Source organism: Sphingobacterium mizutaii, from assembly GCF_900187125.1.
Lineage (GTDB): Bacteria > Bacteroidota > Bacteroidia > Sphingobacteriales > Sphingobacteriaceae > Sphingobacterium > Sphingobacterium mizutaii.
The window spans coordinates 3,861,911-4,092,596 of record NZ_LT906468.1 but is presented as its reverse complement, the minus strand read 5'-3'; the positions used below and the strand labels follow the sequence as shown (position 1 = coordinate 4,092,596).

Sequence of the window (230,686 nt, the reverse complement as noted above, 5' to 3'; positions counted from 1 at the left end):
CAAGGCCAGAAGTTGATTTCCAAGGGATTTTTCGAACCCGTTACCCTTCAAGATTTTCCTATCCGTGGCATGCAGGTCTATCTTCATGTCAAGCGCCGCAGATGGCTCAGCCAAGATACGGACAAAGTAGTTTACAGAAATTGGGAGTTAGTAGCCAAAGGGACGCGCATCACACAGGATTTCGCAGCTTTTTTAAAAGGTATCAGCGGACAACCAGGCTCATAGCATCCAGACTATCAGTTCATTCTATGGGATATCAGCCAGTAAACTAAGGAGATACTACCGCAATAAACTGAGCGGTTTCCAGGATTGGGAGCATCGCGAAAATGCGCGAAATGGATTGTTCTTCCCACAGAATGTCAGCGGCCATCTTTCTATTGACGAGACCTGCCTATCCCATGGCGAGCTCTATACCGTTGTCACCAATAAAGAAGCACGGGGCAAAAAAGGGACCATTGTAGCCATACTGAACGGGACAAAATCAGAGAACATTATCCCGATCCTTCAAAAGATTCCACATAGATTACGCAATAAAGTTCAAGAGATAACGCTTGATCTAGCCGGTAATATGGGATTGATAGCCAAAAGATGCTTTCCCAATGCGGTTCAAGTAATAGACCGTTTCCATGTTCAGCAACTTTATATCGGTCACCTTGCTGGCTGGTGGATATCCTGCGTTCAAAATTGCTGACATGAACGCGAAAGAAACTTTAAGGGGTGACGTTACCATTGGATCATCCAGGCTAAGGTGCGGGTTGACTGTCCTTCAATTTTCAATATCAGTACTATTTATTATCTCTGCAATTGTCGTCAGTTCACAGGTAGAATATATGGCAAGCCGTTCCCTTGGCTATAATACATCAGAGGTCATCAGCATTCCGATAGGTAAGGGAATCGACAAAGAGCAGGCATTGGAAAGGATGCGTGCGGAGCTCTCGAAGGAGACCTGGGTAAAAGCTGTAAGTGCGTCGGACGTTAATCTGGGACTGGGCAGCGATGGGACCTTGAGAAGTAGCATTTTGAAGTTTTCTCAGGAAAACAAAGATTACAGTACCAATTATATGCGTATTGAATATGATTTTCTCAAGGCTCTAGAAATCAAGTTACTTGCGGGTCGTGATTTCGACCGGACTATGTCTACAGATACCGCTGCTGTAATCGTTAATGGTAAGATGGCAGAGCAGATGGGCGGTATTCATCGTATTTTAGGAAAAAATATTGCGCTCAACGCAGGAAGTACAGTAATAGGAGTAGTCGATGACTTTCACTTTCAGCATCTCCGGAAGAAAGTGGAGCCATTGAGTCTTTCCATAAATCGAAACGTTTCTGATATTGAGTACCTTTTTGTCAAAGTAGAGACAGATTTACTTCCTAAAACGATGGAGAATATTTGGAAGGTATGGAAAAACGTAAATCCGGATGCGACCATTCCAGCCTCTTATCTGGATGAGAATGCAAATAACTTATACAGAAAGGACCGTACGTTTTCCAATATCGTAATGATGGGCTCCGGTATCGCTATTGTCATTTCCTGTATGGGACTTTTTGCGTTGGCTCTGTCTGCCACCGCAAGGAGGGTTAAGGAGATCGGTATGCGTAAAGTCTTGGGAGCATCGGCCTGGAGTGTCATAAGACTAATTTCGTTGAATTTCATTAAGCTGGTCTCTTTGGCATTTGCGATTTCTGCCCCCATTGCCTGGATGCTCATGAACTCTTGGTTGCAAACTTATGCATATAGGATAAAAATGGAGTGGTGGATGATGGGAATTGCTGCAATTATCATATTTTTAATAACCTTCGTCACCATATTTTGGCAAACTTACCGGGCAGCTACAGCAAACCCTGTCGAAAGTTTGAGAATTTGATAATACTACTCTTGTCTAATTTTGGGCCAAGGACACAATAATCAAAGAAATGGGGATTCCAGTTTCCTGTGTGGATGCGAAATTATAAGAATAACCTCTTTTACAAAGAGAATGCTATCGTTTTTTATATCCATTAACATTGAAACGGTACATAAAAACAAACCAAGTTCAAAATACGCTTTATGCAAGAATTATACATCCAAACATTGATCAGAATGGGAACGTCGCTCAAGGATAAAATACAAAATGTCTATTAAACTTATTTACAGTTTCCACCGAATATGGAAAAATGGTTCAATTTAGTGTTTTTGTGCACTTTTATAAAAAGCTAGCTTATTGCGTATCCAAAGTACGTCATAACGCCTTTTCGTTATTCTGGATCCTCCGATTGACTGTAAGCCATTAAAATATTATTCAGTTAAATGAACTTGTAATCTTCCCTATAAACAGCTACGATTATTAATGTAGTTTTATAATTTTTGACCTCTCCCCGTATTTAGGAGTCTTCTAAAATAGAAAATTCCGCTGTTTTGACCTGGTTTTCCATGTAAATTTTTCTGGTATCTGATCCCCCAGAAAGCTGTGGGATGGAAAGGTGTTTTATTCCTCCTTCCAGATTTCAATTTTCTGTTTCGCATCTTCCAATGACAGGAACCAATGTGCATTCAGGCACTCTTCAAGGAAACTACCATTAACGGACTCAATATACAGATTATCTGTGGGTTTACCCGTCGGGAGAAGATTAATTCTACCTGATTCTCATAAGCCCATCGATCGACCTTTTTAGAAGCAAATTCCTACCCGTTATCTACGTGTATCTTTTTGGGTTTTGCTCCTGAAGCAACCGGAGTTCTTCTAGAACAGCGACCACGTCACTCCCTTTAAGACCCTATCCGACCTGAATGGTCATGCATTTCCTACTCTAATTATCCACTACAGTTAAGCAGCGGATTTTCCGGCCGTCAAACAACGCATTAGCAACGAAATCCATGTAGCAATCGTACATACTAGAGAAAGTAGGCCTTTCGGAGCGATGTGAAGCAGCCCGACAACGTCTGGAACGCTTTACGTAAATTCAGCCCTTCTTTCTCCATAAATGCGATAAACACGTTTATAGTAGTCTTTCCAGCCGTCTCTTTTTAACAAAACATAATATGCTCAATACCATAGCACACTCTGGACTCAGCAATATTCCGTATGCGTTGACGAGATGATCATCATTCCTGCGAAAGTGCTTATAATACCAAACAGACGTACTTAACAGGGATACTTGACGCAAGCCGCAGCGAAACATGCTAGTCCGCCATAAGAGCTTTAACCATCTTTCTTCGCTGAGCGGGCTTCAATACTTTTTTTTACTATATCCTGCAAGATCTGTTTGTCTAGGCTAAGGTCGGCTACCAGCTTCTTCAACTGGACATTTTTCTCTTCAAGCTGCCGCAGACGACGCAGGTCCGAACTCCCTAAACCACCGTATTTCTTCTTCCAATTGTAAAATGTCTCCTCGCTGATCCCCATTTTTCTACAGACTTCCTCCACTCGGGGGCCTGTCTCGGCCTGCTTGATCGTAAAAGCGATCTGCGCTTCAAGATTAGTAATTCGACCCCGAATTCTTTACTTTTTAAATACTCCAGCTTTTGGGGATGAGGTTAGTTTTTCGTAAAGTACGCTGAGACTTAAACGGTTAATTCATAGGAAATTCAAAATTATAATATGCAACGGTTGTGGATCGTCCTCCGAAATAGTATCTTTGTAAGATTTATCATAATAATGGCAAACAGCATCACTATCATCGAGTTGGCAGCAGCGTTGGGGTTATCAAAATCTACTGTGTCACGTGCGTTCAGGGGCAATAGTGATATTAATGCCGCTACCAAAGAGCGGATATTAAAAAAAGCCGAAGAATTGGGATTCTCCCCAAATCTGTATGCCAGTAATTTAAGAGGAAGTAAGAGCTCTACTATTGCGATTATCATTCCGGAATTTGGCAATAAGTTTTTTTCCCAGGCTATTAAGGGAATTGAACTTATAGCCAGGAATAATGATTTTCATGTATTGGTGTATGTCACGGATCATAGTGCTGACAAAGAGGCTGCAATAATCCGCACATTGGTCAATGGCCGGGTGGACGGCGTGATCATGTCGGGGTCGGGAGAGGGCAAGAGCCATCAATACCTCAAACTGTTAAAGAAACACAATCTTCCTTTGGTTTTTTTTGACAGGTATTATGAAGATATCAATACCATTTGTGTAACTGGTAATGACTTTGAGTCCAGTTACCTGGCCACGTCGCACCTGATTGAGAATGGATGTAAAAAAATAGCTTACCTGGCTATCAATAAGAATGTCTCTATCGGTAAAATCCGTATGGATGGTTACGCTAAAGCGCTGTCTGATGGAGGCATTAAGTTTGATGAACAGCTGACTCTTGACACTTCGAATGATGCCGAAATCAACTATCGAGATATTGAGCAATTAATAAAAGAGCAATCGCCAGATGCCATATTTGCTTCCGTGGAACGGTTGGCAATTAGTACCCTGCGTGTGACAAAAACCTTAGGCATACATATCCCTGATCAAATAAAATTGATCTGCTTCTCCTGTCTTGAAATCGCAGATATGCTGAGTCCCGCTTTGAGTGTGGTAAAACAACCCGCTTATGAAATGGGGAAAAAAGCCACTGAATATCTTTTTGAGATCATGCGCGGTAACCGAGAGGCTGATATACAGGAAGTGTTATTTTTGGAATCTGACCTTATCTTCCAGGAATCAAGTCAAAAAAAATTAACTAAATAGCATTTTTTATTTTCAAAATATTTTTTTTTCCCTACTTTAGCAGAAGTTTCGGGAACGTTCCCAAATCTAGCAGTACATCTTTTTGGAAAAAGATAATGCACCAATTATAAGTTTTAAAAATAAGATTTAGCATTAGTTAGTGGTCTATAGAAGTTTTTGCAATGCCAAATTTGGTTATGATATCATCTGCTACTTTCTGACGCCCTTATTACAATAGTTATGATAAACAGGTTTCCGCTCATATTATTTGTGTTGTTTTCGACAACCGTAATGCTATCGTGTAAAAAAGATATACGAAATGGAAATGAAATAGAAATTCCTGCTGAAACAGCGAAAGAGGGATTCATAATTTCTACGACTGATTTTGTATTTCTGGATGAAGAAGTTACCCTAGTCTTCGACTTATCTAAGGGGAACAAAGAATTGATGCAGGAAAAGGATGGCCTTTATTTACATGCAGGCTTGATTACCAGTGCGAGTGCTTCAGAAAAAGACTGGAAACATGTGACTACAGAATGGGGAAAAGCTGATGCGGCTTATAAGCTCAAGCACCTTGAAGCCAATAAATTTAGCATTAGCTTTGTACCAAAGGACTTCTTTAATATTTCGGAGCAGTTATCTGCCACACATATCGCGCTATTGATTCGGAATATGGATGGATCTAAGGTCGCCCGTAATAAGGATGGCTCGGACATGTATATCCCGATCCGGGCAAAGAACCAGTTGCAAATAGGTGTTTCAGCACCCGTTCTGCAGCCAACCTATCAGGAAATAACAGAACAGGATGAGTTTGAGAAGGGTTATGATTTGCCTTTGGTTTTTGCGGTATCAGCAGCTTCTGCTGTAGAAATATCACTGAATAACGAGGTTGTAAATACTTTCTCGCAAACGACTAAAGTTGATACTAAGATCAGGTTAGACCGTGGTGGACTGAACAGGCTATCGATAAAAGCTACCTCAGCTAATCAATCGGTCCAGCGGGATATTTATGTGATGGTATCTCAGGATGTGACGACTGCCGAACTGCCTTCCGGAGCCAAAGTTAATGGTGTTACGATCAATAATTCGACTAAGAAAGTTGTTTTTGCCTTATCCGCACCCTCAAAAAGCAGTGTCTACCTGTTGGGTAGCTTTAATGATTATGTGGCTACGGAACAGTCTTTTATGAAAAGAACGGCTGATGGCAATACCTGGTGGATAGAAGTTTCGGATCTTGATTTTTCTAAACAGCATACGTATCAGTTTTTGGTGGGTGGGCAGATTAGGATAGCAGATCCTTATGCCGTTACCGTTTTGGATCCGGAACATGACACATCTATCCAAATACCTGCTGAATTGCCGTCATATCCTACCGGAAAGACATCGGGAATTGTTTCTGTCCTGAATCTCTCTCCGGAATCCTATACCTGGCAATCAACTTCATATGTACGTCCGCATCCCTATGATTTGGTTATTTATGAACTGCATGTCCGTGATTTCTTGGAAAAGAAAAATTATACGACGCTACGGGATTCTATTCCTTACCTCAAAGCTTTAGGAGTGAATGCTATAGAATTGATGCCAGTGCAGGAATTTGAAGGCAACTCAAGCTGGGGTTACAATCCTTCCTACCATTTTGCACTAGATAAGTATTATGGTAGTGCAAAAGCATTTAAACAATTTGTCGATGCGTGTCACGCGAATGGTATTGCTGTAATATTGGATGTCGTGTTGAACCACGCGTTTGGACAATCGCCTTTGGCCCAACTGTATATGCAAGGAGGAGTGTTGCAAGCTAATAACCCCTGGTTTAATGTAGTGCCGACACATCCATTTAATGTAGGATACGATTTTAACCATGAAAGTCCACTGACCAAGCAGTTTGCAAAAGATGTGATGCGTTATTGGATAGAAGAATATAAGATTGATGGCTATCGGTTTGATTTATCCAAAGGTTTTACGCAGAAAAATTCGGGAACGGCTGAGAGTAGTGTTGGGACATGGTCTGCGTATGATGCAAGCCGCGTAGCATTATGGAAAGAGTATAACAATTTTATCAAGGCCATTGATACGGATTTCTATGTGATATTGGAACATTTTGCGGACGATCAGGAAGAAAGGGAATTAGCGAATGAGGGTATGTTTTTGTGGAACAATTTAAATCATAATTTCAATGAGGCATCCATGGGATATATTGCTAATTCGAATTTAAGCAGGTTGTTTCCACAAAGCCATGGTTTTACGCAGCCGCGTCTGATTTCTTATATGGAATCTCATGATGAAGAGAGGCTGATGTTTAAGAATCAAATGTATGGGAATACAGGTTCAGGCTATTCTACCAAGACATTGACAACCGCCCTGAATCGCATGGAGCAGGCAGCCACCTTTCTGCTATTTGCTCCGGGTCCAAAGATGATATGGCAGTTTGGAGAAATTGGTTATGATATTTCCATCAATGAGAATGGACGTACAGGCGATAAGCCGTCGAAATGGAATTATCGTTCGGATGCCAACCGTGCTAATCTTCTTAAGCATTATGCCCGATTGATTCATTTTAAGAAAGAGAATACTGTATTTCGGAACCCGGCTAGTGAATACGTTCTGACAGGTGCTGTAAAGTATTATATCCTGCAACAGGGTAATCAAAAGGTGATGGTTATCGGAAATTTCGATGTCGTGAACCAATCTTTTCAGGTCAGTGCGGCAATGGAAGGCCCCTGGTATGATAACCTGAATAGCGGAACAACAGTCAATTGGTCCGTAGGGCAAACAATCCAGTTGTCTCCGGGACAATATTATTTATTGAGTAAGGATATTTTAAAATGAAATTATAAACCCAAAAAAGCAATATTATGATGAGCAAATTTACAATTCAGCGGATCATGCTGTTCTATCTCATGATTACCTTGTCGCTCACCGCATTTTCACAGCAGCTTACCATATCTGGTAAGATTACGACTACGGCTGGGGAATCATTGGCTGGTGCGACAGTACGGATTAAGGCATTGAACCGATCTACTTCGACCAGTGTGCTGGGCGAGTATCGTTTTGATGGTTTGGCTGCAGGAAACTATATTGTAGAGGTGAATAGTGTGGGGTACGTATCGCAGTCTAAATCTGTAGCTACTCAAAACAACAGTATACAGTTAGACTTTACGCTGGAATCAGATCAGGCTAATATCGATGAAGTCGTCGTTATCGGATACGGTACGCAGCGTAGGGGAGAAGTAACGGGTGCTGTGTCCACAGTAAATGAAAAAGATTTTCAAAAGGGAGTTATTTCAAGCCCTGAACAATTGATTACAGGAAAAGTGTCGGGCGTTCAGATTACTTCGGGTGGCGGACAACCTGGTGCAGCCAGCACGATCAGGATACGTGCCGGAGCATCGCTCAATGCCAGCAATGACCCGTTGATCGTGGTAGATGGTGTGCCGTTTGGCGGACAAGGTATATCCGGTGTGGCTAACCCGTTAAGCCTGATAAACCCGAATGACATTGAGACATTTACAGTCTTGAAAGATGCGAATGCTACCGCTATCTATGGATCAAGGGCATCTAATGGTGTTATTTTGATTACCACTAAAAAGGGAAGCAGGAGTCCAAAGATTAATTTTTCGACACAAAATTCCTATGCTACTATTGATCGTACAGTCGATCTGTTAGATGCTAACCAGATCAGAGACTATGTCAACGCGAACGGAAGTGATGTCATGAAAGCCTTGTTGGGGTCGGAGAATACCGATTGGCAGGATGCCATTTATAGGAATGCCTTTGCTTCAGACAATAACCTAAGTGTGGCTTCCAGTGTTAAAAACATACCTTACCGTGTTTCTTTAGGTTATCTAAATCAGGATGGGGTATTGAAAAATGACAATATGCAACGGACGTCTGCAGCACTTTCATTGAATCCGAAATTATTGGACAATCACTTAACCATAGACCTGAATGTTCGTGGTGCCTGGTCTAAATCGAAGTTCGCAACCCAGGATGCGATCGGGGCAGCTATACAGTTTGATCCTACACAACCTATATATAGCGATCAGTTTGGAGGATATTACGAGTGGGCCAATGGCACTTCTCCAAACCCTAATGCCCCTCGTAACCCGTTGGCATTGCTTGACCTAAGAAAAGACAATGGACAGGTGTTTCGTACTTTTGGAAATATTCAATTGGATTATTCTTTCCATTTTCTGCCAAAGCTACATGCAAACCTGAATTTAGGTTATGACAAGAGTCGCGGAGAGGGCAACACATTCACACCGGCTATCGCTGCCCGTAATTTTAATGAAGGTGGAGAACGTATACAGTATAAAAATGATATCGATAATACGATGGCAGAGTTTTATCTGAAATATGCCAACAATTTTGAAAATATCAAGAGTAATATTGACGCTACGTTGGGATATGGTTATTATGACAATAAAACCACGGTTAATAATTTTGATCGGGTAAATGAAGCAGGAGATGTATTAAATACACCGGTATTTCCATTTGATGTGCCTCAGAATAGATTGATTTCTTACTATGGGCGATTGATCTATACATATGATAGCAAATATATCGTATCAGCTACACTGCGTGCCGACGGATCATCACGCTTTAGTCCGGCTAATCGTTGGGGATATTTTCCTTCGGTTGCTTTCACCTGGAAATTAAAAGAAGAAGGATTCTTACAATATAGTGAAGCACTATCTGATCTGAAATTAAGACTAAGCTATGGACAGACCGGTCAACAGGATGGGATAGCGAATTATTCGTATATGCCTAATTATATCAATAGTTCTAATGAATCTATGTACCGTATGGGCGACGAATACTATTACCTGTATTCGCCGGTAGCTTACGACGAGAATATCAGGTGGGAAAGTACGACCATATCAAATATTGGTGTCGATTATGGTTTTGCTAATGGAAGAATATTTGGTAGCCTGGATGTATATACCAAGAAGACGAAAGATCTGTTGAGTTCTATACCTGTTGCCGTGGGTTCTAATTTCAATAATTTCCTGTTGACAAATGTGGGTAATATGGAAAATTTCGGGGTAGAATGGAATATCAATGGGGCACTTATCAAACGTGAAAAATTAAACTGGGATCTGGGTCTCAACTTTACGTACAATACAAATAAAGTGACGAACCTGACTTTGGTAGATGACCCGGATTTTATGATTGAGACAGGAGGAATACAAGGTGCAACGGGTAACAATATCCAGGCACATACGGTTAATATGGCACCCAATAGCTTCCGTGTATTTAAACAAGTGTATGATGAGGCCGGAAAACCAGTAGAGGCTTTGTATGCAGATACAAACGGAGATGGAACCATAAGCGACAATGACCGTTATTTTTATAAATCACCATTGCCTAAATTTTTACTAGGGTTCTCTACTTCGGTAGACTATGATAAGTGGTCTATAGGTACAGTGTTGCGTGCCAATATCGGAAACTATATTTATGACAACGTTTCTTCAAACTTTGGCAGTAGCTATAATGTGATTGATGCCGCTTCGCTGGTCATTAATAATGCACCGGTGGACTTCTTAAATACAAATTTCAGGGAGAAACAGTTGCTAAGTGACTACTATGTTAAGAACGCTTCGTTCCTGAAAATGGACAATATCAATGTTTCTTATCGGATCGGTAACGTATTGAAAGGTAACCGTACCGCGAGCCTGACTTTGTCCGGTACTGTTCAGAATGTATTTACGGTGTCTAAATATAAGGGAGTGGATCCGGAAATAGCAAATGGTATAGACAACCGTTTCTATCCTAGGCCAAGGACATTTATAGTAGGTGTTAATTTGGCATATTAACAGATGAAGATTGGTAAACGTGAAAAAAACAGCGCAATGAAAAGATTTAATAATTTCAACTATATCATTCTGGTATTTATGGCGGCAATAGTGATGTCTTGTCATAAAGACTTAGATTTAAAGCCAACAAATGATGTTACGGCAGATATTGTTTTTAAGGATGCAAAAGGTTATAAAATGGCGTTTGCACGTCTTTATGGCTCACTAACATTAACCAGTAGTACAGGTCCTAATAATTCGGATCTGGGAGGCCTGGATCCGGGTACTTCCGATTTCCTGCGGTTATTTTGGAATGCTCAGGAACTGACCACAGATGAGGCTGCTAGCGCCTGGCTCAATGACCCGGGTATCAGTGGTTTGGACTACCTGACCTTTGAAGATAGTAATCCTATGTTAAGAGGATTGTACACACGGTGTGTCTATACGGTAACACTCGTTAACGAATTCCTCAGAGAGAGTACTGATGAAAAACTAAGTAGTAGGGGAATAACGGCAGCAGAAGCAGAGGAAATAAGGGTTTACAGAGGTGAAGCCAGGTTTTTACGGGCATTTAGCTATTGGGTTTTGCTGGATTTATTTGGCAACCCGCCTTTCATTACCGAAGAGAATGGAGTCGGTAAAGAGGCGCCACAGCAAATTATGCGACCAGATTTATTCGACTATGTAGAGTCCGAGCTATTGGCTGCAGCTGATATTATGAAAGCTCCCCGTCAAAATGAGTATGGACGCGTAGACAAATCAGCAGCTTGGGCATTGCTGGCACGGTTGTACCTTAATGCCGAGATTTATTTAGGCACTGGTAATGCGCATTATACAGAAGCGATCACCTATGCGAAGCAGGTCATAGAATCTGGCTTTTCGTTAAAGAGTAATTATGCGCATTTGTTTTATGCGGATAATGACAAACAAAATAATGAGTTTATCTTTTATCTACCCTATGATGGTACCTCTACGCAGAATAAAGGTGGTACTACCTACCTGCTCAACGCAGCGATAGATGCGTCCATGGATCCTACATTGTTTGGTATACCGGGAGGTGGCTGGGCAGGAAACAGGGTTCGTGATAATATAGCTGACATATTTGGCGATTGGAGTGGAGCCACGGATAAGAGAGCGATGTTTCATCTGAATACTTCGGTAGAGATAGAAGATATCAGTGTCTACAAGCAGGGATTGGCGGTCACTAAATTCCGAAATGTTAATCAGGATAATTCAGTTCCAAACGCGGCAGAAGGTTTTATTACGTCTATTGATTTCCCATTGATACGTTTGCCGGAGCTTTATCTGATTTATGCGGAGGCAGTGCTGAGAGGTGGCAGTGGGGGAAGTACAGCTACGGCTTTGACCTATTTCAATGATTTGAGAGAACGGGCTTATGGCAATACATCCGGTAATGTGGCGACGATTACATTGAATGATATTTTAGATGAGCGTGTTCGGGAATTGTACTGGGAGGGATTCCGCAGAACAGATTTAATTCGTTATGGATTGTTTACGGGTGGTAACTATTTGTGGCCTTTTAAAGGAGGTGTTCTTCAAGGTCAGGCAGTTCCGGCCTATCGCAATTTGTTTCCACTGCCAGCGGCAGATTTGATTGCCAATCCAAATTTAGATCAAAATCAAGGGTATAACTAAGTAATGATATGAAGACATTGACATATTTATGGTTGTTGATAGGTATAGTTTTTACCTTGCAATCTTGTGATAAAGATGAAACAAAAACGGTATTGCTTGATGAACAAAGCCGTACGTCAGCAGTACTGGCAGTCAGCTCGTCTACTATAGTCCTGAGCAAAGAGGTGGCGGATCAGACTATGCTGCAGATTCGGCTTTCACCTGCAAGTTTTGGTTACCAGGCCGCGATTAGCAATACCTTACAGTTTGCTGTCAAGGGGAGCAATTTTGCCGAAGTCAAAGAAGTTATTATTCCTAATGGACAAGATAGCCTAGACTTTACGGGGGATAACCTGAATACGCAGGTGTTGGCATTGAATGTTCCTACAGGAGAACCTACTGCTATTGAGGTGCGTATCAAGTCTTCGATATCCGGTAGTATTGCTCCGGTTTATTCCACACCGGTATCTTTGGAAATTACACCTTATGCTGCGGTTAGCTATTTGTATGTGCCGGGTGCTTACCAGAATTGGGTTATTGAGGTAGCCGAATCATTAATTTCGCCAACGAGTAATTCGATCTACACGGGTATAATTTATTTTCCGGAAGCAGACTCTGAGTTTAAAATTACACCTTTACGTGATTGGGCTCAATCGTTTGGTGATGCCGGTGACAATAAGATTATACTGAATGGAGGAGGCAATATAAAAGCTCCACGTGCAGGTAATCTGGAGCTTACCGTGAATACCAATAATAATACCATAGCATACGCCGATCATTCCTGGGGTGTTATCGGGGATGCTACTCCGGGAGGATGGGGAGCAGATACGGATATGCGCTATGACAATGCCAATCAAGTCTGGAAGGTGACTGTCGATTTTGTGGTCGGTAATTTTAAATTCCGCAAGAACCATGATTGGGGTACAAACCTGGGCGGTGCAAACGGAACCCTTAGTGCAGGTGGTGCCGATATCGCTGTATCACAAGCCGGAACGTATGATATCATACTGGATGTAACGAATAATACCTATACCCTTGTTAAAAAATAAGCATTGAAACAAAAAACATGAAAAGAAGAACTTTCGGAACCTTAGTCCTCTCTAGTCTACTGCTGTTGGCTAATCAGGTCATAGCACAATCTATTCAGCGTATCGAACCATTGCACTGGTGGGTAGGTATGAAAACTAATAAAATACAGCTAGTGGTATATGGGGATGCGATTGGAGAATGTACACAAGTGAAAATTTCCAAACCGGGAATAGACTTGCTAAGCGTACACCATGCCGATAATAAGAATTACCTGTTCTTAGATATTCATATTGGTGCTGATGCGCAAGCAGGACAGTACCCGATTGAATTTTATAAAGGCAATAAGAGGGCCGGAAGTTTTTCTTATCAATTAAAGGAAAGAGATTCAAACGCAGTAAAAGCGCAGGGAATCAATTCTTCTGATTTGATTTATCTTATTATGCCCGATCGGTTTGCGAATGGAAATCCAGGTAATGATATCGTAAAAGACATGCGTGAGACTGCTTTAAATCGGGATTCTATGTACTATCGTCACGGAGGAGATTTGGAAGGTGTAGTTGGTAAATTAGATTATTTGCAAGATTTAGGTATTACATCTGTATGGCTGACTCCGGTATTGACTAATGATATGCCCCAGGCATCTTATCATGGTTATGCCAATACCGAAAATTATCATATCGACCCTCGCTTTGGCACGAATGCGGATTACAAGCGATTGGGGGATGAGCTTCATCGCAGAGGGATGAAACTGGTACATGATGTGGTACCTAATCATGTCGGTCTGTACCACTGGACCGTCGTGGATAAACCGATGACAGATTGGCTTCATGAATGGCCTGAGTTTACGCAGACTACCTATAAGGACCAAACGGTCTTTGACCCCTATGCATCGCAAGATGATCGTCGTAAGATGGAAAAGGGATGGTTTGACACCACAATGCCGGATATGAACCAAACAAATCCCTATGTCAGAAATTACATTACACAAAGTCATATATGGTGGATCGAGGAAGCGGGTATCGACGGATTCAGGATAGATACCTATCCCTATAATGATCTGCAGTTTATGGCGGATTGGACACAGTCTATTGTTGATGAATATCCTGATTTTACATTTTTTGGAGAGACCTGGGTACATTCGGTTCCTAATCAGGTTTATTTTCTGGGAGGACAGCAGGTAGGACAGTCTATCGATACGAAGTTGATGGGGGTTACAGATTTTCAATTGAATTATGCTATCGGTGAAGCTTTAAACAAAGAGATGGATTGGACAGGAGGAGTCAATAAGTTGTATTCAGTGCTGGCTGCAGATTATCAATATCCTCATCCGGAGTGTAACGTACTGTTTCTTGATAATCATGATAAAGACCGCTTTTTCTCCGTGGTAGAAGAAGATATTACCAAATATAAGTCTGCTGTTGCCTGGTTGATGACTACCAGGGGTATACCCCAACTTTACTATGGGACCGAAATCCTAATGAAAAATTTTAGTAATCCGGATGGTCTGCTACGGGAGGATTTTAAAGGGGGCTTTTCAGGAGATGCGGTTAATAAATTTGAAGCGTTCGGTCGTACCGGGGATGAGCAGGATATGTGGAGGTATGTGAAAACATTAGCTAACTACAGAAAAAATAACCCGGTGCTACATACCGGTAAGACGATGCAGTTTGTCCCCGAAGATGGGATCTATGTCTATTTCAGATATGATGATGACAAGACAATCATGGTCATTATGAATACGAATAAAGAATCGAAAATGATAAAAACAGGTCGTTTTGCTGAGTGTATACAAAACTATAAGCAGGCAAAGAATATCATGACGGATAAGGTTTTCAATATTCATGAAGACCTGTCGTTGCAGGCAAAAGAAACTATGGTATTAGAGTTATTTTAAGGATATATAGGGTTTATTATGGATTTGAAAAGAATAGCGTTTTTGGAAAAGCCGGCTTACATATTTGATCTGGACGGGGTATTGGTCGATACAGCGGTATTTCATTATCAGGCTTGGAAAAGATTGGCTAATTCGTTGGGTTTCGACTTTTCGGAAGAGCAAAATGAGCAGTTGAAAGGAGTAAGCAGGATAGAATCATTAAACAAAATTTTGAGTTGGGGAAGTGTGGAAAAATCAATAGTGGAAAAAGAACAGTTGGCTCAGCTAAAAAATGAATGGTACCTGGAATTGGTGGCAAAAATGACACCTGAGGATGTATTACCGGGCGCATTATCTTTTTTGAAAGCGGCTAAGAAAGCAGGTAAGCTTATTTCCTTAGGATCAGCCAGTAAAAATGCACCGCTAATTTTAGAAAAAACAGGCATAGCAGCCTATTTTGATACCATCGTGGATGGTAATGAGGTGTCTTTATCCAAACCAAATCCTGAAGTTTTTTTATGTGCCGCACGAAAGCTAAATGTTGCAGCAGAGGCTTGTGTGGTATTTGAAGATGCCCCGGCCGGTGTGGAAGCAGCACGGGCAGGAGGAATGGCTGTAGTAGGCATTTCGTTGGATGGTGGATTGCAACATGTTGATTTGAATGTCAAAAATTTGGGGGAGTTGTTAAGTAATTAAAGATTGAGTATGAAAGATTATATAGTAAAAGATCCTTGGCAGATTATCGAGGATCAATACCGGGCCGAATACAATGAAATTTCAGAAAGTATTTTTTCGATCGGTAATGGGAGAATGGGGCAACGTGCCAATTTTGAAGAAGATTATACAGGCAAATCGCTGCAGGGGAGTTATATCGCGGGGATTTACTACCCGGACAAAACCCGTGTAGGCTGGTGGAAGAACGGCTATCCTGAATACTTTGCTAAAGTCATTAATTCAACCAACTGGATAGGCTTACATCTCGTCATTAATGGTCATACACTTGATCTGGCAAAGATTGAAGTCTTAAATTTTGAGCGTCGTCTGGACATGAAGACTGGTGTTTTATATCGAAATTTTAAAGCCAAATTACCAGATGATACCGTTGTTGAAGTTTCGGCAAAGCGTTTATTTAGTATTGTAGAAACAGCGGCTGCAGGATTGTCGTACTGCCTGACAGTCATGCAAGGTCGTGCAGCGATCGAGTTGGAAAGTTATTTGGATGGTGATATAGAAAATCGGGATTCGAATTATGATGAAAAGTTTTGGGAAGAGGTAAGCCGTTCTGCAAACGATACGCTAGGTTTGCAATTAAAAACGAAGAAAACTGCATTTCATGTCCATACCGAAGCATTGAATAACCTGTTTGTTGGCGATGCTGGCATTCCTTCTACTGCTCTAGAAAACCGGGAAAAGTATGTTGCACAGAAATTTCAATTTTCTCTTGAAGAAGGGCAGCATTTTGAATTGAATAAGTATGTTGCCATTACCACGAGTGAGAATCATAAGACCGAAGATCTGCAGCATGTGGCAAAACAGGTCCTTGAACGCGTGAGCCACCAGGGAATAAGAGGCATGCTTCAAAACCAGGCTGACGCCTGGGCTAAGGTATGGAATGATGCTGATGTTCAGATTGATGGGGATGTGTCTGCCCAACAGGCTATACGTTTCAATATTTTTCAACTTTTCCAAACTTACACAGGTGAAGACGAAAGGCTAAATATTGGTCCAAAGGGATTCACAGGAGAGAAATACGGAGGGGTAACTTATTGGGATACCGAGGCTTATTGCCTACCTTTCTATATGGCAACAACAGATTCAAAAGTAGCGCGTAATCTATTACTATATCGTTATCATCATCTTCCAAAGGCTATTGAAAATGCAGAGAAGCTAGGGTTCCGAAATGGTGCAGCCCTGTATCCTATGGTAACCATCAATGGAGAGGAATGTCATAATGAATGGGAAATTACATTTGAAGAAATTCATCGAAACGGGGCTATCGCATTTGCCATTTACAACTATGTTCGTTATACCGGAGATACGGACTACTTAGCAGCATATGGGTTAGAAGTTCTTATTGCGATATCCCGATTCTGGGCACAGCGTGTGAATTGGAGTGCTGATAAAAATAAGTATGTGATGTTAGGTGTTACGGGACCTAATGAATATGAAAATAATGTCAATAATAATTGGTATACGAATCGTATCGCATCCTGGTGTATGGAATATACAGGGAAGGTTATCAAGGATCTGGAACAGAATGCACCCGAACGGCTAAGGGAAATACTGGAAAAAGTCTCGTTAGAAAATAAGGAGCAAGTCACATGGAATCATATCGTTGAACAGTTTTATTATCCTGAGGATGCTAGTAAAGGAGTATTTTTGCAGCAAGACGGATTTTTAGATAAAGAATTAATAACTGTTTCTGAACTTTCGGACGCGGAACGCCCATTGAATCAAAAGTGGAGTTGGGATAGGATTCTGCGTTCTTGCTATATTAAGCAGGCCGACGTATTACAAGGGCTTTACTTTCTGGAAGACCAATACGATCTGGAGACTATTGAGCGTAACTATAATTTTTATGAACCATTGACCGTACATGAAAGTTCTTTGTCACCCTGTGTACATGCGATTATTGCAGCCAAGCTCGGTAAGGAAGATAAAGCTTATGAATTTTATCTGCGCACTTCACGGTTAGATCTGGATGATTATAATAACGATACTGAGGATGGCCTGCATATTACCTCAATGGCTGGAACGTGGATGACGATTGTAGAAGGGTTTGCCGGCATGCGGGTTCTGGATGGAAAATTACATTTTCAGCCTATATTGCCGAAAGAATGGAGCGGCTACAATTTTAAAATCAACTTTAGAGGAGCCCACTTACATGTCAGCATCCAACAGGATAAAACTATTATAGCCAATGAGACTGGCCCTGCGGCTGTCGTAGTGATCGATAATGAGGAGCAAGAAATAAATGAGGGGCAGGAATTTCGGTTTTCCAATCCGCGATTAGCGCTGAATTAATAGAAGTTAGAATATGAAGTCAATTAAACATATCGTTATCATTTCAACCCTGTTTGCTTCTATGTTAACACATGTGGCAGCACAGGAACTGCTTTCTCCTGACGGAAGACAAAAACTGGAGGTGGGGCTTAGCCAGGAAGGAAGACCCTATTATAAATTGGTATTCCGGAATAAAGAAGTTATAAAACCTAGTTTTTTGGGTTTGGAGCTTCAAGACCAGGAGTCTCTGCTGGACAACTTTTCCCTTGATAGTATTTCAACGGGTACATTTGATGAAACCTGGAATCCGGTTTGGGGAGAACAAAGGGAGATTCGTAACCATTATAATGAGCTTGTATTATATCTTAAGCAACAAAGTACACCGAATAGGTTGCTAAATATACATTTTCGTCTTTATAACGACGGACTTGGTTTTCGGTACGAATTTCCGAAGCAGGAAAACCTAAGTTATTTCATTATCAAGGAAGAGAAAACTGCGTTTGCCTTAACAGGAGATCACAAGGCTTTTTGGTTACCGGGAGATTATGATACCCAAGAATACAATACGACGACATCAAATCTATCGGAAGTCAGGGCTTTGATGTCAGAGGCCGTGACACCCAATGCTTCTCAGACTTCATTTTCGCCTACAGGATTGCAGACACCACTTCTTCTCAAGAGCAAGGACAATCTGTATATTAATATTCATGAAGCAGGTCTGATCGATTACGCTTGTATGTCGCTTAACCTGGATGATAAGAACTTGATCTTAAAATCGTGGCTGACACCTGATGCTGTTGGTAATAAAGGATATTTGCAGACACCTGCGGTATCTCCCTGGCGTACGATTATGGTGAGTGACAAAGCGGCAGATATATTGACATCCAGGTTAATCTTAAACTTAAATGAGCCTACCGCATTTGAAGATGTATCCTGGATTAAACCGATCAAATATGTTGGGGTCTGGTGGGAAATGATTAGCGGTAAGAGCAGTTGGTCTTATACCAGTATGGAAAACCTGAAACTGGATGAGGTAGACTATAGCCAGGTCAAGCCTAATAGGACCCATGCGGCAAATACCAGGCGGGTAAAAGAGTATATTGATTTTGCAGCCAAGCACGGCTTTGATGCTGTGCTGGTAGAAGGCTGGAATATAGGATGGGAAGATTGGTTTGGAAAATCAAAGGACTACGTGTTTGAATTTGTAACTCCTTATCCTGATTTTGATGTCAGGGAATTGCAGCAATATGCCGCGGAGCGAGGGGTTAAGATGATGATGCACCATGAAACATCCAGTTCTGTCCGAAACTATGAAAGACACCTGGATACCGCATATAGATTCATGGTGGAGCATGGTTACAATAGTGTGAAGAGTGGCTATGTGGGGGACATTATCCCACGGGGAGAGTTTCACTACGGTCAATGGATGGTAAATCATTATCTCCACGCTATCAGGAAAGCCGCGGATTACAAAATCATGGTCAATGCACATGAAGCCGTTCGTCCTACAGGGTTGAGCAGGACTTTTCCCAACCTGATCGGTAATGAATCTGCCCGTGGTCAAGAGTATGAGTCTTTTGGAGGGAATACCCCGGACCACCTGACGATATTGCCTTTCACGAGATTGGTTGGGGGACCAATGGACTATACACCTGGAATTTTTCAAACGGATATTAAGGCCTATAATCCGAACAACAATTCTCGTGTCAATACAACCCTAGTCAAGCAGCTTGCACTGTATGTCACATTGTATAGCCCCTTGCAGATGGCAGCAGATGTACCCGAGGTTTATAACCGGTTCTTGGATGCATTTCAGTTTATAAAAGATGTGGCTATTGATTGGGATGAGACGCACGTACTCGATGCGGAGCCTGGCGACTATATTGCGATGGCCCGTAAGGCGAAAGGAAAAGATGAGTGGTTTATAGGTGCAATCACAGATGAAAATGCACGTACCTTAACGTTGTCTTTTGACTTTCTGCCTAAAGGTAAAAAATATGTAGCCATAATTTATGAGGATAGTAAGGATGCTGATTTTGAAACAAACCCACAGCATTACCATATCTATAAACAAACTGTTACTTCAAAAACAAAACTGAAACAATGGCTGGCAAGAAGTGGCGGGGTCGCTATTCATATTAAAGAACAATAAAGCATTTATAAAGTTACAGCAGATGAAAAACAGTCTTTGGGGAATATTGATAATACTGCTTATGGTTGTATCCTGTTCGTCAGGCGCTAATCAGCTTGATTTGCTTAATAAAGAAAACACGTTGAATGAACCTTTGGTAAATAATAAATTTGTTATTTATCAGGCCCTGGTAAGGCATTTTGGAAATACCCATACAACCAACAAATATTATGGTTCAATAGAAGAAAATGGTGTAGGTAAGTTTAATGATTTTACCGCTACGGCACTTCAGGAGCTTTATGATTTGGGAATTACGCATATGTGGTATACCGGTGTGATCGAACATGCGACAATGACAGATTACAGCGCCTACGGGATTAAGCCGGATGACCCGGATGTGGTCAAGGGTAGGGCGGGTTCACCATATGCCATTAAAGACTATTATGATGTGTGTCCGGATTTCGCTGTTGATGTAAGCAGACGAATGCAGGAGTTTGAGCAGTTGATCGAGCGGACACATCAGCATAAGATGAAGGTCATTATAGATTTTATTCCAAACCATGTCGCACGAACCTATTATTCTGATAGTAAGCCTGACAACGTAAAGGATTTTGGTGTGGACGATGATAAGACAAAACAGTTTTTGCCTGCAAATGATTTTTATTACATCCCCGATAGTGATTTTCAGGTGCCCGGCGGATATATTCCCGGCGGAGGCGAATTTTATAATGTCTTGAAGAATGGAAGTTTTCCTGAAAGTCCTGCAAAAGCTACCGGAAATAATGTGTTCTCGTCTTCTCCAGCCAAGGATGACTGGTTTGAGACCGTTAAACTTAATTATGGTGTAGATTTTCAACGCAATGAGACGAAGCATTTCGACCCTGTTCCTCCATTATGGTTCAAGATGCGCGATATACTTTTGTTCTGGGCCGGAAAGGGAGTTGATGGATTTCGGTGTGATATGGTGGAGATGGTTCCCGTGGAGTTTTGGGCCTGGGTGAATGATGAAGTTAAGAAAAGCCATCCGGATATATTGTTTATTGGGGAAGCGTATAACAAGCAGGAATATGCTAACTTTTATACTACCGGGAAGTTTGATTTTTTGTATGACAAGGTAGGGCTTTATGATACCTTAAAAATGCTTATGCGAAATGACGACTATGCTGGTGTAAGAGGTATTCAAGATGTGTGGAGGAATGAAGTTAAGGGATATTCTGCACGAATGTTACGTTTTCTGGAAAATCATGATGAACAGCGTATTGCTTCAAAAGACTTTGCAGGTGATCCATTCGTGGCAATACCGGCTATGGTACTGAGTGCTACCATGGCTACAGGACCTGTTATGATCTATTCCGGACAAGAAGTCGGGGAACCTGGTATCGGACATGAAGGATTCGGGGGAGAAGACGGCCGTACCTCTATTTTTGATTACTGGGGAGTACCACAGCACCAAAAATGGATGAACAAAGGGAAGTTTGATGGTGGTTTGCTTGCTGAAAATGAAGTGCGGTTAAGAGCTTTTTACAAAGCTTTATTTAATATTGTCAAGACAGAGCAGAGTATACAGGCCGGCGGCTTCTATGATCTGATGGCTACCCAACAAGTACAACCTAATTTTCCAAATCGCATTTATGCGTATCTTCGTTATACGCATAATGAACGTTTACTGGTAATTGCCAATTTTGAAAAGGCAGTTCAAAATTTCACGTTGATCTTGCCGGATGATGTTATTCAGGCATTTCATATGGAAGGAAAGCAGCTTGTATTTAAAGATCTGCTTGGGCAAGAAGCGATAACAGTAAATAAATTCAGTAACCAGATTGATTTGAAATTAGAAGCGAATCAAGCACAGATACTTAAGTTTTAAAAGATGAATCGTATATATAAACCTAAACTTAGTCTTGCTCAGATTTTTAATATGAGTATAGGGTTCCTAGGTATTCAGATGGGTTTTGCCCTACAAAACGGAAATGCTTCCCGAATATTACAAACGTTTGGTGCAGATGTTGAGCACTTGTCATTGTTTTGGTTGGCGGCTCCGTTGACAGGCATGATTGTTCAGCCCATTATAGGACATTATAGTGATCGAACGTGGAATAAATTAGGACGACGAAGACCCTATTTTCTCGGAGGAGCTATATTTACCGCTATAGCACTGGTTTTGATGCCTAATGCGGCTGTGTTAACAGCGATTCTACCTCCTTTGATGATTGGAGCAGGTATGCTGATGATTATGGATGCGTCTATAAATGTGACAATGGAACCGTTCAGGGCACTAATTGCTGATAACTTGTCAAGTGAACAGCGCAGTCTGGGCTTTTCTATTCAAACATTTTTAATCGGATTAGGAGCTGTTATAGGTTCGTGGCTACCCTATATCTTAGCAGAGTATGTAGGTATCTCTAAAGTTGCGGAGGTTGGTTTTGTTCCGGATAATGTGATCTATTCTTTTTATGTAGGGGCTTTTGTTTTGGTTGTGAGTATACTTTGGACAGTATGCACGACAAAAGAATACACGCCTGAGGAGTTGGCGAATTTTGATGAACCATCCACTGAATTGGCTGTAGAGGAAGCTTCAAAAAAGAGTTTTTTTACTGGGCTGCTGTATGATATCAAGCATATGCCTGTCGTTATGAAGCAACTGGGACTGGTTCAGTTTTTCTCTTGGTTTGCATTGTTTCTCATGTGGGTTTTTACGACTCCTGCTATTGCTGAACATATCTATGATGTAAAATCAGGAGACACGACATCCCTTGGATATGCGAATGCCGCCAACTGGGTAGGCGTACTTTTTGGTATTTACAATGCCGTATCGGCTATTTATGCACTTTTTTTACCCCGTATTGCTCGTCGAATCGGACAAAAATCTACACACGCATGTTCATTGCTGGTAGGAGGAGTTGCTTTAAGCTCAATTTACCTTATTAACGATCCGACGGTTTTGGTTATTTCAATGATCGGAGTCGGTATTGCTTGGGGAAGTATTCTGGCAATGCCGTATGCTATTCTGAGTGATAGTTTACCAACAAAGAAAATGGGAGTATATATGGGGCTTTTTAATTTCTTTATTACTTTTCCCCAGATCGTCAGTGGGGTAATAGGTGGCTACCTGGTTAAATATGCTTTTAGCGGACAGACTGTATTTGCTTTGGTATCTGCTGGGGGATTAATGATTCTTGCTGCGATAAGTGTACTGCGTATAAAAGCCACAAGAACAGCTTAGCGATAGTTATCAAGCTTTTTTTGATTTTGAAATACTTTATATGGCTATTCGCATATTTTGACCCCGGAAAAGTTGAAATATTTGTAGACACCTATAAAACAAAAAAAACCTGCAAACATTTGATTTGCAGGCTTTTGATATGTTTTGACTTTTAAGTCTGTGGCCCCGTAGGGGAATCGAACCCCAACAGCATCAATCTCTTTATCAGGGTTTTACAAACAGCAAATTTCCCTACTCACCGAATAACTCACTGGTTTGGCATACGTTTTAGCTGCAATTGCTATTTAGCTAAAATAAAAAATATCAACAAGAAAATGCGAAAGTAGACTTTTTTCTTGGATGCAATTTCATTATTTCTTCTAGGATTTCTCTCTTGCTTGTGTATTGACCGATTTGTCCTATAGCTAAACTTATCTAGGCGTGCCTGTATATGGTGTTAATAAATGGTTGAAAAGTTTAATAGTAACCAAGCTTTGTAGGGACCTCCGAATACGCGGCATACATACAGAAAAGGATTAAATACCGACGGAATCTGTCCAATTTGGAAAACTTCATTAGGCTGAATATCTGCATTGATCGATCTGTGGAAATAGATCGATGACCAGTTTATTTCAGGAAAACCACCTGATCAAAATGGACAGTTTCAACTGGTCTGAAACGGACAGGGAGGGCCAATTCTGAGAGTAACAACAAATTCTGTATGGAAACACCTTTAGATAGGAATTTTTATGCATCTATATTTTTTAAATGAATAAAATTATGGCTTGTAGTCTTTTTGATTTGTCATTTTAGGTGTTTGCAAGTCAATACTCACTTCATTAAACAGGTCCAGTTGAATTGTGTGTGACAAATATACCTTACCTCTATTTCTCTCAAATGATGAATTTCATGTACTGATGCTCGTGATAAACCAAAGTTCTGAAATACGCACTTATTGAACATACTGCATGAAGCCCATACATAAAAATGTAAATTTTGAGAGGCACAAAAACCTCTATTTGTAATTTGCCACTAGGTTTATGTGGTTATATTTATCTGAAAAATCAATACAATATGGTTTTTTTGATGATGCGAGTAACTTTTTCTATAATACACTTCGGGTTATTCTAGTATTTTTGCACGAGAATTACAAGGAACATTAGTTATCAAATAGAGTGTCGGATACCATTATCAATTTTTTTTGACACTGTTTTCAGGTTGTGTCATTTTTTTAAAAGAAGATATTGTAAGCAAGGAACAACAATAACCAAAAAGCAAATGAGCAAAAAACTAAAGGCGTGCGATCACTCTTGTTTTATGTGCCGCCATTCTGGGCAAGATTGGTGGGAAAATATCGAAAACCGGCGACAGGTTATCAAAGCAAAAAAGGGACAGCAAATCATTCATGAAGGAGAGGAAGCTAAAGGTGTGTATTTTGTTCAAGAAGGATTGGTCAAAGTACATAAAAGACATGGAGATAAAGAAAGTATTGTACGTTTTGCTAACAAAGGAGAGATTATAGGACATCGTGGTATGCCGGGAGATAAACCTACTTTTCCGATATCGGCTACTTGTTTAGAAAATTGTATACTGTGTTTTGTTCCCTTCGATTTTTTTAAAAAATTATTGAGAACGAATCCCGCATTAACATACGCCATGCTGATGTTTTATGCGGATGAACTACAGGTTTCTGAACGAAAAGCGAATAATCAGGTTCATTTATCGGTTAAAGGAAGACTTGCATGGTGTTTTTTTCAGTTGGAGGAGAAAATGGGTACGGATAACGAGGGATATATTAAATTGATGCTGTCTAAGACAGATTTGGCGGCTTATGTGGGGTCAACTTACGAGAGTGTGTATCGCATGATTGCTGAACTGATCGCAGAAGATATTGTTGAACTAGTCAATAGACGTATCAAAATAAAAAATAGAGAAAAGCTGTTATATTATAGCAGGTTGTAATAAATTAATTTTTAGCCTGAATTGTAAGGTATGCTTATGTGTCTGCCTTCTCGTATCCACTGTGAATGTAACCTGTCGTTTGGAGCGATGATCTGCTAGGGACCTACCTGCTTATTCAGCGGCTTCCCAACATGCCCAATACCGAGCAAAACTGAGCCTCCTTCCATTTTCGGATCAAGTTCTTGCAAGGAGAATACCACCTTGTAACCATCGCCGGCCGTCACGACAACAACCTTCTGAAGTCCCTTTCCTATTAACTGATCCCTGGTAGATACACCGGCCAATGCAAAAAAATCCTCCAAACGAACGACGTCATATACCACCGTATCACCTTGTTGGTGCGTGGCCGGATAACGCTGCATAGGTAAACGATTTAACTCCGCCATCGACAATGTACATTTTTGGGTTACATCGCTACCGATTTCCAAAAGTATTTGGGCATGGATTCTCCCCATTTAAAAGGGTCGTTAAAGCGTATTATAATATAGTTTTCATATCAGATTATGATTATTTAGGGGAAAGGATTTAAAAATGAGGGATTCGTGATAAAAGTGTTGTCTGTCAGCGTTGTTAGAAACGCGATGATGACCGTTTTTTCTTGTGACGTTAGATGTAAATAAACTGATATTTCCGTTGCTGTCCATGAGGAACGGGCTTAGTGTTTCAAAATGTTGGATATGATCACTATAATGATCTAGGACCTCTCGAAATGTCGCGAACCCGCCATCATGTATATAGGGGGAAGTTAACGCAATATTACTTGTCGCCACTACACGAGACTGGCCTTTATCTTCTCAGTGCCCCGAAAAATACCGACCTTCCTGGATCATATTTCTTTCAATTTGTTGGGTAAAAAAAATGTTGGGTTAAAAATTCGTTTTTTTGCCATTTACGGATATTATCAGGCGTATTGTAGTTCCGGAAATCTTTCGCATTCCCCGAAGCAGGGAGTTTTACCGCGCAAAGATTTTTTATAGCACGTTTTACGGAAAACCCAGTCAGGTACCCATGTTGGTAATCGAGGAATAATTTCTGTAGTCCGGAAGCGGTATAAATGGCACACAAGGGTTCGATCTGTTCATTTTTCGTATACAGATATACGTCAGCCCCCACAATCTGCCGACGAATGTCCAACAGTCGCTGTAATAGTGGCGTTTCAATATCGATCATATCACAGGGTAGCACGAAGAGGTCTGCTTTGGGGAACAGTTGGTGAGCGCTCAACAAACCAGCTAAAGGGCCTTTTACATCGACTTGATCGATGATCAATGTTTCGGAAGAAAAAATCTGACGATAAGTGCTCTGCTGGAGCGGATTAATAGAGAAATAGGTTTCCAGGCCCAGACTTTCTAACCTGTCGCTCATATGTTTGGCCCAAGTACAGCCATCCTTGCGTAACTGTCCTTTGTCGGTTCCCATACGGCTGCTTTTACCTCCGCATAGCACTAATCCTAACAATGTGTGTGCTGTGTTTTCCATTGATAAATAGTAGATTTCCATGTCGTCCATTTACTTCTGTTGACAGGAGCAATGTCCTCCCCAGGCTCGCTCACCGTCCACGAAATGCTCACATTTCCATAGCGGTACATGATGTTTGATACGGTCGATGATATCCTGATTGGCTTCGTAGGCTTCCTCACGATGGGCAGCAGCAGTAATGACCACCACTGCTGTTTCCATGACTGAAACTTTGCCCAAACGATGGACGGCGATAGCAACTTGTAGTCCCCAACGTTGTTTTGCCTCATCCAGTAATGCCGCAATCATCTTGTTGGCCATCTGCTCGGCAGCCTCGTAAGAAAGGTGCGAGACTTCCTTTCCTTGGTGGTTATTCCGTACTACGCCACTAAACAGCACGACTCCCCCTGCTTCTGGATGATGAGCCTGCTTCCAAAGTGCCATTACATCAATTTTTTCGGTGCTAAGATGTTGTGTCATCATTAGCCTCCGCTACTGGGTGGAATGACTAAGATAAGGTCGCCCTGACGAAGCTGGTAGTCCTCCTGAACAAACGTATCATCTACCGCAAACCGACATTGCTCCAATAATGTTGTAGCAAATGATTGCTGGTCAATCAGGTAACGTCGTAAACGATTGATGTCTTCTGGGGTCTCTTGGACCTCCATAACGGAAGGGAAATAATCCTTCAATCCCGCAAAAAATTCTAAAGTAATCATATTTATCCTCCAATTGTTAACATACTTATTTCGCTTCCGGAAAACTGCATTTGTTTTTGCCCTAGTGCTGCATATAAACTCGTTTCGAATCCTTTCTGACTGCTGACCTCCCGAAGAGGTATGGGCGTATTACTACTTAAACAGCCATAAATATTTCCCTGAGCGTCTAATCGCAGACGATTGCAGTCGGCACAAAAAGGATGGCTTTCATTGGCAATGATCCCGAAGCTATGGCCGCAAGCGGTGTTCCAGTACGTTGCGGTGTCTCCGTATTTCTTTGCCTGTTCGTCGATTGCATAGAAACTACTTATTCTTTCCAGCATGGCTTGCCTCGAGAAAAACTTGCTGTCTGTATCGCCAAATAGATGGCCCATGCCCATCAATTCCAAAAAGCGTATTTTAATACCATGTCTAAAGGCAAAATCTAGTAAAGGCAGAATCTCCTTATCGTTTTCACCGGCCATAATCACCGTGTTAATTTTTACCTCCAACCCTATTTTTTTGGCGGCTATTATTCCCTCGATCACCTGCTTTACACCCGCCCGTTTTGTGACCCTAAAGAAGGAAGTTTCGGATAATGCATCTAGCGAGACATTGATGGATCGAAGGCCGGCTTCTTGGAGAGAAGTAACTTTTTTCGTCAATAAAAAGCCGTTTGTCGTCATTTTAATATCATGGATACCCAATTGTCGAATACCCGTTATTAATTTGGGGAGATCGGGGTATAGCAGTGGCTCACCTCCTGTTAAACGGATTGTTTGTAGATGCAATACATCGTGCAAGCGACCTATGAGGTCAATGAGCTCACCGCTGGACAACACAACCGGCCTTGCTATGGCTGAGGTGATTCCATCTTCACATACACAATAGGTGCACGCAAAGTTGCATCTATCGAGCAGGCTTACGCGCAGGACTTTGAATGATCTTCCGATAGGGTCTGTCAATGTTCGCATTACATGAAAAATAATAGTTTACAACAAGCGATCAGGAGCACTACGCTCAGCAAGGTGCGTACAGTTGCCATAGGAAAACGCGCACTACCAAAATATGCGCCCGTAAATCCTCCGGCAGCTGCCGCCCAAAACCAGATGGCGAAGGATGTATCGATGTATATCGGGGTGGTATTACCTAATAAACCGCTGAAAGAATTTAACGTTATAAAAATAGCGGAGGTAGCTGCAGCTTCCTTGGCATTGGCCCAGCCCAATAAGATAAGCAACGGGCTTAAAAAGATACCGCCACCGATATTGAGCATACCCGATAGGAGGCCGATAATGGCGCCTATGAGTAATGCCAGCGGTATATTTACCGTTTTGCGTTCTGGGCGCTCTTTGGGTGTTATCCCCAGCAGCCGGATGATAGGCAATATTAAGGCAAATCCAAGTAGTACAAAATAGACTTTCCCCTCAAGCGCATACCGTGCACCTAGGAATGCCGTTGGAATAGAGGTGATCAAAAATGGCCAACAGGTAGACCATCTGAAGTATCCGGCACGCCGAAACTGAAAGAATCCTGTGCCGGCAACGAGCATATTGAGCATTAATATAAGTGGTTTGTATTGTGCTACGGGAATGGAAAAGATGGAAAAGACAGCAATGTAGCCGCTGGCACCTCCGTGTCCAACCGAGGCATACAAAAAGCCAACAACAAATAGGACGAATGCGATATAATAGAGTTCCATGTCAATGTTTTAAAGATGTGGTGTTGATTTGATCAAATGCTATAAATTCTCTTTTGGGAGAACCGCATAGACCACAGGTATAATCTGCAGGTAGATCGTCGAAGGCGATACCTGGTTCTATTGACGCTAATACATCCCCATAAGCGGGATCATAAATACTGAGGCAATGTGGGCAGCGGAATAATGATTGCTGCGGGGCACATTGCGAAAACTCCGGTAAATCGGAGGGATGATGTTCAGGCTCCGGATTGCTGTTTTGTAATGTGGCATCGTAACAGCAATCACAAAGTGTTTTTAGCGTCGCGGGTAACGATTTCTCTGTTACGCGTTGTTTATAGAGAACGAGGTTATAAGAGTTGGCCTTGAAATCTTGCGTGTGGAAAACATCGAAGTAAGGTTCACTGTTCCCATCGTTGATCTGTTTGATGATAATCGAACCCCAGATGCCACTGTTTGATCCAATCTTAATGCCAAAACAAAGTCGGTAAGTTCGAATATTCCAGCGATCAAAATACCTGACGATGGAACGCTTCAACTTTAGCGCTGGTTCGCACCAGTCTTCGATTTGCCAATTTAGCTCGTTGGAGGCGTGGCGCAGGTTAATACGGTGTTTGTCGAGAATGATATCCCATTCTTTACGATCTTGCTGTCGGATGTCTTTAATAATGAGTGAACGCCAGGGCGTCGTATACATCTGACCTACCCGGGATGTTTGGCAAACGTTGCAAACGTCCAGCAAAAAGGAAACGGTGTAACACTCGTCTGGCCGATAAATGCCTAGCCAATATTTATCGTCATATTGGTTAAAACCTTCATAATAGGGAAGACGGAAATCCGATTCCGTTAGCGGTTCTTGGACTTGTTGAAAATGAAACGCACCCGACGCTCTAATTTTTAATTCCAGATCCGCACATACAGCAGCAATGTCGTCTTCTGCTATATCTTTGTTATCCATTATGGCGCTTTCCAGTTCCTTGCTGATGGCGGCAATATCCATGGAATAAATGAGTGATGACCAGCTTCTTACTTGATTTGTTTTGGGCCAACGGATATAGACATGCCAATAATTGCCTACTCCGGAGGATACAAAATTCAAATTACCGGTATAATAAGATACAAAAGACTGATTCGCATCTACAATGTTGATCTTTAGTTTGGGCGTAAATTCAAAGGACGCTAAAATATCTTTATAAATTCCCTCTCTCAACCAATGCGGCTGATTGTAAAGACCATCGGCCACATAAGAACTTACGATATTTGGATAGTGATTTTCATTTACTTCATACAGCAGTTCTTGACTAAAGAGCTGATATTCGATATCTTCCATTTGTGTTGGAGTGGCTGAAAAAAGCAGTTGTTGGCGTGTGCCGATCTTCACGGTTTTAACCCCTGTTGCATGCGCTGCTTCCAGTATGGCCTTGAAATCACCCACCGATACATAACCTCCAGGTAGATTGATTTTCACGCGTTTCCATTCCTGTTGTATCTGCTTAGCCATTCGTAACCTCCATTTCTTCTTTTTCTGCCAAAAAACTATCCAAAATTGCCATCACTTGCGGACGGCATGAGCCGCATCCTGTTCCGGCACCACTGGTTTCGCATAATGTTTTTAGCTCCGTGCATCCGGATTGGATGAGCTTTTGCAGGTTCCCTTCTCCGACCTGGCTACAGCTGCAAATCAACTTACCGATAACGGGTTCTTTTGCACTGCCGCTACGCAACAATTGTAACCGTTTTTCACTAAGTTCTGTCTTGTTGGTGATTAGGTCTTTGAATTCTAGAAATTCATTCTTATCACCAATGAGTACAGCGCCTACTAAGCGATCTTGATGGATGATACATTTTTTATAATAGCGTTTTGCCTTGTCTATAAACACAATTTCTTCGTATTCATCATTTGGACAATCCACGATGCCGATGCTACACAAATCAAAGCCTTGAATTTTGATAATATTCATAAAAACAGAGCCTGGATAGACACTGCCGATATCACCGTTATGATAACGTGCCACGACGGAGCTTTGCTGTTCGGCGGCTGCCGTAAAACCGTACATTATGCCTTCAAATTCTGCAATTTCGCCGATAGCATATATCGAAGGATCGCTTGTTTGCAGCCTGTTGTTTACCACCACACCCCGCTGACAGTGCAATCCAGCAGCTTTTGCCAGCTCAATATTGGGTGTCGTACCGATGGCAACGATGACAGCATCGCATTTAATCTGAATACCGCTTTTCAGTTCTACTTTGTTGACTTTGCTTCTGCCGTAGTAGAGTTGTACCTCGTCGTTATAAAAGACATCACAGCCTTGGTCAATCATCTCTTCATGGAGCAATTGACTACCGAGGACATCCAATTGCCGGTTCAAAAAACGCGAAACACGCTGGACAACCGTAACCCGTACGTCCATCTCCCGCAGACTTGCGGCCATTTCTAAGCCCAACAATCCACCACCGATAATGACGACAGAAGAATCTTTCCGAAGATATTTACGGAGGTTGTCCGCATCCGAACGTCGCCGAATACTAAAGATACCCGGTAATGTCGGAATGTCTTTGGGCATTGTCGGTCGGCTTCCTGTACCCAGAATGAGTGTGTCATAAGGTGTTTTTATCCCACGTGAATCTTCGACATATTTATGCTCGCGATCGATACGGGTCACGATAACGCCTCTGATATGGTTAATGTTGTAGACATTCTTTTCTTCCTCATCCCGCATTTTGACGAGTTCCTCCCATTGTTGGTCGCCGCTTACATAATGTGGTAGCATGACCCGGTTATAAAAGGGCAGGTTTTCATTGCTGATCACGGTTATCTCATCCCTTGTATTGATTTCTCGAAAAGCTTTGACGAAACCGAAAGCCCCGGCACCGGCGCCGACAATCACAATGCGCTCAAAGGGCTTCTCGTAAGGAACTACCTGAACGGCGCAGAATTTGAAATCCGGTTCTTTTGAAATGGGATCGAGCAGCGGGTTGGTGAGGTTATTTGCCCGATGTAAGTCCGTGTCACCGAGCTTTCCCCAGTGCATGGGTAAAAAGACACATCCCGGTTTTATGCTGGTGCTGAGGCTGGCCTTGACGCGTACATTACCGCGACGTGAAGAGATTTCGACCAATTGTCCTTCGGTGATGCCGAGTTGTTTGGCATCATTGTGATGGATTTCGAGGGTGGACTCGCTGATATGCTGTTTCAGCTTGCTAACTTTACCCGTTTTGGACATCGTATGCCATTGGTCTCGGATGCGTCCGGTGGTCAGAATAAAAGAAAAGGCCGCATCTGGTAATTCGCTACGCAGATCGGTATCCGGACTGTGGATAATGGCTTTCCGGGACGGTGTATAGAAGTCATGATCGGCAAATAAACGCGTTGTTCCTATTTTTCGCCGCTTATTGTAAGGCCATTGAATGGTTTTATGTTTGTCGATCTGTGTATAATCCAGACCTTCGATATGCAGATTGGTCTTTGCGGTAAGCCGGGTATGTTCTTTGTATATGGCTTCGGTGTTTGGATAATCAAAACCTGCAAAGCCCATTTTTTTGGCAAAACGACAAATAATTTCAGCGTCAGGAAGTGCTTCGCCCGGTGGGTCGATGATTTTGTGCAAATGACTGATCCGACGTTCGGAATTGGTCATCGTTCCTTCTTTTTCTGCCCAGGCAGCTGCGGGCAAAATGACATCGGCATAAGCTAAGGTTTGGGGCTTGTTACTGATCTCCTGCACCACGACAAATTTAGCCTTTTCCAAGGCCTGTTCTACTGTTCGCGTATCGGGTAGGCTTGTCAATGGATTGGTACATAATATCCAGACGGCTTTTAGCTTGCCGTCGGCCAATGCCTCAAACATTTCGGTAGCTGTAAGCCCCGGTTTGTCGGATAGGGCAGTTCCGCCCCAAAAATCAGCCACTTCCTGCCGATGGGAAGCGTTTTTCAGATCGCGATGCGCAGGCAGCAAGTTGGCAAGACCACCAACCTCCCGACCGCCCATGGCATTGGGCTGCCCGGTCAGCGAGAATGGACCGGAGCCGGGTTTCCCGATTCTGCCGGTAATCAAATTGAGGTCGATGAGCGACAGGTTTTTATCGACACCTTTCACACTTTGATTAAGACCCATTGTCCACATGGTCAATAGGGTTTTCGATTCGCCAATATAGCTCGCCGCTTGACAGATTTCATATTCCGATATGCGACAGATGTCTGCGGATTCCTTTAGCGTGCGCTCAAACACACGTGCCTTGTAATCTTCAAATCCCTCGGTGTGATTTTCGATAAAATCGCAATCAATATCGCCGTTTTCAATCAGCAACCGACCAATAGCATAATTCAGAACCATGTCTGTACCCGGTTGGATCTGTAGGTGTAGATCGGCAATAGCTGCGGTGTCTGTTTTCCGGGGATCGACCACAATGATTTTTGTGTGTGGATGATTTGCTTTGTGTGCTTCTACCCGACGCCAGAGAATGGGATGACACCAAGCGGGGTTAGCTCCTTCTACTAAAAAGCAATCGGAGAGCTCGATATCATCGTAGCAAATAGGCACGGAGTCCTCCCCAAGAGCCATTTTATAGGCAGCAACGGCACTACTCATGCATAGGCGTGAATTGGTGTCTATATTGTTGCTGCCTATAAAGCCTTTTATCAGTTTATTGATGACGTAATATTCTTCCGTGAGGCATTGACCGGATGCGTAAAAGGCGACCGCATCCGGACCGTATTTATCCATCATCGTACGGAATACAGCGGCTGTACGGGTGAGCGCATCTTCCCAGCTGACCCGTTGCATCGGCATATTTCGGTGATACCGCATTTGCGGATAAAGTAGACGGTCGGACTTATCGTTGACCGTGTACTGCAGATTCATGCCCTTGCTGCATAATTTCCCCCGATTAACCGGATGTTCTCCGTCGCCTACTACCGTTACTGCATCGTGTTTATCTAGCTGAATTTTCACACCGCATCCGACACCGCAATAACAGCAGGTACTTGTTACTTCTGTTTCTTTCATGTCTGACAAAAGGCAAATCAATTCCTATTTTTACTGTTGAAAGTCGAGCTTTCCTGTCTCTATACTATTCTTGATTGCTGGCTTTGGCTGGAATCTGGTCAATGTAACTAACAAACCTATGAGTACGACCCCTGCGCCGATATATTGAAAGGCATCGGCATAGGTCAGGTTTTCTGACTTGAACAGAAAACCAACCAGCATGGCGCCAATGTTTCCACCGGCACCTACTATACCGCTGACGACACCAATATTATTTTTGTTGATAAAGGGGACGATTCCGTATGTACAGCCATTGGCCATTTTCAGAAACAAGGCGAAGATCAGCATGGAAGCAACGGCAAAAGCCAACGTCCCCGAAGCAGCAAACAACGCGATGCCCAGACCTTCTAAAACCAAAAGCAACCCTAACAATGCCCCTTTTCCCTTTAGCCCGAATCGCTTGCCGACGTTGTCACTTACAATGCCTCCCATCGCACGGGCAAAAATATTCATGCCTCCAAATATACCGGCCATAGCACCCGCTACAATGATACTCGTGCCAAAACGGTCTATAAAAAATATGGCTGCCACATTATCTACGGTAATCTCAATGCCGAAGCAGGCGGCGTAAGCGAGTGTCAATACCCATACACGATAGTCTTGCAATGCTTCCACAAGTGATCCCTTGCTTTTTTTCTGATAGGCAGACACATCCTTTTTCTGTAAATCGCTAAAATTCCCTGCAGGTGCATCTGTCGTGTATCGGTAGTAAATAAAAGCCATGATCAGAAGGATGACGCCAGGAACAACCATGGCGAGTCTCCAGGAATCCGCTTCGCTAACAAAACCCATCGCGGCAAAACCCGCAGCAATTAATGGCATAACCAAATTGGTAACGCCACCGCCGAGATTTCCCCATCCACCGGTTACGGCATTGGCGGTACCGACAATATTGGGCGCAAACATCATGGATGTATGAAATTGGGTGATGACAAAAGAAGCTCCAACAATTCCTATACAGAATCTGAACAGCAAAAAAGAGGCATAACTGTTGCTTAGGCCGATAAGCATGATCGGGATAGCACCCACAACTAATAAAATGGTATAAGTGAGGCGTGGACCCAGTGTGTCGCACAACTTCCCGATCAATAAGCGGGCAATAATGGTGGCGGAGACGGACGCTATAATGATATTACCGACCTCACTCTTGGTCAAATTCAGCTGATCGCGAATCGTGGGCATCAGAGGCGCGACACCAAACCATCCGAAGAAACAGAAAAAGAACGTTATCCAGGTGATATGGAATGTACGCATCTGAATGCCTTTGAAGGAAAAGATGTTGAGCTTTGAAAGGGGGGATTGATTCTGTTGCATCGTTAGTATGGTTTAATGATATTAAAAAAAGGGTGTAAAGAGAGTACCGGTATGCTGTCGTTTTCTGCAATTACGTGTTTGTTATGGACATGCCAGCCGATACCATCGCATCCGACAGTAGCTGTTATAACTCCGGAGCCATGGTGAGGCTTCCAGGTGTATCCATATTCCCCGGCATGCCGAAAAACAGGAAAAAACTCATCGAGCGAAGATTTCTTAAATCTGGGAATCGTTAATGTCGACGTTTGGAAGCGTTCGTTCGTAAACCCCAGACATCCGTGGAGATAATCCTCTACAAATAGTTTGAAGGTCATGAAACATGATAAGGGGTTTCCGGGCAACGCAAATATGATCTTGCCTTCTGGTAAGAATCCGACCAAAAGGGGTTTGCCGGGTTTAATGGAGACTTTATGAAATAGTATCTCTACGCCCAGTTCTCGTAAAATCTGGGGCACATGATCGGCATCGCCAGCAGAAACACCTCCGTTGATCAGGATGAGTTGCTGCTGTGTGGCTTGTTTCAGGGCCGCTGATAACGCTTTGGGTTCATCAGACACATGCTGACAAGACCGAATGGGCAACTGCCATTGTTCGCAGAGGGCGCGCAATAGATGTTGATTACTGTTGCGGATTTGAAAGTGCTCCGGTTGCTGCTGGATATCGACCACTTCATTGCCGGTGGTGACAATCCCTACTGTGGGCATTTTATAAACGGGTGCTTGGTGGATGCCCAAAGCTGCTAATGTTCCGATTAGCGAGATATCACAAACGCGGGGCGCGGTAACGGCCAGTTCGTTTTTCTTTAGATCTTCGCCTCGTTGTGCAAGGTGTTGCCCACGCGAGATAGATTCACGGCGAATAAGAGCCGTACCATTTGGTGTAAAGGTTAGATCCTCTTTCCTGATAATGGTGTCCGCGGGAATAGGGCAGGCTGCACCGGTCATAATCTTATAGCATTCGCCGGTTGCAATAGTTGTAGGAGTTTCCATCCCCGCAAAAATTGTTGTCCGAATACGGAATTCCCGGATGCCGTTATTCCAATCTTCCATGCGTATGGCTACTCCGTCCATTGCTGCACGATTGAATGGAGGATAATCTCTATCCGCGAAAATGGGATAGGCCAGTATGCGATTTAATGCTTGGGCGAGAGGAATGCGCTCTGTGGGAAGCTGCTTTACCATGCTTCGAATCTTATCCCGGGCTTCCAGATAGGTTAACATATTAATGTCCTCCTCCCATTATCATTTTTCGGGCATGAAACAAGGCAGGCAAAATAGCTTCTAAACATTCCTTCACACCGTTGGTGCTTCCGGGTAACGTAACGATAAGTGAATTGCCGATTGTACCTGCAACAGACCGACTCATCATAGCCAATGGTGTGCGTTGCTGTCCGTGTCCGCGCATAGCTTCGACAATTCCGTCTGCCCTTTTGTCTACCAATTCGGAAACAGCTTCCACCGTTACATCTCGTGGGCCCAATCCGGTTCCACCGGTCGTAAAAACAAACTGTATGTCTCGGTCAACCCAAGTTTTGATGGCTTGTTGGATACGTGGTTTCTCATCCGCAACGATTTGGTAATCCAATACTTGTGTGCCGGTGGTCAGCAATATTTCTTCGATTTTCCGACCACTGTTATCCTGCCGCTGTCCGTTGGCGGTGGCATCTGAACAGACCAAAATAGCGCAGGTGGCAAGGGGTGCTAAAAAGCGATTATGGTCAGATTTACCGCCTGTTTTATTTGCTAGGCGAATATGGCCAATCTCCAATTGATTGTCGACAGGCTTCAACATGTCGTAAAGCTCGAGTGCTGCTATGGATGCAGCAGTAAGCGTCTCCATCTCTATACCGGTACGACCTATCGACTTGGCAGATACCGTGATCAATATCCCGGCACTCAGCTGCAGTTCGGTAAAAAAATCTGGATGGGAGCTGGAATAGATATATTCGAAATCGACCTGCATCGCGTCAATATTAACCGGGTGACAGTGAGGCAATAGTTGTGGGGTGGCCTTTGCCCCCAAGAATGCTGCTGCGCGAGCAACATCAAACAGGTTTCCTTTGGGAAGTTCATCCCGTTGGATTTTGACAGCTGTTAACTCGGTAATATAGATCACTGCATGAGCTAGAGCTGTGCGTAATGTGCTTATTTTATGGGTTATATCTCTCATGCTTTCATTTCTGAGGTGGTCTCTGTTGGATCGGATTGCAAACTGGAAAAATTAATGACGCGTTTCTGAAGAGAAAGCACATCGAATAAAAGCAATTTACCCGTCAGTTTGTCTGGCAAATCCAATACTACTTTGATGGCCTCGTTTGCCATCAACATACCCGCTATCATACTGCCGATGACGTACGTGCCGGATACTTCACAACGCATGCCTTCCGCAGCTGGCTGCAGGGTGAATAAATCGTCTATGGCCAGGCGTTGCGCTTCATAGTTAAAAACGGTGATCTGCACTTCAGAACGAAAAATAGATCCGTAGATGACTGGTGTACCGAGCTGAATACCCGTATGGCCGATTAATAAGCGGGAAGGAAAGTTGTCCGTTGCATCGATGACGATGTCATATTCAGAAAATATCGAATGGATATTGGTTTCGTTTGCAAAAAACGGATATGCGATGAAGAGGGTATCTTGATAACGTATCTTTAATTGGGTGATAGCAGCCGCAGTTTTCAATGTTCCGACTTGTGCTGGAGTATAGAGATATTGGCGAGCCAGATTTTTGAGCTCAACTTTATCGCCGTCTAGTATTCCGATATATCCAATGCCACTAGAAGCTAATGCTGAAACCGCAGGGCATCCCAATCCTCCGGCACCAACCACCAGAACGCGGGTAGATTTTAATTTGTCCATACCTTTTTTGCCGATAAATGACAGCTGAAGATGATCACTGAAAAATCTGTTATCCATTTCTCTTTTCTTGTTATAGTTTACAGCCCAAGCCAGCTCCTAAAGTCCATTTGCCATTGTCGGCATTTGTCTTGGGTATATAGAATGCTGGTAGCTGTAGCGCCAGATGCTTAAAAATCGTTAATGTAGCACCAAAGCCTAAAGTGGGGGTAAACGTAGCATTCTTTACGACGGAGGCATCTTCTTTAATTTTGATAGACGGTAAGAATCCTAACGTGAGATTCCATTTCTGTGTAGTATATTTCACGGCAGGTCCGGTACAATTAATGTATGCGCCGTTGTCCGCATAACCCGCTACAATAATACCGTCAAAAGCTTGTGCGCTAATTTTTTTATGCTGCGCATGTACAGCTGCTGTCAGCATGATAGATGCCATCGTACAAAAGGTGCGGTTTGTCTTCATGTTTGCAAAGGATTATTTGTTGATCGCCATCTTATATTAGTTCTGTAATGCAATATATACGAACCCGTCTTCCACTTTTACCGGATAGGTCTTGATGGCGCATTCATCGCCAGAGAGACATTCGCCGGTGTCCAGTGCGAATGTTTTCTTGTGAAAAGGGCAGGCAATCTTGGGTTTATCTCCTAATGATCCAATCATACCGCGACTAAGGATCATTTGTTTTTTATGAGGGCATTCGTTCTGTGTGGCGTACCATTCATTACGGCGCTTGAAATAGAACAGAGCAACCTGCTGATCCTCTAGTTTTAAACAGATACCTCCATTCTCAATGGTGTCTTCTACGCGACAAGCTAATTTCCATGAAGTGGTTGTTAACATTTCCATAATGATATTGTGTTAAAGTTTCGTATTTATTTGATTAATATGTTATTGGGGCATTCCAGTCGGCCGCTTTCTTTTGCCCGCGCATTTCTTCGAATTTCACTGTTTCATCTTTCTCGGAAGGAGCATTCACAAAATGAACAAACCGCTTGCGTATATCAGGGTTGTTAACCGCAACCTTCCATTCACATTGATAGGCGTCTACTAATGCCTGCATCTCTTTTTCCCAAGTTTCCGCCATTCCAAGACTGTCTTCCACCACAACATTCCGGAGGTAATCGACGCCGCCTTCCATTTTATTCAGCCAAGTGGCCGTACGTGTTAATGGATCGGCAGTGTGTATATAAAACATAAGGAACCGGTCTAGATAGCGTATACAAGTTTCACTATCGATGTCACTCACCAAGAGATGCGCATGTTGAGGTTTGCTGCCGCCGTTTCCGCATACATACAAATTCCAGCCCTTTTCCGTGGCAATGATTCCAAAATCCTTACTCTGCGCTTCGGCACATTCCCGGATACAACCGCTGACGGCGGATTTCAATTTGTGGGGAGATCGGATCCCACGATACCGTTCTTCGATCTGAATAGCAAAGGATACACTATCGTGAAGACCAAAACGACACCACGTACTTCCTACACAGCTTTTTACCGTGCGTAAAGCTTTTCCGTAGGCATGTCCACTTTCAAAACCAGCTGCAATTAACTCTTCCCATATAAAAGGAAGGTCATTGAGGTGCGCGCCAAACATGTCGATGCGTTGTCCGCCCGTGATTTTGGTATAAAGCCCATATTTCTTAGCGACTTCGCCGATAACGATCAGTTTTTCGGGTTGGATTTCTCCTCCCGGTACGCGTGGTACAACAGAATAGGTTCCACCTCGTTGTATATTGGCCAAAAAGCGGTCATTGCTATCTTGGGCCACATCATTTCCCTTTCCCAGTATCATTTCGTTCCAAAGGCTGGCTAATAGCGAAGAAACTAGGGGTTTACAGACTTCACAACCGTGCCCTGTTCCAAGATTGTCCAGTACACTGTCGTAGGTTCTTAGATCATGAATCTTGATGAGATCAAATAGCTCTTGTCGACTAAAATTGAAATGTTCACATAAGGTATTGCGAATATATTTACCCTGTTTCTTCATGGTATATGCTACCAGGTCTTTGACCATAGGGACACAGCCACCACAACCAGAACCGGCTTTCGTGCATTTCTTGATATCATCGGCATTCTCACATCCTTGCTGACTTACCGCATTACATATTTGAGCCTTTGTAATGCCTTCGCAGCTACAAATCAACGCCGTGTCGGGCAAGGCTTCCAGTCCTGTGCCGGCGGGTTTACTTTCATTTTGTTCTCCTAAAAGGAGCGTTTCGGGGTGTTCCGGTAGCGGCATATTGTTGTTTACAGTCTGTAATAACATATTGTAACTCGCTGCTTCACCCACCAAAATACCACCTAATAGCCTTTTACCATCCGGACTGATATTGAGCCGTTTGTAAATACCTTTATTCTTGTCTTCCAGAAGAATGGTCCGAGCATGAGGCTCCGTGATAAATGGATCTCCAAAACTAGCCACATCGACGCCCATTAATTTTAGCTTTGTGCTCATGTCGAAACCAGAAAAAAACTTTTGTTCGCCAGAAATGGTAGTTGCGGCGACCTCTGCCATTTCGTATCCAGGAGCTACCAAGCCATATATCATATCGTTATAAAGGGCGCATTCACCGATAGCGAAGGTGTGAGGGTCGGACGTGCGCATGCTCTCATCGACGACGATTCCTCCGCGAGGTCCAATAGCCAGTCCCGCAGCTTTTGCTAACTCATCACGAGGTTTGATGCCTGCCGATATGATCAAGATATCGCTGTCCAATTGCGTGCCATCAGCGAATGCAAGCCCTGTTATTTTATTTTTGCCTAGTATTTGGGTTGTGGATTTTTGCAGAAAGCAGGTCAATCCTAGTGCCTGTAGCTTGTTTTGTAATAGACTGCTAGCCATGTCGTCAATTTGTCTGGGCATTAGTCGTGGAGCAAATTCCACAACAGCTGTTTCTTTTATCCCGAGATCTACGAGTGCTTTTGCTGCTTCCAGACCTAACAATCCACCGCCAATGACCGTACCTTTATTTGCGGCCGAGGCATATGCTTTAATTTGGTCAAGGTCTTCGATCGTGCGATATAAAAATACCCCTTCTTTGTCGACACCGGGAATTGGGGGGACGAAAGCAGCCGATCCGGTAGCTAGGATGAGGTAATCGTAATCTATCTGGATATTCTTTTTGGAATGGATGCGTTTTTTTTCAATATCAATGTCTACAATAGGGTCATGGAGATATAAATCAATATTATTTTCTTCGTACCACTCGTTTTTTGACAAAAATAAATCATTTAATGTCTTATTTCCGAAATAATCAGTGAGATGTACACGATCATAAGCCCTAATTGGTTCCTCGCCGAACACTATTAGCTTAAAATTGCTGCCTTTTGTTGTTAATTTTTCGCAAAACTTATGACTAACCATTCCGTTTCCGATTACTACGACTGTTTTTACGTTCATTTTTCAAATATTTAGAGGTAAAAAATGATTTTTCGTTATTTATTTTGCTAATTTATGTTTTTGATATCAGTAAATGAAATATTTTCATGATATATATCATATTATTTTATATTTTTGATTGATTTGTGGTAAATTTTAATGATTTTTATATGGTAAATCGGTTAAAATCTCTAAAAATAGTCGGCTCTGGTCCGGGTGATCCGGAATTATTGACGATAAAAGCGTATAAAAGCATAAAAAACGCCGAGGTAATACTGTATGATAACCTAATTAATGAAGAAATACTCCATATTGCTTCGGAAAAATGTCTAAAAATATACGTGGGAAAGCATCCGTACGGAAAATACATGCCACAGGAAGATATAAATACATTAATAGCTTATTATTGTGGACGTTTTTCCAATGTGGTAAGGTTGAAAGGAGGCGATCCGTACATATTTGGTAGAGGATTCGAAGAATGGTTTGTTGCAAAGGAGTTGGAGATCGAGGTAGAATATATTCCAGGGATCAGCAGCATGCAAGGTGTAGGATTGAGTGATATACCGCTGACACATCGTGGTGTTAGTGAAGGCGTATGGGTCTTGACAGGTATGAAAAGAAATGGTGATATCGCGACTGATCTTTCGTTAGCGGTTCGCTGTAATTCTACAGTTGTTATATATATGGGTATGCGTAAATTGGCAGAAATCGCACGGATCTATCTGATGAATGGTGAGGGAGATCGCCCGGCAGCGATCATTCAGCGGGCTTCCAGGGCAGATGAAAAGAAAGTGCTATGTAAGGTTAAAGACCTGGTGAAGGCGAGTCAGCAAGCAGGGATGTCTCAACCTGCTATTATTGTTATCGGAGAAGTTGTTGAGCTACAATACACCCTATCATCCTTGTTGCGGCAGAAGCAAAACATTATATAATCATTCTAATGGTTATCACATCTGTCCTAAATAAATTTTTGAGCGTATAAAATTTACCTTCTTCTATTAATTAGGAAAGCTTTTGTTAAAAAATCAAATTATATCCTACCTATGGTTTTTAGAAAAGTTTATATTGTCCTATTTTATCAGGAGGTTTACCTGAAAAGAATGGATCATTAGCCCATTTCCAAAGATCAATTTTAACAAATATATTTAAACGAATAAAGTTCACCAGATTGGATAAGTTCCATTGATATTTAGCTTTCTTCTGGATGTATTTAAAAAGTAGTATTCCTATTAATGCAGTCCAAATTTGTATGTAGACGGCGTTTTCTGATGTTCCTACAAAACTGGTGACTTTCAGACGCTGTTTTAGATGTTTGAAGAAAGTTTCAATCTCCCATCTTTCCTTATATAAGGCCGCTACTGTTGATGCTTTCCAAGTAAAATTGTTTGTTAAGAACTCATATTCAGCATTATTTATGCTGTCCCAAAAACGAACTAGACGCATCTTCTTTCCTTGATAGTGTTTCTTAGCATCCCCATCAAGCTCAATGAGCTGATCCATAATGATGTTATTTTCCTTGAGGGCTTCACTTTGAAATGATCGAACCACTGTATATTTCATGTTGCTTTTACTGCGTGTGACAAAAAAGCACGGGTTGCTGTCCAAAACATTCATCCAAGCATAATCAACGTAGCCTCTATCCACAACAACCACACATCCCTTAGGAAATGAGATGGTCTTGGCTATCTTGGATTCATGTTGTTTGCCATCGGTGATATGTACAAAGCTCGGCATACAGCCATCATAATCAAGTATAGTATGGAGTTTAACAGCTCCCTTAGCACTGCGGAATTTAGCCCAGTCGAATACACTTAAGCATAAAGGAATAATAGTTGCATCCATGAGAAATACTTTCCGCTTAAGTCTATTAAGCTCAGCTCGTCTAGGAGAATTTCTATTCCACAAATGTTCCAAAAGTTTGTAATAAAGGTCTCGGAATAGGCGGTGATCGCGATGTTTGTTGATGTAGGATAAATTGGACTTGCTGGGTGTCCTAGAGATGCCCATGTGGATCATGTTACCTGTAGTACTACGCAGACCATTAGAAATATCACGAACGGAATCCGCAGATGAAAGATGGCAGAAAAGCATACTAACAAAGTGTGACCAACTGTTGATTCCTTTATGATGCTTGTCGCATTGGTATTTCTGAACCAATTTATTAAAAATGTCACGGTCTACTAGACCTAAAATCTGAGAAAATACGTTTATATTTACCATGGCGGTAGTATTATTTTAGCGAATTAAATATAGCAATCCCTGCTATATTAAACCACCGCCATTTTTTCCTTATTTAGGACGCGTCTGAATGAAAATAAAACATGAATAAAATGCGTATAGAGAACCTTTTAATTACTTTATTTGCCGTCTTTTCCTTGCTAGCGGCAAATGCACAATCTTCCCGCCCACCCCAAAGCAAGGTAATCACGGATAGTATCTATAGTGAGGTACTAAAAGCCAACCGAGCATATACGATTTATCTGCCAAAGAGTTATGAGATCGATAAAGCAAAGAAATATCCTATCCTTTACCTGTTGCATGGGATGACGGGAGTTAATACCAGCTGGTTCGAAGACCAGCGTTGCAAGGATGTAATGGATCAGCTGGTCTCCTCAGGTGAAGCTTGTGAGATGATTATTGTTTCACCCAATGCCGGAGGTAACATCTATGCTGGTGTCTGGAACGGATACTTCAATATGCCCGGATGGGCATATGAAGATTTTTTCTACAAAGAATTTCTTCCTTATATAGAGCAGACTTATCGAATAAAAAATGACAAACAGCATCGGGCAATTTCCGGATTGTCAATGGGCGGTGGTGGAGCAGTTTCCTATGCTCAAAGACACAGCGATATGTTTTGTGCCGTATATGCTATGAGTGCCTTAGTGTCTATTCCTGAGCAAGGAGCCGTAGCACCACAGCAAACTGATGACAAGGTGGCCCTATTAACTCAATCGGTCATAGAAAACAGTTGCGTAAAATATGTAGAAAAAGCTGATGACCTTCACAAGAAACAACTTCGGGAAATTGCATGGTTTGTCGATTGCGGTGACGATGACTTCCTGCTCGACCGTAACATCGAATTCACACAAGCTATGCGTCGGGCAAACATCCCGTTTGAATTTCGGGTCCGTGATGGTGGCCACACTTCCGAATACTGGCATTCTGCTCTGTACAGCTGTTTACCATTCGTAACACGTTGTTTTGGCAAATAATATCACTTAATATTTTTTTAATCAACAAATAAGAACAACAATGAAAAGATTATCAATTCTATTCGCCTTGCTTGCACTATTTATTACATCTTTCGCACAGCAGGCTCTGTGGGGAGGCCCGCAAGTAGTATCTCCCGAAATTCATGGGAACAACACCGTAACTTTCCGCATTAGAGCTCCAAAAGCAACTAAAGTGGAAATCACAGGTGACTTTCTGCCTACCCAAAAGAAGGACACACCATATGGCAAATTTGATGTTCCCGGAGTAGCGGAACTGAAAAAAAATAACGAGGGTATATGGGAATATACCACGTCCGATCCGCTGAACTCCGAACTTTATAGCTATAATTTCATCGTTGACAGCATACGTATGAATGACCCCAGTAACATCATGATGAAACGCGATGTGGCTTCAATAACCAACTATTTCATCATCAAAGGTGAAAAAGGCAATTTATATAGTACAAATACTATTCCTCATGGGACGGTAGCGCGAAGATGGTACAGTAGTCCAACATTGAAGGAGGAACGCCGCATAACAATTTACACTCCGCCGGGCTACGAAAACGGTAATCAATCTTACCCTGTATTATATTTGCTTCACGGCTCCGGCGGTGATGAAGAAGCGTGGATAGCACTTGGACGCGCGGCGCAGATACTCGATAATCTCATTGCACAGGGAAAAGCTAAACCAATGATTGTTGTTATGCCAAATGGCCATACGCAAAACACAGCATCACCTGAAGAAACAAACAGAGCATACACCCCTGCTATGGGTGGTGGTCCGAGAGAGGCTGTAGCAAGTATGGAAAATAGTTTTGGAGACATCCTGAAATTTGTAGAAGCCAATTACAGGGTTAAAGCAGGTAAAGCAAATCGTGCGGTAGCAGGTTTGTCAATGGGTGGAATGCACTCTTCAGCGATCTCCGCCCAATATGCCAATACGTTTGACTTCATCGGTATATTTTCGGCTCCTCCTCTGGCATCAATGATGACAATCGGTAATCCGAACGCAGCAGATGTACAGAAAGCTACGGATGAATTTGTAAAGAAATTAGAAGTACAGAAAAAGAACGGCTATAAATTATATTGGATCGCATGCGGAAATACAGACTTCCTGTACAAAGGTGTTATGGACAGTATGAAGAAAATGGACGAAATAGGTTTTAAATATACATACAGAGAAAGCGGAGGCGGCCACACATGGGACAACTGGAGGATCTATCTGTCCGAGTTTGCACCAATGCTCTTCTAAATTATGTCCGAAAGGAACTATCGTTAGTGTACGGCATTTTCGAGAAAACTCGAAAATGCCCCTTTCGGGTATTTACGACTTAATAAGTACACTCACAGCTGTCCTAAATAAATTTAGGTTGTAAAAAAATCTGCCTTCTTCTATGAATCAGGAAAGCTTTTCGTGAAAAATCAAATTATATCCTCAATATTTCTTTAGAAGAGTTTATACTGTCCAATTTTATCAGGTGGTTTGCCTGAAAAGAATGGATCATTTGCCCATTTCCAAAGATCAATTTTCACAAATATATTTAAGCGAATAAAGTTCACCAGATTGGATAAGTTCCATTCATATTTAGCTTTCTTCTGGATGTATTTAAAGAGTAGTATTCCTATTAATGCCGTCCAAATTTGGATGTAGACAGCGTTTTCTGATGTTCCTACAAAACTGGTTACTTTCAAACGCTGTTTTAGATGTTTGAAGAACGTTTCAATCTCCCATCTTTCTTTATATAATGACGCCACTGTCGATGCCTTCCAGTCGAAATTGTTTGTTAAGAACTCATATTCAGTATTATTGATGCTGTCCCAAAAACGAACTAGACGCATCTTCTTTCCTTGATAGTGTTTCTTAGCATCCCCATCAAGCTCAATGAGCTGATCCATAATGATGTTATTTTCCTTGAGGGCTTCACTTTGAAATGATCGAACCACTGTATATTTCATGTTGCTTTTACTGCGTGTGACAAAAAAGCACGGGTTGCTGTCCAAAACATTCATCCAAGCATAATCAACGTAGCCTCTATCCACAACAACCACACATCCCTTAGGAAATGAGATGGTCTTGGCTATCTTAGATTCATGTTGTTTGCCATCGGTGATATGTACAAAGCTCGGCACACAGCCATCATAATCAAGTATAGTATGGAGTTTAACAGCTCCCTTAGCACTGCGGAATTTAGCCCAGTCGAATACACTTAAGCATAAAGGAATAATAGTTGCATCCATGAGAAATACTTTCCGCTTAAGTCTATTAAGCTCAGCTCGTCTAGGAGAATTTCTATTCCACAAATGTTCCAAAAGTTTGTAATAAAGGTCTCGGAATAGGCGATGATCGCGATGTTTGTTGATGTAGGATAAATTGGACTTGCTGGGTGTCCGAGAGATGCCCATGTGGCTCATGTTACCTGTAGTACTACGCAGACCATTAGAAATATCACGAACGGAATCCGCAGATGAAAGATGGCAGAAAAGCATACTAACAAAGTGTGTCCAACTGTTGATTCCTTTATGATGTTTGTCGCATTGGTACTTTTGAACTAATTTATTAAAAATGTCACGGTCTACTAGACCTAATATCTGAGAAAATACGTTTATATTTACCATGGCGGTTGTATGATTTTAGCGAATTAAATATAGCAATCCCTGCTATATTAAACCACCGCCATTTTTTTCTTATTTAGGACGCTTCTGAATGGTTATATGTAAATTTTTCACTGATAGAAATCTTTGGATAAATTTTAACAGAAATGTGTAAACTTATTTTAGGACTAGTCAATAATTACTTCGACTTCCGACAAGACCGGGGGCTACAGCTATGTGAATGGAAAGAGTAATGAGCTGGGCTACAGAAGGATCAATTTTAACGCTGCATTATTGGCCGTACCGAGTATTATCACTGGACCTGCTACAATTTCATGTACCACTGCCCAGACCTATTCGATCCCTGCGATTGCCGGAGCATCCTATCAATGGATCGTTCCTACCGGTATTCAGATCGTGAGTGGCCAAGGTGCCAGAAGTGCTGCTTTAAAGGAGTACCAAGGAGGAACTTCAACAAAAAGACCCATAACCTTAAGGGTAACCCAAGGAAACTGTGTAAAGAACTTTGTGTTGAACGTAAATTCGTCATTCCCTGAAGTTGCAACGGGTATCGATGTGGTAGATGCAATCCCTAGTCAATTATGTACAAGAAAAAGGTACATGCTAGAAGCAAATTTTACGAACACGACTGGTATTACTTCCTATGATTGGGTTTTGCCAGCCGGATGGAGAGGTCCCAACAACACAAATGCATTCACTACCACTTCATTTATTACCAATATTACCACCTCCAGTTCCCCAGTTTCAGGCACAATTCAGGTCAGGGCAAGGAATTCATGTGGTTTAGGTGAACCTTTCCAATTAAACGTGACCTCGATCCGATGCACTGACTGATGCAATTTGAAATATAATGATTGATTTATATCAAAAAAAATACTTAACCTAAATTAATAAACAGCATTCTCCGATTTGAACCTTGCTTCCGCATAGGTCAATTGTAGCATGTGCTATTCGTTAATGATTTTATCATTTTATTTCGATCCATATAATTTAACCTCTAAATTTTCCATGTCCTTACTTACCCTATTATCCAAGAGTTTTGCATAGTGTTGGGTAGTCCGGATATCGAGGTATCCCAGCATTTTTGAAACGGTTTCAATCGGAACTCCGTTTGACAGGGTGACAGTAGTGGCAAATGTATGCCTAGCAATATGAAAGGTCAGTTCTTTCGTTATTCCACATAGATCTGCAATCTCTTTCAGATAGCTATTCATCTTCTGGTTGCTCAGTACAGGCAACATTGGACCATTTGATTCACAAGGAGGATAATCTCGATATGATTCTAAGATTTCAAGTGCCTTTGGAAGTATCGGAATGGAAGAAATCGTATTGGTCTTTTGCCTTCTGATCTTTATCCAAAATCTATTATCGATACCCACCTCAATATTATCCTTGCACAATTTTGTCACATCTGCATAAGAAAGCCCGGTGTAACAGCAGAACACAAAAATATCCCTGACATGTTGTAGTCTTGAAATTTCGAGCTTTTTATCCTCAATTCTTAACAGTTCCCCCCTGGTTAGATAGGATTTCTCCTTAGGTTTAGCATTTGACTTATAAAACCTAAAAGGATTGGTGGCAATCCACCCATGAGCTAAAGAAAGATTAACGATCTTTCTGAGATGCTTAATATATTTGGCAGCGGAAATATCAGAGCATAGTTTTTCAGATCTAAGATAGTATTCATAACCTACTATGAAGGAATGGTCAATTCTATGGAGTTCAATATCTGCAGCTGAAAATTCCTTTGCAATATAATTTTCTAAATGCGAATAGGTCGTTTTATAACCTTTTAAGGTATTTTCCCGGAAGCCATTGCCCAGCAATGATTCCATTTTATGGTTATGATCTTTCAGAACCAACAATAATGTCTTTTGATTATCTGCCCTCCCAGTAATTTTAGATTTCAACAGTTCAATAGTTGGGGCGTCTCCCATTTTCAGGGTTTCAAGGTGGATGGCTGCAACCTTAAGATTCAAAGTTTCCAGATAGCTGTTTAAAGTCTTGACCTCCTCGGTATTTCCTTTTGATCGATTTGCTTTGGAGTTCCATCGACTGGGGTCACAATTCTTCCCTGTGGATATTTCACAGACCGATCCATTGATCGTAATTCATGTAAATGGGCTTAGTTCCACTGACATAATTCTTTGGTTTCTTCAAGTAGAAGAGCAAGGAATAATTTGTACTCATGATTTAACGTTTAAAATTTGTAACAAAATTAGCCTTGCAGCAAAAACACATCAAGATGTTCGACTGTAGAAAATGTTGTAAATCAGTTACTTGAATTCGTTTCAGTGAGTACTTTAATCGAATTTAATGACTCACCGAATGACTCACTAAAAGTTTGCGAATTTCTGAATATTTTGACCTGCCGTAAAAACAAAAAAGCCTGCAAACGTTAAATTTGCAAGCTTTTGTATGTTTTGATCTTCGATCTGGTAGCCCGTAGGGGAATCGAACCCCTGTTTCAAGAATGAAAATCTTGCGTCCTAACCCCTAGACGAACGGGCCGTTTTGTTTTCCGGTGTGCAAATATAGAATTTACTTTTATTAACACAAAATATTTTTCATAAAAATTGCTGATTCCCTTTTAAGGTGCTATTTTTAAGCTGTAAACTACATCATATGAAACTAATTAAAGCCCTAAGTCTCTGCGGAGTTCTTCTGTTGGCAGGTCAAGCACATGCCCAAAAGAATAATCTGGAAGTAAAATGGGATTTCAATGAAAATTATAACCCCAATGATAATTTAGCCCTGAAGATCATTGTAAAAAACAACGACATGCAGAATTTGAACCTTAAAGGATACAACCTTTGGTTCAATTCCATGTATCCCATTGAAGAGAAAAGTGTGGATGGTTATTCAATACACAACCGCAACGGAAACTTATATTCCATCGATTTCACAGATCAATCCCTCATCAAGGGGAATGATTCCTTGGTGATCGATTATAAATCGCCCTATCCGATCACCCATACCTCCCTGACTCCAAATGGATTCTACCTTCAAAACCGAAATAATCCAAAAGAAATCATCAATATCGGACATCCCCAGGTGATTCCATTGCATCTCAGTTCCGAAGAACAGAACAAATTTCTAAACGAACTCTTTGAAAAGAATGCATCTCGGATCTCTTCGGGTCAGCAATTAATACTTCCTACCCCTGCCCATATCAAAGTAGGGAAGGGGAATTATAAGTTCAATTCAGATGTCAGCTATTATGTGCATGAGCATTTCAACTTTGCCCTAAAGCCTTTCCAAGAGCTAGCTCAGCAATTGAGCCAATTCAATTTTGTCAATGGCGATGAAGCCAATGCCAATATCAGGATACTCTATAAAAAAGGGATGGCTAATGAGGAGTACAACCTAAAGATCGACAACAAAGGCATTACCATTGAAGCAAGCGAAGCTGCTGGTGCATTCTATGCCTTGCAGTCCATCAAGTCCCTGCTTACAGCGGAGCAATTGAAAGGAAAGGCAGATGTAAGCCTTCCATACTTAGAAGTCAATGATAAGCCAAGGTTTGAATATCGCGGTTTCATGATGGATATAGCCCGTAATTTTAAAGGTGTCGAAACTATCGAAAAATACATCGATGTATTGGCGCAATTGAAGGTAAACAAACTCCACTTGCACTTCATTGACGATGAGGGCTGGCGTTTAGAAATCCCTTCCTTACCAGAATTGACAGAAATTGGTTCCCAAAGATCTCCTTTCTATCAGGATGGAGCGAGCATTCAACCTGCCTATGGTTCAGGAACGAATGTGACTGAAGGGCATTTCTTGACCAAAGCTCAATTTCAAGACCTCTTGAAATATGCTTCGGCAAACTATATCAGCATTATTCCTGAAATCGAAACCCCTGGCCATGCCCGTGCTGCCATAAAATCGATGGAAGCGAGGTACAACAGGTTGATGAAAGCCGGAAAAACCCAAGAAGCGGAGGAATTTTTACTTTATGAAGCCGAGGACAAATCAGAATACAGCTCAGCTCAATACTGGGATGATAATGTCATGAACCCGGCATTGCCTTCCGTTTACCGCTTTTTAGGCGTTGTGTTGGATGATATCAAGAAGATGTATGACGAGGTAGGCTTAAAGTTAGATGTGGTTTCCTTGGGCGGAGACGAGGTCCCCGCAGGTTCTTGGGAGAAATCTCCGGCGATCCAAGCATTGATGCAAAAAGAAGGTTTCAAATCGGTTTATGAAGTTTGGCCTTATTATGTAAAGAAGATCTATGAAATCTGTGCCTCCAAGGGTTTGACCATGGCCGGATGGGAAGAATTCGGAATGGTTAATAAAGGGTCTGGAATGGTAGTCAATGAAGATTTGGCGCATCTCAACATGCATCTCGATGTATGGAATAATGTAATCGGCGGAGGTCATGAAGACCTGGTCTATAAATTGGCCAATGCAGGATACAAGACCATCTTCATCAGTGCTGCAAACCTCTACTTGGATATGGTTTGGGATCGCGACTTCAGTGAACCCGGATTAAAATGGGCTGCTATTTCCGATCTTTATCATTCCTTCTCGCTATTACCCGAAAACTTTTTCTCCAATATGGAAATTACAGAGCCGGGCAAGAAATTGGAACCGAAATACCTGGCATCCAAAGTTCGTTTGACCGAAAAAGGAAAATCTAATCTATTAGGCATTAAAGCCGCTCTTTGGGCAGAAACCGTATTGACCCCAGAACGTATGGACTATATGTTGTTCCCAAGGTTGTATGCCTTGTCTGAGCGTGCTTGGGCGCCTAAAAGAGCTTGGGAAGAAGATTCAAAGTTTGATAAAAATGCCTTTGCTCAAAGCTACTCCGAATTTGTCAATAAAGTAGGTAAAAAGGAACTTCCAAAACTTGAACTGATTGCCGATGGTTTCAATTATAGATTGCCGTCTGTAGGCGTTATCCAAAAAGGAAACAAACTACAAGCAAATATAGAATATCCTGGCTTTACTATCTTTTATACCACCGATGGGACAGAACCCAAAGTGGGATCGCAAAGATTCCCTAAAGAAGGTATAAACATCAAAAAAGGAGATAAAGTCAATTTAGCCGTGGTAGACGATAAAGGTAGAGTAGGAAGGGTATCAACCTACATAGCCCAATAAAACACCTCCCAATAAGCAGAACATCCAAGGCTATGATTCCCATAACCTTGGAAGTTCCCTTTTCTTATCTAAAAAAGCCTTTCCACTGTCTCACATCTCAAATCACACATCTCATATCTATCCCCTTTAAACCCCAAAAAAGAAGCAAAGCATAAATGCTTATGCAATATATCCACTTTTTTGAAGCCTACTTTCTCCAATAAGTGCAGTTGATAAAGCAAAGGTCTAGGCGAATCCTCTTTTTCTATATAACTAAATACATGTTCTTGATAGTCTTTGTCCTTCAATCCCACTAAAAACTCGCCATAGCGATCAGTAAACATGAACTTTTGGATCTCAGGACTATTTTGCTCCACCATATCAAAGATCCAGATGCTTCCACCTTCATTTAGCAATCCATATAATTTCTTGAAGGCGTTTTCCCAATCTTGATCGTCCCGTAAATGATGCACAACCATAGTGGCGATGACTACATCATATTTCCCTTCAGGTAAATCTACAGACCTAAAATCTCCCTTAAATACTTGAACATCGCCTTCCGTTAATTCTTGAACCCTTTGTTTTGCCCTATCCAACATCGGTTGACTTAAGTCTACTAAATCCACATTCACCTTGTTGTTGCTTTTCATTAAGGTCTTGATGGCGTAGTTGCCTGCACCACAGCCGATGTCCAATATATTTTTCAGATTTGGATAGATATCCCGGATACCGTCAGTAATCAATTCCATGTTCAATACCGCATCGATGGTATTTGCCTGACTGGTTTCCAAATTGGCAAAGCGCTCCACATCGGCGTCAAAGCGCTGTTCTATTTCTTCTAATGTTGATTTTTCCATAATCTATTTTTTCTATATCCAAATTTATTGGATTCAGTTATACCTAAAAAATACTATTTTTATCATGGTATAATACTTATTAGGTATCATGGAACTACGACATCTGCTCTATTTCAAGACCCTTGCAGAGGAACTTCATTTTGGCAATGCAGCCAAAAAGCTCTTTATTTCACAGCCACCGCTGAGCAGACAGATCAAAGAACTCGAGAATGAACTGCAGGTCGATCTCTTTCACAGGAACAATAAAAAGGTTGAACTTACCGAAGCAGGGCAATATTTCTATTCCCAAATCAATGAACTGATCGATCACTTGGAACAAGTTAAAAATACGACCCGATTGATACATGAACAGGTCTCAGGCGAACTGCGTTTAGGCTATATCAGTTCGACACCAAAAGGACTTATCGCAAGAATCTTAGAAGACCTGAAACATAGTTTTCCAAATCTGCAGGTCAATCTTATAGAAGCATCTAGCCAATCTCAAATAAAAGCTTTGGAAAATGGAAGGTTAGATCTTGCCATTATTCGAAGCAGCATCCCCAATCCAATTATTGTCAAGAAGCTGCTTTTCAAAGATGAATTATGTTTAGTAGGGCATAAGGATAGTTTCGGTCAACAATCCATGGATCAAATCAGTAAAATGGATTATATCTCTTTCAATCAAGACTATGCGCCAGAATATTCAAGGCTTAGCGAAGAGTTTTGCAATACAATAGGCTTTGAACCCAAAATAAAACATCAATGCAATAATATGAATGCTATCCTTGAACTGGTGAGATTGAAGGTAGGCTATGCCATTGCGCCATTAAGTATGGTGAAGGATATCCCAGATTTCTCAATAATTAGTTCATCCGGTTTGAAGAAGAAGTTGGATAGTAACGTGTATTTAGCCTTTCATCAAGATAATTCCAGAACTGGTTTGATCCAGATCATGGAAAGGATCATGAAGATTCAAAAATAAAGGCCATTCAAAATATTGAATGGCCTTTTTATTTCTTAAGGATTTTAGACTTAGAATGCTTTAAACTTCTCTGGTTCCATTTCGGTAAAGGAAGCTACCTTTTGATAGGTAATGCTATCCGAAGATCCCTTAAAGGTTGTCGGCAGGATCAGACCATTACCGATATCCTTATAGCCATTTACCAAATAGCTCTTGTTATCAATATCCAAGCGTTTCACCAAACCAGACTCCTCGCTTACATAGAAACTACCCGAATTACCTAAGAAATTCGAAAAGTCCAACTTCTGTAGCTTCTCCGCATTGATGATCTTGCTACTGGTCTGCGAACTGATATTGGAAGCCATAATGGTGATCGGTAAGGAAAGTACCTTCAAGTCAATATTGTATTGCGCGATCAAATCAGGCAGTAATTCTTTAAAGGTTTGCAGGGCCATTTCAGCTCCATTTTCATCATAAACATGATTTAATTTTTGGTTCTGAACATTTAACAGAGCAACTACGTTCTCATTGTTCAAAGTACCTTCAAAACGAACATTTCCTGTTTGTTTATCCAATAAGAATTTTCTGTTTCCGCTGATTGAAGGGTATTTGCTATTCCCAGATACGGTAAACATGATATATTTTGTGGTTTCCCATTTGTTTTTACCACCTACTGCATTCCAGATTTTATCTACAATGCCATTGGACTGCGCCAAGAGGATTGCTGGAGAAATAGTGATGGCAGCAAATATTAAATAGATATAGAAAACTATATTCTTCTTTTGTTTCATAATACTGAATTTTGTGATAATATGAGAGGAATTCACTACGTGCATAAAGCTGCAACCCCAGAATCAAATTGGGAATGATTGGGTTGCTTTGTCCGTATGTGTATTTTGTTTCATAACCTCCTAGATATCAAAAACAATACCATTAATGGTTTTTATGGATTAGGCCCATTTGGATTGCCGTTATGGCAGCTTCTTCACCTTTATTTCCGTGCTTGCCACCAGCTCTATCCAAAGCCTGTTCTTGGTTGTCTGTAGTTAATACGCCAAAAATTACCGGTTTATTATATTTGATCCCCACTTGTGCAATACCATTTGCTACGGCATCACAAATAAAGTCAAAATGTCTCGTTTCACCTTGGATAACACAACCTAGGGTAATTACCGCATCCAATTCTTTATTTCGCAAAGCAATGTCACTTCCTGAAATCAATTCATAGCTTCCAGGTACCTCAATTAGCTCAATATTCTCTTCCTTCGCGCCATTCTCTAATAACCCTTTGTATGCGCCATTCAATAAAGCTCCAGTGATTTGAGCATTCCATTGAGATACAACAATTGCAAATTTTAGATGCTCAGCATTGCCCACCTGTAAATGGGAAAAATCAGATAGATTTTTTAAAGTACTCGACATAGATATAAATTAAAATAAAAAGGCTACCATAGGTAGCCCTCAAAGTTAATTAAAATATTTTTGGTATTCGGCCAATGCTTATTGACCTCCTGGTATTAATTCCTTTAATTAATAGTACTCCAGTCTAAATACTAAATACTTAGTACTTAATACTATTACTGTTGTTTTGCTTGAACGCGAGCGATAAAGCTATCTACTGTTGTAGATTCTGCGCTTTCAGGATACTCATCTCTGATTTTTTGGTAAGAAGCCTCAGCGTTTTTGTAATCCTGTAGTTCCTCGTATACCAAACCTAATTTCTTTAAGAAAATTGGAGTTGTATATGCATTAGCACTTTTTTCAGCTGCTTTTTTGTAATAGTTGGCAGCCTTGTCATAGATTTTCTCTTCTGAATAAGCATCACCTAAAAGACCGATCACCAATGGATCCAATACTTGACTACCAGTCTCCGTATATTGCTCTAGGTATTTGATCGCTTCTTTAAAGTTCTTCTGACGTAAGTATAGACCACCTAAGTATGCATTCGCTACGTTTGCAGATTTAGTGTTAGAATATTCGTCAGCAATTTCTTTGAAACCTGGGAATGAACCGTCGCCATCGATTGCCTTTTTCTGAAGCGAATCAATAGTAGCGTAATATTCCGCTTGGTACATTTGGTTAGCAGCTTTCTCTGCTCTTGGTGCTAAATATAATTTTTGGTATCCAAAATATAGAAGGATCAATACGACGATACCTGCTACAATAAAGATGATACTCTTTTCATTTTCTTGGAAAAATGATTTCTTCGGCCCTGATTTTACCGCTGAAGAACCGTTTTGTTTATTTTGTGACATTCTTAGTTTTAATAGATTACGGAACGCAAAAATACACTTTTAAAGAATACTTGCAATAATTTAGGAAAAATATTTAAAGGCATTAGGGGTTCACGTTGACCATTGTTTCCTTATCCAATTGTTCGTAAATGGAATTCTGGCTTTTGAATTCGGGAACCATGACTTTCATTTGCCTTACAATATTTAGGTTGTTGTTGCTGTCCAATTGTTTGGAAAGCATGTGTATTTCATTTTTTACTAACTCAAAGTCGTTCTCACGGACCTTTGCAATCATGATTTTTTCATGATGGGTAGGCATCGTGTTTTCAAGATCGTTCAATAGCTCCTCATAGAGCTTTTCACCCGGCCTTAACCCCGTGAATTTAATGTCTATATCCTTGAAAGGGGTTAAGCCTGATAAACGGATCATCTTTTTGGCCAAATCGACAATCTTTACCGATTTTCCCATGTCAAAAACAAAGATCTCACCGCCATTACCCATATTTCCTGCTTCAATTACCAATTGACAAGCCTCAGGAATGGTCATGAAATACCTGGTGATATCAGGATGGGTCACCGTTACTGGTCCACCTTTCTCTATTTGGTCCTTGAATCTTGGAATCACTGAACCGTTCGATCCCAGAACATTTCCAAAACGTGTCGTGATAAACCTAGTCCCTTTAATGCCATTCACCGAGGTCAGGAAGTTGTTCAGGGATTGGACATATTTTTCAGCAATCCTTTTGGTGGCACCCATCACATTCGTTGGGTTAACCGCCTTGTCTGTTGAAACAAAAACAAATTTCTGGACATCAAACTCTACTGCCAGATTGGACAATAAGTAGGTTCCAAAAACATTTGTTTTCACACCTTCACTGGGATGGTTTTCCATCATAGGGACATGTTTATAGGCCGCAGCATGATAAACGTAATGCGGTTTAAAAGTCTCGAAGAGCAAACGCATACGTTCCTCGCTTCGGATATCAGCAATATAGGTATGGTAAATTTGGTTCTTGAACTGATCTTGAAGGTCCAATTGCAGATTGTGCAAAGGAGATTCCGCCTGATCACAAAGAATGATCATCTGCGGTTCATACTTGCCCAACTGCTTTGAGATTTCACTTCCTATAGATCCAGCTGCACCAGTAACCAAAACACGCTTACCACGTAATTGATCCATCAGCTTCTCGTTGGAAATCTGGATCGGAGCGCGCTCTAGCAGGTCCTCGATTTTGATCTGTTTGATCTGCGCCGGAGATAGATCACCATTGATAATCCTATTTACCGGAGGTAGGGTCAATACCGTAATATTATGCTCCAATGCTTGATCGATGATATTGTTCTTGATGTCAATATCAATATTGGAAGAAGCAATGATCAATTCATCCACACCGAATTTATCAACCGCCCTGGTAAAATCCTTCGATCCATAGATCTTCAGTCCATCAATGGACTTGCCAATTTTTTCATCATTATCGTCTATATAGGCTACAATGGTCTTTTCAGAACGAAAGTCATGTTCAAAGGTTCTCTTCACAGCTATCCCTAAATCACCGGCACCATATACGATGGCATTCTTTCGGCCATTCCTAGTGGATTTGGTGTATTGAAAGAAGATCTTGATACAGGTACGATAGGTTGTAAGGCCTGTAAATGCAAACAAAGCATAGATGATAATCAGGTTTGTGGGGATTTTGATATGTATTTGTAACGCAATGAAGATCAACTTCGCCAAAAACATGATGATCGACGTGAAGACAATCGTCGATAGAATTCGGATAGAATCTACCGCCGATGTATACCTTACGATACCACTATATAACTTAAATACCAAGAAGGAAATGGCAGTTAAAGTCATGCAAAATAAGAACTCAATTGAGAAATCAGTTTTTGAGAAAGAATCGACGTTGAAGTTGTTGTATAGGGTAAATGCAAGTAGAAAGGCACAAGCTGAAACGGCTATGTCAAACATAAAAATAATCCATCTCGGAACTATCTTGATGTGATTCAACGGCTTAATTATTTTCATCGTAACGGGTTAGTTTGTAAACTTAAGATTATTAAAGTTTATTATTTTAATTTTAACCAAATATAATCGTTTAAGCTTTATTTGTTGAAATATTATTGCGTATTTTTAACTTGCATTATATTTACGTAAATGATAAATGTATCTAAATTAGCTCAAGAAGGAGTACTACAACCTAAGGAAGCTTTGCTTTCGAAAGACAGAAAAAAAGGCAGTTTAACTATCGGTATCCCTAAAGAAAATACCTTCCAAGAAAATAGAATTGCACTGACGCCACTCTCTGTTGGGTTGTTGGTAGAAAATGGTCATGAAATCATTATTGAAACTGGAGCGGGTGATGCCTCCAATTTCCAAGACCATCATTATAGCGAGCAAGGAGCCCGTATCGTATACGATAAAAAAGAAGTCTATAAAGCAGACTTAATCATTAAGATTTCCAGTCCTACCTTGAAAGAGGTGGAACTGATGAAGAACAGGCAGGTTTTGTTCAGTTCCCAACAACCTTCCTTGATGAAGATTGAAGTCCTGAAAGCCTTAATGAAAAAACAGATCACCGCGCTTTCCTTCGAATATTTACAAGATGAGGGTGGACATCTATCTGTTGTCCGTGCCATGAGTGAAATCGTCGGAGCGACTTCCGTATTGATCGCCGCTGAATACCTTTCCAATGTTTTTGATGGCAAGGGCTTGATGTTAGGAGGGGTTACTGGTGTTCCGCCAACAGAAATGGTCATTATTGGAGCTGGTACCGTTGGGGAGTTTGCTGCAAGGACTGCCATTGCACTTGGTGCACAGGTCAAGGTCTTTGACAGCTCGGTATATAGGTTGAGACGTTTACAGAGCAATGTAGGCAGCCGCGTCTTCACTTCCGTAGTCCAACCGATTGTCCTCAATAAAGCTGTTCGAACCTGTGATGTGGTGATTGGAGCAGTAAGAGCAAGGAACGGTCGCACACCATGTTTGATTTCTGAGGACACCGTTTCCAAGATGAAACCTAATTCTGTTCTGATAGACGTAAGTATTGATCAAGGTGGGGTAATTGAAACCTCTGAAGTGACCAATCATGATAAACCTACCTTCAGGAAATATGATGTCATCCACTATTGTGTTCCCAATATTGCATCTAGAGTTGCTAGGACCGCCACTTATGCCCTGACCAATATCTTCACTCCGATCTTGATCGAGATTGGCGAGGCAGGAGGAATGAACAATATGATCTGGGCTAATCAAGGCATACGAAGTGCCATCTATTTATATCACGGAAATCTAACTAACAAAGACATGAGCGAGAAGTTCCAGTTGCCTTGCAAGGACCTGAACCTGATCGTCATGGCGAACTTATAAACGATGAGAAAATACCTAATCCTTTTTATTTTAAGCATGATTGCATGGCATACCAAAGCCCAAGATACTGGGCAAATGAGATATTTGTATGGAAACGAGGAAATTCCAAAGTCTAAATTAATAGTTGATTCCCTCGACGAATTGGATAAACCTAAATTATACGTCCATAAAGCCAATCAAAAAAAAGAGGATCTGGTATTCTTGGTAATTCCAGGTGGTGGATATGCCGGTGTGGCCATCAACCACGAAGGTCATGATGTAGCAAAAAGGCTAAACGACTTGGGCTACTCTGCCTATGTGCTTTTTTATAGGCTTCCAAAAGTGGAAACTATGGAAGACAAACGTTTTGGACCACTTCAAGACGCCCAATATGCCATGGCACAGATCAGAGCGGAAAACCCGAATAAAAAGGTTGTAGTCATTGGCTTCTCCGCAGGAGGACATTTAGCAGCTACACTTTCCAACCTTTATGACCGACCCCAAACGGAATTTCTTGAACAAGCAAATTTGAAACCTGATTTCTCGGTGCTGTGTTACCCCGTTATCTCCATGGATTCTACCATCACCCATCAAGGTTCCAAAAACAACCTGCTAGGTCCTGATTTTACGGCTGAAGATGTTGAACTGTTCTCCATGGAAAAGCAAGTGGATAAAAACAACCAACCTACTTTCCTGATGAGTGCCAAGGATGATAAGGTCGTGCCTATTGAAAATAGTTACAGGTACCAAGATTCTTTAGGACTTTATAATATTCCAAATCCGATCTTTACCTACGAAGAAGGAGGGCATGGATTCGGATTGGTCAATAAAACCGATAATAGAGATTGGTTTGCAGCCATGATGGAATGGTTGCAGAACGTAAATCGATAAAAGATATTTCTATTGAAATTGATGATAGGAAGATACGAGGATATTGATTCTCGTATTTTTTTTGATTTCAACTTTTGGAAATTGAACCATGTGCAAGGTTAATTCGTCATTTCCGAGAATAACCTCATTATAGAAGCCTCTGAATTTAATATCCTTGATCCAGAACTTTCCGTCCGCATTGATTTCATAGCTGACGTTTTCCTGCAGGATAGAAATTAATGAGCGGGTTTCTATATCCAAGATTTTGGCAGCGACGGGGGTCAATACATTGCTCTTCGCCAATAATCTAGCTGTATAGGGTGTGTTTGGCGTAGCATATAAAACCGATGGATTCCCGTAATCGGCTATTTCTCCTGCTTTCATCACCAATAGAAAGTCTGCCATGGCCAATACTTCCGCTGGATCATGTGAAACCAAAATAACGGTCAAGCCTGTGTTTTTGACAATATTTTGGATATCCTGTTGCAATTCATCCCTAAAGGCAGCATCTACTTGGTTGAAGGGCTCATCCATTAATAATACCTCTGGATCATTGATCAATGCTCTGGAAATAGCGACACGTTGCTTTTCGCCTCCACTTAAATCGGCAACTCTTTTTTGTGCCAGATGATCGATGCGCAATTGTTCCAGGACTTCCTGTGTTCTCCTAGCTTTCAGCTCCAGGTTGGTGTTGGAGAGTTGGGAGGCCACATTATCCCATACCTTGGCGTAAAGGTTTAAATCATCAAATCCTTGGGAGACTAATTTCATGGCATCATGTCCCGGGATCAATTTGTCTTTTCGGGTGGGAACCAGCCAACCTCTATATCTAATCTCTCCCGTATGGGGTTCCAATAGGCCGTAAATCAACTTCAGCAAGGTGCTTTTGCCACTTCCTGATTCGCCGATGATCGCCGTAATCTTGCCTTCCTCAATACCAAAATTTACCTGATTTACCGCAGTCACGATAAGGTTGCCTTCAAAAACTGCAGACACATTTTCCCCATGGATTAAGGGAAGGTTAGGTTTTTGAACATCAGAAAAAATATATTGACAAGAGTTAGATTGTTGCGCCATAAAAAATGTCGGATCTTTTGAACCCGACACAAAAATACAGTTTACGAATCGTTTTTACTATTAAAAACCTAGAGTCAATCCAAAAGCAATGTTTTTAACACCCTCTTGGGCTGGGCTCTTTTCAAAAAGATTATTCATATAATACTTGGCAAATAAGCCAAAATCGTCATAGCCAATGCGGATAAATGGACCATATTGAAATGTCTGCAAGTTATAGGTATCCTTGAACTTCTGCTTTCCATTGTCATCGCTCTTCAAGCGTTGTGTTCCTTTCAGTAATATGCCTGTCATTGCTCCAAAAGCAAGTTTTACCCTTTTTCCATTGTTCAGTTGTCTACTTCTCAATTCAAATGAAAGCGGAAGTCGCAAGTAAGTGGAAGTAAAAACATTTTTCGAATAGTTTGCATCATCATCCAAAGGCTCGTAGGTCAATGGCGTCACATTTTCCAGCAGCAGGACATTTTGTTTCAGGCGCCAATAATTCCATTCAAAACCAGCAGAAAGGTAAACCTTAAAGTTATCATTGAACCTTAAACCAAACTGTGCGATATCAAAGCCAAAATTAGAAGCCTTTTTATAGCTCAAGAATTGATTTTGCTCAGACAGTGTAAAACTACCGTCGTCTGAAAGCCTTGAAAATCCCCAATCTATCCTTGTAAAGGTTAAACCACCATACGCTCTAGGGTATTGGATCTCTTTGCTGTCCTTTTCCCCATTGTCCTTGTCTTCCTTGCCAAGGGTAAAAGAGAAATCATGGCTACTGCTATTGGTGCTGTCTTTCTTCTCTTTTTCGTTGTTTTCTTGAGCAGATGCAGAAAAGCTAATCAAGCCTAATGCAAGGATGAGTGTTGGAAAAAGTCTAATTTTCATGTTATCTTCTGGTTTTTGCAATGCTGTTAAATAAATCTACCGTAATGGTCCCTTCCTCGTCCGAACTGAATTTTACAGCCTTATTCGAAGGGTTCAAGTTCTCGGATAGCGTGTTCAGGATATTCGTGAATATGGTTTGTTTTTTCTTAGGTTCTTTTTTTGCCTCGGCATACATGACCTCTTCATGTTCGATTATATTGACCAAGGGTTGGATAGGTGCTACTTCTACTGCAACTAGGTCTGCCGGTTTCTCGTCAATATCATCCATATCTATTGTGGTCACTACATTCAAAGCAGGAGTAGGTAATATGATATTTTCTCGCTCTGGGTTTTCAACCTTTGCTATGACCAGGTTTTTCGCTGGCCTTCTTGGAGTTTGATCAAGAAGAACCTCATTATTCTGGTTTTCTGCTTTTGATGCTACTGGTGTAGGTGCTTCAGCTATCTCTTTTTCGACTGGAATTGGGGCCTGTGCAATTGCTTTGGCCATGACTTCTTCCATCGGATCCTCATGTTGCGCTAGGGTTGGAGTGCTTTCAACCGATGTGTTCTCCTGGAACAGGTACATTTTTATGGAAAATCCTAAAGCTAAGACCAGGCAGGCTGCAATCATCCAAATGTAAACATTGTTTTTCTTTCTCAATGGAACGATTTTTTCCTCATCAAGTTTGGCTTCAATGCCTTGCCAGATGGATGCTTCCGGTATTATTTCTTGATCCCGGAGACCATCTGAAAACAATTTGTCTATTTCTTGATCTTTCATATTCCTAATTCCTCCATTTTTTGAATGCGCTCTTTCAGCCAAACTCTTGCTCTTGAAAGTTGAGATTTCGAACTGCCTTCGCTGATGTCCAGCATATCCGCTATCTCCTTATGGTTGTAGCCTTCGATGGCATACAGGTTGAAAACCGTACGGTAGCCCATGGGTAGCTTTTTGATCAATGCCAATAAATCCTTGTAGTCCAAATGATTTAATGAAAAAGTCCCAGCTTGTTCCAATTCCTTCCCGCTAAGTTCATCCGTTGAAAGAAAATGCACCTTGTTCTTGCGGTGACTTTCAATCGCTGTATTGACCATGACCCGGCGAATCCATCCTTCCAAAGAACCTTTGCCCTCATAGAGCTCACATTTATTAAAAACCTTAATGAAACCGTTCTGTAAAATATCAGCTGCTTCATCTTGATTCTTGGCGTACCTTAAACATAAAGCATACATTTTCGGTGAAAAGTATTGGTACAGTTCCGATTGAGCTTGTCTCTCTCTGGACTTGCACCTCTCCCATATATGTATAACTTTATTAGGCTCCAATTTGTGATCTGGTTTGTTGTAAAGACGCCCTTCAGCCTAGAAGGGTTGCAACGGAAATAAAAATTATTTCAAAAAGATAGTTCTGCTCTGATCTTCAGTAACTTCTATTTTAACGATCGCGGCATCTTCCGGAATCAGATTCGGGATTTTCTCCGGCCATTCGATAAAACAATAGTCCCCGGAATAGAAATATTCCTCATAACCTAGATCATAAGCCTCTTGTTCGCTTTTCAATCGATAGAAATCAAAATGATAGATTGGACCATTCTCCGTGTGATACTCGTTGACAATAGAGAAGGTGGGACTTGATGTGCTGTCTTCTACATTTAAGTAGGCACAGATCGCTTTAATAAAAGTCGTTTTTCCGGCTCCCATAGGTGCTTGAAAAACAAATACTCTTTTTTCACCTGCGTTTTCAATGAGCCATGCTGCTGCAGCCGCTAAGCCTTCTGTGTTCGCAACTCTATATTCCATTTTTACTGCTTTATTATTTTGGACTGTAGGTGATGAATGGAATGATCATTTCTTCCAAGGATATCCCCCCATGCTGGAAGGTGCCATTGAAATAATGTACAAACTGATTATAATTGTTTGGATAGACAAAATAGGTGTCTTCCTTGGCAAAAACATAGGTGGAGCTCATGTGAACACGTGGTAACTGAGCTTCCAGTGGGTTTTTGATCACAAAAACATCTTTGTCAATATAGTTTAGGTTCTTGCCCTGCTTATACCTTAAGTTCGTGTTAGTATTCCTGTCTCCAATGATCTTGCTAGGTTTCTTGACACGGATAGTGCCATGGTCTGTTGTGATGATGACCCGAACATTCTTTTGGGCAAGCCATTTCAGAACATCCAATAATGGGGAGTGCTCAAACCAAGATAAGGTCAAGGAACGGTATGCCGCTTCATCATTAGCCAACTCCCTGATCATGGCCATATCCGTTCGGGCATGAGATAACATGTCCACAAAGTTATAGACCAGTACGTTCAGGTCATTATGCATATACTTGTTGATGTTTTCCAAGACATCCTTGCCTTGTCCCATCGTTATGACCTTGGTATAGCTGTGTCGGATATCTTTTCGATAGACCCTTTTAATTTGGTCCGCCAAGAATAAATCCTCGTAGAGGTTCTTGCCGCCTTCATCATCATCGTTCTGCCATTCTTTTGGAAAGCGCTTTTCCATCTCTAGAGGGGTCAGACCACTAAAAATGGCATTCCTGGCATATTGAGTTGCGGTAGGTAAGATGCTGTAATAGCTATCCTCTTCCTCCACGCGGTAATAATCAGTCATCACTTCATTGATGACTTTCCATTGATCGTACCTTAAGTTGTCGATCAAAAAGAAAAAGGTAGGCTTTTCGGCTTCCATTTTTGGGAATACCTTCTTCTTAAAAAGTTGATGGGATAGGGTTGGTCCATTTTCTGGATTCTTTATCCAGCTGAGATATTCTTTTTCAATGAATTTGGAGAAGAGTAGATTGGCTTCAGATTTCTGCATGGTCAAGATCTCATGCATCCCTGCATCTTCCAACTTTTCTAAAGAGAGTTCCCAGTAAAGTAGTTTTTTATAAGCATCCACCCACTGCTGGAAATTGAGGTTGTCGTTCATGCGCATCCCCAATTCGCGGAAATCTTGTTGGTACGCCATTGAAGTCCGTTCAGAAACCAACCGTTTGTTTTCGGTGAACTTCTTGATGGTCAATAAGATTTGTTTTGGGTTGACCGGTTTGATCAGGTAATCATCGATTTTGGCACCTATGGCATCTTCCATTAAATGCTCTTCCTCGTTCTTGGTTACCAATACGGTTGGTATCGAAGGGTTGATGGCTTTCAGCTTGTCCAAGGTTTCCAGACCGGTTAATCCAGGCATGTTTTCATCGAGAAAGACCAGGTCAAAGGGTTCGTTTTGAAAAGCCTCAACAGCATCAGAGCCGTTATTAACGGTTTTTACCTTATAATCTTTCTGTTCTAACAACAAGATATGTGGTTTCAAGAACTCAATCTCATCATCAGCCCAAAGTATATGTATTTTCTGCATGTATCAATCCTTAGAAAAGCTAATTTACAGCTTTTAAAGGGATTTGCTGTTGTTTTTTCGTTATTAATATTAGCGAATCGGTCTGTGAGGAAGGATGCATGCCGGGTTTTATCTGTATTTGAGAGGCTATCCTAAAGGCGTGATTTTTTGGATTATATTTTGACCTCATTCGAGACACATTCGGAATTTTCCGAATGTGTCTCGAATGAGGTCAAAGCCAGGTCCGAAGGATGTGGTCAGAAAAATCTCGAAATCCAACCAAGATTCAGGGAAATGAAGAGGATAAAGCAGGTAATAAAGGGTGAAAAAAATAGGTCTTGTGACAAAGCAAGCATTTGTAATGATAATTAATGAAAGTAGGGATTTAATATCCTGAAATTAGGATGGTAAATTCCTTGTTAAGCTTTGATTATCTTAGAGTTGGAGAAGGAAATAGCAGGATATTTAGGGATTATTTAATGGAATTTAACTAGGAATGTCCTTGTGAAATAAGGATCCTTGTAATGGAATCTAGGTATTTACTGAAAAATTGACCCTTTTTGGATTTTTTTTAACATTTATTAAGTACCATGTATGTATCTTTGCCCGTATCTTAGCCATAATATACTGGATAGTACAAGTGGGTGAGGCTAGATTTTAATCACTATTTAGGCATTTGAACAAGAAGAAAATAATAAATGATCCTGTTTACGGTTTTGTTACGATCCCGTCGGGGTTTATTTATGACCTGATTCAACATCCATACTTGCAGCGGTTGCGTTATATCAAACAAGTGAGCATGACTCATTTGGTTTATCCGGGAGCTTTGCATACTCGTTTTCAGCATGTTGTAGGCGCTATGCACTTGATGAGCTTGGCCATCGAGACCTTAAGAGGAAAGGATGTGTCGATTTCGGAAAAGGAAGAGGAAGCTGCTCTGGCTGCCATTCTTCTGCACGATGTTGGGCATGGACCTTTTTCACATTCGCTTGAGCATACCTTAGTTGAAGGTGTGTCACATGAGTTGATTTCAGCTCTATTGATGGACAAGTTGAATGAAGAGTTTTCAGGACGATTAGATTTAGCTATAACCATTTTCAACGATCAATACCACCGAAAATTCTTGCATCAATTAGTATCTAGCCAACTGGATACCGATAGAATGGACTACTTGAACCGAGATAGTTTCTTTACAGGAGTTTCTGAAGGCGTGATTTCTTTTGATAGGATTATCAAAATGCTGAACGTAAAGGATGATGAGTTGGTGGTGGAGGCGAAAGGGATCTATTCGGTAGAAAAGTTTTTGATAGCGAGGAGATTGATGTATTGGCAGGTATACTTGCACAAAACAGTCATCACTGCCGAACAGATGTTGATCAAAGCGCTGGCAAGAGCCAAAGAACTGAGCAATAAAGGAGTAAAATTGTTTGCTACTCCAGCATTGGATCATTTCCTGAACAACAAGATTGATAAAGAGACTTTTCTTTCAAACGAGTCGCATTTAGAATGGTTTACTCGTTTAGATGACACGGATATTTTATCAGCGATCAAGGTTTGGGCAGACCATGACGATCAGATACTGAGTATGTTATGTTCTAAACTTCTCCGCAGAGAATTGTTCCGCACGGAATTAAGCAATACGCCGTTCTCTGAAGAATATGTGTCGGAATTGAAGGGAAGGTTGAAGGAAAGATTTGATGTGAATCAAGACGATTTAGATTATTTGTTGTATCAACAGGTTATTGGAAATAATGCTTATGATTCATCGGAGACCAAAATCTGTGTGATGATGAAAGATGGGCAATTATTGGATATAGCTGAAGCTTCAGATTTATCAAATATTGAGTCATTATCTAGAAGAGTGGAGAAATACGCAATAACCTATCCTAAGGAGATAGGCAGGGTTTCTTCCGATCAACAAATGATTATTAACAAATAAACAAATACAAGTATTACTTAATGCAATTTACCGCGGAACAAATAGCGACATTATTAAAAGGACAGGTAGAGGGTAATCCTGAGACCTTAGTAGATCAGTTGTCCAAAATTGAGGAGGCTGGTCCTAAGAGCTTGACTTTTTTGGCGAATCCGAAGTACGAACACTTTATATACGATACAGAGGCGGGGATTATAGTGATCAATGAGGATCTGACCTTGCAGAAAGCTGTGAAATCTACTCTTATCCGAGTGAAAAACGCATATACTGCTTTTACAGAATTGTTGAAGCTATATGATGAAATGAGAAATGATAGAAGTGGAATCGATGAACAAGTTTACATACATGAGTCTTCCAGCATTGGGCAGAATCCTTATATCGGGGCATTCAGCTATATTGGAAAGAATGTAGTGATCGGGAACCAAGTGAAGATCTATCCTCAGGTGTACATTGCCGATGATGTCAAGATTGGAGACAATAGCGTATTGTTACCAGGGGTAAAGGTTTATAAAGACTGCATCATTGGAAATCGGGTTATCATCCATGCTGGATCAGTGATCGGGAGCGATGGTTTTGGCTTTGCTCCAAAAGAAGACGGTTCTTATGAGAAGATCCCGCAGATAGGGAATGTCATTATTGAAGATGATGTAGAGATCGGTGCAAATACGGTTATTGACCGAGCAACTTTAGGTTCTACAAGGATATTGAAAGGCGTTAAATTGGATAACTTGATCCAGATCGCGCATAATGTGGAGGTGGGATCGAATACGGTTATTGCAGCGCAGACCGGAATTTCCGGGAGTACCAAGATTGGTGAGAACGTGGTTTTGGGGGGACAGGTAGGCGTAGTTGGCCATATCAGCATTGCCAAAGGCAGTCAGGTACAGGCTCAATCTGGCATCAACCGATCGATATTGGAAGAAAACAAGAAATGGGGCGGAAGTCCGGCATTTCCATACAGCAATGAGCTGCGTTCGCAGGTGCTTTATTCCAAGCTTCCGGAGCTTGAAAAACGCATTGCGGAGTTAGAAAGGCAATTAAATCAAAAAAATAATAGCTAACTTTACAAGATAATTTTTTTGCAAAATACTAATGTTAGATATGAATGTAAAACAGAGAACCATTAAATCTGACGTCCATTTTTCGGGCGTGGGTCTTCATACCGGTAAGCAAGTGAATGTGACTTTGAAACCGGCTGCAGAAAACCACTGGTACAAATTCAAACGAGTAGATTTAGATGGTCAACCAATTGTAAGTGTGGATGTTGATAATGTGAGCAACACTGCACGGGGAACTACAATTTCTCAGAACGGAGCTTCTGTAAGTACCATCGAGCATTTGATGGCAGCATTGGTAGGCTTGCAATTAGATAACGTATTGATTGAGATCGACGCTCCAGAGGTTCCGATCTTAGATGGAAGTTCGGCCATTTTCATCGAGAAAATCCAAGAAGTAGGATTTCAGGATCAAGATGCAGACCGTGATTTCTTTGAAGTAACAGATAATATTCACTATACCGATCCAGAAAACAAGGTAGAAATTGTTGCCATGCCAGTTGATGGCTATCGCATCACCTGTATGATCGATTTCAACTCTCCGGTTTTGGGAAGTCAACATGCATCGATCAGTGATCTGGATGAATTCAGCAAAGAGATTGCTGGATCTCGTACTTTTTGTTTCCTACATGAACTGGAAGCTTTGGTAAGCCAAAATTTAATTAAGGGTGGCGATTTGTCCAATGCCATCGTTATAGTAGATAAAGAAGTATCGGAAGGTGAATTGGATAAATTACAGGATCTATTCCATAAACGCGTTGAAGTGGCACAGGAGGGTATCTTGAACAATATTTCATTGCGATACCAAAATGAGCCGGCAAGACATAAGTTATTGGACATGATCGGTGATTTGGCTTTAGTGGGGAAACCTATTAAAGGCCATATTATGGCAGCACGTCCTGGACATGCAGCCAACGTAGCATTTGCCAAACGCATTAAAGGGCAAATCAAACGTGAAAAGAATAAAAAGAATGTAAAGGTTTATGACCCGAATACGCCTCCAGTTTACGATACGGTTCAAATCATGAATATTTTACCACACCGTCAGCCATTCTTGATGATCGATAAGATCTTGGAACTGTCGCAGACCCACGTGGTAGGATTGAAGAACGTAACGATGAATGAGGACCTTTTCATGGGTCATTTTCCTGGCGCACCTTTATTCCCTGGGGTATTGCAGATCGAAGCGATGGCACAAACAGGTGGTATATTGGTGTTGAATACTGTCCCAGACCCAGAAAACTGGTTGACCTTATTCTTGAAGATCGAAAATGCGAGATTCAAGAACCAAGTGGTACCAGGGGATACCGTAATTTTCACTTGTGAGTTATTGGAGCCGATCCGTAGAGGAATTGCGAGAATGAAAGGAGTTGGTATGGTAGGTGACAAGGTGGTAAGTGAAGCAGAATTAATGGCCCAAATAGTAAAGGTCAAAGGATAATTTAATAAGAATGATTCAACCATTATCATATATACATCCTGAGGCAAAGATTGCACAGAATGTGGTAATTGAACCATTCTCGACCATCCACAAGGATGTTGAGATTGGTGAGGGAACTTGGATAGGCTCGAATGTAACCATTATGAATGGTGCACGAATTGGAAAAAATTGTAGGATTTTCCCTGGAGCTGTTATTTCCGGAGAACCCCAAGATTTAAAGTTTGAAGGTGAGATCACCACGGCGGAGATTGGCGACAATACGACCATCCGTGAATGTGTGACCATCAATAGAGGAACAAAGGACAGATACCGTACGGTCATCGGTAAGAACTGTTTGATCCAAGCTTATAGTCATATCGCACATGACTGTTTTATTGGTGATAACTGCATCTTTTCGAACTCCAGTACCTTAGCTGGCCATATTACCGTAGGTGACTACGTTGTATTGGCGGGTATGGTTGCGGTACATCAGTTCTGTAAAATCGGTTCACATGCCTTTGTGACCGGTGGTACTTTGGTCAGAAAGGATGTTCCTCCGTATATCAAAGCAGCGAGGGAGCCTATTTCCTATGCGGGTATCAATTCCGTAGGATTGAGAAGAAGAGGCTACACAAACGAGCAGATCAATGAGATCCAAGGCATCTATAGGGTTCTATTTGTACAGCACAGTAACCTAGGTAAGGCATTGGATATTGTGGAAGCTGAGTTTAAGGCTACCGAACTTCGGGATGAGATCCTTGGGTTTGTGCGAGCATCAAACCGTGGAGTGGTAAAGGGATTTGGTCAAGGCAGATCTGGAATATAAACTTAAATAATACGATTATTTGAATATAATTTTACAAGATATTGGTAGGAGGTATAATAGGGAATGGATTTTTAGACATCTCGATTATACCTTTTCTTTTGGAAAGAGCTATGCTATCCTCGGGCCGAATGGTTCTGGGAAATCCACCCTCATCAAAGTGATCACAGGCGCCTTAACAGCGAGCGAGGGAGAACTGAAGTTTGAAGATGGCGGTCAGGAGCAGCAAATTGAGCAGATTTTCCAAAAGATAAGCCTCGCTGCGCCCTATGTAGAGCTGATCGAGGAGTTTTCCTTGAATGAAATGTTAGATTTTCATTTCAAGTTTAAAACCTTCCTAACGGGTTATGATATTGAACGCATCAAAGAAACCTTGGGTTTTGCGAAAAACACGTTTGAAAAAGATATCCGACACTTTTCATCGGGGATGAAACAAAGGGTAAAATTGATTTTAGCTTGTTGTTCTCAAAGTAAATTGTTATTCTTGGATGAACCTACAAGCAATTTGGATAAAGAGGGCGAACATTGGTACCTGAACTTGATCGAGCAGACCAAATCAGACCGTATTCTGGTGATCGGGTCCAATCAGGAGCATGAATATAACTTCTGTGATGAGCAGTTGCAGATCATGAGCTATAAGTAGGGCAGGACTTGTCTTTCATTGGAAAGATGGAAGAGATTTTATATTTTTGCGAAAGAAATTATTAAAAATATGGCAAAAGCTTCAGACGTTAAGAGTGGAAATATACTTCGTTTCAATGGGGAATTAGTATCGGTAGAGGAATATATTCACCGTACCCCAGGAAACTTGCGTGCATTCTATCAAGCAAGAATGCGTAATGTTAAGACTGGAAAATTAGTAGAATACAGATTTAGAACAGATGAAGAGGTGGAAATTGCTCGTGTAGAGACGAATGACTACCAATATTTATATGAAGACGGGGATTTTTTCGTGGTGATGGACAATGAATCCTACGAACAATTCAATATCCCAAAAGTTTTATTTGGGGATTCAGCTCGGTTCTTAAAAGAAGGAATGAACGTAATCGTGGCATTTGAAAGTGAAGAGGCTATTATGGCCCAGACTCCTGCAAGTGTGGAATTGGAGATTACCTATACAGAACCTGCAGTGAAGGGTGATACCTCGACGAATGCATTGAAAAGTGCAACTGTAGAGACTGGCGTAGAAATCCGTGTTCCTTTGTTCATTAATCAAGGTGATAAAGTAAAAGTGGATACACGTACAGGTGATTACATGGAACGTGTAAAATAAGATCTTAGGTTTAGGTTGATTATTCGGTCTTGTTAGCTCCCATGCTTCAAGGCCGTTTTTTTTATCCAAGTATGAAAAAAGTAGAGTTAAGGGCGGCATATAAACAGAAACGGAATGAACTGACCAATGCCGAAGTGGCTGAGTTGGATCAGCAAATCTTCCGAGAGTTGTGCGCTTATGATTGGTCCAAGATTACCTACTTGCATTGTTATCTAGCAATTGCCAAATTCAAGGAATATGACACCATGAAGTTTATCCATTGGATTTGGGAGCATTATCCCCATACCCAGATCGTGATTTCAAAATCTGACTTCGAGACCCATCAGCTCAAGCATTATATCTTTGATCAGGATACTCAATTGGTTCCGAATGCTTGGGGTATTCCCGAACCGGTCGATGCGATAGAAATTGATACATTGAAGATTGAGGCTGTATTGGCGCCACTATTGGTGGTTGATGAGTTCGGGAACCGGATAGGCTATGGCAAAGGCTTCTATGATCGCTTTTTTGCAAGCTGTAATTTTTCCGTTTTAAGAACGGGGATTTCCTATTTTTCTCCCGTTGCCCTTATTGAGGATATTGGCGAGTGGGATGTTCCGATTGAATTGGTTTTTACTCCCGGAAAAACATATTGTTTTTAAGTGTTGTTAAATTTCGCTAATAGAAAAATTAGCATAATAAATACAATTTTATAATACTCGTCAGCGTTAAAAGTATATTAGATAGCTAAAATTAATTTGAGCTTAGGCTTGAATACAAAATATGGAGAGGGATAGTTCAGGCATTTTCGGTCTGTTGTTTCCTGAAAATAAAAGAAAGTTTGTCTAAAAAGCTAAATAAACAATTTTCGTTATTTACTCCCTGTAATGCTATTGTCGGCATTCGGTTTTGGCAAAACCCAAAACATTAGTTTATCCATGCTTTTTAGACAAAAACTTTCTTTACTTGTATAAAATCCTAAATTTTATGGTGTTATCGACTTGCTTCAATTGCTTGAGCATTTGTTTATCATAAGCAGCATCGATATCAGTTACCGCATAACCTATTTCCCCTCTAGTCATCAAGAATTGAGAAAAGATATTGATGTTATTTTCAGCGTATATCTTGTTGATCTGCGCCATAATACCCGGTACATTGTTATGGATATGCAATAGACGGTGAGCTCTTGTCAGCCCTGGAAGAGTTAGGTTAGGAAAATTCCTGCTTTGGTCTGTATCGCCATTATTGATGAAATCAGCCATACGACGAGGAATAAATTCCGCATTTCTCTTTTTGTTCTTTTTATCATCAAAAACCACGATCCCTTTTTCATTACAGATGGCTTTTGAGATATGTCCTTTGACATCGCCAAGGTAACCGATGGTTTTCAATTTGTCTGCTCTGGAAAGTACCTCATCGGAAATGGTTTCTCCATGTCCCAGCAATAACATACCTACATCCTTCACATATTTCTCTTCTAGAGTCTCCTTGACACGGATAGAGAATCCATCTCTTTTTAAGATATGTGCCGCGATTTCAGGTACATCGCCTACAATAAGACATAAAATCCTGTTCTTCGGATAGGATATAGCCCTTGGTAGATCATTCACATAGAGGAATTCATCAAAACTTGGAGCAATATGGTCCGCTTTGTCGGTTACAGATTGTCTAGAGATATTTTCAGTAAATGCGTAGAACTTTTCGATCAAGCCCGATTCTTTCAGTTGGAAATCGGAATAGCCATCACCAATACCGAAGATCCTGCCGTCGATATTAAGTTGTTTTAAGAGCTTTACCTTGCCGCCTTCATCAGAAAGGGGGTTAGCTTCATCATAACCGATAATGTTTCCGTCAGCGTCGAATTTGAAGGTATTTGCGTAGATGTTTTCCTTTTTGATATGGTAAGGGCTCACGACAGGCGTGATAAATTCTTTGAATCCACCAGAAACGATCCAAGCGGTTTCAGAATTTTCCCTAAAGAATTCCTTGTTTCTGCTGAAGGATTTGGAAACTTTCTTTTTCAGGTGTGCGATCAGCTTGTCCAAATGCTGACGATTGGCTTGCAATAAACTTACCCGGCCTGCCAAGCTTTCACGGAACGAGATCTTGCCTTCCATCGCCAAATTGGTGAAGCGCTCGATTTCATTGTAAATTTTTTCTTGGTCAGGATGGTTTTCTAAGGATATCCTTGCTAATTCGTCTAGGGCTTCGACTTGGGTAAAAGTGCTATCGAAGTCTATGATGTAATAATTTTTCACTGTATGTTGAGTTTAGATTGTTTTTATAAATAATAGGCTTCACAAACTTCCCTCAGGGTTTGGTCCAGAGGTTTAAATGTGTAGCCCAACCTTTCCTTAATTTTGGAATTGTCGTATTGTAATTTGCTATTGGCTGCCCGAGCAGACTCTTTGGTCAAAGCTGGTTTTTTACCGCTGAGCATAGCGCTAAGTTTTGATAGTCGCCAAGCCACCGAAAGCATCAACGAGGTTGCCTTGATATGGGGAGCTGGCTTTTTCATCAATTCAGAGATCTTGGTCAATAAGTCTTGGTTGCTGATATTTTCGGCGTTCAGGATGAACCTTTCGCCAGAAATTTCTGAATTCATCAGGAGGATCATGATCTTGGCCACATCGGTAACATCGACGATTCCGACTGAACCCAAAGGATAGATCTTGTTCCCCTTGTTGACCATGTTGAAAATGGCACGGGAACCCTTTTCTCCCCAGCCAATTCCCATGATAACGGACGGATTGACGATCACTGCGTCCAAACCTTCGGCCATGCCTCTCCAGACTTCCATTTCGCTATCGTATTTCGCTAAAGAATATTTGGAGATTTTAGGGTTGAACTCCCATTTGTCATCCTCGGTTACCGGAAGTCCTTTTTTGCTGAATCCCAATGCGGCAATCGAGCTGACATGGAGTAGCCTTTTTTGGTGTTCCAAGCAGAGGTTGACAATGTGTTTGGTACCCTCAACGTTTGTATTTATGATCTCTGCGGCATCTTCCTTTTGGTAAGAAACCTTAGCAGCACAATGATAAACTTGATCGACTTTGGGAATGATATCCTCGAGGCTGAAGTAATCGGTTATCTCAGCGTCTACCCATTGAATGAGGGATGAGGACTTTAAGTGGTCAGGGATAATGGAGGTCGGTCTTTTCAAAGCAATCACACTATGCCCCTCATCAATGAGGTACTGCAATAATGTAGACCCTAAAAAACCTGTTCCGCCAGTTACTAATATCACTTCCTAACTTATTGTTGAAAAATTATGTAGTTCAAAAGTAAGTTAATAAATGCATATTTGCTAAATACAATAGGATAAACTCAATAAAATTTGAGGAATTAGACAATCAATATGACTTTAGCTGATTTTTTATCACCCATCTCCCTAAAAGAATTAGGTCTTCCAACAGAATATTATAACTCGCAATTCGGTCATTCCATCGAAAAATATACAGATGTTTTTCCGCAATGGGATGAGGAAACGGGCTATCCGCAGATTGCTATTTTTGGGGTAGAAGAGGGGCGGTCAGCGGTCAATAATAACGGTACGCAAAAGGGGCCAGACATGGTCAGGAAGCATCTTTATGATCTTTATCAAGGAGATTATACGGTGAAGGTTGCTGACCTTGGGAATATCAAGGCAGGGGCAACGGTTAAGGATACCTACGTGGCTGTGAAATTGGTGATGGAAGAATTGATGAAAAAGGATATCCTTCCGATCCTAATTGGCGGCGGACAGGACCTGACCTATGCACAATATACCTCCTATGAGAACCTGGAACAACGTGTAGATGTTGCGGTGATCGATTCAAGGTTTGATTTGGATCAGGAGAATGCCGAGGATATGCCTTTGAATTCGCAGACCTATCTGAATCATTTGATCTTGCATCAGCCAGACTATCTGTTCAATCTAAGCAATATTGGCTTTCAAACTTACTTGGTGAGCAAGGAGTCTATCAATATGTACGATAAGTTGTTTTTCAATGCCATGCGCTTGGGAAGCTTTTCAGGTAAACTAGACCAAGCAGAACCTATTATCCGTTCGGCTGACATGGTGAGTTTTGATATTGGTGCTATCCGTGCTTCAGAGGCCTGTGGAAATGCGAATGCGGGGCCAAATGGTTTATATGGTGATGAGGCTTGTCAATTGGCTAGGTATGCAGGGATGTCGGATAAATGTAGCTCCTTTGGGATCTATGAATACAACCCGACTTTTGATCCTATGGGCCAGACCGGAATGCTGATTGCGCAGATGATCTGGTGTTTTGTCGATGGTTTCTACAGTCGGAAAAAGGATGCACCTATGTATCCAAAATCAAATTATATCATCTACAGAACGACCTTGGAGGCTGAAGACTATGAGTTGGTTTTTGTGAAGAGCAAGAAATCAGACCGCTGGTGGATGCAGGTTCCATACTTTGGCTCGAAATCTGTCAATGAGCGTTTCTATCTAGTGCCATGCCGTTATGAGGATTATCAATTGGCAGTAGGCGGTGAGATGCCGGATCTATGGTGGAAAACCCATCAAAAACTTCAATAATCGTATTTTTAAAAATCTGAATAGCGTGGAAGTCATCTACCTTGTTTCCCTAATTGTCTTGGTTGCTATCTGTGCCATTCTTGTATGGCGCAATGCTAGAGCCGTGTCTAGGGAGGAGCATAATAGGGCATTGGATGCTTCTAAGGATCTTCAGGTTGAATTTGCTAAAATTCAGGAAAGGGAAAGGATCTTGATGGCCGATCGAGATCGATTGTCTTTGGAAATGAAGGAGGAAAGCCTGGCGAGACAAAGTGTTGAACGGAGTTTGGAAGGGACCAATGCTTATCTGCAAGCCCAACAGGAAAAATTTGCGGAGCAGCGGCAGGAAATGGAAAACATGAAAGTGCAGTTCAACAATGAGTTCCAGGTCATGGCGAATAAGATTTTGGAAGAGAAGTCTTTCAAGTTTACCCAGTTGAACCAGCAGAATATCTCCTTGGTATTGGATCCATTGAAGGAGAAGATCAAAACCTTCGAGGAGAAGGTGGAGAAATCCTACCAACAGGAATCAGCAGAGCGCAATGTTTTGAAAGGTGTGGTGGAGCAGTTGATGCAACAGAGCATGCAGATCAAGGATGAAGCGAATAACTTGGCCAAGGCGTTAAAAGGAGATAATAAGAAGCAAGGGAATTGGGGTGAGGTTATTCTAGAGCGTGTACTGGAACGTTCTGGTCTGATCAAAGACCAGGAATATAAACTTCAGGCTTCAGTTCAGGAAGCGGACGGCAGAAGGTTTCAACCCGATGCCCTAATCTATTTACCCGACGAAAAGCATTTGGTCGTGGATGCCAAATTATCGCTGGTTGCCTATGAACGGGCTGTCAATGCAGATACCGAAGAGGACCGGGTAATATTTGTAAAACAGCATGTGCAATCCATTGAGAACCATGTGAGGGAGCTTTCTGCCAAGGATTACCATTCCTTGTATGGGATTCAATCGCCAGATTTTGTATTGCTGTTTATCCCAATTGAATCTTCCTTAAGTTTAGCGGTTAACTTTAAGCCCGAACTGTTCAGTGAGGCTTGGGATAGGCGCGTGGTGATCGTCAGTCCTTCTACCTTATTGGCAACTTTGAGGACCATAGCAAGCGTTTGGAAACAGGAACGGCAGAACAGGAATGTTTTGGAGATTGCTAAAGAAGCCGGATTGTTGTACGATAAGTTCGTCGGTTTTCTCAACGATATGGATCAATTGCAGGGGATGATCCAGAAAGCGGCGGATAAACATGATGAGGCGATGAAAAAACTCAGCTCAGGCTCAGGAAATGTGATCCGGAAGATCGAACAGTTAAAAACACTTGGCGCAAAAGCCAATAAACAAATCGGGGATAAGTACCTAGAAGACTAACGTCAATGGAATCCTGTTGACGCATTCAGCTAAGAAATTTTCATCAAAAAGACTTAATTCAGGCAAATATGGTATTTTATTAAAATATGTTTGATTTGCAGTTGTAATGCCTTAATTTTAAGGAAAGTTCGACCACAAAACAGAATGTCTTATGGAAGATATGATCCTCTACAACCGTCTGCAATTCGCATTTACCATTACCTTTCACTATCTCTTTCCACAATTGACCATGGGGCTTTCGCTCATGATCGTTTATTTCAAGTGGAAATTCCTTCGTACCAATAATATCATCTATAATGATGCTTCCAAGTTTTGGATGAAGATCTTTGCGCTCAATTTTGCGATGGGTGTGGTGACCGGGATACCCATGGAGTTTCAGTTCGGGACCAATTGGGCTAAGTTTTCGGAGTTGACCGGCGGGATCATTGGACAGACATTAGCCATGGAAGGGATGTTTTCCTTTTTCTTGGAGTCGTCGTTTTTAGGAATGTTTATTTTTGGGGAGAAGCTCTTGGGGCATAAGCTCCATTTTGTGGCGGGATTGATGGTCTTTATTGGCTCTTGGGCCTCGGGATACTTGATTCTGGCGACCCATTCCTGGATGCAGCATCCAGTAGGCTATGAGATCCTGGAAAACGGAAAATTTGTGCTCAATAATTTTTCTGCTCTATTTACTAATCCTTGGTTACTTCCTTCTTATTTGCATAATCAGGCCGGTTCATTGGTCACTTCAGCATTCTTTGTATCGGCAGTAGGGGCGTTCTATCTGTTGAGCAACCTGCATGCGGAATATGGAAAGATCTTCTTAAAGACGGGCGTTGTTTTTGGTTTGATCGCCTCGATTGCTGTCGCCTTTCCAACTGGGGATATGTTGGCAAAGAACGTGGTGAAGCACCAGCCCGCTACTTTCGCCGCGATGGAAGGGATCTTTGAGACTGAAACCGGTGGTTCAGAGATAATTTTGATTGGACAACCAGATATGGAGAACAAAAAGCTGGACAATAAGATTGCTGTCCCTAAGGTTTTGAGTTTCTTGACCTATCAACGTTGGGATGCCACCATAAAGGGCCTCAATGAATTTGATGAGGATATTCATCCAACAAACGTTCCTGGCTTATACTATAGTTACCATATTATGGCAGGCTTGGGGACCATTTTTATAGGAATCATGATAATTGCCGCATTCCTCTTGTGGCGAAAAAAGCTTTTTCAAACTAAATGGGTCCTATGGGTATTGATGTTCACGATCCCATTTCCTTATATCGCCAATACGGCAGGTTGGTATACCGCAGAACTGGGCAGGCAGCCTTGGTTGGTCTTCAATCTCATGCGAATGGTCGATGGCGTTTCGCCGACGGTATCTTCGGGAAATACCTTGTTTACTTTATTGGGGTTTGTTGGCTTGTATATTTTATTGGGACTGTTGTTCTTGATGCTGGTATTGAAAATCATCAGGAAGGGTCCGGAAACTCATTTAGCATTAAAATCATAGCTTATGGAAATGTTTTGGTATATCATCTTGGTATTTATGTTGGGTATGTACGTGGTTCTTGATGGGTATGATTTTGGAGCCGGCATTGTCCATTTGTTATTTGCGAAATCGGATGAGGAGAGAGCTGCCATCCGAAATGCAATCGGTCCTTTTTGGGATGCCAATGAGGTTTGGTTGATTGCTTCGGGTGGGGTATTGTTTTTTGCTTTTCCAACTTTATATGCTTCGGCATTCAGTGGTTTTTATCTGCCCCTGATGTTGGTGCTTTGGTTTTTGATCTTTAGGGCGATAGGTTTGGAGCTGCGTGGACAGATACACAATAAATTATGGGAAAGGTTTTGGGAGAAAGCTTTTGGTCTAGCGAGCCTGTTTCTGGCCTTGTTCTTTGGGGCAGCATTGGGCAATGTTGTCCGTGGAGTGAATCTAGGAATGGTGGAGAATGGCGTTTCGACACAAGAACCCCACTATTTCTTCCTGCAATTGTGGAACCCTACATTAGATCCAATGTCCGATGTTCATGGAATCATTGACTGGTTTACTATTTTACTGGGGATAGTTTCCATATTTACACTCACCATACATGGTGCCAACTGGATCATCCTGAAGACCTCAACAGGCTTGAATCAACGATTGAAAGGCATCATTTTTAAATTGAATATTGCCCTTACTTTTTTAGTTGTGCTTACAGCTAGCTTATGGCAATACGTGAAGCCATTTCCGCTCAATAACCTGATAGGGCATGCTTGGTTATGGATTTTTCCTGTGATTGCCGGAACAGGGTTGATAGGGCAGTTCTGGATCAAGAAATTCAAGAAAGATGGAATGGGTTTCCTTTTTTCCACCTTATTTATTCTAGGAAGCTTCGCCACTACGGTCGCCTCGCTATTTCCAAATGTATTACCATCCACCAATGCCGTCAATCCATCCTTAACGGTCTACAACGTCGCCGCACATGAATACGGTCTTTCGGTAGGTCTAAACTGGTTTGTAATAGCATTCTTGTTGGTAGTCATCTACTTTATCATTCAATTCCGGGTCTTTAAAGGGAAGTTGGATGATGTGGGGTATCATTAGGAAGCTAGATGTGAGATTGGAGATATGAGATTTGAGAACCTTCAAACGTGTAATTTTTGCAGATTTAAAGGGGTGTAAATATAAATGAGATGTGAAATTGTTGATAGGTTTTTCTATCTCAAATCTCACATCTCATTTCTAATATCTACGGGTTAGTATCCCCTCGCTTGGTCATCGCCTCGGTGGTCGGCTCCGGTTTGGAGTTTTCCGTTTTTGAGGATAACGATGTTTTCTACGCGGCCGATAGCACCTCTTTTATTGATTTTGTAACCGTCTTCTTCTAGGCTTTGACGGGTTTTGTCGTTGATTGCTTTTTCTTCAACGTCGATTACGTCAGGTTGCCATTGGTGGTGGAAACGAGCTGCTGACACGGATTCTTGTGCCGACATGTCGAATTCCAAAACGTTCAGGATGGTTTGGAATACGGAAGTGATGATGGTAGATCCCCCTGGGGTACCAACAACCATTTTCAACTTGCCATCTTCTTCAATGATGGTTGGTGTCATGGCACTGAGCATTCTTTTCCCGGGTTCGATGGAATTAGCTTTTCCCCCTAGAAGGCCATACATATTTGGTGAGCCTGGTTTTACAGAGAAATCATCCATTTCGTTGTTTAAAAGGAATCCTGCTCCATCAACCCATACACAGGATCCGTAAGATCCGTTGATGGTTGTAGTCAATGAAACGGCATTGCCATTCTTGTCAACGATACTGTAATGCGTGGTTTCTTCCGATTCGTAACCTGGGAATTTTGCTGCTTTTACTTGATCGCTTGGCGTAGCTTTGTCCAAGTTTACTTTAGCCATGCGATCTTGGTTGAATTTTGCATCTGTTAGATTTGCGATAGGTACGCGATAAAAGTCAGGGTCTCCTAAGTGTGTTGCTCGGTCGGCATACACGCGGCGTTCTGCTTCTACCATGGCACGTACAGTGCTATCATGTTGGAATCCCCATTTAGCAAGCGGGTATTTCTCTACAGATTGCAATAAAGCCATTAGAGCCACACCACCGCTGGAAGGAGGGGGCATGGAAATCACTTTGTAGTTTTTGTACATACCTACAATTGGGTCTCTCCAGCTGGCTTGATAATTTTCAAGGTCTTTTAAGCTGATGATACCATTGCCTCGTTTCATTTCATCAACAATGTATTCGGCTGTTTTTCCTTTATAGAAGCCATCACGACCTTGCTCTGCAATGCGTTTTAGGGTTTCTGCCAATTCGGATTGTACAAAAAGGTCGCCTTCTTTCCATTCCGCATCGCGGATGATAGCTGCGCCATTAGGGTTGAATTTTTGGAAACGGGCTTTATAGCGGTTGAATTCGCCAGCTTGTTGTTTGGTAATTGGGAAGCCTTTTGTTGCCAGGTCGATTGCTGGCTGTACCAGGTCCTTCCATGCGATGGTGCCATATTTTTTATAGGCAGCATCCATACCAGCAACAGATCCAGGTACCCCTGATGCCAATTGTCCGTAAAGACTTAGGTCAGTGATAGGGTTTCCGTCCTTGTCCAAGTACATGTCTCTGGAAGCTTTTTCGGGTGCTTTTTCGCGGAAGTCAAGCGATGATACTGAACCATCTCTGCCACGAAAGACCATAAATCCACCTCCCCCCAGGTTTCCAGCATTAGGGTAGACTACTGATAGAGCAAATTTGACAGCTATTGCTGCATCAACTGCATTTCCGCCCTTTTTTAAAATTTCTACTCCCACCTCTGATGCAATCGGGTGAGCCGTCACGACTGCTCCGTTTTCAAATTCGGTTTGGTTGGAGGCAGTCTGTTGATTAACTGAGCAGGAACCCAGAAAAAAGACGATTAAGAATAAATAAATCAAATTAGGTTTTTTCATGTCGCTAAGATAATAAATTGGTATTATTAGATGAATTATATTAACTTCAATCAAATTATTAATTATGCGTCTACTTAGCCTGATCCTATTGCTTTTTGTGTCGATTCAACTCAAAGCGCAAACCGTAAAAATCCTTACCTATAATATTCACCACGCAAATCCTCCTTCTACCCCTGGGAAAATTGATATTGAAGCCATAGCAAAGGTAATTAATGATTCTAAGGCTGATATTATTGGGATTCAAGAGGTTGATATCAATGTGTCGCGCTCTGAAATGGTCAATCAAGCTGAGAAGCTTGCGGAACTTACCGGAACTGAATATTTCTTTTCTAAAGGGATTGATCTGGAGAAAGGCTATTATGGGGTATTGATCCTAAGCAAACATAAGATTGTAGGCAAGAGGAGATATGACCTTCCTATGCCCGTGAAAAGTGAAAATCGTTCATTAGCGATCGTGGATGTGGAATTGCCTGGTGGTAAAACGGTCTCTTTGGCCAATACACATCTTGATCTGAAGGAAGAGAACAGGATTGCTCAATCTGAATTTATTAATGAACTGGGCGAGCTCTATAAGAAGCCTTTGATTTTAGTTGGTGATCTGAATGCAAAACCGGATTCTAAACCGATCAAGATATTGGAAGAATACTTTGTGAGAAATACGACTTCTAATCAGCCGACCTCCCCAAATGTGAATACCAAGAATGAGATCGATTATATCATGGTCCTAAAAAACCGAGAATTCAATTGGAAAACCTACCAAGTGATCAAAGAAGAATATGCTTCAGATCATTTGCCTTTGTTGGCGGAAATTGAGTTTAAGTAAGGAGGAGATATGAGATATGAGAATTGAGATTTGAGATATTCAGCGTCAAGATTCCTATACAACAATTAAATAACCTCTTGGAGATTATTAATGGGAAGCTTTTGTTGTCTCACATCTCCTATCTCCCATCTCAATACTATTCCTTCAGCTTCTCATTATTCTTATGGCGATTAGCATCGCGCATATTTTTCTTGTCGAGGTTCTTTTCTAGGGCTGTCGTTAGATCGATGCCGGTCTGGTTGGCTAGGCAGATCAGGACGAAGAGCACATCGGCCATTTCATCAGCTAAGTTGACTTCCTCATCTGATTTTTTGAAGGATTGTTCGCCGTACTTTCTCGCCATAATTCTGGCAACTTCTCCGACTTCTTCCATCAGCATGGCGGTATTCGTCAGCTCATTGAAGTAACGTACTCCAGTTGTGCTAATCCATTTGTCTACTATTTCTTGTGCTTCTTTGATCGTCATGTGCTTTGTGTTAGAAGTTGTCCTTGTCTTTGGTATTCATGAAAATGGTAACTGGTCCGTCGTTTCGTAGGTCTATTTTCATGTCCGCTCCGAATATGCCCATCTGTACTTCTTTCTCCAAAAGTTCGGAGAGGTACTTTCCCATTTCCTCGTACATAGGTTTTGCTTTGTCGGGTTTTCCGGCACGGATGAAAGAAGGGCGGTTACCTTTTTTGGTCTGTGCAAATAAAGTGAATTGGGAGATCAATAGGATGTTTCCTTGGATGTCCTGTATAGACTTATTCATCAACCCTTGCTCATCTGAGAATATTCTCAGATTGACCAACTTCTGTCCTAACCATTGAAGATCCTCTTTGGAATCTTCCTCCTCGACACCCAAAAGAACAAGTAAACCATGTTCAATTTGTCCTGTAATCTGATCGCCGACAGTGCATGATGCATGGGTTACTCTTTGAATTACTGCTCGCATGGTTTAAAAGTATTATTTAATTCGGTATTGGCAAAATCAATTAGCCTATATGTTTTGTTTGCCCTAAAAAGCGGAAATGCCCTTTCGAATGAACGAAAGGACATCTTCTGAGGGGTTTGGTACTATTAAAATCTAATATTTAAACCAAGCATGGCATTGGTTTCTGCCTGTGGATAATAGAAATTGAAATAATCTCTTTTTCCTACAGATTCCATGATCATGCTGTATGTGTATCCCGATGTAGCATATTTCTCGTTGAAAATATTGTTGATCATTAGGTTTAAGTCTACGTTTTTAAGACCAAATACTGAAAATGAATAGATCGCCTGGAAATTATTTACGAAAGAAGGAGCGATACTTCTGTTCACTTCGGATGTGTTGTCTAGGTAAATCCTAGAGATATACTTGCTCAAAAAGCTGAAGCTTAAAGATTCAATCGGCTTATAAGTGAAGTTATTAGATAATACCACGGCGGGTGATTTTGCAATATCACTTGTTTTATGGGTGATTAGATCATACTTCACAAAATCGAAATCGTCATTATAAACTGGAATGTTTTCTACAAAGTTTTTGATCTTGTTTTGCGACAAGGCAGCAGTTGCAGACCAAATGAATTTCGGATGGATTCTCCAGCTTCCATCAAGCTCAAATCCGATTCTATAGCTTTTGTCTACATTAATCCTTACTGCAGAACCTACATCGTTCAATGCGCCAGTTGGAATCAATTGATCTTTATAGAGCATTGCGTATAGGTTTGCCCCAACATTGATGTTTTCTGTTCTAAATCGGTATCCGGCTTCAATATCCTGCATTTTTTCTGTTTTTGGGAAGGCTCCGATAGGATTTTCTACATAATCATTTCGAGTAGGTTCCTTACTTGCAAAGGCATAAGAAGCATATAGATTAGAATTACCACTCAATAAATAGGTAATCCCCGCTTTAGGATTGATAAAGTTATGATTGTCATCAAAGGTGAAGTCCTTTATTTTGTCGTCGTCTCCTTTTCCATTATAGACGATGTTTCTGTACTGCACATCTAGATTGAAAAGGAAGTTTTCAAGTCTATAATCAGCCTTTGCATAAAAGTTGAAGTCATTTTTATTGGCATGACTAAAATAGTACTTGTCGTTCAGCTTATCTTGAGGAACCTGATCTGCCCAGATTACTTCGCCATAATGGTCGCCTTTGTATTGGTTATAGGCGCCGCCAAATGTGAAGTTTAAGTTGTTGGATGGCTTATAAAGTAAAGAGTAAGTCAAACCATAGAAGTGGTTGTCCAACCATCTTCTTCTAATTAAATCGGTGTCTTCCAGGTCTTTGCCATTGACTTTTATTGGTTCAATTCCATAATGATCTAATCCGTCCAACGGCCTGAATTCTTCATAATAACCAGCACCGCGGGTATAGTGAAGGGCAGTATTAAAGGTCATTTTTTCTGAAGGACGGTAGGAATAGTTCAAGTGAGCATGTGTTTGCTTATAGTTGTCCGTCTGGTTATCGTAAGTGTAGTAATTGTATTTACGGTCACCGTTTAAGAACCTTTCTCGCTCTGCATCGAACAACCAAAGATTATCGGCGTATTCTTCGATTCTTTCTTTGTTTCCTGTGAACAATGGTTCTGCAAGGCCATACCAGGATTGGTAAGTTTTTTCCTTACCTGAGAACACAGTCGCTTTGAGGGTATGCTTATCGGTGTACATGCCTGCATCTACATAAAAGGACTTTAAATTCGATGAACCTCTATCAACATAACCATCAGAAGAAATCCTGGATAACCTGGTGTTGAAAGCGAATTTATTGTTGATCAATCCAGACCCTGCTTTCAAGGTGTTTTTCCAAGAGTTATAAGAGCCGAACGAGTTATTGAACTCTAGGTAAGGCTTAGTCTCTAGGGCATCTGTCTGGAAGTTTAATGAGGCACCAAAAGCAGCTGGTCCATTGGTAGAAGTACCGATACCCCGTTGGATCTGTATACTTTCTGTGCTAGAAGCAAAGTCAGGAAGGTTTACAAAGAAAGAACCCATGCTTTCTGGGTTATTCAGGGGGATACCATTCAAGGTGACATTGATACGTTCGTTATCGGATCCTCGGATGGTCATGTTCGTATAACCAATGCCTGCTCCTGCATCGGATCCAATCACCACTCCTGGCGTCTGGTCAAGGAGGTAAGGAATGTCCTGGCCAAGGTTGTTTTTCTTGATTTCTTCCTTGCTGATGGTTTTGAAAGTGGTCGCAGAGTTTTCTTTTGCACGAGTTGCAGTTACATATACTTCTTCGAATTCATAGACCCTGTCTTTTAATTGAATGGAAAAATTAGCTTGATTTTCTGGATTTATTCTTAAAATCTCGGATTTATAACCAATAAAAGAAATTTTTAAGTCATGGAGACCTTTGCTTAGATTGCCAAAAACGACAATTCCGTCTTTATTGGTTGATTTAGATTGTCCGTCGATGGACACGGTTGCGGCGTCTGCAGGTGCTCCAGATTTGTCTAAAACCCTAACAGTTAAGTTTTGCTGCGCATAGCTCGCAAGTACTAGCAAACATAAGGCTAAAGTTGCCCAAAGCTTGTTAAACATAATAAAAAAATGTTTTAAAGAGTTAAACTTTCTTGCTGTAAGGGGTCACAACAAGTTCTATTTAACCGCCCTTTCCCTACGCTGGCATTATCCAGATCAGGTATGTATTTCTTGTAAAACTTGAAATACAGGGTATAATCTCAGCCTTTATTTGTGTTTTACAACAAGGCACCCCTATTCGATGCGGCAAATCTAACCTTTTGGATAAATAAAACAAAATTTAAATATTATTGTAACAAGTTCGTAATTATTATTTTATTAGTTAAACTCATTATATTTTTTTGTAAATTGCCAACATTGCCATCAATGGGCAAATTACGCTAACTTTAAAAAAACGGAACTATTAATTTCTTATGAAGTATTACGCTGCTGATGTTGTGTTTCCTGTTGCCGGTCCTGCTATTAAAAGGGGGGTTGTCGCGATGGATGATCAAGGGATTGTGAAAGGTGTTTTCAATCCAGGTGAAATAGATGAAAATTTAGTGGAACAATTCAAAGGAGCTTTAATTCCTGGATTTGTAAATGCTCATTGCCATTTGGAACTTTCCCATTTATTAGGTGTTGTGCCGAGGAGTACAGGATTACCTTCATTTCTTTCTGCTGTAATCAATGAACGCGGTAACCATGAAAGTAAATTAGAAGCTGCCATGGAAGAAGCTGACAAGATGATGTATGATAACGGCATCCAAGCTGTTGGTGACCACGTCAACTCCGCAGTGACCGCTAAGATCAAGGAGAACAGCCCTATCAAATACCATACATTCGTAGAAGTAATGGCAGCAAATAAAGAGGATGTCGTTACTAGAATCGATAATGCTAAGGAAATTGAATTCCATTTTGATTATAAACATTCCTCAATTACCCCTCACGCCCCTTATTCCGGATCCAAGTTCTTGTTTAAGACCTTGAAGAAGGCTATCAGCGAAGATAATATCATCAGTATCCATAATCAGGAAAGTGATGAAGAGAACAAGCTTTTCCGCTATAAAAAAGGTGAATTCTTGGAGTTTTTCAAAAAGATGGACATGGTTTTGGAAGATTTTAAGGCTCAAGCTAGAAACTCCCTGCAATCATTTCTTCCTTATATTCCGAGTAAGAACAAATTGATTTTGGTGCACAATACCTATACCTCCATTAAGGATTTGGACTTTGTGGATAGAATGGGGAGATCTGTTTATTTCTGTTTCTGTCCAAAAGCCAACCTATATATCGAGGATAGAATTCCAAAAATCGACAATTTCTTATTGGGTGGCCATGACATCGTTATTGGTACCGATAGTTTGGCATCGAATGATACCTTGGATATTCTGGAGGAATTAAAGGTAATCCACAAAGAGTTCCCAGATTTGGATTTCAATGAGACCATCAAATGGGCTACTTTGAACGGTGCAAAAGCATTGAACTTAGAAAGCGAATTAGGGTCTTTGGAAGTTGGGAAGAAGCCAGGTTTGGTACTATTGGAAGGGATGGATACCTTCAAACTTAATCCAAAAGTTAAGGTAAGAAGAATTAGATAGTTTCTAATTCTATTTCTTCTTATACCTTTGTATTCATGAAACATTGGAATATTAAGGTTCAAGGTAAAGTTCAAGGAGTCTTATTCAGGGCTTCTACAAAAGCTGTTGCTGATCAATTGAAGGTAAAGGGTTTTGTGAAGAACGAACCGGATGGATCTGTATATATAGAAGCTGAGGGCGATAGATTCGCCCTAGAGTCTTTATTGGACTTTTGCCAAGAGGGTCCTGAGCATGCCGAAGTATCCCATGTGGATTATCAAGAATCTGATGTGATCAAAGGGTTCCGCAATTTTGAAGTCCTTAAGAAAACCATATAAGCGTGTCGGTAGTTAAGAAATTTGTCAGCGATACGATGATTTATGGTCTCTCGACCATCTTATCACGAATGCTTGGGTTCTTGATGACCCCATTCTTTACCAGTAAGTTTCCGACCTCCATTTACGGGATATTCACCAATCTTTTCTCTTATGCATCCATGCTGAATGCTGTCATAGCCTTTGGAATGGAGACGACATTTTTCCGTTATCTGCAAAAGGAGGATGTGGAAAAAGATCGTGTATTCGACAATAGTTTCTTGATTACCCTATTTACAACAGCCATATTCCTGTTGTCTGTATTTACCTTTACAGAGCCGATTGCGCACTTTTTGAGTGAGGGCAAAAATGTGCCTGACTACATCATGTACGTCAAGTTCTTTGCACTCATTATTGCTGCAGATGCGATCGCAGTGGTGCCTTTTGCCAAATTGAGGGCAGGAGGGCGCCCGATCCGTTATGGCTTGGTGAAATTGATCAATATCCTGGTTTTTATTGTTGTCAATTTTATTTTATTGGCTTGGTTACCAGAATGGAACAAAAACTCCGAATTCTTTAGGGATATAAGTGCTAGTTGGTTTCGTGAAGGCTGGTTAGGCAATGTATTTATTGCCAATCTAGTGGCCAGTGTAGTTACCCTTTTGCTTCTGATCCCCCAGATTATGGGCTTTAGGTTCCGATTGGACAATAAGTTGATCAAAAGTATGTTGAGTTATTCTTTTCCGATTTTGATTGCCAATATTTCCTTTATTATCAATGAGAACCTAGACAAAATCATGTTCCCACGGTTAATTCCTGGAGAGCAGGGAGATTCAGATCTGGGGATATATGGTGCTGTCGCTAAAATCGCGATATTCCTGAACCTCTTCGTTACGGCATTTAGGTTAGGCGCAGAGCCCTTTTTCTTCTCTTATTCCAAGAATGAGAATGCCAGGAAAACCTATGCCACCATCATGGATTATTTTGTCATCGCGATGATAGTCGTGATGATCGGCATTTCGGCAAATTTAGACTGGCTAAAGTATTTTATTCCGGGATCAAAGGACAATCTAGGTGCCTATTGGTCAGGATTGTTCATCGTGCCTATTCTGCTTTTCAATTACGTTTTGCTGGGTATTTATATGAATTTATCCATTTGGTATAAGCTCTCCGACCAAACTCGTTATGGACTGTATATATCGGGGATTGGAGCAGCCATAACCATTGTTTTGAACCTCATATTGATTCCTAGGTATTCTTATTTGGGAGCGGCCCTATCCACTACCTTCACCTATCTGGTCATGGTCAGCCTTTCCTATATATGGGGACAGCAAAATTATTCCATACCCTATAATACGAAGAAAATCATTGGCTATTTAGGAATGGGGTTAGTCGTTTCTTGGTCAGCCTATTTTGGACATTTTTGGATAGGAAACCTGCTGTTTATTGCCTTTTTAGGGGCGGTAATCTATTTAGAGAAAAATACCCTTTTAAAGATCCTGAAAAGGGGATAGTCAATATTTGGAATAAAAAAAGTCGCTTTCCTAAGCGACTTCTTCTGCAAAATTAAATCTTATTTCTTCCAGTACTTCCAGGATTTCATTAACATCCTGTAGGCTTACCAGTTTCATTCTATAGTCCTTGAAATTTGGAATCCCTTTAAAATAATTGGCATAATGTCGTCTCATTTCGAAGATTCCCGTTTTCGCACCTTTCCATTCGATGGATTTGGTCAAGTGGGTATGGCATACATCCACGCGTTCAGAAACGGTTGGCCCTTCTAGACGTTCTCCAGTATTGAAAAAGTGCTTGACTTCCCTGAAGATCCAAGGGTAACCGATAGATGCCCTTCCGATCATGATGCCATCCACCTCGTATTCTTGTCTCCAAGCAGCCGCTTTCTCTACAGAGTCAACATCACCATTTCCAAAAATGGGGATCTTTATCCTTGGGTTCCTTTTCACGTCCTTGATCATCGACCAGTCTGCCTGCCCTTTGTACATCTGTGCCCTGGTCCGACCATGAATAGCCAATGCCTTGATACCGATGTCTTGCAAGCGTTCAGCGACTTCATACACGTTTTTGCTGTTGTCGTCCCAGCCCAATCTGGTTTTCACCGTCACAGGTAGGTGGGTGGCATCTACAACGGCCTTGGTCATCGCGACCATTTTGTCGATGTCTTGCAAGAGACTCGCTCCAGCACCACGGCAAGCTACATTCTTAACCGGACAGCCATAATTGATGTCGATTAGGTTTGGATTCGCTGCGGTACAGATTTCAGCCGATTGACGCATGTGCTCAATATCAGATCCAAAGATCTGGATTCCGATAGGTCTTTCATATTCAAATATGTCAAGTTTCTGGCGAGACTTAGCTGCATCACGGATCAATCCCTCAGAGGAGATAAATTCAGTGTACATCATGTCCACGCCGTTCTGTTTGCACACGTAACGGAATGGAGGATCACTGACATCTTCCATAGGAGCCAACAACAATGGAAACTCACCTAAATCAATATGTTCGCCTATCTTTACCGACATTATTTGTTGAAATTTTTACAAAGGTAAACAAAAATAGACAATAGATAAGAGGCACAAGATTTTAGACATTTTGATGACGCCCCGTTCTATTGATTCCATTGCAGGTTTTTAGCTTAGATTTGTTTTACAAACTCCTGTATGGCCGCCATCGGATCCTTCGTTTTCATAAAGTTTTCTCCGATCAAGAAAGCGTTGAATCCTGCCTTTTTTAATGCTTTGATGGTCTCAGGGTCTGAGATCCCACTTTCGGAGACCTTGATAAATTGGTTTGGGATCTTATTGACTAAATCATAGGAATGCTCCAAGGAAACACTGAAATCCTTCAGGTTTCTGTTGTTCACCCCAATGGCATCAATGCTCTCGAAAATACTCTTTTGAAGCTCTTCTTCATTATGGACTTCCAATAACACATTTAAGCCAAGTGATTTCGCATATTCCGAAAGCGTTTTGATCTCCTGCTGTTCCAAGCATGCCGCAATCAACAGGATTATGTCTGCTCCGTAGGCCTTAGCTTCAGCGATTTGGTATTCATCTACGATAAATTCCTTGCGTAATAGTGGTATTTGCAGAACCTCACGCGCTGCAGTCAGATCCTCCAATGAGCCTTGAAAGAAATCCTTGTCCGTAAGTACCGAGATGGCGGAGGCTCCAGCAGCTTGATATCCCGAAACCACCTCTTGTACCGAAGAAGTGCCGTTGATCAATCCTTTAGAAGGAGATGCTCTTTTGTATTCCGCTATGATCCCTGTTCTGTTGGGGTCCAAGATGCTTTCTTTCAGGTTATAGCAGCTGCATGAAAACAAAGGCATGGCCTGTAAATTCGAAAGGCTTACTTTTTCCTTGGCATCTGCCACTTCCTCTTTCTTTCTAGCTACGATTTTATCTAATATGGTCATGTTTATTCTTCAAATTAAGAGGGAATTAATTCTTGCCTTTGATCCAGTTGGCAATCAAGGTCTTTCCATTGTCTGTCAATATGGATTCCGGGTGAAATTGCATGCCTTTCACATCATACTTACTATGGCTCAAAGCCATGATCACGCCGTTAGGGTCTACTGCAGTGACTTTTAAATCTTCATTTAAACTGTCTGGATCTACCGCCCAAGAATGGTATCGGCCGATTTTAGAATCCTCGGGGAAATTCTCGAAGATAGGTTCTGTAGGATCGGTCACCTGGATGCTGGTTGCCACACCATGCAATGGTTTAGGCATATTGTACAGCTTAGCTCCAAAAACCTCAGCGATAGCTTGTTGTCCTAGGCAAATTCCTAAAATGCTTTTGCTGGGTGCATATTTGCGGATGACATCCAATAATAGGCCGGCTTCCTCAGGAATACCCGGTCCCGGCGATAACAAGATCTTGTCGTATTTCTCGACATCCTCGAGTTCAAACTTGTCATTCCTAACGACTTCATAACGCTCGTTCAATTCTTGAAGGAGGTGCACCAGATTATAGGTGAAGGAGTCGTAATTGTCGATTACTAATATTGGCTTGCTCATTATAATGTTTCCGCTAATTCTAAAGCCCTGCGAAGAGCTGATATTTTATTGTTTACTTCTTGTAATTCTTTTTCCGGATCCGAATCCAGTACAATGCCGGCTCCAGCTTGGTAATGCAATACATTCTGTTTGCTCAGGAAGGAACGGATCATGATGGCATGGTTAAAATCCCCATTAAAACCCATAAATCCTATAGCGCCTGAATAAAATGACCTTTGCAGACCTTCGTATCGGTCGATCAAGGTGATTGCCATGTGCTTTGGAGCACCAGATAGGGTGCCTGCCGGGAAAGTATCTCCAACCACATCAAATGGATTGGTATTTGGGTTCAGGGTTCCACTTACCTTGGACACTAAATGGATAACATGCGAATAATATTGCGCCTCTTTGTAGGATTTCACCTTGACGTGGTGGCAATGCCTGCTCAGGTCATTTCTGGCTAAGTCCACCAGCATTACGTGCTCTGCACTTTCCTTCGGGTCATTCTTCAATTCCTCGGCGATTTTCTCATCTAGGTCCATGTTGCCCGTGCGCTTGAAAGTACCAGCGATTGGATAGATGGTCGCCTGATCATTCTTGATCGTCAATTGGGCCTCAGGGGATGAACCGAAGAGCTTAAAATCTCCATAATCAAAATAGAATAGATAAGGAGAAGGGTTGATCGAACGCAATGCTCTATAGACATTGAATTCATCTCCCGAAAAAGGAGTTTCAAATGCTCTTGAAGGAACGATCTGAAAAACATCACCTCTCTGTATATGTTCCTTCATTTTATTGACCAAGGCCTTGAAGTCTTCGTCCTTCATGTTTGAAGATTCCTCACCTTTTACTTGGAAGGTATATTCAGGGAAGTTCTTGTTCTGGATCAGGAATTGAAGCCTGTCTAAATCAGAAGGTTCGTTTTCCAATAGGTTTTCAAACACATGCAACTGGTTCCTGAAATGGTCAATTGCGATGACGTATTTGTAGATATGGTATTGCAGCGTCGGAATTTTCCGTCTGTTGTTTTCTTTGGCAGTCAATTCAATGTCCTCATAGAATTCCACGGCCTCAAAGCTGAAATATCCGAAAAGACCATTGGAAATCACGTTCACATCCGGAATAGCATCAGCTTCAAACGATTTTCTGAAATTTGAAACCTCTTCTCTCAAATTAAGGTCTTTTGCGTTCTTTACGGTTTTCTTTTGGTTAGGTAGGCTAATGCTGAGTTCCTCGTTTTCCAGGATTATGCTGGCTATCGGCTGGCAACAGATATAGCTGATGTTATTATCTCGGCTATGGTACTCCGAACTCTCCAACAACAGGCTATTGGGGAAGGTGTCACGGAGTCTAAGATAGATACTCACAGGCGTGGTTGTGTCTGCTAAGATCTTCTTATGGTTAGTTTTGAATTTGAAGTTCATATAAGTGTTTAATAGTTTCCAAAAATAAAAAAAGCCCGACGAATTTCGTCGGGCTACCATTCAGTGGTTTTGGTTGATTATGAAAATTTTTATCTAAAATATACCACCTTCCCGACTTATATAGTCAGAAGCCACCAACGGTTAGTATATTGAATTACAGTCATCATTGCATCACAAAATTAATAGAAAAATTGAATATTCAAACTTTATTTGTGAAAAAAGCAAAGATTAGGCAGGATTTTTAGTCATTTAGCAAATCGGGCCTTCTTTGTTTTGTTCGGATAAGTTGTTGTTCATGACGCCATTCTGTTATTTTGGCTTCATGTCCACTCAAAAGGATGTCAGGCACCTTATGTCCATTCCAGTCTACTGGTCTGGTATAGATTGGCGCATCCAACAGCCCATCCTGGAAGGAGTCGGAAAGGGCAGAGGTCTCATCCGAGAGCACGCCCGGGATGATCCTGACGATAGAGTCGACCAATATGGCCGCCGGTAATTCACCTCCTGAAAGCACATAGTCACCAACTGAAATCTCACGGGTGGTATATATGTCCCTGATCCTTTGGTCAATCCCTTTATAGTGCCCACATAATATCATGATATTCTTAGCCGAGCTTAGTCCATTGGCTATCCCTTGGTTTAAGGTCTCCCCATCTGGAGTCATATAGATGATCTCGTCATATTCGCGCTCAGATTTTAGTTTCTCTATACACGCTGCAAAGGGCGCAATTTGCATGACCATTCCGGATCCACCACCATAAGGATAATCGTCCACGGATTTCTGTTTGTTCACGGAATAATCTCTCAAATTATGAACATGGATGGAACACAGCCCTTTTTTTTGCGCACGCTGAAGAATAGAGTGGGCAAAAGGGCTGTCCAATAATTGTGGTAATACGGTGATGATGTCAAAACGCATACGCAAATGTACATGATTATTGGGTAAAATGGGTTTAAAAATGCATTTAGGAAAAAAGAATAAGCTTTGGTTAACAATTTCTTATTGTAAAATTAATTTAATTTAATATTTTATATGAAATTAATTTTTATTACGCAGGTGTATTTTATTTAATGATTAATAGTGAAATATTTTTCAATAAACATAAAAAATGATTAAAATCACTCCTTTTCAATTAACCAAGAATGGCATAAAATATAATTTTAATAGTGTTTTAAGTTTAATTTCGAAAATTTCAAAAAATAAATGCCCTTTTTTTGCATCCCCAACAGCATATAAATAGATTTGGCGCTAGTTTAACAATACTAACTTTTTGCCAAGAAAAATTAGAACCCAATTTTTATTAACTAAAAACAAGAAACATGAAACAAAGATTACTCAGTGTTCTGTTGCTGTGTACTATGCTAATTGGCGTCGTGCATGCACAAGATCGGCAAGTGAGTGGTAAAGTGACAGCGGCATCTGACGGCAGCCCTATTGCAGGCGCTTCAGTTAGAGTTGTAGATCTTAATTCCGCTACACAAACTGATGAATTTGGAAATTATTCAATTTCCGTACCAGCGAATGGCAAACTAACCTTTACCTACATTGGTTATGAATCCCAAACCATTACCGTTGGTTCTCAGACAACTATTAATGTGCGTTTAGTTGGCGGAGAAAATGACCTAGAAGAAGTCGTGGTAACAGCTCTAGGTATTGAAAGAACTAGAAAATCAATTGGTTATTCGGTTCAACAAGTAAAAGGCGAAGACCTTACCCAAGCTAGACAAGCAGATTTAAACACTGCTCTAGCGGGTAAAGTTTCTGGTATCCAAATCAGAACCGGTTCTGGTGCTAAATTCGGTACTGCAGCTATCCGTATCCGTGGTATTAATAACTTGACAGGAGGTAACCCTATCTACGTAGTGGATGGTGTGATCACGGGACCTGAATATGTTAACAACGACGATATCGAAAGCCTATCCGTTTTGAAAGGTCCTGCAGCAACTGCTTTATACGGGCAACGTGGTGCAGAAGGTGCGGTCGTGATCAAAACCAAATCGGGTAAAGCAACTCCTGGAATCGGTATTGAAGTAAACCAAGCCACTTCATTTGAAAATGTTTATGGCTTACCAGCATATCAAAACGAATATGGTGGTGGTTACAACCAAGAGTTTTCTACCTTTAAATACGATCCTTCAATTCATGCTGATTATTTAAAAGCCTTAGATGGTGCTAAATATTACAACTTCTCAGCAGATGAAAGCTGGGGTCATAAGTTGGACGGTAGCATGATCGCGCCTTGGTACGCTTGGGATCCAACCCATCCTAAATTCGGCCAATTAGCTGCTTTCTCTCCTCAACCAGACAACGTAAAAAGCTTCTTCGAAACAGGTATTACCGCAAGTACTAACGTAGCGGTTTCAAAAAGAACGGACGATCTAAATTCAAGACTTTCCTATACCAATTTGAGCAGAACTGGGGTTATGCCTAATTCTAAACAAGGCAAACATTGGTTAGGTGCTAATGCAGCTTTGAATTTAAGTGATAAATTAACAGTTAGCACAAACCTTAACTTTATTTTTGAAGATCGTTTCAATACACCTATCGACGGTTATAGTTCAGGTCCTCAAAGTTCTTTCAACCAATGGTTTGCAAGAAACTTGAACATGGATGATCTTAAAGATTACCAAAGACCTGATGGTACGTACAGAAGCTGGAACATGATCTCTCCAACCAATACAGCCCCTAAGTACTGGGACAACCCGTATACACATGTGTACAAAAACACAGCGAAAGATATCAGAAAAAGATTGTACGGAAACGTAAGTGCAGTGTATAAATTCAATGAACACTGGAAAGCTTCTGCAATCGCTCGTGGTAACTTCTTTAACGGTGAGCAAAACTCTAGAATTGCTTCCAACACACTTAGCCAAGACGAGTACTACCAATACTTGAACAATCAACAAGAATTGAACTTTGTAGGAAGTCTTGATTATACAACCAAAATTCAGGATTTTGATATTGCAGCTTCTGTTTTCATTGAAAACAGAAGAAACAAACGTACATATACAGATGCACGTACTGCTGGTGGTCTTGCTGTTCCTGATTTGTATACCCTATCTGCTTCAAAAAACAGACCTACTCTTAACTCTTTCTTAAGCGATTATAAAGTAAACTCCTTATACGGATACATTACTTTAGGTTTCAGAGATTTCTTGTTCTTAGAAGCTAATGCAAGAAATGACTGGTCTTCAAGTTTACCAAAGAAAAATAACTCGTACTTATACGGAGGTTTGTCTGGATCATTCTTGTTCTCTGAATTTATTGAGTCAGATTGGTTCAGCTATGGTAAATTAAGAGCTTCCATCGCTCGCGTTGGTACGGATACTGATCCATTCAGGGTTGCACAGACTTATTCCATCGGAAATCCTTATGGCTCTAGTCCTTTATTGACAGTTCCTAACCAATTGGTGAATACAGAACTTAAACCTACGCTATCTTCATCTATTGAAGTAGGTACGGAATTAAGATTCTTCCATGACCGTTTGACTTTTGATTACAACTACTACACACGTTCATCAAAAGACCAAATTATTCCTTTGACGGTAACTTCAGCATCTGGATATGCGACTACAGCGATCAACGCTGGTCAAATTGACAACTGGGGTCATGAGTTCTCATTAGGTGGTACACCGATTAAAAATGATAATTTCTCCTGGAACTTGAATGCAAACCTTGGTATCAACAAAAACAAAGTTGTTGAATTATACGAAGATCCAGTAAATAATATCGTTGTAAACAACTTAAGAGTTACAGTAGATGGAACTAGAAACTCATTTGGTTTCGTAGGAGCACCGCTTATCGCTGTTAATGCTCGTAAAGGTGAAGCATTTGGTATGTTGACGGGTTCAGGTTTCAAAAGAAATGACAAAGGCGAAAAAATCGTTGGAGCTGACGGATTCTATGTACCTACTTCTGGTGACATCGATCTAGGTTCTATCCTTCCTGATTTCACAGGTGGTTTAACTTCACAGTTCAACTACAAAGGAATTACTGCTGGTTTCTCGCTAGACTTTCAAAAAGGTGGTAAATACATGTCTATTTCTTCCATGTTCGGTAATGGTTCTGGATTGTACGAAGAAACAGCAGGTGTGAACGATAAAGGAAACCCTAAACGTGATCCAGTTGATCAAGGTGGTGGTGTTCTCCTTGATGGTGTGAAAGAAGATGGTTCTCAAAATGATGTGTATGTAGATGTTCAGCAACTATACCAAGACAAATTGAACTCAGGTAACATTTGGGAAAACTGGGTATATGATGCATCATATGTCAAAATGCGTGAAATCAACGTAGGTTATACTTTCCCTGACAGAATGTTTGGTAAAACTCCATTCAAGAAAGTTTCCTTAACCCTGATTGCACAAAATCCATTCTTGATTTATGCTAAAAACAGAAACTTTGACCCTTCCATCTTAGAAGGTTCATGGTTCGAAGGTGGTCAGTTGCCTAACACAAGGACATTTGGTTTTAATCTAAGGTTTAGCCTGTAAATCTATTAAGTTTATGAAAAAGAAATTTTTAAATACAATACTTGGATTTGTTTTGATTGGTCTTTCAGTTTCTTGTACCAAAGATTTTGAAGAGATTAATAAAGATCCAAATAATCCAGCCGATCCGAATACTGAGCTGTTGATAAGTAATGTGATCCGTCAAATTGGTAACCAAGGAAACGGTATCGCTGGTTGGGCAAAGGATATTTATCCTCAATATATGGCCGAGATTCAATATACCAATGAGTCTAGGTTCCAAAATAAGTTCTATGATTTTTCAGCTTATTACAATGGGCCATTATTGGATGCACAGACCATCCTGAATTTAAACTCTGATCCAGCAACTGCAAATTTGCCTTATGTTCAAAAAGGTGGAAGCACAGATAACCAAATTGGGGTGTCCAGAATTTTGAAAGCCTTCTTTTATCTGCACATGACAGACAGATGGGGAATGTTGCCTTACTCAGAAGCCTTAAAAGGAAAAGAAGTATTGACGCCAAAATTTGATACGCAAAAGGATATTTATGCTTCTTTATTGAAAGAATTGAAGGAAGCTGCTGCTCAGTTAAAACCTGGTGAAGCCTTGAACGGTGATATCCTTTTTCAAGGAAATGTTTCTAAATGGATAAAATGGGCCAACTCTTTACGTATGGTTGCTGCTATTCACCTAGCGGATGTTGATCCTAATTTAGCTAAAGCGGAATTTGCTAGTGCTTATGCTGCAGGTGCAATCGCTAGTAATGCTGACAATGCAGTTTTTGCCTATTTGAACGATGCCAATAACCAAAACCCACTTTACAACAACTATTTCGTTGGTAAGAGAACGGATTATGCGGTGAGTGAGAAAATGATCGGAACTTTAGAAGACCTAGAAGATCCTCGTCTTCCAGTTTACGCAGAAAAAGTGGTTCAAGGTGGTGGTTATAAAGGTATGCCGTATGGTCTGGCTAATGCGGATGATGATTTGAACCAAGAAACAGTTTCGTTGATCGGTAAAAAATTCACTGCTCAAAACTATGGTTTGCCAATCACAACCTATGCGCAAATTCAGTTTATGTTAGCTGAGGCTGCTTTCCGCGGTTGGGGAACTGGAGACGCTGCTACTTTTTACAGAAAAGGTATCGAAGCATCCATGCAGCAACAAGGGGTAACTGCTCCGGCATCATATTATACACAAAGTGGTGTAGCTTATAGTGCAGCAAATGGTTTGAAGTTGATCATTACCCAAAAATGGTTGGCTAACTACCAGGCGAATGGTTATGAAAGTTGGGTTGACTGGAGAAGAACTGGATTCCCAGAATTACATCCTGGTCCAGCTCCTTTGTCCATCGACAAAAAGATCCCGGTTCGTCAGGCATACCCGAATACGGAAGCTGGTCTGAATGGTAAAAACTATGAAGCAGCAGTAGCCGCACAAGGACCAGATGAATTGAACACCAGACTTTGGTGGGATACTAAATAATATTAATACCTATGAAGGGGCCGTCCACAGATTTGGCGGTTCCTTTTTTAAATGGTTCTTAAGATATATCGAGTAGAAGCTAATGATCTTCCATCCGAAATTGAATAAGTAACTAAATAATATTGTGTTTGTAATAGGCGGTTAATGCTTAGCCCTAAGATAAACTGCCTTTATATTAATCGGGGTTGAACAGTGTTCAATCCCTTTTTTTTTTTTCTCAGCCATACTCCCTAAAAGCTGTTTTTCAAGGTCTTGTGAAATGAATTATACTTTTGTTCTTTAATCGTGTGTAATATTTCTCCTAAAGAAATATTGTGGATTTAAAGGTTTTAAACCCGTTTTTGTGTTCAAACACCCATTTTTACAGCGAAATTCAAGAGATAATCTTAAAGTAACATGCATTTTACATATTATATGTAATAAATTTTTTTTGGCGAATTATTGAGTTTCAATAAATACCGTGTTGTGAGAAGTGTTTGATGGATAAATCGAAATTATATTCTGATTAACTAACATGATTATGACTGTTGTTTTGAAATTATGTCCATGCCGTGATGAATGTTTCGTTTTTGATCTCTAGGTATTTTGATGTCGTAACGTGTATATAATTTTACTTCCCCTAAAAGCTTGTTTAAACATCTAAATGTGTCAATACTTTACCAAATTTTCAATCTTGATTTCTAAATAACAGTAATTCAGTGGGATAAGAGAATAATAATCTCGTTAATATTAAAAAAGTTTTATTCATTTCAGTCAAATAACTATTAAATGGATGCTAATTATTATAAAATTTAACGTAGAAACTTATAATAGTTAACAATTCAACTTTTCTGTTATCTATTTGATAAAAATAATAGGTTATAGGAATTTATTTGTGAAATATTTAAGGTAAGTCTATATTTGTCGACTGTTTAACAAATTTTAACAGACTCTGTTTTAAAACTTTTAATTAATAGCAAAATTTATGAAACACAAATTACTCAGCTTAATTTTTGTGTTAACCTGCATGATTAGTGTAGCGTTCGCACAAGATCGTCAAGTGAGTGGTAAGGTAACTTCGGTTACTGACGGAGCACCCTTAAGTGGTGTATCAGTAGCGCTAGTGGGAACTAGTATTGCTACTCAGACAGACGCAGATGGAGGTTACACGATTACTGTAGCGGACGGTAAGACGGTATTGAACTTCTCATTTGTAGGATATACTTCCAAAAGAGTTGATGTTGCTAACCAAACAACTGCCAATGTACAATTAGTAGAAGATGAAATGTCTTTGGATGAAGTTGTCGTTGTGGGTTACGGTAGCACAACCAAAGAAGCTTTTACAGGTTCTGCAAAAAAGGTTGATGGTACGAAATTGCAACAAAAAAACACTTCAAATGTATCGCAGGCAATCGCTGGTGAGGTCGCTGGTCTTCAAGTAACCAATACTACAGGTCAGCCAGGTACTGCTTCAACAGTACGTATCCGTGGTTTTGGTTCAGTTAACGGTAACCGTGACCCATTGTACGTGGTTGACGGTGTGCCTTTCTCAGGTAACATTACTTCCATCAATAATGCAGATATCGATAATGTAACAGTATTGAAGGATGCTGCTGCAACTGCTATCTATGGTTCTAGAGGTGCTAACGGGGTAATCGTAATCACTACTAAAACTGGTAGAGGACAGAGCTCATTTATTGAAGCTGATGTTAACTTCGGTACAAACATGTCTTTATTGCCTCGTTATGATGTGATCAAATCCCCTGAAGAATATATTGGCTTAAGCTGGGAAGCTATGTACAACGAAGGTGTATTAGCTGGAGAAGATGGTGCTGCATATGCTAACGAATATTTGTTCTCGGATAGAGGTATCAATCCATTGAACAACCTTTGGAACGTAAGTTCAGTGTCTGATCTAATCGATCCGGTAACTAGAAAGGTTAAAAACAATGTAACTAGAAAGTTTGATCCTGAAAACTGGGAAGATCATGCTTTCCAAAACGCAGCAAGAACTGACCTTAACGTTAGATTCGGTGGTGCTACAGATAAAACAAACTACTTTACCTCTTTCGGTTACTTAGGCGATAAAGGTTACTCAATCAACTCTGATTTCGAGAGATTTACAGGTCGTGTGAGCTTAGACCATAAAGTGACCAACTGGTTGACAGTGGGTATGAACACCAACTACTCGAAAGTGGAAAGAAATACAGGTGGTCAATCGGAAGACTCAGGAAGCATTTTCTGGTTCGTTGACAACATCCCTTCTATCTATCCTTTGTTTGAGCGTGATGAAAACGGAAACAAAATCGATGATAACATCTTCGGTGGTTATGTATACGATTATGGAACGAACTCAGGCCGTAAATTCGGTTCATTAACCAACGCGATCGCTGATGCAACTTATGACATCAAACGTCATAAACGTAATGAATTGAACGGTAGAGCTTATGTTAACTTCAATATCATTGATGGTTTGACATTCGAAAACTCTTTAGGTATCCAGTACTATAACAATATCTACAATGACCGTGCAAACAAATTCTACGGAAGTTCTGCATCTCAAAACGGTTCATTGTACCAAAGTCGTACAGAGCTGAACTACTTCAACTTATTGAACTTATTGCGCTATAGAAAAGATTTCGGTGATCACTCATTGGAAGCATTGGTTGCACATGAGGCTGTTAAGTGGGAAAGCAATATCTTGAATGCTTCTGGTTACAACTTAGTGGACAACAACATCCTTGATTTCAATAACGTAATCGTTTCTAACCCAGTTAAATCGTACACGGAAGCTTATGCTTTGGAAAGTTACTTCGGACAGGTTAACTACGATTACAAAAATAAATACTACTTATCCGGAACAGTAAGAAGAGATGGTTCTTCTAGGTTCAAGAAAGATAAATGGGGAACTTTTGGTTCATTAGGTGCTGGTTGGATTGTATCTAATGAAAACTTCATGCAAGACCAAGATATTTTCAATTTCTTGAAATATAAAGTTTCTTACGGTGTTCTTGGTGAGCAAGCTGGTGTTGGTTACTACCCAGGTTACGACTTGTACAGTGTAGATAACTTGAACAACAACCCTGCATTCTCATTCGTAACTAAGGGTAATGAGGACTTGACTTGGGAAACTTCCAAAATGTTCCAAACAGGTATCGAGTTCGAATTAGGTAACTATATCTCTGGTACAGTTGAGTACTATGTGAAAAATACCGACAACTTAATCTTCGATAGAGGTGTTGGTCCATCAATCGGTTACCCTACAATCAAAGTAAACGACGGTCAATTAAGAAACCAAGGTATCGAATTTGATTTGGTAGGTCACATCCTTAAAGGTCAAGATTACTATTTAGATCTAGGTATCAACGGTGAGAGTTTCAAAAACAAAATCACTAAAATGCCTATCGAACCTTCCACAAACTTACCTAAGGAAATTGATATCCAAGGTGTTTATGGATGGTCTAAAGATCACTCTCTATACGATTTCTACATGAGAGATTTCGTAGGTGTGGATGCTGAAACTGGTGAGAGCCAATTCAAAGTATTCTATACAGACAACAATGCAAACGGTCAATTTGACACTGGTGAGCAGATCACTTCAATGGCTTTGTTCGACAATCCTGAAAACAAAGAGATCAAAGAAGGAACTACAACCGTTTACTCAGAAGCAACTCAACACTATGTTGGTAAATCTGCTATCCCTAAATTAAGAGGTGCAGTGAACTTGAGAGCGGGTTACAAAGGTTTCGATTTAAGCGTACAGATGTTGTATAGCTTAGGTGGATATGCTTATGACGGTGCTTACGCAATCTTAATGAACAATGATGTGATCGGTGGTAACAACTGGCACACAGATATGTTCAACAGATGGCAACAGCCTGGTGATATCACCAATGTTCCAAGATTGAATAATGACAATGATGTTGGTGTAAACTCTTCATCAACTAGATTCTTGACATCTGCAAATTACTTGATGTTGAACAACGTAAGATTAGGTTACAACTTCAAAACTAATGTGTTAGATGCTATCGGTGCAAAAGCATTAGGAATCTGGGTTTCTGCAGATAACTTGGCCATCGCTTCAGCGAGAAAAGGATTCAATCCTTCAACTCACCAAGCTGGTTCATCAAGTATGTACAGATACTCTCCTTTATCAACTGTAAGTGCAGGTTTAAGAGTTAAATTTTAATAGTTAGATAAACAATGAAAAAGTCATTAAATATAGTGTTGATTTCATCCCTGTTGTTTACTGCTTCTTGTAGTAAAGACTTCTTGGATGAAAAACCAACAGAAGAACTTTCAACCGAACAGTTGGAAGAAGCTGCAAAACAAGACCCTGCTTTGTTAAAAGGTAATATTGCAGGTCTTTATTCAACCATGTACAATACATTCTCTGCGCAAGGTGCTGATGAAGAGAGTCATGACGACTTTGGTCAAAAAGGTTATGACATCTATACAGACATGTTGTGTTCTGATATGGTATTGGCGGGAAGAAACTATGGTTGGTATGATCAAATCGCTCGTTACATCACGACAACTGATTATACTAAATTAGAAGCTAGCCATGCTTGGAAATATTACTACAAGATCATTTTCGCAGCTAATACGGTAATTGATGCTTTGGGTGGTACAGATGTAGAAATTCCTGCTGAAGATATCGAACAAAGACATATTATGGGTCAGGCTAAGGCGATGAGAGCTTATTCATATTTCTACCTAGCAAACTTATACGCTAAAGAGTATGGTACTGGTTCTGAAATGATCTTACCGATCTATACATCTACTGATCAGCCTAACCAACCTTTGTCAAGCACCAAGGATGTGTATGACCTGATAGTTTCTGACTTGAATACGTCTATTGCTTACTTAGACAATTTCAACAGAACAAGTAAAGATCAAATCAATAAATATGTAGCAAAAGGTTTGTTAGCTTATGCATTAGGTGCTAGAGGTACACAAGCTGATTGGCAACAAGTAGTTACGTTGACCAATGATATCTTGGCCAATGGAGGATTCCCTTTAACTACAAAACGTGAATCTGCTGCTATTCTAAATGAAAATGGTATTGTAACAAACCCTGAGTCTGGTTTCAACAACGTAAATACACCAAGTTGGATGTGGGGTGTTGACTTGACCTTAGCGAGTAACCTTGACTTGGTTTCTTGGTGGGGACAGGTAGATTACTTTACCTATAGCTATGCAGCTGCGGGTGACCCTAAAACTATCGACAAAGGTCTTTATGACAAAATTCCTGCTGATGACGTGAGAAAATCTCAATTCAACGCTAAAAACTTAATGCCACTCAATAAATTCTTTGCACCAGAGCGTAAAGCAATGGGTCAAAGAAATGTGGTTACGGATTATATCTATATGCGTGTGGATGAGATGCAGATCTTGAACGCTGAAGCTTATGCGAACTTGAACAATGCCGCTTCTGCTGCAGAGTCTTTGAAAAAAGTAGTGAGCCTAAGAAAAGCAGATGTAAACTATATTTCTAACCTTTCTGGCCAAGCTTTGAAGGATGAAATCTATTTACAGACCCGTATCGAGTTCTGGGGTGAAGGAAAAAGTTACCTAGCGATGAAACGTAATAAAGCGACCATCACTAGAGGTTCAAACCACCTTTCTTTCCCTGGTCAATCTTATAGATACAATGATGAGAAGTTGACTTTCCCAATCCCTCAAGTGGAAATTCAAAACAACCCTCAAATTTAATAGACTAATTTTTAAATGCTATATAGAAGGTGTCTAAAAAGGCACCTTCTTCTGTTTTATAGCTTTCGGGAGCTCAATTATAATTTCATGAGCAATATTAAGCTGCAAGTCGATGTTTTGTACTTTTCAGCATGTTGATGGCTTGATTTATCGCAAATAGGAAGTTTTTGCCACCTGGTTTACCAATAAAAGCTTTGTTTTTCCACTTTTTTGCCCATTTTCTTAGGTTATGGGCAATAGCCATCAAGCCGAACTCCACGGTAACTTTCTCCAGTCCTTTCATACTAAATCGGGTAAACCTGTTGTTGCTTTTCATCTGTCCAAATACCGCTTCGACTTCCACGGGTCTTTTGCTTCGATGGTATAGCCCCTGTGCCGACAGTAACCTTTCTCTAGCTCTGGCCTTGAGCCAAGCAAGGCGGTGATTGACTTCAATCAGACGATTGCCCTGGGCTTTATGACATCCACCACGCATCGGACAGCCCTCACATCGCTGAGCTTGATAGCAGCTCACCTGGGCGGTATATCCGTTGGTACTGACCTTGGTTGTTTGTCCGACAAAGCTCAGTTTCTGTCCTGCCGGACACACATAAAAGTCCTCCTGATCATTGTAATATAGGTTCTGTACCGAAAAAGGATCCTGCTTGTGCTTACGCTTCTGCTCCATATGGAAGTAGTTGTACTTGATAAAAGCGGTTATATCCTGTCCTTCCAACAACTCATAGTTCTGCTCACTGCCATATCCGGCATCTGCCACGATTGATTCACTCTGTTTTCCGTAACGGGACTCAAAGCCTTCCAAATGTTCCGGTAGGGTTGTCGTGTCTGCGGTAGTCTGATGGATACTATAATGGGTGATGAACTGTTCCTCGGTACTGATCTGTGTATTGTAGGCGGGTTTGAGCTGGCCGTTCTTCATGTGGTCCTCTTTCATGCGCATAAACACGGCATCGGTATCGGTCTTGCTATAACTATTGCGGTCCCCTAGTATTTCCAGCTGTTCTTCATATTTCTCCAATCGGGGCAAGTAGTCCTCTTCAAGCTTCTTGAGCTGCTTATCGGTAGATTTATTCGCTCCTTTGAGCGTAGCATTGATCGCTTTGATCTTTTCCTTCAGCTGAGTGCTGTCGATAGCCTTGCTAACCTCTTGATTACCTAATGAAGATTGGTCTTGGGTTATCTGCGCATCAATATCGGCAAGGACCGAAGCGATGTTCGCTTCTAACTTTACCTTGTTTTTCTCAACCGATTTCTTCCAGACAAACGTATAGCGACCAGCTGCAGATTCGATCTTGGTACCATCAACATACTGGACTTTCAGGCTGACGTACTCCAGTTCATGTAACATCCGGACGATACCTGCAAACAGCTCCTGTATTTGCCCTTTGAGACGCTTCCCCCTGAAATAGTTGATCGTGCGATAATCAGGTGTGCTGTTGCCCGAAAGCCACATGAAATAGATGTTCTCCTGTAGGGCCCGTTCAATCTTGCGGCAAGAATAGATATTGCTTAAATAGGCGTAGAACAACACTTTGATGAGCATCCGGGGATGGAAACCCGTGGTGCCTCCGCCTTTATAAAGTCGGATGATATGATCCAGGTCCAGCTGGTCAACAACCTGGTCCACCAAGCGGACCGGATGGTCCAATGGAATGCGCTCAAAAATATTTTCAGGAAATAGACTCGGACTATTGGATGGAAGAGCTTTGAATTGTATGTTTGCCATATTGTTTTTTGGGTGCACCTTAAGATACTAAATCTTAAGGACAGAAAACAGAAAACCCCGCCATTTTTTAATGACGGGGTTATTTTTTTAAGAGACCTTTTTAGCCCCTTTCAAATTTCTATGGTTGATCCTTATGCTTTGGCAGCTAGGATACTTAGTTCCTGTGCAACACGTCCTGCAATGTCAGCAAAAGCCTTTGCTACAGGTTCATCCTGATCTAAGGCAATTGGGAAGCCATTATCGCCAGCATCGGCCACAGATTTAACCAATGGAATCTCGCCTAAAAACGGGACTTGGTTGTCTGCTGCAAGTCGCTTGCCGCCATCTTTTCCAAAAATATAGTATTTGTTGTCCGGTAGTTCCGCAGGTGTAAAGTAGGACATGTTTTCAATAACACCAATGATAGGCACTTTTACGCCTTCCATCTGGTACATGGCCATCCCTTTGATCGCATCAGCCAAGGCTACTTGTTGTGGTGTTGTTACAATCACCGCTCCTGCTATAGGATAACTCTGTGCCGTAGTGATATGGATGTCTCCAGTACCTGGAGGCATATCCACGATCAGGTAATCCAATTCTCCCCAATCCGTATCGCCAAACAATTGCTTGATTGCCGATGTTGCCATCGGACCTCTCCATGGAATAGGTTGGTTCGGGTCGGTAAAGAATCCAATAGACAGAAGCTTTAATCCGTACCTTTCGACAGGCACGATCCTGTTTTTACCATCTGGACCTTGAGAGGACTGTGGTTTTGCACCTTCCACACCAAACATCAATGGAACCGAAGGACCATAGATATCGGCATCCAATAATCCGGTTTTTGCACCGGTATTTGCTAGGGCCAATGCCAAGTTTGCTGCGACGGTGGATTTTCCTACGCCACCTTTTCCAGAGGAAACCAAGATGATGTTCTTGATGTTTTTCAATTGAGCGGTATCCACGGCGCGCACTCTTGCCGTCATGTTGATTTCAACTTCTACTTCCTTGGAAACAAATAATGCGATTGCATTTCGGCAGGCATGTTCAATATGTCCTTTTAGTGGACAAGCAGGTGTGGTGAGCACCACATCAAATTTTATTTTTTTCGGTAATATTTCAATGTTTTCGATCATGTTGAGGGTTACCAAGTCCTTTTTTAGATCTGGTTCTTCCACATGACCTAAAGCATGTAAAATCTGTTCTTTAGTAATCATGGATTTAAATTAATTTAACAAAGCTAAAGAAAGAAGCTCAATATCTTGTCATAATGATGTTTTTAATGATTTTTGCATATTTTTACCATAATCTTCGGTTTTCACATTAATATATGTTAGACGTAAAAAATATCAAGATTCCCGATTTCAGTTTCGTTAAGAAGAGATGGTTCATTATAACTGCAGCGAGCATCCTAGCGGTGTTGTCAATAGGTTTTATATGGGCGATGTCTGTGCGTGGGGATATGCTGAACAAGGCTGTAGCTAAGGTGCAGAAGAAATTGAAGGATGATTATGCTTTGAATTTTGAAGTCCAAAAGTATGAATTTGCAGGTTTGACTACCGTAGATTTTCAGCGGGTAAAGCTGGTTCCCGACAGTTCAGAACAATTGGCTGCCATCGATGAGTTCAAGGTGTCTGTCAAATTATTCCCCCTACTTTTAGGAACGGTACAGCTGGATGAATTAGACCTTAAAAACGCTGATATTACCTTGGTCAAGCATGATAGTACTGCCAATTATGATTTCCTATTCCGCAAGAAGTCTGAAGTAGACAGTACCAAAGAAGTGACCGAAACCAAGACCTTGGCCGAAACCATTGATAACCTTTTGAAGAGAGCTTTTCAGGCAGTTCCGGATAATTTGAATTTAGAAAATGTAAGCCTGTCCTTTCAAGATTCTTCTTCTACCCAAGTGGTGAAGATCCCAGAAGGGAAGATCGATGATGGCGATTATGATATTGATGTATTCCTGAATGAGCAAGAAGCGAAATGGAATTTTAAAGGGAACATCAATTCCAGCCGCCAAACTGTGAATGTAACCATATCCTCGGACAATAAAGAGGCGCAAATTCCCTTTATCGGGAGGAGATTTGGCTTGAATGTAAGCTTTGATGAACTGAGCTTCCATTTGGATAATGTGTCGCGTAAAGGCAAGGAGAGTTTGGAAATGTTGGGGGGCGTAAGTGCCAAGAATTTGAGGGTCAACCATCATCGACTTTCGGAAGAAACCATTGTTTTGCCGGGTGGGTCCGCAGATGGTGGATTCTTGGTCTCTGAAAATACGATAGAATTAGTGCAGGGCACCAAGGTAGAGGTAAAGGATTTCTCCTTTCAACCGAAATTGAAATTTACCCGTAAACCGAAGAAGATATTGGAAATGGCGGTACATACCGGCATGTTCAAGGCGCAGAATTTCTTTGAAGCGCTTCCTGTAGGCTTGTTTGAAAACCTGGACGGAATTCAAGTGGAAGGTGAAATACAATATGATATGGATTTCAACGTGGATCTGGATAATCCAGATGAATTGAAATTTGCTTCGAAGATCAACGATCAGGACCTTAAAGTGAAGAAATGGGGCAAGGCTGATATTGCTGCGCTGAATGGTCCATTTGTCTATGAGGCCTATGAGGATACGCTGAAGATGAGAGATATTAAATTGGATGCATCCAATCCTAATTTCATGCCATTGGCACAGATTGCTCCGATATTGAAGAAAACAGTGTTGAATACGGAAGATCCGTTTTTCTATAAACATAATGGTTTTGAGTTGGAGGCTTTCCAACTCTCGATAGTGACGAATATCAAGGAAAAGAAATTTAAGCGTGGAGCCAGTACGATCTCCATGCAGCTGATCAAGAACCTGTACCTGAACAGGAACAAGACGATGATGCGGAAGTTTGAAGAGATTCTGTTGGTATGGCTGATGGAACAATCCAAGCAGGTGAGCAAGGATCGCTTATTGGAAATCTACCTAAATATCATCGAATGGGGTAAAAATGTATATGGCATCGCAGAAGCTTCAAAATATTATTTTGGTAAGAAGCCTTCAGAACTGACCATCGGGGAGAGCTTGTACCTGTCTAGCATTATTCCTAGACCGAAAACAGGTCTTTCATCCTTCGATTATACTGGCCACTTGAAACCTTGGGTGATGAAGCATTTCAATACTTACGGCTACATCATGAATAAAATGAACCAGTTGGAAGGTGAAAATGTTCCCGGAAATTATGGATTCTATCAAGTTGAATTGCAGCCTAATCTGCGTCCGCCAAGACCGAAAGGAGTGCCTGATTCGATGATGAACCATGATGACATCAAAGATATGGTGGATGAAATCGATAGGGAGGAAAGGATCCGCAAAGCATTATTGGAAAAACTATTTGGCAAGGGTAGTTCAGAACAAAACGATTAATCATGAAGAATATATTTATCGACGATTTGGAATTTGAGCTCATGATTGATTATGAGCAGATCCAAAAAAGGATTCGCCTGATTGGGATTGATATCAATCTCAGGTATGAAGACCAGCATCCGGTATTTGTCGGGGTTTTGAACGGTTGCTTTATGTTTATGGCCGATTTGATGAAGCAGGTCCATATTCCATGTGAAATGTCTTTTGTGAAGTTGGCTTCCTATGCGGGTACTGATCAAGGTGATATACACGAGTTGATAGGGGTGGGGATGTCATTGGAAGATAGGCATATCGTGATCGTGGAGGATGTGGTGGATTCGGGGAGATCCTTGGTCCATACCATCGAGGCCTTGGAACGATTGGGCGTAGCTAGTATTTCCGTTGCAACGCTGTTGCTGAAACCGGAATGCCTTCTTTATTCCTTTGACAATATCATGTATGTGGGATTTGAAATCGAGAAGGAATTTGTAGTAGGCTACGGATTGGACTATAATGGCCAATGCCGTAACCTTCAAAATATCTATAAGAATATCCCGCGTACAGGGGCTATCTAAAGCTGCAGGTGGCCAAATGGTCATTCACCATACCAACGGCCTGCATATAGGCGTAACAGGTGGTTGAGCCAAAGAATTTAATGCCTCTCTTCTTCAGGTCCTTTGCGATGCGGTCCGAAAGATCCGTGGTAGCAACAGTATGCTCTAAACTTTCCAGATTGTTGATGATAGGTTGCTGATCCGGAAGAAAGCCGTATAGGTAGTTGTAAAAGCTGCCAAATTCCTTCTGAATCTCCATAAAGGATTTTGCATTATGGATCGTGGCGTTGATCTTCAATCGGTTCCTGATAATTCCTGGGTCTTGCAGCAGTCTTTCTACATCTTCCTCAGTGTATTTTGCTATTTTCTTGTAGTCAAAATTGGAGAAAGCATTTTTATAACCCTCTCTTTTTCTAAGGATAGTGATCCAGCTAAGGCCCGCCTGAGCGGATTCAAGGATTAAAAACTCAAACAGTATTTTATCGTCTTTTACCGGTTTGCCCCATTCTTTGTCATGGTACTCTTGGTATAATTCATCAGTGCCGCACCAACCGCATCTTACAATTTCTTTTTTACTCATATTTTCAATTTCTAAAGCAATTATTTTGTCCTAACTTTACGCCTTTCATGAAGGACATTAACGGATTCTGTATAATATGGATTTTGATCATTAGCAGCATTTTCTATGCTCCTAAAGGCTATGCCCAAGAATTACCTGTTGATTCCGTAGAATTAGTGGATTCTCTCGCTATCAAAGACTCTTTAGCTCGCTTGGCTATCTTTGAATCTTTGGACAACAATCTTAAAAATAGTCAAATTATTCTTTTTCCTGATAAAGGAATCAATTATTTGAAATTGGCGTATGATGCTACCCTGAAAAAGGGGAATCAGGGGCTGTATTTTGGGATGGATCAAGTTGGAGCCCAGCATGGGCAATCTGTTTTGCAGGATGGGATTGAGAAAAGCAATCGACCCGCTTGGGTTTTGTTGATCGTATTTCTGCTGTTCTTGATGTTAGGGGTGCTTCGGATTGTCTTTCCGGTAGAACTCAAGATAATTGTCGATGCCTATTACAAAGAACGATTATTGCTGCAAGTCAGTAAGGAAGATAACCTAGCGACCTCATGGCCATATATCTTTTTGTACGCAGTTTTCAGTTTGTCCTTGGGATTGTTTGTCGTTGTGATCATGTCAAGTTTTGACGACAAAAATTATCTTACTTTTGAAAACTTCCTGAAGAACTCCGGATTTATCGCTTTGCTGTTTATTGCAAAGATCTTAATCATCCGCTTTGTATCATTTGTATTTCAATTGGAAAAAATTGTAAGGGAATATATTGCTATTCTGTACTTAGTTTATTTTAATAGCATGTTTTTCTTAATGCCGTTTTTACTGGCTGTTGTGTTTATTCCTGCCTATTATTTCCAAACTATCTCAATAATTTACATTTGTATTGTAATTATTTTATTCTCGTATAGGTTTATTAGGACTGCTTTTCACCTGTTCGGTCATTTCAAATTTTCTATTTTTTATTTAATTCTTTATCTTTGCAGTCTCGAATTAGCACCAATTTTGATATTAGTGAGATCACTAAGTAATTAAGAAAGAGTATATGCAGATTGATGTAGAAAGATCCAAAAAAGTAAAGAGCATTTTAGTTACTTTACCAAAGCCTGAAAACGATAAATCTCCCTACTTCACACTAGCCGAGAAGTATAATTTAAAATTAGACTTCAGAGGGTTCATCCATGTTGAAGGCGTCTCTGCAAAAGATGTCAGAAAAGAGAAGGTTAATTTTGCAGATTTTTCTGCAGTCATTTTCACCAGTAAAAATGCAGTAGATCATTTCTTTAGGGTATGTGAGGAAATGCGATTTGAAGTTTCTGCGGAACTGAAATATTTCTGTATTTCTGAAACCATTGCCTTGTACCTTCAGAAATACATTCAATATCGTAAGCGCAAGATTTTCTTCGGAAAGCAAACCGCACAGGATCTTGAGGATGTCCTGAAAAAGCATAACAAAGAGAAATTCCTATTCCCATGTTCTGATGTAGCCAATGAGGAAACTCAACGCTGGTTGCAAGAAAATGGATATGATTTCACCCCGGCTGTGCTATTCAGAACGGTGATTTCGGATATCAAGGATTTGAAAGATGTATTTTACGATATCATCGTTTTCTTCAGTCCTTCGAGTGTTCAGTCCTTGTACGAGAACTTCCCTGATTTCATACAGAACAATACCCGTATCGCTGCATTCGGTGCTACAACTCAACAAGCCTTATTGGAACATGGTTTGATCCTGGATATTCCAGCACCAACCCCTAATGCTCCAAGTATGACTATGGCTATTGAGCAGTATATCAAACAAGTTAATAAATAGGCAATCGCCCAATACAATATTTAGGCTATCCTGATCGGGATAGCCTTTTTTTATGGTTTCCCGTAAAACGAGGCCATAAACTCTTTTTGTTCTTCTCCAAAAGACCCTAACCCGATTATCAAGAAACACTTACAAATTTGATATTTATCATTTTTTGATAAATATATTCTGCATACATTACCAAAAAATAGTCATAAATATTCCTTTCATCTGGGTTGGGTATATTTATTGTAGAAATATTTTTTTTATGTTTGCATTAACTCAAAAATGGGAATATTGTGAAATTAAAACCTGTTAATAGTATATCTGGAATAGCTCCTAAAGACTTTGTTAGGGACTATCTGAATAAGAGTCAGCCTGTTATCATCAAGGACTTTATCAGTAAAGATAGCCCTTGCTGGAATAAGTGGAGCTACGACTATTTCAAGGAAATAGCGGGTAACGAAAAAATCGACGTATATGGTCGGGAAGAGGAGTCACAAAACCATGCAGCAAGTCCTCCAGTGGGTAAGATGACCTTTGGAGAATACTTGGATATGATCCGTAAAGAACCTACTGAACTACGCCTTTTCTTGTTTAACCTTATGAAAATAAGACCGGAATTGAAAAAAGATGTCATCTTTAATGATGTTACTGGTGGCAAGGTTATTCAGTGGTTACCTTATATGTTCTTCGGTGGTGAGGGTTCAGCAACTAGGAATCACTTTGATATCGATATGTCTCATGTATTCATCTCGCAATTCCAAGGGGCTAAGCGTATCTGGTTATTCCCGAACAACCAGTCTGATCTAATGTACAAACTGCCATATAACTTCCATAGCATTGCAAACCTTAAGAAAAGCGATGTAAAGGATTATCCAGGCTTGGAATTTTTAGATGGTTATGAGGCGGTAATCAATCCAGGAGAGACCTTATACATGCCTGCTGGTTGGTGGCATTATATACAATACGAAACAGAAGGGTATTCTATTTCTGTACGTGCTTTGGCAAATTCATTGAGCGAAAAACTTAAAGGTGCTAGAAACCTCTTCGTAACCCGCCACTTCGATGACACCATGCGTAAGATTTTTAAAGATAAATGGCTAGATTATAAAATCGACACTGCTACTAAAAGAGCAAACAAAGCGATTCGAAAATATAAGAAATAAGCTGAGAAGCTAAAAAGAGAAGGGTCCCAATCATGATTGGGACCCTTCTCTTTTTAATTAAACAAACTATGGTGTTTCAAATCCATATTTCTTATAGATCGCTTTTGCTTCATCCGATTTCATAAAGTCTACGAAATCTTTTGCCGCTTGGGCCCTTGGAGCATTCTTCATCTCCGCGATCATGTATGTCGCTTTAATATTTTGCTCATTTGGGATTTCTACCATCTCTACAGGATGATTTAATAGCTTTTGGTATACAACCTCCGAATACCATACTGGTGCTGCATCAACCTCTTTGTACAAGATTTTCATAGGACTTTCTCTATGGTGTATCTTGGTTTTGTAGGTCGAGCCATCACTCACCTTGTCCTTCATGATTGTTTTTTCCAATTGCTCTCCACCTAACTTCTTATATACCGAAACGATCTGCCTTCCAATGCCTTCCCAAGCTGGGTTCGGCATGGCGATCTTCACATCTTTCTTGGCTAGGTCCTGAACAGTTTTAACAGCTTTTGGATTTCCTTGGGGAACCATAATCGCCAGTTTGTTGTAGGCGTAGACCTCAGTTCTTGAGAAGTGATTCTGCATACTGTCGATTCTGTTCTTGCCAGCGGCATACACATCGGGTTTATGGGTTATCCGCATGTTCCCAATAGTAATTGAGCCGCCTTCAATCTGTTTTGCCAGAATCCCTGGAGGCAAAGTCTCCACAAAGATTCTTTCATACTTCGGATGTTTCTGCTTGAAGGCTGCCAATAGGTCATCCATGACCATAAATTGATTCCCTGCAAAAAACACGACTAGCTGCGGATCTACGATGTCACCAAATAAATCGGGAACATTATCTATACCTGGAACAGTGAAATTAACTGCTGATTTTGGTGCTGTGTTCCACGGTGGATCATATTGAAATGGGTCTTGGGCAAATGCTTTGTTCATCAATAAAATAACAGCAAGTAATAAAATTCGTTTTAAATTCTTCATATTCAATATTTCTACAATGGATTAAGGATATTATGGTTTTACGATTACCCAGCCTTCTGAAGCGCGGATAACCAATTCACCATTACCACTCGGTACATATCCGATGAAATCATATAATTGTTCTTTTTTCAGTTTTCTCTCTTGTAAGGAATTGGTGCATTGGGCGACAGTAACACCTTTATTGATCAGATCTTTCAATGCTTCTTCATAACCAGAGTCTTTTAGCATCACTTCGGTTCCGCCAGAGAAGGTTATCAGTTCGACTTCGATCTTGCCCTTTAGGCGAGGGTCGTTCAATACGTTCTTGATGTTCCTAAAAGCTTTCTTTACAACATCAGGATTGTTGCTGTCCAATTGATAGATGGCTTTATAGTGTTTATGGTGAGTCTCGGCACCACTGAACTTGGCGTTTTCAATCAATTTATTGTCAATTGATTTGCTTTGTGCCTCTACTAGGCTGCTAGTCATTAAAAATAGACTGCAAATAATAATTATATTTCTCATGCTTTTTAAAAATTAAAAGGTCCGTATTTATGTTGTTCTTCAGGTATTTTATCGGCGAAAGGTGGATATGGACTATCCTTTGGTTTCTTGCTTAGATCGGGATAATCATGCTCTTTATCCGCTTTAGATGGTCTTTCAAAGGAATTGATAAAGGCTGCAACATCATAAGCTTCCTCATCAGATAGGATAGGGGCATCCGCACTTGCACCTAAAGGCATATTGCCCTTGATAAATTTAGCTGCGGTAAGCATCCTTCCCATCCCGGCGCCATCATTGAACGAATCATCGCCCCACAGTGGCGGGTACATATAACCTTCATCCAGTTCGCCTGCCTTTTTCGGAAGGCCTAAGCCATTCGCTTGGTGACAGCTTACACATTGGGTCTTGAATACCGACTCCCCATGTTGTAGGTCAGCTTTACGGTCTGGAGTCTCCAACTTCACAAATCCCTGACCTTCTATTCTTCCTCCAACTTTAACATCTTTACTCAAGTGCTTGATATAGCTCACGATGGCAATCATTTCATTGCTTTCTATAGGCAGTTTCTTGCCATTCATGCTTCTTTCAAAGCAGCCGTTGATCCTTTCTTCCAAAGTCGCAACTTTGCCCTCACGGCCACTGTAGATAGGGAATAAAGCACTTAGGCCGATATAAGGAGCGGCATATTCCTTGGTTCCTCCATTGAGGTGGCAACTTCCGCAAGCGAGGTTGTTTCCAGAGAACACTTCACCATGCTTATTATTTGGTCCTAGATATTTCGGGGTTTCTTTGATCAGCTTTTCTCCATAGGCTGCCATCTTTCCTTCTTCATTGTCAGGATATGGAGCCATTTTGAAGTCCTTGATCAAGTTCACTGAATTGTTCTCAACGCTATCCTGCTTGTTGTCGGCAGCTAGCTTGGTTTTTAATATATTGGTATTGAACCCCAATGCTTGCATCAGGACAATGAATACAATGAAAATAAATAGTCCGGCCACGATCTTAGTCTGCCTGGCTATCTTATTTACTTCCTTTAGGAGGTTTTTCGGTTGGTTTAAATCGTTTTCCATATGAACAAACTTAAGCTTGTTAATGGAGTTGCTAAAACGATAAAATGTTATGGGCTATAACCTCAGGTTATCCTACTCTGTAAGTGCTTGATTGATAAAGCGAATGAACTGCTTTGGAAGCCCCGAGAGCTCCCCGTGAAGATGAACTAAATATAACTCTCTGTTGATTTCGAAGCCCTCAACTTCTATTTGTTTTAGAATTCCATTCTCCAAATCATTCTGAACGGCGTATTTGGATAGAATCCCAATGGCATTACTATAGCGTATATATTGCTTGATAGATTCTGAACTCGACATCTGTACCCGATTTACCAAATCCCTGGCATTGATGTCGTTCTCACTGAACTTTTGAAAGACGATGTCATTCGTCCCTGATCCTGGTTCCCTAAAGATAAACTCCTGTTTTTTGAGTTCATCCAAACAGATCGGCAACTGTTTGAATAGGGGATGGTTGGTCCTTGCGACCCAGATCAATTGGTCGTCTAGGATCTTGTTGTATTTCAATGATTGGTCCTCAGCAATACCTTCCACAAAGCCTAAACCGATCTTACGTTCATAAAGCCAGCGATCCACTTGAGCAGTATTTCCGGTGAACAACTTTATGTTGATCAAGGGATTCTTTTCAGAAAACTTGGCAATAAGCTTCGGCAGGATATACTGGGCTAGGGTAGTACTGGCGCCAATGACTAAATTTCCTCTTATTTGATTGTTAAGAAGCCCCAGTTTATAATCAGCCAATTCATATTCATGGATGATGACCTTCACGGATTCCATTAAGGTAGCTCCTGCTTCAGTCAAGAGTATCCGGCTTCCATTTCTCAAGAACAGCGCTTGGCCTATGGTATTCTCCAGTTCTTGGATATGTTTGGATACAGCAGGTTGACTGATGTTTAGTTCGCGGGATGCTTTGGTAAAGCTCAAATCCCTAGCGGCATGATAAAAAACTTTGATTCTAAAATTGACTTCTAACATGGATATTGTTGCAATAAAACAGTTTTACCGACCTTAGGCTTCCTCTTCAGCCTTTTCCGCAATGCTGTACTTATAAAACAGGGTATACGGGTCAGACGGATAGACAACAGCATCTGGATTGTGTTTGAATGGTATTTCGGGATTGAATAACTCTTCTAGTTTCTCTCTCAAAAAGTCAATGAATACCTTCTTTTGGTCTTCCAAAATCAGGTCTTCAAAAACCATACTTCCACTTCTATTCCTAAATAATGTACCATCCTCACGCATACGCCTTGCAACGTATAGATGCGGTTCCAATCCTTTCAGTCCTGAAACCTGTTCATAGACATAAGCGTAAAATAAGGTCTGCAATAAGGCTTTGTTTTCGGTGTTTTCGGCAAATACTTTATCCAAATTACCAAAAATAACTTGATCCGCCCCAGTTTTATAGTCCACAATCCGAAGTTTATGCTGGCCATTTTTTGTAATCACCTCATCCACACGGTCAATGATCCCATATAGATTGATCATTTCAGGCTTGCCATCGATGCTGATTTCAAAGTCTAAATGATAGTCTTCATCATTTTCCAACTCCACGATCTTGATGGATTCATACTGTTCCATATCGTACTGCAGATACATCTTGATGTATTCAGAGGATATTTTATGCATGATCCGCTGTAAACTGTTCAGGTCCTCCAAAGAATGCGGTTCCGATTCATATTGCCTGCCGATTTCCTGGATCACCACCCCATCCACCTTCTCTAGTGCTTTCTCCAGTTCAGAAGTAGGAACAAAATCTTTCTCATCCAATACGGCTTTAAGTAAATGTTCCATGCAATTATGGATAACTGTACCGAGCTTGTTCATTTCAAATTCCTGTGAAATGCTAGGCGGTTCCTTGATCTCAGCGACATACTTCAAGAAGAATTGCAATGGCGACATCAGGTATGTAGTAAATGCAGATGCAGAAAGAGCTTTCTTGTTTACGATATAGCTATCATAAAGCTTGTTCCAGATTGCACCCTTTTTCTCAATGATCAGTTCCTGAGGTTGATTCGGGAACAATAAAGGTTGTTGTTGGATATGATTAATGAAATTAAACTGGGTTTCAAACATCAGCTGTTTTATGAACCTACTTTCCTCCCCTGTACTGCTTTCATCCACGATGCCATTGTAGAACAAGTGGATGTCATCGCTGTATTGGAAGTGCCTATAAAATAAATATGCCGAAAGGGCATCTTGATTTTCTAATACCGGAAGTCCATAGGCCTTTCTCAAATTATTAGGCAGAAAGGTCGGTGAACTGGATGTTTTCGGTAGGATACCCTCATTCACACCAAGAACATACACATGGTCAAAATTCAAACATCTACTTTCCAGCAGACCCATAATCTGCAAACCATAAAGTTGATCTCCTTCAATGGCTGAATTGATAGGGCCTAATGCTTTCTTGATCAAGCCAACTTGGAATAGCACACTCAGGTTGCCCAGCTTCTCAAAACCCAAATGCATTTGATTCAAAACCTTTTTTGTTTCAATCAATAGGTGTGATTCAATCAATTTCGTTCTTCCTTCCAAAGCTAGACTGCTCAAAAGATCATCGATGATCTTGATCATCTGAGGGATGAGATCTTCCGGACTGTTCAGTTTCCGAAAGAATTGAGGAATCGCTGAACTACTTACATCTATCTCCGCAATGGCGATTTCAAAGAGCTGTCTTTTAGCAGAATCCCTCTGTATCTCTTGCTTCTGTTTCCGGCTCACCTTAGTCATCGGATGACTTAGGTAAGTCTCCAATAACTGATAGGGAATCTTTTCCTTTTTCTGTTGGGTAATCAACAGTTGCACCTCTGTCCACAGATCCAATAAGCCATAAATAGCCGATTGTATCAATGGATAACCAGTGGTAATATTAATATCTATTTGGGGAAGACTTTGCAGCAAGGGCACCAAAAGACTCTCATCGGCCAATAGAATGGCGGCGGTCTCTTTTTTGAAATCTATGTTTTTTAATGCCAGGACATCATGCAGCAATTTGGCTTCGCTGTTATTACCGAGGCTTTTGTACAGATTGACATCCGTATCCCGATTCGCGATAAGATTTGGCGATTCACCCAAGGCATTGACCAAGCCTGTATTATATAGGTTTCTTCGAAGGAATAAGCCAGCTTCTTGGATTTTATCATCCAAGTAATGCGCGTCAGCATCAAAATAGAACAGCGCTAAATCTTCCTCTTGCCATTTTTTGAATAATTGAGCTTCTGCTCTGTTCAAAGCATTGAATCCCACAAAAAGAACCTTTTTATGCTCCTTGATAAAGTCTTGGTTCTCTGCTCGCCCTTCGGCCAATTCCCGATATAAGATAGGATAGTTGGTCTGCTTTTCACTCTTTAATTTCTCTTGAAAGGCTTTATATAATTTTGGTAATCGCTTCCATAATGCCAAAAAGCGTTGCTGAACGGCTGTATGGCCTTTCATGCTAAAGGATTTCCAAAACTGCTTGATAAAGGACTGCTGCTCTTCCGTAAAGTGTTGGAAATGGATATCTATCTCTGTCGTATCAAACAGTTCCATATAGATCTGGTCCACGGGTACCAGATCATAATCGATCTGGCCAAAATCACTTAGGATAATCTCCGCAATAGGGTAGAACTCTTCCAAAGTTTCCGGATCGCGACCTTCATTGGTCAACAATTCATTGTGCAGTTCAAAAAGATAGAAGAACTGACTCAATGCCGTCGCCTGCAGGTTACTGCTGGATTGGGCAAAGAACTCTTGAATGGTATAAAATTGTGGCGACCAGATGGCCTTTCCATATACGTCCACCAAATGCTTTTTCAGATAGGTAATCGGCCTCTTGTTGTTGAATACAATGGCAATATCTGATATATCTTGGCCAAATCTAGCCTGTATGTCTTCTGCAACGAGTCTTAAAAATGCTTTTTCCATGTTCTTTCCTTATTTCACCTCCACTAATTCTTTGGACTTCGCATAGTATAAATACCCCTTGATATTGCTATAGCCCACATTGCTCAATGCATTCATATATCTTCCTACCTGTGTTTTATGATTGATATAATCTCCTTGTGTAAATTTAAAGTCCAGCACGATGGTTTCATTCTCATTGGTGAACACCTTATCGGGCCTCTGCGTACTGCCATCTTCCAAGATGATGCTCGATTCATTCCATACTTTATAATCACCCGTCAGCCATTGGTTGATGGTCGGGTGGTTCCAGATCTGTTGGATTTCATCTAGCAGAAGGTCCTTTTCATCCCTCGCCAAAATACCCTCCTCAATATATTGGTTTACCAATTTATCTATTTCCGATTCATCTTTTACCAAGGAAACGATCTCATGCGCCAATACACCGTATTGAGCAGCCTTTTCCATCATCAGAATGGTATTGATATTCCTAGAGGTGGATTTTTCCAAAGCCGTCTCTAAAGCCAGAGATTGTGGATAATCTTTTAATTCAACTTTGAGGTCTGCATCGCTCTCCTTATCCTTTTTTACTTGCTCGTCAGCGATAGGCTGATCCAACAAGATAAATTCATTGTTCTCCAACCGGAATGGAGAATTATTGGCAGAAAGCACCTGGATCAAAAGATCTGAAATAAAATCATTCTTGACCTCAGAACCTAATATCTCGCCCGTTTTCTTGTCCACTTCATCCTTAAATTGTGGGGCGCTGATATAGAGATGGCTTTTGGCCCTCGTGGTTGCCACATAGAAAGTGTTCAGTGCGTCCATGTAGTTGAAGAGCATCTCTTCGAAATATTGCTTATAGAAGATCGACTTTCCTAGGGTTTGGGTATATTTTACCGGTATCTTTCCGAGTTCTGAGAAAGGAGAATCCAGCACATCAATCCAGAAATCGCCATTGGTTAACCCATCCAGTTTCCAAGAAGAAAATGGGATCATCACCACTTCATAAGCCAATCCCTTGGATTTATGGATGGTGCTTACCTCAATGGCATCCACCTTTCCACTGGATGGTAGGACAGCCCTTTCGCCATCCTCATCCCAATATTCCAGGAATTGTATGATTCCGCGTTCCCCTTGAGTAGAAAATGCGGTCGCAATATCCTTGAATGCCAAAAGGTAAGGTAAATGGATACTTCCTTCTTCACCCAGATGATATACTTCAATCAGCTTTTCTACCAAATGGACCAAAGGCATTTTATGTAGTTGATTCCATGAGTCTATCAATGAAAGAGGAAGTACATCCGATAATTCCTTGATATTATTGTCCTTGAACTTCAGCCATATCGCTTCTTCAAAATTGGACTTGCCATGCGCCAATTGGAATAGGTAGGCCATATTGGCAAGGTGTAAAACGTGTTTCTCCGATTGGAAAACCAAGGATCTGAGGGTTTCAATGATCAGGTTGACCGCATGGTTGGTTATTAAACTCAGCGCATCCCCAGAAATAACCTCAAAGTTGAGGTTTTCTGTGTTCTTGAAACGCATCAACTCTTGAATGACCAACTTGGCTTGGGCATTGCTCCGAACCAAAATCCCTATATCCGCCGGTTTATATTTTCCCGACTTGATCCATTCTGCAATCTTGCTACATAGAGCCTCTACGGAAGCCTCCATAACCTGATTGTTCCTTGCTCGCCCATCACTGACAGGGAAAAAATTGATTTCAATATTTCCCAAAGGTTTGCCCGCTTGAAGCTTATTTTCAGGGATCAATTGCCTGCTGTTTTCATAGGCTTTTTCTAGGAGCCTGTTATTGCCAGTGGCATTCCACCAAGCCATTCCCTCTTCACCCAAGCTCTCGCCGACCTTATCATTCAAGACCTCCTGCAAAAGGCTAGGGATCTTTTCATAGAGATAATTATTGAAATTAATGATATTTGGAAGACTGCGGAAATTGGTCTCCAAGGTTCCGTTATCAATAAATTCCTTGATTTGATCCTCATTTAAGTGGAAGTTCTGCGATACCTGCTGGTCGATTTGTTGCAATAGAATCCGCCAGTCACCATTTCTCCAGCGATATATGCTCTGTTTGACATCGCCTACCACTAAATGTTCAGCAACCTTGCCCGTCGCATCCGCCAGGGCGTTAAAGAGCAATGGACTATAGTTTTTCCATTGAATCCGTGAGGTATCCTGAAATTCATCAAAAAGAAAATAATTATATCGGTTGCCTATTTTTTCCCAAATAAAGGTAGGGTCACTGTGTTCGTCCAAGCCCAGCTTGTTCAGTAATATCTGCGCATCTGAGATCAACTGGGCAGAGTTTTCCTTCCTCCATTGACTCAGTAGATCACTCATTTCTTTGAGTAACCTTAAGAAATACAGATTGGTCTGCACCGCTTGATAGGCAATATAATTTGCAAAGTGCTGCTGTAAGGATAAGATAGCATCCAATGCAGGACGAATGCCTTGCATATATTCATACCTGACTGCTTTTTTATCGTCTATATAATGCTCTTCATTATCCAACAAGACCAAGAATTTGTCAAATATCTTATCTTGGATATCAGAGGTAGAAACCTTTTTAGGGTCTATGTTGATCTTGCTTGCAGCGACCAGTTTGTTCCTGGATTTGCCTTTCATCTCTGCATCATCCACCCCCAAGCGGCGGTATTCAGATTTGAAGGTTTCTATTCCCTGGACCAAAGCATCCAAAAAAGCATTGGTCTTTTCATCTATTTCTTTGTTGAGTAAGTTGAATATCCGATCTGTATCCGCCGAAATCATAAAACTATCAAACTCCTGGAAGTTTTCTGAGAATATCAATCCAGCCAAGCTCATCAGTTGCTGTCTATAATTCCAATTCTCATTCTTGCCGATCTTTTGCTCTGCATAATTGATGATCCATTCCAATAGGTCCGGTCTTTCATCCAGCAGTTGGTTCAACATGACAGTCAGGTCACGCTTCACTTTATTGGTGTTCATCTCGATGGCATAACCTGAATCGAGGTTAAGTTCATAGGTGAAACTTCGGATGACCTTTTGCGAGAAGCCATCAATGGTGCTTACCGAAAAATGGCTGTAATCATGGAGTATCCTTCTATAGATCCGATTAGCTTTTTCCTGGATGCTTTGCGGATCCCATTGTGGATTTTGCTGTAATAGTTGCTGTCTGTACTGCTCAATGTCGCTTGCTGTGCTACCGATCGCCAAGCCATGCAGGACCGACATGATCCGACCTTTCATTTCGGCGGTAGCTTTGTTGGTAAAGGTAACGGCAAGGATTTCCCGATAGCTGCTTTCTTTGGATAGCAGTAGTGTCAGGTAATGCACAGTGAGACTAAATGTTTTTCCAGATCCAGCGGAAGCCTTTACAATCCTTAATGGAGCAATTCTTTGCATAAGATGACTATGGTTTGAAGTATCTGAATATCGGTATTATTAGCAGATTACTCAAATCTTTTTCAAGAATATCGGTCGGGAGTAGCCCTTATTTTGAGGATAAAACAGCTTTAAATTCTCTGTTGTATTAATTGATAATACTTTGTATCTTTGCGTCCCCTCCTGCATGTAGCAACGGGGGATATGTTGAATACATAAATAAAGAAAAAACATGGCAACTAAAATCAGATTGCAGAGACACGGTAAAAAAGGAAAACCTTTTTACCACGTAGTAGTAGCAGACGGCCGTTCACCACGTGATGGTAAGTTCATCGAGCGTTTAGGTTCTTACAACCCAAACACTAACCCAGCAACAATCGTTTTGGATTTCGAAAAAGCGTTAGACTGGATGAACAAAGGTGCTCAACCTACTGACACAGTTCGTGCTATCCTTTCTTACAAAGGTGTTTTATACAAAAAACACTTGCAAGGTGGTGTGAAAAAAGGTGCTTTTGATGAAGCAAAAGCTGAAGAACTTTTCACTAAATGGGCTGAAGGTAAAGATGCTCAAATCGAAGGAAAGAAATCAGGCTTAGCGAAATCTAAAGACGAAACTAAGAAAGCTGCTTTAGCTGCTGAAGCTAAGAAAAAAGAAGACAGAGCTGCTGCTATCGCTGCTAAAAACGCTCCTGTTGCTGAAGAAACAGCTGCAGAAGAGGCAGAAGAAGCTGCAGAAGCTACTGAAAACACAGAAGAAACTGAAGGATAATCTCTTCATAAAGTATTCAAATTGGCCGGATCATTCTATGAACCGGCTTTTTTGTTCCCTTTTTACCTTGATTAGCTATCCCTAATACCCGAACAGAAAAAGAATTCCGTATTTTTGGAAATTAATTTGTGAATATGACGAAAGATCAATGTTTTTATATCGGTTATGTCAGTAAATCCCGCGGATTGAAGGGTGAACTGCAGCTGTTTTTTGAATTTGATAACTATATGGACCTTGATCTGGATGTAGTTTTCTTGGAGATGGACAAGAAATTGGTGCCATTCTTTGTCGAAAAGATCAAATTTCAGAATAATAGCACGGCTTATGTCAATTTCGAAGATGTGGACCATATCGACAAGGCCCAACCGCTCCTTAGAAAGCAAATCTATCTACCAAATGATAAAATGCCGGTACGTGATCCTGATGATTTCACCTATCATGATCTTGTAGGTTATACCGCCATTGAAGAAGATGAAGGCGAATTAGGCGAGATCACACATGTCCAAGAAATGCCACAACAATTTATCGCAACCGTAGATATCGATGGCCGAGATGCCATGTTCCCACTAAACGAGGATTTTATCGTCGGCATTGACCCAGAAGAAAAGATTATCGTATTGAACCTTCCCGAGGGGTTGATCGATATGTACCTAAAAGATTAATAAGATATTTTAGATATAGAATGGGCGTTTTTAAGACGCCCATTTTTTATGATCATACCTAACCCCATCCATTTCCAGATTCCATTTTCCAATTCCCGAAGGCCTCGCTTTCATAGTCATCCGAAAAGTTTTTTCGTCAAACATTTTGAGATTACCTTGCTATTGACGATATTAGCCCTCGCTTATAGAGAAAGGCAGAGGGACTAGACCCGCTGAAGCCTTAGCAACCTGACACCAGTCAAGGTGCTACATTCTACCCCCAAAATGGGAAAGATAAGCCAAAGAATCAGTGTTCACTGTGTTCTCTCTAAGCCTTAATATATTTTTATGAAAATCGTAGATCACATCAAGAACGCTAAAGGCAAGACCTTATATTCTTTTGAGCTGTTACCTCCTGCTAAAGGTCAAGGTATCCAAAGTATCTTCCAAACCATGGATGAACTGATGGAATTCAAACCTCCTTTTATTGATGTGACGTACCATCGTGAGGATTACTTGTACAAACAACATGCGAATGGTTTGTTGGAAAGGGTATCCTATAGAAAAAGACCGGGAACTGTAGCCATCTGTGCTGCCATAATGAGTAAATATAAAGTCGATGCCGTTCCGCATTTGATCTGTGGTGGTTTCACCAAAGAGGAAACAGAAAACGCACTTATCGACCTGAACTTCTTAGGTATCGATAATGTATTGGTCCTAAGAGGCGATGCTCGAAAAGGCGATGCTGACTTTATCCCGACTGCTGGTGGTCATGCCTATGCTACTGACCTGTTGAGGCAAGTCGTGGACATGAACGAAGGATCTTATCTACATGAAGATATCGGCTCCTCCGAAAAGACCAATTTCTGTATAGGGGTTGCCGGTTACCCAGAGAAACATTTTGAATCGCCAAACTTCAATACCGATTTTAAATGGTTGAAGAAAAAAGTAGAAATGGGGGCTGAATTTATCGTTACCCAGATGTTTTTCAACGTAGAAAAATATAAAGAGTTCGTGACGAAATGTAGGGAAAATGATATCCATGTTCCTATTATTCCAGGATTGAAACCATTGACTACCAAAAAGCAATTGATCACGCTACCAAGGATCTTCCACTTGGATATCCCTGAGGACCTAAGTGATGCGGTCGAAGCTTGTAAAACCAATGCCGATGTTAGGCAGGTAGGCGAGGAATGGTTGGTGCATCAATGTAAGGAACTGATCGATTTTGGCGTTCCGGTATTGCACTTCTATACCATGAGTAACCCAGGACCAACTAAAAAGATCGTTGAAAAATTAGTTTAATAAAAGAACTGATGCAAAAATAACAGACAAAGGCGAATGATTTCATTCGCCTTTGTCCGTTTATACCGAGGTGATATTTTTATCCCATATTCGGGTCTCATTCGAGGCTTGTTCGAGACATGTTCGAAGATTGCTTGGATAAAATTTTAGTCATATTGCAAGAAATCCGAATGTGGGTAAAACAAAAGCTATTAGTTCTCCCGAAATTCCAGCGATAAATTCGCTGCTTTCGAAAAAGGAGAGCAGCCTGATTCCATGTTAAATTATGTTAATCACGGAAGTGGGAGATAATTCTTTTTTAAATTTAAACAACATTTATCACCTACAATTATGAGCTATAATAAAATCAACAATTTTCTCGGCTGGCTTTGCGGTATCATCGCGTTTGTACTGTATGCATTCACTGTGGATCAATCCATCAGTTGGTGGGATACGGGCGAGTTTATTGCCGCATCGGACAAGTTGGAAATTGTGCATCAGCCAGGGGCGCCTTTGTTTCTTCTGATCCAGAATCTGTTTTCAAACTTGGCTTTAGGCAATAAGGAGCAAGTTGCCCTTTGGATGAATCTAGGTTCAGCCTTTTGTTCCGCCTTGACCATTGTGTTTTTATTCTGGACCATAACGGCTTTGGCTAGAAAGCTTCTTTTGGGAAGGACAGAAGGGAATAGGCTTCAAAAGCTGCAGATTTTTGCTGCTGGGGCTGTAGGCGCATTGGCCTATGCATTTACCGATTCATTTTGGTATTCGGCTGTAGAGTCCGAGGTGTATGCCATGTCTTCATTATGTACGGCTATCGTGTTTTGGCTTGCCTTGAAATGGGAGAGGAGAGCGGATGAGCCAGATTCCAATAAATGGCTGTTGCTGATTGCTTATGTGATGGGTTTGTCGATTGGGGTGCACCTATTGAATCTATTGACTATTCCAGCCTTGGCACTCTTGATTTACTTTAGGAAATCTATTCATGTAACCTGGAAAGGAGCCGCAAAAGCCCTTGCTTGGGGAGTTCTCGCCTTAGCCTTTATCCTTTGGGGAGTCATTCAATATTCCGTTAAAATAGCCGCAGGATTTGATTTGTTCTTTGTCAATTCCTTGGGCATGCCTTTTGGGTCGGGTATTATCCTGTTTGTCTTGCTCTTAGTTTCGGCAGCAGTATTCGGGATTGTATATTCCATCAAGAGGAATAAGCCTATCTTAAATCTCCTGATATTGGGGACTTGTTTAGTGTTCTTCGGCTTCACTTCTTTTAGTATGCTGTTGATTCGTGCACAAACCAATATTACCCTAAATAACAATGATCCTGATAATGCTTTTTCCTTCTTGGGATATCTGAGTCGGGAACAATACCAATCTGAGCCCTTGTTCAAAGGACCTACTTTCAATTCAAAGATAGTGGATGTCAATGAATCTGCCGGATATAGAAAAGATGCTGAGCGATATGAGAAATTTGAAAATGTCAAAGGCTATAAATATGACAAGGAAGTCTTGTTCCCGAGGATGTACAGCCAAAAACATGCTGATTTCTATAAGCAGTACCTGAATCTTGCAGATGGTGAAAATCCGACCTTTTTGGATAATATGAAGTTCTTTTTCAATTATCAGGTTGGCCACATGTATTCACGTTATTTCATGTGGAATTTTGTAGGTCGACAGAATGATACCCCTAGCCAAGGGGAATTGACTGCTGGCAATTGGATCTCGGGGATCAATATATTGGATGAATTGCGACTTCCGGGATTGGATGCCATTTCCGAAAGCATGAAAAAAGACCCCAGTAGGAATACCTATTTCTTCCTTCCTTTATTGTTGGGGATTGCAGGTCTGATCTGGCAGGCCAAGCGGAGCAAAAGAGACACAACCATCGTCGGTTTGTTGTTCTTCTTTACCGGATTGGCAATCGTACTGTATTTAAATCAAACCCCATTGCAACCACGTGAGCGTGATTATTCCTATGCGGGATCATTTTATGTGTTTGCCATCTGGATAGGCTTGGGGGTTCTCGGTTTGATTGATTTTATGCAAAAGAGGAGCAAACTTTCCATTAAGGCAATAACCTATACCTCTGTGGCCTTTGCCATGTTGGCCGGACCGATTTTGTTGGTCAAGGAAAATTGGGATGACCATGACCGTTCTGGTCGCAATATGACCCGAGAAGTAGCCATGAATACCTTGAATTCCTGTGAGCCCAATGCCATCCTGCTTACCTATGCTGATAATGATACATTTCCACTGTGGTATCTGCAGGAAGTGGAGGGAATAAGGACCGATGTGAGGGTCTTGAATTATGGTTATTTGGGTTCGGATTGGTATGTGAAGCAGGCAATGGAGGATGTCAATCAATCCAAAGCCTTGCCTATTGCTTTCGATTTTAACAAGGTGAAAAAGGGCGTCCGGGATGTGATTCAAGTAGTTGATCTGGGGATTGAGGGCTATACAGATGTAGATCAATTGTTGGATGTGATGCTTTCAGATGATAATAGGAATAAGTTGGAAACCAGTGATGGCAGTTTTGTGAATGTGATGCCTACGAAAAAGCTTCAACTCAAGATCGATAAGGAAAAAGCATTGAAAAACGCCAATATTCCTGCTGAATGGCAACAATTTATTCCGGAATACATGCAATGGGAACTCAAGGAAAATTTAGTAACGCGAGCCGATCTTAGTTTGATGTCCATTTTGGTCAACAACAATTGGGAAAGACCGATTTACTTTGTTTCATTAAGTGCACCGGCAATCTCCATGGGCTTGGATAAATACCTTGCTTCTGAGGGCTTGGTCAGCAAACTGATGCCTGTAGATATGGGGCAGTCTTCAAAAGGGTCCGGCTTGATCAATGCAGATAAGATTTACGACAATGCCATCAATAAATTTGAATGGTCCAATATTAATACCTTGGAGCATTTCGATGTAGATTCCAATCAATACTATGAAGGTTGGATTTATCCTAATGTCTATACGGATGGAATGCAAGCTTTGGTTAATCAAGGAAAGATGAAGGAGGCAAGGCAATTGGCGTTGCAAGCCTATGATTTTCAACCTAAGGAAACCAAAAGTATGCGGCAGACTTACTACAATACTGTTCTAGTGGATACCCTGCTGAAAGTGAAGGAAGTTGACAAAGCCAAGGTGTTGGCGGGTAAGCAGTTGAGGGCTATTAGGGAAAATCTGGATTATCAATTGGCCATATTTCAAAAAGCAAATAGGGGATATGATGCCATTTCCATTCAGTTAGGCTTAGCGGCATTAGACCAGTATGTGCCTATCATGAAAGAATTGGGTGATGAACAGCTCTTTGCTGAGGCCTCCCGTTTGGACAAGAAATATAAGGCAGTTTGGCTGTAAGATAATTAGCATAAAAAAATGGTCAAGTATATTCCTTGACCATTTTTTTATTGGTATAAAACCAGATTATTTTTTAGACTCTTTTGCCCAAGAGTCTTTCAAAGTTACGGTTCTGTTGAAGACTAGTTTATCTTCAGTTGTGTTCTTGCTATCTAGGTTAAAATATCCTAAACGGATAAATTGATATCCTTTACCAAGTTCAGCGTTTGCCAAATCAGGTTCAGCATAAGCTTTTTCAATAATTTGCAAACTGTTTGGATTGATAGAAGCCTTAAAGTCTTCAGCTGCTGCTGGATTCTCATCTTGGAATAGGCGGTCGTAAAGACGAACTTCCACTTCCTTAGCATGTGGCACAGAAACCCAGTGGATTGTTCCTTTTACTTTCATGCCTGAAGTATCTTCACCAGATTTTGAATTAGGAACATATTCACAGTATACTTCTGTAATATTGCCATTTTCATCTTTTTTGAAGTCAGTACAGGTTACGATGTAACCATGTTTCAGACGTACTGAAAGTCCAGGACCTAACCTGAAGAATTTCTTAGGCGCATCTTCCATAAAGTCATCGCGCTCGATCCATAGTTCTTTAGAGAAAGGAATCACCCTGCTGCCTTCGCCACCTTCAACCTCTGGGTTGTTTTCGCCATGTAGTTCCTCAACCTTGCCATCAGGATAATTCGTGATGATTAATTTAATCGGATCCAATACCGCCATCCTACGCCAAGCTGTTTTGTTCAGATCCTCACGGATACAGAACTCCAATAAGCTTACATCGATCATGTTCTCACGTTTTTGGATACCGATGCGTTCGCAGAAATTACGAATACTTTCAGGCGTATAGCCTCTTCTACGTAGGCCTGAAATAGTAGGCATCCTAGGGTCATCCCAACCTTCAACGAATTTTTCGTTTACCAATTGCAATAATTTACGCTTGCTCATTACTGTATAATTCAGGTTTAAGCGAGCGAACTCATATTGTTTAGATGGGAAAATCTCCAAGCTATTGATCAACCAATCGTAAAGCGGACGGTGTGGAATAAACTCTAAGGTACAGACAGAGTGTGTGATCTTTTCGATGGAATCGGATTGACCATGTGCAAAGTCGTACATTGGATAGATACACCATTTGTCACCAGTACGGTGGTGGTGCGCATGTTTGATACGGTAAATGATAGGATCACGCATGTGCATATTTGGGCTAGCCAAGTCTACCTTAGCACGCAATACCTTCTCGCCATCTTTATATTTACCATCGCGCATCTCTTGGAAAAGTTTTAGGTTTTCTTCGATGGAGCGGCTGCGGTATACAGTCGGAGTTCCCGGTACGGTAGGGGTTCCTTTAGAGGCAGCAATTTCTTCCGAAGTGCTATCATCTACATAGGCCAATTCTTTTTTGATCAATTCTACGGCAAAGTCGTACAGTGTATCAAAATAATCGGAGGTGTATAATTCCTCTGCCCACTGGAATCCCAACCATTGAATATCTTTTTTGATGCTATCTACGTATTCCACATCCTCTGTTACAGGGTTGGTGTCATCAAAACGTAGGTTTGTTTTGCCGTTGTACTTCTGCGCTAAAGAAAAATTTAGACAGATTGACTTAGCATGCCCAATATGAAGATAGCCATTTGGCTCAGGTGGGAAACGGGTCAATACGCGCCCATCATTTTTCCCATTACGAAGATCCTCTTCGATAATCTCTTCAATAAAATTCAATGATTTTTCTTCTTCTACCATGTAGCAAAGTTAGCTATTTCAACGATATAATGGATAATAGCATAACGAATACTTGTTTGATTTTGCTTATTTTCGATTTAAAATTATGGAACTATGAATTTGAGAGTCTTAACCTTTCTTTGTTTGCTATTTCCTTGTTTGGTCTTTGCACAGAAAAAGGTAAAACCTAAGATGTTCGTTTATGGATCGGACATTACTGCATTATCTGCGGCGATACAGGCGGCCAGATCGAATGTTCCGACAGTGATGTTGATGGACAAGCCTATCCTAGCGGAGGAAATCACTTCGGAAGTCCTGCAGATTGAAGGCAACAAAAACCTCGATGGAGGGATCTGGATGGGGATATTGATGGAGATGGCCATCAGCAAAACTCGAGATGATTCATTGGCCCAGGTTGTCAAAAAGGATTTCAATCCGCAATTAGCGAGAAATGCCATTGATAAGTATATGCGAGAATTGCCGAATCTGACCGTCATCAAGGAGCAGCAAATTTCTAAAGTGAGCAGAAATAAAAGAAATTGGGAAATTGTCCTTTCCAATAGGCAAAAATATGAGGTACTGTCGGTGGTCGATGCCAGTGAGGATGCGGGACTGCTGAAGGCTTCTGGCCTTAAGCTGGATTCTGCAGTCCAAGGTGGATATACCAAGGCGAAAGACATGGGCTTGGCAATCAGTAGGACTACTTTGGCCGTAGGTGAGTTGGATAAGGCGTCTTCGGTGGTATTCCTGAAAGATTTATTGGATTTTGAAAAGGAAAATCTCTTTGATATCGGGAGATTGAGGTCTCTGGCTAAATCCGCGGACAATATTGGGTTTAGATCCTCATTTGGGCAGGCCATTGGTGCTACGGCAGGTTATACCGCTTTCTTCAAGACAGATAGCAAGAAAATCGATATTCGGAAGCTGCAAGCAGAGCTTTTGGCGTTCAAGGCCAGATTGATCCCGTATCAAGATGTAGAAGTTAAGGATCCCCATTTTGGAGCCATTCAGAAATGTTATTTGACCGGAGTCTTTTTAGGAAAAGAAGTCGATGGGAAATATAATTTTGATGGAAACCAGATTGTTCGATTCAGTGATGTTAAAAATGTCCTGAATGATATCTACACCCGAAGCCAATTGTGGTTCTTGGATAATTACCGCGAAGATGAGCTGACTTGGAAAGATCTATTGGGTATGATCAAGTTCATTTCCTTTAAAGGCGATGAGGTTGATAGACAGATAGCCAAGGAATGGAAGACCAAATTAAAGTTTGAAGGTGAATTTTCACCGGAGAATAAGGTGACGAGGGATCAGTTTGCCGTAGTGGCCGATCTGTTTTCGAGTTCCTTTGCCAAAGCCATCAATTTGGATGGAACCTTTGTCAAATAAGAAAGATATTGATTTATAAAAAGGCCCTTTAACAATTCTGTTAAAGGGCTTTTTCTAATCTATGGTAATAGTCCTAGGGGCATATTATACATACGCGAAAACAGTACCCATACCTTCGTTGTTGGTAAAGGTCGTATTCAGGTCGATCAATTGACCGGTTCCGATATTGATCACCATGCCATGGATTGCTAAGTCAGCACCATTTTTCCATGCATTTTGGACGATCGACGTAGAAGTCAAGTTGAACACTTGCTCTTTTACGTTCAATTCTACCAATTTGTTTGCCTTTTCTTCAGGGTCTTGAATTGAATCAATCTCTGAAGCATGCAGGCGGTATACATCCTTGATATGGCACAACCAGTTGTCGATAATACCATATTGTTGAGAACTCAATGATGCGGCAACACCACCACAGCCATAGTGGCCAGCAACGATGATGTGTTTTACTTTCAATACATTGACCGCATAGTCTAATACAGCTAACATGCTCATGTCTGAATGGACACACATGTTTGCAATATTACGGTGTACAAATACTTCACCGGGTTTCTTTCCCGTCAATTCATTCGCAGGAACACGGCTATCAGCGCATCCAATCCATAAGATTTCTGGACTTTGGCCTTTAGAAAGTTGTTGAAACCTACCTGATGAGTCCTTCGCTACGAAGTCCATCCAGTCTTTGTTTCCTTCTAAAATCTGAGTAAATCCTGTTTCTAATTCTTTTTGTCCCATTATTATGTGATTTTATTTATTTGTAAGGTCTAATGAAAGACCTTACAAGTTTCTGCAATTATTTTAAATTAATTAAACTACTTTTTTAAGTTTTTGTTTTTTCGCGATGCCATTCCTTTTATAGGTAACATCGTTCAGCTCGATTTCCAAGCCTTTGCTGATGGCATTTTGCTCGAAATCTTTGATGACATCAATGACATCCTTGTCAATAAACTTACTTTTTTGACCATCAATGATGATAGATTTTACGCTCTTTGGAAGATTGTAAAGTTTTTGTTGAATAGGTGCTTTATTCAAGAAGGTTACCTCTTCTGCCAAAGTGATGACAGCAGTTTCATTGTCAGAATGATCTGTTGATTTAATGTTCAGGTGGTATGCATTGTGCATGTTTGCACGTAGGATATAGAAAGTAGCCACTAGGATACCAATACCTACCCCTGTCAATAGATCGGTGAATACAACGGCAACGACCGTAACAACAAATGGAATAAATTGATCCAAGCCTTTTACCAACATCTGCTTGAACAAGGCTGGTTTTGCTAATTTATAACCTGTGTGCAATAGAATAGCTGCCAAACCTGCCAAAGGGATCAAGTTGATGATGCTAGGGATAGCCAACAAAGCTACCAATAACCATAGACCATGCAAGATTGCTGATTGTCTGGTCTTAGCACCTGCGTTCGCATTTGCTGATGAACGCACGATAACCGAAGTCATAGGTAGACCACCCAAGAAACCACTTGTTATATTACCAATACCTTGAGCGATCAGCTCGCGGTTAGTTGGGGAATTACGTTTCAATGGATCCAGTTTATCGACAGCCTCAATGCTCAGCAATGTTTCCAAACTGGCGATGATCGCAATGGTAAAGGCTACAATCCAAACCTCTTTATTGAAGATCTGGGTGAAATCCGGGAAAATGAAAAGTCCTTGGAATTCAGCGAAGGAAGATACCACCGGGATATTCACGAAATGTCCTTGAGTCAAGGCAAATGAAGTTCCTTGGAAAGCAAAACCTAATCCAACACCTAGTAATACTACGATAAGTGGTGCAGGGATCTTGTTTAACTTCTTGATGCTTGGCCAGAAAATCAATACGGCCAAGGAAAGGAAACAAATAATGGTGGCACCCCAATTGACATTTGAGATCACTGTGTTTGTAAAGGCAGTAATTCCGCCACCATTTTCAAAATCGAATGCATTTGTTTCCGAAAGTCCGAATGCTAAAGGTATTTGTTTCAATATAATGGTGATACCGATTGCGGCCAACATACCTAGGATTACCGAAGAAGGGAAGTAGTTTCCGATCATACCTGCCTTTATGATTCCCAGGACCAATTGGATGGCTCCTGCAATAAGTACGGCCAAAATAAAGGTTTCATAAGCGCCTAATTGTTCAATGGCACCTAAAACAATAACTGTTAATCCTGCTGCTGGACCACTCACCGATAAGGGTGATCCTGAAATCGATGCTACAACAATACCACCGATGATACCGGTCAAAATACCGGCAAATAGAGGCGCTCCAGACGCCATTGCGATTCCCAGACATAATGGCAAAGCCACTAAAAATACTACAATACTAGCTGGGAAATCATATTTTAAGTCCCTTTTTGATAATTTCAAAAAAGCGGACGTACGTGTACCAAACATAAACCTACGTTTTAAATTTTTAATTCAATAAATGTTAATTTGATTCAGTATACCTATTAAGACGTCGATCCAATGAGGTCAGAATAGGGTATACCCTTAGGATATTGAATTAACAATTAGGAGGTGGTGTGGGAACGGAGGCATGGTAGGCACAGATACTCTTTTCGTTTTTCAGGTAGTGTTTAATACCAGCGCTATTTTCTACGGTTGGGTTGAAAAGCATGAAATCGATATCACCTGGTCTAAAGATCTTGATACCTGTCTCGTGCAGGTCTTCATTATTGCTGTTAGTACCTTTTGCGCTGTTTTCTATTTCAAGCTGCATGACTACTTGTAAGACCGTACCTTTATCCAGTACATCCACAAACATAGGCGTAATAGAAATCAGCATCTTCGTGAAGAAGATAAAGAAGCAAAGTTTTGCCGCCAATATTCTATATGCTTTTGTAAACATGTGATTCTTAGTAATCATTTCTGCAACAAAAATAAAATTAAATTTTAAAATAGTTTCTTTTTTGAAATTTTATTATGAAAAAATTACAAAAGTCGCCTCTTTAATCTGAATCCTTAATATTGTGTTAACATAATTTTGTTGAAAATCTTAATTTGAATAATTATATCTTTATTTATTAATTCAATTAGCGTTTTAATGCTATAACTTATGAAAGAACAATTTATTGAAAGAATAACTGTCTCTTATAATCCAAAGGGGCCATTTATACAATTAGGTTCTGGTATCCTGAATGGGGAGATTGTAACAGAGGCCAGGGTTAACTTAGCCTTAAAGATGATGAACCGCCATGGCCTGATCGCTGGTGCGACGGGTACTGGTAAGACGCGGACCTTGCAATTGACGGCTGAACAGCTCTCAGATGCTGGTGTCCCTGTTTTTATGTTGGATGTCAAGGGTGACTTGTCCGGTTTAGCCGAACCTGGCAAAACCAATGATGCCTTGATCGAACGTGGAAATGCTGTTGGGATTCCCTTTGAACCTGCGAGTTTTCCAATAGAATTGTTTTCTCTTTCAGGAAAGTTAGGTGCTCCAATGCGTGTTACGGTGGAGGATTTTGGTCCCGTACTCCTTGCACGTATCTTGGACCTGAACGATACCCAAGCTGGTGTGTTGAGTGCCATCTTCAAATATGCCGATGATACCCAATTGCCTATTGTCGATTTTCCAGACCTCAAAAAATTGTTGAGCTACCTGTCTGATGGGCCAGGTGCGGAGGAAATCAAGAATGACTATGGTAAGATCTCCACTGCGAGTGCCAATACGATTTTGAGAAAGATCGTGGCCATCGAACAGCAGGGATTAGCACATATCTTCGGAGAAAAGGAATTTGATATACAGGACCTGTTTGGAAAAGTGGATGGTAAAGGGGTGATTACCTTATTGAACATTTCTGATATTCAAGACCAACCCTTATTATTTTCAACTTTTTTATTGAGCCTCTTGGCCCAATTATTCAAGAAACTTCCAGAAGTTGGGGATTTAGATAAACCTAAATTGGTGTTTTTCTTTGATGAGGCACACTTATTGTTTAATGGAGCATCGAAAGCTTTCTTAACCCAGATTGAACAAATCGTACGTTTGATCCGATCAAAAGGCGTAGGGGTGTTTTTCTGTACACAGGCTGCCACAGATATTCCTGAATCCGTATTAGGACAATTGGGAAACAGGGTACAACATGCTTTGCGAGCATTTACCCCGAATGATGCCGACAACCTGAGAAAAACCGTTAAGACTTATCCTACCTCTGAATTTTATGAGATCGATAAGGTTTTGACTTCATTAGGAACAGGACAGGCTTTGGTGACCGTCTTGAATGATAAGGGGATCCCAACAGAAGTGGTTGCTACGCATTTAGTGCCTGCAAGGGCGGTGATGGGGCCATGTAGTCCGCAGTTGTATGAGGAATTGGTTCAGAGTTCGGATTACCGATCGAAATATCAAGAACGCGTGGAAAGACAGACTGCATCGGAAATCATCGAAGAGCGCATGAAGTCTTTTGAAGCAAAGAAAGAGGCTGAGGAGGCGAAAAAAGAAGCGGAGAAGGCTGCAGGGAAAACGAGGTCGTCTGGATCAAGAAGGCAAACACCTTTAGAAGCGGCCCAGACCCAAGCGAGCAGGACCTTGGCGAGAGAAGGAGCCAAATTATTAGGCAAAATTGCCAATGGAATCCTTAACTCTATCTTCAAAAAGAGATAATATATAAAACATTATATTTGCAAACGAAAAACGAGTACTAAACAAAAATTTACATTATGGGAAAACCAACTTTGGTGGTTCTAGCAGCGGGAATGGCTAGCCGTTACGGTTCATTAAAACAAGTGGATGGTTTTGGTCCACATGGAGAAACAATTATAGATTATTCTATTTTTGATGCGATCCGTGCCGGTTTTGGAAAAGTAGTTTTCATTATCCGTGAAGAATATGAAGCCGTGATGCGTGAGAAATTTGACGCCAAGCTTGCCGGTAAAATCGACGTAGCGTATGCTTTCCAAGATTTTAACTTGAGAAAATTCGGAATTGATAAAGATATTGAACGTGCTAAACCTTGGGGTACTGCCCACGCTGTGATGAGTGCAAAGGATGAAGTTGATGGACCTTTCTGTGTAATCAATGCGGATGACTTTTATGGTTATGACGCTTTCAAGAAAATGGCTGATTTCCTAACCAATGAAGCTGATGATAAGCACATGTCTTTGATGGGGTTTGCATTGGGTAATACCATGTCTGACTATGGATATGTTTCTCGTGGTGTATGTGAGGTAACTCCAGAAGGCCATATGGCTTCGGTTACTGAAAGAACGAATATCTATTATGATGGCACTGAAGGTGACAAGAAAATTGTATTCGAGGAAAACGGTGTGAAAAATGAATTGCCAGCTGATGCTCGTGTATCGATGAACTTCTGGGGATTCACGCCTAAGATCTTTGATGTAGCGATGGAGATGTTCCCTAAGTTTGTGGAAGAGAATGGTGATAATCCTAAATCAGAATTCTTTATCCCATCTGTTCCTGATTATATGGTTAAAAAGGGACAAGCGGACTTTAAGGTAATCCCGACATCTTCGAAATGGTTTGGTGTAACCTATATGGAAGATAAGCCAATCGTACAAGAGAGTATCTCGAAATTGGTAGCTGACGGTGAATACCCTCAGAAATTATTTTAAGACCAAGTTTTAAAAATATATGGAATGGCAGGCTTCGTCCTGCCATTTGTTTTTCCACAATATTGATATCTTTATTTCTTTAATCGATCTATGATGAAGAAAGTTATGATGAGCCTTCTCTATGTTTTTATTGGATTAATCGTGTTTGCAGGTCTTTACTTTGCTTCGGATTATATCTTATCCAGGATTCCTGCAGGTAATGCGGATGGTAAAGGCGAAAAGAAGGATATTACAGTCTATGTGCTTTCCAATGATGTGCATACCGATATTGTTCTCCCTATTCGGAATGAATTACAAGACTGGACGGAGATATTCCCCATTGAAAACAGTAAGGGCAAGGACATGAACCAACAATTCGTTTCAATAGGTTGGGGAGATAAGGGTTTTTATCTGAATACACCGGAATGGAAGGATTTGACTTTAAAGACGGCCTTGGTAGCAGGATTTGGGATTGGAGAGACTGCTCTGCACGTCACTTATTATAAGAATATGGTTGAAGATGATCTGTGTTATAAGGTTCAGATCGATAGTAATCAATACAAAATCTTAAAAACTTATGTGTTGAATTCGCTCGATTTGGGCAAAGATGGAAAACCTATTTTGATTGAGACGGATGCGCAATATGGTCCTGATGATGCTTTTTATGAAGCGAAGGGAGCCTATAGTTTATTTTATTCTTGTAATACTTGGACGAATGCTGCTTTGAAAAAGTCGGGGATGCCTTCAGGTCTGTGGACTGTCTTTGATAAAGGGATTTTGAGGCACTATAGGGATTAAGGTTGGATTGGTCCTGTCTGAATAAAAAAAAGCTGCAAACGTAGTCATGGTCGGAAGATTTTCTTCCGACTTTTTTGTTTTTTATATGTGCAAAAAATAATTTTACAATTACCTGATAATCAAATAATTAACTTGTTTTTGTCGTTTAAATTTTGTATGTTTATACTGATAATCAAACATTTATGTCAGTATTCAATGACCACAAAGTTTCCCTTAGTCAGGTTCTGGATTTCATTCCCGAGGCGCTTTTAAGCCATCTTTCAGCGACCACCAATGTTGACCACTATAGTAAAGTGCTCCATGGGAGGAAAATGTTCTATCTGCTTTTATTCTGCGTCTTTGACAACGATAGATTGAGCCAGAGGACACTTGAGGACACTTTTAACAGCAGCGGCTTTAAGGCCCTGTTTGGATTGGGGGAAGAAGAAAAAGTTCGCAGGAGTTCTATCTCCGAGAGACTTTCCAAGATCGACCCCAGTTATTTCAAAGAAATCTATGAGCAGATGTATTTGCGGCTTGCGAAATCTTATAATAAAACGGAGATAGCCAAGTACAACCTGATACGAGTTGACAGCACTATTGTTGCCGATGCCTGCTCTAAGTTAAAAGAGGGGATTGACCAGAAAAGCGGCAAGAAATTAGTGAAATTCAGTTTTTCATTTGATGGCATCTTACCTTCGGGAGTAGAGGTATTTACAGGCCAGAAATACTCTTCCGAAGAGTCCGCACTCCCGGAAGCTGTTTTAAAACAAGTAAGAAAAGAAGAGCATCACGGCAATGTTTATGTCATGGACAGGGGCCTGCAATCAACACGGTCAATGAAAGAATTTGAGGAAGGGTCTGTGAAATTCATCATTCGTTCGAAAGATAACAGAAAATTTGAAGAGATTGAATCATTTCTTGACGAGAAAGAATCTCCCAAATGGGATGATTGGGAAGTGCTGAAAGACAGCAAGGTAAAGCTTTACACTGGAAGCCCCGTCCAGAACAAACGGGGCAAACTGCATTACCGGCAAGAGAAAGTAGAAACCTTATTCCGTTTGGTGGTCATCAGGAACCAAAAAACGAACAAAGAATTCTGGTTTCTGACCAACGAATTTAAACTCTCTGCCAAGGAAATTTCTGATTATTACAGAAAGCGGTGGGACATTGAAGTGTTTTTCAGGTTCCTGAAACAGGAACTCAACCTAAGTCACCTGGTTTCAATGAACAAGAACGGGATTGAAGTGATGGTCTATATGACAATGATTGCAGCGATGCTTTTGTTGATCTACAAAAAAGCCAATAATGTGGGCTACAAAACCGCTAAAAGACGAATAGCCATGGAGCTCCGGGATATGATAACTGCTATTCTAATCATATTTGCAGGAGGCGACCCAGGTAAAGTTTTTAAAACATAAAAAATGGTCGGAATTTCTTCCGACCATGACTACTGCAAACGCAGCTTTTTTTTATTCAGACAATAATTTTGTCAATTCTTTTTGGATTTCAACGCCTTTATCTTCGTTGTACCATCTTTGGATATTTTCTTTGATTTCCTCCATCGATTTACCTTCAGCTTTTTGCGTTTCGAAGATTTCTTGAAGTGCATCTGGACGTGGTCCCCAAACCACTTTATCATGCCCTACATCATTGCGGATGATCAATTTTGGAATGGATTTTCCTCCATTGGTCAAATAATCGTCGATTAAATAAGGTTCAGTATCGCGAAGCTGGATATCTAAGTCAATAAAAGGATTGTCCTTTACGATTTTATAGATCTGAGCTACGGAGTGTGCTGCATCCCCACACCAAGGTTCAGTGATTAAGATCCAGTGTTGTGGATCTTTGATGTTTTCAATGCATACTTTCATTTCTGCTGATGGTTCAAATTTTTTCAACCATCTGTTCATTCTGGACCAATTGAGTTTAGAGTAACTTAAATAGTCAGGGTTAGATGAGTATGCTTCGTGTTTTTCGGTATTGTTTAAGATATCCTCGAAGTAACTCTGGTATTCGTCAAAAGTCATGTTGGATTAATTTTTCCAAAAATACATATATTTCCAATATTTGAGAAAAAATGACAGAATGTCACGCTCAAATGACAAATCCTTGCAGATTTTTCCGACTTTGGAATGACAAAGGCAGATAAAACCGTTTGGCATAAGCGTTGTTAATAAAGAATAAGTAATCATTAAACATTAAAGAAAACACAACAAGATATGTCAAAAATTATAGGAATCGACTTAGGAACTACCAACTCATGTGTAGCCGTAATGGAAGGTAATGAGCCGGTAGTTATTGCAAACAACGAAGGCAAGCGTACAACTCCTTCAGTTGTTGCATTCGTAGCAGGCGGGGAACGCAAGGTTGGTGATCCAGCAAAACGTCAAGCCATCACAAATCCACAGAACACGATCTACTCGATCAAACGTTTCATGGGGGTTACATATAATGAAGCTAAAGGCGAAATCGATAAAGTTCCTTATAAAGTAGTAAAAGGCGACAATGATACTCCACGTGTTGAAATTGGCGACCGTAAATATACTCCTCAAGAAATCTCAGCAATGATTCTTCAGAAAATGAAGAAAACTGCAGAGGATTACTTAGGACAAGAAGTTTCTCGTGCAGTAATTACTGTACCTGCTTATTTTAATGACGCACAGCGTCAAGCTACTAAAGAAGCTGGTGAGATTGCAGGTTTGAAAGTAGAACGTATCATCAACGAGCCTACAGCAGCAGCATTAGCGTATGGACTTGAGAAAGCAGAAAAAGACATGAAAATCGTTGTTTTTGACTGTGGTGGTGGTACCCATGACGTTTCAGTATTGGAATTAGGTGATGGTGTATTTGAAGTAAAATCTACTGATGGTGATACGCACTTAGGTGGTGATGACTTTGATAACGCAATCATTAACTGGTTAGCTGATGAGTTTGCAGACGAAAACGGTGGATTGGACTTGAGAAAAGACCCAATGGCATTGCAACGTTTGAAAGATGCTGCTGAGAAAGCGAAAATCGAGTTGTCAAGCACTACTTCTACAGAGATCAATTTACCATATATCACTGCAGATGGATCTGGTCCTAAGCACTTAGTTCGTTCTTTATCACGTGCTAAATTTGAAAGCTTAGTAGGTCCACTTATCGAACGCACTATCGAACCTTGCCGTACAGCATTGAAAAATGCAGGATTCAATACTTCTGATATCGACGAAGTAATCCTAGTAGGTGGTTCAACTCGTATCCCAGCAATCCAAGATGCTGTTAAGAAATTCTTTGGAAAAGAACCTTCAAAAGGTGTTAACCCAGATGAGGTAGTAGCATTAGGTGCTGCAATCCAAGGTGGGGTATTGACTGGTGAAGTAAAAGACGTGTTGTTATTAGATGTAACTCCACTTTCTTTAGGTATTGAAACTATGGGTGGTGTAATGACCAAATTGATTGAGGCCAACACAACTATCCCTACTCGTAAATCAGAAGTATTCTCTACCGCGTCAGACAATCAACCATCTGTTGAGATCCATGTATTACAAGGTGAAAGACCAATGGCTGCTCAGAACCGTACTTTAGGACGTTTCCAATTGACAGACATTCCTCCTGCACCTCGTGGAATCCCTCAAATTGAAGTAGTATTCGACATCGATGCGAACGGTATCATCAAAGTTTCAGCAATCGACAAGGCTACTGGTAAAGAGCAAAATATTCGTATCGAGGCTTCTTCAGGTCTATCTGACGAAGAAGTTAAGAAAATGAAACAAGAAGCAGAAGCAAATGCGGAAGCGGATAAAAAAGTAAAAGAGGAAGTAGATAAATTGAACTCTGCTGATGCCTTGATCTTCTCAACTGAAAAACAATTGAAAGAATATGGCGATAAAATCTCTGCGGATAAAAAAGCACCTATCGAATCTGGTCTAGAGAAGTTGAAAAAAGCACATGCTGACAAAAACTTCGCAGAAATCGAAACTGCATCTACTGAATTAAATGCTGCATGGAGTGCTGCATCTGAAGAAATGTACGCTGCATCGCAACAAGGAGCTGGTCAACAACAAGCTCAAGGTGATGCTGGTCAAGCAAACAATGGCGGAAACCAAGGTGGTGGCGCTGATGACGTGCAAGACGTAGATTTCGAAGAGGTTAAATAAAACATTAAGTTTACCCCTTATATTGAAAAAGGAGTTGCCTGGAAATGGGCAACTCCTTTTTTAGTATTTTAGTAGGAAGTATTTAGTATTTAGACCTTGGGGATGGATAAATATGGATATAAATCATTATTTTGTTTTAACTAAATACTAAATACTACTACCCATGAACATCGAAGAGCTTAGGGATTATTGCATTGCAAAAAGGGAAAGCACAGAGGAAACTCCATTTGGACCGGATACTTTGGTTTTTAAGGTTTTGGGGAAGGTCTTTCTTCTGGTGGGATTGGATCAGGTAGATCAACTTAGCTTCAATGTGAAGTGTGATCCTGAGTATGCGGTTGAATTAAGGGAGAAATACGAACATACGGTTTTACCTGGTTATCATATGAATAAAAAACATTGGAATACGGTACATGCAAACAGGCAACTGAATGACCAAAAACTATTTGAACTTATCGACCATAGTTATGAGCTAATCGTACAAGGATTGCCTAAGAAAGATCGCGAAAAATTGGCCTGATAGATTGCTAAAGCCTAAACTTTTCCTTTACTTCTTCCAGATAACTTCCGCCAATTGGAATCTCCCTGTCTTCTATCCAGATAGAATGACGGTCGAGTTTATTGATCTTGTTCATGTTGATGATATAAGATCGATGGACCTGTAAAAAGGAATCATCAGCCCATTCGGATAAAAATTCCTTAATGGTCATCCTGGCTAAGACCTCACGACCTTCCAGAATAAACCTAATATAATTGCCAACGGCTTGAAGGGCAAAAACCTCCTTTAAATCAATCTTAATCATTTGGTACCCATCCTTGACAAATAAGGTCGGGTTATTGTCGATGGCACCCTTCAGTTCCAAAAGCTCTTTTGCCCTTACCACTGCCTTTTCAAAGCGATCGAAGGTATAGGGCTTCAGTAGATAATCTAATGCCTCCAGCTCAAATCCAGATAGGGCATATTCAGAATAGGCAGTAGAGAAAATCACAAGTGGTTTTTCTTCTAAGCCTTTGAAAAGGTCGATTCCGTTGATGTCGGGCATACGTACATCCAAGAACAGCAATTGCACCTCATTTTGTTGAAGATATTCTTTAGCCTCTAGTCCATTCAAGAATTGCTTTTCTAAATTCAGGTACGGAATCTGATCAGCATATCTTCTAATGATATCTAGTGCAATCGGTTCATCATCTATGGCAATGGCTTTAATCATTTTCGTTGATTTTGGATGCTATTTCCGAATGTGGGACTTCATCGAGATCAATCGTCAGAAACACAAAATACTCTTGTTGGTTTTGTTCCATCACAAGCATATAGCGGTCTGGATAGGTTAGGTCCAATCTGGACTTTACATTTTCTAATCCTATTCCGGATTTAGTCCTTTCCAGGTCGGTCCCTGTACTTTTGTGGATGCTATTGTAAACGGAGAACTTCAATTGGCCATCAACGACATCCGCATTGACCTTGATCCAGGAAGGTTTACTCATACTGATGCCATGCTTGAAAGCATTTTCCACAAAGGGGATCAGGAGCATAGGGGCAATATACAGACTGTCCAGGCTGTCAATGATATCCTGCTCAATCTTGACGTTAGGCACATTCTCTGTCCTTAGGCTTTGGATCGCGATATATTCTTTCAGGTAGCTCAAATCGCGAGAAAGGGGGATTTGATCCTGTTGGTTTTCGAAGATCAGAAAGCGCATCATTTGGCTCAGTCGTTGCACGGAGTCGGCAGTACGGCTAGCATTTTCCTGCAAAGCTATCCCATAGATGCTATTCATTACATTGAACAGAAAATGAGGGTTAACCTGTGATTGCATCAATTTGTATTCTGCTGCGGTCTTGCCCAAGTCTTTTCGCAGGTAGTCGATGGTCTTTTTGTCAGCTCGATACCGAAAAAAGTAGAGATAAGTCGCCAGAATCACTACTGAGGCAAATAAAGCCCCAACAAACAGGATCTTGTCGCTGTAGCGACCATGAATAAGTTGCACGAGGATCAGGAATGGGATGAAAATAAGGATTGCACTTAATATGCTTATCAATACATACTCCACTTTAGTGATCTTCTTTTTGACCAATAGCTCCAATAAGGAAAAGTTGTTCAAAGCATAGATCAAGTAGCCAAATGGGGCGTAAAGGAATAAAATGGCCAAATGTCTGTGTATGGTAAGTGAGATTATAAAGAATACTATAGACATCCCGATAACAAAAAGGAATTCAGTAATGAATCTCCTGAAGGTCATTTTATGGTTGGATTTAGTGCTGCTTACATTCATAATCGAATTATAAAATTATAAAAAAGAAAATAGTATTAGCCTAAAGCGGTTTTTTCTTGAGAATAATTGACCGAAAGAATCGGAAAATTGAGAAACTCATGCTGCTGATTTGGCAAGATTTCCAGATTGGGATCTATAAGTTGAATGATTCCTTGAGAATACTCTTCCTGTAAATTGAAATAGGATTCAATGGGATGAAAGGGTGCCTCAGGTGCCTGGTTTTGGTAGTTCAATTCAAATATGCTGGTCAATAATCGGATTAGATAATAAAACATCATAGCTTTTCAATTTTCTGCCTTTGTTTATTCCTAACACAATAATATTGAAGAATTTGATGGCCCCTAAATTTTTGTGATGAACCTATGGAATGAAATGATGAATCATGTTTTTAATGTAAAAAAGATGAATCAAACGGTAATATAGTTGGCGGAAATAATCGAAACGGGTCAAATAATTCTATCTTTGCCAATCATTTGGATATCTACCCATTTGAATATCTACTATACGTAAGTTAAAAACATGCCGCAATCAAAATTTATTTGGGCCCTATTGGGGGGCGTGTTCTTTATTTCAAGCTGTATTAAAGACGAGGCGAAAAACATGGAAGCTGATATTACTCAGGTTTCTATCGCCGATAGTTTGATTAATGTCAAACCTATCATCAACAACAGAAATGTTGTAATCTATGTCAAACCTGGGAAAGTGGATCTAAAGGAATTCGCTCTTGATTTTGACCTAACGCCTGGCGCTACTTCTCAACCTGCTGCAGGCTCTGTCCAAGATTTTTCTGCCCCTGTATTTTATGAGGTTACATCGGAAGATGGACAGTACACAAAACAGTATTCCGTGACCTTATTGGAGTCTTCGGTTCCTGAAAAGTTCGATTTTGAACTATTCAAGCATGATGAGCAGAAGAAGTGGATTTATTTCTATGAGGATGTCGAAGGTATCCAGCAAGAACTTTGGGCTTCCGGAAACTCGGGTTTTGCCTTGACCGCTGGTTCGAATCCTACTGAAAAATCTTACCCAACACAAGCCACCGATGATGCAAAATATGTGCAATCAGGTAAATACGCCGCTTATTTGGAAACTAAATCTACTGGTTTCTTGGGTTCGTTGGTTAAGAAACCTATAGCAGCCGGTAACTTGTTTATTGGTTCCATGTTCACGAAAAGTATCATTGATATCCAAACCCGTTTTGGTCTTCCATTCAATAAGATCCCGGTTTCTATGACAGGTTATTATAAATATGAGCCTGGTAAGAAAGTAATTGACATGAATGGCAAAGAAGTGAATGTAACTGATGAATGCGATATCTATGCGGTATTATTTGATCGTGTTGCCTTAATGCAAGCTACTGCAAATGATAAAGTGGATGCAGGAAGAACTTGGTTGAATGACAAAGATGTGTTGACTAGTCCGCATATCATCGCCCTTGCACAACTGAAGGAAACTTCTGCAACAAAAGGGGATGGCTTGGTGAAGTTTGATCTCCCATTTGAATTCAAGAAAGAATATAGCCAAAGAGATGCCGACGCATACCGTTATAGCATTGCCGTAGTGCTTTCTTCCAGCAAAAATGGAGCAATTTTCCAAGGAGCTGTTGGAAGTAAGTTAATTGTAGATGAAGTGAAAATCAACGTAAGATAATGAGATTAAGTAAAATCGAGATAAAATACGCTCTATTGAGTGTATTAGGTTTATTTTTTGCCTTGAACCTAAATGCGCAAGCATTAGAACAAGGAAAATTTAGAGTAGATGCTGAGCTAGGAACTAAGATTGGTGGAGCCTCTCCTTTGGGCTTGCCCGTAGAAATCCGCAAGATCAATGGTTTCAAACCTGCTTTGCCTTTCTTCGTAGGAGTGAAAGTTGCTTATGGCATCGATGATAAATGGGGCATTCGCTCAGGACTGATCTTTGAAGGAAAAGGAATGAAGACAGAGGCTACCGTTAAGGGCTACAAAACCACATTTAATGCGGATGAAGATCCTTCTCAAAATGTTAGAGGCTATTACTACGGCGATATCTCCACCAATGTAGAGAACCTATACTTCACCATCCCTGTAATGGCGACCTATCAATTAAATCCAAGCTGGAGCCTTCAAGCTGGTCCCTATGTTTCCATGGCTGTACAGCGCAAATTCTATGGAATGGCAACTGATGGCTATATCCGTGATGAAGTGCCCACTGGAGAAAGAGTCGGAATCGTAAATGCCGCTTACGATTTCAAGAGCCAGATCAGGAAAGTAGATGTTGGAATGAGCGTTGCAGGGAAATATGACTTTGCAAAACGTTATTATGCGACCGCACAATTTGACTACGGCTTCAACAGCATTATGAAAACTGGCTTCGAAAGCATCAGTTTCAATATGCACAATATCTTTATGAATGTTGGAGTAGGAGTGAGGGTTTTTTAGGAGAGATTAATAGATATGAGATATGAGATTTGAGATAGAAAAAGGTCAATTCTATTAGGTATGACCATTTCTAATATCTCAATACTCATATCTCTCCTTACATTTTAAGTCCGATCTCTCTCAATCGCTCATCCAGATATTCGCCTGCTGTATAGTCTTCGTAGGCTTTAGGATGTTCTGCGTCGATACATGAATCCAATGAAGCCAAGCTCATGCTTGATTTTGGATGCAAGAAGAATGGAACTGAATATCTTGAAGTTTTCATTAACTCTCTTGGCGGGTTTACGACACGGTGGGTTGTCGATTTTAATTTATTGTTGGTCAATCGCTGCAACATGTCACCTACATTCACGACGATATCTTCACCTTTTGCTTTGATAGCAAACCACTCGCCATCTTTCGTCAATACCTCCAAACCATCTGCGCTAGCACCGATCAATAGGGTAATCAAATTGATGTCCTCATGAGCACCTGCGCGTACCGCATCCGCTGGAATTGCATCAGGGTTCTCGATTGGGAAGTAATGGATAGCACGTAAGATAGAGTTACCATTGATCACGAATTTTTCGAAATAATCTTCAGGTAATTCCAGGTAAGTCGCAATTGCTTTCAGCAAGTTACGGCCCGCATCTTCCAATTTTTTGTAAATCTCCCCAGTTACAGCATTGAATCTTGGTAGTTCTCTCACCTCAGGATTATCCGGGAAATCCACTTTCGAATATTCTTCACCAACGATCGTTTGACCTCTTTGCCAAAACTCCTTCAAGTCCGGAGTTTTCGAGTCTTTCGCTTTTTCTTTTCCTTTTGAAGTATAGCCACGCTGTCCAGCTAGTTCAGGGAATTCATATTTATCCTTGATTTCTGCAGGTTGGTCAAAGAATTCTTTCACTACTTTATAGAGCTCATCGATCAGTTCATGCGATAGGCCATGGTTGGCGATCGTTACGAATCCCGTTTCGTTGAATGCCTTGCCAATATCCGCAACAAATTGTTCGCGTTGTTCAGCACTGCCCTCGGTATAGTGCGTCAAGTCTAATCTTGGAATATTTACTAATGCCATGTTTCTTTTGTTTGATGCAAAGTTAATGTAATAATAATATTGAAGAGTAAAAAGTGTTTATAACCTGTTTTGTAATATTTGTAATACCTTGAGTTACAGTTTTTAAAAGTTATCAACATTTATCATTTTTAGTTCCAGAATACCTAATGTGAATTATTATAATCTAATTGTGTCAAGTATTTATTAAAAAATCACAAAACAGTTTGATTTATCAATTGTAAAATTTAAATTTGTTATGCTTGCATAATAAATGTTAGAAAACCCGAATATGAGCCAAGACAATACCATCGACTATTTTTTAAAGACGGCATGGCAAACAGTTGCCAACAAGTACAATGTAATCGCCTCTCAGCATGGTTTCACTCAAGCTGCTGGCTATATTTTGATCAATATCCATAAGGAAGGCACGCCAGTGTCACAGATAGCAAACTCTACCGGTGTCAAGACCACCTCCTTATCGCGCGTATTAAACAATTTGGAATCCCTTGGCTTTATATATAGAGAGACCAGTGATACCGATAAACGTTCGGTAAAGGTCTACCTCACAGAGTTGGGCCAAGAGAAAAGGAAGATTGCCAAGGACGTTGTCAGGGAATTCAATGAACATTTAAATACATCTTTTTCAGAAAAAGAAAAAGCCACACTAGTCAAGTTTTTAAAGAAAATAAATGAAGTAGCCACAAACTACTCCCCAGTAATACAAATTGAACCATAGGAAATTAGAAAATATACGTGATATGAATAGAAATATTAAAAAAGTAGCTGTATTGGGATCCGGAGTAATGGGTTCTCGAATTGCTTGCCACTTTGCTAATATAGGTTTAGAGGTATTGCTTTTGGACATTGTCCCTAAAGAGCTGTTGCCTGCAGAAGAAGCAAAAGGCTTAACATTGGAAAGCCCTGCTGTCCGTAATCGTATTGTGAACCAATCTCTGGATACGGCAATCAAGTCAAACCCTGCACCTTTATATAGCAAATCCTTTGCTACGCGTATTTCAACAGGAAACTTTGATGATGATATGAGCAAGATTGCTCAGGCAGATTGGGTAATCGAGGTGGTTGTTGAGCGTTTGGATATCAAAAAATCTGTTTTTGATAAAGTTGAGCAGTTCCGTAAACCAGGAACATTGATTACAACCAATACTTCTGGTATTCCGATCCACCTGATGGAAGAAGGACGTTCTCAAGATTTCAAAGAGAACTTCTGTGGTACCCACTTTTTCAATCCGCCGCGCTACCTTCCTTTATTGGAGATTATCCCTACCAAGGATACCAAAAAAGAAGTCGTGGACTTCTTGGTAGCTTATGGAGATAAAATGCTAGGTAAAACCGTGGTACTATGTAAAGATACGCCTGCCTTTATCGGCAATAGGATTGGGGTTTACTCCATGTTGGCCGTAACACATCTAATCGAAAAATTAGGACTTACCGTAGAGGAAGTCGATAAATATACCGGACCAGCTATGGGACACCCTAAATCAGCAACTTTCCGTACAGCGGATGTAGTTGGTTTGGATACCTTGGTGAATGTAGCAAAAGGTCTAGAGCAAAATGCTCCTAACGATGAAGCAAAAGGAGTATTTGTACTTCCTGAGTTCATCAGCAAAATGGTGGAGAACAAATGGTTGGGCGAAAAGACCAAAAAAGGGTTCTACGAAAAAGTTAAGGATGACAAAGGAAATTCTGAAATCCTTTCCCTTACCTTGAAAGACCTGACTTATGGTCCGCAACAAAAAGTTAAATCTTCAACCTTGGAAGCGACCAAACCTGTTGAAGATATCCGTAAGCGCATGAAAGTTTACGAACAGGGAACTGACAAAGCTGCGGAGCTTTTCCGCGCGATGCATTATCCTTTGTTTGAATATGTATCCAACCGTGTGCCTGAAATCACGGATGATTTCTTCCGTATCGATGATGCCATGCGTGCAGGATTCGGATGGGAAATCGGTCCGTTTGAGGTATGGGATGCACTAGGTGTTAAAGAAACTCTAGAAAAGATCAAAAAAGAAGAAAAACGTCTTCCTGGACAGTCTGGTGAAGTTGCCCAATGGGTAAAAGATATGCTAGATGCAGGATTTGATAGTTTCTATAAAGTAGAGAATGGAGTTCGTCATTATTATGATATTGCTTCCAAATCCTACAAACCAATCCCTGGAACCGAAGAGTTGATCGTATTAGACCACATCCGTGAAGCTAAGACCATCTGGAAAAACTCTGGCGTTTCCATCATCGACCTGGGCGATGGGATCATTAACTGTGAATTCCATACCAAAATGAACACCATCGGTGGTGATGTCATCCAAGGTTTGAATAAAGCAATTGATCTAGCGGAAAAGGAATACCGTGGTTTAGTTATTTCCAATGATGGCAAGAACTTCTCGGCTGGTGCCAATATCGGTATGATCTTTATGATGGCTGTTGAGCAGGATTACGATGAGTTGAACATGGCCGTTAAGATGTTCCAAGACACTTCGATGCGTTTGAGATATTCAGCAATTCCAGTAGTTGCAGCACCATTTCAATTAGCATTGGGTGGTGGATGTGAGTTCTCTATGCATGCCGACTTTGTACAGTTGCATGCCGAAACATACATGGGCTTGGTTGAGTTTGGTGTAGGTGTTATCCCAGGTGGCGGTGGATCCAAAGAATTTGCCCTTAGAGCATCTGACGATTACCGCCCTGATCAGATCGATCAAAACTTTATGAAAGATCGTTTCTTGACCATTGGCCAGGCAAAAGTATCGACTTCAGCCGTAGAAGCCTACGAATTAGGTTATTTACAAGAAGGAAAATATGCCATCACAATGAACCGTGCTCGCCTATTAGCTGATGCCAAAGCCAAAGCACTTGAGTTAGCCGACGCAGGATACGTTCAACCGGCACATCGCAAAAACATCAAAGTACTAGGAAACCAAGGTCTCGGAATAGTATACGTAGGAGCATCCTCCATGGAAGCCGGACACTACATCTCCGAACACGACAAACTGATTTCCGAAAAACTAGGTTGGGTAATGTGCGGCGGAGACCTATCCGCTCCTAACGAAGTCGACGAGCAATACCTTCTAGACATGGAACGCAAAGCCTTCTTAGAGCTCTGCGCCACCCGCAAAACCCTAGAAAGAATTCAAGCGATGTTGACGACGGGGAAGCCTTTGCGTAATTAGTCTTTAGGGATTTGAGATATGAGATATGAGATTTGAGATAGAAACCGAATATCAAAATGCATAAACTGGAGGAACTTAAAGTGTGGCATAGAGCCATAGAATTATCTACTGAGATTTACAAAATAGTCTCAAAATTTCCTTCAGATGAAAAGTATGGTTTATCTTCTCAAATTAAAAGATCTGCTGTTTCAATAGCATCGAATATTGCAGAAGGAGTTGGGAGAAATTCTGATAAGGAATTTCACCATTTCCTCGGAGTAGCGGCGGGTTCGTCTTTTGAATTATTAACGCAGGTATTGATAGCGTCTAAACTAGGGATGATTTTTAAAGAAGATGCAGAAAGAATTTATATCTCATTGATTCAAATCCAAAAAATGATTTACGGTTTCCAAAAGAAGCTTAAACAAGGATAACAAGGAGAGCCAAAAAGGCTCCATATTTAAAATAAACGTGAGGTTTTAGGTTTTCCAATATCTCAAATCTCAAATCTCACATCTAATATCTATTTAAAAAAATGGAAGCATACATTGTAGCAGGATTTCGTACAGCAGTTGGGAAAGCTCCGAGAGGAGGATTTCGATTTATGCGTGCGGATGATTTGGCGGCGGATGTGATTAAGCATTTAATGGCATCGGTTCCAAATGTAAATAAAGAAGATATTGACGATGTAATCGTTGGAAATGCCATGCCCGAGGCAGAGCAAGGGCTTAATATCGGACGTTTTATCTCTTTGATGGGATTGGATACCGATAAGGTTCCTGGGTTGACGGTAAACCGGTATTGTGCCTCTGGATTGGAAACCATTGCTACGGCAGTGGCGAAGATCAAAACTGGAATGGCGGATATGATCATTGCCGGTGGGGTAGAGGTGATGTCTGGAATGCCATTCGGTGGCTGGAAGATCGTTCCGAATGCCGTAGTGGCTAAAGAACATCCGGATTGGTACTGGGGAATGGGCCTAACAGCGGAAGCTGTTGCCAAAGATTATCATGTTTCCAGGGAAGATCAAGATAAATTTGCCCTAAAATCAAATGAGAAAGCTGTTGCAGCGATCAAGGCGGGTAAGTTTAAGGATGAAATCGTTCCGATCAAGGTGAAGGACAACTATGTGAAAGATGGCAAGATCGCAACCAAAGAATATGTGGTAGATACGGATGAAGGACCTCGTGCTGATACCTCTTTGGAGGCTTTAGGCAAGTTGAGACCTGTGTTTGATGCCAAAGGTTCGGTGACTGCTGGTAACTCTTCACAGACTTCAGATGGGGCTGCTTTTGTCTTGGTGGTTTCTGAAAAGAAAATGAAGGAATTAAACCTGAAGCCAATTGCCAAATTGCTATCCTTCGCAGTAGCTGGTGTGCCACCGCGCATCATGGGTATTGGACCAATTTACGCGATTCCAAAGGCGCTGAAACAAGCTGGCTTAAAACAAGAGGATATTGACCTTTTCGAATTGAACGAAGCTTTTGCTTCACAATCCTTGGCCGTTATTCGTGAATTGGGATTGGACGAAGAAAAAGTGAATGTGAATGGTGGTGCTATCGCATTGGGTCACCCGTTGGGATGTACCGGTGCTAAACTGACAGTCCAAGTGCTGCACGAACTGAAACGCAGAGGCAAGAAATATGGTATGGTTACCATGTGTGTGGGAACAGGACAAGGCGCTGCAGGTATTTTTGAACTACTATAGACAAATTAAACTAACAAAATATAAAATCAGAAGAAGGTGCTTGTTCACTTATTCTAAATCAAAAAGGATATCATGAGCGAAGAAGTAAAAAATAAGGCAATCAAAGGTGGTGAGTTCGTAATTCGCGAAACTCCATACACTGATATTTTCATCCCAGAGGAGTTTGATGAGGAAGCGAAAATGATCCGTCAAACTTGTATTGATTTCTTGGATACTGAGGTTCTCAATAAATTGGAGAGAATCGATGCCCAAGAAGAAGGATTGATGCAGAGCCTAATGGACAAATCTGGTGAGCTAGGTATGTTGGGCGTATCGATTCCTGAGCAATACGGTGGTTTCGGTAAGAACTTCAATACGTCCATGTTAGTGGCTGATGCTGTAGGTGGGGGATTCTCCTTTGCCGTGGCATTATCTGCCCATACAGGGATCGGAACCTTACCAATCTTGTATTATGGGAATGATGCACAGAAGGATAAATATATCCCTAAGCTAGCAACGGGTGAGTGGAAAGCTGCTTATTGTTTGACAGAACCTAATTCAGGTTCCGATGCAAACTCTGGCCGTACCTCTGCAAAGTTAAATGCTGAAGGAACACATTACTTGATCAATGGACAAAAGATGTGGATCACCAATGGTGGTTTCGCAGATGTATTCATCGTTTTTGCCAAGATTGATGATGATAAAAACTTAACGGCATTTATCGTTGAAAAGGATTTCGGTGGTATCACCATGAACCCTGAAGAGCATAAATTGGGTATCAAAGGATCTTCAACCCGTCAAATCTTCTTCAATGACTGCCCTGTTCCAGTAGAGAACATGCTTTCTGAAAGAGAGAACGGATTTAAGATTGCCGTAAATATCTTAAATATTGGTCGTATCAAGCTTGGAGCTGCAACTATCGGTTCTTCACGTGCCGTATTGACCACTGCGATCAATTATGCTAACGAGCGCGTGCAGTTCAATTTGCCAATTTCGAAATTCGGAGCTATCCGTTATAAATTGGCAGAAATGGCTACCCGTCTATTCGCGAATGAATCTGCGGCATACCGTGCCGGACAGAATATCGATGATGCTTACGAAGCATTGATCGCTTCGGGAATGGATGAAGCAAAAGCGAAACTGAAATCAGTAGAGCTATTTGCCATTGAATGTGCTATCATCAAAGTATGGTGTTCAGAGATGTTGGATTATGTGGTTGATGAAGGCGTTCAGATCTATGGGGGTATGGGTTATTCCGCTGAAGCTCCAATGGAAAGAGCTTACCGCGATTCCCGTATCAACAGAATCTTTGAAGGTACCAATGAGGTCAACAGACTATTGGTGGTGGATATGTTGTTGAAACGCGCGATGAAAGGCGAGTTAGACCTAATGGGTCCTGCTCAAGCAGTGGCAGGAGAACTGATGTCTATCCCTGACTTTGGTCCAGAAGATGAAACTCCATTTGCTGCAGAGAAGAAAATCGTTGCCAACTTGAAGAAAGCTGGTTTAATGATTGCTGGCGCTGCGGTTCAAAAACTGATGATGTCCTTGTCCAAAGAACAAGAAATCTTGATGAATATCGCTGACATTATCGGCTATGTATATGTTGCTGAATCGGTGTTGTTGCGTGCAGAAAAATTGCAGCATACACAACCAGGAGAGCATGCAGACTATGCTGCTGATATGGCTAAAGTATATCTATATGGAGCGATTGACAAAGTCAATGCTGCCGGTAAAGAAGCATTAAATTCCTTTGCAGAAGGAGATGAGTTGAACATGATGTTGGTGGGTCTACGTCGCTTTACAAAAGCACAACCATTCAATGTCAAAGAAGCTCGCCAAAGAATTGCGAAGAAATTAATTGAAGAAAATAAATACTGTTTCTAAGTATTAAAGGTTGATTATGATTAAAAGCCCCAGCAATGGGGCTTTTTCTTTTTTGTAGCCCTTCATTTTAGCAATTCACATTGCTTTATCTTAACTTTAAGATTCATAGCGATAATTTGAAAAGTTACGATGCCATCATAATAGGATCCGGACCCAACGGACTCGCCGCTGCCATTACCCTTCAGAAACAAGGGCTAAGCACCTTGATTGTCGAGGGTGCCGATACGGTAGGTGGCGGAATGCGAACCAAGGAACTTACTCTTCCGGGTTTTAAACATGATGTCTGCTCGGCAATCCATCCCATGGCTCTGGGCTCGCCCTTTATGCGCTCCCTTCCCCTTGAGGATTTTGGACTGACTTTCAAAACAGCGGAATATCAAGTTTCCCAACCCCTAGATTCAGGTCGTGCCGTTGTGTTACATCAGGATATGCAATTGATGCAACAGGAGTTAGGGCAGGATTTCAGATTTTACGATGCCCTCCTCGAACCTTTTGTCAAAAATTGGGATTCTTTGTCCAAAGACCTGCTTGGTCCACTAAGAATTCCGAAAAACCCATTTTTAATGGCCAAGTTCGGTTTATCCGGATTGCGCAGTGCACATGCCATTGCCGATCGATTCCAGACTGTAGAAGCCAAAGCTTTATGGTCAGGGCTAGTGGCTCATGGCATTTTGCCTTTCAACAAATTGAGTACAGCAGCGATTGGAATGGTATTGGGAACCTTGGGACATAAAGTAGGCTGGCCGATTCCGGTAGGTGGATCGCAAGCCATTGCTGATGCCATGTTGGCTTATTACCAATCATTGGGCGGGGAATTGCAGCTTAATTTTTGGCTAGAAGATGTCAATGATCTTCCAAAACATAAGCTTCTGATCCTAGATCTCACACCTCAGCAGATCTTAAAGATCAATGGCCTTGACTTGAAGGAAGGGTATAGAAAACAATTAGAAGCTTATCGTTATGGCATGGGGGTATATAAAATGGATTGGGCATTGTCCGAACCTACACCCTTTACTGATAAGAGGAGCCAATTGGCAGCAACCGTACATATTGGAAATACCTTTGAAGAAATTGCGAAAAATGAATTAGATACTTTCAAGGGCAAGCTTGTGGAAAGGCCATTTGTCTTATTCGCACAGCCAAGTAGATTCGATCCTAGCCGAGCACCTGAAGGAAAACATACGGGTTGGGCTTATTGCCATGTTCCTCATGGCTCCTTTGCGGATCGCAGTGAGGCCATCGAAAATCAGATTGAAAGGTTTGCTCCAGGCTTTAAGGATACTATTTTGGCGAGGTCATGCATGAATACCCAGCAGTTGGAACAATACAATCCAAATTATATCGGTGGTGATATCAATGCAGGACAGATGGATGTGATGCAGCTTTTCACCAGGCCCACTCGATCCTTGACCCCTTATCGCACATCCAATCCTAATGTTTATATCGGTTCTTCATCTACTCCTCCAGCCGGTGGAGTTCACGGGATGTGTGGATTCCATGCTGCGCGGATAGCACTGAAGGACCATTACCACATCAAAATAAAAATTTAATTATGGCAAAGATCGTATTGGCGGGAGGCACCGGGAATTTAGGGAGTTTATTGATCAGTCTATTTAGAGAACAGGACCATGAGATCATCGTATTGAGTCGGAAGCGAATGGTCAAACATCATCCTCAGGTAGACTTTGTGTATTGGGATGCTGAAAACCTCGATTCTTGGCAAAAAGAATTGGAAGGAGCAGATGTGCTCATCAATCTTTGCGGACTTTCCATCAATAGGAGATTTACCAAAAAAAATAAAGAATTACTCCGAAGTTCGAGGATAGTTCCAACCCGGTTACTGGGCGAAGCAATATCGAAATTGAATGATCCGGTCAAACTCTGGATCAATTTCTCTGGGGTATCCATTTTCGATGGAGCCATAGGTCTAAAGGATGAAACTTCCACAGATTATTCCAATGACTTTCTAGGAACCTTAGCACAAGATTGGGAAAGAACATTTTTGGCGGCCAATACCCCACATACCGAAAAACTGATCTTGAGGATGAGCCCAATCTTAAGCAAGAGATCAGGGATGTTTGCCGAGCTCTATCCTTTGGCAAAAATGGGCTTGGGAGGAAAGGTCGGCGATGGCAAGCAGCTAATTTCCTGGATTCATGAGGCTGATTTCGTAGGGCTGATCGATTGGATTATCAAATCCGAGCAACGAGCCGACATTTATCATGCATGCAGCCCTAACCCTGTGAGCAATGCCGAGTTTATGCAAAAATTGAGGCAATCCTGCGGTGTTTCATTTGGTTTGCCACTGCCTGCTTTTATGGCCAAAATGGGTGCCTTCGTGAAAGGAGTGGATTCCTCACTCTTATTGGAAACCGTACCGGTAACAACATTATTAACTTTAAAAAATGGCTTTCAGTTTAATTTTCCCTATATTCAGCCCGCATTTGATCAATTAATTAAATCATCAACTTAAACATTTTATGTCTGCCAAAACATTTGAACTTTCTGAGGATTGGGTAGTTGTTATCTTGGGATTCGGAATCATTGGGCTTGCCCTGCTTGGTTTCGTCGTGCCTGTACCATCTTTCGGCTGGTCAAACTCTGCTGAACTCAGCTCAAAAGTACTTTCCGCATCCAATTTAGGGGCTATGGGCCTTCAATTCATTTTAGTCTATATTACCGCTATATTAGGCGCCCTCTTGCTCAAGAAAAGCCTCAAGGCCTTGCTGATCGTATTTCCAATGATCTATGTATTGACCCTTTTTGCATTGGTATTGGCGGGAAATTCAGGCGTTAAGAGTTTTAATTTAGAGGCAGTGATATTCAGTTTAGCTATTGGCTTGATCATCAGTAACTTCTTTAAGTTGCCCGATTGGTTCAAGGCAGCCCTGAATACAGAAATGTATGTCAAGATCGGTTTGGTCCTTTTAGGTACCACGGTCATATTTGGCGATATCTTAAAGGCCGGTTCCCTAGGGCTAATCCAAGCTCTAGTCGTGGTAGTATCTGTATGGTACTTTGCTTTCTGGATCTGTAAGAAATTTAAGATAGATAAAGAAATGTCCCTGATGCTTTCCAGTGCGGTTTCGATCTGTGGGGTTTCCGCCGCGATTGCAACCTCTGGAGCAATCGAAGGCGATAATAAAAAGCTATCCTATATCATCTCCTTGGTGTTGGTGACTGCCGTGCCGATGATGATCTTTATGCCTTATCTAGCTGAATTGATGGGTTTATCCCAAGAGGTTACCGGAGCTTGGTTAGGTGGTAGTATCGATACGAGTGGAGCGGTTGCAGCTTCCGGAACACTGGTTGGTGAGGAAGCATTAAAGATCAGTACCATTGTTAAATTCTCGCAGAATGTACTGTTGGGTATTGCTGCTTTCTTCATCAGTATCTACTGGACATACTCTAAATCTGTAGATGATAAAACCAAAAGGGAAAAACCAACTTTGAAATTGATCTGGGAAAGGTTCCCGAAATTTGTGGTTGGATTTGTATTTGTTTCCCTGATGTTCTCCTTTGTGGTATCACCTGAAACCACAGCATCCATCAAGGACAGTTTAAAGAGTGTTCAAGGCCTATGGTTTGCCATTGCCTTTACCTCTATCGGTCTGGAAACAAACTTTAAGGATCTGTTTAAACAAGACAATAAGAAACCATTATATGCATTCCTGATCGCACAAACATTCAATATCATTGTGACCTTGGTGTTAGCGATTGCCTTGTTTGGTTAATTCTTGCTATTCAAAATATATAAGCCTCGATCTGTATGATTTGAGGCTTTTTTATTTACGCGGATGGATGAAAATATTTAAAATAAATTGTGCAAATTCAAGTCTGAAATCATCATATACATGAAGAGAAAATAGCATGGACGAAAAACAGTTGTTGCAATACTATAAAGAGACTGGCAGTTTGGATGCGCTGGGTAAGCTGTATGCACCATACATGTCCTTGTTATATGGTGTTTGCTATAAGTACCTTCAGGATGCCGAGCAAAGCCAAGATGCGGTCATGCAGATTTTCGATGAGCTAATAAATAAGTTGCGCGTGTATGAGGTGGATAATTTCAAGAGTTGGGTTTATGTATATGCGCGCAATTTCTGCTTAATGCAGCTAAGGAAAAACAAGCAGATCACGAAGGTTGATATTGAGGAAAACCTCTATGAATCGGAGAAGATGCTCAACGATGATGATGAGAAGAAATGGGGGGAGCAAGACTTTGAAAAATTGGAATCCTGCATCGCGGGCTTGAACCAAGAGCAGGAGCTCTGCATCCGGATGTTTTATCTGGAACAGAAATGTTATAAAGATATCGCTGACCAAACGGGATATGATATAGCCAAGGTAAAGAGCTATATACAGAACGGAAGGCGGAATCTTAAAATTTGTATGGAGAAAAAGTAATGGAAAATAATTATCAATTAACGCGGATTCACAATTACGTCATGGGGCTCATGAGTAAGGAAGAGATGTACGATATGGAACGTGAAGCCTTGAATGATCCATTTTTACAGGATGCCATCGATGGATATAAGCTCCAGCAAGGAGTGGATTCCCATCAACTGAGTATCTTGCAGCAACGATTGGCCAAGAAGATCGAAGCCAAAGCGGAGGATAAAAAACGGAGGTTCTACAACTGGCAACGATTGACAGTGGGAATGGCTGCTGCGGTATTGTTCTTGGTAGCGTCTTCACTGATCCTTTTCAAATATATCACCCATCAGAAAACGGAACGGAACAATGAAGTTATTTTGATGGAACATGAGATGCATGTGCAATCCATGATCATGGAAAATGCCGATGCGGTACCTATTGGAGGTTGGGCAAAATTCAATGAAGAGTTGAATTCCGAATTACGGGATATTAATGATAGGGGAAATGTACAGATTACTTTTAATGTAATCGATGGGAAACCTCAGGATATCCAAGTGACTTCCTCGACCAATAAAAATTTAGATGCGATTATCTCAACATTTATTGAACAAAAAGTGAGATGGACTGGTGAAAATGGAGGCGTGGCAATAGCGGTTGAGTAGTATAGTAATGGGTATTAGTAAAAGGTCAAGGAGTTTCTCCTTGACCTTTTTTATTTCTTATTCTTCCCAACGGATTTTATCCTCGATTGGACCTCTAACAGGCTCTCTTGGCTCTGATTCATGGTGTCCCATGTAGAAAAACCCGATACAACGTTGGTTTTCTTTCAGGTTCAAGAATGGACCGATATGGTTTATCAATCCAGGAGTCGCCCAATAGCCACCGATGCCGATAGAAGCTGCAGCCAACCACATATTCTCTACGGCACATGCTGTAGCTGCCAACTCTTCCCATTCTGGAAGGTCGCCTGAATAATCGACGATAATTGCTAAAGCAGCCTTAGATTGGGTCGCTTTCTTGGCCATATTCTGTTCAGTAGCCTCCGTATATTTTTCAGCAGGCGTTACCGATTTATAGATCCTAGCGAGTTCATCACCTAAACGGATCAAACCTTCATTGCGGAAGATCACAAATCTCCATGGTTGAGTACGTTTATGGGTAGGAGCTGCATTTGCTGCTTCCAAAATGGTCAATAATTCCTCGCGAGTAACCTCTTGATCGGTGTAGTTCGCCTGGAATACCGCTCTTCTGTATTCTATGTTCTTTAATACTTCGTTCTGTAGCATATGGTCTAAATTTCTAGTTTTATTGTTTAATTATGAAAGCTCTTCCCAAAGGACAGCAATATGTAAAATGGTCAAAACTGCCTTTTGCATATCTTGGATAGATACCCATTCCTGCTTACCATGGAAGGCATGTCCGCCAGCAAAGATATTCGGACAAGGTAATCCCATAAAGGATAACCTTGAGCCATCTGTACCCCCACGGATACTTCTTTTCTCTACTTTCATTCCTGCACGTTCGATCCCCATCATGGCTATTTCCACTACTTTGGTATCCTTATCCAATACCTCTTTCATGTTGCGGTATTGCTCGCTAACTTGGAATGTGTAGTTGGCACCAGGGTATTTGGCTAAAACCTCCTTAACGATGGCTTCTAATTCAGCCTCATGTTCAGCTAATTTTTTGGTATCATGGTCACGGATGATGAAGTTCAATGAAGCTTCCTCTACCGTACCTTCAATATTGGTTGGATGCACGAATCCCTCCTTGGCGTGAGTGGTTTCAGGAGATAGACGTTCTTTTGGTAGGCTGTCCACAATGTCCGCAGCAACCTTGATCGCGTTGATCATTTTTCCTTTAGCATAACCGGGGTGAATGGAAATTCCATCAATCTTGATTTTCACGCCATCTGCAGAAAAGGTTTCATCTTCCAAAGTACCTGCTCTTTCCCCATCCATGGTATAGGCATATTGAGCACCTAATTTCTGTAAATCTACATGGTCTACACCACGACCGATTTCTTCATCCGGGGTAAATAAGATCTTGATATCGCCGTGTTTAATTTCTGGGTTGCTCATCAAGATGCGGGCAGCATCCATGATTTCCGCAACGCCAGCTTTATCATCAGCCCCTAACAGGGTTTTTCCACTTGCCGTTACGATGTCATTTCCGATCTGATCTTTCAGGTCAGGGTGGTCGGCCATACGGATCACGATTTTTTCATCATCAGGAAGAACTAAGTCTTGACCTTGATAATTTTGATGAACCAATGGTTTAACGTTTGTTCCGGAAGAATCAGGAGAAGTGTCTACATGTGAACAGAAGCAGATTACCGGCACCTGTTTGTCAGTGTTGGAAGGGATTGTCGCATATACGTAGCCTAGATCGTCTAGGTGGGCATCTTCGATTCCCATAGCTTTCAATTCCTCAACCAATATCCTGCTTAAATCTTTCTGTTTTTCTGTTGAAGGTACTGTACTTGATTGTGCGTCAGATTGGGTATCCACCTGAACATATTTGATAAAATTTTCAGCAACCTGAAAATCTTGAATCTGATTAATTTCCATTTAACAAAACTACAAATTTATTACCCTCTTAACTAAAAACACTGCCATTAAATCGTAATATATAGCAGTATTGTTGCCGGCCTATTTTATTGAAATTTTAAATTATCCTTTCAGGTTTTTTTGATCTTATTCGAGACATATTCGGAATTTTCGCAATATGTCTCGAATATGGGTAAAAGGAGTCCCGAAGAGAAGTTCCTGAAAATTTTCAAGGATATTGTTTTTTTCTAAAATAATTCTGCCCTAAAATAATTCTGCCCTTCTAGGGCAGTTGGTCGCAAAAAAAAGATTTTTCAGGGGAATAAATATCAGTCTAAATACCTAGAAACACAGATTTAACAAACTTCATTGGTACGCAGGAAGGGTCTCGGAACTATAGAAACATTGAAAGTATTGGCGAACAGGTCATCCATCTTCGATGGATAATGACAAGCATATTTTGGGGCATTTTCGTACAGATTCTTCACTAATCGTTCAGAATTGGAAATGGGTTGGGGAGGGATTCAGAGCACAGCGAAGAATCTATTTTTTATTTTTTTAAGAATCGTTGTCATCCCGAAATCGTAAGATGAGGGAACTATTTTTTATTGATTTGACCCGATAAAGGGGATTTATTGAAAAATATTTCACCCCCGCTGGGGATTGCCTACCTAAACAAACATCAATCCTTCCGAAGGAAGTCCTTTAGCCCCCGGCTCATTTCCAGTGGCGGAAAAATGGAAAGAATGCCGATGCTCTGTGCGAAGGGATTGGCCTTGGAATGCTTTCAAAAGGTCATCCCATCAAAAGGGATGATCTATTGAAAGATATTCCCGACAACAAGGCATTCTTTTCATGTGAGAGTGGTCGTGCGAAAAGCCACCTTAAATGGGCCGAAGGTTTTTGGTTACTTTTGGGCTCCAAAAGTAACAAAGAGTCTATTGTTGTTTATTTAAGGAATGCTATCATTATGAGCGCCACGAACGATCTATTTTTTTCTTCAAGAAGAATAGCAAATAGCAGAAAAAGATTTCACCCCCGCTAGGGGTTTCCAATTACCATTACCCAGAGAAGAAAAAAAATTAGGCAGAATCCTCATCCTACCTAATTAATCATTTTTTTCTCGAAAAAAGGAGCTATGCAGTTCTCATATCTCATATCTCCCATCTCATATCTCCCTTACTGCTTATCCACCCATCCAAACACCTTATCCAAGATTCCAGAATTTCTGGCGCCGCCGATATTTTTACGGATTTTAAGTTCTTGGTCGGCTACTTTAACAAATAGACCATCGATGGCCTTTTGGGTAACATAAGCCGTTAGATCCGTTTCGATCTTATTGCCTAGGGGTAAGTTATTATAAGCGCTTGTCAATTGATTCCAATAAGTTGACACATTGTTTTTACCCATGGCAGTTTGAATAATAGGGCTAAACTTTGTCGTCAATTCAGAGGAAGTTGTTTTTTTGAAATAATTGGTGGCTGCATCTTGCTGACCGCTCAATAGAATGTTAAAAGCATCGTTGACTGTCATTTTAGACAGGGAATTGATGAATACCGTAGATGCTTCCTTAACGGCAGATTCTGCAGCATGGTTCATGCTGGCAATAAATTGGTCGCATAATTTGTTCATACCCACGGCACGAAGGGCAGATTCTACTTTTCTAGCTTCTTCTGGCATCAAGATCTTTACTGCGGCATCCCCTAAGAAACCATTTTTGACAGATAGTGTCTGGATACTTTGTTGCAAGCCATTGTTTAGAGCTTGTTTGACTCCGGTAGTAGCTTCAGCTTGGGTAATGGTTCCAGTAGATTGGCCGCTTCCAGATCCGCCTGTATTGGGATTTGTGGAACCTGTTCCTTGTGGTGGAAGGGTAATTCCTGCTTGGTTCAAGGTTTCACAGCCACTGATAAAAAGGCTGGCACTAAATAGGCCAAGTAGGGTTATGCTTTTGAAATGTTTCATAATTCAAAAATAGCTAATTCATAAGTAGAATGTTATAACAATTATGAGATGAATATGTTGTAGTAACCCGAAAAATTGTGTAAATGTATCAGATAGTTCCTGGTTTTACATCTTTTAAAATGGGAATAATTGAAAACAAAAAAGGCTCCTCAGTTCTGAGGAGCCTTTTTCTTGCTTGTTATTTTTTATTTCCAGCTCAATTCTGCCATTACTGGGAAGTGGTCTGAAGGGAATTTACCCATATAAGTATCGGTCAAGATCCCATATTTACGCACCGTAAATGGTTTTGTAATAAAGATATGGTCGATTCTTGCTTTTTCTTGGATGTTCTTGCCCCATGCATTGAAAGATGAATTTGGCTCATATTTAATTTTCGCCAGGTCGTACACATCTTGTACAACACCGCTTTTTGCAAGGGTGAAATAAGCTTCATTGGTTTCATCGATATTGAAATCACCAGTTAAGATCAATGGAAGGTCTTTTGCAAATTCCTTTGCTTTGGCAAGGATCAATTTAGCGCTTTCTCTACGTGCTTCTACGCCAACGTGGTCAAAATGCGTATTCATAAAGATAAATTTCTTGCCATTAGATTTGTCCTTGAAAATACCCCAAGTACAGATTCTAGGAAGTGCGGCATCCCAACCCTTATTAGGTTTTTCCGTATCGGTAGGGGATAACCAGAATGTTCCGCTTTTGCCGACCTCGAAACGTTTGCTGTCATAGAAAATTGAGGAATGTTCACCTTTATCCGCTCCATCATCACGACCAACGCCGATGTATTTGAATTCAGGCAATTTAGCTGACATATCATTCAACTGTTCTTTAAATGCTTCTTGAACACCGAAGATTTCAAATTCATGGAATTTGATGAGGTCGGTCAGGTGCGTATAGCGATCTTTCCATAGGTTGCCCACATCACTGTCGGTTTTCATCCTGATATTGAAAGAAGCAACATTCATTTTTTGTGCATAGGAAAATCCCATACATAACACTAGGCTTAGGCTGATTAATAGTTTTTTCATCTTATTTGTTCAATAATGTTTTTAATAGTTCAGGTTCATCTGTCGTGATAAAATCAATTTTTTGATCAATAAAGAATTTCATGTCCTCTTCTTTATTCACGGTCCAAGCATTGGTTTTCAATTTCAGTGCCTTGAATTCCTTGATCAAGTTCGGGTTCTTTTGGAAAATGCTAAAGTGGTAATCTACCCCAGTTAATTTAGCTGCTTTTACCTCTGCTGGAGATTTGTCGCCATTTAAGTAGTGAACCTTGATCTTTTTGTCAAGTTCTCTGAATTTCAGGCATGCATCCCAATCAAATGCAATGAATTCCACCATTTTTTCAGCTTTAAGTTTTTTGACAAGGGCCAATGAAAGTTCCACGTTTTTCATGGTTCTTTCTTTACCAAGCTTACTTGTTTTCAATTCATAGATCAATTTAGTTCCCTTTTGTTTCAAACCTGCTTTTAAGTATTCTTCAACAGTTGGGAGGGACTCGCCATTATCGTGTTTTTTCGCCAATAACTCTTGATAAGTAAGGTCTTCGATTTCTAGGCCATGGAAATCATGGTCATGATTTACCACCAATACATCATCTTTAGTAAGGTGCACATCAAATTCACTTCCCCATGCTCCTTGAGAGATTGCAGCATCTAGGGATGCAATTGAATTTTGAGGAACTTTGCTGTTTTTCCATGCTCCGCGGTGAGCGATAATGGAAGTCTGTGCAAATAATCCTACATGGATAATCATGGTCATAGCTACTAAAAATACCTGTTTTTTCATTTTATTTTATTCTAATTATTTTAAATATATAATGTTGGCAACAGAACGCTGGCCTTCATGGTCAAATTTCTTGTTGTCCGATGGGTAATTGACAATAGAATTGCTGCCTTCTCCCTTGATGTACAGGGTGCTGCTGCCTCCGCCATCGAGGTTCATCGCATCCTTTGCTCCAATCCACTTCAATACTTGGCTCAATTCCTTTAGGTTCATTCCATTGGCCATATTGCTTCTACCGTCAACAACCATTAAGATCAATTTATGTTTTGAACTGATGGCAATGGCCGTGCGAGGATGGCGGTTGTCGTTGAATGCATTCTTTGCGAGTTCTGCATATTGCCCTTCAACCAATAGGAGAGGTCCGGCAACCATAATGGATGAAGCTTTGGACTCTTCTACGTTTTGTTTTGTGTTTTCTTGGATCCTCAGTTTCTTCTTAGATATGCTAAAAACAGCATTTGCCCGAGCATTGGGTTTCTCTTTGGACTGACTCAGTATTTGGTTGTTCAGTTTGAGATAGTCGACCGAACCGCCGTTTTTCATGTCAAAGAAAGAGGCGTTGATGGCGACTAAGGCTTGGTTTTGTTCCGCAAAGCTGGAGGTTGGGATTAATTTGGAAGGTTCTGCGGCAATATGAATGTTTTTGTGGTATTTGCGCAGATCGATTTCTATCCAATTAATTTCTTGGACCGCATTGAATAGGTTTTCAAAATGTCCTTGATACCAAATGATACCTTTTTTGATTTCTTTCTTATTCCAGTTTGCATGGGTAATTTGAACGGAGTCTTGTTCTTGGCTGAAGACTAGGTTAGGAAATAAGAATAGGCAGAATACAGTAATATGAATTAGCTGTCTGAATTTCATTCGGAGCATGTTTTTATGAAACATGTCCCGAATTTACCCAATTAATATTAAGATATTATTAATTTATCGATCTCCGTTCCATTCGCTATAAAATTGTTGCAGAAATGATTCCATGAATTGGTGCCTGCCCAGCGCAATTTTCTTGGCAGTTTCGGTATTCATTTTATCCTTCAACAACAGTAACTTTTCATAGAAATGGTTGATGGTAGGAGCGGTAGTGTTTTTATAGGTTTCCTTGCTTTGGTTTTCCAAAGGGGGGATTTCAGGATTATAGATTTCCCTGTTTTTATAACCGCCATAATTAAAAGCACGAGCGATGCCTATGGCACCGATCGCATCGAGGCGGTCTGCGTCCTGAACGATTTCCAGTTCCTTGGAGTGGAAACTGACTTCACCTAAAGATGCTTTATAGGACATGTTCAAAATAATATTTTGTACATGTTCGATGGCTGTATCTTCGACTTCAATGGATTTCAAGAATTCGCCAGCTACCCTAGGACCGATGCTTTCATCCCCATTGTGGAATTTACTGTCTGCAATATCATGCAACAGGGCTGTCAATTCGCATACAAAGGCATCTGCTTCCTCTTCTTTCAGGATCAGTTTGGTATTATTCCAGACGCGGAGGATATGCCACCAATCGTGGCCAGACTCCGCATCTTTCAGTTTATCTTCGACAAAAGCAGCCGTCTTTAGGATGAGCTGTTCTTGCCTATCTGTCTTTTGAGCCATCGTACAATTCGTATTGCAATAACCTACAGTCTAGTTTACCATTGAAAAACTCGAATCTTCTGGAAGCTTTCAAGCCAATTTTCTTGGCCAGGTCTGGATTTCCAGTGAAGATATAGCCGCGGTATCCTTTGCAACTCTGTTTCATGAAGTCGCCAATTCGGGAATAGGTGATCTCCAGTTTGCTATGTACACCTAGGCGCTCGCCATATTCAGGGTTGAACATAATGACTCCATCGCCTTCTGGAATAGTAGTTTCCGCAAAGTCACAGGTTTCAAATTCGATCAGATGTTCTACACCAGCGGTACGTGCATTGAGTCTGGCAATTTCAACTGCATCGGCAGAGATATCAGATGCAATAATATGGGGAAGGTTGGTCTTGTCGGTGATATCCTTTAATATACGGCGTTCCTCGAAGAAGACCTCCTCATTGTATCCGATGAAGTGCATAAAGGAATAGTTCATGCGTTGCAAACCAGGTTTACGGTTTTGGCACATCAATGCCGCTTCGATAGCTAAGGTACCTGAACCACACATCGGGTTTACGAATGGGGTTTTGCCATCCCATTGGGTTGCCATAATGGTTGCAGTCGCCAAAGCCTCCAACATTGGAGCTTTTCCAGGATGTTTTCTATAGCCGTGCTTAGCCAAGGTTTCGCCAGAAGTATCCAAGAAGATTTCAGCGCGGTCTTCCATCCAATGTAGGTGGATGACAGCACGATTTAGGTCTGGACCTGAATTCGGACGCATCCCTTTTTTATCTTTGATACGGTCTACGATGGCATCCTTGACCTTCACGTTTGCAAAGAGCGGAGTGGTAATGGTCTCGTTGTGGACATGGGATGTTACCGAAAAGTATCCATCGATCGGGATCAAATCTTCCCATGGAATAGTCACTAATTGTTTATAAAGTTCGTCTGCATTATGGGCTCTAAATGATTTTAATTCATAGAGAACCTGACTCGCGATACGTAAGTTTAAGTTTAACTTGATACATTCATTTACAGAGGCTTGTAGCTCTACGCCGGTGTTGAATGCACGTTTGATATCAAATCCCAATTCACGGATTTCCTGTTCCAAATAAGGGGACAACCTACGGTTGCAAGTAACGATTACCTTATTCTGTTTGTTGAAAACTTCTGCCATATTTGTGCAAAGTTACTTATTCTCTTAGCAAAAAATGTTTAATTTTACGGTTTAATAAATAAGTTATGGAAATAAGAGGAAAAGTACATGAGATAGGGGCGACGCAACAAGTAACAGAGTCTTTCAAGAAGAGAGATTTGATCGTTGCCTATGCTGAAAACCCACAGTTTGTAGAGTACATTCGTTTTGAGTCGACACAAGACCGCGTCAACATATTTGATAACCTAGCTGTTGGTGATGAAGTTGAAGTATCTTTCAATCTACGTGGTCGTCCTTGGACGAATAAGGATGGAGTGACAACTTATTTTAACTCCCTAGTAGCATGGAGAGTCACTAAAGTAGCGAATACCGCTCAAGCAGCTCCAGCACCAGGTTACGCAGACATGCCACCAGTAGATATATCTGCAAATTCATCAGATGATGATGATTTGCCATTCTAAGGTTTACAGATAAAACAAAGAAGGGGTTTCTTTATTGAAACCCCTTCTTTGTTTTAGATATGAGATGTGAGATATGAGACTTGAGATATCAACCGGGATATTAAATGGCTATATCATTTGTTGAAACTATCTCTTTTTTTTTCCTACACATAGTACGTGAAATTTCTCATATCTCATATCTCATATCTCATATTTCACATCTCACATCTCAATACTTCCCTTTTCTACCCCCCCAACCCATAGTACGTGAAATTTCTCACATCTCACATCTCATATCTCATATCTCACATCTCATATCTCCTTCCCATTCTCATCATACAGCCCTATCAACAGGCTATTTCCGTTTTCGTCGATTTTTAGACCGCCGTATTTGGCTTTTTCGTAGCGTTGGCCAGTTCCTTCTTCGAAGAAATAGGATTCTGCGCCTATATTGAGTAGCCAAGGTTCAGGTCGGGTGTATTCGATCAGGAATTCGCCTGGGTTCAGGGGTTCTCTGTTGGGTTGACAGCGGATGCTTTTACCGACTTGGTTATTGTCAACTTTTAAGACAACAAATCCGCGCTTAGGGATGCTGTCTATGACAAAGTTATCCTGTATCTCGTAAGCCAGTCGCATGTAATCGCCCTGCATCAGGGACCTTGGGTCAACGGGTGCCAATTCTAAAAGGACGAGTTTTCCATTTTTCAGGATATCTTCTTTTTGTCGGATGCTGTAATTGAAATAAATCAATAAAGCGATCAGATTGATGACTATGATAAAAATGCTAAACTTTTTCATGTGAAATTGATTTTTTGAAGATCATAAGGTACAACAGCAGGAAAAATACGCCAGAGACAAACATGGCAATGGATTTTTTCAATAAACTGATGTCAAGATCGTAGTAAAACATTCCGATGAAATAAATAAAAGCAATAATGCCTAGGGCAAATCCGGTTTTGTAATTGACCTTGAAGCTTACCAACAACAGCAATAAGGATCCGGAAATTGCAGGACTCATAGCCGTAAACCCTAAACATATCAGGACGACTAAGGAAATAAAGATTTTCTTGCCGAGTTCTTCGCAAAGGAATCGATTGAGCAAGCAGTTGATGAGCCAAAGCGTCATAGCGATCAATACGCCGGAAGTTGCCCAATCAATAATCCAAGCGTTTGGCATATAGTTCGGACGACTGCAATAATAAAGACAGATCAAATAAGAAAAAACCAAGCCTGTGCGGATTGCCAAATAGCGCTTTCCTTGAATTGCCTTACGTTTCATCAATTTACCTTCGTTGAAAGTGAAATAAATGAAAAGGATGGCAACTAGGACCAAAAGGGCATTGTTTAATTCAGGGACCTCTTTGTAGCTAAAGTAAGCCAAAAAAGTACCTGTAGAAATGAGGATAGCACAAAATGTCAGAATATAGCTCCTGCTGATGATAATCGTGAGAATTGCAAGTGCTTGGTAGACGAATAATGGCACATCTGTGTAGCCGTCGAATTTACTGTAGCCCATTCCAAACAGAATAAAGCTGAGTAGATAGATGCAGACAGATAAGGTGTCGAATAGGACACGGTCATATTTTTTGTTGATCCAGATGGCAGCAATAAAGAATATGCCGGATAGGATAAACAGCGGGATGTGATTGGAAGAGAAGTTGGCCAATTCCAAAAACAGTAAAAATGCACCTGTAGCAAGGATGCCTCCAATAACGGACAGGACCTTGATGGTCATGGATTGGCTATGCCTATCCTTTAGCAAGTCCCTGTTTATTGCGGCTTGGTCTATGTTTAGTTCTCTTCCAATCGTGCCTTGAACTTTTAGAAGAGCTTCTTGGGTTTGATTATTTTCCATGATTCCTCCTTTGCATTTTTATAAGGTTCCAGATAACAAGGCTGACGGTGACAATGAGATATATTGAAATCAATAGATACATCTGCATGCCATCGTAAATCTTCAACAGTACGGATGCGAAAATGATAATGCAGCTGAAGGGTATTAATCCCATGTAGAAGGGATTGTTCTTTTTATTCCCATACAAAAGGCCTAAACCATAAAATAGGAGAGTTGCTCCAAGAATTACTGGCATGTCATAGTATCGGTTCTCCATAATCCAATAGATGTTGCTATAGATGGACCAGACTGCGGCTGTTAATCCTAGGATATTGTTGAAATAGGCAGGAATTTCCCCTTTTTTCTGTTCGTTGATCCAGATACAGACTAAAAGAAAGGCTGCGTTTAAGACAAACAGGCCTGATGACAGGTAAATAAAATCCCAATACTTAGCCACCTGTTCGTAGTAGAGGTATATGCTGAGGTTAACGAGGCCTAGATACATAAGCCAAAGTGGCGGGAATTTGGATACCCATACCCAAAGGCTGATGAAAATGGTCCATGCAAGGAAAAAGTCATAAGCATTGGCACCCGTTTGGTAAACCTGACCGAAGACGGCAAACATCACTCCAACTAGGAGGGAAGCAGCGGTTAAGATGATATCCTTGAACAGTTTGTTGGTTTTGAGGGTCAGGCTCAGGCTGGTTGTGATAATGACTAAGCCTTGTACAATCCCCAGTTTGATGAATTTATCGAGGTCTTCCCAATTGTAGGCGAAGAAAAAGACAATTCCGGCGGCCATGAAGCCGACTCCCAATGCCAATAGGACGGTCTGTGTAAACCGTGCCCAGGCGTCTTGTTTGGGGTATATATATTCTTCCAGAGACTGTTGGAGTTCGTTTTCCTTGATGTCGGAATGAACGGAGAGCAGCTCTAGGTCTTTTCTTTCTAGATCTTTCATGCGAAATCTATTAAGTTTCTAACGTGAAAATAACAATTAGCGTAAAAATCCCTGCAGGCCAATTGCTCGACACTGCAGGGTAACCGCTAAGTTATATGTTTTCCTCTTTAAATAATTTAGCGTCACGGGTGTTTTTCTGTACAGCTATGGCTGCAAAAACACTCAGGATAAACGATATTCCGTAAAATCCCTTTTCACTTAAGAATAGATCGGCATTCCAGAGGCCAATGATCAATAATATAATCGAGGCCAAGGTGGCAAACCAACTGATGCCATAATAGAGTTCGGTAACAGCAAGACCTTCTGCCCGGTCCCGCACGCTTTTTTGAACGGAGATAACGGCGAATAGTCCGAAAAGAAGGATGACAAAGTAATATCCCTTTTCATTGAGTTCCATGGTCGCATTCCAAAGACCTATGCAATAACCCACGATCCCGGTCAGCATGGCGATCCATGAGGCGCCAACAAAGGCTGCGGTAGGTTTGAATGATTTTCTGTTCTCATCCGTTTGTTTTAATGGAGTTGTCATCTCCTCAGTTTTGTTATTTAGCGGTTCCATATTTTTTTGTTTTTATGATTAATACTGATCCAAAGGTCGGCTACAAATTTTGCCTATGAAACCAAATAAATATTGTAAACTGATGATATAAAATGTAGATTTATGTTGATTATTAATAAATAAATGGCGTATGGATTCCTTGAATGAATTGATTAAAGTTTTAAATAATCAAGATATTATTGATTTTAAAGGCTATTTACAGAAGAAGAATAAGAGGAATGATGTCAAAAATATCAAGTTGTTCAATTTGATAGAAACTGACGATATAAAATCTATAGATAATCTTTATAAAGATGCAAAAAATAGGGATGCGTATCATGCATTAAGGAAAAGATTGCATGATAGCCTATTGTTGTTTCTTTCTCAAAAGACCTTTGAAAACAGTACGGATGAATCTTATGATATCTTGAGGAATTTTGTGGTGGCCAGATATCTCTTGGAAAATAATTTGGTCAAGATCGGTTTTAGGTCATTGGAAAAGGCTGAAAAACTGGCTCAAGCTCAAGAGCAATTTAGCCTGTTGAATGAAATCCTGTTATTGAAGCTACAGTATTCGCACTTGGATGTTACGGTTAATCTGGATGAGTTGACCGAAAAGTTCAGAATCAATCAGAACCATATGCAAAGAGAGGCGAAATTGCGGCTAGCTTATGCTGCTCTGCGGAAAGAATTGAATGAGATCCATTTGAAGGCTAAAGTCATTAATCTGACCGAATTGATCGAGAAGACGATTAAGCATTTCCAGATCAATATGTTGGACTTGATGAATTATAAATCGCTTTATCAGATTCTGTTTATTGCCAATGAATATGCGGCCATCCAGCAGAATTATGGATTGATGGGTAAGTATTTGCAGAAGAGCCATAAGTTTATCGAAAGCCAAAAGCTTAATCAGCCCACTCAGGTTTTTTATCATTTACACATTCTCTATTATTTGGCGAACTTTAGTTTAAGGAATAGATCTTTTGCCGAAAGCTTGAAATACCTGAGGGAATTTGATGAATTGGTAAATCAGAATAAACAATATAGAGCGGTATTAGGCAACAGAAAACAATTGCTGTATGCTTTGAATTATTTTTTTTCTGGAAGGGCAGAGGAAGCAATTTTGTCGATCGATGATGCTTTGGATAATTTAGGGAAGCAAAGTTCACAGATCGATATCGATGACCTGGTTTTAAGTAAGGCGATGTTCTTAGGTCAATTGAATGATCCTAAGACAATGCGGACCCTGTCAAAATTGACACATACTGATGCTTGGTATGAAAAGAAATTAGGGATGTTGTGGAGCATCCGTAAAAATCTGATGGAAATATTGCTGCATGCGCAGTTTGAGAATATTGAGTTGGCTATGTCACGGGTAAAGAGTTTTAAACGGCGGTACAAGCAGTATCTACTAAAAGTGAATGAGATGAGGGTGCTGGATTTTCTAGGTCTGATTGAAAAATATTTGATGAAACCGGATGTCATCTTTCAACAAAGTTTCCAGGAAACTGTTTATTCTATGTTGGAAATTGAAGAGAATAAGGATATTTTCAATCTGAGTTTCATTTCTTGGTTAATATCTCGCTGGGAAAAACGAAAACCCTACGAAATTACGTTAAGATTAATAGGAGAGCTTGCGGAGAATTCACCGACAAAAATGACGTAATGGCAGGTGATTTACCGCCAATTACCTAATACTATGGCATATCGCTATCATTGGAATAAGAATTGGTGTATTTTTACAAATAATATTTAAATTTAAAGAATGGGTTGGGCAACGAAAAAAAGTAGACCTTGGGAGATTAGACAGCTGGTATGGACATTTTTATCCATCCTGATGTTTCTTCCTTTGCCTATACATGTGCATCCGTTGGTGATGATGTCGCAGGCAAAGAAAGCTAAGGTACGTTCTTGGATGTTTACCGCTTGGATGCTATTGGCAGTCGAGATTGGTCTCCTTGTTTCCTTCGTTATCTTTTTTGGGACGCTAAGCCAAGCAATGCTATTGACTTTGGGAGGTTCGGTATTGTCTTATGTAGTCGGGAATGGTCTTTTACTGAATCAGGCAAAGCCGTACCTGCAAAGGCTGGAGCTATCTGAAGTCCGTGATCTGTATTGGATTTCCAGTGTAGGTTCGCAAAAACGACTTGAGATATCCGCACCGACTATTGATACGCCTCAGTTTTTTGTTGAGCGACTATTGCACTGGCGAAAAGAAATAGACAATAATAATATCCATAAGGATATCGATAAGATATTGAGATTGTTCCAATTGTTGGAAAAGAAAGATAAACGGGAAGCTGAGAAGTTCTTAGTTAGGCACTCAACCATTGTAAATGTGCTGATGCAATACGATGAGTTGGAAAATGCTAAGTTGAATAACGCTGTGACTTTTGAATCCAAGAAGAAATTAGAAGACGTGATACGCCAAGCTGCGGTTGCGGTAGAACAAGAAGTAACAAATCAATTTAAAATGGGAATGTTAGATGTGTCGGCTGAAACCGATGTTTATATACAGACCTTGAAAAGTAGAAACCTTTTAAAAGAATAATATGGCAAATTTAGATTTGACACATCTGGACGATGATCAAAACCAGAATAAGCCCTCAGAGGTGAAAGTGAATTTCTCAGAAGAGGAAAAACAATTAATCAAGCAATATAAAGACAAAATTAATTTGACCTCTACGACGGACATCATTCAGTTTGGAGTAGGGACGCAAAGTAATGTGAGCAACTTCTCAAATGAGATCTTGAAACAAGTTCGTACAAAAGATTTAGGAGGTGCTGAGGATATTTTGGTCAATCTACGTTCTGAAATCCGTGAATTTGATGAAAAGGTGAATAAGAAACCTTTATTGCCATTCTTTGATAACCTCAAAAAGAAAATTGGAAGAATGCGTACAGAGTATGCTTCTGTTGAAAAGAATATTCACTCCATTGAGTTGAAACTGGAAGGACATTATAAAAACCTAGCGAAGGATGTCAATATCTTCGATAAGTTGTTTGTTCAGAACCAACAATATTTCAAGGACCTTTCTCTTCATATCCAAGCAGGAGAGGAGAAACTTCATGAAGTGCTGACCAATACTTTACCTGCCTTGAAAGCAGAAGCAGAAGCAACCGGTGACCAGCATAAAGTCCAAGAGTATAAGGATATGGAACAGCATGTCGTGCGTTTCGAACGTAAAGTACATGATCTGAAACTAACTCGTATGGTGGTTCTGCAAACTGCTCCGCAGATCAGGATGATTCAAAGCAATAGTAGCTCTTTAATGGAAAAGATACAATCCAGTATTGTAAATACGCTTCCTTTATGGAAGAACCAGATGGTGCTAACACTAGGTATAGCTCATGCGCAAAGTGCCTTGGAAGCACAAAGAGCAGTGACGGATGCAACCAATGAATTGCTGAAGAGAAACTCTGAAATGTTGAAAGAAGCAACCATCAATGTTGCCAAGGAGACAGAACGCGGAATCATTGATATGGACACGATCAAGAAAGCAAATACCGATATCATCACCACCATCGAAGAGGTCTTGCGAATTCAACGTGAAGGTCGCGAAAAGCGTAAGGTAGCAGAAGGAGAGTTATTGGTTGCCGAAACTGAACTTAAGAATCATATCTTAAAGTCTTCCGATGATAATAGGTTGATAAATTAAGATTTAAAACATAAAAGAAAAAGCCAAGGTAACCCTTGGCTTTTTCTTTTATCTATAATTCCCAACGTTTCTTGGGGACACAGGTAATGTCTGCTGTTTTTCTCAATACGATAGGTCTGCTATCAAATTTGTTTTCCAATACTAAGCTATCTTTGCTTTTAGATTTTATCAAGAACCTTGGTACATAAGGTCCCTGCCTGTAGCAGCCAGAAATCTTTTGTTTTCCATTTTCTTTAGTGTAAACACCTTCGACGATCATGCTATCAGCACGTACCGAATATACCGCCTTTGCGTATTCAGTCCATTTTCCTTCCTTATAGCAGCTGTCTGGGATGCTCTTCACCTCATTCTTAACATGCATAATAGCGTACACCGAATCGCAAGTGAACTTAAACTCGTGGAGCGTATAGTTCAACATCTGTTCTTGTCCAGGAATGCTATCTTGTACCCAGACCCCTTGCAGATACGCTTCGCCTTCGCCTTGCATATCAGAATGCCTTTGGCAACTTGAGAAAATTAAAAGCATACCCATTACAATTGATAAGTATGCTTTTAATTGAGAATATGTTTTATTCTGTTTATTCACTATGTTATTTTAAGCTACCTACCATCTCCTCAGGTTTCACCCACTCGTCAAATTCTTCAGCAGTTACATAACCTAATTTGATAGCTGTCTCTTTCAAGGTAGAATTGTTTTTATGTGCTGTTTGAGCAATTTCAGCAGCTTTATAGTACCCGATTTTGGTATTCAAAGCCGTAACCAACATCAATGAGTTGTCTACTAATTGTTTGATACGGTCGTAGTTTGGCTCAATTCCGATTGCACAGTGTTCTTCAAAAGATACACATGCATCACCGATCAATCTAGCCGATTGAAGGAAGTTTGCTGCCATCACTGGTTTGAACACGTTCAACTCGTAATGACCTTGTGTACCTCCAATAGTAATTGCTACATCATTACCCATTACTTGAGCCGCTACCATAGTCAATGCTTCACATTGCGTAGGGTTTACTTTTCCTGGCATGATAGAAGAACCTGGTTCGTTTTCTGGGATCAAGATCTCACCGATTCCTGAACGAGGACCAGAAGCCAGCATACGGATATCATTTGCAATCTTATTCAAGGAAACTGCTAATTGTTTCAATGCACCGTGAGTTTCTACGATAGCATCATGAGCAGCTAATGCTTCAAATTTATTCTCAGCAGTCACAAATGGCAAGCCCGTGAATTGAGCGATATATTTAGCTACCAATACATCGTAGCCTTTAGGAGTATTTAATCCAGTACCTACAGCAGTACCACCTAATGCTAATTCAGAAAGGTGCGCTAAAGTGTTTTTTACAGCTTTGATGCCGTAGTTCAATTGAGCAACATATCCAGAAAGTTCTTGACCTAAAGTAAGTGGAGTCGCATCCATTAAGTGGGTACGGCCGATTTTTACTACATTCATGAACTCCTCAGATTTTTTCTTCAAGGTATCACGTAATTTCTCAACGCCAGGGATAGTTACTTCTACCACCGCTTTGTAAGCTGCAATGTGCATTCCAGTTGGGAATGTATCGTTTGAAGATTGTGATTTATTTACATCGTCATTAGCTTTCAACACAGGTTCACCTTCGCCTATTTTACCACCAGCTAATACCTGAGCACGGTTAGCAACAACCTCATTGACATTCATGTTGGATTGAGTTCCCGATCCTGTTTGCCAGATTACCAAAGGGAATTGATCGTCAAGCTTTCCAGCAAGGATTTCATCACATACTGCAGCGATTGCATCACGCTTTTCTTGCGCTAATACACCTAATTCGCAGTTTGCATAAGCAGCTGCTTTTTTCAAGTAAGCAAATCCTTCGATGATTTCGTGTGGCATAGAAGCTGCCGGTCCGATTTTAAAGTTGTTTCTAGAACGTTCAGTTTGTGCACCCCAGTATTTGTCCGCTGGAACCTGAACTTCACCCATGGTGTCTTTTTCTATTCTGAATGACATAATTACAATGTTTTGATAGGCAAATCTAAGGAAAAATAGAGAATTAAGCTAAAATAAGCCAGCCTAATGCCCTATATTTTAGGATAATCTCTTTTGTATATGTTCCTCGATATGATGATATACCTGTTTCGGTTTTAAGGTACGCCAAGGAAAGTTGTTGAGGCATTCGCCGAAATTGATATAGTAGTCGATATGGTTGTCCACGAACTCCTTGATCACATGCTCGCGGAAGTCAATTCCAGCGATCCAGCCATCCTCGATGTCATTGAACCATTCCTCATAATAGGAGTCATCCGAAGCATGGAAATTCAGGATATTTTCACCGATCAAGATAAACTTGTTGATGCCCTCTTCGATCAAAAGGTCGATCAGCTCCCTTTTAAGGACCATGATATCGTTGTAAATGGCGTCATTCCATTCACCGATAAACTCAATGATACAGTATCCTCTGTCGTAATCGGCGTATAAGATCTTCAGATAAAGGGTCTGAGAGCCAAAATAATCCCATTGCGGATGAAGGAGGTAATTGTAGATTTTTTTATCGTATTCAAACTCACTATAAACAGTCCCAAAGAATGGACTACGTTCATCCTCTGAGGCTATATAATAGTCTCGCCAGTTGTAATATGGTTCCAATTCATGCATCTAACTGTAAAATTATTGAAAATTGCGGAGATATTATGCTCCAAGGTCCTTTTTGGACTGTTAATTGTTATAAAATATTTATTATAAATTTCTTTTAAACAATTGGTTATTCATTAATTTTGCGGACCAGACCGTAAATGCAAAAAGGTAGAAAACGAAATATTTTTGTTGCAGCAACTTATGCCGCCACCCTACTATTGGGATTGATCCTAGGCCAGAATTATTCTGATCAACAAGGATTCAATACCGGCGGGTCCCTAGTGCCTATTGGTCTGTCTGATAATTCCTATAAAATACAGCAGGTCGTCGACCTAATTTCCAATCGATATGTAGATAGCATCAATATGGACTCGGTCCAAAATGGAGCGATTAACCATATTATTTCCCACTTAGACCCCTATTCGACGTTTCTAACACCGAATGAATCGAAGAGCCAGAGCGAAGTCTTGGAAGGCACGTTCGAAGGTATCGGTATGGAATACTTTAGCATGAACGACACTTTATTGGTCGTGGGGGTCATTACCAATGGACCTGCAGATAAAGGCGGTTTCAAAGTCGGGGACCGAATCCTGAAGATTGGAAAACGTGATGTAGCAGGGACCTCTGTTAGTAAGGATGAGGTGGAAAAGCTTATGCGAGGAAAGCGAGGGTCCGTAGTTTCCATGGTGATCGAAAGGGATTCCATCAAATTGCCGGGACCACTAAAGGCCATTCGTGACCAGATCAATGTGAGCTCTTTGGATGTGGCCTATATGATCAAACCCACCATTGGTTTTATCCGCATTCGCAGATTCTCTTTAAAGACAGCAGAAGAATTTAAAAACGCAGTCATTGACCTTAAAAAGCAAGGCGCAAAAAGCTTGATTCTTGACTTAAGGGACAATGGAGGCGGGTATTTCCATATTGCCATTAAGATGGCAAGCGAATTCTTTCCTGATCAGCGTTTGATGGTCTATACTGAAGGTGCCCACGAAGACCGATTAGATTACCTGTCAGAAGGGAAAGGGACCTACAGCCAAGGTAAATTGGTGCTCTTGGTCAACGAAAGAACGGCGTCTGCCAGTGAGGTCGTTTCCGGAGCAGTACAGGACTGGGATCGCGGAACAATTATCGGAAGGAGAACCTATGGGAAAGCGACTGTCCAAGAGCTCTTCGATTTCTCCGATGGATCCACCATCAACCTCAGTATTGCAAGGTATTACACACCCCTGGGACGTAGCATTCAGCGTAAATACAGTCCTAATTGGACAATCATGAATGACTATGTCAATATGTACAAAGGACTGTGGTCTTTGGATACGACTTATGCCCATGCCCAATCCTACCAAACCAAATTAGGAAAGAAACTCTTCAGTGGAGGAGGTATTGTGCCCGACGTCATTATCCCCGTCGATTCCAATGAGGTGAGCCTGTTGTACAAAGACCTGGTCCAATCCAGCCTGATCGAACAATTCGTTTATAGCCGATTCACCAAGAAATTGCCGGCCTATTCCATTGAAAACTTCCTGCAAGGCTATAACCTGCCGGTTTCTGAATACAATAGCTTTATCAGCTTCTTGACCGAGAGGGGCTGGAATATTTCAGCTAGCAAGCAAAGAGATCTTCACGACCTGATTCAAAGTGATATTGAAGCTTTATTGGGAAGGTATTACTTTGGAAGGGAAGCCTATTACAAGGTCAAAAATCGATATGATGCCTTTGTAGAATCTGCACTTGAGCAGCTGGAGGGCAATAAGACTTAATTAATCCTTAGATCGGCATAAATAGGGTAGTGGTCCGAAAGCTTTTTCTTGACAACCTTATAATTATTCACCGTAAAGTTATTTTCACAAAAGATATAATCAATTTGCAAGATTGGCAATAATTCAAAGTGGGTCACGCCCCAACCATTGCCCTTTTCTTGAAAAGCATTCTTCATGCCCTTGCCAATCAGATTAACCGAATAGGACATCGGGGTGTCATTAAAATCACCCATGACGATCTTTGGGATCTTGGTTTCCTGCATGTGAGCAGACAGCGACTCCGCTTGGTCACTGCGTTGTTCAAAAGCCCATTTCAGCTTTCGGCCAACTTGCTTGGTCTTTGTTTCCTCCATACCATCTCCCGTCTTAGGGTTCTGGATGAACTCCTTATCCTCATTTTGCAAGCCAAATGAACGGAGGTGAACATTATAGACACGTACGGTATCCTGGTTTTTCACAATATCAACATAGATTACCCGGTTGATGCCATATTCATTTTTCTTGATCAAACCAGAGTTGATGATCGGGAACTTTGAAAATATGACCTGCCCATAGGCATCGTATTCATTCTGTTGGGAAGGCGCGAAATAATAACTATCAAAATTGATCTTCGATTTGATCTTTTCGCTGAATCTCTTGTTCCCTTTGATGGTGCTGCTGAACTCCTGTATGCATAATATATCCGGATCGACCTCTTTGATGACATCAGTGAACTCATCCTTTGCCGGCTTATCCGTTTTCTCGACTGCTTCTAGCATGTGCACATTATAGGTCATCACACGAAGGGAAGAGTCATTCTTGACCACTGGGTCAGGAGAATTGAAAGTGACATGTTTGGTCATCAGGTTCCAACCGATCAAGATGGCGATCAAGGAGAAAAGGGAATACTTCGGCTTACGAAGGATCCAATAGAAAATAAAACCTAGATTGATCAATAAGATGGGTAGATAGCCCAGGCCGAGGAATGATATTGGCCAGAAGGATTTAGGGTTAATGATGGAGGCCGAATAACATAAAAAAAGAACAGCTATGGCAGCCAGGTTGGCCAGCATAACGGTCTTGCTAAAGAAACCTAAATTCTTTTTTTTAATCAACATTATTCTTGCTCTTCTCTGCTTACCCTGAACAGTATTTCTTTTTCCCGTGAAGATAGACTTTCATAACCATTTTGAGAAATTTTATCCAAAATTTCATCTATTACCTCTTGGTTAGGTAAATCGCCTTTGTAGCTTTTATATGTTGGTGTTTTTTTAACTGAGTGCAGCACGCAAAGTTTCTTTTTAGGTTGGTATACAAATAATTTGCTCAAGTCCCTGCCTGCCTGCAATTGGTACATAAAAGTCATGCCCCATAAGATGGCTAACGGAAATGCTGCCGCTGCCGCTCGGTTGGCGAATACATAGAACAAGAGCTGCAGGGTTAAGAATATGATGGCAATCGTACGGAACTTGACAATCCCGAACAGGAACAACCTGATTTCCATTTTGGGAGTCAGCACCAATAGACTAGCTACTATGGCTGCAAGCCCCATGGAATTGGAAAACAGATATGGGATCGGTCCTTTTGCTAGGAAATTGATTTCAGAAAGCGCTAAAAAGCTAATGCCCGAAATGGCAAAAGCACCCAAGAAAACCGTCATCAACTGCCTCTTGTTTAGGAAATTCAAAAACGTACTGCCCATCCAATATAGCCATAAACAGTCGAATACGATATTGAACAGTCCGATGTATACAAATGGATAGGTCAATAAGGTCCAAGGTTTCAGGATAAATGCCGAAAAACTATTCGGCAGAGTCAAATTACTGAGCAACCAATCGTACAGTGGAAACTGGATGACTCCCAGGTCCACCAAAAGATCCGCAATATGAATCAGGATAAATACGAATATTTGAAACGAGATGATATAGGGGATAGGAGAACCTGTTTGGTAGGTAGTCCTTAAGAACATCTTTATGCCGTTTTCCTTTTTCATATCTTAGGATACAATCTTAATAATAATTTGTTCTTCTGATACCCCAAATTTTTAACAGGATAAATCCAAATAACGCTCCGCCTACATGCGCTAAATGCGCAATTGAACCGCCCGAGTTTGAAAAACCTAAAAAGATCTCGATAACGATCAAGATGGGAATGAAATATTTTGCTTTGATCGGGATAGGCAAGAAGATCAGCATTATCTCGGCATTAGGGAATAGGTATCCATAAGCCAATAATAATCCGTAGATCGCTCCTGATGCCCCAACCAATGGCGTTCCATAAATGGAAAGTAAGGTGTCCAATTGATCTTTGCTGATCGGCAGATTGGTCGAAACCATTCCGCTTGTGAAGTTAAAGTTCAGGAATTGAGAAGCTCTCACGGTCCCAGCGATATTGTAAACCTCAATCGCTTGGATACCATATTGCAATACCAATGCGCCTAGTCCACTGATCAGGTAGTAGTTTAAGTACTTCTTTGGTCCCAAAATACGTTCAATCACCCCGCCAAACATCACTAAGGCAAACATATTGAAAAAGATATGCGCAAAACTTCCATGCATGAACATGTAGGTGATGACTTGCCAAATCTTAAAGAATGGGGAGTCCGGATAGAACACACCAAAGAAAGTTGTGGCCTGCTTAAAAATCATCGACCCAATAAAACAGATGATATTGATGATCAATAGATTCTTTGTAACTGTTGGTAAATTGCCGAAAAGGTTATTCATATCTTAATTTCAAAATTAAATATTCCTGCCAAAGCGTTCTGCCAGCTCCTGCAAGGTGTATGTGATGATGACAGGTTTCCCAGAAAGCGAAATATTTGGCGACTCACAGGCAAACAGTTTGTCAATCAATTCTGCCATACCTTCATTCTCCAGTTTTGTTCCCGGTTTGATGGCTGCATTTTTGGCTAAGCTTTTTGCCAGTCTCTCTCTTTTGTTTAGGCGTAGATCACTCAGATTCTTGAAATCTTCCAATAATTTTTCAATAATCTGCCCTTCATTGATGTTTTCTAGATCTGCAGGAATACCATCTACAATATACGTAGTTTTCCCGAATGGTCGCAACTGAAATCCCAACGCATGGATTTCAGGAAGAATCTCCTGTACCAAAGCAAAATCGGCTGAATTCAACTCAATGGTCTGTGGAAACAAACTTTGCTGGCTTGAACCCTGGTTATGCTGCAATTGCTGCTGGAACTGTTCAAACAGAATTCGCTCATGTGCAGCCTGCTGATCGATCAACATAAAACCCGAATGGATTTGCGATACTATATAACGATTGTGCAATTGAAAAAATTGCTTCTTCGGTTGGTCTGATGGCTGAATGATTTCGGCCTCCGATCTCGCCTCTTTTTCCTCCGGCAACAGGCTTAATTGCTCCGTTTCTTCCGTTTCGGTAATCTCGTATAGGCTGTCCCAATTCTGGGGAATGCTGGTCTTTCTTTCGATTTGCTCCGGATAGGTATACCTTCTCGGTTGCTTTGGCATCCCATCATCAAAAGGATTAAAGTTTGGATTAAAATTGATGGTAGGGGCCTGGATCTCCTCCAAAGGTTTTGGTGTGATCAGGTCATTGAAACCCGTCTCCTGCTCAAAATCCAAGGATGGAGCGATGTTATACCTTCCGATGCTACGCTTTACCGCAGACCGCAAGATGGCATAGATCGCCTTCTCGTCTTCATACTTGATTTCCGTTTTGGTAGGGTGCACGTTGATGTCGATTTTCGAAGGGTCGATATCAATGAACAGCACATAGAGCGGAAAAGTATCCGCAGGCAGGATCTCCTCATAGGCATTCAGCACCGCATGGTTTAGATAAGGGTCCTTGATAAAGCGGTTATTGACAAAGAAGAATTGCTCCCCTCGGGTCTTCTTCGCAAACTCCGGTTTACCGATAAATCCTTTGATGTTCAAGATACTGGTGGTCTCCTCAACGGGCACCAGCCTTTGGTTATAGTTGTTGCCGAACAGGTGGACGATCCTTTGCTTTAATGTTTCCTTAGGCAAATGGAACATTTCATTGCCATCGCTATGGAAAGTGAAGAAAATATCAGGATGTGCTAAAGCAATACGTTGAAATTCATCAATGATATGCCTCAATTCGACAGAATTGCTCTTCAAGAAATTCCTTCTTGCCGGAATATTATAGAATAGGTTCTTTACCGAGATGCTGGTCCCCGCTGGAGCCTGATCTGGGTATTGTTGGATAACCTCCGAACCTTCAATTTCTATCACCGTACCAAGCTCATCCTCAATACGTCTGCTCTTAAGTTCCACGTGGGCGATAGCGGCAATAGAAGCCATAGCCTCCCCACGGAAGCCCATGGTCCGGATAGCGAAAAGGTCTTCGGCTTTTCGGATTTTGGAAGTTGCGTGACGTTCAAAACAAAGACGCGCATCCGTTACACTCATCCCACAGCCATTGTCGATCACTTGGATCAATGACTTGCCCGCATCCTTAATAATAAGTTTTATATGATCTGCTCCCGCATCAATAGCATTCTCCAATAGCTCCTTGATCGCCGAGGCTGGTCGTTGTACAACTTCACCCGCCGCGATTTGGTTTGCTACTGAATCTGGAAGCAATTGAATAATATCCGACATAATCTACAAAGGTACAAAAATGACACCAATCGTTCGGTTTTTCAGGCCTTCTCTTCAAGCAAATTTTTATCAAAATTCCGATCTTTTTTGAATCAGCGAAATATGGGTTTATAACCTATTGGAAATAAGGATGGAAGATGCATCGCTTGGCTGTTGTTGTCTGATTGGAGCGCTGAAAAAGTTTAAGGATACTAAAAAAGAAGGTTTAGTTTTCTAGTGGAAAAATATTTCACCCGCGCTTGCAGTTTTTTTGCAGAAAAATCAAACTTTCCAGTGTCAGCCTGAGGAACGAAGGGTCTCGGAACTATTCAAGACAAATGATTGATTATCAGTCCTGATACAACCGTTTTGAACCAGGATGTTCGGGATTGGAGGATGGACCAAGATCATTGGCGGAATGCCAATCATATATTTATTTTCCATTTTCCGCTGTCATCCTGAGAAGTAAAAATTTGGACTAAATTTATTGGAAGGTGATGACAGCATGTTGGCAATGAAAATAAATTAGCTCTTTTATTTTTTAAATATAGAACCCCTTTTGGGGTTCCATTATTTTAGCTGGCATGGTACGTTAGCCTGGAAGTCGCGCAAAAACGATGTTCGATTAATCGAACATCGTTTTTGCATTACCCCTATATTGTTAACCATCTATGCTAAAATAATTTATCCCCGCAGGGGATGTATGGCGGATAACAAATATTCTTCAAGAGAGGAAATATAGGTCTAAATACCTAGAAACACAGATTTAACAAACGTGTCATTGGTTCGCAGGAAGGATCTCGGGACAATATAAAACAAATAATTGAATATCAATCATTTAATCAAACGAATTGAATATTTATCAATACTATTCTTACTGCAGATTTTCCCCAAACCAACCCACAAAAAAAAATCCCGACCTTTCGATCGGGATAATCAATTATACTTAATCAACCACTTTATCTACGATAGATATCGCTTTATCTAAATCCTCTTTGGTCACCGTTAGGTGCGGCCTGAACCGGATGCTCCTGTCACCACAGCCCAAGATCAACATATTCTCTGCCATTGCGTCAGCTACAAATTTGTCCCTAATTTCTGGGCTAGGAAGGTCGAATGCGACCAATAATCCTTTTCCGCGAACATTGCTGATGGCAGGATGCTTTTCCGCTAATTCCATCAATTTTACCTGAAGATATTCGCCTAATGATTCCGCTTTGTTCACCAGACCCTCTTTCTCAATGATCTCCAAGATCAATTTGAAACGGATCATGTCAACCAGGTTACCCCCGAAGGTAGAATTGATACGGCTAGACTCTTGGAAAACATTCTTTTCCACGCGGTCAAATTTCTCCTTGTTGGCCAAGATGCCACAAACCTGTGTTTTCTTTCCAAAGGAAATTACATCCGGAACGATTCCATAGTGTTGATAGCACCACATCTTACCTGTCATGGCGATCCCGGTCTGCACCTCATCCAAAATCAAGATGATATCGTTCTTGTCACAGATCTCCCTCAGCTGCATGAAGAATTCCTTGCGGAAATGATTGTCGCCACCTTCAGCTTGGATCGGTTCCAAGATCAAACAAGCGATATCATTCGGGTTATTGGCAATAGCGTTTTCAATTTCTTGGATAGCCTGTTTTTCCAATTCAATGGTTGCCGCAACCGACTCCTCTGTTAAAGGGAAAGTCAATTTCGGATTGCTGATCCTTGGCCAATTGAATTTCGGGAAATACATATACTTCCTTGGGTCCTTGGTATTGGTCAACGAAAGGGTATAACCCGTCCTGCCATGGAATGCCTGTTTGAAATGTATGACCTGGCTAGCCTCTTGGTCGATGCCATTGGCTAGGTTCAGCCTTGTCTTCCAGTCGAAAGCAGCTTTCAGGGCGTTTTCAACAGCCAATCCGCCACCGTCGATAAAGAAACAATAGCTCAGTTCCTTGGGAATCCCTACGCGTTCAAAGACATCCATGAAATCAGCGTACTCATCAGGATAGATATCCGATAAGGCTAATTTATTGATGGAAACCTTTTCCAACTGTTTTTCATTAGCTAGGATATAAGGATGGTTATATCCCACTGGTGATGATGCGAACATGCTGAACATGTCCAAATATTCCTTGCCATCGATGTCTACAATGTATGAACCATGCGATTTCTCCAAGTCCATGACAACTGGAAGACCGTCTGCCAAGATATGTTTACCTAATCTTTTATGTGTTTCTCTTATCATAATCGTTTATAATCTAAATGTTATAGATCAAATTTAATCCCCTGCGCCAATGGTAGGCTAGTGGTATAATTGATGGTATTTGTTTGTCTGCGCATATATACTTTCCATGCATCCGAACCCGATTCACGGCCGCCGCCAGTGTCCTTCTCTCCCCCGAAGGCGCCACCGATTTCAGCTCCCGATGTACCAATGTTTACATTTGCAATACCGCAATCTGATCCGTTCTGGCTCAAGAACAACTCTGCCTCACGCAGGCTATTGGTCATGATCGCTGAAGAAAGGCCTTGTTTTACGCCATTTTGCAAAGCAATCGCTGCATCGACCTCACCGCTGTATTTTATTAAATAAAGGATAGGTGCAAAGGTCTCATGTTGCACGATCTCGTAATGGTTCTCCACTTCGGCAATTACCGGAGTCACATAGCAGCCACTTTCATAACCTGCACCAGTTAATACTTCACCTTTGGTCAATAACTTTCCACCTTCAGCTTTTATTTTTCCCAATGCATCCAGGTACATGTTCACTGCTGCGGTATCGATCAATGGGCCCATGTGGTTATTGCTATCCAACGGATCGCCAATTTTGATCTGTTTATAGGCATCCACCAATGATTTTTTCACTTTATCATAGATGCTTTCATGGATGATCAATCGGCGGGTACTTGTACAACGTTGCCCGGCTGTACCTACTGCTCCAAACACGGCTCCGATAATGGTCATCTTCAGGTCCGCACTCGGGCTGACGATAATGGCATTGTTGCCGCCTAATTCCAACAAGGATTTTCCCAGGCGTTTCGCAACCACCGCGGCGACCTCTTTACCCATGCGGGTAGATCCCGTTGCTGATACCAATGGAATACGTTCATCTTCCGAGATCCATTTCCCTACCTCGGCATCACCGACAATAATCGAAGAGATACCCTCTGGTAATTTATTAGCTTTTAATATGTCGGCGATGATATGTTGGCAAGCTACAGCACACAATGGTGTTTTCTCGCTCGGTTTCCAAACTACCACGTCTCCACATACTAAGGCCAATGCAGCATTCCATGACCAAACCGCTACCGGAAAGTTGAATGCCGTAATGATGCCCACGATTCCTAGTGGATGGTATTGGTCATACATACGGTGACCTGGTCTTTCTGAATGTATGGTATTACCATATAATTGTCTGGATAGACCTACTGCAAAATCACAGATATCGATCATTTCCTGCACTTCGCCCATGCCCTCTTGGTAGGATTTTCCCATTTCATAGGAAACCAGTTTTCCAAGTACCGGCTTCAATTCACGAAGTTTCTCTCCCAATTGGCGCACAATCTCGCCACGCTTTGGCGCTGGAATATCGCGCCACATCAATTTCGCCTTTTCAGCTTCTTGTATTACTTTTTCGTATTCCTTCTTGGTCGTACTCTTTACCTTGGCAATTAACTTGCCATTGCTAGGCGAATAAGATTCAATCAACTCACCCTGAGCAAACCATTTGCTCCCTGTCGACGTCCCTAGGTTTTCAACCTCGATTCCAAGTGTTTTTAATTCTTTTGATGTCATAATATGGTTTATATTATTCGAAATTTCTATAAATATAGAGAATATATTTTGTTGTTACATGGATTTGGTCGAATTTATTTTGTAATTTGGACATAAGATGAGGTGCGGAAAACATAAGTCCTACGCGATTTGAGGAGGTTATGCGAAAATGTTTGTTGGAAGGATGATTTTGGTCATTTTTCAAACAGCTTAATATCGGTAGATTCGAATAGCATTTGGCGCTGTGTGGGCAGTGTTTTTTCTGTTGCTTTCGCCTGTTGTCTATAAATCTAAATTATCCATGGACTACTACCAAATAGAAGAATTATTAAGCCCTGAACAGCTCCTGGTTCGGGATGCCATCCGCGAATTTGTGAAATCCGAGATCGTTCCGGTGATCGACCAGTATGCCCAAGAGCATAAGGAGATCCCCGGTCTGATGAAAAAATTGGGTGCTATTGGCGCCCTTGGTCCCTTTATCCCCGAAGAATATGGGGGAGTAGGGCTTGACTATATGTCCTATGGTTTGATTATGCAGGAGCTGGAATTTGGTGACTCGGCCATCCGCTCTGCCGCTTCGGTGCAATCCTCATTGGTCATGTTCCCGATCTATAAGTTTGGTTCGGAAGAACAGAAACACAGGTTCTTGCCTCGTCTAGCGAGCGGCGATCTGATCGGTGCATTTGGACTGACCGAACCCAACCATGGTTCTGACCCAGCCAGCATGGAAACTAAGTTGGTCAAAGATGGGGATGGATATCGCCTCTCCGGTTCAAAAATGTGGATTACCAATGCGCCGATCTGTGATATCGCCGTGGTATGGGCGCGTGATGAGGATAAAAAGATCCGTGGGGTGATCGTAGAAAGAGGCTTTGAAGGCTTCAGTACGCCCGAGACTTTGAATAAATGGTCCTTGCGCGCTTCCAAAACCGGGGAGCTGGTCTTTGACCAGGTTTTTATACCGCAAGAAAATGTACTTCCTGAAGTTAGTTCCATGAAAGGACCTTTGTCCTGTCTGAATTCTGCACGATATGGAATTTCTTGGGGAGCTATTGGCGCTGCGGTGGATTGTTATGAAACGGCCTTGAAGTATGCTAAAGAACGTAAGCAATTCGGGAAACCTATTGCTTCCTTTCAATTGCAGCAAAAGAAATTGGCTGAAATGGTTACCGAGATCAGCAAGGCACAGTTGCTTTCCTGGCGATTGGGCCAGTTAAAAAATGAAGATCGTGCTACACCTGCGCAGATTTCCATGGCTAAACGCAATAATGTGAACATGGCCTTGCAGGTTGCCCGCGAAGCTAGGCAGATTTTAGGTGCCATGGGCATTGTCGGCGACTATCCGATCATGCGTCACATGATGAACCTGGAATCGGTCATTACCTACGAGGGTACCCATGATGTCCATCTCCTGATTACGGGGAATGACATCACAGGCATCAATGCTTTTTAACTACCTATTATAAGGGTAGTCCTGCACCCAGCGGAAAGTCCGGGTCTTGAGGTCGATATTGTCCATGTCTATCTTTTCCAAAAAGATAGATGTGGAATCCTTGCTACCGGCTTCAATGAGTATTAATCCATCCTCCTTTAATCGGTATTTCAGGTCCAGCGAAGGTTCGTTGGGTTTCCCTACGATTCTAAATTCCTTACTGTCTTTTTCGGGAATGATTTGATAACTGTCCAGCTCCATCTGCTCATCGCGAATGAATAAGGTATGCTCATCTTTGAACATTAAATAATGCCAATGGTCTGGGATGTTTATTTTCTTGCGGTTCAGATGTTCCTTAAAGGGGATATAATATGCACCATAGAGTTCACTTTTCACACCCTTTCTTTGGGCCATGTACTTTCTGGTTGCATGAGTCCTTGGGATAAGGGAGGCGATCGTCAAAATAATGAACAGGTATTTTATGGAGATAAATGCAATTCGTTTCCAGCGTTTGCTGAAGGTTGGCTGTGGTGGCCTGCTGAGTTGTACAGGTTTCTGTTTGATCAGGAGAACATAGAACTTTTGGATATTGGGTGCCAATAGAAAAAGACTTAACAAGACCAAAGCTGTGGAAACCATCTTCACGGGTACGTCATAAAAGTAATTTGTAGCCATCACGTTGATGCTGACCCCTAGCATAATCAATGCACCCAAGGTGCTGGTCCTTCTGAACAGCAGCAAGATCCCCAACATTTCGGCAATACCTATAAATATATTATAGGCAGGCGATGCTCCATAAAAGGTCCATGCCAAGCCCATCGGTGAGAATTTGTACAGGGGTTCGGTCAGACTGATGATATCTGGAAATGGAAACTGGCTGGAAAATACCTTGACAAAGCCATACATAAACATGGTGATTCCAATGTAATACCTGATCAGTACCGTGAGCCAATAGTATAATCTTGGATATACCTTGTTTTTTCGATCGATCGAGGTCCAAACGATGCATCCTATTATAGATACTATAGTTATTAATAAAAGGAGTAGCCATTGCAAGGTGGTGTCTCCGCTTCCACTCTTAAAGGGCATGTTCGCATGGATCTTCACAAAGTCTGAAGCCAGGAACTTTAGGAGGTCGGTTAAGACTGGGGCGAGAAGGCGCTCCAAAAAGAGTAAGAAAAAGAAGCTGCTGTTGTTTATTAAGATAATAAACAGGGTTATTAATAAAAAGCAGAACCTAAATAGGATGGGGTTTCTAGGAAATACGTCGATCGGCTGTTTCTGGTCAGTGGTATCCATAATATATTATTGGTTTCTTAAATATAATGAATATTGCTTGAGGAAATTTTGTGAGAGCTATTTTTTAAATGTTTTTAACGAATGCAAGAGGCTGCTACGAGTTTGTGATCAAATACAATAAATGAGGTGTTTTTCTGGGGGTCTGGTTCGGGACTCATTCGGGGCATGTTCGGGAAAGCTTCGGTGGAGAGAGCTGGATAGGCCGTAGCGTACCCGAGGTTGGAAGTGGGACGCTGGGGGATCGGGAGGGGGATGGCATGGTTTGCGTTGCGAGATTTCCGAATGTGGGTGGGATGGGGTAGGGAGGAGAAACCATTCCGATGGTTGAGCGGAGCCGAGACCCGGCACAGGATCATCGAGAGGGATGGACCATGATCACCACCACGGTAGGGGCGAATCGAATTCGCCCGCCCCATGCATTTGAACCAGGATGGAGGGGATCCGAGGATGGGCCAAGACCATGGAAAGGCCCGGGAAGCCTCCCTTTTGCCCCTTTTTCCCTGCCTCCCTGAAAATTTATCTGGCAATGCTACAGCGAGTTATGCCGCCTGGCGAAAAATACTTTGCCCGCCCCCTTGGAAGTGAAGGTATTTTGTCCCTATCTTTGCACCACTCCGCAAGGGAGGGACGGCCGCAGGGCCACTGACAACAGGGAAGGAAAAGGGATGAGGGAAGGCCAAAACTGGCACTACCGAAACCACCGAAAAAAGGGCCTCAAAAAATATTTTAAAAAAGATTTTGCGGTTTCGAAAAAGGTTCTTACCTTTGCAGTCCCAGCCAAGGGAAACAGCTACGGACGCGATGTCCGGAGCGGAAAAAAATGACAGATTGCGACCTTCCTTTACGGAGGGGACACAACATAAAAAAGCCGAAGCGAGATGCCCAGGCGCGATAAGTTCTTTAAATGATCATGTAGCGCAGCGACCCGTACGAGAGTACGGTAGCTGAACAAGATTTACAAAATCAATTCAGGTATCCCGGAGCGGGAGGAAAACATTTTTATAAGACAACGATTCTATTTATTATAAATAGTCTTGGTCTTACACTTCATTTTACAATGGAGAGTTTGATCCTGGCTCAGGATGAACGCTAGCGGCAGGCCTAATACATGCAAGTCGGACGGGATCCATCGGTAGCTTGCTACCGATGGTGAGAGTGGCGCACGGGTGCGTAACGCGTGAGCAACCTGCCCATATCAGGGGGATAGCCCGGAGAAATCCGGATTAACACCGCATGACACTGCTTTCCGGCATCGGGAGGCGGTCAAATATTCATAGGATATGGATGGGCTCGCGTGACATTAGCTAGTTGGTGGGGTAACGGCCCACCAAGGCGACGATGTCTAGGGGCTCTGAGAGGAGAATCCCCCACACTGGTACTGAGACACGGACCAGACTCCTACGGGAGGCAGCAGTAAGGAATATTGGTCAATGGGGGCAACCCTGAACCAGCCATGCCGCGTGCAGGACGACTGCCCTATGGGTTGTAAACTGCTTTTGTTAGGGAATAAACCCCGCTACGTGTAGCGGGCTGAATGTACCTAAAGAATAAGGATCGGCTAACTCCGTGCCAGCAGCCGCGGTAATACGGAGGATCCGAGCGTTATCCGGATTTATTGGGTTTAAAGGGTGCGTAGGCGGCACTTTAAGTCAGGGGTGAAAGACGGCAGCTCAACTGTCGCAGTGCCCTTGATACTGAAGTGCTTGAATGCGGTTGAAGACGGCGGAATGAGACAAGTAGCGGTGAAATGCATAGATATGTCTCAGAACACCGATTGCGAAGGCAGCTGTCTAAGCCGTTATTGACGCTGATGCACGAAAGCGTGGGGATCGAACAGGATTAGATACCCTGGTAGTCCACGCCCTAAACGATGATGACTCGATGTTTGCGATATACCGTAAGCGTCCAAGCGAAAGCGTTAAGTCATCCACCTGGGGAGTACGCCCGCAAGGGTGAAACTCAAAGGAATTGACGGGGGCCCGCACAAGCGGAGGAGCATGTGGTTTAATTCGATGATACGCGAGGAACCTTACCCGGGCTTGAAAGTTACTGAAGGGCGCAGAGACGCGCCCGTCCTTCGGGACAGGAAACTAGGTGCTGCATGGCTGTCGTCAGCTCGTGCCGTGAGGTGTTGGGTTAAGTCCCGCAACGAGCGCAACCCCTATGTTTAGTTGCCAGCACGTCAAGGTGGGGACTCTAAACAGACTGCCTGCGCAAGCAGAGAGGAAGGCGGGGACGACGTCAAGTCATCATGGCCCTTACGTCCGGGGCTACACACGTGCTACAATGGATGGTACAGCGGGCAGCTACACAGCAATGTGGTGCCAATCTCGAAAAGCCATTCACAGTTCGGATCGGGGTCTGCAACTCGACCCCGTGAAGTTGGATTCGCTAGTAATCGCGTATCAGCAATGACGCGGTGAATACGTTCCCGGGCCTTGTACACACCGCCCGTCAAGCCATGAAAGCTGGGGGTACCTAAAGCATGTAACCGCAAGGAGCGTGTTAGGGTAAAACCGGTAATTGGGGCTAAGTCGTAACAAGGTAGCCGTACCGGAAGGTGCGGCTGGAATACCTCCTTTCTAGAGCCCGCTCCGGGGGAGCTGCGCCACATACATGATCTATACAGAAAAAAAGACATTCAGAAGAAAGTGCCCACCCTGTGGGACAGTACCGAGTATCTAGTATTTAGTATCTAGACACCGTACTGCCCGACAACCGGTGACACCGAGAGATGAGAGAGATAAGCTAGTCCCGTAGCTCAGTTGGTTAGAGCACTACACTGATAATGTAGGGGTCAGCAGTTCAAATCTGCTCGGGACTACCACACACGGGGGATTAGCTCAGCTGGCTAGAGCACCTGCCTTGCACGCAGGGGGTCAACGGTTCGAATCCGTTATTCTCCACAGATCTGGGTCCAGATGGTATGGCGAACGTTAGCCCGCAAGGGTCTGATTACTAACTACTAAATACTATCTACTAGATACCCGGATAAAGAGTTCTTTGACATATTGGAAGAAAAGAGATTAACAAGAGAAGACAACAGAGGCTCCATACTTTATGTATGGGACCAAAAGCAACCTACCACTTTGCAAAAGGGGTGGTAGCGTGAAGAAAGTAAACAAGGGCACACGGGGGATGCCTAGGCTCTCAGAGGCGATGAAGGACGTGATAAGCTGCGATAAGCCACGGGGATCGGCAAATGCGACTCGATCCGTGGATTTCCGAATGGGGCAACCCGGCATGTTGAAGACATGCCATCAAATGAAGCGAACGCGCTGAACTGAAACATCTAAGTAGGCGTAGGAGGAGAAAATAACAATGATTTCCCAAGTAGTGGCGAGCGAACGGGAAAGAGCCCAAACCGTCCATGTCAAGGCATGGGCGGGGTTGTAGGACCACGGCATTGTACTGTGCTATGAACTGGAAGCAGGTGGGAAACTGCGCGATAAGGGTGAGAGCCCCGTACAGGCAAAGAATACAGGCATAGTGGTATCCTGAGTACCGCGGGACCGGAGAAATCCTGTGGGAATCCGCCAGCACCATCTGGCAAGGCTAAATACTCCTGAGAGACCGATAGTGGACCAGTACCGTGAGGGAAAGGTGAAAAGAACCCCGAACAGGGGAGTGAAAAGAACCTGAAACCGTGTGCTTACAAGCGGTCGGAGCGGAGCGATTCCGTGACGGCGTGCCTTTTGCATAATGAGCCTACGAGTTACTCTTGTCCGGCAAGGTTAATGGCTTAAGGCCAGGAGCCGAAGCGAAAGCGAGTCTGAACAGGGCGCACAGTCGGACGAGGTAGACGCGAAACCTTGTGATCTACCCTTGGGCAGGTTGAAGGTGCGGTAACACGTACTGGAGGACCGAACCGATAAACGTTGAAAAGTTTCCGGATGACCTGAGGGTAGGGGTGAAAGGCCAATCAAACTGGGAAATAGCTCGTACTCCCCGAAATGTTTTTAGGAACAGCGTCGGCATGGAGTCTAGCAGAGGTAGAGCTACCGATTGGGTGCGGGGGAGTCAAATCCTACCAAATCCAGACGAACTCCGAATGCTGCTAGATATGGCCGGCAGTGAGGCTTTGGGTGCTAAGGTCCAAGGCCGAGAGGGAAAGAACCCAGACCATCAGCTAAGGTCCCCAAATCCGTTCTAAGTTGAACTAACGAGGTCCGGTTGCCCAGACAGCTAGGATGTTGGCTTGGAAGCAGCCATTCATTTAAAGAGTGCGTAACAGCTCACTAGTCGAGCGGCCGGGCGTGGATAATAAACGGGCATCAAGAACGGTACCGAAGCTATGGATTGCAATTTATTGCACTGGTAGGGGAGCATTCCATCGGGGGCGAATCCGCGGGGCGACCCGTGGTGGACCTGATGGAAAAGCAAATGTAGGCATAAGTAACGATAAGGCGGGTGAGAAACCCGCCCACCGAAAGACCAAGGTTTCCTGATCAACGCTAATCGGATCAGGGTCAGTCGGGACCTAAGGCGCATCCGAAAGGAGGCAGCCGATGGCCAACGGGTTAATATTCCCGTACTGTTGATGGCTGCGATGTGGTGACGGAGTAGTGACACTGCCGCGAACTGACGGAATAGTTCGTTGAAGGGCAAAGGTATTGGACCGGTAGGCAAATCCGCCGGTACAGCCGAAGCCCGATAGTACAGCAAACCCTCGGGGGCGCTGATAGCGCAGGTAAGCAGACTTCCAAGAAAACCCGCTAAGCTCCAGGCCATCAAGACCCGTACCGCAAACCGACACAGGTGGTCGAGGAGAGGATCCTAAGGTGCTCGAGTGAATCATGGCTAAGGAACTCGGCAAAATGGCCCTGTAACTTCGGGAGAAGGGGCGCTTCCTCCAGCGATGGAGAAGCCGCAGTGAAAAGGCCCAGGCGACTGTTTAGCAAAAACATATGGCTTTGCGAAATCGAAAGATGAGGTATAAGGCCTGACACCTGCCCGGTGCTGGAAGGTTAAGAGGGGATGTCATCCGCAAGGAGAAGCATTGAATCGAAGCCCCAGTAAACGGCGGCCGTAACTATAACGGTCCTAAGGTAGCGAAATTCCTTGTCGGGTAAGTTCCGACCTGCACGAATGGTGTAACGATCTGGGCGCTGTCTCAGCCATGAGCTCGGTGAAATTGTGGTATCGGTGAAGACGCCGGTTACCCGCAACGGGACGGAAAGACCCCATGAACCTTCACTATAGCTTAACATTGGAATTGGGTACAGGATGTGTAGGATAGGCGGGAGTAATTGAAGCGGTTTCGCCAGGAATCGCGGATACGACCTTGAAATACCGCCCTTTCTGTATCCGGTTTCTAATCCCGCACTGCGGGAGACATTGTTTGGTGGGTAGTTTGACTGGGGTGGTCGCCTCCAAAAAGGTAACGGAGGCTTTCAAAGGTAAGCTCAGTACGCTTGGTAACCGTACGTGGAGTGCAATGGCATAAGCTTGCTTGACTGTGAGACCTACAAGTCGACCAGGGTCGAAAGACGGACATAGTGATCCGGTGGTTCTGTATGGAAGGGCCATCGCTCAAAGGATAAAAGGTACTCTGGGGATAACAGGCTGATCTCCCCCAAGAGCTCATATCGACGGGGAGGTTTGGCACCTCGATGTCGGCTCGTCACATCCTGGGGCTGGAGAAGGTCCCAAGGGTTGGGCTGTTCGCCCATTAAAGTGGCACGCGAGCTGGGTTCAGAACGTCGCGAGACAGTTCGGTCCCTATCTGTTGTGGGCGCTGGAAGTTTGAGTGGATCTGACCTTAGTACGAGAGGACCGGGTTGGACGGACCGCTGGTGAACCTGTTATGCCGCCAGGTGTACGGCAGGGTAGCTACGTCCGGGATAGATAAGCGCTGAAAGCATCTAAGTGCGAAACTAGCCACGAGATGAGACTTCCTCACAAGGGTCGTCGGAGATTACGACGTCGATAGGCCACAGGTGTAAAGGTTGAGAGACCAAAGCCGAGTGGTACTAATAGCCCGAAGCTTTCCAATGCGGATAGACCTGTTGTCCTCTCTCTTTTTCTGATCTTTTCTTCCAATAACATGTCAATGTGCAACGGTCCCCAAGGGGCCATGTACAAAAAGGTATTCAGGTGCCTATATCGGCGGTGTCCACCTCTTCCCATTCCGAACAGAGAAGTTAAGCCCGCCAGAGCCGATGGTATTGCCGTAACAGGTGGGAGAGTAGGTCGGTGCCTAATTTTATAGAGAGGCCCGCTGTCAACAGACAGCGGGCTTTCTGTTTTTATGGACATTGGGAAAGCGGTAAGGGAGCAGGCAGGTCCGGTGCACGGCAGCGGGCGGATGCGATCCGCCCCTACGGAATGGGGGACGTTCAGGCGGAAGTATGTTTTCCATGACGGTCTTGGTCCATCCTCCAATCCCATCCATCCTGGTTCAAACAATCCTCCCATCCCATCCATCCTGGTTCAACCATCCTTCCCATCCAACTTCAATTGCCCAACAATTAATAAATTATCTCAGTTCCCCCTTAGTCAAGCTTTTTTAAGGTTATTTCACTTAATCCAATATCAATCCTTCTTATTGCTTTACCGTTTTTGTAATTTTATCTAAATAATTCATGGAGAAAACCTCTAATTATTCAATGTATTTATTGAATTTCAATCTATGTTTCTTAAATTTAACCTAATACTTAAGTTGTAACAAATAAATTGTATAAATCTTTGTTTGTTTTTACTTAAGGTTGTTTAAATTATTTCGTTTATCTTTACTGAAAAATATTATCTCTTATTTTTATAAATTAATTAATTTATAAAAAATAATCCTACTTTTACATATAGTTTCTTTCTGAATTTGCATACAAATTGTATATTTATAAGGAAACATAATAAGTTGTTAATATTGATTTGCCCAAGGATCAATTTAGTGGATTTAAGTTAATAAATATGCAGAGCATTAAATTAGGAATAATTGATGATAGCGTCTTTTGTCGTACTTTGACGAAATTCCAGCTTATGAATATCAATGCAGTTCACTTTGATTTTGTAATCGAGGCTGAATCGATCATGGACTTCCAAACGAAAGCCGCTAATTCAGAAATCCCTGATGTAATCCTCTTGGATATCATGATGCCTGATATCGATGGGATCTCTGGTATCCCGATTATTAAGGCGCTTTATCCCAATGTACATATCCTCATGCTATCGGATGTTGATAACCCTGCCATTGTTCGTAAGAGCCTACTTGCTGGTGCTAATGCCTTTGTCAAAAAAGGAACTAAATCCGTGGACATGATGAATATAATCATTGATGTGATCAATGGTTCTTCTTATGTCAGTCCTGAAATTACTAAATCCCTGTTCTTTGGGATCCAACAACCTCCCCAATCGAGGAGAAAGTTGTCCAAGCGTGAATTGACCATAGTGCATCGCTTATTAGAGGGGTTTAGCCTGAATAATATTGCTAAGCACTTTGAAATAACAGTGGATAAATTATGGCAATTGATCCAAGTCATCCTTAAAAAGCTTAATATTGTGAGCTCTGTGCAGGTTCCTTCTGCATAGTATTCTTGTGTTAATTCTCTGCTAATAATAGTATAATAACAATATTACACTATCCTATTCCTTTTTTTTCTATTTTTCAGTTTTATAAAACGTGAAAACGATAAGTTTTTATCTAACCTGAAATGAAAAGAAAATCCATAGTAATATTATTGATAGCAGTATTGGTTGTTGGTGGAATGGTCTTCTATAGGATCAACAAAAATAAAGAAAAAGCAGCGGCACAACAGGGACCTAGAGGTGGCAACTCCTCAGTAAAAGTTTATGGGACTGTCGTTCAAGGCCAACCTTTCTCTGATTTCCTTTCTTTATCAGGTGCCATCGAGGCAGATGAACAGATTGAGCTGCATACGGAGATTTCGGGTATCGTAGAGTCGATCAATTTCTCGGAAGGGGGCAGGGTTTCTCAAGGTCAACCTCTATTGACCATCAATGATGCGGAGCTGCAAGCTCAATTGGCTCAAGCTCAAACCCGCAATAACCTAGCTGCTGAAAATGAAAGAAGAGCCAAGCTCTTGTTGGAAAAGGAAGCTATTTCTCAAGAAGAATACGATATCGCAAGTGCCGACTTCCGGACTGCGCAATCGCAGATCCAATTGATCAAGGCACAGTTGAGCAAGACGGTTATCCGTGCTCCTTTTTCGGGCCGTATCGGTCTAAGAAGTATTTCGAAAGGAAGTTATGTGACTCCGACAACCAATATTGCACAGTTGGTAAATACCAATAGGTTGAAGGTTTCTTTTTCAATTCCAGAAAAATATGCCAATAAAGTAACCCTCAATAATCAAATTAAATTTAGTGTTCAAGGTGTGGAAGGGGAATTTACTGCCAAGATCTATGCAACTGAACCGGCGGTGGAAGCAAACACCAGAACATTATTAGTAAAAGCAATCACATCTAACAGTTCAGATCGTATCATTCCAGGAACTTTTGCCAATATTATCTTTCCCTTGGAAACTTTGGACAATGGCTTGTTAGTTCCAGCAGAAGCCTTGATACCCGTTCAAAATGGTAAAAAGCTTTTTGTGATGAAAAATGGTATGGCGAATGAGGTCATGGTTGAAACAGGAGCAAGAACGGATGAGGACGTATTGATTACTTCGGGGATCCAGACAGGAGATACTGTGCTGACTTCGGGAGTAATGTCCTTGCGGAATGGCTCTAAAGTTCAGGTGAACCTTCAATAATCGAGAAAAAATGAGTTTATCTACCATAAGTATTAAGCGGCCTGTCCTGACGATAGTCATGAACTTGATCCTGATTCTTTTTGGAATCATTGGATATACGTTCTTGGGAGTCCGTGAGTTTCCGTCCATTGACCCTGCCCAGATATCCGTTCGGACAAACTATGCAGGTGCCAATGCCGATATCATTGAGTCGCAGATTACTGAACCTTTGGAAAAATCCATCAATTCCATTGATGGGATTAGGAATATATCTTCTTCATCCAATCAGGGCTCCAGTAATATTACCATAGAGTTTAACCTAAGCAAAAACTTAGAAGAGGCAGCAAATGACGTGCGGGATAAGGTTTCGCAGGCCTTGCGGAGTTTGCCTCAAGATATTGATGCCCCGCCGGTGGTTTCCAAAGCAGATGCGGATTCGGAACCTATTCTGACCATGACGATGCAGAGTGCCACTAAGAATGTGTTGGAATTATCGGATTATGCAGAAAATGTCATTGCCCAAAGGCTACAGACCATTCCTGGTGTGAGTTCGGTACAGATCTGGGGGCAGAAGAAATTTGCCATGCGCCTGTGGATAGATCCCGTGAAGTTAGCTTCTTATGGCTTGACCGTATTGGATGTGAGGTCTGCATTGACCACTCAGAACGTGGAATTACCATCAGGGAAATTAACGGGTGCAAATACTGAACTGGCCATTAAAACCATTGGTAACTTAGCAACAGAGGAAGAATTCAATAATATTATCATCCGTTCGGATAACAACCGGATCGTCCGTTTTTCGGATGTTGGTAAAGCTGCATTAGAGGCTGAAAACTTTGAGACCAAGATGTCCGACTCAGGCTTTCCAATGGTCAGCTTGGCGGTAATCCCTCAACCCGGTACAAACTACCTGGAAATTGCCGATCAGTTCTATAAGGAGTATGATCGCCTGCAAAATGAATTGCCGGAAGGCTTTGAATTGAATATAGCGATCGATAATACTCAATTCGTAAAAAAGGCTGTCTTGGAAGTTGTAGAAACCTTGCTGATCGCTATCGTTTTGGTTGTGTTGATCATCTATCTGTTCTTCCGAAACTGGTCCATTGCCTTTAGGCCATTGATCGATATCCCAGTTTCTTTGATTGCGACGTTCTTTATTATGTACCTCTGTGGTTTCTCCATCAACGTATTGACCTTGCTGGCCATTGTATTGGCCACCGGTTTGGTGGTGGATGATGGTATTGTGGTAACTGAGAACATCTTTAAGAAGGTGGAAGAAGGGATGTCGCCTATTCAGGCAGCCATTAAAGGATCGAATGAGATCTTCTTTGCGGTAATCTCGATTTCTATCACCCTAGCAGCGGTGTTTTTACCGGTAATCTTTTTAGAAGGATTTGTGGGAAGGCTATTCCGGGAATTCGGTGTCGTCATCGGAGCAGCGGTATTGATTTCAGCTTTTGTTTCATTGACTTTGACCCCCATGTTAAATGCCTACTTGATGAAAGGTGGCGAGCAGAAGAGATCGAAGTTTTATATGCGTACTGAGCGTTATTTTGAAATGATGAACTCAAGCTATGCAGATTCCTTGAAAGGTTTCCTTCGGATGAAATGGCTTAGTTTTGCCACGATTCTAGCCTGTTTTGCATTGATCTATTTCTTTTATCAATTATTGCCAAAGGAAACAGCGCCCTACGATGACCGTAGTTATATCAGTCTGAGGGCAACGGCTCCTGAGGGTGTATCCTATGATTATATGGATCGGTTTATGACTGATCTGACCCTCTTGATCAATGATTCGGTGCCTGAGAAAAAAGTTAGTTTGGTGATTACATCTCCAGGTTTTGGTTCTGCTTCATCCAATTCAGGATTTGTCCGTTTGGGATTAGTGCAGCCGAATGAAAGAGAAAGGACGCAGCAGGAAATTGCGGATGACCTTTCGAGATTGACCCGAGGCTACTCCGAAGGAAGGGTTTCTGTATCGCAGCAACCTACCATTTCGGTAAATAGAAGGGGAGGTCTTCCTATTCAGTATATCATACAGGCGCCAAATTTCCAGAAATTGGAAGAAAAGATTCCTGAATTTATGGATGAGCTGGCAAAAGACAATACTTTCTCTATTACGGATGTCAATTTGAAATTTAACAAACCAGAGGTATATGTGATTATCGACCGGGAAAAAGCCCAATCCTTGGGTGTATCTGTGTTGGATGTGGCGCAGACCTTGCAAATGTCCCTTTCTGGTCAACGTTTTGGCTACTTTATGATGAATGGAAAGCAGTACCAAGTGATGGGGCAGTTTGACCGTAAGGATAGAGCGACACCGATGGATCTCGCGTCCATCTTTGTCAAGAATAGTCAAGGAGAATTGATCCAGTTGGATAATATAGTGGAAATTGAAGAAAGAAGCAGTCCGCCGCAGTTATTCCATAATAACCGATATATGGCAGCGACCGTTTCTGCTGGCCTAGCGCCTGGAAAGAGTATGGGGGATGGAATCGAAGCAATGGAAGCGATCAAAGAACGGGTTTTGGATGATACCTTTACTACCGATTTGGGTGGTGAGTCCAGAGACTTTGTGGAAAGTGGTTCGAATACCATGTTTGCATTCGGATTGGCAGTTTTGCTGATCTTCCTGATCCTTGCCGCGCAATTCGAGAGTTTCATTGACCCTATCATCATCATCATTACCGTTCCGATGGCTGTTGCCGGGGCTATGTTTTCACTATGGCTCTTCGGACAATCTTGGAATATCTTTTCACAGATCGGGACGATCATGTTGATTGGATTGGTAACCAAGAACGGGATCTTGATCGTGGAGTTTGCGAATCAATTGCGGGAAGAAGGCTATAATAAGTACGATGCCGTGGTTACGGCTTCGGAAGCGAGGCTGAGACCTATTTTGATGACCTCATTGGCGATTGCATTAGGTGCATTGCCGATTGCCCTTTCATTAGGGGCTGCATCAACCAGCCGAATTGGTATGGGGGTTGTGATTGTTGGTGGAACTATTTTCGCCTTAATATTGACTTTATTTGTTATTCCTGCATTTTACCTGATGATGTCAAGGAAGAAGAACTTACATCCGGAATTGGAAGAAATTAAAATGCTGGAGGAAATTGAAGAATAAAATGAAGAAACTTGTCTTATTAGGCTGTTTGATCCTGTTAGCAGGGCTGGATTTGCATGCGCAGGGATTATTGACTGCTAAAGATGCTGTTCAGATTGCACTTGAGAATAACTTTGAAATAAAACTATCGCAGAATGACCTTCGTATTGCACAGGAAAATACCACCTATGGCAATGCAGGTATGTTGCCGAATGTGACCGGTAATTTTTCGCAGAATAACTCTGTGATGAACTCCTCGCAGGTGCAAGCCAATGGCGATGAGCGATCCTTGAGGAATGCGAAAAACAATAGTATGAGCTATGGCGTAAGCATTGGATGGACCATCTTTGATGGTTTCGCCATGTTTTCAAGATATGATCAACTCAAGGAGTTGCAAAAGCAAGGCGAGTTTGAGCTTAAAAAAACCATATTGGCTAAGGTATCTGATGTCATCTCTACTTACTATACCATTGTGGAGCAACAGAACCTCCTGAATGCCATAGATTCAAGTATCAATATCTCTATGGAACGCCTACGAACCGCTGAAAATAGATTCATGATCGGAAAAGCTTCTCGTTTGGAAGTATTGAACGTGCAAGTGAACCTGAATGAAGATGAATCCAACCGATTGAGGCAAGCCAATGTAGTCAAGAACCTAAAGATTAACCTGAACAGCCTAATGGCGCGAGAACTCAATATAGAATTTGATGTAGAAAGAGAAGTGGAGTATGATGATTCTTTGATCTACGATGAACTATTGAACAAAGCCAAAGAATACAATCCAGATCTGCAGATCATTGCGATTAATAAAAGAATGGCTGAATTGGAAATCAAGCGGGTCAAAGGGAATCGGTATCCGGTTGTTCGCTTGAGCACAGGCTATAATTTTTCAGAATCGGAATCCAGTCTAGGATTCGTTTCCAGTTCGAACTCCCGAGGATTTAATTATGGTGTTACCGCTTCGATCAATATTTTCGATGGATTTAATCAACGGAGAAATGAAAGGGTTGCCAAGATCCAATTGGAAAACTCAGGCTTGATGATCGATCAACAGAATCTATTGATCCGGACAGCCATGTCTACCGCATATGAATCATATCAAACAAACCTGTCTTTAGCGCGTTTAGAGGAGAATAATGCCGATATCGCTAGACAGAACCTCAATATTACCTTAGAAAAATATAAGATAGGAACCATTTCTGCCGTGGAGTTCCGAGATGCCCAAGAAAACTTCATCAATGCGGTATCGAGGTTCAATTCTTCCAGGTTACAGGCGAAGCTTTCGGAGCTGGCGCTGAAGGAAATGATCGGGAATATCAATCTATAGCCTTTTGTCTCAATATTTTGACAGAAAGCAAACGGTTGTGCAAATTGGACAAACGTTTGCGTGGTCAAATTGTTTTTGTTTTATCAAAAATCGTATTATCATTGTATTAGTGGTTTGATAATCAAGCCCCTCAACCAAATTATACCATTCGTTAATTTGTGATAAATCAAAATTTGACTGTTTAGTTTGTTTTAAAATAGGTGATTTATAGGGGGACTATGTCCCCCTTTATTTTGTAAATTAGTTTGATAATAAATTTATACTATGAATAACTCCCGTAGAGATTTTTTAAAGAAGGCTGGTTTGTTGTCCAGCGCAGCAATCACATTGCCCTCTTTGCAAAACGAGGTGTTTGCAAGTTCCAACTTCAATATGTCTGGATTTGCTGCTCCAAAAATAGATAAAGTTAAAGTAGCCGTTATTGGACTCGGAATGCGTGGTCCTGGTGCTGTGGACCGTCTGTCTTACATCGAAGGAGTAGACATCGTAGCTCTATGTGATAAACATGCTGACCGTGTTACGAAAGCTCAAACTATTTTAACTAAAAAAGGTCTGAAGGAAGCGAAAGCTTATTCTGGTGAAGATGGCTGGAAAACCATGTTGAAAAACGAAGAATTAGACCTTGTATATATCACAACCCCTTGGGAATACCATGCTCCAATGGCTATTGAAGCCATGAAATCTGGTGCTCACGCAGCAACAGAAGTTCCAATGGGATTGACTGTCTCTGAAATCTGGGAAGTGGTAAAAACTTCTGAAGCAACCAAGAAACATTGTATGATGTTGGAGAACTGTTGTTATGACTTCTTCGAAATGTTGACATTGAACATGGTTCGCCAGGGATTATTCGGTGAATTGGTACATGCCGAAGGTGCATATATCCACGACTTATTGAGCTTAAACTTCGATAAGAACGGTTATGATAACATGTGGAGATTGCGCGAAAACATTAAAATGAACGGTAACTTATACCCAACTCACGGTATCGGCCCAATCGCGCAATGTATGAACATCAACTGTGGGGATAAATTGACCCACTTGGTAGCCATGCAGTCTAACGACTTCATGATGGCTGATAAAGCTAGAGAATTAGCTGCCACAGATGATTTCTTCAAAGAATTCGTAGGTAAGAAATACAGAGGTAATATGGACACTACCTTGATCAAAACTGAAAAAGGTAAAACATTAATGGTTCAACATGATGTTACTTCACCTCGTCCTTACTCACGCATCCACTTATTGAGCGGTACTAAAGGCTTTGCCCAGAAATACCCGCAAGAAGGAATTGCATTTGGACATAGCTTCGTGAAACCAGAAGAACTTAAGAAACTATACGATCAATATACTCCAGAATTAGTGAAATTCATCGGTGAACAAGCTAAGGAAGTTGGTGGCCACGGTGGTATGGACTTTATGATGGACTGGAGAATGATCGACTGTCTACGTAATGGCCTTCCTCTAGATCAGACTGTTTATGACGGTGCTGTATGGAGTGCGATCGTTCCATTGAGTGTTGAATCTGTTTCTAAAAACAGCAGAACAGTGGATATCCCTGACTTCACAAGAGGTAACTGGAAAACAAACAAGCCTCATGACATGACCTTGAACGGTGGTGGTAACACCAAGATCCGTCCAAAGGTGAATGCGAAGGATGTTCAATTAAACGTGAAATAGTTAAAAATCCTATATTTTCATTAAAGCTGCCTCAACAGGCAGCTTTTTTTGATTCCAGTCCTACTTATTCCAGATTTTCATTTTTCAATTACTCTGTTATCTTTGTAAAAGGAGACTTTCAATCCTGTACTATGAACATTTTCAAATCTATTCCTATATCCATTTTACTATTTACTGCTTGCCAATCAGGTGCTAAGAATAAAGAGCAGGTTGTTTTTTCTGATTCGGTTGCCGTTTGTCATACTTCATCGATCCCTTCACGTTTCGCAACCCTGAAGAAGGATTCAATTAGTAATATCGTAGGAGAGGATAAATCGGAGATGGTCAAGATTGAAGGCGGAACCTTTGAAATGGGGAGCAATAACTTCCAAGATGCCCAGCCATTACATCAGGTTACGGTCAATAGCTTTTACATGGATGTGCATGAGGTGACCAATGCGCAATTCGAAGCTTTTGTAAAAGCAACTGGATATGTAACGGTAGCAGAGCGTCCATTGGACCCAAAAGATTTTCCAGGAGCAGACCCTGCACTGTTGGTCCCAGGTTCGGCGGTCTTCTCGGCTCCCAAACAAGTCCAAGGTTTGCAAGATCACCTGCAATGGTGGGAATACGTCCCTGATGCTAATTGGCGCCATCCTGAAGGCCCTAAGAGCTCCATAAAAGGAAAGGAGAACCATCCTGTCACGCAGCTTGCTTATGAAGATGCAGAAGCGTATGCAAAATGGGCAGGTAAGCGGCTCCCAACTGAAGCAGAATGGGAATACGCTGCCAAAGCAGGAAAGCATCAAGCGGAAACCTATTATTGGGGATCCGAAAAGCTAGAAGATGGCAAATGGTTAGCCAATATTTACCAAGGTGAATTCCCAACCAAGAACTCCAAGGAAGATGGATTCGAAACCACAGCACCCGTTAAATCCTTTCCAGCGAATGCCTATGGCCTTTACGATATGGAAGGCAATGTCTGGGAGTGGTGTTCTGACTTCTACAGGCCAGATTACTACCAGCACAGTCCCAAAGATAATCCCAAAGGACCTGCGGATTCCTACGACCCCCAAGAACCCGGGACCATCAAACGCGTACAACGCGGTGGCTCTTTCCTCTGCAACGACCAATATTGCGAACGCTATAAAGCCGGCAGCCGCGGCAAAGGAGAAATCAACTCACCAACCAACAATGTGGGGTTTAGGTGTGTCAAGAGTAGTATTTAGTAGAGAGTATTTAGTAGAAAGTATTTAGTATTTAGACTATATGTATGTCAAAAAAGGTCTGAGAAATTAATCTCAGACCTTTTTTTGGTATTTTTTAGTCTTAATTCTAAATACTAAATACTAAATACTAAATACTTAGTACTTAGTACTACTGCGCATTCAAGAACATTGATTTCTTGCTGTACAATTCTCTGAAATGTGGATCGTTAAGATCTTTGATAAAGCGGATCGCTTCACCAGTTGATTTCATCTCAGGGCCTAATTGCTTGTCTACCTCAGGGAATTTCGAGAAAGAGAACACAGGCTCTTTAATCGCGTATCCATTCAATTTACGTTCAATCGTGAAGTCTTTCAATTTGTTCTCACCCAACATCACCTTCGTAGCGATATTGATGTAAGGTACATCATAAGCCTTCGCGATAAATGGAACCGTACGAGATGCACGAGGGTTTGCCTCGATTACGAATACATTCTCATCTTTGATTGCGAATTGTATGTTCAATAGACCAATTACATTCAGTGCTTTTGCTAATTTGATGGTATATTCTTCCATTTTTTGCTGAACATTTTCTGATAAGCTAAATGGAGGCAATACCGCTGATGAGTCACCAGAGTGGATACCTGCTGGCTCGATGTGTTCCATCATACCGATGATGTGAACATCCTCACCGTCACAGATCGAATCTGATTCCGCTTCCTCAGCTCTATCTAAGAAGTGGTCAATCAGGATATGGTTACCTGGAAGGTTTTTCAATAGGTTCACTACTGCTTTTTCCAAGTCTTCATCGTTGATCACGATGCTCATTCCTTGTCCACCTAATACATACGAAGGGCGAACCAAAACTGGGTAACCAACTTCATTCGCAACTTTGATGGCTTCTTCTGCAGAAGTTGCAACACCGTATTTTGGATAAGGAATATCTAAATCTTTCAATAAGTCAGAAAAACTTCCACGGTCTTCTGCCAAGTCCATGTTAGCGAAGTTTGTTCCGATGATCTTCACGCCCTCAGCTTCTAGGCGCTCAGCCATTTTCAAGGCAGTTTGACCACCTAACTGAACTATTACACCAACTGGTTTCTCCAATTCGATGATTTCACGAACGTGTTCCCAGAATACAGGCTCGAAGTATAGTTTGTCAGCCATGTTAAAGTCTGTCGATACAGTCTCAGGGTTACAGTTCACCATGATGGCTTCGTAACCACATTCTTTTGCTGCCAATAAACCGTGTACACAGGAGTAATCAAACTCGATACCTTGACCGATACGGTTAGGTCCCGAACCTAATACGATGATCTTCTTGCGATCCGATGCTACAGACTCGTTCTCATCTTCGAAAGTAGAGTAGTAATATGGAGTTTGTGCAGGGAATTCCGCAGCACAAGTATCTACCATTTTATAAACGCGACGGATACCCAATTCTTTACGACGTGCATACACCTCGTCTTCCGTGGTATTTCCTAATAACCAAGCGATTTGGATATCTGAATAACCTTTTTGTTTCAAGGTCATGAAGAAGTCGCGCGGGATATTGTTCAATTGGTATCTACGCAATTCACCTTCTAGTTGAACCAGCTCTTGAATTTGCAATAAGAACCATTTGTCGATTAGGGTAGCTTTACGGATTGATTCCAAAGGAACACCTAATTCGAAAGCATCTTTGATATGGAAAAGGCGATCAGCACTTGGATGCTCCAAGCTATACATGATTTCCTCTAAGTTTCTAGATTGGCGACCATCCGCACCTAAACCAGCACGGCCAGTTTCCAGCGATTGAGCAGCTTTTTGAAGTGCTTCGATGAAAGTACGGCCGATTGCCATTACCTCACCTACAGCCTTCATCTGTAAGCCCAATTCTTTGTTAGCACCTTTGAACTTGTCAAAGTTAAAGCGTGGAACCTTTACGATTACATAGTCCAAAGTAGGCTCGAAATATGCTGAAGTATTTTTAGTGATCTGGTTCTGTAATTCATCCAAGTTATATCCGATTGCCAATTTCGCAGCGATCTTAGCGATTGGGTAACCTGTAGCTTTAGAAGCTAATGCTGATGAACGGGATACACGTGGGTTGATCTCGATCGCAATGATCTCTTCGTTTTCAGGATTTACTGAGAACTGAACGTTACAACCACCGGCGAAGTTACCGATAGAGCGCATCATCTTGATTGCTTGATTACGCATATCTTGGTAACATTTGTCCGAAAGGGTCATTCCCGGTGCAACGGTAATGGAGTCTCCGGTATGGATACCCATTGGGTCAAAGTTCTCGATTGTACAGATGATGATTACGTTATCGTTCGAGTCACGTAATAATTCCAATTCAAATTCTTTCCAACCCAATACCGCTTGCTCCACCAATACCTCATGGGTAGGGGATGCATGCAGACCTCTGTTCAAGGCAGCGTCAAATTCTTCTTTCTTGTGCACAAAACCACCTCCGGTTCCAGCCAATGTGTAAGAAGGGCGAATTACCAATGGGAATCCGATCAACTGAGCCGCTTCCTTTCCTTCCAAGAAGGAGTTTGCGATTTTAGAGTTCGCAACACCAACACCGATGTCGATCATCAATTGGCGGAATTCTTCACGGTTTTCAGTTTTCTCGATAGCAGCTACATCAACTCCTATCACTTTAATATTGTATTTGTCCCAAATACCACGGTTCGAAGCTTCAATACATAGGTTCAAAGCGGTCTGACCACCCATAGTCGGAAGTACAGCATCGATTTGGCGTTCCTGAAGGATCTGCTCGATACTTTCGCAAGTTAATGGAAGTAAATAAACGTGATCTGCTACAACACTATCGGTCATGATTGTAGCTGGGTTTGAATTAATGATGGATACAGAGATTCCTTCTTCTTTCAGAGACAATGCTGCTTGTGATCCTGAATAGTCAAACTCACAGGCTTGTCCGATAACAATAGGTCCAGATCCAATGATTAATACCGAATTGATGGAGGTGTTTCTAGGCATTATTTTTTATTTCAATTGTTAAATACAAATAATTAAGTGGACGCTTGCAGACAGAGATTGCCTTAATGGGAGGTGTTTTTCCGACTGCTTTGTCGGAGTGCAAAGTTACATTTTTATTTTAATAATGAACGAATTATTTCATCGAAAAAATTGAAGTTTCCTATACGCTTATTTAGGAAATTCATCATGAATTAATCGCATTAAACCCTTTATGCCCCAGCCTACAAAAAGCAATGTCCATAAAAAAGGGAACTCATTTTTTTGAATTCCCTTTTTCCTTTAATAAATGACGATCTCATCGGCAAATAGATAACCCTTCATCGGATTGGTTGCCTTGATCTGTATATATCTTGCCATTATCGGCTTTTCTAGCTTGATTTCAAACTTTTGGAATTTCAAGGCTGGATCTGTAGTGCTCACCTGATTTTTTACAGTTCCTAATTCTCTGTAACTTTTTCCATTGTCCGATACTAACACCGTAAACTCTCCCGGAAAATAGACCCCCGGAGCAGGTATCTGCATAAAATTCAGGGCTACAGATTTTATCTCTTCCCTTCTTTCAAAATCCACGATCACATCAACCCCTTTGGTAAATCCTTGCCATTGCCCATCCTGATAGGTCAACGTTCCTTTAATGCCGTTGGTCAGCGTCCTGTTTCCTTGCGCCGGATATCCTTCCCAAGGCGTTTTATAGATCACCTCTTTACCAATCGCTTTATGGATATCCAATTCTATGGTCTCCACTGGGCTTACTCGCGCTGAATCCAAAAATGAGGCCGCTTTGATTACCGCTGATTTGGAAAGCTCGATCGGAAGGTTGTATAAGGTCGAAGATTTGCTCGGTTCCGTTCCATCTATCGTATAGCGAATGTATGGTTTAAACTGTTCCGAACTTAAACTTATGGTATTCTTAACCTGAGCAGAATCAAATTCCACCTTATTGATCACATTATAGGAAGGACGGTAATAATTCACCTCCAGCTTCTGCAGTATTTTATACTGCTGTTGCAATCTTTTCTGGAAATCAGGCCAAGATTTACTGTCTTTATCTGTCCAGACCACTTCCGAAAGCGCTAATGCCCTAGGGAATGCCATGTATTCCACATGTTGGTAGGTCGGGATATGCTCGGTCCATACATTGGCCTGTGCACCTAAAATATGTTTCTTCTTATCATCCTGAATGCCTTCGGGAATAGGATTATAACTATATACCTTTTCCAAAGGAAGAAATCCACCCAATGCCTCAGGTTGTGTTCTTGGATCGGTTTGGTAGCCATCAAAATATAGATAAGCACCCGGCGTCATGATCACATCATGACCGGCATTTGCCGATTTGATACCGCCTTCTTCACCTCTCCAACTCATCACCGTTGCTCCCGGAGTCAATCCACCTTCCAATATCTCATCCCAACCAATCAGCTTTCTGCCTTTTGATTGCAAGTATTCATCCATTTGCTTGATAGCATAGGATTGTAGCTCTTCTTCCGACTTCAAGCTATCCCTTTTCATTAAGGCCTGGCACTTTGGACAATTTTTCCAATGTGATTTATCAGCCTCATCGCCACCAATGTGGATATATTGGGAAGGGAAGATGGCCATCACCTCGTCCAAAACATTCTTCAGGAATTTATAGGTGTCCTCATTGCCCAAACAGAACTCGCCTTGGGTATATGGGATTCCAGTACATGATAATTCAGGATAAACCGCCAATACCTCTTCGGAATGGCCCGGCATTTCAATCTCAGGAATAATGGTGATACCACGCTTGGCAGCATAGGCTACCAATTCCCTTGCTTGGTTTTGGGTATAATAGCCACCACTGGCATTTGGAGTACCCTCATCGACATATTGCCTGCCATTGTTCCACCAATCCTTCCATAGCGTATGAGTTCTCCAGGCAGCCTTCTTCGTCAATTCTGGGTATTGCTTGATCTCCAATCTCCATCCAGCACCATCTGTGATGTGCCAATGGAAATAATTGAATTTATAAAGGGCCAATAGGTCTATATATTTCTTCAGGAAATTAAAGGGCATAAAATTGCGCGATACATCCAAGTGCATACCCCTATATGGAAACCTTGGCTTATCCTCGATGCGAACATAAGGCAAGGACTTCGAATCGTTCAGGTAACTCAATTGCACCAAGCTATAGATTCCGGGAATCATGGCTTGAGGAGAATGTGCCTTCACTAGAATTCCATGTTCATCCACTTCAATCAGGTAGCCATTAGGGTCCACGCGATCAAATTCTTCTGCTTTAAACAAACGGATGCCCGATTGATGCTGTTTCTTGATCTTTTTTACTAATTCTGAATTTCCAATATGGATACCTGGTATCTCATTCACTAAATCTGCAACCTGCGAAAATTCTTCCGTATAGTAGAGATCCAGTTTTTGATTCAGGTTGAGTTCTCCTTCCATAGAAAGGACTTTGACAGGTCGTGGAATGATGGCAATTTCTTGTTCTTGGGCAGAAAGCCATAAGGGCAACAGACAGGTCAAAAAGAGTAATTTACGCAGATGCTTAACCATATTGGAGAATAAGGGTTTGATTTTTAGCAAATATCCTAAAAAAATAATATTTAGATAACAATAAAAGTAGAGACATGTTTTTTATGAGATTATCCTAACATTCATTTAACATAAATACTGTAAATATTATTAAATTTGTTGCATGATTGAACTTCCTGTAATTCCTGTAAACCAGACTCAACGCAAACCTGATTGGTTACGCGTAAAGTTACCTGTTGGAAAAGAATACCGACATGTAAGAAGTTTGGTTGATGAACATAAGCTGCATACCATTTGCGAAAGTGGAAATTGTCCTAACATGGGTGAATGTTGGGGAGCAGGTACTGCTACCTTTATGATCCTAGGAAATATCTGTACGCGATCGTGTTCATTCTGCGCTGTAGCTACTGGTCGACCATTACCTGTAGACCATGATGAACCAAATCGTGTTGCAAATTCTGTCAAATTAATGCAGGTTAAGCATTGCGTGATTACTTCGGTGGACCGTGATGATCAAAAGGATGGAGGTTCGCAGATCTGGGCTGAAACAATCTTGGCTATCCGTAGAGAAAGTCCGGAAACAACCTTAGAGACTTTGATTCCTGACTTTAAAGGGCAATGGGAAAACCTAGACCGCGTATTGGCAGTTCGTCCTGAGGTGGTATCCCACAATATAGAAACCGTAAGGAGACTGACTCGTGAAGTTCGTATCCAAGCTAAATATGATCGCTCATTGGAATGCCTAAGAAGAATCTCTGAAGCAGGCCTTCGCACAAAATCGGGCATCATGTTAGGTTTAGGCGAGAATGAAGAGGATGTAATTGAAACTATGCAAGATCTGTATAATGTTGGTGTCGATATCTTGACCATCGGCCAATACTTGCAACCTACAAAAGCACACCACCCGGTAATTGATTGGGTAACACCTGAACAATTTGAAAAATATAAAGAAATCGGATTGAAAATGGGATTCAAATATGTAGAATCCGGACCTTTGGTAAGATCATCTTACCACGCCGAAAAACATCTTTTCGATATGCAATAAAGATTAAATCCTTAGAATTCTAAGGATTTTTTTTTGAAATACATTACTTTTAACCAATATCAATAAGGTGTTGTATGTTTTTCAATAGAATATTTATTCCTTTATTGCTTCTAGAGCTGCTATTGCTCCTGGTCACCAGTTTTGCCTATTTCCTCCTGGTCCGTTTCTGGAATATTAATCTCCCAGAATGGGTCCTATGGTTGATTCCCCTTGCCTTAAGCCTTTTTTTTATCTATATCTTTCTTCATCGCATCCTCCGTGTTCTGTATCCCGACTTATCGCCCAACTCGATCAAGACGGTGCCGATATTGTTATTATTTGTCCTTATTCCCATTCTTACCGCAATCTTATTTCCTGCTTTGGCAAAGGGAATCCGTTACAATTTCTCCAAGGTACTCCATTTGAAAAGCATCAATGATCTTAAAGCAGGTGAAAGCCCAGTTTTCTTAGAAGTGGAAGACTGGTATGTTGATCGAATGCGAGTAATTCCCATTCGAACCATCAGTAACCCACATTTCTTTAGCATGGGTAAACATCAGGTCAGTATCCTGTTTATTGCACCCATTTTTTCCAAGTCCGATGCCTACCGTACGCATGCGAAGGCTTGGTTGGGCTTTTCTTATAACAAGATTTTTAGTCAGAAGGAACTCAATGCCCATCTGGATGATGAGTTTGCCAAAGGGTCAATAGCCCATTTCAAGAAAATGAACGTTCGGGGATTTGATTATTTCGAAGCCTTTCCAAGGGGCGCACAATATGAGGTGTTAAAAGAGATGGCACAGGTACACGATTATTTTAAAAGTGGCTTTATCAATATCTACAAAGGACAAGATGTGGACCGGGATATTCTTTCGATCTACCATTCAAAATACTTCCTTTTCCTGTTTGGAATCCTGGGGCTGCCCGCAATATTACTGATCTCGGGATTGTTAGCCTATTTCAAACCTAAGGAATTCGATGTGTTAGAATAATCGTTTATTTAGATCTTAGGTATTCTGTCTGCCCGGCGATAACCGTTCTCAGGGTTTTGATATCTCGGAGTTTATCGTTCGCTGCCGTCATAATATCATCTTCTAAGATGACAAAGTCTGCGTCTTTACCTTTTTCAATACTTCCACGTTTCTTTTCCTGAAAACATGAGTAAGCAGCCCAAATGGTCATGCCACGCAAAGCTTGTTCCCTCGTGATGGCATTCTCCATCTGGAAACCACCTTCAGGATATCCAACTTTGTCCACCCTTGCTACAGCAGCGTGAAAACCATATAGTGGATTGTAATGTTCCACGGGGAAATCACTTCCTAATGCCAATAATCCATATTCCTCTAGAAGTTTCTTGTAGGCATAGGCACCTTTGATACGCTCAGGTCCGATTCGATCTTCTGCCCAATACATATCCGAGGTAGCATGGGTCGGTTGCACGGAAGGGATGATCTGAAAATCCTTGAATTTATCGAAATCACCAGGTGCTATGATCTGCGCATGTTCAATCCTCCAACGTCGTTTCTTGCCGTCTTTCAGGTATTTTCCATAGGTGTCCAAGATTATCCTGTTGGCAGAATCCCCAATGGCATGGGTATTTACCTGAAAATTGCTATTGGCCAATCTTTTGATGATCTTATCGAATTCTTCAGGGCTTTGCAATAGGAATCCATTGGTTGGTGCGTCATGGTAAGGGTGTAATAAACATGCACCGCGAGAGCCCAAGGCTCCATCTGCCATTAACTTAAAGGATCGAACCGTTAAGCGGTCGGACTCAAAGGTTCCTGACCTCAAATAGTCCTTTACACTTTGGTCTGTGGCCAATACCATGGCGTAATCCCGGATAGCCAATGAATCTTCATTATAGAATATCTTGAGCGATTCGATCTGTTCTTTGCTAAGTCCCGCATCTACAATACTGGTCAGGCCTACTGAAAGCAAAGAATCCTGCGCTCTTCTTAAGATCTTCAGTAGAGCAGAATTCTGTTGTTTTGGAATATGGTTCTGAACCAATTGCATGGCGTTGTCGATCAGGATACCATCTGGCAAGCCTTCCTTGTTTACTGAAATTACACCTCCTTCAACAAAGTAGGCACTGTCCAAGGAAGCTTTCTCCAGCGCTTTGGAATTTGCCAATGCAGCATGGTAGTCCACCCGGGTTAAATAAATCGGGATATTGGGGAAATATTTGTCCAATGAATCTTTGGTCGGGAAATCCTTCACCTCCCAAAGGTTTTGGTCCCATCCATTACCAATAATCCATTTTTTGTCCGGATTGGCACTGGAATAGGCTTTTAACCTTTCTAAAACCTCATCAAATGATTTTGATCCTACCAAGTTTACTTCATCCATTCCTTCGGCCAGCATAAAGAAGTGTGCATGGGCATCATAGAAACCCGGATAGATAAACTTGCCTTCTGCATCTACTTTTTCCTTTGCATCATACTTGTTCAGTAGGTCTTGAGAGTCCCCCAACTCTACAATGACCCCATTATTTACAGCAAAGGCCTCCACCGTAGAAAAAAGAGAGTCTACCGTGTACACTTTGGCATTATAAACAATCAAGTCAATTTGTTTATTGGTGGTACAGCTTATGAACAAGCTTATCAGAAATAGAAATATAAGTTTGGTTTTAAGATTCATCGTCTTGTTTAGATGATTTAAGACAAAGGTACTAAGAAAAAGCTGAAATTGCCTGGAATAAGAAAAAGCTTCTTTTAAGGTTAAAAGAAGCTTTTTCGATATTCAAAAATCAAAATACAATGAATGTTAGCAGTACTCGTCGAAAGCTGCAACTAAGTTGTCAGCGATCATTTGAGCAGGTCTGCCTTCAATCATATGTCTTTCTATCATATGTACCAACTTACCATCTTTGAACAATGCCATCGCTGGAGAAGATGGAGGGTAAGGTAACATATATTGACGTGCTTTGTCTACTGCATCTTTTTCCATTCCGGCAAATACAGTAACCAATTTGTCAGGGTGTTTCTCGTTCTTAACAGCAGCTTTTGCAGCAGGACGTGCATTGGCAGCAGCACAACCACAAACCGAGTTTACAACTACGAATACAGTTCCTTCAGAAGGAATTGCTGAGTCAACCTCAGCTGCTGACTTTAATTCTTGAAATCCAGCATCAACTAATTCTTGACGCATTGGAGCTACTAAATATTCTGGATACATATTCTTATTCTTAATGATTTATGCAAATATAGTCTTAAATGATGCCATAGTCAAGCCGCTATCCTCAAGAAAATGTCAATTTTACAGTGAATAATGCGACAATGTTTTGAATTGATTTGACTATCAAGTAATTTTGTGATTCTAAAATCAAAAAGGAAAACTATGTCATCATTAGAAACTACCTACGTACCTTACAAAGTAAAAGACATCTCTTTAGCTGAGTGGGGTCGTAAAGAAATAGAATTAGCAGAAGCGGAAATGCCAGGTTTAATGTCCCTACGTAAGGAATTTGGTGCAACCAAACCTTTAAAAGGAGCAAGAATCGCAGGCTGTTTGCACATGACTATTCAAACTGCTGTATTGATTGAAACGCTAGTTGAACTAGGTGCTGATGTATCTTGGTCTTCTTGTAATATCTTCTCTACTCAAGATCATGCTGCTGCTGCTATCGCTGCTGCAGGTATTCCGGTGTATGCTTGGAAAGGAATGAATGAAGAGGAGTTTAACTGGTGTATAGAACAAACCTTGTTTTTTGGAGAAGATCGTCAACCATTGAACATGATCTTGGATGATGGTGGTGACTTGACCAATATGGTATTCGACCAATTCCCTGAATTGATCGACGGTATCAGAGGTCTTTCTGAAGAAACCACTACAGGAGTTCACCGTCTATACGAACGCATGAAAAACGGTACCCTTCATTTACCAGCGATCAATGTGAATGACTCCGTTACCAAATCGAAATTTGATAACAAATACGGATGTCGTGAATCATTGGTTGATGCCATTCGCCGTGCTACCGATTTAATGTTGGCTGGTAAAGTTGCAGTTGTTGCGGGTTATGGCGATGTGGGTAAAGGTTCTGCTGAATCTCTACGCTCTGCAGGTGTGCGTGTATTGGTAACTGAAATTGACCCTATCTGTGCGCTACAAGCAGCAATGGAAGGTTATGAGGTTAAGAAAATGGCTGATGCAATCAAAGAAGCTAATATCGTAGTAACTACTACCGGTAACAAAGACATTATCCGCCCTGAACACTTCAAGGCAATGAAAGATAAAACCGTAGTTTGTAATATCGGTCACTTCGACAATGAAATCGATGTGGCTTGGTTAAACCAAAACTTCGGAAATACAAAAGTAGAAATCAAACCTCAGGTGGATAAATATACCATTGATGGCAAGGACATCATTTTATTAGCTGAAGGCCGTTTGGTAAACTTAGGTTGTGCTACGGGTCACCCATCTTTCGTGATGTCAAACTCGTTCACCAACCAAACATTGGCACAATTGGAACTTTGGACCAATACTGACCAATACAAAAAAGAAGTTTACACCTTGCCTAAACACTTGGATGAAAAAGTTGCTCGTTTGCACCTTGCCCATATCGGTGTAGAATTGGATGAATTGACTCCTGAACAAGCTGAATATATCGGTGTAACTGTAGAAGGTCCTTATAAACCAGAAGCATACCGTTATTAATTAGAGATCAAGTATTTAGTAGTTAGTATTTAGACTTTGCTGATTGCTAAAACCATAAAATGAGAAAGCCGAGGAATCTTCCTCGGCTTTCTCATTTTATAAGTTAAGATGCTTTTTTACGGCATTCAAGCCGTTTTGCAGTCTGGCCTCATCGAGTCCTGAAATGATTTCATAGTGGGCTTGGATGGCATGCAACTCATCTTTCCATACTTGCATAAAGTGGGCTCTTTCAGTAGGGAAGTCCCGCAATGGATCATCCTCCCAAGGCAGGTCAATGTCCATCAAGAGATAGAGGTCATATTTCCTTGATTTGATTTCCTCAGTTACTTCCTTTGGGGTATGGCCAAATAAATGATCGGACCATATCTTCACTGTCAATATTGTTGTATCACAGACCAAGAGTCCATTGCTTGCTGATGCGGTCAATGCTTCTTCCAGAGCAACCTGCCCATAATACATATTGACCTCATCCTGTAAGGTATATTGATTGTTTAAGTTTTTGCAATAATATCGAGCATACTCCGGAACACATATCGTTCCTAATGCTTTGGCAAGATATTTTGCCATGGTCGATTTACCTGTAGATTCCGGCCCAACCACTGCAACCTTAAAGGGATGTGCTATTTCAATTTCCATAGAAGGGCAATATTACTGAAAATTTTGATAGGTTTTCTTCCAATCTCGGTACCCATTCCATGCGATAATGGCAAATGCCAAATAGAGGACAGCCGTCAAGATCAAGTCCTTGTGGAAATACAAAGGGATATAACAGATGTCTACAAATACCCAGAGTAGCCAATTTTGCAAGACTTTCCTCGTCATCAGGAACTGTGCTACAAAACTGGTTGCCGTACAGAATCCATCTGCATAGGGTACATCTGTATCGGTAAAACGGTCTAATACCAAGCCCAAAATAGCTGAAAGGACAGCAATGGATCCAATGGTCATCAGCATCTGTTTGCTGTTGAATGAACTGATGGGTCGCTCTTCCGAATGCGCCCTTTTGTTCCAGTAGTACCAACCGTAAATCGCTGTCCCTAAAAAGTAGATCTGCAGGACAGAATCTCCATATAGCTTATTGTGATAGAAGATGTATAAGTAGGTCAGGACGGAGATTATACTGATCGGCCAATTCCAGATATTTTGCTTGGCGGCAAGATAAACACAAAGAAAACCGGTAATCGTCGCCAACCATTCCAAAGGAGAGGTCAGCAGAAACTGCTCATATAATTGCTGTAGGAAGTCCTGCATGCTCTAGATCTCGATATTTTTGATAAATGTGCCCATTCTAATCCATTTTAAAAAATAATGGTCAGAAAAAATTCCATTGCAAGGGTCAATCATCATTTGGAAATAGGGGTTTTATTCGAGGCATGTTCGAGAATCATTCGAGAATCATTCGGACAGCATTCTGTCCAGTTCGGCATTTCTCGAATGTGTCTCGAATGAGGTCCAAATGGAACAGCATAGATTACTGAAATATTGAATAGATGGAGGCGAAAGAGATCAGCTTGACTTTAAGAAAAATTAGGGGAGAAGATTTTTACTGACCTAGGGATTAGATCAAAAATGAGAGGGTAAGTTTGGCATCCTTCAATTACAGGAAGTAATTAAAGTGGCGATTCAATTACGAAGAAACCTTTATGCAGGCTTATTGAACCAATTTATTGGCGCAATTTGTACTGGCAAAGGATTCTGGTTTAGCCTTAAAAATAAAACCCATTCCTAGGATGTAGCCCATGGCTTCCTTCAGTGCGGTATTGGATTGGAAATTTGGATTTGTATTGATGTCGGCGTGGACTTCCAGATCGATTTGATATTGATCTAAGAGGGGGCAAAGTTCGTAAGCGGTTTCAATCGAATGCTGAACTTCTAAGAGCATTCTTTCTTTGATGGTCATGTTGTGACTTTTCTTGTCCTTTCTGATGAACATAAAACCACCTCGGTGTTCTCTGAGGAAGACAACGACTGTTGCAAACTCGACGGTACCTCTTTTGACTTGGGAGTCGGTACCTATATAGACCTTGAGTTTATTGCCAGCAGCTTTCTCCTTTACAATGGTCTCCTCAACTGCGGACCATAAAGGAAGTTTTATTGTCTCTCCGTTGTATTTTTGCCATTCCATAGTATGAAAATTTGTTTATTAAATTTACGGATATGTGATTCATTATCTAATTGTTATATGTTAATAAATTGCTAAGTATTTGTTTCTTTTTTAGCGGTTAAACTATTCTTTGTTGCCAAAAGCCAGGTCTCCGGCATCGCCCAGTCCTGGGACGATATAAGACTTGCTCGTCAGCTCATTGTCCACGGCGCCCACCCAAATCTGTACCTCTGGCAAAAACGCCTGAACATGCTGTAGGCCTTCTTCCGACGCAATGACCGTGGCAATATGTAATTCCTTGATATCATAATCATTCATCAGGTCCTTGCAGCATAAGACCAGGCTGCGTCCGGTAGCCAGCATAGGGTCGGCCATAATAACGATCTTACCATCCAGGTTCGGTGTGTTCTGATATTTTTTGTGGATCTCAAACTCTCCACTTTTCTTCGTGTGCCTATAAGCAGCAATAAATGCAGAGTCCGCAGAATCAAAGTAGTTCAACAGACCTTGATGAAAGGGTAGACCTGCACGGATAATGGTTGCAATTACAGGTTGTATGCTCATGAGATGGGTATTGGCAACACCCAGTGGAGTTTCTACTTCAGAATATTTGTATTCAAAGGTTTTGGAGATTTCATAGGCCATGACCTCGCCCAAGCGTTCCAGATTCCTTCTGAATCGCATTCTGTCTGTTTGAACCCTCACATCCCTTAGTTCTGCTAAGAAATGGTTTGCAATGCTGTTTTGTTTCGTTAGAATAGTGACCATGACAAAAAGTCTTGTTAGCTACCAAAATAACAATAATTTTTCGGATTCGTTTGTTTGCAGGGCAGATAACTATAAAGGGAATAAAATTTGATAACTTAGGTGTACGAAAGGCATTCTATGAAATTTCAGTTAACATCAGAGTATAAACCAACAGGTGATCAGCCTGGAGCAATCAAAGAATTGGTTAGTGGCGTGGATCAGGGCGAAACCTATCAGACCCTATTGGGGGTTACAGGTTCGGGAAAGACATTTACCGTAGCGAATGTCATCCAGCAAACCCAGAAGCCCACCTTGATATTAAGCCATAATAAAACACTAGCGGCGCAGCTGTACGGAGAATTCAAGCAATTTTTCCCGAACAATGCGGTGAACTATTTTGTGTCTTACTATGATTATTATCAGCCGGAAGCTTTTATTGCCCATACCAATACCTATATCGAGAAGGATTTGGCGATCAATGAGGAGATTGAAAAGCTGCGATTGGCAACGACCTCGGCCCTGATGTCTGGTAGACGGGATGTTATTGTGGTTTCCTCAGTTTCCTGTATTTACGGTATGGGAAATCCAGAGGATTTTTCTAGATCAATTTTCCGTTTTGGTGTTGGGACCACCATCTCTAGGAATGCATTCTTGCATAAGTTGGTGGAGATCCTCTATGCACGTACAACGGCTGAATTTAAACGTGGAACATTTCGCGTAAAAGGCGATACCATAGATGTTTATCCAGCATATTTAGATGTAGCTTATCGAGTTTCGTTCTTCGGGGATGAGATCGATGAACTGAGTGAGATCGACCCAGTTTCGGGCAGGACCTTGGAGAAACATGAAAGCTTAGCTTTATTTCCGGCGAATCTTTTCGTGACCCCAAAGGATAAATTTACCCAGTCCATTTGGTCCATCCAGGATGAGCTAGTTGCTAGAAAGACCCAATTGGAGGATGAAGGAAAAATGCTGGAGGCCAAAAGATTGGAGGAAAGGGTGAATTACGACTTAGAGATGATGCGGGAGTTAGGTTACTGTTCAGGGATCGAGAACTATTCTCGTTTCTTTGATGGCCGGGATCCAGGAATGCGTCCGTTCTGTTTGTTGGATTATTTCCCAGAGGATTATTTATTGGTGATCGATGAGAGCCATGTGACCATTCCACAACTGCGTGCGATGTATGGAGGTGACCGATCCAGAAAGATTTCCTTGGTAGAACATGGTTTCCGTTTGCCAGCAGCATTGGATAACCGTCCACTGAACTTCCCAGAATTTGAATCCTTAACCAACCAAACCATCTATGTTTCGGCGACTCCAGGCGATTATGAACTGCAACAGACCGAAGGGGTGGTGGTAGAGCAGGTTATCCGTCCGACTGGATTGTTAGATCCGGTTGTGGAAGTCAGACCAGCAGTCAATCAGGTGGACGATTTCTTGGAGCAAGTTGATAAAACAATTAAAGAGGGGGGAAGGATATTGGCGACGACCTTGACCAAACGGATGGCAGAGGAGTTGACCAAATACATGACCCGATTGAACATCAAGGTTCGGTATATCCACTCTGAGGTGAAGACTTTGGAAAGGGTGGAGATCTTAAGGGGATTGCGTCTGGGCGAGTTTGATGTGTTGGTGGGAGTAAACCTTTTGAGGGAGGGACTCGACTTGCCAGAGGTGACCTTAGTGGCCATCTTGGATGCAGATAAGGAAGGCTTCCTGCGTTCGGAAAGATCCTTGATCCAGACCATAGGTCGTGCGGCACGTAATGATAAAGGCCGGGTGATCATGTATGCGGATAAGATGACGGATAGTATGCGCGTGACCATTGATGAAACCAACCGGAGAAGGGATAAGCAGATTGCTTATAACTTGGAGCATGGCATTACGCCGAGGACCGTAGGGAAGACCAAAGAGGAGATCTTGGAACAAACCTCCGTGGCAGACTTTAAAGGCGAACCTAAGGCTTATATTGAGCCGGAAGCAGGTGCTTCCGTGGCGGCTGATCCATTGATCGAATATATGAGTGAGAAGGAAATGAAGAAAGCGATTGAAACTGTCAGAAAACGTATGGAGAAAGCAGCCAAGGAAATGGAGTTCTTGGAAGCAGCAAAATTGAGGGATGAAATGTTCTCTTTAGAAAAAACCTACGAAGAAAAATTTGGAGGAAAGTAAGGCTGTTATTAAACCTGTAGAGTCTGTGGAGGTCTAATGCGAAAATCCTCCATTATGAAAACGATCAAGTACATCCTTATTTTAGCGACGTTTTTTATTCTATCCTTTCAGGCTAATGCACAAGAATTTAATAAGTCAATAGATATAGTAGGTTTTACCCAAGACCAGACCTTTGATCATCTCAAGCAATTTGCGCTTGAGAACGATTATTTCATTGAAAAATTGGATCGTGAGGAGGGTTTTATACAATTAGGATATCTCTCTAGGACCAATAACCTCTTTAAAAAGGATTATAAACTGTCCATTAATGTGCTATTGGATTCCATCAATGATAATGATTGTAGGATTACCTTACAGATCTATATGCAAGAAGCAACCACTAGAGATTTTATCACCACTTATGAAGATATAGGTATGATTAAGTCTCAAAAGGGCTATTCCGATCTGCTTTTATTGATTAAAACCTATATGGATCGGCAAAGGTAATATTGACGATGGCTATGGTTTCTTGATGAAAACAGCTATTCCTTCTCTAGTTTAAAAATCTTAGCTCCAATGCTTTCAAATTCAAGTTCCATCTTGGATCCTACCTTACTTTCCTGATTATTGATCAAATCCAATATGTTGTAGTTTCCAGTAAGGCCCAAGTTTTTCAGGTCGATATCAAAATGTGCATTTCCTTCCTTAAAGTTGAATGCAATCAGATAGGCTTTGTTCCCTTCGCGTTTTAGAAATACATTGCTGGTTCTATTATCCTGCATGATTGGAAGGGGTCTAAAGCTTTTTCCATTTTTTATGATGTTCAATATTTCTTGGTTTTGTAGGATGGGTTCCATGACGCTATGCCACTCTTCATTTTGGGAAAAATCATCGCCAAGGATCAGCGGGCCTGCAACTACCCCCGAAAGGAACCTCGCTACATTGACATCATGTGATTCGCCGGTAAATACCAAATGGTCAGCATCGATATAATCGTAGAGATAGGTTTGCCAGAAGCCAAAAGTCAAGGAGTTGAGGGTGTAAGCGGTTTGATCGATGGTCTTCCAAGCATCGCAGGCAATCCTACGCATGTGGGCATACTTGTATGTGGCTAGGGAAGGGGAGATGGCTGCATAGATCAACATCTGATTATCTAAGAGTTCATTTAAGTATCTCATTCCAACTGCATAGGCCTGCATCCCGGTTTTGATATTCGGGTTATGGAACTTACTCGATTCAATAGCTGCATGGGATAGGAAGTCGATCTTGATCATCTTGAATCCGCATTCCTTTAATTTTCCGAGGATAAATTTCATCCTGGCCTGTGTTCCGGGATGGGTCGGGTCTAAGGCTCTTCCACCATCAAGGTCATGGTATCCAGCACTGGTCTTGGTCCACATTTCTCCAAAGGTATAATCCGATCCCTCGGCTTTTCGATCGGGTCCAGAACCATGTCCCCAATCTGTAAATGGAGCCCAATACACACCGGGTTCCAATCCGGCAGTTTTGCAGTACTCTGCAAACTCCTTTAATTTGCTGTAATCCCCAGCCATTCCACCGGGTACCATATTGTCCCAGAAAGAATCTAAGTCTATATAGGCTTTTCCGTTTTCATTTCTGAATCGTGGCAATCTGTCCTTGAAATAATCAACCGTTGCGATTGCATTTTCCCAGGATAGCTTGGTCTGGATTACGCCCCAGCTGTTCCAGCCTACAGGAGTACCATCCGTCCATGGTTTGAGGTTACTTGGGAAAAGTTTCCTTTGGAATTTTGCAAATTCATCCAATCCATCTTGCCAATTTTTTGAATAGGATATGAGGATTTTGGAAGAGTTTATTTGATTTCCCGAGATGTACCCATGCTCCATGGAATCACGGGTTATGCTTGCATTTACAAAACCATTTTTTACTTCCAAGTCAGTTTGCTGATTTTCTTGCTTGGCGAGGATTCCAGTCTTCCAAGTAGATTGATCCAAAGAGGCGGTCAAGAAACCAGTTTGATCATTTTGATCATATAATATTCCCAATTCAGAACTTTCATAGGGTTCAGAATCAAGATCCTGTTGTTTATATTCGATAAAGGTGTCATTGTCAAAAGGAACAAAGACTGAGCTTAGGTTTTTACCCGGAAGTAGGTTTTGTCCTTTTAAATGGAATGGAGATAAGGAATTAGAGCTGATATTCTTTCCCTTCAAAACAAGCTCCATGACGAAAAAAGAACTGCCCTCATAGAAGTAAAAATTTTGGATCGCTTTAGTCCCGTTTTTGTTTAGGTGTTCAATGGAATAGCAGATGCCCGATCCGGCATTGTCCTTGAATTTTTGTTTTAAGGCTCTTGGGTTGGATGAGGAAACATCTTGTACGGAGCCGTTTTTTAATTGATAGGAGGAAATGGCATTTTCAAATACCGGCTTTTTGTTCTGTAATAATGAAAAACTACCTTTTTTTAGGTCGTATCTAAATTCTTGGTTATTGTTGAGTTTAACTTCGATTTGAGCTTGAAGGAGTTGGCAAGGCAAACAAAATAGGCAAATTAGCCAGAATAGGTTCGTAAGTTTAAATAACATGTTGATTAGGTTGAACGATTTTTATGAATTGGTTGTTTCATAAAGTTGTCCAATGTACATCAAAAAAACGAAATCAAATGGGGCTGTGCACAAAAAAATAGGCTATAAAATCGTTTATAGCCTATTTTTTACAAGAACTTATCGAGTTACAATAATCTCGATGGGAACTGTTTGATATTTTCGATACTTAATTGTTGCATGACTTGATAAAGCTGGGCTTTAAACATGTTGATGGTATGGTCAGCGCCCTCATCGCCTAAGGCACCTACTCCATACATAAATGGTCTACCCATAAAGTTGAAGTCAGAACCTACGGCATAGGCTCTTCCCAGATCTACCCCTGAGCGGATACCACCATCCAACATGATTTTAACCTTGCTGGCATAGCTTGTATTTTGTGTCAGTCGAATTAGGGAATGGATTGAAGATTCGCCGGCATCAATCTGTCTACCCCCATGATTGGAAACAATAACTCCATCTACTCCGATAGAAATTGCAGCTTCCATATCTTCTTGGGTCGTGATGCCCTTCAAAACTAGGGGACCTTGCCAGATATCACGGATAGCCTGAACCTTTTGGATATTTACTTTTCCGGTGAAGGTCTTGTTCATGAACTGCCCAAGTTGGGATAGGTCAAGGCCTTTTTCCATATAGGGCTGCAAGGTGGCAAAATTAGGAATGCCATGCTTCAGGGTTTTGATACCCCATTCCGGGCAGATCATGGCTTGGAATATATTGCTGATATTCATTTTAGGTGGCATGGATAGTCCACTTTTGATTTCGCGATAGCGAAGCCCAAATGACGGGACATCCACCAATACTACCAACACTGGACATTCAACAGCCTTTAACCTGTTCAGGATATCATCACGCAGGCGATCTTCTGTAGGGTGATAGAGCTGGAACCAGGCTTCGCCATTGGAAACCTCGGCAATTCTTTCAATGCTTGAGGTAGATACTGTACTCAGAATGTAGGGCACATTGTTCTTTGCCGCTGCCTTAGCCAAAATTTCAGGAGCATTTGGCCACATGAGTCCCTGCAAGCCAATTGGTGAAATGCCAAAAGCTGCTGAATATGTTTTTCCGAAAAGTTCTACGGACATATCGATATCGCCAGAAACATGGAGATATTGGGGCTTTAAGAGGATGTCATCAAAGTCATTCTCATTTCTGGCCAAATTGAGTTCTTCATTACATCCGCCTTCCAGGTAGTCAAATGCAAATTTTGGAATGCGCCATTTCGCTCTTTTCTTTAAGTCAGCTACGGAAGGATACCCTGGATTATAGGGATACTTGATTTTTACACTCATTATTATTTAAGATTTAGGTGCTGCAAGCGAAATTACGGTTAAAAAAATGAAATATCCATCCTGTGCTATGTGGTGGAAGCCAGAAAAATGCTGTTCTTTTCTATCTTGGAAGGATAATTTAATCTATAAGAAGTTTTTCGACAACCTCTTTGTTTTTGGAGGTTCCATAAAAAAGGATGTAATCGACCTTGGTGGTCAATCCTGAGGTTCCATCTCTCTGCCTAATGAAGATCCTGTTGACCTTAAATTTAAGTCCATTGACCGTAGTCACCACATAGGGCTTTCCTTTGGGCGGTAGATACAGGTAAAATTTCTGGCTTGGGAGCGATACGATCGTTAATTCGTAAGTGCGATCGTCGATGGCCCTGGTCTCAATGCCATAGGCAAAGTTTTTTTGGATACCAGTGAGCGGTTTTAATTCTCCAGACTTATCAAATAATTGACGATAAACGCGGACAGGATCATCTTCATCCAATTTATTTTGACCATTCTTATTGAGGTCATAGATGAATGTGTTCTTGCCGCGATTGTGTTGGATGTAGAATAGAAGGTTTTCTTTGTCAGTCGGGCTAGGATAGCCCTCTTGAGCCTGTGCATAATAAGTAGTTACGAATATCAGTAAGGTCAAAATGAATTTGTTCATCTGATTAATTTTGATGGGAAGTTACTGATATTCGCATTAAATGATAATGAAATTTTAGTTAAAGTTTAATTGGTTCCTCCCCGTCCACCAAATAACTTTGAGATCAACCATATTACGAGGACAACGGCGCCGATCACTAAGATGATACCCCACCACATCCCTGCTTTAAAAATTCCTTCAATTAACGAACAGCTGCTGAACAATGAAGTTGTCAGAGCCAGTGCCAAAAATCCAATATATCTATTCATAGTTTCTGTGTTTAGTTTATTAAACAATTTCAAAAAGATAATGTTTGATTTTGGGGTATTCAGGGGGACATGATTTTCTACGTTACTTTTGAAGCGCAAAAGTAACCAAACCGACGAAGGAGCTCACGGATACTAAAAACAACTCGAATCCGTAAACGCTTCGGCTCATTTAAGATGGCTTTTCGCACCATCCAACACAAATGAAAAGAATGCCTTGATGTCGGGAATATC

182 protein-coding genes, 3 tRNA genes, 3 rRNA genes and 1 riboswitch (1 of these 189 only partly in view) are annotated in these 230,686 nt (G+C 41.3%); of the genes, 93 read left to right on the top strand and 95 right to left on the bottom strand.

Going from position 1 to position 230,686, the window contains the following annotated elements; all coding sequences use genetic code 11:
- The 3 genes from CKW03_RS17685 to CKW03_RS17675 all read left to right on the top strand — a co-directional run.
- Positions 1-225, top strand: the 3' portion of a protein-coding gene (locus CKW03_RS17685; protein ID WP_197700950.1) for an ISAon1 family transposase N-terminal region protein. Its footprint begins 117 nt before the window's first position; only the last 225 of its 342 coding nucleotides appear in the window; its start codon lies off the left edge, out of view; the stop codon is at positions 223-225.
- Between the two features lie 115 nt (positions 226-340).
- Positions 341-691 (top strand): transposase, encoded by a 351-nt coding sequence (locus tag CKW03_RS17680; RefSeq protein ID WP_157739562.1) that lies wholly within the window; start codon positions 341-343, stop codon positions 689-691.
- Between the two features lies 1 nt (position 692).
- Positions 693-1,865: an ABC transporter permease gene (locus CKW03_RS17675; protein ID WP_157739560.1), complete on the top strand. Its 1,173-nt coding sequence runs from the start codon at positions 693-695 to the stop codon at positions 1,863-1,865.
- 600 nt (positions 1,866-2,465) lie between these two features.
- Here CKW03_RS17675 and CKW03_RS20940 read toward each other — a convergent pair.
- Both CKW03_RS20940 and CKW03_RS17665 read right to left on the bottom strand, forming a co-directional pair.
- On the bottom strand, positions 2,466-2,612 hold the full coding sequence (locus CKW03_RS20940; RefSeq protein WP_093099672.1) for an integrase core domain-containing protein: 147 nt from the start codon (positions 2,610-2,612) through the stop codon (positions 2,466-2,468).
- Between the two features lie 567 nt (positions 2,613-3,179).
- The gene (locus CKW03_RS17665; RefSeq protein WP_394365256.1) at positions 3,180-3,443 is read right to left on the bottom strand and encodes a transposase; all 264 of its coding nucleotides are present in this window, start codon (positions 3,441-3,443) and stop codon (positions 3,180-3,182) included.
- 192 nt (positions 3,444-3,635) lie between these two features.
- Here CKW03_RS17665 and CKW03_RS17660 point away from each other — a divergent pair, with 192 nt between their 5' ends.
- The 12 genes from CKW03_RS17660 (at position 3,636) to CKW03_RS17605 (ending at position 25,267) form a co-directional block, all read left to right on the top strand.
- Positions 3,636-4,661, top strand: a complete 1,026-nt coding sequence (locus tag CKW03_RS17660) for a LacI family DNA-binding transcriptional regulator (protein WP_093099133.1) — start codon at positions 3,636-3,638, stop codon at positions 4,659-4,661.
- A gap of 219 nt (positions 4,662-4,880) precedes the next feature.
- On the top strand, positions 4,881-7,466 hold the full coding sequence (locus CKW03_RS17655) for an alpha-amylase family glycosyl hydrolase (protein ID WP_093099131.1): 2,586 nt from the start codon (positions 4,881-4,883) through the stop codon (positions 7,464-7,466).
- A 26-nt stretch (positions 7,467-7,492) separates the two neighbouring features.
- Complete coding sequence (locus tag CKW03_RS17650) at positions 7,493-10,453, top strand: SusC/RagA family TonB-linked outer membrane protein (protein WP_236736528.1); 2,961 nt, start codon at positions 7,493-7,495, stop codon at positions 10,451-10,453.
- 78 nt (positions 10,454-10,531) lie between these two features.
- On the top strand, positions 10,532-12,088 hold the full coding sequence (locus CKW03_RS17645; protein ID WP_337975701.1) for a RagB/SusD family nutrient uptake outer membrane protein: 1,557 nt from the start codon (positions 10,532-10,534) through the stop codon (positions 12,086-12,088).
- An 8-nt stretch (positions 12,089-12,096) separates the two neighbouring features.
- Positions 12,097-13,116, top strand: a complete 1,020-nt coding sequence (locus CKW03_RS17640) for a SusE domain-containing protein (protein ID WP_093099130.1) — start codon at positions 12,097-12,099, stop codon at positions 13,114-13,116.
- Positions 13,117-13,133: 17 nt separating this feature from the next.
- Positions 13,134-14,990 carry a glycoside hydrolase family 13 protein gene (locus CKW03_RS17635; RefSeq protein WP_093099129.1) on the top strand — a complete coding sequence of 619 codons (1,857 nt, stop codon included), beginning with the start codon at positions 13,134-13,136 and terminating at the stop codon, positions 14,988-14,990.
- A gap of 18 nt (positions 14,991-15,008) precedes the next feature.
- Positions 15,009-15,665 (top strand): beta-phosphoglucomutase, encoded by a 657-nt coding sequence (gene pgmB, locus CKW03_RS17630; protein ID WP_093099127.1) that lies wholly within the window; start codon positions 15,009-15,011, stop codon positions 15,663-15,665.
- Between the two features lie 9 nt (positions 15,666-15,674).
- Entirely contained in the window at positions 15,675-17,993 is a 2,319-nt protein-coding gene (locus tag CKW03_RS17625; protein ID WP_093099126.1) for a family 65 glycosyl hydrolase domain-containing protein, read from the top strand.
- A gap of 13 nt (positions 17,994-18,006) precedes the next feature.
- Complete coding sequence (locus tag CKW03_RS17620; RefSeq protein WP_093099124.1) at positions 18,007-20,124, top strand: glycoside hydrolase family 97 protein; 2,118 nt, start codon at positions 18,007-18,009, stop codon at positions 20,122-20,124.
- 22 nt (positions 20,125-20,146) lie between these two features.
- Positions 20,147-21,970: an alpha-amylase family protein gene (locus CKW03_RS17615; RefSeq protein WP_197700949.1), complete on the top strand. Its 1,824-nt coding sequence runs from the start codon at positions 20,147-20,149 to the stop codon at positions 21,968-21,970.
- Positions 21,971-21,973: 3 nt separating this feature from the next.
- Entirely contained in the window at positions 21,974-23,326 is a 1,353-nt protein-coding gene (locus CKW03_RS17610) for an MFS transporter (RefSeq protein ID WP_093099121.1), read from the top strand.
- 1,257 nt (positions 23,327-24,583) lie between these two features.
- The gene (locus CKW03_RS17605) at positions 24,584-25,267 is read left to right on the top strand and encodes a Crp/Fnr family transcriptional regulator (protein ID WP_093099120.1); all 684 of its coding nucleotides are present in this window, start codon (positions 24,584-24,586) and stop codon (positions 25,265-25,267) included.
- A 95-nt stretch (positions 25,268-25,362) separates the two neighbouring features.
- On the opposite strand, the gene CKW03_RS17600 is transcribed toward CKW03_RS17605, so the two are convergent.
- The 15 genes from CKW03_RS17600 to nirB all read right to left on the bottom strand — a co-directional run bounded on the left by CKW03_RS17600 (position 25,363) and on the right by nirB (position 41,737).
- Entirely contained in the window at positions 25,363-25,653 is a 291-nt protein-coding gene (locus tag CKW03_RS17600) for a hypothetical protein (protein ID WP_157739558.1), read from the bottom strand.
- A gap of 451 nt (positions 25,654-26,104) precedes the next feature.
- Positions 26,105-26,767 carry a molybdenum cofactor guanylyltransferase gene (mobA, locus tag CKW03_RS17595; RefSeq protein ID WP_169919017.1) on the bottom strand — a complete coding sequence of 221 codons (663 nt, stop codon included), beginning with the start codon at positions 26,765-26,767 and terminating at the stop codon, positions 26,105-26,107.
- Positions 26,768-26,776: 9 nt separating this feature from the next.
- Complete coding sequence (locus tag CKW03_RS17590; RefSeq protein ID WP_093099115.1) at positions 26,777-27,208, bottom strand: molybdenum cofactor biosynthesis protein MoaE; 432 nt, start codon at positions 27,206-27,208, stop codon at positions 26,777-26,779.
- Complete coding sequence (locus CKW03_RS17585) at positions 27,208-27,444, bottom strand: MoaD/ThiS family protein (RefSeq protein ID WP_093099114.1); 237 nt, start codon at positions 27,442-27,444, stop codon at positions 27,208-27,210. Before CKW03_RS17585 ends, CKW03_RS17590 begins: the two co-directional genes overlap by 1 nt.
- A 2-nt stretch (positions 27,445-27,446) precedes the next feature.
- The gene (locus CKW03_RS17580; protein WP_093099112.1) at positions 27,447-28,397 is read right to left on the bottom strand and encodes a GTP 3',8-cyclase MoaA; all 951 of its coding nucleotides are present in this window, start codon (positions 28,395-28,397) and stop codon (positions 27,447-27,449) included.
- A complete protein-coding gene (locus CKW03_RS17575) occupies positions 28,397-29,125 on the bottom strand; it encodes a sulfite exporter TauE/SafE family protein (RefSeq protein WP_093099111.1) in 729 nt (242 codons plus the stop codon). Before CKW03_RS17575 ends, CKW03_RS17580 begins: the two co-directional genes overlap by 1 nt.
- 1 nt (position 29,126) lies before the next feature.
- Positions 29,127-30,623 carry a rubredoxin gene (locus tag CKW03_RS17570; RefSeq protein WP_093099109.1) on the bottom strand — a complete coding sequence of 499 codons (1,497 nt, stop codon included), beginning with the start codon at positions 30,621-30,623 and terminating at the stop codon, positions 29,127-29,129.
- Complete coding sequence (locus CKW03_RS17565) at positions 30,616-34,128, bottom strand: nitrate reductase (protein ID WP_093099108.1); 3,513 nt, start codon at positions 34,126-34,128, stop codon at positions 30,616-30,618. Before CKW03_RS17565 ends, CKW03_RS17570 begins: the two co-directional genes overlap by 8 nt.
- A 30-nt stretch (positions 34,129-34,158) precedes the next feature.
- Complete coding sequence (locus CKW03_RS17560; protein ID WP_093099106.1) at positions 34,159-35,481, bottom strand: MFS transporter; 1,323 nt, start codon at positions 35,479-35,481, stop codon at positions 34,159-34,161.
- A 2-nt stretch (positions 35,482-35,483) separates the two neighbouring features.
- A complete protein-coding gene (locus tag CKW03_RS17555) occupies positions 35,484-36,701 on the bottom strand; it encodes a molybdopterin molybdotransferase MoeA (RefSeq protein ID WP_093099105.1) in 1,218 nt (405 codons plus the stop codon).
- A gap of 1 nt (position 36,702) precedes the next feature.
- On the bottom strand, positions 36,703-37,650 hold the full coding sequence (gene moaCB, locus CKW03_RS17550; protein WP_093099103.1) for a bifunctional molybdenum cofactor biosynthesis protein MoaC/MoaB: 948 nt from the start codon (positions 37,648-37,650) through the stop codon (positions 36,703-36,705).
- Positions 37,647-38,396 carry a HesA/MoeB/ThiF family protein gene (locus CKW03_RS17545; protein WP_093099102.1) on the bottom strand — a complete coding sequence of 250 codons (750 nt, stop codon included), beginning with the start codon at positions 38,394-38,396 and terminating at the stop codon, positions 37,647-37,649. Before CKW03_RS17545 ends, moaCB begins: the two co-directional genes overlap by 4 nt.
- 13 nt (positions 38,397-38,409) lie before the next feature.
- Positions 38,410-38,799 carry a hypothetical protein gene (locus CKW03_RS17540; RefSeq protein ID WP_236736527.1) on the bottom strand — a complete coding sequence of 130 codons (390 nt, stop codon included), beginning with the start codon at positions 38,797-38,799 and terminating at the stop codon, positions 38,410-38,412.
- 36 nt (positions 38,800-38,835) lie between these two features.
- Positions 38,836-39,183, bottom strand: coding sequence for a nitrite reductase small subunit NirD (gene nirD, locus CKW03_RS17535; RefSeq protein ID WP_223857586.1), 348 nt, complete (start codon positions 39,181-39,183; stop codon positions 38,836-38,838).
- A 34-nt stretch (positions 39,184-39,217) separates the two neighbouring features.
- Positions 39,218-41,737, bottom strand: coding sequence for a nitrite reductase large subunit NirB (gene nirB, locus CKW03_RS17530; protein ID WP_093099099.1), 2,520 nt, complete (start codon positions 41,735-41,737; stop codon positions 39,218-39,220).
- Between the two features lie 149 nt (positions 41,738-41,886).
- Here nirB and cobA point away from each other — a divergent pair, with 149 nt between their 5' ends.
- Positions 41,887-42,648 (top strand): uroporphyrinogen-III C-methyltransferase, encoded by a 762-nt coding sequence (cobA, locus tag CKW03_RS17525; RefSeq protein WP_093099097.1) that lies wholly within the window; start codon positions 41,887-41,889, stop codon positions 42,646-42,648.
- A 118-nt stretch (positions 42,649-42,766) separates the two neighbouring features.
- Here cobA and CKW03_RS17520 read toward each other — a convergent pair whose 3' ends face one another.
- Complete coding sequence (locus CKW03_RS17520) at positions 42,767-43,936, bottom strand: IS4 family transposase (protein ID WP_095067908.1); 1,170 nt, start codon at positions 43,934-43,936, stop codon at positions 42,767-42,769.
- Positions 43,937-44,046: 110 nt separating this feature from the next.
- Here CKW03_RS17520 and CKW03_RS17515 point away from each other — a divergent pair, with 110 nt between their 5' ends.
- Positions 44,047-44,931 carry an alpha/beta hydrolase gene (locus tag CKW03_RS17515; RefSeq protein WP_214606707.1) on the top strand — a complete coding sequence of 295 codons (885 nt, stop codon included), beginning with the start codon at positions 44,047-44,049 and terminating at the stop codon, positions 44,929-44,931.
- A 40-nt stretch (positions 44,932-44,971) separates the two neighbouring features.
- Positions 44,972-46,186 carry an esterase gene (locus CKW03_RS17510; RefSeq protein WP_093101681.1) on the top strand — a complete coding sequence of 405 codons (1,215 nt, stop codon included), beginning with the start codon at positions 44,972-44,974 and terminating at the stop codon, positions 46,184-46,186.
- Between the two features lie 194 nt (positions 46,187-46,380).
- On the opposite strand, the gene CKW03_RS17505 is transcribed toward CKW03_RS17510, so the two are convergent.
- On the bottom strand, positions 46,381-47,550 hold the full coding sequence (locus tag CKW03_RS17505; protein ID WP_095067906.1) for an IS4 family transposase: 1,170 nt from the start codon (positions 47,548-47,550) through the stop codon (positions 46,381-46,383).
- A gap of 213 nt (positions 47,551-47,763) precedes the next feature.
- Between CKW03_RS17505 and CKW03_RS17500 the strand changes: the two genes are divergently transcribed.
- Positions 47,764-48,381, top strand: a complete 618-nt coding sequence (locus CKW03_RS17500; protein WP_093101118.1) for a PKD-like domain-containing protein — start codon at positions 47,764-47,766, stop codon at positions 48,379-48,381.
- A gap of 137 nt (positions 48,382-48,518) precedes the next feature.
- Here CKW03_RS17500 and CKW03_RS17495 read toward each other — a convergent pair whose 3' ends face one another.
- Positions 48,519-49,526 (bottom strand): site-specific integrase, encoded by a 1,008-nt coding sequence (locus CKW03_RS17495; RefSeq protein WP_236736575.1) that lies wholly within the window; start codon positions 49,524-49,526, stop codon positions 48,519-48,521.
- Between the two features lie 457 nt (positions 49,527-49,983).
- Positions 49,984-50,058, bottom strand: a tRNA-Glu gene (locus CKW03_RS17490).
- A 114-nt stretch (positions 50,059-50,172) separates the two neighbouring features.
- On the opposite strand from CKW03_RS17490, the gene CKW03_RS17485 reads away from it, so the two are divergent.
- The gene (locus CKW03_RS17485; RefSeq protein ID WP_093101116.1) at positions 50,173-52,659 is read left to right on the top strand and encodes a family 20 glycosylhydrolase; all 2,487 of its coding nucleotides are present in this window, start codon (positions 50,173-50,175) and stop codon (positions 52,657-52,659) included.
- A gap of 68 nt (positions 52,660-52,727) precedes the next feature.
- On the opposite strand, the gene CKW03_RS17480 is transcribed toward CKW03_RS17485, so the two are convergent.
- Positions 52,728-53,495 (bottom strand): class I SAM-dependent methyltransferase, encoded by a 768-nt coding sequence (locus tag CKW03_RS17480; protein WP_093101115.1) that lies wholly within the window; start codon positions 53,493-53,495, stop codon positions 52,728-52,730.
- Between the two features lie 88 nt (positions 53,496-53,583).
- Here CKW03_RS17480 and CKW03_RS17475 point away from each other — a divergent pair, with 88 nt between their 5' ends.
- On the top strand, positions 53,584-54,456 hold the full coding sequence (locus tag CKW03_RS17475) for a LysR family transcriptional regulator (protein ID WP_093101113.1): 873 nt from the start codon (positions 53,584-53,586) through the stop codon (positions 54,454-54,456).
- Positions 54,457-54,506: 50 nt separating this feature from the next.
- On the opposite strand, the gene CKW03_RS17470 is transcribed toward CKW03_RS17475, so the two are convergent.
- From CKW03_RS17470 to CKW03_RS17455, 4 genes are all read right to left on the bottom strand, one after another.
- On the bottom strand, positions 54,507-55,226 hold the full coding sequence (locus CKW03_RS17470) for a hypothetical protein (RefSeq protein ID WP_139185534.1): 720 nt from the start codon (positions 55,224-55,226) through the stop codon (positions 54,507-54,509).
- Positions 55,227-55,368: 142 nt separating this feature from the next.
- On the bottom strand, positions 55,369-55,857 hold the full coding sequence (gene ribH / locus CKW03_RS17465) for a 6,7-dimethyl-8-ribityllumazine synthase (protein ID WP_093101110.1): 489 nt from the start codon (positions 55,855-55,857) through the stop codon (positions 55,369-55,371).
- Positions 55,858-56,012: 155 nt separating this feature from the next.
- Positions 56,013-56,690 carry a tetratricopeptide repeat protein gene (locus CKW03_RS17460; protein WP_093101109.1) on the bottom strand — a complete coding sequence of 226 codons (678 nt, stop codon included), beginning with the start codon at positions 56,688-56,690 and terminating at the stop codon, positions 56,013-56,015.
- Positions 56,691-56,772: 82 nt separating this feature from the next.
- Positions 56,773-58,698: a polysaccharide biosynthesis protein gene (locus tag CKW03_RS17455; protein WP_093101107.1), complete on the bottom strand. Its 1,926-nt coding sequence runs from the start codon at positions 58,696-58,698 to the stop codon at positions 56,773-56,775.
- A 129-nt stretch (positions 58,699-58,827) separates the two neighbouring features.
- Between CKW03_RS17455 and CKW03_RS17450 the strand changes: the two genes are divergently transcribed.
- Positions 58,828-60,039: an alanine dehydrogenase gene (locus CKW03_RS17450; RefSeq protein WP_093101106.1), complete on the top strand. Its 1,212-nt coding sequence runs from the start codon at positions 58,828-58,830 to the stop codon at positions 60,037-60,039.
- 3 nt (positions 60,040-60,042) lie between these two features.
- Positions 60,043-60,909: an alpha/beta hydrolase gene (locus tag CKW03_RS17445; protein WP_093101104.1), complete on the top strand. Its 867-nt coding sequence runs from the start codon at positions 60,043-60,045 to the stop codon at positions 60,907-60,909.
- Positions 60,910-60,918: 9 nt separating this feature from the next.
- Here CKW03_RS17445 and CKW03_RS17440 read toward each other — a convergent pair whose 3' ends face one another.
- The 6 genes from CKW03_RS17440 to porX all read right to left on the bottom strand — a co-directional run bounded on the left by CKW03_RS17440 (position 60,919) and on the right by porX (position 66,184).
- Positions 60,919-61,965 carry an ABC transporter ATP-binding protein gene (locus CKW03_RS17440; RefSeq protein ID WP_093101103.1) on the bottom strand — a complete coding sequence of 349 codons (1,047 nt, stop codon included), beginning with the start codon at positions 61,963-61,965 and terminating at the stop codon, positions 60,919-60,921.
- Positions 61,966-62,025: 60 nt separating this feature from the next.
- On the bottom strand, positions 62,026-62,835 hold the full coding sequence (locus CKW03_RS17435; RefSeq protein WP_093101101.1) for an outer membrane beta-barrel protein: 810 nt from the start codon (positions 62,833-62,835) through the stop codon (positions 62,026-62,028).
- Between the two features lies 1 nt (position 62,836).
- Complete coding sequence (locus tag CKW03_RS17430; protein WP_093101099.1) at positions 62,837-63,598, bottom strand: hypothetical protein; 762 nt, start codon at positions 63,596-63,598, stop codon at positions 62,837-62,839.
- Positions 63,595-64,143, bottom strand: a complete 549-nt coding sequence (locus CKW03_RS17425; protein ID WP_093101098.1) for an RNA polymerase sigma factor — start codon at positions 64,141-64,143, stop codon at positions 63,595-63,597. The genes CKW03_RS17430 and CKW03_RS17425 overlap by 4 nt, the downstream gene beginning before the upstream one ends.
- 63 nt (positions 64,144-64,206) lie before the next feature.
- The gene (gene tsaE / locus CKW03_RS17420; RefSeq protein ID WP_093101096.1) at positions 64,207-64,617 is read right to left on the bottom strand and encodes a tRNA (adenosine(37)-N6)-threonylcarbamoyltransferase complex ATPase subunit type 1 TsaE; all 411 of its coding nucleotides are present in this window, start codon (positions 64,615-64,617) and stop codon (positions 64,207-64,209) included.
- A 13-nt stretch (positions 64,618-64,630) separates the two neighbouring features.
- On the bottom strand, positions 64,631-66,184 hold the full coding sequence (gene porX / locus CKW03_RS17415) for a T9SS response regulator signal transducer PorX (protein WP_093101095.1): 1,554 nt from the start codon (positions 66,182-66,184) through the stop codon (positions 64,631-64,633).
- A 655-nt stretch (positions 66,185-66,839) separates the two neighbouring features.
- Between porX and CKW03_RS17410 the strand changes: the two genes are divergently transcribed.
- The 7 genes from CKW03_RS17410 to CKW03_RS17380 all read left to right on the top strand — a co-directional run bounded on the left by CKW03_RS17410 (position 66,840) and on the right by CKW03_RS17380 (position 73,311).
- Positions 66,840-68,102, top strand: a complete 1,263-nt coding sequence (locus CKW03_RS17410) for an HD domain-containing protein (RefSeq protein WP_093101092.1) — start codon at positions 66,840-66,842, stop codon at positions 68,100-68,102.
- A 20-nt stretch (positions 68,103-68,122) separates the two neighbouring features.
- Positions 68,123-69,160: a UDP-3-O-(3-hydroxymyristoyl)glucosamine N-acyltransferase gene (lpxD, locus tag CKW03_RS17405; RefSeq protein ID WP_093101090.1), complete on the top strand. Its 1,038-nt coding sequence runs from the start codon at positions 68,123-68,125 to the stop codon at positions 69,158-69,160.
- Between the two features lie 40 nt (positions 69,161-69,200).
- Positions 69,201-70,595 carry a bifunctional UDP-3-O-[3-hydroxymyristoyl] N-acetylglucosamine deacetylase/3-hydroxyacyl-ACP dehydratase gene (locus CKW03_RS17400; protein WP_175486360.1) on the top strand — a complete coding sequence of 465 codons (1,395 nt, stop codon included), beginning with the start codon at positions 69,201-69,203 and terminating at the stop codon, positions 70,593-70,595.
- A 10-nt stretch (positions 70,596-70,605) separates the two neighbouring features.
- Positions 70,606-71,400, top strand: a complete 795-nt coding sequence (lpxA, locus tag CKW03_RS17395; RefSeq protein ID WP_093101087.1) for an acyl-ACP--UDP-N-acetylglucosamine O-acyltransferase — start codon at positions 70,606-70,608, stop codon at positions 71,398-71,400.
- A 19-nt stretch (positions 71,401-71,419) separates the two neighbouring features.
- Positions 71,420-72,040, top strand: a complete 621-nt coding sequence (locus CKW03_RS17390) for an ABC transporter ATP-binding protein (protein ID WP_093101085.1) — start codon at positions 71,420-71,422, stop codon at positions 72,038-72,040.
- 69 nt (positions 72,041-72,109) lie between these two features.
- A complete protein-coding gene (efp, locus tag CKW03_RS17385) occupies positions 72,110-72,670 on the top strand; it encodes an elongation factor P (protein ID WP_093101084.1) in 561 nt (186 codons plus the stop codon).
- 71 nt (positions 72,671-72,741) lie between these two features.
- Positions 72,742-73,311, top strand: a complete 570-nt coding sequence (locus tag CKW03_RS17380; RefSeq protein WP_157739554.1) for a 5-formyltetrahydrofolate cyclo-ligase — start codon at positions 72,742-72,744, stop codon at positions 73,309-73,311.
- 300 nt (positions 73,312-73,611) lie between these two features.
- Here CKW03_RS17380 and CKW03_RS17375 read toward each other — a convergent pair whose 3' ends face one another.
- Both CKW03_RS17375 and CKW03_RS17370 read right to left on the bottom strand, forming a co-directional pair.
- Positions 73,612-74,907 (bottom strand): HAD-IB family phosphatase, encoded by a 1,296-nt coding sequence (locus CKW03_RS17375; protein WP_093101081.1) that lies wholly within the window; start codon positions 74,905-74,907, stop codon positions 73,612-73,614.
- Between the two features lie 23 nt (positions 74,908-74,930).
- Positions 74,931-75,896, bottom strand: coding sequence for an NAD-dependent epimerase/dehydratase family protein (locus CKW03_RS17370; RefSeq protein WP_093101079.1), 966 nt, complete (start codon positions 75,894-75,896; stop codon positions 74,931-74,933).
- Between the two features lie 111 nt (positions 75,897-76,007).
- On the opposite strand from CKW03_RS17370, the gene CKW03_RS17365 reads away from it, so the two are divergent.
- The 4 genes from CKW03_RS17365 to cydB all read left to right on the top strand — a co-directional run bounded on the left by CKW03_RS17365 (position 76,008) and on the right by cydB (position 81,109).
- Positions 76,008-77,195, top strand: a complete 1,188-nt coding sequence (locus CKW03_RS17365; protein WP_093101078.1) for a formimidoylglutamase — start codon at positions 76,008-76,010, stop codon at positions 77,193-77,195.
- A 25-nt stretch (positions 77,196-77,220) separates the two neighbouring features.
- The gene (locus CKW03_RS17360; RefSeq protein ID WP_093101124.1) at positions 77,221-78,543 is read left to right on the top strand and encodes a DNA recombination protein RmuC; all 1,323 of its coding nucleotides are present in this window, start codon (positions 77,221-77,223) and stop codon (positions 78,541-78,543) included.
- A 151-nt stretch (positions 78,544-78,694) separates the two neighbouring features.
- On the top strand, positions 78,695-80,035 hold the full coding sequence (locus CKW03_RS17355; protein WP_093101076.1) for a cytochrome ubiquinol oxidase subunit I: 1,341 nt from the start codon (positions 78,695-78,697) through the stop codon (positions 80,033-80,035).
- A 3-nt stretch (positions 80,036-80,038) separates the two neighbouring features.
- The gene (cydB, locus tag CKW03_RS17350) at positions 80,039-81,109 is read left to right on the top strand and encodes a cytochrome d ubiquinol oxidase subunit II (protein WP_093101075.1); all 1,071 of its coding nucleotides are present in this window, start codon (positions 80,039-80,041) and stop codon (positions 81,107-81,109) included.
- 152 nt (positions 81,110-81,261) lie between these two features.
- Here the strand turns inward: cydB and ggt are convergent, their stop codons facing one another.
- Positions 81,262-82,956: a gamma-glutamyltransferase gene (ggt, locus tag CKW03_RS17345; RefSeq protein WP_093101073.1), complete on the bottom strand. Its 1,695-nt coding sequence runs from the start codon at positions 82,954-82,956 to the stop codon at positions 81,262-81,264.
- A 64-nt stretch (positions 82,957-83,020) separates the two neighbouring features.
- Between ggt and CKW03_RS17340 the strand changes: the two genes are divergently transcribed.
- Complete coding sequence (locus CKW03_RS17340; protein ID WP_093101072.1) at positions 83,021-83,779, top strand: endonuclease/exonuclease/phosphatase family protein; 759 nt, start codon at positions 83,021-83,023, stop codon at positions 83,777-83,779.
- 136 nt (positions 83,780-83,915) lie between these two features.
- Here CKW03_RS17340 and CKW03_RS17335 read toward each other — a convergent pair whose 3' ends face one another.
- From CKW03_RS17335 to CKW03_RS17325, 3 genes are all read right to left on the bottom strand, one after another.
- The gene (locus CKW03_RS17335; protein ID WP_093101070.1) at positions 83,916-84,245 is read right to left on the bottom strand and encodes a nucleotide pyrophosphohydrolase; all 330 of its coding nucleotides are present in this window, start codon (positions 84,243-84,245) and stop codon (positions 83,916-83,918) included.
- A gap of 10 nt (positions 84,246-84,255) precedes the next feature.
- Positions 84,256-84,714, bottom strand: a complete 459-nt coding sequence (gene dtd, locus CKW03_RS17330) for a D-aminoacyl-tRNA deacylase (RefSeq protein ID WP_093101069.1) — start codon at positions 84,712-84,714, stop codon at positions 84,256-84,258.
- Positions 84,715-84,839: 125 nt separating this feature from the next.
- Positions 84,840-87,293, bottom strand: coding sequence for a TonB-dependent receptor (locus CKW03_RS17325; RefSeq protein WP_093101067.1), 2,454 nt, complete (start codon positions 87,291-87,293; stop codon positions 84,840-84,842).
- Between the two features lie 353 nt (positions 87,294-87,646).
- On the opposite strand from CKW03_RS17325, the gene CKW03_RS17320 reads away from it, so the two are divergent.
- The 3 genes from CKW03_RS17320 to CKW03_RS17310 are packed head-to-tail and all read left to right on the top strand — an operon-like array spanning position 87,647 to position 90,617.
- Positions 87,647-88,810: an amidohydrolase family protein gene (locus tag CKW03_RS17320; protein ID WP_093101066.1), complete on the top strand. Its 1,164-nt coding sequence runs from the start codon at positions 87,647-87,649 to the stop codon at positions 88,808-88,810.
- A 35-nt stretch (positions 88,811-88,845) separates the two neighbouring features.
- On the top strand, positions 88,846-89,127 hold the full coding sequence (locus CKW03_RS17315; RefSeq protein WP_093101064.1) for an acylphosphatase: 282 nt from the start codon (positions 88,846-88,848) through the stop codon (positions 89,125-89,127).
- 2 nt (positions 89,128-89,129) lie between these two features.
- Entirely contained in the window at positions 89,130-90,617 is a 1,488-nt protein-coding gene (locus CKW03_RS17310; protein WP_236736573.1) for an oligosaccharide flippase family protein, read from the top strand.
- A gap of 30 nt (positions 90,618-90,647) precedes the next feature.
- Here CKW03_RS17310 and dusB read toward each other — a convergent pair whose 3' ends face one another.
- From dusB to trmD, 5 genes are all read right to left on the bottom strand, one after another.
- Positions 90,648-91,643: a tRNA dihydrouridine synthase DusB gene (gene dusB, locus CKW03_RS17305; RefSeq protein ID WP_093101063.1), complete on the bottom strand. Its 996-nt coding sequence runs from the start codon at positions 91,641-91,643 to the stop codon at positions 90,648-90,650.
- Between the two features lie 113 nt (positions 91,644-91,756).
- Positions 91,757-92,539, bottom strand: coding sequence for an indole-3-glycerol phosphate synthase TrpC (gene trpC, locus CKW03_RS17300; protein WP_093101061.1), 783 nt, complete (start codon positions 92,537-92,539; stop codon positions 91,757-91,759).
- Between the two features lie 25 nt (positions 92,540-92,564).
- The gene (locus CKW03_RS17295) at positions 92,565-93,143 is read right to left on the bottom strand and encodes an anthranilate synthase component II (RefSeq protein ID WP_093101060.1); all 579 of its coding nucleotides are present in this window, start codon (positions 93,141-93,143) and stop codon (positions 92,565-92,567) included.
- Positions 93,143-94,546, bottom strand: coding sequence for an anthranilate synthase component I family protein (locus tag CKW03_RS17290; protein ID WP_093101058.1), 1,404 nt, complete (start codon positions 94,544-94,546; stop codon positions 93,143-93,145). The genes CKW03_RS17295 and CKW03_RS17290 overlap by 1 nt, the downstream gene beginning before the upstream one ends.
- Positions 94,547-94,787: 241 nt before the next feature.
- Entirely contained in the window at positions 94,788-95,465 is a 678-nt protein-coding gene (gene trmD, locus CKW03_RS17285) for a tRNA (guanosine(37)-N1)-methyltransferase TrmD (protein WP_093101057.1), read from the bottom strand.
- Positions 95,466-95,866: 401 nt separating this feature from the next.
- Between trmD and CKW03_RS17280 the strand changes: the two genes are divergently transcribed.
- The 4 genes from CKW03_RS17280 (at position 95,867) to CKW03_RS17265 (ending at position 106,193) form a co-directional block, all read left to right on the top strand.
- On the top strand, positions 95,867-99,037 hold the full coding sequence (locus CKW03_RS17280) for a SusC/RagA family TonB-linked outer membrane protein (RefSeq protein WP_093101055.1): 3,171 nt from the start codon (positions 95,867-95,869) through the stop codon (positions 99,035-99,037).
- Between the two features lie 13 nt (positions 99,038-99,050).
- Positions 99,051-100,499, top strand: a complete 1,449-nt coding sequence (locus CKW03_RS17275) for a SusD/RagB family nutrient-binding outer membrane lipoprotein (RefSeq protein WP_093101054.1) — start codon at positions 99,051-99,053, stop codon at positions 100,497-100,499.
- A gap of 964 nt (positions 100,500-101,463) precedes the next feature.
- Positions 101,464-104,667, top strand: coding sequence for a SusC/RagA family TonB-linked outer membrane protein (locus CKW03_RS17270; protein WP_093101052.1), 3,204 nt, complete (start codon positions 101,464-101,466; stop codon positions 104,665-104,667).
- Positions 104,668-104,681: 14 nt separating this feature from the next.
- On the top strand, positions 104,682-106,193 hold the full coding sequence (locus CKW03_RS17265; protein ID WP_093101051.1) for a RagB/SusD family nutrient uptake outer membrane protein: 1,512 nt from the start codon (positions 104,682-104,684) through the stop codon (positions 106,191-106,193).
- Between the two features lie 97 nt (positions 106,194-106,290).
- Here CKW03_RS17265 and CKW03_RS17260 read toward each other — a convergent pair whose 3' ends face one another.
- Both CKW03_RS17260 and CKW03_RS17255 read right to left on the bottom strand, forming a co-directional pair.
- Positions 106,291-107,919, bottom strand: a complete 1,629-nt coding sequence (locus CKW03_RS17260) for an IS1182 family transposase (RefSeq protein WP_197700946.1) — start codon at positions 107,917-107,919, stop codon at positions 106,291-106,293.
- A gap of 131 nt (positions 107,920-108,050) precedes the next feature.
- Positions 108,051-109,112, bottom strand: coding sequence for an Mrp/NBP35 family ATP-binding protein (locus CKW03_RS17255; RefSeq protein WP_093101049.1), 1,062 nt, complete (start codon positions 109,110-109,112; stop codon positions 108,051-108,053).
- 113 nt (positions 109,113-109,225) lie between these two features.
- Here CKW03_RS17255 and CKW03_RS17250 point away from each other — a divergent pair, with 113 nt between their 5' ends.
- Positions 109,226-111,304 carry a transglycosylase domain-containing protein gene (locus CKW03_RS17250; RefSeq protein ID WP_093101048.1) on the top strand — a complete coding sequence of 693 codons (2,079 nt, stop codon included), beginning with the start codon at positions 109,226-109,228 and terminating at the stop codon, positions 111,302-111,304.
- 2 nt (positions 111,305-111,306) lie between these two features.
- Positions 111,307-111,858: a phosphoribosyltransferase gene (locus tag CKW03_RS17245; protein WP_093101046.1), complete on the top strand. Its 552-nt coding sequence runs from the start codon at positions 111,307-111,309 to the stop codon at positions 111,856-111,858.
- Here the strand turns inward: CKW03_RS17245 and CKW03_RS17240 are convergent.
- Entirely contained in the window at positions 111,851-112,417 is a 567-nt protein-coding gene (locus CKW03_RS17240) for a DNA-3-methyladenine glycosylase I (protein WP_093101045.1), read from the bottom strand. The two genes, CKW03_RS17245 and CKW03_RS17240, sit on opposite strands and share 8 nt — an antisense overlap.
- Positions 112,418-112,464: 47 nt before the next feature.
- Here CKW03_RS17240 and CKW03_RS17235 point away from each other — a divergent pair, with 47 nt between their 5' ends.
- The 3 genes from CKW03_RS17235 to CKW03_RS17225 all read left to right on the top strand — a co-directional run bounded on the left by CKW03_RS17235 (position 112,465) and on the right by CKW03_RS17225 (position 115,365).
- A complete protein-coding gene (locus tag CKW03_RS17235) occupies positions 112,465-113,439 on the top strand; it encodes a DUF4271 domain-containing protein (protein ID WP_093101043.1) in 975 nt (324 codons plus the stop codon).
- Between the two features lie 10 nt (positions 113,440-113,449).
- On the top strand, positions 113,450-114,217 hold the full coding sequence (locus CKW03_RS17230) for a uroporphyrinogen-III synthase (RefSeq protein ID WP_093101042.1): 768 nt from the start codon (positions 113,450-113,452) through the stop codon (positions 114,215-114,217).
- A 278-nt stretch (positions 114,218-114,495) separates the two neighbouring features.
- Positions 114,496-115,365 (top strand): cupin-like domain-containing protein, encoded by an 870-nt coding sequence (locus CKW03_RS17225; protein WP_093101040.1) that lies wholly within the window; start codon positions 114,496-114,498, stop codon positions 115,363-115,365.
- A 66-nt stretch (positions 115,366-115,431) separates the two neighbouring features.
- Here CKW03_RS17225 and CKW03_RS17220 read toward each other — a convergent pair whose 3' ends face one another.
- From CKW03_RS17220 to CKW03_RS17195, 6 genes are all read right to left on the bottom strand, one after another.
- A complete protein-coding gene (locus CKW03_RS17220) occupies positions 115,432-116,349 on the bottom strand; it encodes a molybdate ABC transporter substrate-binding protein (protein WP_093101039.1) in 918 nt (305 codons plus the stop codon).
- A 30-nt stretch (positions 116,350-116,379) separates the two neighbouring features.
- Positions 116,380-116,853, bottom strand: coding sequence for a DsrE family protein (locus CKW03_RS17215; protein WP_093101037.1), 474 nt, complete (start codon positions 116,851-116,853; stop codon positions 116,380-116,382).
- A gap of 5 nt (positions 116,854-116,858) precedes the next feature.
- Positions 116,859-117,902, bottom strand: a complete 1,044-nt coding sequence (locus tag CKW03_RS17210; RefSeq protein ID WP_093101036.1) for a c-type cytochrome — start codon at positions 117,900-117,902, stop codon at positions 116,859-116,861.
- A gap of 72 nt (positions 117,903-117,974) precedes the next feature.
- Entirely contained in the window at positions 117,975-118,874 is a 900-nt protein-coding gene (locus CKW03_RS17205; RefSeq protein WP_093101034.1) for a LysR substrate-binding domain-containing protein, read from the bottom strand.
- A gap of 33 nt (positions 118,875-118,907) precedes the next feature.
- A complete protein-coding gene (locus CKW03_RS17200; protein ID WP_093101033.1) occupies positions 118,908-121,805 on the bottom strand; it encodes a PD-(D/E)XK nuclease family protein in 2,898 nt (965 codons plus the stop codon).
- Positions 121,806-121,814: 9 nt separating this feature from the next.
- Positions 121,815-125,186, bottom strand: coding sequence for a UvrD-helicase domain-containing protein (locus tag CKW03_RS17195; RefSeq protein WP_093101031.1), 3,372 nt, complete (start codon positions 125,184-125,186; stop codon positions 121,815-121,817).
- A gap of 211 nt (positions 125,187-125,397) precedes the next feature.
- On the opposite strand from CKW03_RS17195, the gene CKW03_RS17190 reads away from it, so the two are divergent.
- The 4 genes from CKW03_RS17190 (at position 125,398) to CKW03_RS17175 (ending at position 131,219) form a co-directional block, all read left to right on the top strand.
- Entirely contained in the window at positions 125,398-125,934 is a 537-nt protein-coding gene (locus CKW03_RS17190; RefSeq protein WP_093101030.1) for a 30S ribosomal protein S16, read from the top strand.
- 134 nt (positions 125,935-126,068) lie between these two features.
- Positions 126,069-126,596, top strand: coding sequence for a ribosome maturation factor RimM (rimM, locus tag CKW03_RS17185; RefSeq protein WP_093101028.1), 528 nt, complete (start codon positions 126,069-126,071; stop codon positions 126,594-126,596).
- Positions 126,597-126,775: 179 nt separating this feature from the next.
- Positions 126,776-126,876: riboswitch (SAM riboswitch) on the top strand.
- Positions 126,877-126,923: 47 nt separating this feature from the next.
- The gene (locus tag CKW03_RS17180) at positions 126,924-127,880 is read left to right on the top strand and encodes a methylenetetrahydrofolate reductase (RefSeq protein WP_093101027.1); all 957 of its coding nucleotides are present in this window, start codon (positions 126,924-126,926) and stop codon (positions 127,878-127,880) included.
- 330 nt (positions 127,881-128,210) lie between these two features.
- On the top strand, positions 128,211-131,219 hold the full coding sequence (locus CKW03_RS17175; protein WP_093101025.1) for a glycosyltransferase family 117 protein: 3,009 nt from the start codon (positions 128,211-128,213) through the stop codon (positions 131,217-131,219).
- 66 nt (positions 131,220-131,285) lie between these two features.
- Here the strand turns inward: CKW03_RS17175 and CKW03_RS17170 are convergent, their stop codons facing one another.
- Positions 131,286-132,956 carry a glutamine--tRNA ligase/YqeY domain fusion protein gene (locus CKW03_RS17170; RefSeq protein ID WP_093101024.1) on the bottom strand — a complete coding sequence of 557 codons (1,671 nt, stop codon included), beginning with the start codon at positions 132,954-132,956 and terminating at the stop codon, positions 131,286-131,288.
- Between the two features lie 93 nt (positions 132,957-133,049).
- On the opposite strand from CKW03_RS17170, the gene CKW03_RS17165 reads away from it, so the two are divergent.
- Positions 133,050-134,324: an FAD-dependent oxidoreductase gene (locus CKW03_RS17165; RefSeq protein WP_093101022.1), complete on the top strand. Its 1,275-nt coding sequence runs from the start codon at positions 133,050-133,052 to the stop codon at positions 134,322-134,324.
- 84 nt (positions 134,325-134,408) lie between these two features.
- Here CKW03_RS17165 and CKW03_RS17160 read toward each other — a convergent pair whose 3' ends face one another.
- From CKW03_RS17160 to CKW03_RS17150, 3 genes are all read right to left on the bottom strand, one after another.
- Positions 134,409-135,056, bottom strand: a complete 648-nt coding sequence (locus CKW03_RS17160) for a carbonic anhydrase (RefSeq protein WP_093101021.1) — start codon at positions 135,054-135,056, stop codon at positions 134,409-134,411.
- Between the two features lie 72 nt (positions 135,057-135,128).
- Positions 135,129-136,709, bottom strand: coding sequence for a SulP family inorganic anion transporter (locus tag CKW03_RS17155; RefSeq protein WP_093101019.1), 1,581 nt, complete (start codon positions 136,707-136,709; stop codon positions 135,129-135,131).
- A gap of 109 nt (positions 136,710-136,818) precedes the next feature.
- Entirely contained in the window at positions 136,819-137,163 is a 345-nt protein-coding gene (locus tag CKW03_RS17150; RefSeq protein WP_236736572.1) for a hypothetical protein, read from the bottom strand.
- A 207-nt stretch (positions 137,164-137,370) separates the two neighbouring features.
- On the opposite strand from CKW03_RS17150, the gene CKW03_RS17145 reads away from it, so the two are divergent.
- The 4 genes from CKW03_RS17145 (at position 137,371) to CKW03_RS17130 (ending at position 142,063) form a co-directional block, all read left to right on the top strand.
- Positions 137,371-138,918, top strand: coding sequence for a helicase HerA-like domain-containing protein (locus CKW03_RS17145; RefSeq protein ID WP_093101018.1), 1,548 nt, complete (start codon positions 137,371-137,373; stop codon positions 138,916-138,918).
- 56 nt (positions 138,919-138,974) lie between these two features.
- The gene (locus CKW03_RS17140) at positions 138,975-139,886 is read left to right on the top strand and encodes a nucleotidyltransferase family protein (protein ID WP_093101016.1); all 912 of its coding nucleotides are present in this window, start codon (positions 138,975-138,977) and stop codon (positions 139,884-139,886) included.
- Between the two features lie 90 nt (positions 139,887-139,976).
- Positions 139,977-140,663 carry a TIGR02117 family protein gene (locus CKW03_RS17135; RefSeq protein WP_236736571.1) on the top strand — a complete coding sequence of 229 codons (687 nt, stop codon included), beginning with the start codon at positions 139,977-139,979 and terminating at the stop codon, positions 140,661-140,663.
- A 182-nt stretch (positions 140,664-140,845) separates the two neighbouring features.
- Positions 140,846-142,063 (top strand): IS4 family transposase, encoded by a 1,218-nt coding sequence (locus CKW03_RS17130; RefSeq protein ID WP_095067887.1) that lies wholly within the window; start codon positions 140,846-140,848, stop codon positions 142,061-142,063.
- 51 nt (positions 142,064-142,114) lie between these two features.
- Here CKW03_RS17130 and CKW03_RS17125 read toward each other — a convergent pair whose 3' ends face one another.
- The gene (locus CKW03_RS17125) at positions 142,115-142,672 is read right to left on the bottom strand and encodes a thioredoxin family protein (RefSeq protein ID WP_093101525.1); all 558 of its coding nucleotides are present in this window, start codon (positions 142,670-142,672) and stop codon (positions 142,115-142,117) included.
- A gap of 192 nt (positions 142,673-142,864) precedes the next feature.
- On the opposite strand from CKW03_RS17125, the gene dnaK reads away from it, so the two are divergent.
- Both dnaK and CKW03_RS17115 read left to right on the top strand, forming a co-directional pair.
- Positions 142,865-144,784: a molecular chaperone DnaK gene (dnaK, locus tag CKW03_RS17120; RefSeq protein ID WP_093101524.1), complete on the top strand. Its 1,920-nt coding sequence runs from the start codon at positions 142,865-142,867 to the stop codon at positions 144,782-144,784.
- A gap of 163 nt (positions 144,785-144,947) precedes the next feature.
- Complete coding sequence (locus CKW03_RS17115; RefSeq protein WP_093101522.1) at positions 144,948-145,304, top strand: MmcQ/YjbR family DNA-binding protein; 357 nt, start codon at positions 144,948-144,950, stop codon at positions 145,302-145,304.
- Positions 145,305-145,311: 7 nt separating this feature from the next.
- Here CKW03_RS17115 and CKW03_RS17110 read toward each other — a convergent pair whose 3' ends face one another.
- From CKW03_RS17110 to CKW03_RS17100, 3 genes are read right to left on the bottom strand one after another with little or no spacing between them, the layout of a single operon-like run.
- Entirely contained in the window at positions 145,312-145,995 is a 684-nt protein-coding gene (locus CKW03_RS17110; RefSeq protein WP_093101521.1) for a LytR/AlgR family response regulator transcription factor, read from the bottom strand.
- Positions 145,988-147,058 carry a sensor histidine kinase gene (locus CKW03_RS17105; RefSeq protein WP_093101519.1) on the bottom strand — a complete coding sequence of 357 codons (1,071 nt, stop codon included), beginning with the start codon at positions 147,056-147,058 and terminating at the stop codon, positions 145,988-145,990. Before CKW03_RS17105 ends, CKW03_RS17110 begins: the two co-directional genes overlap by 8 nt.
- 35 nt (positions 147,059-147,093) lie before the next feature.
- Positions 147,094-147,336 (bottom strand): hypothetical protein, encoded by a 243-nt coding sequence (locus tag CKW03_RS17100; RefSeq protein ID WP_095067905.1) that lies wholly within the window; start codon positions 147,334-147,336, stop codon positions 147,094-147,096.
- Between the two features lie 241 nt (positions 147,337-147,577).
- Between CKW03_RS17100 and CKW03_RS17095 the strand changes: the two genes are divergently transcribed.
- A complete protein-coding gene (locus CKW03_RS17095; protein WP_093101516.1) occupies positions 147,578-148,708 on the top strand; it encodes a PCMD domain-containing protein in 1,131 nt (376 codons plus the stop codon).
- Positions 148,708-149,475: a porin family protein gene (locus tag CKW03_RS17090; RefSeq protein ID WP_236736591.1), complete on the top strand. Its 768-nt coding sequence runs from the start codon at positions 148,708-148,710 to the stop codon at positions 149,473-149,475. The genes CKW03_RS17095 and CKW03_RS17090 overlap by 1 nt, the downstream gene beginning before the upstream one ends.
- Positions 149,476-149,572: 97 nt before the next feature.
- Here CKW03_RS17090 and CKW03_RS17085 read toward each other — a convergent pair whose 3' ends face one another.
- Positions 149,573-150,535: an isopenicillin N synthase family dioxygenase gene (locus CKW03_RS17085; RefSeq protein WP_093101515.1), complete on the bottom strand. Its 963-nt coding sequence runs from the start codon at positions 150,533-150,535 to the stop codon at positions 149,573-149,575.
- A gap of 268 nt (positions 150,536-150,803) precedes the next feature.
- On the opposite strand from CKW03_RS17085, the gene CKW03_RS17080 reads away from it, so the two are divergent.
- From CKW03_RS17080 to CKW03_RS17035, 10 genes are all read left to right on the top strand, one after another.
- Positions 150,804-151,250, top strand: a complete 447-nt coding sequence (locus CKW03_RS17080) for a MarR family winged helix-turn-helix transcriptional regulator (RefSeq protein ID WP_093101528.1) — start codon at positions 150,804-150,806, stop codon at positions 151,248-151,250.
- Between the two features lie 22 nt (positions 151,251-151,272).
- On the top strand, positions 151,273-153,699 hold the full coding sequence (locus tag CKW03_RS17075) for a 3-hydroxyacyl-CoA dehydrogenase/enoyl-CoA hydratase family protein (RefSeq protein ID WP_093101513.1): 2,427 nt from the start codon (positions 151,273-151,275) through the stop codon (positions 153,697-153,699).
- Between the two features lie 56 nt (positions 153,700-153,755).
- Positions 153,756-154,112, top strand: a complete 357-nt coding sequence (locus CKW03_RS17070) for a four helix bundle protein (RefSeq protein ID WP_093101512.1) — start codon at positions 153,756-153,758, stop codon at positions 154,110-154,112.
- 101 nt (positions 154,113-154,213) lie between these two features.
- Positions 154,214-155,386: an acetyl-CoA C-acyltransferase gene (locus CKW03_RS17065; RefSeq protein ID WP_093101510.1), complete on the top strand. Its 1,173-nt coding sequence runs from the start codon at positions 154,214-154,216 to the stop codon at positions 155,384-155,386.
- A gap of 72 nt (positions 155,387-155,458) precedes the next feature.
- Positions 155,459-157,252 (top strand): acyl-CoA dehydrogenase FadE, encoded by a 1,794-nt coding sequence (locus tag CKW03_RS17060; RefSeq protein ID WP_093101509.1) that lies wholly within the window; start codon positions 155,459-155,461, stop codon positions 157,250-157,252.
- A 116-nt stretch (positions 157,253-157,368) separates the two neighbouring features.
- Entirely contained in the window at positions 157,369-158,802 is a 1,434-nt protein-coding gene (locus CKW03_RS17055; protein WP_197700945.1) for a phytoene desaturase family protein, read from the top strand.
- Positions 158,803-158,804: 2 nt separating this feature from the next.
- A complete protein-coding gene (locus CKW03_RS17050; protein WP_093101507.1) occupies positions 158,805-159,725 on the top strand; it encodes a TIGR01777 family oxidoreductase in 921 nt (306 codons plus the stop codon).
- A 7-nt stretch (positions 159,726-159,732) separates the two neighbouring features.
- Complete coding sequence (locus tag CKW03_RS17045; RefSeq protein ID WP_093101506.1) at positions 159,733-160,986, top strand: YeiH family protein; 1,254 nt, start codon at positions 159,733-159,735, stop codon at positions 160,984-160,986.
- A gap of 136 nt (positions 160,987-161,122) precedes the next feature.
- Entirely contained in the window at positions 161,123-161,659 is a 537-nt protein-coding gene (locus tag CKW03_RS17040) for an RNA polymerase sigma factor (RefSeq protein ID WP_093101504.1), read from the top strand.
- A gap of 50 nt (positions 161,660-161,709) precedes the next feature.
- Positions 161,710-162,291 carry a hypothetical protein gene (locus CKW03_RS17035; protein WP_139185546.1) on the top strand — a complete coding sequence of 194 codons (582 nt, stop codon included), beginning with the start codon at positions 161,710-161,712 and terminating at the stop codon, positions 162,289-162,291.
- A 57-nt stretch (positions 162,292-162,348) separates the two neighbouring features.
- On the opposite strand, the gene CKW03_RS17030 is transcribed toward CKW03_RS17035, so the two are convergent.
- Positions 162,349-162,915, bottom strand: a complete 567-nt coding sequence (locus CKW03_RS17030; RefSeq protein WP_093101501.1) for a nitroreductase family protein — start codon at positions 162,913-162,915, stop codon at positions 162,349-162,351.
- Between the two features lie 30 nt (positions 162,916-162,945).
- Complete coding sequence (pepT, locus tag CKW03_RS17025; protein WP_093101500.1) at positions 162,946-164,199, bottom strand: peptidase T; 1,254 nt, start codon at positions 164,197-164,199, stop codon at positions 162,946-162,948.
- Positions 164,200-164,959: 760 nt separating this feature from the next.
- Between pepT and CKW03_RS17020 the strand changes: the two genes are divergently transcribed.
- Positions 164,960-165,223 (top strand): hypothetical protein, encoded by a 264-nt coding sequence (locus CKW03_RS17020; protein ID WP_093101498.1) that lies wholly within the window; start codon positions 164,960-164,962, stop codon positions 165,221-165,223.
- Positions 165,224-165,357: 134 nt separating this feature from the next.
- Here the strand turns inward: CKW03_RS17020 and CKW03_RS17015 are convergent, their stop codons facing one another.
- From CKW03_RS17015 to CKW03_RS16990, 6 genes are all read right to left on the bottom strand, one after another.
- Positions 165,358-166,143, bottom strand: a complete 786-nt coding sequence (locus tag CKW03_RS17015) for a DUF4197 domain-containing protein (protein ID WP_093101497.1) — start codon at positions 166,141-166,143, stop codon at positions 165,358-165,360.
- A 185-nt stretch (positions 166,144-166,328) separates the two neighbouring features.
- Positions 166,329-167,165, bottom strand: coding sequence for an endonuclease/exonuclease/phosphatase family protein (locus CKW03_RS17010; protein WP_093101495.1), 837 nt, complete (start codon positions 167,163-167,165; stop codon positions 166,329-166,331).
- Position 167,166: 1 nt separating this feature from the next.
- Complete coding sequence (locus CKW03_RS17005; RefSeq protein ID WP_093101494.1) at positions 167,167-167,928, bottom strand: glycerophosphodiester phosphodiesterase; 762 nt, start codon at positions 167,926-167,928, stop codon at positions 167,167-167,169.
- Positions 167,929-167,943: 15 nt separating this feature from the next.
- Complete coding sequence (locus CKW03_RS17000) at positions 167,944-168,789, bottom strand: phosphodiester glycosidase family protein (protein ID WP_157739552.1); 846 nt, start codon at positions 168,787-168,789, stop codon at positions 167,944-167,946.
- Between the two features lie 63 nt (positions 168,790-168,852).
- Positions 168,853-169,521, bottom strand: a complete 669-nt coding sequence (locus CKW03_RS16995) for an HD domain-containing protein (RefSeq protein WP_093101491.1) — start codon at positions 169,519-169,521, stop codon at positions 168,853-168,855.
- Entirely contained in the window at positions 169,502-170,665 is a 1,164-nt protein-coding gene (locus CKW03_RS16990) for a THUMP domain-containing class I SAM-dependent RNA methyltransferase (protein WP_093101489.1), read from the bottom strand. Before CKW03_RS16990 ends, CKW03_RS16995 begins: the two co-directional genes overlap by 20 nt.
- A 65-nt stretch (positions 170,666-170,730) precedes the next feature.
- Between CKW03_RS16990 and CKW03_RS16985 the strand changes: the two genes are divergently transcribed.
- Complete coding sequence (locus CKW03_RS16985) at positions 170,731-171,105, top strand: DUF3127 domain-containing protein (RefSeq protein WP_093101488.1); 375 nt, start codon at positions 170,731-170,733, stop codon at positions 171,103-171,105.
- A 291-nt stretch (positions 171,106-171,396) separates the two neighbouring features.
- On the opposite strand, the gene CKW03_RS16980 is transcribed toward CKW03_RS16985, so the two are convergent.
- From CKW03_RS16980 to yiaA, 4 genes are all read right to left on the bottom strand, one after another.
- Positions 171,397-171,882 (bottom strand): GDYXXLXY domain-containing protein, encoded by a 486-nt coding sequence (locus CKW03_RS16980; RefSeq protein ID WP_093101486.1) that lies wholly within the window; start codon positions 171,880-171,882, stop codon positions 171,397-171,399.
- On the bottom strand, positions 171,869-172,939 hold the full coding sequence (locus CKW03_RS16975; RefSeq protein ID WP_093101485.1) for a DUF4401 domain-containing protein: 1,071 nt from the start codon (positions 172,937-172,939) through the stop codon (positions 171,869-171,871). The genes CKW03_RS16980 and CKW03_RS16975 overlap by 14 nt, the downstream gene beginning before the upstream one ends.
- Positions 172,929-173,879, bottom strand: a complete 951-nt coding sequence (locus tag CKW03_RS16970; protein WP_093101483.1) for a DUF2157 domain-containing protein — start codon at positions 173,877-173,879, stop codon at positions 172,929-172,931. The genes CKW03_RS16975 and CKW03_RS16970 overlap by 11 nt, the downstream gene beginning before the upstream one ends.
- 91 nt (positions 173,880-173,970) lie before the next feature.
- Positions 173,971-174,438, bottom strand: a complete 468-nt coding sequence (gene yiaA / locus CKW03_RS16965; protein ID WP_093101481.1) for an inner membrane protein YiaA — start codon at positions 174,436-174,438, stop codon at positions 173,971-173,973.
- A gap of 130 nt (positions 174,439-174,568) precedes the next feature.
- Between yiaA and CKW03_RS16960 the strand changes: the two genes are divergently transcribed.
- From CKW03_RS16960 to CKW03_RS16950, 3 genes are all read left to right on the top strand, one after another.
- On the top strand, positions 174,569-176,086 hold the full coding sequence (locus CKW03_RS16960) for a hypothetical protein (RefSeq protein WP_093101479.1): 1,518 nt from the start codon (positions 174,569-174,571) through the stop codon (positions 176,084-176,086).
- 99 nt (positions 176,087-176,185) lie between these two features.
- A complete protein-coding gene (locus tag CKW03_RS16955) occupies positions 176,186-176,971 on the top strand; it encodes a hypothetical protein (RefSeq protein WP_093101477.1) in 786 nt (261 codons plus the stop codon).
- A 1-nt stretch (position 176,972) separates the two neighbouring features.
- The gene (locus CKW03_RS16950) at positions 176,973-178,079 is read left to right on the top strand and encodes a toxic anion resistance protein (protein ID WP_093101475.1); all 1,107 of its coding nucleotides are present in this window, start codon (positions 176,973-176,975) and stop codon (positions 178,077-178,079) included.
- A 52-nt stretch (positions 178,080-178,131) separates the two neighbouring features.
- On the opposite strand, the gene CKW03_RS16945 is transcribed toward CKW03_RS16950, so the two are convergent.
- The 3 genes from CKW03_RS16945 to CKW03_RS16935 form a co-directional block, all read right to left on the bottom strand.
- Positions 178,132-178,605, bottom strand: a complete 474-nt coding sequence (locus tag CKW03_RS16945; protein WP_236736590.1) for a fumarate hydratase — start codon at positions 178,603-178,605, stop codon at positions 178,132-178,134.
- Positions 178,606-178,669: 64 nt separating this feature from the next.
- A complete protein-coding gene (fumC, locus tag CKW03_RS16940) occupies positions 178,670-180,067 on the bottom strand; it encodes a class II fumarate hydratase (RefSeq protein WP_093101471.1) in 1,398 nt (465 codons plus the stop codon).
- Between the two features lie 78 nt (positions 180,068-180,145).
- A complete protein-coding gene (locus CKW03_RS16935) occupies positions 180,146-180,712 on the bottom strand; it encodes a hypothetical protein (RefSeq protein ID WP_093101470.1) in 567 nt (188 codons plus the stop codon).
- A 137-nt stretch (positions 180,713-180,849) separates the two neighbouring features.
- On the opposite strand from CKW03_RS16935, the gene CKW03_RS16930 reads away from it, so the two are divergent.
- A complete protein-coding gene (locus tag CKW03_RS16930; RefSeq protein WP_093101468.1) occupies positions 180,850-182,454 on the top strand; it encodes a S41 family peptidase in 1,605 nt (534 codons plus the stop codon).
- Here the strand turns inward: CKW03_RS16930 and CKW03_RS16925 are convergent.
- The 6 genes from CKW03_RS16925 to amaB all read right to left on the bottom strand — a co-directional run bounded on the left by CKW03_RS16925 (position 182,451) and on the right by amaB (position 190,808).
- Entirely contained in the window at positions 182,451-183,551 is a 1,101-nt protein-coding gene (locus tag CKW03_RS16925) for an endonuclease/exonuclease/phosphatase family protein (protein ID WP_093101466.1), read from the bottom strand. The two genes, CKW03_RS16930 and CKW03_RS16925, sit on opposite strands and share 4 nt — an antisense overlap.
- Positions 183,551-184,426: a rhomboid family intramembrane serine protease gene (locus CKW03_RS16920; RefSeq protein WP_093101464.1), complete on the bottom strand. Its 876-nt coding sequence runs from the start codon at positions 184,424-184,426 to the stop codon at positions 183,551-183,553. The genes CKW03_RS16925 and CKW03_RS16920 overlap by 1 nt, the downstream gene beginning before the upstream one ends.
- 16 nt (positions 184,427-184,442) lie before the next feature.
- Positions 184,443-185,159, bottom strand: a complete 717-nt coding sequence (locus CKW03_RS16915) for a rhomboid family intramembrane serine protease (RefSeq protein ID WP_093101462.1) — start codon at positions 185,157-185,159, stop codon at positions 184,443-184,445.
- Between the two features lie 15 nt (positions 185,160-185,174).
- Positions 185,175-187,040 (bottom strand): DNA mismatch repair endonuclease MutL, encoded by a 1,866-nt coding sequence (gene mutL, locus CKW03_RS16910; RefSeq protein WP_093101460.1) that lies wholly within the window; start codon positions 187,038-187,040, stop codon positions 185,175-185,177.
- Between the two features lie 925 nt (positions 187,041-187,965).
- Positions 187,966-189,258, bottom strand: a complete 1,293-nt coding sequence (gene lat / locus CKW03_RS16905) for an L-lysine 6-transaminase (protein WP_093101661.1) — start codon at positions 189,256-189,258, stop codon at positions 187,966-187,968.
- A 20-nt stretch (positions 189,259-189,278) separates the two neighbouring features.
- On the bottom strand, positions 189,279-190,808 hold the full coding sequence (amaB, locus tag CKW03_RS16900; protein WP_093101662.1) for an L-piperidine-6-carboxylate dehydrogenase: 1,530 nt from the start codon (positions 190,806-190,808) through the stop codon (positions 189,279-189,281).
- A gap of 280 nt (positions 190,809-191,088) precedes the next feature.
- Here amaB and CKW03_RS16895 point away from each other — a divergent pair, with 280 nt between their 5' ends.
- Positions 191,089-192,240, top strand: a complete 1,152-nt coding sequence (locus CKW03_RS16895; protein ID WP_093101663.1) for an acyl-CoA dehydrogenase family protein — start codon at positions 191,089-191,091, stop codon at positions 192,238-192,240.
- Here CKW03_RS16895 and CKW03_RS16890 read toward each other — a convergent pair whose 3' ends face one another.
- Positions 192,241-193,518, bottom strand: a complete 1,278-nt coding sequence (locus CKW03_RS16890) for a hypothetical protein (protein WP_093101665.1) — start codon at positions 193,516-193,518, stop codon at positions 192,241-192,243.
- 1,054 nt (positions 193,519-194,572) lie between these two features.
- Between CKW03_RS16890 and CKW03_RS16880 the strand changes: the two genes are divergently transcribed.
- From CKW03_RS16880 to CKW03_RS16830, 11 genes are all read left to right on the top strand, one after another.
- Positions 194,573-196,100 (top strand): 16S ribosomal RNA (locus tag CKW03_RS16880).
- Positions 196,101-196,268: 168 nt separating this feature from the next.
- Positions 196,269-196,345 (top strand) — tRNA-Ile (locus tag CKW03_RS16875).
- A gap of 5 nt (positions 196,346-196,350) precedes the next feature.
- Positions 196,351-196,424: transfer RNA gene (locus tag CKW03_RS16870), tRNA-Ala, on the top strand.
- A gap of 205 nt (positions 196,425-196,629) precedes the next feature.
- A 23S ribosomal RNA gene (locus tag CKW03_RS16865) occupies positions 196,630-199,513 on the top strand.
- Between the two features lie 97 nt (positions 199,514-199,610).
- Positions 199,611-199,722: ribosomal RNA gene (gene rrf, locus CKW03_RS16860) — 5S ribosomal RNA — on the top strand.
- Together the 16S, 23S and 5S rRNA genes with 2 tRNA genes alongside form the textbook arrangement of a ribosomal RNA operon.
- A 705-nt stretch (positions 199,723-200,427) precedes the next feature.
- Complete coding sequence (locus CKW03_RS16855; protein ID WP_093100478.1) at positions 200,428-201,045, top strand: response regulator transcription factor; 618 nt, start codon at positions 200,428-200,430, stop codon at positions 201,043-201,045.
- Between the two features lie 122 nt (positions 201,046-201,167).
- Positions 201,168-202,229 carry an efflux RND transporter periplasmic adaptor subunit gene (locus CKW03_RS16850; RefSeq protein ID WP_093100477.1) on the top strand — a complete coding sequence of 354 codons (1,062 nt, stop codon included), beginning with the start codon at positions 201,168-201,170 and terminating at the stop codon, positions 202,227-202,229.
- A gap of 10 nt (positions 202,230-202,239) precedes the next feature.
- A complete protein-coding gene (locus tag CKW03_RS16845) occupies positions 202,240-205,335 on the top strand; it encodes an efflux RND transporter permease subunit (RefSeq protein WP_093100475.1) in 3,096 nt (1,031 codons plus the stop codon).
- A 1-nt stretch (position 205,336) separates the two neighbouring features.
- The gene (locus CKW03_RS16840) at positions 205,337-206,641 is read left to right on the top strand and encodes a TolC family protein (protein ID WP_093100473.1); all 1,305 of its coding nucleotides are present in this window, start codon (positions 205,337-205,339) and stop codon (positions 206,639-206,641) included.
- A 264-nt stretch (positions 206,642-206,905) separates the two neighbouring features.
- Positions 206,906-208,315 carry a Gfo/Idh/MocA family protein gene (locus tag CKW03_RS16835; RefSeq protein ID WP_093100471.1) on the top strand — a complete coding sequence of 470 codons (1,410 nt, stop codon included), beginning with the start codon at positions 206,906-206,908 and terminating at the stop codon, positions 208,313-208,315.
- Positions 208,316-208,446: 131 nt separating this feature from the next.
- Positions 208,447-209,523 (top strand): formylglycine-generating enzyme family protein, encoded by a 1,077-nt coding sequence (locus tag CKW03_RS16830; RefSeq protein WP_093100469.1) that lies wholly within the window; start codon positions 208,447-208,449, stop codon positions 209,521-209,523.
- A 148-nt stretch (positions 209,524-209,671) separates the two neighbouring features.
- Here the strand turns inward: CKW03_RS16830 and carB are convergent, their stop codons facing one another.
- Entirely contained in the window at positions 209,672-212,491 is a 2,820-nt protein-coding gene (gene carB / locus CKW03_RS16825) for a carbamoyl-phosphate synthase large subunit (protein ID WP_093100467.1), read from the bottom strand.
- 279 nt (positions 212,492-212,770) lie between these two features.
- Positions 212,771-215,023, bottom strand: coding sequence for a glycoside hydrolase family 20 protein (locus tag CKW03_RS16820; RefSeq protein WP_093100465.1), 2,253 nt, complete (start codon positions 215,021-215,023; stop codon positions 212,771-212,773).
- Between the two features lie 142 nt (positions 215,024-215,165).
- Here CKW03_RS16820 and lipA point away from each other — a divergent pair, with 142 nt between their 5' ends.
- Entirely contained in the window at positions 215,166-216,047 is an 882-nt protein-coding gene (gene lipA, locus CKW03_RS16815; RefSeq protein WP_093100463.1) for a lipoyl synthase, read from the top strand.
- Positions 216,048-216,121: 74 nt separating this feature from the next.
- Positions 216,122-217,018, top strand: a complete 897-nt coding sequence (locus CKW03_RS16810; RefSeq protein ID WP_093100461.1) for a hypothetical protein — start codon at positions 216,122-216,124, stop codon at positions 217,016-217,018.
- A gap of 4 nt (positions 217,019-217,022) precedes the next feature.
- Here the strand turns inward: CKW03_RS16810 and CKW03_RS16805 are convergent, their stop codons facing one another.
- Both CKW03_RS16805 and CKW03_RS16800 read right to left on the bottom strand, forming a co-directional pair.
- Complete coding sequence (locus CKW03_RS16805; protein ID WP_236736548.1) at positions 217,023-218,591, bottom strand: amidohydrolase; 1,569 nt, start codon at positions 218,589-218,591, stop codon at positions 217,023-217,025.
- Positions 218,592-218,795: 204 nt separating this feature from the next.
- The gene (locus CKW03_RS16800; protein ID WP_093100458.1) at positions 218,796-219,206 is read right to left on the bottom strand and encodes a BrxA/BrxB family bacilliredoxin; all 411 of its coding nucleotides are present in this window, start codon (positions 219,204-219,206) and stop codon (positions 218,796-218,798) included.
- A 162-nt stretch (positions 219,207-219,368) separates the two neighbouring features.
- On the opposite strand from CKW03_RS16800, the gene ahcY reads away from it, so the two are divergent.
- Positions 219,369-220,685 carry an adenosylhomocysteinase gene (gene ahcY / locus CKW03_RS16795; protein ID WP_093100456.1) on the top strand — a complete coding sequence of 439 codons (1,317 nt, stop codon included), beginning with the start codon at positions 219,369-219,371 and terminating at the stop codon, positions 220,683-220,685.
- Positions 220,686-220,781: 96 nt separating this feature from the next.
- Here the strand turns inward: ahcY and CKW03_RS16790 are convergent, their stop codons facing one another.
- The 4 genes from CKW03_RS16790 to upp form a co-directional block, all read right to left on the bottom strand.
- Positions 220,782-221,321: an AAA family ATPase gene (locus CKW03_RS16790; protein ID WP_093100454.1), complete on the bottom strand. Its 540-nt coding sequence runs from the start codon at positions 221,319-221,321 to the stop codon at positions 220,782-220,784.
- A gap of 12 nt (positions 221,322-221,333) precedes the next feature.
- Positions 221,334-221,936 carry a nicotinamide riboside transporter PnuC gene (gene pnuC / locus CKW03_RS16785; RefSeq protein ID WP_093100452.1) on the bottom strand — a complete coding sequence of 201 codons (603 nt, stop codon included), beginning with the start codon at positions 221,934-221,936 and terminating at the stop codon, positions 221,334-221,336.
- Between the two features lie 400 nt (positions 221,937-222,336).
- Positions 222,337-222,810, bottom strand: coding sequence for a ribonuclease H-like YkuK family protein (locus CKW03_RS16780; protein WP_093100451.1), 474 nt, complete (start codon positions 222,808-222,810; stop codon positions 222,337-222,339).
- A 102-nt stretch (positions 222,811-222,912) separates the two neighbouring features.
- Entirely contained in the window at positions 222,913-223,557 is a 645-nt protein-coding gene (gene upp / locus CKW03_RS16775) for a uracil phosphoribosyltransferase (RefSeq protein ID WP_093100449.1), read from the bottom strand.
- Positions 223,558-223,674: 117 nt separating this feature from the next.
- Between upp and uvrB the strand changes: the two genes are divergently transcribed.
- Positions 223,675-225,708 (top strand): excinuclease ABC subunit UvrB, encoded by a 2,034-nt coding sequence (gene uvrB, locus CKW03_RS16770; protein ID WP_093100447.1) that lies wholly within the window; start codon positions 223,675-223,677, stop codon positions 225,706-225,708.
- 54 nt (positions 225,709-225,762) lie between these two features.
- Positions 225,763-226,194, top strand: a complete 432-nt coding sequence (locus CKW03_RS16765) for a hypothetical protein (RefSeq protein WP_139185521.1) — start codon at positions 225,763-225,765, stop codon at positions 226,192-226,194.
- Between the two features lie 35 nt (positions 226,195-226,229).
- Here CKW03_RS16765 and CKW03_RS16760 read toward each other — a convergent pair whose 3' ends face one another.
- The 4 genes from CKW03_RS16760 to CKW03_RS16745 all read right to left on the bottom strand — a co-directional run bounded on the left by CKW03_RS16760 (position 226,230) and on the right by CKW03_RS16745 (position 230,455).
- The gene (locus tag CKW03_RS16760) at positions 226,230-228,254 is read right to left on the bottom strand and encodes an alpha-amylase family protein (protein ID WP_139185520.1); all 2,025 of its coding nucleotides are present in this window, start codon (positions 228,252-228,254) and stop codon (positions 226,230-226,232) included.
- Between the two features lie 146 nt (positions 228,255-228,400).
- Positions 228,401-229,564: an alpha-hydroxy acid oxidase gene (locus CKW03_RS16755; RefSeq protein WP_093100441.1), complete on the bottom strand. Its 1,164-nt coding sequence runs from the start codon at positions 229,562-229,564 to the stop codon at positions 228,401-228,403.
- A 118-nt stretch (positions 229,565-229,682) separates the two neighbouring features.
- Positions 229,683-230,207 carry a DUF4833 domain-containing protein gene (locus CKW03_RS16750; protein ID WP_093100439.1) on the bottom strand — a complete coding sequence of 175 codons (525 nt, stop codon included), beginning with the start codon at positions 230,205-230,207 and terminating at the stop codon, positions 229,683-229,685.
- A gap of 65 nt (positions 230,208-230,272) precedes the next feature.
- Positions 230,273-230,455 carry a hypothetical protein gene (locus CKW03_RS16745; protein ID WP_093100438.1) on the bottom strand — a complete coding sequence of 61 codons (183 nt, stop codon included), beginning with the start codon at positions 230,453-230,455 and terminating at the stop codon, positions 230,273-230,275.
- Positions 230,456-230,686 lie beyond the last annotated feature (231 nt).

What these genes read in the sequence shown, in the direction of transcription:
- amaB (WP_093101662.1), bottom strand. Translation starts at nt 190,808, where the DNA reads ATGACATCAAAAGAATTAAAAACACTTGGAATCGAGGTTGAAAACCTA.
- CKW03_RS17135 (WP_236736571.1), top strand. Translation starts at nt 139,977, where the DNA reads ATGATGAAGAAAGTTATGATGAGCCTTCTCTATGTTTTTATTGGATTA.
- CKW03_RS16985 (WP_093101488.1), top strand. Translation starts at nt 170,731, where the DNA reads ATGGAAATAAGAGGAAAAGTACATGAGATAGGGGCGACGCAACAAGTA.
- cydB (WP_093101075.1), top strand. Translation starts at nt 80,039, where the DNA reads ATGGAAATGTTTTGGTATATCATCTTGGTATTTATGTTGGGTATGTAC.
- CKW03_RS17275 (WP_093101054.1), top strand. Translation starts at nt 99,051, where the DNA reads ATGAAAAAGAAATTTTTAAATACAATACTTGGATTTGTTTTGATTGGT.
- CKW03_RS17155 (WP_093101019.1), bottom strand. Translation starts at nt 136,709, where the DNA reads ATGTTTGGTACACGTACGTCCGCTTTTTTGAAATTATCAAAAAGGGAC.
- CKW03_RS17620 (WP_093099124.1), top strand. Translation starts at nt 18,007, where the DNA reads ATGAAGTCAATTAAACATATCGTTATCATTTCAACCCTGTTTGCTTCT.
- upp (WP_093100449.1), bottom strand. Translation starts at nt 223,557, where the DNA reads ATGGTCACTATTCTAACGAAACAAAACAGCATTGCAAACCATTTCTTA.
- CKW03_RS16975 (WP_093101485.1), bottom strand. Translation starts at nt 172,939, where the DNA reads ATGGAAAATAATCAAACCCAAGAAGCTCTTCTAAAAGTTCAAGGCACG.
- CKW03_RS17130 (WP_095067887.1), top strand. Translation starts at nt 140,846, where the DNA reads ATGTCAGTATTCAATGACCACAAAGTTTCCCTTAGTCAGGTTCTGGAT.
- CKW03_RS17315 (WP_093101064.1), top strand. Translation starts at nt 88,846, where the DNA reads ATGAAACATTGGAATATTAAGGTTCAAGGTAAAGTTCAAGGAGTCTTA.
- CKW03_RS17075 (WP_093101513.1), top strand. Translation starts at nt 151,273, where the DNA reads ATGAATAGAAATATTAAAAAAGTAGCTGTATTGGGATCCGGAGTAATG.
- CKW03_RS17080 (WP_093101528.1), top strand. Translation starts at nt 150,804, where the DNA reads ATGAGCCAAGACAATACCATCGACTATTTTTTAAAGACGGCATGGCAA.
- CKW03_RS17030 (WP_093101501.1), bottom strand. Translation starts at nt 162,915, where the DNA reads ATGCTACAGAACGAAGTATTAAAGAACATAGAATACAGAAGAGCGGTA.
- CKW03_RS17215 (WP_093101037.1), bottom strand. Translation starts at nt 116,853, where the DNA reads ATGAGAAATATAATTATTATTTGCAGTCTATTTTTAATGACTAGCAGC.
- CKW03_RS17455 (WP_093101107.1), bottom strand. Translation starts at nt 58,698, where the DNA reads ATGAAAATAATTAAGCCGTTGAATCACATCAAGATAGTTCCGAGATGG.
- CKW03_RS16780 (WP_093100451.1), bottom strand. Translation starts at nt 222,810, where the DNA reads ATGGAATGGCAAAAATACAACGGAGAGACAATAAAACTTCCTTTATGG.
- carB (WP_093100467.1), bottom strand. Translation starts at nt 212,491, where the DNA reads ATGCCTAGAAACACCTCCATCAATTCGGTATTAATCATTGGATCTGGA.
- CKW03_RS17050 (WP_093101507.1), top strand. Translation starts at nt 158,805, where the DNA reads ATGGCAAAGATCGTATTGGCGGGAGGCACCGGGAATTTAGGGAGTTTA.
- CKW03_RS16915 (WP_093101462.1), bottom strand. Translation starts at nt 185,159, where the DNA reads ATGAATAACCTTTTCGGCAATTTACCAACAGTTACAAAGAATCTATTG.
- CKW03_RS17640 (WP_093099130.1), top strand. Translation starts at nt 12,097, where the DNA reads ATGAAGACATTGACATATTTATGGTTGTTGATAGGTATAGTTTTTACC.
- CKW03_RS17555 (WP_093099105.1), bottom strand. Translation starts at nt 36,701, where the DNA reads ATGTTAACCTATCTGGAAGCCCGGGATAAGATTCGAAGCATGGTAAAG.
- CKW03_RS17570 (WP_093099109.1), bottom strand. Translation starts at nt 30,623, where the DNA reads ATGGCTAAGCAGATACAACAGGAATGGAAACGCGTGAAAATCAATCTA.
- CKW03_RS17380 (WP_157739554.1), top strand. Translation starts at nt 72,742, where the DNA reads ATGAAAAAAGTAGAGTTAAGGGCGGCATATAAACAGAAACGGAATGAA.
- CKW03_RS16760 (WP_139185520.1), bottom strand. Translation starts at nt 228,254, where the DNA reads ATGTTATTTAAACTTACGAACCTATTCTGGCTAATTTGCCTATTTTGT.
- CKW03_RS16755 (WP_093100441.1), bottom strand. Translation starts at nt 229,564, where the DNA reads ATGAGTGTAAAAATCAAGTATCCCTATAATCCAGGGTATCCTTCCGTA.
- CKW03_RS17165 (WP_093101022.1), top strand. Translation starts at nt 133,050, where the DNA reads ATGAATTTGAGAGTCTTAACCTTTCTTTGTTTGCTATTTCCTTGTTTG.
- CKW03_RS17560 (WP_093099106.1), bottom strand. Translation starts at nt 35,481, where the DNA reads ATGCAACAGAATCAATCCCCCCTTTCAAAGCTCAACATCTTTTCCTTC.
- ahcY (WP_093100456.1), top strand. Translation starts at nt 219,369, where the DNA reads ATGTCATCATTAGAAACTACCTACGTACCTTACAAAGTAAAAGACATC.
- CKW03_RS17015 (WP_093101497.1), bottom strand. Translation starts at nt 166,143, where the DNA reads ATGAAACATTTCAAAAGCATAACCCTACTTGGCCTATTTAGTGCCAGC.
- CKW03_RS17510 (WP_093101681.1), top strand. Translation starts at nt 44,972, where the DNA reads ATGAAAAGATTATCAATTCTATTCGCCTTGCTTGCACTATTTATTACA.
- mobA (WP_169919017.1), bottom strand. Translation starts at nt 26,767, where the DNA reads ATGGAAATCTACTATTTATCAATGGAAAACACAGCACACACATTGTTA.
- CKW03_RS17430 (WP_093101099.1), bottom strand. Translation starts at nt 63,598, where the DNA reads ATGAAAGATCAAGAAATAGACAAATTGTTTTCAGATGGTCTCCGGGAT.
- CKW03_RS17010 (WP_093101495.1), bottom strand. Translation starts at nt 167,165, where the DNA reads ATGAAAAAACTATTAATCAGCCTAAGCCTAGTGTTATGTATGGGATTT.
- CKW03_RS16830 (WP_093100469.1), top strand. Translation starts at nt 208,447, where the DNA reads ATGAACATTTTCAAATCTATTCCTATATCCATTTTACTATTTACTGCT.
- lpxA (WP_093101087.1), top strand. Translation starts at nt 70,606, where the DNA reads ATGATTCAACCATTATCATATATACATCCTGAGGCAAAGATTGCACAG.
- CKW03_RS17270 (WP_093101052.1), top strand. Translation starts at nt 101,464, where the DNA reads ATGAAACACAAATTACTCAGCTTAATTTTTGTGTTAACCTGCATGATT.
- CKW03_RS17125 (WP_093101525.1), bottom strand. Translation starts at nt 142,672, where the DNA reads ATGACTTTTGACGAATACCAGAGTTACTTCGAGGATATCTTAAACAAT.
- CKW03_RS17585 (WP_093099114.1), bottom strand. Translation starts at nt 27,444, where the DNA reads ATGATTACTTTAGAATTTTTTGCGGGATTGAAGGATTATTTCCCTTCC.
- CKW03_RS17505 (WP_095067906.1), bottom strand. Translation starts at nt 47,550, where the DNA reads ATGGTAAATATAAACGTATTTTCTCAGATATTAGGTCTAGTAGACCGT.
- trpC (WP_093101061.1), bottom strand. Translation starts at nt 92,539, where the DNA reads ATGACCATATTAGATAAAATCGTAGCTAGAAAGAAAGAGGAAGTGGCA.
- lipA (WP_093100463.1), top strand. Translation starts at nt 215,166, where the DNA reads ATGATTGAACTTCCTGTAATTCCTGTAAACCAGACTCAACGCAAACCT.
- CKW03_RS16995 (WP_093101491.1), bottom strand. Translation starts at nt 169,521, where the DNA reads ATGGCTCAAAAGACAGATAGGCAAGAACAGCTCATCCTAAAGACGGCT.
- CKW03_RS17100 (WP_095067905.1), bottom strand. Translation starts at nt 147,336, where the DNA reads ATGATGTTTTATTATCTAATCCGATTATTGACCAGCATATTTGAATTG.
- ribH (WP_093101110.1), bottom strand. Translation starts at nt 55,857, where the DNA reads ATGTCGAGTACTTTAAAAAATCTATCTGATTTTTCCCATTTACAGGTG.
- CKW03_RS17095 (WP_093101516.1), top strand. Translation starts at nt 147,578, where the DNA reads ATGCCGCAATCAAAATTTATTTGGGCCCTATTGGGGGGCGTGTTCTTT.
- CKW03_RS17205 (WP_093101034.1), bottom strand. Translation starts at nt 118,874, where the DNA reads ATGTTAGAAGTCAATTTTAGAATCAAAGTTTTTTATCATGCCGCTAGG.
- CKW03_RS17195 (WP_093101031.1), bottom strand. Translation starts at nt 125,186, where the DNA reads ATGCAAAGAATTGCTCCATTAAGGATTGTAAAGGCTTCCGCTGGATCT.
- CKW03_RS17060 (WP_093101509.1), top strand. Translation starts at nt 155,459, where the DNA reads ATGAGCGAAGAAGTAAAAAATAAGGCAATCAAAGGTGGTGAGTTCGTA.
- CKW03_RS17440 (WP_093101103.1), bottom strand. Translation starts at nt 61,965, where the DNA reads ATGGCGCAACAATCTAACTCTTGTCAATATATTTTTTCTGATGTTCAA.
- CKW03_RS17590 (WP_093099115.1), bottom strand. Translation starts at nt 27,208, where the DNA reads ATGATGACACAACATCTTAGCACCGAAAAAATTGATGTAATGGCACTT.
- CKW03_RS17515 (WP_214606707.1), top strand. Translation starts at nt 44,047, where the DNA reads ATGCGTATAGAGAACCTTTTAATTACTTTATTTGCCGTCTTTTCCTTG.
- CKW03_RS17065 (WP_093101510.1), top strand. Translation starts at nt 154,214, where the DNA reads ATGGAAGCATACATTGTAGCAGGATTTCGTACAGCAGTTGGGAAAGCT.
- CKW03_RS17000 (WP_157739552.1), bottom strand. Translation starts at nt 168,789, where the DNA reads ATGAAATTCAGACAGCTAATTCATATTACTGTATTCTGCCTATTCTTA.
- CKW03_RS16945 (WP_236736590.1), bottom strand. Translation starts at nt 178,605, where the DNA reads ATGCTTTTAATTTTCTCAAGTTGCCAAAGGCATTCTGATATGCAAGGC.
- CKW03_RS17160 (WP_093101021.1), bottom strand. Translation starts at nt 135,056, where the DNA reads ATGGGACAAAAAGAATTAGAAACAGGATTTACTCAGATTTTAGAAGGA.
- CKW03_RS17245 (WP_093101046.1), top strand. Translation starts at nt 111,307, where the DNA reads ATGAAGAATATATTTATCGACGATTTGGAATTTGAGCTCATGATTGAT.
- CKW03_RS16925 (WP_093101466.1), bottom strand. Translation starts at nt 183,551, where the DNA reads ATGTTGATTAAAAAAAAGAATTTAGGTTTCTTTAGCAAGACCGTTATG.
- CKW03_RS16855 (WP_093100478.1), top strand. Translation starts at nt 200,428, where the DNA reads ATGCAGAGCATTAAATTAGGAATAATTGATGATAGCGTCTTTTGTCGT.
- CKW03_RS17085 (WP_093101515.1), bottom strand. Translation starts at nt 150,535, where the DNA reads ATGGCATTAGTAAATATTCCAAGATTAGACTTGACGCACTATACCGAG.
- CKW03_RS17140 (WP_093101016.1), top strand. Translation starts at nt 138,975, where the DNA reads ATGGGAAAACCAACTTTGGTGGTTCTAGCAGCGGGAATGGCTAGCCGT.
- ggt (WP_093101073.1), bottom strand. Translation starts at nt 82,956, where the DNA reads ATGAAAAAACCTAATTTGATTTATTTATTCTTAATCGTCTTTTTTCTG.
- CKW03_RS17255 (WP_093101049.1), bottom strand. Translation starts at nt 109,112, where the DNA reads ATGATTACTAAAGAACAGATTTTACATGCTTTAGGTCATGTGGAAGAA.
- CKW03_RS16980 (WP_093101486.1), bottom strand. Translation starts at nt 171,882, where the DNA reads ATGAAAAAGTTTAGCATTTTTATCATAGTCATCAATCTGATCGCTTTA.
- CKW03_RS17445 (WP_093101104.1), top strand. Translation starts at nt 60,043, where the DNA reads ATGAGAAAATACCTAATCCTTTTTATTTTAAGCATGATTGCATGGCAT.
- CKW03_RS17660 (WP_093099133.1), top strand. Translation starts at nt 3,636, where the DNA reads ATGGCAAACAGCATCACTATCATCGAGTTGGCAGCAGCGTTGGGGTTA.
- CKW03_RS17565 (WP_093099108.1), bottom strand. Translation starts at nt 34,128, where the DNA reads ATGAAAGAAACAGAAGTAACAAGTACCTGCTGTTATTGCGGTGTCGGA.
- CKW03_RS16930 (WP_093101468.1), top strand. Translation starts at nt 180,850, where the DNA reads ATGCAAAAAGGTAGAAAACGAAATATTTTTGTTGCAGCAACTTATGCC.
- CKW03_RS16920 (WP_093101464.1), bottom strand. Translation starts at nt 184,426, where the DNA reads ATGAAAAAGGAAAACGGCATAAAGATGTTCTTAAGGACTACCTACCAA.
- CKW03_RS17005 (WP_093101494.1), bottom strand. Translation starts at nt 167,928, where the DNA reads ATGAAAAAACAGGTATTTTTAGTAGCTATGACCATGATTATCCATGTA.
- CKW03_RS17170 (WP_093101024.1), bottom strand. Translation starts at nt 132,956, where the DNA reads ATGGTAGAAGAAGAAAAATCATTGAATTTTATTGAAGAGATTATCGAA.
- nirB (WP_093099099.1), bottom strand. Translation starts at nt 41,737, where the DNA reads ATGAACGTAAAAACAGTCGTAGTAATCGGAAACGGAATGGTTAGTCAT.
- CKW03_RS16810 (WP_093100461.1), top strand. Translation starts at nt 216,122, where the DNA reads ATGTTTTTCAATAGAATATTTATTCCTTTATTGCTTCTAGAGCTGCTA.
- CKW03_RS17320 (WP_093101066.1), top strand. Translation starts at nt 87,647, where the DNA reads ATGAAGTATTACGCTGCTGATGTTGTGTTTCCTGTTGCCGGTCCTGCT.
- rimM (WP_093101028.1), top strand. Translation starts at nt 126,069, where the DNA reads ATGACGAAAGATCAATGTTTTTATATCGGTTATGTCAGTAAATCCCGC.
- CKW03_RS16935 (WP_093101470.1), bottom strand. Translation starts at nt 180,712, where the DNA reads ATGCATGAATTGGAACCATATTACAACTGGCGAGACTATTATATAGCC.
- cobA (WP_093099097.1), top strand. Translation starts at nt 41,887, where the DNA reads ATGGTAAATCGGTTAAAATCTCTAAAAATAGTCGGCTCTGGTCCGGGT.
- dnaK (WP_093101524.1), top strand. Translation starts at nt 142,865, where the DNA reads ATGTCAAAAATTATAGGAATCGACTTAGGAACTACCAACTCATGTGTA.
- CKW03_RS16890 (WP_093101665.1), bottom strand. Translation starts at nt 193,518, where the DNA reads ATGGATACCACTGACCAGAAACAGCCGATCGACGTATTTCCTAGAAAC.
- CKW03_RS16955 (WP_093101477.1), top strand. Translation starts at nt 176,186, where the DNA reads ATGGGTTGGGCAACGAAAAAAAGTAGACCTTGGGAGATTAGACAGCTG.
- CKW03_RS17045 (WP_093101506.1), top strand. Translation starts at nt 159,733, where the DNA reads ATGTCTGCCAAAACATTTGAACTTTCTGAGGATTGGGTAGTTGTTATC.
- CKW03_RS17230 (WP_093101042.1), top strand. Translation starts at nt 113,450, where the DNA reads ATGCAGATTGATGTAGAAAGATCCAAAAAAGTAAAGAGCATTTTAGTT.
- CKW03_RS16895 (WP_093101663.1), top strand. Translation starts at nt 191,089, where the DNA reads ATGGACTACTACCAAATAGAAGAATTATTAAGCCCTGAACAGCTCCTG.
- efp (WP_093101084.1), top strand. Translation starts at nt 72,110, where the DNA reads ATGGCAAAAGCTTCAGACGTTAAGAGTGGAAATATACTTCGTTTCAAT.
- CKW03_RS17190 (WP_093101030.1), top strand. Translation starts at nt 125,398, where the DNA reads ATGGCAACTAAAATCAGATTGCAGAGACACGGTAAAAAAGGAAAACCT.
- CKW03_RS17290 (WP_093101058.1), bottom strand. Translation starts at nt 94,546, where the DNA reads ATGAACTTCAAATTCAAAACTAACCATAAGAAGATCTTAGCAGACACA.
- CKW03_RS17645 (WP_337975701.1), top strand. Translation starts at nt 10,532, where the DNA reads ATGGCGGCAATAGTGATGTCTTGTCATAAAGACTTAGATTTAAAGCCA.
- CKW03_RS17040 (WP_093101504.1), top strand. Translation starts at nt 161,123, where the DNA reads ATGGACGAAAAACAGTTGTTGCAATACTATAAAGAGACTGGCAGTTTG.
- CKW03_RS17325 (WP_093101067.1), bottom strand. Translation starts at nt 87,293, where the DNA reads ATGTTTAACAAGCTTTGGGCAACTTTAGCCTTATGTTTGCTAGTACTT.
- CKW03_RS17070 (WP_093101512.1), top strand. Translation starts at nt 153,756, where the DNA reads ATGCATAAACTGGAGGAACTTAAAGTGTGGCATAGAGCCATAGAATTA.
- CKW03_RS17355 (WP_093101076.1), top strand. Translation starts at nt 78,695, where the DNA reads ATGGAAGATATGATCCTCTACAACCGTCTGCAATTCGCATTTACCATT.
- CKW03_RS17145 (WP_093101018.1), top strand. Translation starts at nt 137,371, where the DNA reads ATGAAAGAACAATTTATTGAAAGAATAACTGTCTCTTATAATCCAAAG.
- CKW03_RS17650 (WP_236736528.1), top strand. Translation starts at nt 7,493, where the DNA reads ATGATGAGCAAATTTACAATTCAGCGGATCATGCTGTTCTATCTCATG.
- CKW03_RS17470 (WP_139185534.1), bottom strand. Translation starts at nt 55,226, where the DNA reads ATGAAACAAAAGAAGAATATAGTTTTCTATATCTATTTAATATTTGCT.
- CKW03_RS16970 (WP_093101483.1), bottom strand. Translation starts at nt 173,879, where the DNA reads ATGAAAGATCTAGAAAGAAAAGACCTAGAGCTGCTCTCCGTTCATTCC.
- porX (WP_093101095.1), bottom strand. Translation starts at nt 66,184, where the DNA reads ATGCAGAAAATACATATACTTTGGGCTGATGATGAGATTGAGTTCTTG.
- CKW03_RS17520 (WP_095067908.1), bottom strand. Translation starts at nt 43,936, where the DNA reads ATGGTAAATATAAACGTATTTTCTCAGATTTTAGGTCTAGTAGACCGT.
- dtd (WP_093101069.1), bottom strand. Translation starts at nt 84,714, where the DNA reads ATGCGAGCAGTAATTCAAAGAGTAACCCATGCATCATGCACTGTCGGC.
- CKW03_RS16790 (WP_093100454.1), bottom strand. Translation starts at nt 221,321, where the DNA reads ATGGAAATTGAAATAGCACATCCCTTTAAGGTTGCAGTGGTTGGGCCG.
- moaCB (WP_093099103.1), bottom strand. Translation starts at nt 37,650, where the DNA reads ATGAGAGATATAACCCATAAAATAAGCACATTACGCACAGCTCTAGCT.
- CKW03_RS17295 (WP_093101060.1), bottom strand. Translation starts at nt 93,143, where the DNA reads ATGAGCAAGCCAATATTAGTAATCGACAATTACGACTCCTTCACCTAT.
- CKW03_RS16845 (WP_093100475.1), top strand. Translation starts at nt 202,240, where the DNA reads ATGAGTTTATCTACCATAAGTATTAAGCGGCCTGTCCTGACGATAGTC.
- CKW03_RS17460 (WP_093101109.1), bottom strand. Translation starts at nt 56,690, where the DNA reads ATGTCACAAAATAAACAAAACGGTTCTTCAGCGGTAAAATCAGGGCCG.
- CKW03_RS16765 (WP_139185521.1), top strand. Translation starts at nt 225,763, where the DNA reads ATGAAAACGATCAAGTACATCCTTATTTTAGCGACGTTTTTTATTCTA.
- CKW03_RS17655 (WP_093099131.1), top strand. Translation starts at nt 4,881, where the DNA reads ATGATAAACAGGTTTCCGCTCATATTATTTGTGTTGTTTTCGACAACC.
- pepT (WP_093101500.1), bottom strand. Translation starts at nt 164,199, where the DNA reads ATGGAAATTAATCAGATTCAAGATTTTCAGGTTGCTGAAAATTTTATC.
- CKW03_RS17180 (WP_093101027.1), top strand. Translation starts at nt 126,924, where the DNA reads ATGAAAATCGTAGATCACATCAAGAACGCTAAAGGCAAGACCTTATAT.
- CKW03_RS17675 (WP_157739560.1), top strand. Translation starts at nt 693, where the DNA reads ATGAACGCGAAAGAAACTTTAAGGGGTGACGTTACCATTGGATCATCC.
- pnuC (WP_093100452.1), bottom strand. Translation starts at nt 221,936, where the DNA reads ATGCAGGACTTCCTACAGCAATTATATGAGCAGTTTCTGCTGACCTCT.
- CKW03_RS17250 (WP_093101048.1), top strand. Translation starts at nt 109,226, where the DNA reads ATGTTAGACGTAAAAAATATCAAGATTCCCGATTTCAGTTTCGTTAAG.
- CKW03_RS17240 (WP_093101045.1), bottom strand. Translation starts at nt 112,417, where the DNA reads ATGAGTAAAAAAGAAATTGTAAGATGCGGTTGGTGCGGCACTGATGAA.
- CKW03_RS16750 (WP_093100439.1), bottom strand. Translation starts at nt 230,207, where the DNA reads ATGAACAAATTCATTTTGACCTTACTGATATTCGTAACTACTTATTAT.
- CKW03_RS16990 (WP_093101489.1), bottom strand. Translation starts at nt 170,665, where the DNA reads ATGGCAGAAGTTTTCAACAAACAGAATAAGGTAATCGTTACTTGCAAC.
- CKW03_RS17625 (WP_093099126.1), top strand. Translation starts at nt 15,675, where the DNA reads ATGAAAGATTATATAGTAAAAGATCCTTGGCAGATTATCGAGGATCAA.
- CKW03_RS17175 (WP_093101025.1), top strand. Translation starts at nt 128,211, where the DNA reads ATGAGCTATAATAAAATCAACAATTTTCTCGGCTGGCTTTGCGGTATC.
- CKW03_RS17235 (WP_093101043.1), top strand. Translation starts at nt 112,465, where the DNA reads ATGAAGGACATTAACGGATTCTGTATAATATGGATTTTGATCATTAGC.
- CKW03_RS17435 (WP_093101101.1), bottom strand. Translation starts at nt 62,835, where the DNA reads ATGAAAATTAGACTTTTTCCAACACTCATCCTTGCATTAGGCTTGATT.
- CKW03_RS16850 (WP_093100477.1), top strand. Translation starts at nt 201,168, where the DNA reads ATGAAAAGAAAATCCATAGTAATATTATTGATAGCAGTATTGGTTGTT.
- lpxD (WP_093101090.1), top strand. Translation starts at nt 68,123, where the DNA reads ATGCAATTTACCGCGGAACAAATAGCGACATTATTAAAAGGACAGGTA.
- CKW03_RS16745 (WP_093100438.1), bottom strand. Translation starts at nt 230,455, where the DNA reads ATGAATAGATATATTGGATTTTTGGCACTGGCTCTGACAACTTCATTG.
- pgmB (WP_093099127.1), top strand. Translation starts at nt 15,009, where the DNA reads ATGGATTTGAAAAGAATAGCGTTTTTGGAAAAGCCGGCTTACATATTT.
- CKW03_RS16800 (WP_093100458.1), bottom strand. Translation starts at nt 219,206, where the DNA reads ATGTATCCAGAATATTTAGTAGCTCCAATGCGTCAAGAATTAGTTGAT.
- CKW03_RS17540 (WP_236736527.1), bottom strand. Translation starts at nt 38,799, where the DNA reads ATGAAGACAAACCGCACCTTTTGTACGATGGCATCTATCATGCTGACA.
- CKW03_RS17340 (WP_093101072.1), top strand. Translation starts at nt 83,021, where the DNA reads ATGCGTCTACTTAGCCTGATCCTATTGCTTTTTGTGTCGATTCAACTC.
- nirD (WP_223857586.1), bottom strand. Translation starts at nt 39,183, where the DNA reads ATGGAAATGTTAACAACCACTTCATGGAAATTAGCTTGTCGCGTAGAA.
- CKW03_RS16835 (WP_093100471.1), top strand. Translation starts at nt 206,906, where the DNA reads ATGAATAACTCCCGTAGAGATTTTTTAAAGAAGGCTGGTTTGTTGTCC.
- CKW03_RS17365 (WP_093101078.1), top strand. Translation starts at nt 76,008, where the DNA reads ATGACTTTAGCTGATTTTTTATCACCCATCTCCCTAAAAGAATTAGGT.
- CKW03_RS17580 (WP_093099112.1), bottom strand. Translation starts at nt 28,397, where the DNA reads ATGCGAACATTGACAGACCCTATCGGAAGATCATTCAAAGTCCTGCGC.
- CKW03_RS17280 (WP_093101055.1), top strand. Translation starts at nt 95,867, where the DNA reads ATGAAACAAAGATTACTCAGTGTTCTGTTGCTGTGTACTATGCTAATT.
- CKW03_RS17475 (WP_093101113.1), top strand. Translation starts at nt 53,584, where the DNA reads ATGGAACTACGACATCTGCTCTATTTCAAGACCCTTGCAGAGGAACTT.
- CKW03_RS17265 (WP_093101051.1), top strand. Translation starts at nt 104,682, where the DNA reads ATGAAAAAGTCATTAAATATAGTGTTGATTTCATCCCTGTTGTTTACT.
- CKW03_RS17210 (WP_093101036.1), bottom strand. Translation starts at nt 117,902, where the DNA reads ATGGAAAACGATTTAAACCAACCGAAAAACCTCCTAAAGGAAGTAAAT.
- CKW03_RS17020 (WP_093101498.1), top strand. Translation starts at nt 164,960, where the DNA reads ATGCTTTCAAAAGGTCATCCCATCAAAAGGGATGATCTATTGAAAGAT.
- uvrB (WP_093100447.1), top strand. Translation starts at nt 223,675, where the DNA reads ATGAAATTTCAGTTAACATCAGAGTATAAACCAACAGGTGATCAGCCT.
- CKW03_RS17150 (WP_236736572.1), bottom strand. Translation starts at nt 137,163, where the DNA reads ATGTTTACAAAAGCATATAGAATATTGGCGGCAAAACTTTGCTTCTTT.
- CKW03_RS17545 (WP_093099102.1), bottom strand. Translation starts at nt 38,396, where the DNA reads ATGGATAACAGATTTTTCAGTGATCATCTTCAGCTGTCATTTATCGGC.
- CKW03_RS17110 (WP_093101521.1), bottom strand. Translation starts at nt 145,995, where the DNA reads ATGATTAAAGCCATTGCCATAGATGATGAACCGATTGCACTAGATATC.
- CKW03_RS17600 (WP_157739558.1), bottom strand. Translation starts at nt 25,653, where the DNA reads ATGGCGGAGTTAAATCGTTTACCTATGCAGCGTTATCCGGCCACGCAC.
- trmD (WP_093101057.1), bottom strand. Translation starts at nt 95,465, where the DNA reads ATGCGTTTTGACATCATCACCGTATTACCACAATTATTGGACAGCCCT.
- CKW03_RS17220 (WP_093101039.1), bottom strand. Translation starts at nt 116,349, where the DNA reads ATGAAGAATTTAAAACGAATTTTATTACTTGCTGTTATTTTATTGATG.
- CKW03_RS16960 (WP_093101479.1), top strand. Translation starts at nt 174,569, where the DNA reads ATGGATTCCTTGAATGAATTGATTAAAGTTTTAAATAATCAAGATATT.
- fumC (WP_093101471.1), bottom strand. Translation starts at nt 180,067, where the DNA reads ATGTCATTCAGAATAGAAAAAGACACCATGGGTGAAGTTCAGGTTCCA.
- CKW03_RS17200 (WP_093101033.1), bottom strand. Translation starts at nt 121,805, where the DNA reads ATGGAAAAAGCATTTTTAAGACTCGTTGCAGAAGACATACAGGCTAGA.
- CKW03_RS17480 (WP_093101115.1), bottom strand. Translation starts at nt 53,495, where the DNA reads ATGGAAAAATCAACATTAGAAGAAATAGAACAGCGCTTTGACGCCGAT.
- CKW03_RS17485 (WP_093101116.1), top strand. Translation starts at nt 50,173, where the DNA reads ATGAAACTAATTAAAGCCCTAAGTCTCTGCGGAGTTCTTCTGTTGGCA.
- tsaE (WP_093101096.1), bottom strand. Translation starts at nt 64,617, where the DNA reads ATGGAATATAGAGTTGCGAACACAGAAGGCTTAGCGGCTGCAGCAGCA.
- yiaA (WP_093101481.1), bottom strand. Translation starts at nt 174,438, where the DNA reads ATGGAACCGCTAAATAACAAAACTGAGGAGATGACAACTCCATTAAAA.
- mutL (WP_093101460.1), bottom strand. Translation starts at nt 187,040, where the DNA reads ATGTCGGATATTATTCAATTGCTTCCAGATTCAGTAGCAAACCAAATC.
- CKW03_RS17335 (WP_093101070.1), bottom strand. Translation starts at nt 84,245, where the DNA reads ATGACGATCAAAGAAGCACAAGAAATAGTAGACAAATGGATTAGCACA.
- CKW03_RS17400 (WP_175486360.1), top strand. Translation starts at nt 69,201, where the DNA reads ATGAATGTAAAACAGAGAACCATTAAATCTGACGTCCATTTTTCGGGC.
- CKW03_RS17035 (WP_139185546.1), top strand. Translation starts at nt 161,710, where the DNA reads ATGAGTAAGGAAGAGATGTACGATATGGAACGTGAAGCCTTGAATGAT.
- CKW03_RS17615 (WP_197700949.1), top strand. Translation starts at nt 20,147, where the DNA reads ATGAAAAACAGTCTTTGGGGAATATTGATAATACTGCTTATGGTTGTA.
- CKW03_RS17115 (WP_093101522.1), top strand. Translation starts at nt 144,948, where the DNA reads ATGAACATCGAAGAGCTTAGGGATTATTGCATTGCAAAAAGGGAAAGC.
- CKW03_RS17610 (WP_093099121.1), top strand. Translation starts at nt 21,974, where the DNA reads ATGAATCGTATATATAAACCTAAACTTAGTCTTGCTCAGATTTTTAAT.
- dusB (WP_093101063.1), bottom strand. Translation starts at nt 91,643, where the DNA reads ATGTCGGTAAAGATAGGCGAACATATTGATTTAGGTGAGTTTCCATTG.
- CKW03_RS17635 (WP_093099129.1), top strand. Translation starts at nt 13,134, where the DNA reads ATGAAAAGAAGAACTTTCGGAACCTTAGTCCTCTCTAGTCTACTGCTG.
- CKW03_RS17260 (WP_197700946.1), bottom strand. Translation starts at nt 107,919, where the DNA reads ATGGCAAACATACAATTCAAAGCTCTTCCATCCAATAGTCCGAGTCTA.
- CKW03_RS16840 (WP_093100473.1), top strand. Translation starts at nt 205,337, where the DNA reads ATGAAGAAACTTGTCTTATTAGGCTGTTTGATCCTGTTAGCAGGGCTG.
- CKW03_RS16820 (WP_093100465.1), bottom strand. Translation starts at nt 215,023, where the DNA reads ATGGTTAAGCATCTGCGTAAATTACTCTTTTTGACCTGTCTGTTGCCC.
- CKW03_RS17450 (WP_093101106.1), top strand. Translation starts at nt 58,828, where the DNA reads ATGATAAATGTATCTAAATTAGCTCAAGAAGGAGTACTACAACCTAAG.
- lat (WP_093101661.1), bottom strand. Translation starts at nt 189,258, where the DNA reads ATGATAAGAGAAACACATAAAAGATTAGGTAAACATATCTTGGCAGAC.
- CKW03_RS17605 (WP_093099120.1), top strand. Translation starts at nt 24,584, where the DNA reads ATGAGCAAAAAACTAAAGGCGTGCGATCACTCTTGTTTTATGTGCCGC.
- CKW03_RS16950 (WP_093101475.1), top strand. Translation starts at nt 176,973, where the DNA reads ATGGCAAATTTAGATTTGACACATCTGGACGATGATCAAAACCAGAAT.
- CKW03_RS17575 (WP_093099111.1), bottom strand. Translation starts at nt 29,125, where the DNA reads ATGGAACTCTATTATATCGCATTCGTCCTATTTGTTGTTGGCTTTTTG.
- CKW03_RS17105 (WP_093101519.1), bottom strand. Translation starts at nt 147,058, where the DNA reads ATGAATGTAAGCAGCACTAAATCCAACCATAAAATGACCTTCAGGAGA.
- CKW03_RS17090 (WP_236736591.1), top strand. Translation starts at nt 148,708, where the DNA reads ATGAGATTAAGTAAAATCGAGATAAAATACGCTCTATTGAGTGTATTA.